Source organism: Novosphingopyxis baekryungensis DSM 16222 (assembly GCF_000420305.1).
Lineage (GTDB): Bacteria > Pseudomonadota > Alphaproteobacteria > Sphingomonadales > Sphingomonadaceae > Novosphingopyxis > Novosphingopyxis baekryungensis.
In genome coordinates this window covers 5,001-229,295 of record NZ_ATUR01000005.1, presented here as the reverse complement: position 1 = coordinate 229,295, position 224,295 = coordinate 5,001, and the positions used below count along the sequence as shown (strand labels likewise).

Annotated in this window: 219 protein-coding genes, 2 tRNA genes, 1 other RNA gene and 2 pseudogenes (2 of these 224 running past the window's edge); 88 read left to right on the top strand and 136 right to left on the bottom strand. The window is 63.7% G+C overall.

Annotated elements, in window-relative coordinates:
- The 12 genes in view from traW to G410_RS0110275 are tightly spaced (at most 31 nt apart) and all read right to left on the bottom strand, a layout consistent with a single transcriptional unit that may run on beyond the window.
- Nucleotides 1–434 carry the 5' portion of a type-F conjugative transfer system protein TraW gene (traW, locus tag G410_RS0110330; protein WP_022673583.1) on the bottom strand. 205 nt of this gene lie to the left of the window's left edge, so only the first 434 of its 639 coding nucleotides appear in the window; its start codon is at nt 432–434; the stop codon falls past the left edge of the window.
- Nucleotides 431–952 (bottom strand): S26 family signal peptidase, encoded by a 522-nt coding sequence (locus G410_RS0110325; RefSeq protein WP_022673582.1) that lies wholly within the window; start codon nt 950–952, stop codon nt 431–433. The genes traW and G410_RS0110325 overlap by 4 nt, the downstream gene beginning before the upstream one ends.
- Nucleotides 949–1,335 (bottom strand): type-F conjugative transfer system protein TrbI, encoded by a 387-nt coding sequence (locus tag G410_RS0110320; RefSeq protein ID WP_022673581.1) that lies wholly within the window; start codon nt 1,333–1,335, stop codon nt 949–951. The genes G410_RS0110325 and G410_RS0110320 overlap by 4 nt, the downstream gene beginning before the upstream one ends.
- Nucleotides 1,328–1,708, bottom strand: a complete 381-nt coding sequence (locus tag G410_RS0110315) for a hypothetical protein (RefSeq protein ID WP_022673580.1) — start codon at nt 1,706–1,708, stop codon at nt 1,328–1,330. Before G410_RS0110315 ends, G410_RS0110320 begins: the two co-directional genes overlap by 8 nt.
- Nucleotides 1,705–4,248, bottom strand: a complete 2,544-nt coding sequence (gene traC, locus G410_RS0110310) for a type IV secretion system protein TraC (protein WP_022673579.1) — start codon at nt 4,246–4,248, stop codon at nt 1,705–1,707. The genes G410_RS0110315 and traC overlap by 4 nt, the downstream gene beginning before the upstream one ends.
- On the bottom strand, nt 4,245–4,817 hold the full coding sequence (locus tag G410_RS0110305; RefSeq protein ID WP_022673578.1) for a hypothetical protein: 573 nt from the start codon (nt 4,815–4,817) through the stop codon (nt 4,245–4,247). Before G410_RS0110305 ends, traC begins: the two co-directional genes overlap by 4 nt.
- Nucleotides 4,814–5,686, bottom strand: coding sequence for a DsbC family protein (locus tag G410_RS0110300; protein WP_022673577.1), 873 nt, complete (start codon nt 5,684–5,686; stop codon nt 4,814–4,816). The genes G410_RS0110305 and G410_RS0110300 overlap by 4 nt, the downstream gene beginning before the upstream one ends.
- The gene (locus tag G410_RS0110295; protein ID WP_022673576.1) at nt 5,683–6,999 is read right to left on the bottom strand and encodes a TraB/VirB10 family protein; all 1,317 of its coding nucleotides are present in this window, start codon (nt 6,997–6,999) and stop codon (nt 5,683–5,685) included. The genes G410_RS0110300 and G410_RS0110295 overlap by 4 nt, the downstream gene beginning before the upstream one ends.
- Complete coding sequence (locus tag G410_RS0110290; RefSeq protein ID WP_022673575.1) at nt 6,999–7,814, bottom strand: type-F conjugative transfer system secretin TraK; 816 nt, start codon at nt 7,812–7,814, stop codon at nt 6,999–7,001. Before G410_RS0110290 ends, G410_RS0110295 begins: the two co-directional genes overlap by 1 nt.
- On the bottom strand, nt 7,811–8,380 hold the full coding sequence (locus G410_RS0110285) for a type IV conjugative transfer system protein TraE (RefSeq protein ID WP_022673574.1): 570 nt from the start codon (nt 8,378–8,380) through the stop codon (nt 7,811–7,813). Before G410_RS0110285 ends, G410_RS0110290 begins: the two co-directional genes overlap by 4 nt.
- 12 nt (nt 8,381–8,392) lie before the next feature.
- Nucleotides 8,393–8,680 (bottom strand): type IV conjugative transfer system protein TraL, encoded by a 288-nt coding sequence (gene traL, locus G410_RS0110280; RefSeq protein WP_006834208.1) that lies wholly within the window; start codon nt 8,678–8,680, stop codon nt 8,393–8,395.
- 31 nt (nt 8,681–8,711) lie between these two features.
- On the bottom strand, nt 8,712–9,044 hold the full coding sequence (locus G410_RS0110275; protein WP_022673573.1) for a hypothetical protein: 333 nt from the start codon (nt 9,042–9,044) through the stop codon (nt 8,712–8,714).
- A gap of 368 nt (nt 9,045–9,412) precedes the next feature.
- On the opposite strand from G410_RS0110275, the gene G410_RS0110270 reads away from it, so the two are divergent.
- The 3 genes from G410_RS0110270 (at nt 9,413) to G410_RS0110260 (ending at nt 11,629) form a co-directional block, all read left to right on the top strand.
- The gene (locus tag G410_RS0110270) at nt 9,413–9,904 is read left to right on the top strand and encodes a hypothetical protein (RefSeq protein ID WP_022673572.1); all 492 of its coding nucleotides are present in this window, start codon (nt 9,413–9,415) and stop codon (nt 9,902–9,904) included.
- On the top strand, nt 9,897–10,112 hold the full coding sequence (locus G410_RS0110265; RefSeq protein ID WP_028971342.1) for a helix-turn-helix transcriptional regulator: 216 nt from the start codon (nt 9,897–9,899) through the stop codon (nt 10,110–10,112). Before G410_RS0110270 ends, G410_RS0110265 begins: the two co-directional genes overlap by 8 nt.
- A 347-nt stretch (nt 10,113–10,459) precedes the next feature.
- On the top strand, nt 10,460–11,629 hold the full coding sequence (locus tag G410_RS0110260) for a zinc-dependent alcohol dehydrogenase (protein WP_022673570.1): 1,170 nt from the start codon (nt 10,460–10,462) through the stop codon (nt 11,627–11,629).
- Between the two features lie 587 nt (nt 11,630–12,216).
- On the opposite strand, the gene G410_RS0110255 is transcribed toward G410_RS0110260, so the two are convergent.
- From G410_RS0110255 to G410_RS17415, 5 genes are all read right to left on the bottom strand, one after another.
- Nucleotides 12,217–13,388, bottom strand: a protein-coding gene (locus G410_RS0110255; RefSeq protein ID WP_156851929.1) for an IS3 family transposase whose coding sequence is annotated in 2 segments (ribosomal slippage) — nt 12,217–13,136 and nt 13,136–13,388 — 1,173 coding nt in all. Because the reading frame shifts where the segments join, the coding sequence is not laid out codon by codon here.
- An 82-nt stretch (nt 13,389–13,470) separates the two neighbouring features.
- Nucleotides 13,471–13,722: a hypothetical protein gene (locus G410_RS0110245; RefSeq protein ID WP_022673567.1), complete on the bottom strand. Its 252-nt coding sequence runs from the start codon at nt 13,720–13,722 to the stop codon at nt 13,471–13,473.
- Nucleotides 13,723–14,150: 428 nt separating this feature from the next.
- Nucleotides 14,151–14,468, bottom strand: a complete 318-nt coding sequence (locus G410_RS16370) for a winged helix-turn-helix domain-containing protein (protein ID WP_022673565.1) — start codon at nt 14,466–14,468, stop codon at nt 14,151–14,153.
- Complete coding sequence (locus G410_RS17420) at nt 14,465–14,800, bottom strand: hypothetical protein (protein ID WP_156851928.1); 336 nt, start codon at nt 14,798–14,800, stop codon at nt 14,465–14,467. Before G410_RS17420 ends, G410_RS16370 begins: the two co-directional genes overlap by 4 nt.
- Before the next feature lie 110 nt (nt 14,801–14,910).
- The gene (locus tag G410_RS17415) at nt 14,911–15,738 is read right to left on the bottom strand and encodes a CPBP family intramembrane glutamic endopeptidase (protein WP_022673563.1); all 828 of its coding nucleotides are present in this window, start codon (nt 15,736–15,738) and stop codon (nt 14,911–14,913) included.
- 556 nt (nt 15,739–16,294) lie between these two features.
- Here G410_RS17415 and G410_RS17410 point away from each other — a divergent pair.
- The 10 genes from G410_RS17410 (at nt 16,295) to G410_RS0110175 (ending at nt 24,516) form a co-directional block, all read left to right on the top strand.
- Complete coding sequence (locus G410_RS17410; protein ID WP_022673562.1) at nt 16,295–16,927, top strand: hypothetical protein; 633 nt, start codon at nt 16,295–16,297, stop codon at nt 16,925–16,927.
- The gene (locus tag G410_RS0110215) at nt 16,924–17,370 is read left to right on the top strand and encodes a phage holin family protein (protein ID WP_022673561.1); all 447 of its coding nucleotides are present in this window, start codon (nt 16,924–16,926) and stop codon (nt 17,368–17,370) included. The genes G410_RS17410 and G410_RS0110215 overlap by 4 nt, the downstream gene beginning before the upstream one ends.
- On the top strand, nt 17,367–18,191 hold the full coding sequence (locus G410_RS0110210) for a DUF3618 domain-containing protein (protein WP_022673560.1): 825 nt from the start codon (nt 17,367–17,369) through the stop codon (nt 18,189–18,191). The genes G410_RS0110215 and G410_RS0110210 overlap by 4 nt, the downstream gene beginning before the upstream one ends.
- Nucleotides 18,192–18,368: 177 nt before the next feature.
- The gene (locus G410_RS0110205; RefSeq protein ID WP_022673559.1) at nt 18,369–19,328 is read left to right on the top strand and encodes a YihY/virulence factor BrkB family protein; all 960 of its coding nucleotides are present in this window, start codon (nt 18,369–18,371) and stop codon (nt 19,326–19,328) included.
- Nucleotides 19,329–19,535: 207 nt separating this feature from the next.
- Nucleotides 19,536–20,084 carry a DUF421 domain-containing protein gene (locus G410_RS0110200; RefSeq protein ID WP_022673558.1) on the top strand — a complete coding sequence of 183 codons (549 nt, stop codon included), beginning with the start codon at nt 19,536–19,538 and terminating at the stop codon, nt 20,082–20,084.
- 83 nt (nt 20,085–20,167) lie between these two features.
- Nucleotides 20,168–20,851: a YciE/YciF ferroxidase family protein gene (locus tag G410_RS0110195; protein WP_245559341.1), complete on the top strand. Its 684-nt coding sequence runs from the start codon at nt 20,168–20,170 to the stop codon at nt 20,849–20,851.
- A 22-nt stretch (nt 20,852–20,873) separates the two neighbouring features.
- Nucleotides 20,874–21,983: a glycosyltransferase family 2 protein gene (locus G410_RS0110190; RefSeq protein WP_162604088.1), complete on the top strand. Its 1,110-nt coding sequence runs from the start codon at nt 20,874–20,876 to the stop codon at nt 21,981–21,983.
- 169 nt (nt 21,984–22,152) lie between these two features.
- Nucleotides 22,153–23,220: an acyl-CoA dehydrogenase family protein gene (locus G410_RS16350; protein ID WP_022673555.1), complete on the top strand. Its 1,068-nt coding sequence runs from the start codon at nt 22,153–22,155 to the stop codon at nt 23,218–23,220.
- A complete protein-coding gene (locus G410_RS0110180) occupies nt 23,217–23,939 on the top strand; it encodes a PIG-L deacetylase family protein (RefSeq protein ID WP_022673554.1) in 723 nt (240 codons plus the stop codon). The genes G410_RS16350 and G410_RS0110180 overlap by 4 nt, the downstream gene beginning before the upstream one ends.
- On the top strand, nt 23,932–24,516 hold the full coding sequence (locus G410_RS0110175) for an SAM-dependent methyltransferase (protein WP_022673553.1): 585 nt from the start codon (nt 23,932–23,934) through the stop codon (nt 24,514–24,516). Before G410_RS0110180 ends, G410_RS0110175 begins: the two co-directional genes overlap by 8 nt.
- On the opposite strand, the gene G410_RS0110170 is transcribed toward G410_RS0110175, so the two are convergent.
- The 9 genes and pseudogenes from G410_RS0110170 to G410_RS0110130 all read right to left on the bottom strand — a co-directional run bounded on the left by G410_RS0110170 (nt 24,513) and on the right by G410_RS0110130 (nt 33,057).
- Nucleotides 24,513–25,706: a zinc-dependent alcohol dehydrogenase gene (locus tag G410_RS0110170; protein ID WP_022673552.1), complete on the bottom strand. Its 1,194-nt coding sequence runs from the start codon at nt 25,704–25,706 to the stop codon at nt 24,513–24,515. The two genes, G410_RS0110175 and G410_RS0110170, sit on opposite strands and share 4 nt — an antisense overlap.
- Nucleotides 25,703–26,353: an SRPBCC family protein gene (locus G410_RS0110165; protein ID WP_022673551.1), complete on the bottom strand. Its 651-nt coding sequence runs from the start codon at nt 26,351–26,353 to the stop codon at nt 25,703–25,705. Before G410_RS0110165 ends, G410_RS0110170 begins: the two co-directional genes overlap by 4 nt.
- A 9-nt stretch (nt 26,354–26,362) precedes the next feature.
- Nucleotides 26,363–28,456 (bottom strand): catalase, encoded by a 2,094-nt coding sequence (locus G410_RS0110160; RefSeq protein ID WP_022673550.1) that lies wholly within the window; start codon nt 28,454–28,456, stop codon nt 26,363–26,365.
- 137 nt (nt 28,457–28,593) lie between these two features.
- Nucleotides 28,594–29,377, bottom strand: a pseudogene (locus G410_RS17155) (IS3 family transposase); the annotation flags it as partial.
- Nucleotides 29,275–29,574, bottom strand: a complete 300-nt coding sequence (locus tag G410_RS16340; protein WP_022673548.1) for a hypothetical protein — start codon at nt 29,572–29,574, stop codon at nt 29,275–29,277. The gene G410_RS16340 and the pseudogene G410_RS17155, both read right to left, overlap by 103 nt.
- A complete protein-coding gene (locus G410_RS0110145; protein ID WP_211215012.1) occupies nt 29,574–30,065 on the bottom strand; it encodes a hypothetical protein in 492 nt (163 codons plus the stop codon). The genes G410_RS16340 and G410_RS0110145 overlap by 1 nt, the downstream gene beginning before the upstream one ends.
- Nucleotides 30,066–30,569: 504 nt before the next feature.
- Nucleotides 30,570–31,412, bottom strand: a complete 843-nt coding sequence (ygiD, locus tag G410_RS0110140) for a 4,5-DOPA-extradiol-dioxygenase (protein ID WP_281163338.1) — start codon at nt 31,410–31,412, stop codon at nt 30,570–30,572.
- Nucleotides 31,413–31,572: 160 nt separating this feature from the next.
- The gene (locus tag G410_RS0110135) at nt 31,573–32,403 is read right to left on the bottom strand and encodes an aldo/keto reductase (protein ID WP_028971338.1); all 831 of its coding nucleotides are present in this window, start codon (nt 32,401–32,403) and stop codon (nt 31,573–31,575) included.
- 75 nt (nt 32,404–32,478) lie between these two features.
- Entirely contained in the window at nt 32,479–33,057 is a 579-nt protein-coding gene (locus G410_RS0110130; protein WP_028971337.1) for a TetR/AcrR family transcriptional regulator, read from the bottom strand.
- A 138-nt stretch (nt 33,058–33,195) separates the two neighbouring features.
- Between G410_RS0110130 and G410_RS0110125 the strand changes: the two genes are divergently transcribed.
- The 4 genes from G410_RS0110125 (at nt 33,196) to G410_RS0110110 (ending at nt 38,845) form a co-directional block, all read left to right on the top strand.
- Nucleotides 33,196–34,185, top strand: coding sequence for a zinc-dependent alcohol dehydrogenase family protein (locus G410_RS0110125; protein WP_022673543.1), 990 nt, complete (start codon nt 33,196–33,198; stop codon nt 34,183–34,185).
- A gap of 205 nt (nt 34,186–34,390) precedes the next feature.
- Nucleotides 34,391–34,681: a metal/formaldehyde-sensitive transcriptional repressor gene (locus G410_RS0110120; protein ID WP_022673542.1), complete on the top strand. Its 291-nt coding sequence runs from the start codon at nt 34,391–34,393 to the stop codon at nt 34,679–34,681.
- 215 nt (nt 34,682–34,896) lie between these two features.
- A complete protein-coding gene (locus G410_RS0110115) occupies nt 34,897–36,006 on the top strand; it encodes an S-(hydroxymethyl)glutathione dehydrogenase/class III alcohol dehydrogenase (protein WP_022673541.1) in 1,110 nt (369 codons plus the stop codon).
- Between the two features lie 178 nt (nt 36,007–36,184).
- Nucleotides 36,185–38,845, top strand: a complete 2,661-nt coding sequence (locus G410_RS0110110; protein WP_022673540.1) for an excinuclease ABC subunit UvrA — start codon at nt 36,185–36,187, stop codon at nt 38,843–38,845.
- Between the two features lie 256 nt (nt 38,846–39,101).
- Here the strand turns inward: G410_RS0110110 and G410_RS0110105 are convergent, their stop codons facing one another.
- From G410_RS0110105 to G410_RS0110065, 10 genes are all read right to left on the bottom strand, one after another.
- Complete coding sequence (locus G410_RS0110105) at nt 39,102–39,647, bottom strand: type 1 glutamine amidotransferase domain-containing protein (RefSeq protein WP_022673539.1); 546 nt, start codon at nt 39,645–39,647, stop codon at nt 39,102–39,104.
- 31 nt (nt 39,648–39,678) lie between these two features.
- Nucleotides 39,679–39,822, bottom strand: coding sequence for a hypothetical protein (locus G410_RS17730; protein ID WP_022673538.1), 144 nt, complete (start codon nt 39,820–39,822; stop codon nt 39,679–39,681).
- An 88-nt stretch (nt 39,823–39,910) separates the two neighbouring features.
- The gene (locus G410_RS17150; protein WP_245559339.1) at nt 39,911–40,192 is read right to left on the bottom strand and encodes a GlcG/HbpS family heme-binding protein; all 282 of its coding nucleotides are present in this window, start codon (nt 40,190–40,192) and stop codon (nt 39,911–39,913) included.
- Nucleotides 40,193–40,203: 11 nt separating this feature from the next.
- Nucleotides 40,204–40,329 (bottom strand): heme-degrading domain-containing protein, encoded by a 126-nt coding sequence (locus tag G410_RS18305; protein ID WP_245559338.1) that lies wholly within the window; start codon nt 40,327–40,329, stop codon nt 40,204–40,206.
- 108 nt (nt 40,330–40,437) lie between these two features.
- Nucleotides 40,438–40,731, bottom strand: a complete 294-nt coding sequence (locus G410_RS0110090) for a putative quinol monooxygenase (RefSeq protein WP_022673537.1) — start codon at nt 40,729–40,731, stop codon at nt 40,438–40,440.
- A gap of 110 nt (nt 40,732–40,841) precedes the next feature.
- The gene (locus G410_RS0110085) at nt 40,842–41,582 is read right to left on the bottom strand and encodes an SDR family oxidoreductase (RefSeq protein ID WP_022673536.1); all 741 of its coding nucleotides are present in this window, start codon (nt 41,580–41,582) and stop codon (nt 40,842–40,844) included.
- 76 nt (nt 41,583–41,658) lie between these two features.
- Nucleotides 41,659–42,810 (bottom strand): L-dopachrome tautomerase-related protein, encoded by a 1,152-nt coding sequence (locus G410_RS0110080; RefSeq protein WP_022673535.1) that lies wholly within the window; start codon nt 42,808–42,810, stop codon nt 41,659–41,661.
- Nucleotides 42,807–43,913 carry an NADH:flavin oxidoreductase/NADH oxidase gene (locus G410_RS0110075; RefSeq protein ID WP_211215011.1) on the bottom strand — a complete coding sequence of 369 codons (1,107 nt, stop codon included), beginning with the start codon at nt 43,911–43,913 and terminating at the stop codon, nt 42,807–42,809. The genes G410_RS0110080 and G410_RS0110075 overlap by 4 nt, the downstream gene beginning before the upstream one ends.
- Nucleotides 43,913–44,368 (bottom strand): VOC family protein, encoded by a 456-nt coding sequence (locus G410_RS0110070; protein ID WP_022673533.1) that lies wholly within the window; start codon nt 44,366–44,368, stop codon nt 43,913–43,915. The genes G410_RS0110075 and G410_RS0110070 overlap by 1 nt, the downstream gene beginning before the upstream one ends.
- 2 nt (nt 44,369–44,370) lie before the next feature.
- Entirely contained in the window at nt 44,371–45,180 is an 810-nt protein-coding gene (locus tag G410_RS0110065; RefSeq protein ID WP_245559337.1) for a type 1 glutamine amidotransferase domain-containing protein, read from the bottom strand.
- Nucleotides 45,181–45,276: 96 nt separating this feature from the next.
- Between G410_RS0110065 and G410_RS0110060 the strand changes: the two genes are divergently transcribed.
- Nucleotides 45,277–46,155 (top strand): LysR family transcriptional regulator, encoded by an 879-nt coding sequence (locus G410_RS0110060; RefSeq protein WP_028971335.1) that lies wholly within the window; start codon nt 45,277–45,279, stop codon nt 46,153–46,155.
- Between the two features lie 380 nt (nt 46,156–46,535).
- Here G410_RS0110060 and G410_RS0110055 read toward each other — a convergent pair whose 3' ends face one another.
- From G410_RS0110055 to G410_RS0110045, 3 genes are all read right to left on the bottom strand, one after another.
- The gene (locus G410_RS0110055) at nt 46,536–49,010 is read right to left on the bottom strand and encodes a DUF305 domain-containing protein (protein ID WP_022673530.1); all 2,475 of its coding nucleotides are present in this window, start codon (nt 49,008–49,010) and stop codon (nt 46,536–46,538) included.
- A 168-nt stretch (nt 49,011–49,178) separates the two neighbouring features.
- Nucleotides 49,179–50,375, bottom strand: a complete 1,197-nt coding sequence (locus tag G410_RS0110050; protein WP_022673529.1) for a thiolase family protein — start codon at nt 50,373–50,375, stop codon at nt 49,179–49,181.
- Nucleotides 50,376–50,578: 203 nt separating this feature from the next.
- Nucleotides 50,579–51,574: a radical SAM protein gene (locus tag G410_RS0110045; RefSeq protein ID WP_022673528.1), complete on the bottom strand. Its 996-nt coding sequence runs from the start codon at nt 51,572–51,574 to the stop codon at nt 50,579–50,581.
- A gap of 140 nt (nt 51,575–51,714) precedes the next feature.
- Between G410_RS0110045 and G410_RS0110040 the strand changes: the two genes are divergently transcribed.
- Together G410_RS0110040 and G410_RS0110035 are read left to right on the top strand one after the other, a co-directional pair.
- Nucleotides 51,715–52,770 carry a methyltransferase domain-containing protein gene (locus tag G410_RS0110040; protein WP_028971334.1) on the top strand — a complete coding sequence of 352 codons (1,056 nt, stop codon included), beginning with the start codon at nt 51,715–51,717 and terminating at the stop codon, nt 52,768–52,770.
- Nucleotides 52,764–53,798, top strand: a complete 1,035-nt coding sequence (locus G410_RS0110035; protein WP_022673526.1) for an SDR family oxidoreductase — start codon at nt 52,764–52,766, stop codon at nt 53,796–53,798. The genes G410_RS0110040 and G410_RS0110035 overlap by 7 nt, the downstream gene beginning before the upstream one ends.
- On the opposite strand, the gene G410_RS0110030 is transcribed toward G410_RS0110035, so the two are convergent.
- Nucleotides 53,780–54,529 carry a glycosyltransferase gene (locus tag G410_RS0110030; RefSeq protein ID WP_245559336.1) on the bottom strand — a complete coding sequence of 250 codons (750 nt, stop codon included), beginning with the start codon at nt 54,527–54,529 and terminating at the stop codon, nt 53,780–53,782. The genes G410_RS0110035 and G410_RS0110030 overlap by 19 nt on opposite strands.
- Nucleotides 54,514–55,119, bottom strand: coding sequence for a TIGR04282 family arsenosugar biosynthesis glycosyltransferase (locus tag G410_RS0110025; protein ID WP_022673524.1), 606 nt, complete (start codon nt 55,117–55,119; stop codon nt 54,514–54,516). The genes G410_RS0110030 and G410_RS0110025 overlap by 16 nt, the downstream gene beginning before the upstream one ends.
- Before the next feature lie 95 nt (nt 55,120–55,214).
- Between G410_RS0110025 and G410_RS0110020 the strand changes: the two genes are divergently transcribed.
- Entirely contained in the window at nt 55,215–56,228 is a 1,014-nt protein-coding gene (locus tag G410_RS0110020) for a zinc transporter ZntB (RefSeq protein ID WP_028971332.1), read from the top strand.
- Between the two features lie 45 nt (nt 56,229–56,273).
- On the opposite strand, the gene G410_RS16330 is transcribed toward G410_RS0110020, so the two are convergent.
- From G410_RS16330 to proB, 10 genes are all read right to left on the bottom strand, one after another.
- Complete coding sequence (locus G410_RS16330) at nt 56,274–56,783, bottom strand: GAF domain-containing protein (protein WP_022673522.1); 510 nt, start codon at nt 56,781–56,783, stop codon at nt 56,274–56,276.
- A 305-nt stretch (nt 56,784–57,088) separates the two neighbouring features.
- The gene (leuB, locus tag G410_RS16325) at nt 57,089–58,129 is read right to left on the bottom strand and encodes a 3-isopropylmalate dehydrogenase (protein WP_022673521.1); all 1,041 of its coding nucleotides are present in this window, start codon (nt 58,127–58,129) and stop codon (nt 57,089–57,091) included.
- Nucleotides 58,126–58,716, bottom strand: a complete 591-nt coding sequence (gene leuD, locus G410_RS0110005; protein ID WP_022673520.1) for a 3-isopropylmalate dehydratase small subunit — start codon at nt 58,714–58,716, stop codon at nt 58,126–58,128. Before leuD ends, leuB begins: the two co-directional genes overlap by 4 nt.
- Nucleotides 58,709–60,127, bottom strand: coding sequence for a 3-isopropylmalate dehydratase large subunit (leuC, locus tag G410_RS0110000; RefSeq protein WP_022673519.1), 1,419 nt, complete (start codon nt 60,125–60,127; stop codon nt 58,709–58,711). Before leuC ends, leuD begins: the two co-directional genes overlap by 8 nt.
- A 101-nt stretch (nt 60,128–60,228) precedes the next feature.
- Entirely contained in the window at nt 60,229–61,818 is a 1,590-nt protein-coding gene (locus G410_RS16320; RefSeq protein ID WP_022673518.1) for a 2-isopropylmalate synthase, read from the bottom strand.
- Nucleotides 61,802–62,083, bottom strand: a complete 282-nt coding sequence (locus G410_RS16315; protein ID WP_033317546.1) for an ACT domain-containing protein — start codon at nt 62,081–62,083, stop codon at nt 61,802–61,804. Before G410_RS16315 ends, G410_RS16320 begins: the two co-directional genes overlap by 17 nt.
- Entirely contained in the window at nt 62,080–63,780 is a 1,701-nt protein-coding gene (ilvG, locus tag G410_RS0109985) for an acetolactate synthase 2 catalytic subunit (RefSeq protein WP_022673516.1), read from the bottom strand. The genes G410_RS16315 and ilvG overlap by 4 nt, the downstream gene beginning before the upstream one ends.
- 25 nt (nt 63,781–63,805) lie before the next feature.
- Entirely contained in the window at nt 63,806–64,816 is a 1,011-nt protein-coding gene (gene ilvC / locus G410_RS0109980; RefSeq protein ID WP_022673515.1) for a ketol-acid reductoisomerase, read from the bottom strand.
- A complete protein-coding gene (gene ilvD / locus G410_RS0109975) occupies nt 64,813–66,546 on the bottom strand; it encodes a dihydroxy-acid dehydratase (RefSeq protein WP_022673514.1) in 1,734 nt (577 codons plus the stop codon). The genes ilvC and ilvD overlap by 4 nt, the downstream gene beginning before the upstream one ends.
- A gap of 335 nt (nt 66,547–66,881) precedes the next feature.
- Complete coding sequence (proB, locus tag G410_RS0109970) at nt 66,882–67,697, bottom strand: glutamate 5-kinase (protein WP_022673512.1); 816 nt, start codon at nt 67,695–67,697, stop codon at nt 66,882–66,884.
- Nucleotides 67,698–67,917: 220 nt separating this feature from the next.
- On the opposite strand from proB, the gene zwf reads away from it, so the two are divergent.
- The 8 genes from zwf to G410_RS0109930 all read left to right on the top strand — a co-directional run bounded on the left by zwf (nt 67,918) and on the right by G410_RS0109930 (nt 75,903).
- Nucleotides 67,918–69,387 carry a glucose-6-phosphate dehydrogenase gene (zwf, locus tag G410_RS0109965; protein ID WP_051137263.1) on the top strand — a complete coding sequence of 490 codons (1,470 nt, stop codon included), beginning with the start codon at nt 67,918–67,920 and terminating at the stop codon, nt 69,385–69,387.
- Complete coding sequence (gene pgl / locus G410_RS0109960) at nt 69,380–70,075, top strand: 6-phosphogluconolactonase (protein WP_022673510.1); 696 nt, start codon at nt 69,380–69,382, stop codon at nt 70,073–70,075. Before zwf ends, pgl begins: the two co-directional genes overlap by 8 nt.
- Before the next feature lies 1 nt (nt 70,076).
- Nucleotides 70,077–71,900, top strand: a complete 1,824-nt coding sequence (gene edd, locus G410_RS0109955; protein ID WP_022673509.1) for a phosphogluconate dehydratase — start codon at nt 70,077–70,079, stop codon at nt 71,898–71,900.
- A 2-nt stretch (nt 71,901–71,902) separates the two neighbouring features.
- Nucleotides 71,903–72,883 (top strand): glucokinase, encoded by a 981-nt coding sequence (glk, locus tag G410_RS0109950; RefSeq protein ID WP_022673508.1) that lies wholly within the window; start codon nt 71,903–71,905, stop codon nt 72,881–72,883.
- Entirely contained in the window at nt 72,880–73,494 is a 615-nt protein-coding gene (gene eda, locus G410_RS0109945) for a bifunctional 4-hydroxy-2-oxoglutarate aldolase/2-dehydro-3-deoxy-phosphogluconate aldolase (RefSeq protein WP_022673507.1), read from the top strand. Before glk ends, eda begins: the two co-directional genes overlap by 4 nt.
- 136 nt (nt 73,495–73,630) lie before the next feature.
- Nucleotides 73,631–73,891, top strand: coding sequence for a 30S ribosomal protein S20 (gene rpsT, locus G410_RS0109940; RefSeq protein WP_022673506.1), 261 nt, complete (start codon nt 73,631–73,633; stop codon nt 73,889–73,891).
- 434 nt (nt 73,892–74,325) lie between these two features.
- On the top strand, nt 74,326–75,696 hold the full coding sequence (gene dnaA / locus G410_RS0109935; protein ID WP_051137272.1) for a chromosomal replication initiator protein DnaA: 1,371 nt from the start codon (nt 74,326–74,328) through the stop codon (nt 75,694–75,696).
- 3 nt (nt 75,697–75,699) lie between these two features.
- Nucleotides 75,700–75,903 carry a hypothetical protein gene (locus G410_RS0109930; protein WP_028971329.1) on the top strand — a complete coding sequence of 68 codons (204 nt, stop codon included), beginning with the start codon at nt 75,700–75,702 and terminating at the stop codon, nt 75,901–75,903.
- 64 nt (nt 75,904–75,967) lie between these two features.
- Here G410_RS0109930 and G410_RS0109925 read toward each other — a convergent pair whose 3' ends face one another.
- The 4 genes from G410_RS0109925 to secB all read right to left on the bottom strand — a co-directional run bounded on the left by G410_RS0109925 (nt 75,968) and on the right by secB (nt 79,976).
- Nucleotides 75,968–76,654, bottom strand: a complete 687-nt coding sequence (locus G410_RS0109925; protein WP_022673503.1) for a DUF4136 domain-containing protein — start codon at nt 76,652–76,654, stop codon at nt 75,968–75,970.
- Nucleotides 76,655–76,809: 155 nt separating this feature from the next.
- Nucleotides 76,810–77,802, bottom strand: coding sequence for a tryptophan--tRNA ligase (trpS, locus tag G410_RS0109920; protein WP_022673502.1), 993 nt, complete (start codon nt 77,800–77,802; stop codon nt 76,810–76,812).
- Nucleotides 77,803–77,804: 2 nt separating this feature from the next.
- The gene (murJ, locus tag G410_RS0109915; protein WP_022673501.1) at nt 77,805–79,391 is read right to left on the bottom strand and encodes a murein biosynthesis integral membrane protein MurJ; all 1,587 of its coding nucleotides are present in this window, start codon (nt 79,389–79,391) and stop codon (nt 77,805–77,807) included.
- Nucleotides 79,392–79,451: 60 nt separating this feature from the next.
- Nucleotides 79,452–79,976 (bottom strand): protein-export chaperone SecB, encoded by a 525-nt coding sequence (gene secB, locus G410_RS0109910; protein ID WP_028971328.1) that lies wholly within the window; start codon nt 79,974–79,976, stop codon nt 79,452–79,454.
- A gap of 250 nt (nt 79,977–80,226) precedes the next feature.
- Here secB and G410_RS0109905 point away from each other — a divergent pair, with 250 nt between their 5' ends.
- From G410_RS0109905 to G410_RS0109895, 3 genes are read left to right on the top strand one after another with little or no spacing between them, the layout of a single operon-like run.
- The gene (locus G410_RS0109905) at nt 80,227–80,883 is read left to right on the top strand and encodes a Tim44/TimA family putative adaptor protein (protein WP_028971327.1); all 657 of its coding nucleotides are present in this window, start codon (nt 80,227–80,229) and stop codon (nt 80,881–80,883) included.
- Between the two features lie 12 nt (nt 80,884–80,895).
- Complete coding sequence (gene mltA, locus G410_RS0109900) at nt 80,896–82,209, top strand: murein transglycosylase A (protein ID WP_022673498.1); 1,314 nt, start codon at nt 80,896–80,898, stop codon at nt 82,207–82,209.
- Nucleotides 82,206–82,772: a Smr/MutS family protein gene (locus G410_RS0109895; RefSeq protein WP_022673497.1), complete on the top strand. Its 567-nt coding sequence runs from the start codon at nt 82,206–82,208 to the stop codon at nt 82,770–82,772. The genes mltA and G410_RS0109895 overlap by 4 nt, the downstream gene beginning before the upstream one ends.
- Nucleotides 82,773–82,783: 11 nt before the next feature.
- Here the strand turns inward: G410_RS0109895 and G410_RS0109890 are convergent, their stop codons facing one another.
- The 15 genes from G410_RS0109890 to astD form a co-directional block, all read right to left on the bottom strand.
- Nucleotides 82,784–83,875, bottom strand: coding sequence for a DUF5694 domain-containing protein (locus G410_RS0109890; RefSeq protein ID WP_022673496.1), 1,092 nt, complete (start codon nt 83,873–83,875; stop codon nt 82,784–82,786).
- A gap of 36 nt (nt 83,876–83,911) precedes the next feature.
- The gene (dapE, locus tag G410_RS0109885) at nt 83,912–85,054 is read right to left on the bottom strand and encodes a succinyl-diaminopimelate desuccinylase (protein WP_022673495.1); all 1,143 of its coding nucleotides are present in this window, start codon (nt 85,052–85,054) and stop codon (nt 83,912–83,914) included.
- Nucleotides 85,054–85,728 (bottom strand): glutathione S-transferase family protein, encoded by a 675-nt coding sequence (locus G410_RS0109880; RefSeq protein WP_022673494.1) that lies wholly within the window; start codon nt 85,726–85,728, stop codon nt 85,054–85,056. The genes dapE and G410_RS0109880 overlap by 1 nt, the downstream gene beginning before the upstream one ends.
- A gap of 44 nt (nt 85,729–85,772) precedes the next feature.
- Nucleotides 85,773–86,396: a ribosome biogenesis GTP-binding protein YihA/YsxC gene (gene yihA / locus G410_RS0109875; RefSeq protein WP_022673493.1), complete on the bottom strand. Its 624-nt coding sequence runs from the start codon at nt 86,394–86,396 to the stop codon at nt 85,773–85,775.
- A gap of 323 nt (nt 86,397–86,719) precedes the next feature.
- Nucleotides 86,720–88,471: a membrane protein insertase YidC gene (gene yidC, locus G410_RS0109870; RefSeq protein ID WP_022673492.1), complete on the bottom strand. Its 1,752-nt coding sequence runs from the start codon at nt 88,469–88,471 to the stop codon at nt 86,720–86,722.
- A 50-nt stretch (nt 88,472–88,521) separates the two neighbouring features.
- On the bottom strand, nt 88,522–88,734 hold the full coding sequence (gene yidD / locus G410_RS17725) for a membrane protein insertion efficiency factor YidD (protein WP_084489120.1): 213 nt from the start codon (nt 88,732–88,734) through the stop codon (nt 88,522–88,524).
- On the bottom strand, nt 88,731–89,069 hold the full coding sequence (rnpA, locus tag G410_RS0109865) for a ribonuclease P protein component (protein ID WP_028971323.1): 339 nt from the start codon (nt 89,067–89,069) through the stop codon (nt 88,731–88,733). The genes yidD and rnpA overlap by 4 nt, the downstream gene beginning before the upstream one ends.
- Before the next feature lie 35 nt (nt 89,070–89,104).
- The gene (gene rpmH, locus G410_RS0109860) at nt 89,105–89,239 is read right to left on the bottom strand and encodes a 50S ribosomal protein L34 (RefSeq protein ID WP_022673490.1); all 135 of its coding nucleotides are present in this window, start codon (nt 89,237–89,239) and stop codon (nt 89,105–89,107) included.
- A 94-nt stretch (nt 89,240–89,333) separates the two neighbouring features.
- A complete protein-coding gene (locus G410_RS16310) occupies nt 89,334–89,744 on the bottom strand; it encodes a BLUF domain-containing protein (protein ID WP_022673489.1) in 411 nt (136 codons plus the stop codon).
- Nucleotides 89,745–89,867: 123 nt separating this feature from the next.
- On the bottom strand, nt 89,868–90,638 hold the full coding sequence (locus G410_RS0109850) for a phosphoadenylyl-sulfate reductase (protein WP_022673488.1): 771 nt from the start codon (nt 90,636–90,638) through the stop codon (nt 89,868–89,870).
- A complete protein-coding gene (locus tag G410_RS0109845; protein ID WP_022673487.1) occupies nt 90,619–91,086 on the bottom strand; it encodes a DUF934 domain-containing protein in 468 nt (155 codons plus the stop codon). The genes G410_RS0109850 and G410_RS0109845 overlap by 20 nt, the downstream gene beginning before the upstream one ends.
- The gene (locus G410_RS0109840; RefSeq protein WP_022673486.1) at nt 91,079–92,713 is read right to left on the bottom strand and encodes a nitrite/sulfite reductase; all 1,635 of its coding nucleotides are present in this window, start codon (nt 92,711–92,713) and stop codon (nt 91,079–91,081) included. The genes G410_RS0109845 and G410_RS0109840 overlap by 8 nt, the downstream gene beginning before the upstream one ends.
- Nucleotides 92,713–93,003, bottom strand: coding sequence for a DUF2849 domain-containing protein (locus G410_RS0109835; RefSeq protein WP_022673485.1), 291 nt, complete (start codon nt 93,001–93,003; stop codon nt 92,713–92,715). The genes G410_RS0109840 and G410_RS0109835 overlap by 1 nt, the downstream gene beginning before the upstream one ends.
- Nucleotides 93,000–93,803 carry a uroporphyrinogen-III C-methyltransferase gene (cobA, locus tag G410_RS16305; RefSeq protein WP_022673484.1) on the bottom strand — a complete coding sequence of 268 codons (804 nt, stop codon included), beginning with the start codon at nt 93,801–93,803 and terminating at the stop codon, nt 93,000–93,002. The genes G410_RS0109835 and cobA overlap by 4 nt, the downstream gene beginning before the upstream one ends.
- 100 nt (nt 93,804–93,903) lie before the next feature.
- On the bottom strand, nt 93,904–95,340 hold the full coding sequence (gene astD, locus G410_RS0109825; protein WP_022673483.1) for a succinylglutamate-semialdehyde dehydrogenase: 1,437 nt from the start codon (nt 95,338–95,340) through the stop codon (nt 93,904–93,906).
- Between the two features lie 189 nt (nt 95,341–95,529).
- On the opposite strand from astD, the gene G410_RS0109820 reads away from it, so the two are divergent.
- Nucleotides 95,530–96,069, top strand: coding sequence for a hypothetical protein (locus G410_RS0109820; RefSeq protein ID WP_051137271.1), 540 nt, complete (start codon nt 95,530–95,532; stop codon nt 96,067–96,069).
- 51 nt (nt 96,070–96,120) lie between these two features.
- Here the strand turns inward: G410_RS0109820 and G410_RS0109815 are convergent, their stop codons facing one another.
- A complete protein-coding gene (locus G410_RS0109815) occupies nt 96,121–97,509 on the bottom strand; it encodes a protein adenylyltransferase SelO family protein (protein WP_022673481.1) in 1,389 nt (462 codons plus the stop codon).
- A 38-nt stretch (nt 97,510–97,547) separates the two neighbouring features.
- Between G410_RS0109815 and G410_RS16300 the strand changes: the two genes are divergently transcribed.
- The 3 genes from G410_RS16300 (at nt 97,548) to G410_RS0109800 (ending at nt 101,249) form a co-directional block, all read left to right on the top strand.
- Complete coding sequence (locus G410_RS16300) at nt 97,548–98,468, top strand: alpha/beta fold hydrolase (RefSeq protein ID WP_022673480.1); 921 nt, start codon at nt 97,548–97,550, stop codon at nt 98,466–98,468.
- 51 nt (nt 98,469–98,519) lie between these two features.
- A complete protein-coding gene (locus G410_RS0109805) occupies nt 98,520–99,668 on the top strand; it encodes a glycosyltransferase family 4 protein (protein WP_022673479.1) in 1,149 nt (382 codons plus the stop codon).
- Nucleotides 99,669–99,845: 177 nt separating this feature from the next.
- Nucleotides 99,846–101,249, top strand: coding sequence for an NAD(P)H-dependent flavin oxidoreductase (locus G410_RS0109800; RefSeq protein ID WP_022673478.1), 1,404 nt, complete (start codon nt 99,846–99,848; stop codon nt 101,247–101,249).
- A gap of 51 nt (nt 101,250–101,300) precedes the next feature.
- Here G410_RS0109800 and G410_RS0109795 read toward each other — a convergent pair whose 3' ends face one another.
- The gene (locus G410_RS0109795; RefSeq protein ID WP_022673477.1) at nt 101,301–102,587 is read right to left on the bottom strand and encodes an ammonium transporter; all 1,287 of its coding nucleotides are present in this window, start codon (nt 102,585–102,587) and stop codon (nt 101,301–101,303) included.
- 118 nt (nt 102,588–102,705) lie between these two features.
- A complete protein-coding gene (locus G410_RS0109790; RefSeq protein WP_028971320.1) occupies nt 102,706–103,704 on the bottom strand; it encodes a 2-hydroxyacid dehydrogenase in 999 nt (332 codons plus the stop codon).
- Nucleotides 103,705–103,848: 144 nt separating this feature from the next.
- Between G410_RS0109790 and G410_RS0109785 the strand changes: the two genes are divergently transcribed.
- On the top strand, nt 103,849–104,355 hold the full coding sequence (locus G410_RS0109785; RefSeq protein ID WP_022673475.1) for an SH3 domain-containing protein: 507 nt from the start codon (nt 103,849–103,851) through the stop codon (nt 104,353–104,355).
- 109 nt (nt 104,356–104,464) lie between these two features.
- Here the strand turns inward: G410_RS0109785 and G410_RS0109780 are convergent, their stop codons facing one another.
- Nucleotides 104,465–105,652: a thiolase family protein gene (locus G410_RS0109780; protein ID WP_022673474.1), complete on the bottom strand. Its 1,188-nt coding sequence runs from the start codon at nt 105,650–105,652 to the stop codon at nt 104,465–104,467.
- 213 nt (nt 105,653–105,865) lie between these two features.
- On the opposite strand from G410_RS0109780, the gene G410_RS0109775 reads away from it, so the two are divergent.
- From G410_RS0109775 to G410_RS16295, 4 genes are all read left to right on the top strand, one after another.
- Complete coding sequence (locus G410_RS0109775) at nt 105,866–107,320, top strand: coniferyl aldehyde dehydrogenase (protein ID WP_084489138.1); 1,455 nt, start codon at nt 105,866–105,868, stop codon at nt 107,318–107,320.
- A gap of 95 nt (nt 107,321–107,415) precedes the next feature.
- Nucleotides 107,416–107,500, top strand: a tRNA-Leu gene (locus G410_RS0109770).
- A gap of 25 nt (nt 107,501–107,525) precedes the next feature.
- Nucleotides 107,526–108,575 carry an AI-2E family transporter gene (locus G410_RS0109765; protein ID WP_022673472.1) on the top strand — a complete coding sequence of 350 codons (1,050 nt, stop codon included), beginning with the start codon at nt 107,526–107,528 and terminating at the stop codon, nt 108,573–108,575.
- Nucleotides 108,576–108,667: 92 nt separating this feature from the next.
- Nucleotides 108,668–109,417, top strand: a complete 750-nt coding sequence (locus G410_RS16295) for an N-acetylmuramidase domain-containing protein (RefSeq protein ID WP_022673471.1) — start codon at nt 108,668–108,670, stop codon at nt 109,415–109,417.
- Here the strand turns inward: G410_RS16295 and G410_RS0109755 are convergent.
- Genes G410_RS0109755 through G410_RS0109745 form a run of 3 tightly spaced genes read right to left on the bottom strand, consistent with a single transcriptional unit; the run spans nt 109,403 to nt 112,423 of the window.
- A complete protein-coding gene (locus G410_RS0109755) occupies nt 109,403–109,720 on the bottom strand; it encodes a hypothetical protein (RefSeq protein ID WP_022673470.1) in 318 nt (105 codons plus the stop codon). The genes G410_RS16295 and G410_RS0109755 overlap by 15 nt on opposite strands.
- Nucleotides 109,717–111,165, bottom strand: a complete 1,449-nt coding sequence (locus G410_RS0109750; RefSeq protein WP_022673469.1) for a UdgX family uracil-DNA binding protein — start codon at nt 111,163–111,165, stop codon at nt 109,717–109,719. The genes G410_RS0109755 and G410_RS0109750 overlap by 4 nt, the downstream gene beginning before the upstream one ends.
- Before the next feature lie 16 nt (nt 111,166–111,181).
- On the bottom strand, nt 111,182–112,423 hold the full coding sequence (locus G410_RS0109745; RefSeq protein WP_022673468.1) for a putative DNA modification/repair radical SAM protein: 1,242 nt from the start codon (nt 112,421–112,423) through the stop codon (nt 111,182–111,184).
- A gap of 278 nt (nt 112,424–112,701) precedes the next feature.
- Between G410_RS0109745 and G410_RS0109740 the strand changes: the two genes are divergently transcribed.
- Nucleotides 112,702–115,698 (top strand): TonB-dependent receptor, encoded by a 2,997-nt coding sequence (locus G410_RS0109740; protein WP_022673467.1) that lies wholly within the window; start codon nt 112,702–112,704, stop codon nt 115,696–115,698.
- A gap of 132 nt (nt 115,699–115,830) precedes the next feature.
- On the opposite strand, the gene G410_RS0109735 is transcribed toward G410_RS0109740, so the two are convergent.
- The 4 genes from G410_RS0109735 to G410_RS0109720 all read right to left on the bottom strand — a co-directional run bounded on the left by G410_RS0109735 (nt 115,831) and on the right by G410_RS0109720 (nt 119,386).
- A tRNA-Thr gene (locus tag G410_RS0109735) sits at nt 115,831–115,906 on the bottom strand.
- Between the two features lie 57 nt (nt 115,907–115,963).
- Entirely contained in the window at nt 115,964–116,854 is an 891-nt protein-coding gene (locus G410_RS0109730; RefSeq protein ID WP_022673466.1) for a hypothetical protein, read from the bottom strand.
- A gap of 10 nt (nt 116,855–116,864) precedes the next feature.
- Nucleotides 116,865–118,178 (bottom strand): replication-associated recombination protein A, encoded by a 1,314-nt coding sequence (locus G410_RS0109725; RefSeq protein ID WP_022673465.1) that lies wholly within the window; start codon nt 118,176–118,178, stop codon nt 116,865–116,867.
- 62 nt (nt 118,179–118,240) lie between these two features.
- Nucleotides 118,241–119,386 carry a glycosyltransferase family 4 protein gene (locus tag G410_RS0109720; RefSeq protein ID WP_022673464.1) on the bottom strand — a complete coding sequence of 382 codons (1,146 nt, stop codon included), beginning with the start codon at nt 119,384–119,386 and terminating at the stop codon, nt 118,241–118,243.
- A gap of 98 nt (nt 119,387–119,484) precedes the next feature.
- On the opposite strand from G410_RS0109720, the gene G410_RS0109715 reads away from it, so the two are divergent.
- The gene (locus tag G410_RS0109715; protein WP_022673463.1) at nt 119,485–119,715 is read left to right on the top strand and encodes a hypervirulence associated TUDOR domain-containing protein; all 231 of its coding nucleotides are present in this window, start codon (nt 119,485–119,487) and stop codon (nt 119,713–119,715) included.
- Between the two features lie 53 nt (nt 119,716–119,768).
- Nucleotides 119,769–120,413 (top strand): MOSC domain-containing protein, encoded by a 645-nt coding sequence (locus tag G410_RS0109710; protein ID WP_022673462.1) that lies wholly within the window; start codon nt 119,769–119,771, stop codon nt 120,411–120,413.
- 74 nt (nt 120,414–120,487) lie between these two features.
- On the opposite strand, the gene G410_RS0109705 is transcribed toward G410_RS0109710, so the two are convergent.
- From G410_RS0109705 to G410_RS0109655, 11 genes are all read right to left on the bottom strand, one after another.
- The gene (locus G410_RS0109705) at nt 120,488–121,402 is read right to left on the bottom strand and encodes a hemolysin family protein (protein WP_022673461.1); all 915 of its coding nucleotides are present in this window, start codon (nt 121,400–121,402) and stop codon (nt 120,488–120,490) included.
- A gap of 38 nt (nt 121,403–121,440) precedes the next feature.
- Nucleotides 121,441–121,938 carry an rRNA maturation RNase YbeY gene (gene ybeY / locus G410_RS0109700; protein ID WP_022673460.1) on the bottom strand — a complete coding sequence of 166 codons (498 nt, stop codon included), beginning with the start codon at nt 121,936–121,938 and terminating at the stop codon, nt 121,441–121,443.
- A complete protein-coding gene (locus G410_RS0109695; protein ID WP_022673459.1) occupies nt 121,931–122,923 on the bottom strand; it encodes a PhoH family protein in 993 nt (330 codons plus the stop codon). Before G410_RS0109695 ends, ybeY begins: the two co-directional genes overlap by 8 nt.
- A complete protein-coding gene (miaB, locus tag G410_RS0109690) occupies nt 122,923–124,248 on the bottom strand; it encodes a tRNA (N6-isopentenyl adenosine(37)-C2)-methylthiotransferase MiaB (protein ID WP_022673458.1) in 1,326 nt (441 codons plus the stop codon). The genes G410_RS0109695 and miaB overlap by 1 nt, the downstream gene beginning before the upstream one ends.
- A 58-nt stretch (nt 124,249–124,306) precedes the next feature.
- Nucleotides 124,307–125,032: a lysophospholipid acyltransferase family protein gene (locus G410_RS16290; RefSeq protein WP_425411248.1), complete on the bottom strand. Its 726-nt coding sequence runs from the start codon at nt 125,030–125,032 to the stop codon at nt 124,307–124,309.
- Nucleotides 125,033–125,120: 88 nt separating this feature from the next.
- A complete protein-coding gene (locus tag G410_RS0109680; protein WP_022673456.1) occupies nt 125,121–125,543 on the bottom strand; it encodes a Fur family transcriptional regulator in 423 nt (140 codons plus the stop codon).
- Between the two features lie 129 nt (nt 125,544–125,672).
- The gene (locus G410_RS0109675) at nt 125,673–126,101 is read right to left on the bottom strand and encodes a Ros/MucR family transcriptional regulator (RefSeq protein WP_022673455.1); all 429 of its coding nucleotides are present in this window, start codon (nt 126,099–126,101) and stop codon (nt 125,673–125,675) included.
- 111 nt (nt 126,102–126,212) lie between these two features.
- On the bottom strand, nt 126,213–126,674 hold the full coding sequence (rimI, locus tag G410_RS0109670; RefSeq protein WP_022673454.1) for a ribosomal protein S18-alanine N-acetyltransferase: 462 nt from the start codon (nt 126,672–126,674) through the stop codon (nt 126,213–126,215).
- Complete coding sequence (gene tsaB, locus G410_RS0109665; protein ID WP_022673453.1) at nt 126,671–127,291, bottom strand: tRNA (adenosine(37)-N6)-threonylcarbamoyltransferase complex dimerization subunit type 1 TsaB; 621 nt, start codon at nt 127,289–127,291, stop codon at nt 126,671–126,673. Before tsaB ends, rimI begins: the two co-directional genes overlap by 4 nt.
- Before the next feature lie 23 nt (nt 127,292–127,314).
- Complete coding sequence (locus G410_RS0109660; protein WP_022673452.1) at nt 127,315–127,908, bottom strand: malonic semialdehyde reductase; 594 nt, start codon at nt 127,906–127,908, stop codon at nt 127,315–127,317.
- A 54-nt stretch (nt 127,909–127,962) separates the two neighbouring features.
- On the bottom strand, nt 127,963–128,541 hold the full coding sequence (locus G410_RS0109655; RefSeq protein ID WP_028971314.1) for a NifU family protein: 579 nt from the start codon (nt 128,539–128,541) through the stop codon (nt 127,963–127,965).
- Between the two features lie 82 nt (nt 128,542–128,623).
- Here G410_RS0109655 and G410_RS0109650 point away from each other — a divergent pair, with 82 nt between their 5' ends.
- Complete coding sequence (locus G410_RS0109650) at nt 128,624–129,439, top strand: SDR family NAD(P)-dependent oxidoreductase (RefSeq protein WP_022673450.1); 816 nt, start codon at nt 128,624–128,626, stop codon at nt 129,437–129,439.
- Between the two features lie 95 nt (nt 129,440–129,534).
- Complete coding sequence (locus G410_RS0109645) at nt 129,535–132,402, top strand: M16 family metallopeptidase (protein ID WP_022673449.1); 2,868 nt, start codon at nt 129,535–129,537, stop codon at nt 132,400–132,402.
- Nucleotides 132,403–132,427: 25 nt separating this feature from the next.
- Here the strand turns inward: G410_RS0109645 and G410_RS16285 are convergent, their stop codons facing one another.
- The 12 genes from G410_RS16285 to G410_RS0109585 form a co-directional block, all read right to left on the bottom strand.
- Entirely contained in the window at nt 132,428–133,483 is a 1,056-nt protein-coding gene (locus tag G410_RS16285; RefSeq protein WP_022673448.1) for a phosphatase domain-containing protein, read from the bottom strand.
- A 67-nt stretch (nt 133,484–133,550) separates the two neighbouring features.
- Nucleotides 133,551–134,855, bottom strand: a complete 1,305-nt coding sequence (gene hslU, locus G410_RS0109635; protein ID WP_022673447.1) for an ATP-dependent protease ATPase subunit HslU — start codon at nt 134,853–134,855, stop codon at nt 133,551–133,553.
- 267 nt (nt 134,856–135,122) lie between these two features.
- A complete protein-coding gene (gene hslV / locus G410_RS0109630; RefSeq protein WP_028971312.1) occupies nt 135,123–135,680 on the bottom strand; it encodes an ATP-dependent protease subunit HslV in 558 nt (185 codons plus the stop codon).
- A gap of 88 nt (nt 135,681–135,768) precedes the next feature.
- Nucleotides 135,769–137,070, bottom strand: coding sequence for a UDP-glucose dehydrogenase family protein (locus tag G410_RS0109625; RefSeq protein WP_022673445.1), 1,302 nt, complete (start codon nt 137,068–137,070; stop codon nt 135,769–135,771).
- An 83-nt stretch (nt 137,071–137,153) separates the two neighbouring features.
- On the bottom strand, nt 137,154–138,224 hold the full coding sequence (locus G410_RS0109620; RefSeq protein WP_022673444.1) for a mannose-1-phosphate guanylyltransferase/mannose-6-phosphate isomerase: 1,071 nt from the start codon (nt 138,222–138,224) through the stop codon (nt 137,154–137,156).
- A complete protein-coding gene (locus tag G410_RS0109615) occupies nt 138,221–139,012 on the bottom strand; it encodes a class I mannose-6-phosphate isomerase (protein ID WP_022673443.1) in 792 nt (263 codons plus the stop codon). Before G410_RS0109615 ends, G410_RS0109620 begins: the two co-directional genes overlap by 4 nt.
- An 81-nt stretch (nt 139,013–139,093) precedes the next feature.
- Nucleotides 139,094–140,095: a UDP-glucose 4-epimerase GalE gene (gene galE, locus G410_RS0109610; protein WP_022673442.1), complete on the bottom strand. Its 1,002-nt coding sequence runs from the start codon at nt 140,093–140,095 to the stop codon at nt 139,094–139,096.
- Between the two features lies 1 nt (nt 140,096).
- Nucleotides 140,097–141,092, bottom strand: coding sequence for an NAD-dependent epimerase/dehydratase family protein (locus tag G410_RS0109605; protein ID WP_022673441.1), 996 nt, complete (start codon nt 141,090–141,092; stop codon nt 140,097–140,099).
- 31 nt (nt 141,093–141,123) lie between these two features.
- Nucleotides 141,124–142,419, bottom strand: coding sequence for a UDP-N-acetyl-D-mannosamine dehydrogenase (gene wecC, locus G410_RS0109600; RefSeq protein WP_022673440.1), 1,296 nt, complete (start codon nt 142,417–142,419; stop codon nt 141,124–141,126).
- Between the two features lie 217 nt (nt 142,420–142,636).
- Nucleotides 142,637–142,876 carry a hypothetical protein gene (locus G410_RS0109595; protein ID WP_022673439.1) on the bottom strand — a complete coding sequence of 80 codons (240 nt, stop codon included), beginning with the start codon at nt 142,874–142,876 and terminating at the stop codon, nt 142,637–142,639.
- A gap of 131 nt (nt 142,877–143,007) precedes the next feature.
- A complete protein-coding gene (gene wecB, locus G410_RS0109590; RefSeq protein WP_022673438.1) occupies nt 143,008–144,177 on the bottom strand; it encodes a non-hydrolyzing UDP-N-acetylglucosamine 2-epimerase in 1,170 nt (389 codons plus the stop codon).
- Nucleotides 144,178–144,222: 45 nt separating this feature from the next.
- A complete protein-coding gene (locus G410_RS0109585) occupies nt 144,223–145,650 on the bottom strand; it encodes an FAD-binding oxidoreductase (protein WP_022673437.1) in 1,428 nt (475 codons plus the stop codon).
- 20 nt (nt 145,651–145,670) lie between these two features.
- On the opposite strand from G410_RS0109585, the gene G410_RS0109580 reads away from it, so the two are divergent.
- The 3 genes from G410_RS0109580 (at nt 145,671) to G410_RS0109570 (ending at nt 150,158) form a co-directional block, all read left to right on the top strand.
- Nucleotides 145,671–146,363: a sigma-70 family RNA polymerase sigma factor gene (locus G410_RS0109580; protein WP_245559334.1), complete on the top strand. Its 693-nt coding sequence runs from the start codon at nt 145,671–145,673 to the stop codon at nt 146,361–146,363.
- A complete protein-coding gene (locus tag G410_RS0109575) occupies nt 146,338–147,198 on the top strand; it encodes an anti-sigma factor (protein WP_022673435.1) in 861 nt (286 codons plus the stop codon). Before G410_RS0109580 ends, G410_RS0109575 begins: the two co-directional genes overlap by 26 nt.
- Before the next feature lie 329 nt (nt 147,199–147,527).
- On the top strand, nt 147,528–150,158 hold the full coding sequence (locus G410_RS0109570; RefSeq protein WP_022673434.1) for a YadA-like family protein: 2,631 nt from the start codon (nt 147,528–147,530) through the stop codon (nt 150,156–150,158).
- A 123-nt stretch (nt 150,159–150,281) separates the two neighbouring features.
- On the opposite strand, the gene G410_RS0109565 is transcribed toward G410_RS0109570, so the two are convergent.
- Genes G410_RS0109565 through cysD form a run of 4 tightly spaced genes read right to left on the bottom strand, consistent with a single transcriptional unit; the run spans nt 150,282 to nt 154,167 of the window.
- Nucleotides 150,282–151,031 carry a 3'(2'),5'-bisphosphate nucleotidase CysQ gene (locus G410_RS0109565; protein ID WP_022673433.1) on the bottom strand — a complete coding sequence of 250 codons (750 nt, stop codon included), beginning with the start codon at nt 151,029–151,031 and terminating at the stop codon, nt 150,282–150,284.
- The gene (locus G410_RS16280) at nt 151,028–151,327 is read right to left on the bottom strand and encodes a DUF2061 domain-containing protein (RefSeq protein WP_022673432.1); all 300 of its coding nucleotides are present in this window, start codon (nt 151,325–151,327) and stop codon (nt 151,028–151,030) included. The genes G410_RS0109565 and G410_RS16280 overlap by 4 nt, the downstream gene beginning before the upstream one ends.
- 15 nt (nt 151,328–151,342) lie before the next feature.
- The gene (gene cysN, locus G410_RS0109555; RefSeq protein WP_022673431.1) at nt 151,343–153,262 is read right to left on the bottom strand and encodes a sulfate adenylyltransferase subunit CysN; all 1,920 of its coding nucleotides are present in this window, start codon (nt 153,260–153,262) and stop codon (nt 151,343–151,345) included.
- Nucleotides 153,262–154,167, bottom strand: coding sequence for a sulfate adenylyltransferase subunit CysD (gene cysD / locus G410_RS0109550; RefSeq protein ID WP_028971308.1), 906 nt, complete (start codon nt 154,165–154,167; stop codon nt 153,262–153,264). The genes cysN and cysD overlap by 1 nt, the downstream gene beginning before the upstream one ends.
- A 295-nt stretch (nt 154,168–154,462) precedes the next feature.
- Between cysD and G410_RS0109545 the strand changes: the two genes are divergently transcribed.
- The 9 genes from G410_RS0109545 (at nt 154,463) to G410_RS0109505 (ending at nt 163,658) form a co-directional block, all read left to right on the top strand.
- Nucleotides 154,463–155,209, top strand: coding sequence for an SIMPL domain-containing protein (locus G410_RS0109545; RefSeq protein WP_022673429.1), 747 nt, complete (start codon nt 154,463–154,465; stop codon nt 155,207–155,209).
- A 76-nt stretch (nt 155,210–155,285) separates the two neighbouring features.
- Nucleotides 155,286–155,594 (top strand): PepSY domain-containing protein, encoded by a 309-nt coding sequence (locus G410_RS0109540; protein WP_022673428.1) that lies wholly within the window; start codon nt 155,286–155,288, stop codon nt 155,592–155,594.
- 134 nt (nt 155,595–155,728) lie between these two features.
- A complete protein-coding gene (locus tag G410_RS0109535) occupies nt 155,729–156,394 on the top strand; it encodes a response regulator transcription factor (protein ID WP_022673427.1) in 666 nt (221 codons plus the stop codon).
- Nucleotides 156,395–156,510: 116 nt separating this feature from the next.
- Nucleotides 156,511–157,821: a sensor histidine kinase gene (locus tag G410_RS0109530; RefSeq protein WP_028971307.1), complete on the top strand. Its 1,311-nt coding sequence runs from the start codon at nt 156,511–156,513 to the stop codon at nt 157,819–157,821.
- A 90-nt stretch (nt 157,822–157,911) separates the two neighbouring features.
- Nucleotides 157,912–158,925 carry a polyprenyl synthetase family protein gene (locus G410_RS0109525; protein ID WP_022673425.1) on the top strand — a complete coding sequence of 338 codons (1,014 nt, stop codon included), beginning with the start codon at nt 157,912–157,914 and terminating at the stop codon, nt 158,923–158,925.
- Nucleotides 158,926–158,931: 6 nt separating this feature from the next.
- Complete coding sequence (locus tag G410_RS0109520) at nt 158,932–160,326, top strand: MATE family efflux transporter (protein WP_022673424.1); 1,395 nt, start codon at nt 158,932–158,934, stop codon at nt 160,324–160,326.
- Entirely contained in the window at nt 160,323–162,764 is a 2,442-nt protein-coding gene (hrpB, locus tag G410_RS0109515) for an ATP-dependent helicase HrpB (RefSeq protein ID WP_028971305.1), read from the top strand. Before G410_RS0109520 ends, hrpB begins: the two co-directional genes overlap by 4 nt.
- Before the next feature lie 262 nt (nt 162,765–163,026).
- Nucleotides 163,027–163,305, top strand: a complete 279-nt coding sequence (locus G410_RS0109510) for an ETC complex I subunit (protein ID WP_028971304.1) — start codon at nt 163,027–163,029, stop codon at nt 163,303–163,305.
- 59 nt (nt 163,306–163,364) lie between these two features.
- Nucleotides 163,365–163,658: a UvrB/UvrC motif-containing protein gene (locus G410_RS0109505; protein WP_022673421.1), complete on the top strand. Its 294-nt coding sequence runs from the start codon at nt 163,365–163,367 to the stop codon at nt 163,656–163,658.
- Here the strand turns inward: G410_RS0109505 and G410_RS0109500 are convergent.
- From G410_RS0109500 to G410_RS0109480, 5 genes are all read right to left on the bottom strand, one after another.
- Nucleotides 163,655–164,350 carry a hypothetical protein gene (locus G410_RS0109500; RefSeq protein ID WP_033317557.1) on the bottom strand — a complete coding sequence of 232 codons (696 nt, stop codon included), beginning with the start codon at nt 164,348–164,350 and terminating at the stop codon, nt 163,655–163,657. The two genes, G410_RS0109505 and G410_RS0109500, sit on opposite strands and share 4 nt — an antisense overlap.
- Before the next feature lie 118 nt (nt 164,351–164,468).
- A complete protein-coding gene (locus G410_RS0109495) occupies nt 164,469–165,005 on the bottom strand; it encodes an NUDIX hydrolase (protein WP_022673419.1) in 537 nt (178 codons plus the stop codon).
- 6 nt (nt 165,006–165,011) lie between these two features.
- The gene (locus G410_RS0109490) at nt 165,012–165,695 is read right to left on the bottom strand and encodes a TPM domain-containing protein (RefSeq protein ID WP_022673418.1); all 684 of its coding nucleotides are present in this window, start codon (nt 165,693–165,695) and stop codon (nt 165,012–165,014) included.
- A gap of 1 nt (nt 165,696) precedes the next feature.
- Nucleotides 165,697–166,494, bottom strand: a complete 798-nt coding sequence (locus G410_RS0109485) for a TPM domain-containing protein (RefSeq protein ID WP_033317556.1) — start codon at nt 166,492–166,494, stop codon at nt 165,697–165,699.
- Between the two features lie 110 nt (nt 166,495–166,604).
- Nucleotides 166,605–167,198, bottom strand: a complete 594-nt coding sequence (locus G410_RS0109480; protein ID WP_022673416.1) for a LemA family protein — start codon at nt 167,196–167,198, stop codon at nt 166,605–166,607.
- A 145-nt stretch (nt 167,199–167,343) separates the two neighbouring features.
- Between G410_RS0109480 and mscL the strand changes: the two genes are divergently transcribed.
- The 3 genes from mscL (at nt 167,344) to G410_RS16275 (ending at nt 168,772) form a co-directional block, all read left to right on the top strand.
- Nucleotides 167,344–167,790, top strand: coding sequence for a large conductance mechanosensitive channel protein MscL (mscL, locus tag G410_RS0109475; protein WP_022673415.1), 447 nt, complete (start codon nt 167,344–167,346; stop codon nt 167,788–167,790).
- 40 nt (nt 167,791–167,830) lie between these two features.
- Nucleotides 167,831–168,173, top strand: a transfer-messenger RNA (tmRNA) gene (ssrA, locus tag G410_RS17720).
- 239 nt (nt 168,174–168,412) lie between these two features.
- Nucleotides 168,413–168,772 carry a hypothetical protein gene (locus G410_RS16275; protein ID WP_022673414.1) on the top strand — a complete coding sequence of 120 codons (360 nt, stop codon included), beginning with the start codon at nt 168,413–168,415 and terminating at the stop codon, nt 168,770–168,772.
- 18 nt (nt 168,773–168,790) lie between these two features.
- Here G410_RS16275 and G410_RS0109465 read toward each other — a convergent pair whose 3' ends face one another.
- The 8 genes from G410_RS0109465 to G410_RS0109430 form a co-directional block, all read right to left on the bottom strand.
- Nucleotides 168,791–168,973: a hypothetical protein gene (locus G410_RS0109465; RefSeq protein ID WP_245559333.1), complete on the bottom strand. Its 183-nt coding sequence runs from the start codon at nt 168,971–168,973 to the stop codon at nt 168,791–168,793.
- Nucleotides 168,974–169,148: 175 nt separating this feature from the next.
- Complete coding sequence (locus tag G410_RS0109460; protein WP_022673412.1) at nt 169,149–170,435, bottom strand: N-succinylarginine dihydrolase; 1,287 nt, start codon at nt 170,433–170,435, stop codon at nt 169,149–169,151.
- On the bottom strand, nt 170,435–171,445 hold the full coding sequence (locus G410_RS0109455) for an arginine N-succinyltransferase (protein ID WP_022673411.1): 1,011 nt from the start codon (nt 171,443–171,445) through the stop codon (nt 170,435–170,437). Before G410_RS0109455 ends, G410_RS0109460 begins: the two co-directional genes overlap by 1 nt.
- Nucleotides 171,445–172,650 (bottom strand): hydrolase, encoded by a 1,206-nt coding sequence (locus G410_RS0109450; protein ID WP_022673410.1) that lies wholly within the window; start codon nt 172,648–172,650, stop codon nt 171,445–171,447. The genes G410_RS0109455 and G410_RS0109450 overlap by 1 nt, the downstream gene beginning before the upstream one ends.
- Nucleotides 172,651–172,740: 90 nt before the next feature.
- Nucleotides 172,741–173,538 (bottom strand): 16S rRNA (adenine(1518)-N(6)/adenine(1519)-N(6))-dimethyltransferase RsmA, encoded by a 798-nt coding sequence (gene rsmA / locus G410_RS0109445; RefSeq protein WP_028971301.1) that lies wholly within the window; start codon nt 173,536–173,538, stop codon nt 172,741–172,743.
- Between the two features lie 35 nt (nt 173,539–173,573).
- The gene (pdxA, locus tag G410_RS0109440; protein ID WP_022673408.1) at nt 173,574–174,587 is read right to left on the bottom strand and encodes a 4-hydroxythreonine-4-phosphate dehydrogenase PdxA; all 1,014 of its coding nucleotides are present in this window, start codon (nt 174,585–174,587) and stop codon (nt 173,574–173,576) included.
- Nucleotides 174,588–174,601: 14 nt separating this feature from the next.
- Nucleotides 174,602–175,918, bottom strand: coding sequence for a peptidylprolyl isomerase (locus tag G410_RS0109435; RefSeq protein WP_245559332.1), 1,317 nt, complete (start codon nt 175,916–175,918; stop codon nt 174,602–174,604).
- Between the two features lie 149 nt (nt 175,919–176,067).
- Nucleotides 176,068–178,410, bottom strand: coding sequence for an LPS-assembly protein LptD (locus G410_RS0109430; RefSeq protein ID WP_022673406.1), 2,343 nt, complete (start codon nt 178,408–178,410; stop codon nt 176,068–176,070).
- A gap of 168 nt (nt 178,411–178,578) precedes the next feature.
- Between G410_RS0109430 and G410_RS0109425 the strand changes: the two genes are divergently transcribed.
- From G410_RS0109425 to G410_RS17715, 4 genes are all read left to right on the top strand, one after another.
- Nucleotides 178,579–180,027, top strand: coding sequence for a leucyl aminopeptidase (locus G410_RS0109425; RefSeq protein WP_028971297.1), 1,449 nt, complete (start codon nt 178,579–178,581; stop codon nt 180,025–180,027).
- Nucleotides 180,028–180,082: 55 nt separating this feature from the next.
- Nucleotides 180,083–180,523 carry a DNA polymerase III subunit chi gene (locus G410_RS0109420; RefSeq protein WP_022673404.1) on the top strand — a complete coding sequence of 147 codons (441 nt, stop codon included), beginning with the start codon at nt 180,083–180,085 and terminating at the stop codon, nt 180,521–180,523.
- 143 nt (nt 180,524–180,666) lie between these two features.
- Complete coding sequence (gene ndk / locus G410_RS0109415; RefSeq protein WP_022673403.1) at nt 180,667–181,089, top strand: nucleoside-diphosphate kinase; 423 nt, start codon at nt 180,667–180,669, stop codon at nt 181,087–181,089.
- 6 nt (nt 181,090–181,095) lie between these two features.
- On the top strand, nt 181,096–181,239 hold the full coding sequence (locus tag G410_RS17715) for a DUF2256 domain-containing protein (protein ID WP_022673402.1): 144 nt from the start codon (nt 181,096–181,098) through the stop codon (nt 181,237–181,239).
- A gap of 13 nt (nt 181,240–181,252) precedes the next feature.
- Here G410_RS17715 and G410_RS16270 read toward each other — a convergent pair whose 3' ends face one another.
- The 3 genes and pseudogenes from G410_RS16270 to purM form a co-directional block, all read right to left on the bottom strand.
- Nucleotides 181,253–181,936, bottom strand: coding sequence for a YoaK family protein (locus G410_RS16270; protein WP_022673401.1), 684 nt, complete (start codon nt 181,934–181,936; stop codon nt 181,253–181,255).
- Nucleotides 181,937–181,978: 42 nt separating this feature from the next.
- Nucleotides 181,979–182,542: pseudogene (purN, locus tag G410_RS16265) on the bottom strand (phosphoribosylglycinamide formyltransferase); the annotation flags it as partial.
- 35 nt (nt 182,543–182,577) lie between these two features.
- Nucleotides 182,578–183,684: a phosphoribosylformylglycinamidine cyclo-ligase gene (gene purM, locus G410_RS0109395; protein ID WP_022673399.1), complete on the bottom strand. Its 1,107-nt coding sequence runs from the start codon at nt 183,682–183,684 to the stop codon at nt 182,578–182,580.
- A 91-nt stretch (nt 183,685–183,775) separates the two neighbouring features.
- Between purM and G410_RS0109390 the strand changes: the two genes are divergently transcribed.
- Genes G410_RS0109390 through G410_RS0109375 form a run of 4 tightly spaced genes read left to right on the top strand, consistent with a single transcriptional unit; the run spans nt 183,776 to nt 189,328 of the window.
- Nucleotides 183,776–185,041, top strand: a complete 1,266-nt coding sequence (locus G410_RS0109390; RefSeq protein WP_022673398.1) for a hypothetical protein — start codon at nt 183,776–183,778, stop codon at nt 185,039–185,041.
- A gap of 9 nt (nt 185,042–185,050) precedes the next feature.
- Nucleotides 185,051–185,653: a P-loop NTPase family protein gene (locus tag G410_RS16260; protein ID WP_022673397.1), complete on the top strand. Its 603-nt coding sequence runs from the start codon at nt 185,051–185,053 to the stop codon at nt 185,651–185,653.
- On the top strand, nt 185,653–187,824 hold the full coding sequence (locus tag G410_RS0109380) for an RNA degradosome polyphosphate kinase (protein WP_022673396.1): 2,172 nt from the start codon (nt 185,653–185,655) through the stop codon (nt 187,822–187,824). Before G410_RS16260 ends, G410_RS0109380 begins: the two co-directional genes overlap by 1 nt.
- Nucleotides 187,825–187,849: 25 nt before the next feature.
- On the top strand, nt 187,850–189,328 hold the full coding sequence (locus G410_RS0109375) for a Ppx/GppA family phosphatase (RefSeq protein WP_022673395.1): 1,479 nt from the start codon (nt 187,850–187,852) through the stop codon (nt 189,326–189,328).
- A 259-nt stretch (nt 189,329–189,587) separates the two neighbouring features.
- Here the strand turns inward: G410_RS0109375 and G410_RS0109370 are convergent, their stop codons facing one another.
- Nucleotides 189,588–189,917 carry an I78 family peptidase inhibitor gene (locus G410_RS0109370; RefSeq protein WP_022673394.1) on the bottom strand — a complete coding sequence of 110 codons (330 nt, stop codon included), beginning with the start codon at nt 189,915–189,917 and terminating at the stop codon, nt 189,588–189,590.
- The gene (rnd, locus tag G410_RS0109365) at nt 189,917–191,092 is read right to left on the bottom strand and encodes a ribonuclease D (RefSeq protein ID WP_022673393.1); all 1,176 of its coding nucleotides are present in this window, start codon (nt 191,090–191,092) and stop codon (nt 189,917–189,919) included. The genes G410_RS0109370 and rnd overlap by 1 nt, the downstream gene beginning before the upstream one ends.
- Nucleotides 191,093–191,246: 154 nt before the next feature.
- Between rnd and aspS the strand changes: the two genes are divergently transcribed.
- The 3 genes from aspS to G410_RS0109350 all read left to right on the top strand — a co-directional run bounded on the left by aspS (nt 191,247) and on the right by G410_RS0109350 (nt 194,214).
- Nucleotides 191,247–193,067, top strand: coding sequence for an aspartate--tRNA ligase (aspS, locus tag G410_RS0109360; protein WP_022673392.1), 1,821 nt, complete (start codon nt 191,247–191,249; stop codon nt 193,065–193,067).
- An 84-nt stretch (nt 193,068–193,151) separates the two neighbouring features.
- Nucleotides 193,152–193,928 (top strand): polyphosphate kinase 2 family protein, encoded by a 777-nt coding sequence (locus G410_RS0109355; protein ID WP_022673391.1) that lies wholly within the window; start codon nt 193,152–193,154, stop codon nt 193,926–193,928.
- A gap of 82 nt (nt 193,929–194,010) precedes the next feature.
- Nucleotides 194,011–194,214: a hypothetical protein gene (locus G410_RS0109350; RefSeq protein ID WP_022673390.1), complete on the top strand. Its 204-nt coding sequence runs from the start codon at nt 194,011–194,013 to the stop codon at nt 194,212–194,214.
- A gap of 68 nt (nt 194,215–194,282) precedes the next feature.
- On the opposite strand, the gene greB is transcribed toward G410_RS0109350, so the two are convergent.
- Together greB and G410_RS16255 are read right to left on the bottom strand one after the other, a co-directional pair.
- Nucleotides 194,283–194,771, bottom strand: a complete 489-nt coding sequence (gene greB / locus G410_RS0109345; protein WP_022673389.1) for a transcription elongation factor GreB — start codon at nt 194,769–194,771, stop codon at nt 194,283–194,285.
- Between the two features lie 121 nt (nt 194,772–194,892).
- Nucleotides 194,893–197,133, bottom strand: a complete 2,241-nt coding sequence (locus G410_RS16255; RefSeq protein ID WP_022673388.1) for a lytic transglycosylase domain-containing protein — start codon at nt 197,131–197,133, stop codon at nt 194,893–194,895.
- A 99-nt stretch (nt 197,134–197,232) separates the two neighbouring features.
- On the opposite strand from G410_RS16255, the gene dapA reads away from it, so the two are divergent.
- From dapA to G410_RS0109295, 9 genes are all read left to right on the top strand, one after another.
- Nucleotides 197,233–198,108 (top strand): 4-hydroxy-tetrahydrodipicolinate synthase, encoded by an 876-nt coding sequence (dapA, locus tag G410_RS0109335; RefSeq protein WP_022673387.1) that lies wholly within the window; start codon nt 197,233–197,235, stop codon nt 198,106–198,108.
- Nucleotides 198,109–198,314: 206 nt separating this feature from the next.
- Nucleotides 198,315–198,797 carry an SsrA-binding protein SmpB gene (smpB, locus tag G410_RS0109330; RefSeq protein ID WP_022673386.1) on the top strand — a complete coding sequence of 161 codons (483 nt, stop codon included), beginning with the start codon at nt 198,315–198,317 and terminating at the stop codon, nt 198,795–198,797.
- A 37-nt stretch (nt 198,798–198,834) separates the two neighbouring features.
- Nucleotides 198,835–199,374, top strand: coding sequence for a DUF2062 domain-containing protein (locus G410_RS0109325; protein WP_342662466.1), 540 nt, complete (start codon nt 198,835–198,837; stop codon nt 199,372–199,374).
- Between the two features lie 244 nt (nt 199,375–199,618).
- Complete coding sequence (locus tag G410_RS0109320; protein WP_425411249.1) at nt 199,619–201,640, top strand: M13 family metallopeptidase; 2,022 nt, start codon at nt 199,619–199,621, stop codon at nt 201,638–201,640.
- 93 nt (nt 201,641–201,733) lie between these two features.
- Nucleotides 201,734–204,064, top strand: a complete 2,331-nt coding sequence (locus G410_RS0109315; protein ID WP_051137266.1) for a hybrid sensor histidine kinase/response regulator — start codon at nt 201,734–201,736, stop codon at nt 204,062–204,064.
- Between the two features lie 118 nt (nt 204,065–204,182).
- Nucleotides 204,183–205,250, top strand: a complete 1,068-nt coding sequence (gene recA / locus G410_RS0109310; protein ID WP_022673382.1) for a recombinase RecA — start codon at nt 204,183–204,185, stop codon at nt 205,248–205,250.
- Nucleotides 205,251–205,281: 31 nt separating this feature from the next.
- Nucleotides 205,282–205,623, top strand: coding sequence for a VOC family protein (locus G410_RS0109305; protein ID WP_022673381.1), 342 nt, complete (start codon nt 205,282–205,284; stop codon nt 205,621–205,623).
- A 41-nt stretch (nt 205,624–205,664) separates the two neighbouring features.
- A complete protein-coding gene (alaS, locus tag G410_RS0109300) occupies nt 205,665–208,313 on the top strand; it encodes an alanine--tRNA ligase (RefSeq protein ID WP_028971289.1) in 2,649 nt (882 codons plus the stop codon).
- Nucleotides 208,313–209,026, top strand: a complete 714-nt coding sequence (locus G410_RS0109295) for an NAD-dependent deacylase (protein ID WP_022673379.1) — start codon at nt 208,313–208,315, stop codon at nt 209,024–209,026. Before alaS ends, G410_RS0109295 begins: the two co-directional genes overlap by 1 nt.
- An 84-nt stretch (nt 209,027–209,110) precedes the next feature.
- Here G410_RS0109295 and G410_RS0109290 read toward each other — a convergent pair whose 3' ends face one another.
- The 7 genes from G410_RS0109290 to G410_RS0109260 all read right to left on the bottom strand — a co-directional run bounded on the left by G410_RS0109290 (nt 209,111) and on the right by G410_RS0109260 (nt 216,014).
- Nucleotides 209,111–210,040, bottom strand: coding sequence for an electron transfer flavoprotein subunit alpha/FixB family protein (locus G410_RS0109290; RefSeq protein WP_022673378.1), 930 nt, complete (start codon nt 210,038–210,040; stop codon nt 209,111–209,113).
- A 24-nt stretch (nt 210,041–210,064) separates the two neighbouring features.
- Nucleotides 210,065–210,811 (bottom strand): electron transfer flavoprotein subunit beta/FixA family protein, encoded by a 747-nt coding sequence (locus tag G410_RS0109285; protein ID WP_022673377.1) that lies wholly within the window; start codon nt 210,809–210,811, stop codon nt 210,065–210,067.
- A 227-nt stretch (nt 210,812–211,038) separates the two neighbouring features.
- Nucleotides 211,039–212,238 (bottom strand): ADP-forming succinate--CoA ligase subunit beta, encoded by a 1,200-nt coding sequence (gene sucC / locus G410_RS0109280; RefSeq protein ID WP_022673376.1) that lies wholly within the window; start codon nt 212,236–212,238, stop codon nt 211,039–211,041.
- A 92-nt stretch (nt 212,239–212,330) separates the two neighbouring features.
- Entirely contained in the window at nt 212,331–212,972 is a 642-nt protein-coding gene (locus tag G410_RS0109275; RefSeq protein WP_022673375.1) for a hypothetical protein, read from the bottom strand.
- Nucleotides 212,973–213,019: 47 nt separating this feature from the next.
- Nucleotides 213,020–213,337 carry a hypothetical protein gene (locus tag G410_RS0109270; RefSeq protein ID WP_022673374.1) on the bottom strand — a complete coding sequence of 106 codons (318 nt, stop codon included), beginning with the start codon at nt 213,335–213,337 and terminating at the stop codon, nt 213,020–213,022.
- A gap of 115 nt (nt 213,338–213,452) precedes the next feature.
- Entirely contained in the window at nt 213,453–213,998 is a 546-nt protein-coding gene (ppa, locus tag G410_RS0109265) for an inorganic diphosphatase (RefSeq protein ID WP_028971286.1), read from the bottom strand.
- A 93-nt stretch (nt 213,999–214,091) separates the two neighbouring features.
- Nucleotides 214,092–216,014: a M61 family metallopeptidase gene (locus G410_RS0109260; RefSeq protein ID WP_022673372.1), complete on the bottom strand. Its 1,923-nt coding sequence runs from the start codon at nt 216,012–216,014 to the stop codon at nt 214,092–214,094.
- Nucleotides 216,015–216,105: 91 nt separating this feature from the next.
- Between G410_RS0109260 and hisS the strand changes: the two genes are divergently transcribed.
- The 6 genes from hisS (at nt 216,106) to G410_RS0109225 (ending at nt 223,827) form a co-directional block, all read left to right on the top strand.
- Nucleotides 216,106–217,353, top strand: a complete 1,248-nt coding sequence (gene hisS / locus G410_RS0109255; protein WP_022673371.1) for a histidine--tRNA ligase — start codon at nt 216,106–216,108, stop codon at nt 217,351–217,353.
- A gap of 106 nt (nt 217,354–217,459) precedes the next feature.
- Complete coding sequence (gene prfA, locus G410_RS0109245) at nt 217,460–218,545, top strand: peptide chain release factor 1 (RefSeq protein WP_022673369.1); 1,086 nt, start codon at nt 217,460–217,462, stop codon at nt 218,543–218,545.
- 36 nt (nt 218,546–218,581) lie between these two features.
- Nucleotides 218,582–219,421, top strand: a complete 840-nt coding sequence (gene prmC, locus G410_RS0109240) for a peptide chain release factor N(5)-glutamine methyltransferase (protein ID WP_022673368.1) — start codon at nt 218,582–218,584, stop codon at nt 219,419–219,421.
- 394 nt (nt 219,422–219,815) lie between these two features.
- Nucleotides 219,816–220,679 carry a DUF4167 domain-containing protein gene (locus tag G410_RS0109235; protein WP_022673367.1) on the top strand — a complete coding sequence of 288 codons (864 nt, stop codon included), beginning with the start codon at nt 219,816–219,818 and terminating at the stop codon, nt 220,677–220,679.
- Nucleotides 220,680–220,759: 80 nt separating this feature from the next.
- Nucleotides 220,760–222,208 carry a DUF4139 domain-containing protein gene (locus G410_RS0109230; protein ID WP_022673366.1) on the top strand — a complete coding sequence of 483 codons (1,449 nt, stop codon included), beginning with the start codon at nt 220,760–220,762 and terminating at the stop codon, nt 222,206–222,208.
- A gap of 11 nt (nt 222,209–222,219) precedes the next feature.
- Complete coding sequence (locus G410_RS0109225; RefSeq protein WP_156851926.1) at nt 222,220–223,827, top strand: DUF4139 domain-containing protein; 1,608 nt, start codon at nt 222,220–222,222, stop codon at nt 223,825–223,827.
- 2 nt (nt 223,828–223,829) lie between these two features.
- Here the strand turns inward: G410_RS0109225 and G410_RS0109220 are convergent, their stop codons facing one another.
- A complete protein-coding gene (locus G410_RS0109220) occupies nt 223,830–224,129 on the bottom strand; it encodes a hypothetical protein (protein ID WP_022673364.1) in 300 nt (99 codons plus the stop codon).
- A gap of 133 nt (nt 224,130–224,262) precedes the next feature.
- Here G410_RS0109220 and G410_RS0109215 point away from each other — a divergent pair, with 133 nt between their 5' ends.
- A protein-coding gene (locus tag G410_RS0109215; RefSeq protein ID WP_022673363.1) for a CBS domain-containing protein crosses the window boundary here: on the top strand, nt 224,263–224,295 show its 5' end (the start). The gene runs 399 nt beyond the window's last position; only the first 33 of its 432 coding nucleotides appear in the window; its start codon is at nt 224,263–224,265; the stop codon falls past the right edge of the window.

Below are 224,295 nucleotides of genomic sequence, written 5' to 3'. Positions count from 1 at the left end.
TGCTTGAGCGCCCAGGCGAGCTGGTCGGGATCGTCTCCGTCGAGGAACAGGAGATCGCTGCGAAGGCCGACGCTGTCGAGCGGATTGACCTTCGTGCCCGCCGCATGGATCAGCTCGCCTTTTGCCCCGCGGATATCGGCAGCGAGCGTGATCGTCGGATCGAAGTGCCAGCGCCGGGCTTCGCTGGCCCGGACGATCCCGGCGACGGGGTCGGGCCGGTTCACCCGCGCGATCGTGCGGCGCTTCAGGTCTTCATTGAGCCGCGCGGTCTCGCCCGAACGTTCCATCTGCGTCAGGCGCGAATGGATCTGTTCGAGGAGGTCGCGTTCGATCACGGGAAACACCGTGCCGCGCTGGCCATAGTCGCGCGCCAGCACCTCGGCAGGGCAGAGCAGGACTGCAAGCAGCGCTGCAGGGAGGATGAGCTTGCTCACAGGATCGCCCTCCCGCTGCCGAGGATCTGCCCGCGGCAGACGAAGCCGATCTCGGCGTAGCGGCTGTCGAGGCCGCGGGGATGGTTGGTCCCGGTGTAGAAGCAGCCGTCGGGGATCGGTCCTTCGGGGCCTGCATGAAGCGCAATGCCGAGACGGGTCTCATCGAGCCGGGCGGCGATCTTTTGACCGTTGATGAAGACCTCGTGACCGCGGTGGCTGACGACATCGCCCGGCACGCCCAGCACCCGCTTGCCGAAGAGCTGCGCGCCTTTTCCGAAATGCACTTCAACGAGTCTGCTTGCCGGCGGCTCGAAGAAGATCAGGCTGCCGCGCTCGATCCGCGCATGCTTGTCGAGCCAGAAAGCCCAGTTGGGCAGGCTCGGGCTGGCGTTGATGAGGAAGGCATGGTCTTTCGCGAAGGCGTCGACTGCGCTCCATCCGAGCGGCAAAAGCACCAGCGCGGTCAGGACAAGCGGTCGTTTGACCGTGCGGACAAGACGAGAGGCAAAGTGCTTCACTGACCGCCTCCCCGACCAAGCTGGCGGTCGATCCGCATGCGCAGTTCGTCGGTGGCATCGGGGGCATCGCCTGCGAGCACCGCTTCGCCGACCAGCACCACGCGGCCATCGGTTCCCATTTCTGCAACGGCGCGTTCGGACGCCTGAAGGAAGGCGAGCACGCGCGCCTGGCTGGCTTCGGGATCCTGCTCTGCGCGCGCTTCGGCATCGACGAAACCCGCGATGGTCTCGGCAAGCCGGACGGTGACGATCTGCTGGCGCGGCTCGGACAGCTCGCGGCTGACCCAGGCTGCCCAGAGCAGTGCGGTCACGAGCGCAAGCACGCCAAGAATTCTCAGCAGCAGCGGGCGATTGAAAGATGGTAATCTGCGCGTGTCAGTCACGGCTTTCCTCCCGGGCAGGATGGTTGTCGAGATCGGCCGCGAGCCGCTTCAGGAAGCGGGGCATGCGAAACAGCGTCACCCCGCCCGCAAGGACGAGGAAGCAGCCCCTGAGGTCCTGGCTGAACAGGCTCCGGCGCAGGCTGTTGGCTTCGAGATAACGGTCCGACAGATTGGCGAGCTGGGTGAAGAGGCCGCCAAGATCCCAGCCTGCAACGAACAGGAACAGCGCAAGCGGCAATCCCAGCACGATCAGCAGCGAAGTCGCCGCAAAGCGTGCGGTCTCGATGAGGACGAAGCAGCTCCCTTGCAGGAACGGCAGCAGGCTGCGGAGGTTGGCCTGAAGGGTCCGGTCGGCAAGATGCGAGACGATCATTGTCCGCCTCCCGCCACGATGCGGATGGCATCGGCGAGGCTGTGCCCGCGCCGCTCGCAGTCCTGGATCGCCGCATAGGTGTCGGGATCGGAGGAGTAGATCGTCGCCGAGAAGGGATCGAGCACGAGCCGGCCGACCGCCTCGGTCTCGGGGCCTTTGATGAAGACCTCGCTGTACTCGGTCCCCGAACGCTTGAGGCTGCGGATCAGCGTCTCGGTGCGGTCGTCCATGTCGAGCCGCGCGTTCGCCCTGAAATCGGCAATCGTCTCGGCCTTCTGCTGGAGCACCAGCATCCAGTCGCTGTTTTCCAGGGCAGCGCGCGCGCCATCGGACTTGTAGTAGTCATTGAGGGACTGGGTCGCGGTGGCGAGCGCGCCGCCATATTTGCGCGCGGTGCGGGCATAGGTCTCGACGAACTCGCCCATCGACCCGCCCTTGAGCATGGCCCAGGCCTCGTCGATCAGCAGCAGCTTCTTGGTGGCTCGCGATGAGCGCGTCATCGCCTGGCTCGTCATGAACATGATCGCCGAAAGGACGACGCTGCGCAGTTCCTCGCGGCTTGCGAGATCGCTCATCTCGAAGACGGTGAAATCATCGTCGAGCGCGAAGCTCGCCTTGCCTGCAAAGAACCCGCCGTAGCTGCCGCCGCGGCAGAAGGGCGCGATCGCGGTGGCGAGATCGCGACCGGCCTCGCTCTCCGAATTGTGAAGCGCATGTGCGACATCGTCGACCGATGCGCCGCTTCCCAGGGCCTCCCAGGTCGCGGTCACGGCCCGGTCGATCAGTCCGCGTTCGGTGTCGCTCGGCGCGGTGCCGGGACGCGCCATCTGGCCGACGATCGCCTTGATCATGGCGAAGCAGTCGAGGCGGTAGTCCTCGTCTTCGTGCGCGCGGGCATCGTCGACCATCGAGAAGGGGTTGAGCGAGAAGCCCGAGGCGAGCGTAAACTCGACGAAGCGTCCGCCCTGGAGTTTGACCGAATGCTCGAAGCTGCGCCCGTCGTCGATCACCACGACCTTGGCGCCCGCGCCGCGCAGGGCGGCGCAAAGTTCCTGCAGCAGCACTGACTTGCCCGAACCCGACTTGCCGCAGATCGCGATATTGTGATTGCCGGCAGTGTTTTCGAAGGGCGACCACCAGAAGGGCTGGCCGCGGCGGCCGACAAGCAGGAGGTGCGGGATCACGCCGCCGAGGTACTCGCCCTGCATCGGCGCGATATGCGCCGCTGTCGTCGAGAGCATCGTCTTGAGGCGCTTCAACCGCGCCATGTCGTCGGCGAGGCCATCGGCCAGGCTCAGGGGAAAGGCAGCGACGAGGCCTTGGAGCTGGAGGAAACGCTCGTCTGCCAAATCCCAGCCCGCTGCCTTGTAGATCGCCTTGATGATGCGCTCGTGCGCGTCGCCCTGGCCGAGCGGCGAGATGCTGGTGAGCCCGTAGAACAGCTTCACGAGCTTCTTGCCGGCCTGGAGTTCGGCCTGGACGTGACGCCATTCGGCCGACTGTTCGGCGAGCTTGGGAAGAAAGCGCGCGCTCTTGGTCTGGCTGAGGCTGGTCGTGCGCATGAACTTGAAGCCAGCGCGCGCCGAGGCGGCTTCCTGGTCGGGGTAGACGAGGCACAGCATGGTCGCCGTTGGACAGGGGAAGCGCAGCTTGTCGGTGAACATGTCGCCGATGAGCCGCGCGCATTCCCAAGGTGCCCAGCGCTCAGGGGTCGAGCGCACGGCATAATGCCGCACGTCGAAATGGTCGGGATAGCATTCGCCGACTTCGGGATTGCCCTCTTCGTCAAGGCCGGTCTCGCGAAAGCGCTCGGTCCTGAGGATCAGGCGATCGTCGCCGACCTCGAGCTCGATGTCGCGGCGGATGGCCTGGACATCGAGCGTGTCGTGCGGGTTCCACGCATGGATATCGGTCTCATGCGCGGTGGTCGGCGAGGTAAGCTCGTCGATCAGCGCCAAGAGGCCGCCCGGACGCAGTTCTTGCGCGTGGAGGCCGAGCGAATGGAGCATGCCCATCAGCCCTTCGCGGCATTCGGAGAGTTCTGCGTCGGTTACGCTGCCGGGCACGGGCACGCCGAGCGAGACGATCAGCCGGACGTTGCGGGCGTGGAAAGGCGCATGCGCCGAGCCCGAATTCCAGACGAGATCGTAGAGGCGCTTTGTTCGCGCCCTGGCGATGGCCTCATAGATGCCGCCCTGCTCGTAGCGCGGAGCGAACCAGGGGCCGACCACGCTACCGATCCGCGGTGACGCGAAGTTCAGGACCTGGAGGCAGGCACCCTGCGGCAGGCCTTCGGAGAAGAACTGCCCGAGGATCTCGCCGGTCCGTTCGTCGGCCCCGATCAGTGGGGTGACTTCGAGCATGAAGCCCTTCGAGCGGGCGTTGCGGTAGAGCTTCGCCCCGTCGTCATAGACCCGGTAGGGTAACCAATCCGAGAGCATGTCGAGCCCGAAATGGGCCTGGGGCTTTTCGGCGCGTGCCGTGTCGGCAAACAGGCCCCGCGAGAGTGCGTCGCGCGCGGCAGCAAGGGATAGCGTCACCGGCTCTCTCCTTCAGGTGTTTCAGGATGGGGGACCGGCTCGCGGGGAGGGGAAAGCGAGCCAGGTCCCCCGGGTTCCGGCGCGTCGGCGCCGGGCATCGCCGGAACGGGCTGCGAGGGGATGAACAGCTGTTCCGGCAATGTGTCTGTTGGTTGAAAATCGGTTGCGGGGTTGTCCGCGCGCGTCGCGGCAATGGTCGATGCCAGCGAGCGCAGGACTTCGCGGCGGCCCTGCGGGGGTCGCCAGCCAGTCCCTGCCTGTTCGGGCAGTGTCAGGTGAACGACGCGTGCTTCGTGGTCGCGGCCCGCCGCGTCACGGTAGGGCGTCAGCACGACCTGCAGGCGGCGAACTGCTTCGCCGGTCGGGGTCACCGTCCGATGAACATCAGACGTGTCGGCCTTTTCGATGCCCGTCGCCCCGGCATCGATCGCGGAGGTCGGCGCGCAGGTCCCTTCCGGGGCGCGGCAGGCAAAATTGCCTTTGACGTTGCCGCCAAGGCTGGCGCAGCCGCTGGCCAAGAGAAGCGGCGCGGCGAGCACCACGGCGCGAAGGATCGGAAGCCGGCTCATTGCGCCTCTCCCTTGCCTTCGGCAACGAAGCGGCGGATCGCTGCGGCATCGCGGTAGCCATGCAGCACCGCTCCATCGCGGGCGCGCACGATAACTGGAGTTCCGGCAAACCCATTGGCTCTCGCAAAGGCTTCGTTGGCATCGAGTGCCTTGGCGTCCTTGCAAGTCTTGGCACTCGCCGGAGCCTGGCCGGAATAGGCGGCATGGAGAGCCTTTGCCGGATCTTTGGCGCACAGGACCGCCTCGGAAATCTTGCGGCTTGCCGCGCCGAAGATCGAGATCGGCCGCTCTTCGACATGGACCTTGGCCTTGGCGAGTTCGGCGGTCAGGCGCTGGCAATAGCCGCACTGGAAATCCGAGAAGACGACCAGTTTTTCGCCCTTGGGGTTGCCCCAATGGATCGCGCCCGCAGCCGGAAGCGACGAGAGGTCGACATGGCTGGCGGCCGCCTGGACAGGCGCTTCGTCGCGTCCCGCCGGCGCGTCGCTGGCTACGCGCGCCGCACCGGCCGCGAGCAGGTCGGGATTGAGTTCGAGCAGGCGGGCGGCAGTCACGTCACGCCGCTCTTCCATGTCGTAGAGACGGCCCACGAACAGGTAGCGGGCGGTCTCGTCGATATAGAACAGCGTGTCGCCCGAGACGACTTCGCACCAAGGGCCAAGCGTGTCGCAGCTGATCGCATCGATCGGGGTCTTGGGTAGCCGCAGTTTCAGTGCCTGCGCGACATCGCTCGCCATCCCGGCAGCGCTCGCAGGCATCGCGGTGACGGCAGAGACGCCGAGCGTCAGCACGGCGGCGGCGCTCGAGAGGGCAAGGGCAAGGTGGGCGGCGCGGGCCTTCAGGCCCGGCCGGTGGTCATTGTAGTTCATTTGGAGGGGCTCCTGACGTGGACGCCGTCGAGAAAGACGATCTCGACCTCTATGCCGGTCGGCATCTCGACGACGGGTTGGTATTGTTCGGCGCGTTCGATGAGATATCGGCTGACGGTGTCGGCGGCCTCGCCGGCACCCTGGCCAAAGCCACCGGCGAGAATGTCGGTCGGCGACAGCGCCTCGCGCTGACCGTTGGCGCCGACTTGACCGGTGAAAATGCCGTTGGCGTTGGCGGAGAATCCGCGCCCGAAGCCGCCGACGATCCCGGCCAGCAGCGCCTGGCTGACAAGGCTGCCTTCGCGGCTGACTACGCGACCACGCACTCCCGACTTTCCGGCGAAGGAGATGAACCCCTTGACCTCGCTCACCGCGAAGCGGCCGCCCGGCTGCGCGCAGGTCATGCGCACCAGCTTGACGTAGACCTTCTCGGCCGAGAGATCGCCGCGCGCCGCGCCATTGACGAGGCAGCCGGTGATGTCGGTGGTGAGCAGCTTGTTACCGCGCATGACCGAGCGGGCCGGTCCGGTGATCCGGAGCACCACGGGAAGCGGATCGCTCTGGCTGGCAACGCCGGTCGAGGCATCGACACCCACGATGACCGTTGCCGGTGCATAGCTGTTGGGCGGCAGGTAATCGCGGCTCGCTTCGAGCAGCAGTGCGGGCGGAGTCTCTGCTGCACGCGGCTTGCCGTCCTTGCCCGTCTCCGCGCTGAAACTCATCAGGCTGAGCTGTCCGCCCTGCGGTTCTGGCCCACCTTGCGGTGGCTGGACAGCTCCGCCGGTGCCGACGCCGGGACCATAGGCCGGTGACGGGGGCAGCGGCGGTGCGGACGCCGGCGCCTTCGCAGCGTCGCTGAGCTGTGAACGCAGATTGGCGTTCTCGGCCGAGATCGCGTCGATTGCTGCCTGGCCGTCGGAGCGCATCTGCGCGTTCTCGCTGCGCAAAGCTTCGAGCTCCTGCTCGATCTCCGGGCGCGGCAGCTGGGCCTGCTGCAGATCCTTGATCGCGCGGCCCTGCGCGTCGAGCCGGTTGCCGTAGCTCGCGACGAATTCGCGCTGCGAGAGATTGCGATTGACGAGACCGCCAGTGTCGATCGTCGCAGCACCATTGGCATCGGTGCCGGTCTCGTCGCCGTCGCCGCCGAAGATGAACATCCCGCCGCCGATGAGCGCGATGGCCCCGATCCCGGCGAGCAGCATCTTCTGGCGCTGCGCGATCTGCGAATTGAGGTTGCGCCGTCCGCTTTCGCGCGCTTCCGGCGAGCCCGGCACGGGCCTCTTTTCGGCCTCCTTCTGTGTTGCCTCGGCCATCAGTCGAGCCCTCCCGTGGCAAAGACAAGGAAGGCGCTGGTTGCTTCACCGGGAGCGAGTGCATCGCGGCCGTAGGCAAAGGCGAGCGCGCCTGCGGGACCCTCTCGCTTGGAGCCCAGCGCAAGGCTCTCCTTGCCGAGGTTGCGTACGAGGAAGCGCTGTCCGGTGAGTTCATCGCCCTGGTATTCGGCGACCAGCTGGACCTCGATCCCGCCGGTACGGCGGGGAGCCGAAAGTTCGGCGCGGGCAGTGAAACCGGGCAGGACGGCATCGCTCGCCATCGCCTCGATCAGGCGGATCGCGGCGTCCTCCGGCCCGGTCTCGGTTTCCCATTCGGTAGCCGCGGCTTTAGCGAGCGCGGGATTGGTGATGAAGAGTTGGGTCGCTTCCTCGCCGCCGAGGCGGCAGGCGAATTTGTAGACGTAGCCTGCCTTGCTGGTCGCAAAGAAGCTGACCCGGGCAGCGGCAAACTGCGGAGGCACGGAAATATAGATGTCTCCGCGCACCGGCTCGTGCGTCACCTGGAAGTCGTTGTAGGGAAAGCCGCTCGCGATCTTCGAGACATTGGCAAAGCCGTCATCGATGAGCGCGATCCGCGTGAGTTCACCGCGCGCGAGCTCGCAGTCGATGGTCGCGTTGTCGGCCGCTTCGACGAACTGGTCGGCATGTGCCGGGACCGGCGCGAGCGCGAAGGCGATTACGGCGAGGCCGGTCAGCTTGAGCCCGGGATCGGGGCGCCTTGTTGCGCCGATCGCGAAACAGGCAAGGCCGGTTCCGGCAAGCGCACAAGCGAAGGGAGATGGGAGAAGGCTCATTGGCCGGGTTCCTCCTTGTCGGTGGGAAGTTGTTCGAAGCCGGCGAGCGCGAGGCTGAGGCCACGCTTCGACCAGCGGAAACGGAAGGAGCGGCGCTGGCTCGCGATCACCTGCGCGCCGACAAAGGTCTTGAGCGTGCCGGTGACGGTCGAGGTCAGGTCCTTGGGGTCGACATGCATTTCCGCGATCACGAAGGCCTGGCTGATGTCCGAGCCGCGCTGTTCCTCGACGATTCTGACGAGCTCGGCCTTGAGGCGGCCGTGCGCGGCGGGATCGGCGAGCTTCAGGATGTTCGCCATCCAGTAGTCGAGGCTTTCGGGTGCCCGGTTGAGGAGCATCAGCGCCGTGTCGCGGGTGACGAGCTCGAGATAGGGCGCGTCGATCCCGCCGCTCGAAACGGTGATCCGCTCGGCAGTGATCGGCACCAGCACAACCTGCTCGTCGCGGGTCACGGCGGCGCCAAGGCTGACCAGCGTGGTGAGGCCAAGGACACTTGCCAGCACGGCAAAGCGGTTGCGTTGCCGAAGGTAAGTTTGCGCCTGTTCGTGCGCGAATTCTGCTCGCATGGTTTGCCTCCCTCAGCCCGCCAACAGGCGGCAGTGGGAGGGCGGCGTGGCTTTCAGCCCGAGAAAGCTCCCGGGCAGGTACCAGTACGCAGCATGCACCAGTGCCGAACCGGCGCCGCGTGCCTTTGCCTTCCGCAAGGCAAGCCAGGCCCCGGCGGCCAGGCCGATACCGATGAAGATATGCTGCGAGAGAATGCCCCAGGCGAAGGGAATGAGAATCCCTGCAAACTCGTCGATGGTCCAGAAGCCGATGAGCTCCGGGTCGTCGAGCCGCCGTGGAACGAGGTACCTGTCGGCCATGCCGCCCTCCTGTCGTGACCGGATCCGCTGATCAGATGACCGCGGTCACGACGGAGGTGACGATCGGAACGCCGGTGCCGACACCGATGCCGACGCCGACCGGCACCGCGACCTGGCCGAGCGAGAAGCGCCCGGAGGCGAGACCGATCAGACCGCCCGCAAGGCTGAGCACGGTGATGATCTTGCCGCCCGACCCTTCGAGGAAGTCGGTGAACTTGGTGAGAGCGGGATCGAAGGTGGTGTCGGCGCCGGCAAAGGCGGCACCGGCGCAGGCCAGCGCCACGCAGGCGGGAAGAATGTAGTCGCGTCCACGAGCCCGGTTGGGCGTGCGCTGCTGGACCGGAAGGGCAGTCTTGGTGGTCATGGATGGAACCTTTCGAGGGATTGAACATCAGCCAGCGATGCGTTCGCTGTATGTTCTTTCCTCTCCCCGGAGCTGGGCTGTAGGAAATAGGGAACTGGATTTTGGGGCGGCCGGCCAAGCAGAAAGAGACATCTGAAGGTGCGATGGCCGTGATTCGCGCAGGCTGATCGCGAAGCAGCGCCGACTGTACCGGCTTCTGAGCGAAGCAAGCCGCGATACGCGCGCAGGCGGCCGGAATTCGCGCGAATCATGGAAGGAAGCTGATTCGGCCCTTCCTTTATGTTCTCTAAGTGTTCTTTTCGTTTTCCTACAGGCTTCCTTCGCGGTTAGCCGATGAGTCGATCACATCTAGAGATAAGGATTCGTCGATGACCAACATGGCGCTCTTTGCCGAACAACAGGTTCGCGCCGACCTGGCCCGGCTGCTTCTGGCCGCTGTCGAAGCCAGCGGCCGTGCTCGCTGTGAGATCGCGCGCGACGCGCAGATCCATAAGGATGCCTTGCGCCGGGTCCTTGCAGGCGAGCGCTCGGCCAGCCTCGGCGAAGCCTTGCGCATTCTTGCCGCAAGCGGCGTCGCGCCGCACGCACACCTGCTCCTGTTCCTCGTCAGCAGCGGCGATCACGCGATTGCGTGGCTGCAATCGGATCTCGCGCAATTCTTCGAGGACTTCTCCGGCGAACTGCCTTCAGCGCTCGAGCGTGTCTTGGGCAACCAGGTTCATGACGTGAAGCCGCGCTGGGCCAAGGGCACCGCGCATCGTGTCGCCCGCCTGCTTTCCGATCACATCGATGAGCTCGAACGCAAGGATGCGCTGCTTGGCGATGTCTTTGCCGGTGTCGAAGGAGGCCATCGTGGGTGAGGAGATCGACAAGGGAGCGACCGAGCCCCGTCGGGTGACGCGGCTCATTCGCTTACCTGAGGTGCAGCACCGCGTCGGGCTTGGCCGTTCGACGATCTATCGCTGGATGGCCGAGGGTAAGTTTCCGAAGCCGGTGCAGCTCGGTGGATATGCAGTTGCTTGGGCCGAGGACGAAGTGGAGCGTTGGATCACGAGTAGGCTTCAATGACTGCTGGTGGGCCGAAAGGAGACTGTCCGGGTCTATCGAACATTGTAAAGAAGCAGACACCAGCCTCCTTCGCAGTCCCGTGATCCTATCGATCACGAAATATGGAACAACACAATTCTGTTCGAAGACCGCGACTGCTCGGAAATCTGTTTCCTAGCGTCTTTCTGTCCTCTGAAACTCTGGGACTTTACGAAGCAACGCGGAACCGCCGTCCGACTGGTTGTCGGGAGGCTCTAAACCATCTCGTGAGGAAAATCAATTGCGAGCTTCGCTTTTATATAAGGGGGGTGGATGGAACAAAGCCTATCGCTTGCTGTTACTAAGTGGCAATCAAAGAAAGGCATTTCATGCGCGCACTGGTCTGGCACGGCAAGAACGACATTCGTTGCGACACGGTGAAAGATCCCGGCATCGAGGATCCGAAGGACGTCGTCCTTAAGGTAACGGCGACCGCAATTTGCGGCTCTGACCTCCACCTGATGGACGGCGTGATGCCCGGAATGCAATCTGGCGACATCCTCGGACATGAATTTATGGGGGAGGTTGTTGAGATAGGCTCGGAAGTTACCCAGCTAAAGAAGGGCGATCGCGTGGTCGTTCCCTTCACAATTTCGTGCGGTTCTTGCTGGTTCTGCGAGCGCGATCTCTATTCCTGCTGCGACACCACAAATCGCACCGCTGAAAACGCTGTCGAGACGATGGGTCACGCTCCTGCGGGGCTATTCGGTTTCTCCCACCTCGTCGGTGGCTATCCGGGCGGGCAAGCCGAATACGTTCGCGTTCCCCATGCCGACGTCGGACCCATAAAGATCGAAAGCGACCTAGCGGACGACAAGGTTCTCTTCCTTTCCGACATCTTCCCGACGGGTTACCAGGCGGCCGAAAATGCGGTCAGCGAAGGCGATACAGTCGCTGTCTGGGGCTGTGGTCCGGTAGGCCTATTCACAATTCGATCCGCCTGGATGCTCGGCGCTAAGCGTGTCATCGCCATCGACGATGTGCCTGAGCGGCTCGCGATGGCGCAAAGCTACGGGAAGGCGGAAACCATCGATTTTTCACAGGAAGACGTTTACGAGCGACTGCAGGAGATGACGAACGGTCGCGGTCCCGACGCTGGTATCGATGCTGTTGGAGCGGAAGCGCATGGTAGCAACTGGGGCGCCTCGCTCGCTGAATCGATAGAGCTGCACACTACCGGGGCGCACGACCGGCCACATGTTCTCATGCAAATGGTGAAGTCTGTTCGCAAAGCCGGGAAACTTTCCGTGCCCGGTGTCTACGCCGGCCCGACCGCCTTTCCAATGGGTCCTTTCATGAACAAAGGTCAGACCATGAGAACCGGCCAGACCCATATGCAACACTATCTGGAGCCGTTGCTCGAACGAGTGCAAGCGGGCGAAATCGACCTTTCCGAAATAATCACACACCGTGGCACTTTGGAAAATGGCCCAGACTTCTACAAGACCTTTCGCGACAAGAAAGATGGTTGCGTAAAGTGCATCATGACACCGAATTAGGGACATGTAGCAGAAAAGGGTCGGGTCGGTTTTGCCAACCGTGCTTGGGGTGTCTCTTCTACTTAGAGACGATAAATACCTGCGGTAGTACTCCTCTCGGAACAAGTATTGGCAACTATTGCGCTAAATCAGACCAGGAGCCGATCGAGCACATTTGCATTCCGCTGTGCGATAAATGTCATCGATTGTGATTAAGGGAGCAGTAGGGCCGTCGTGGCAAGGTTGCTAGTAGTGCGAGAAGATACTTGGCTCCAGAAGAAACCTAGTCGTGATAAATATAAGAACCAGCGCCTACAGCGACTGAGGTTCAAACCGCCCACTATCAACTCAAGCGAAAGACACACATCTCATAATGCGTCATTAGATTATCTCTACACGCTTAGCGGCATATCGCGGATGCTCAAGGCGGACTTCACCGCCAGCTCTGTGAAGCACCACAGTTTGCGAAGTTTCGGTTTTCAACGCGATTTTACGCCACTGCCTCAAATCGTTCGTAATCACGCAATCCACTTTGATGGCTTAGTAAGGCGTCTACCTGGACCGGTGAAATCGGCGTGACGTGACCCCCAGCTTTCCCCCAGCTGGGATTAGAGCCGGGCAGTTTTGTTGCGCATAAGCGCGGTTGAAGCAATGGGCTGCGTAGCGGAGCCCGTAGGGCGCAGCGAAGCAGGCCATTGCTTATTCAGTTCGGCGGCGAACGCCGCCGGTGTTGCGTAGCCGATAGACGAGTGCGGTCTCTCCCCGTTGTAGTCTTCGACCCAGGCAGCGATCTCGACCCGGGCGTGTGCCAGACTCATGAACAAGGTCTGGTTGAGAAGCTCGTCGCGCATGCGTCCGTTGAAGCTCTCCACGTAGCCGTTCTGCATCGGCCTTCCGGGCGCGATGTAATGCCACTCCACGCCGACCTCGCCGCACCATGCCAGCACAGCGTTGCTGGTAAGCTCGGTGCCATTGTCGCTGACGATCATGCCTGGCTTGCCGCGCTGTTCGATCAGTGCGGTCAGCTCGCGAACGACACGGCGACCAGAGATCGAGGTGTCCGGCACCGCTGCCAGGCACTCCCGGGTCACGTCATCGACCACGTTGAGCACCCGGAACCGTCTTCCCGAAGCCATCTGGTCGTGAACAAAGTCCAGGCTCCAGCGCTGGTTCGGCAGCGCCAGAACCGGAGCAGGTGCCCTTGTGCCAACAGCACGCCTGCGGCTACGTCGTCGCCTCACTGCCAGCCCTTCCTCACGGTAGAGCCTCTGGGTCTTCTTGCGGTTGATCATGATCCCCTCCCGGCGCAGCAGGATGTGCAGACGCCGATAGCCGAACCGGCGACGCTGGTTGGCCAGCTCGCGCAGCTTCTCCCTAAGTTCTGCATCGTCATCTCGCTTCGAACGGTAACGCACGCTCTTGCGATCGGCATCGATGACACGGCACGCCCGCCGCTCGCTCATCCCATGGCACGCCTGGAGATTAGCCACAGCTTCCCGCTTCGCGGCGGGCGTCAGAACTTTTTTGCCAGAAGATCCTTCAACGCAGCCTGATCAAGCATCGCATCGGCCAGCAGCCGCTTAAGCTTGGCGTTCTCGCTCTCGAGCTCCCTCAGCCGCCGGGCTTCGGACACCTCCAGCCCGCCATACTTCGACTTCCAGTTGTAGATCGTCGCTTCCGACACTCCGTGCCGCCGCGACAGGTCAGCAGTCTTCGCACCGGCCTCGGCTTCCTTCAGCACGCCAATGATCTGCTCTTCTGAAAACCTCGTTCGCTTCATCTCGTCCGTCCTTCTGTCAGGGCCGGACTCTAATCCAACTTGGAGGAAAATCAGGGGGTCACGTCACAAGCGGCGGAAGTTTCTAACTTTCGGTGTCCCTGAGCCATTTCAGCGACCCAGCTTCCATTCCCTTGAATTTGGGATCATCCGCCAACGGGGCGACCAGAAGTGCCGCGCCGTCCTTCAGTTGCCATTTGATGCGATGATACAGTTTTGAGCGGGTCAGTTCGCTCTGGATGAGATAGAGTCCGTTACGCAATCTGATACCGTCACCACACAGGTCAAGGTTCTTTGGGCCATAATCCGGATCGAAGAACAGGAGATAAAGGGTCATCTGGTTATAATTAGGCTGATAAGATCAAGTTACAAATTGTGTCTCAGCAGGTCGCACAAGCCAATCTCACGGGGCCAGCACTATGACCGCTTTCGGGAGCCGCGAGCGGTAGACAGATGACCGGAATTGGGGCGCAAAGCTGACCGGCAGCATCCAAAAATAGCAGCCTGTCAGATTCTGGGCCGGGAGGAGACTGTCCGGTTTCGGAAAGCAAGCCCTAAAAATCAGACGGTCAGCGAGTCCGCTTCTATGAAAGCTCCAGCCCTCTGTTGCGGACGTTCAGCGCACTCCCATAAACTGGCAATCGAAGCCCAAAGTAGCGTGAAGGGGCAGAGATTCGCCGTTCGGCCATTTCGGCCTCAAACCGCCCAGTTGCCCCGCGACCTGGACATCCAGTTCGACAGCTTCATAGTTGTCCTCAGTGTCATCTAGTCCGAAGCAGTCTCACCGATCTTCTCGTCCGCTACCGTGATCATATCCTGGAGCGCCTTCACGTGCTGCTGAAAGGCCCGTCGGCCCTTAGACGTGAGTGCTGCCCAAGTTCGCCGGCGGCCGTTCCGGGGCGCTTTCTTGATCGATACATAGCCCGCTTCTGACAGTGTCGAAAGATGTTTCGAAAGAGCCGAGTCGCTCACCTCGACGACGTCTCGAATGACCGAGAATTCGGCTTCGTCGGCGCGGAGAAGAATTGCTGCGATCTGCAGGCGCGCGGAAGCGTTGAACATCTCGTCGAGACCCACGCTCATAACCTCCCTTCATGCACATCTCCGCGATACACCCGTTCCCAGATCCAGCTGAGTCCCGCTGTCCCGAGAGCGACGATTGACAACGTCACCCAGAACCATGGATCGTCGGTCGGGTCCTCGAACTGGGTGAGGACGATGAACAGCGCGGATAGGATCAGAACGATGATCGCGGCTACGATCCACACGGTCCTGCCTCGTTGATATCCGCTCACGAACATGCCGTGACGCTTCTTATCGTCCCGGACAATCAACAACATCAGGACCATTGCCGTCACGAAGACCACGGCTGCGACATCACGAGGGAGAGCTACTGCCGCGACCATCAGCGTCATGAGCAATCCACCAGCAAAATGCCTCCAGATCGGCCACCTCATTCGTCTCGCCAGACGATCATTCGTGGACTCGAGAGCTGCCAGTGCGTCCCGTGGATCCTCAGAGTTGTTCATGTGCTTGCCTCCGTCTCGACAACCGTAGCTGCTCCTGCCGGCATTGCTGGCAAAGCCCCCTCACTCGCCTCGGCACTTGCACGTCGCTTAGCCAGATACTGGGAAACCAAAGGCCTAATCACCAAGCCGATCATATCGATGAGCACGTGCATCGCAATCGGCTTGATGATGGATCCGTTCGAGAGATAGAACCAAAAGAAGAGCGCACCCATCGCACTGGTCGCGAGAACGCCCTTCCAACCCTGATACCAGTGCGCCAATCCGAATGCCGCGATCGAGATCATCAGCGACGCCGATATTGATCCAGTAGCTTCCAGCACCAACAGCGGGAGGGCAACGCGATAGAAGATTTCCTCGCTGATGCCGGCGTTCAGAGCGAGAGGGATGCAGGATGCGACCTCCTTTCCGTTGCGCGGCAGAAGAGCTTCAATGTCGCCGACCACCGGTTGTGACATCTTCTTCAACCGCCGACGCCAGACCACGGCCGTGATAGTAAGGCCTAGAAGCAAGCCAATGGCCATTCCGAGCACCGTTTCAAAACTGGAACCTTCGGGTTCCGAAACTGCCTCGAAGGGAGCGATCAATGGCGCGAATTCAACGGGCAAGGAGTATAGTGAGTCCAGTCTCCCGAAGGTCAGCAGCACGGCTAACCCACCGACACCGAAAAGCGCCATCGGAACGACAGTCCATCGGCGGTAGAAACGCATCCGGTCCGCGCTGGAATCAAACTTCTTGAAAGCTGCGTAGTCGCGCGCATCGCGCCAAGACATCCATGCGAGCCCGCACAGCACGACCAGAAGGACCAAACTGTCTACCAAATCCATTGCCAAACCCTCACTTTCCTCGAAGGAAAATGACTAGGTGCGACTTTCCTTCGAGGCAAGTCAAAACTTTCCTCTTTGGAAAATAAACTGCACGCTACAGTGCGCGGGCAACCTGATGGGAAGAGATAAGCGGGGGTTCTGAAGTAAGGCTGGTTCTTTCAATCGTTACCGATCGACAATTATCAGTCGCGACGTCCGCTTTCGAAAGCTCGTTCGATGATCATCTCTTGACCAGAATTAGAACGCTTTGCAGACGAGCTGAAACTAGGCCGGAAACGGATTGTCCGGATCTGGTGGCTGCAGCGTCGAAAGCCGACATTCCACGCGCGACCAAAGGCGGTCCCTATGGTGCTGCTGGCCCCCTTTCGCAAGCAGTCCTTCCATCAGACTATCTATGGCTCGTGTCGATCTCTGAACATGGGGCTTTTCTTTGGTACAAATTTCCCGAAGGCAAGATGCGCGGACTTTGGACGCTGCAATTCGATTGAGCTTGGGCAAGTTGCGGAACAATCTCAGCGCGATACCGCTCTAGTGTTATCTTTTTAGGAGATTAACCATGGTGGACACCCCACGAAACCGAACAAGTAGCTCTCAGCACGGCGACGTAGCCGATGATCTCAAGGGCGACGCCCGCGACCTCAAGGAAACGGCGACCAGACAGGGCGAAGCGAAGGCCGCCGAAGAAAAGGATCGGGTCGGACGCGCGGCGCATTCCGCTTCTTCGGCCATGCAAACCGCCGCCGACGAACTGCAGGGCGACGATCGGGCACCCGATTGGCTTGCTTCTGCATTCAGCAGCGTGGCACGCGAAGTGGACGGGCTGGCATCGCGATTGGAGAACAAGTCTCCGCGTGAACTGGCTAACGAAACGCGCCGGTTCGCCCGCGACAATCCGTCGGCCTTCCTCGCTGCATCGGCTGCCGCCGGGTTCGCTGCCGCCCGCTTCCTTCGTGCCGGCGCCGAATATCACGACGACTACGATGTCGGCCAGGACGACAGCGACCGCAGCGACGCTTACCAGACACGCGGAACCTATGGTGCTTCGACCGGCATGGCCGAAACGACCCCGGCCACTACCGCCGCCTCGACCACTCCCACCGCGACCACGGGTTTGGGTGATCGCGAAAAGACCGTGGCACAGGCGCGCACCAGCGTTGCGTCTTCCCGATCAACAGGAGAAACGCGATGAGCCAGATCGACAACAGAACCGACCGCGCGACGACGACCGGCAGAACCGACGACAATGTCGTAGATTTGCTTGGCCGTCTCACCAGTCAGAGCGCGCATCTGGCGCAGCAGCAGGTCAATCTCGTCCAGGCGGAGATGCGCGAGTCCGTGGCAGACATCCAGAAATCGGTTGCGAGCCTTCTGGGCGCAGCGGTGTTCGGCATAGCCGGTCTCGGTGTCACGTTGATGGGCATTGCCTATTTGATCGGCGACGCCATCGACGACCGCGATCTGGCTACCCTGCTGGTCGGCCTTGCAACCCTCATCCTGGCTGCCATCCTCTATGGCGTCGCCCGAAGCAAGATGAAGGCAACCAATCTGAAGCCGGAGCGCACGATCGATACGGTCGAACGCACGCCTGATGCGGCCACCGGCGACCTTACCCATTCCGGAGCAAAACGATGACCCAGAACCAAACTCGCGACCCCGACGCCATCGAAGCCGACATCCGCCGCACACAGGAAAACATGAGCGAAACTGTCGATCGGATCGGCGACCAGATGTCGCCGCGCAAACTGTTTGACGCTTTGCTAGACAAGGCGGACGAGAACGGCATCGACGCGCGCTACATCCTCGACGGTGCCCGCCGCAATCCGCTCGCCATGGCGCTGATCTCTGCCGGTGGCATTTGGCTGGTCAGCGATTACGATGCCAAGCCATCGGCGTTCACATCCAATTCCGGAAGCGACGGCGTTTCGAGCAACGCGTACGATTACGATCCCGATCATCGCGGCTATGTCGAACATATGTCGCGTATCGAGCGGCAGCCCGACGAAGACGACACGATCTATCGCCGCCGTCGCGACGAACATCGCGGAACCTATCTGATGATCGAACGCGATCACGACGAGGACGACAAGTCCTATCGCAAGCGGCTCGACGACGCGACCAACCGCATGCGCGAAAAACGCGACAGCTTTGCCGATAGCGCGCGCCAAACGCGAAGTGACCTGGCTAAACATGGTCGGCGCACGGTGGACAAGGGACGCGATGCCTATAACAGCAATCCGCTCGTCGGCGGGCTGGCAGCGGCCATCGTCGGCGCCATTGCCGGATCGGTGATACCGTCGTCGCAAACGGAGCGCGAAAAGCTGGGCCCCCAAGGTGCCAAGACACTGGACCAAGCCAAGACGAAAGCCCGCGAGGTTGGCCGCGAAGCACGCGCGAAGAAGGACGAAGCGGTTGCCAAGGCCGACCGCAAGGTGGAAGAAAAAGGGCCGGCGTAACGCATTGCTTGCTCGCCAGTTGCGCCAGTCCGATCGAGGTTTCATCTCTGTCGAGACTGGCGCACGGGTATTGAGCCCGGATGCATCGGGCAATTGTCTGAAATCATGCCGGCGGCATCAAACGGTGTTCGCCGGTCTGACGCGTTAGATCACCTTAGGATAATTCGACTGGCAGCTATGACTTCGACTGACGAACCACGTGGGCGCACGGCAAAGAAACCTTCGCACATTCCTGCGAAAGGCTGGAAGGACATCCTTCTGAGAACGAAGGACGAGCTCGAAGCCGACCATGTTTCGGTCGTGTCCGCAGGCGTCGCCTTCTTCGGCATGCTCGCGCTCTTTCCCGCGATCGCCGCGATCATCCTGATCGCGGGATTAGTCGTTGATCCGATGGTGGTCGAACAGCAGATCGAAAGTTTCGCCGCCGGGCTACCGCAAAACGCAGCCGAAATACTGGAGAACCAAGCCCGCAAGGTTGCCGCCGGCGCGAACACCACGTTGGGCTGGGCTGCGCTCGGCAGCATTCTCTTCGCGATCTACGGCTCGTCGAAAGGCGTCAAAACGCTGATGGTCGGCATGAACGTCGCCTATGACGAAGACGAAACGCGTGGCTTTCTTCGGATCAATGCGACAGCCCTTGTGCTGACGGTTCTCATGGTGCTCGTCCTCGTTATCGCGATGGGCCTGATGATCGTCCTGCCCCTGCTTGCCGACGGACTTGGACTGCCGTCCTTCATTCAAACCGTTGTATTCTATGGTCGGTGGGTGTTGTTGGCTCTTATTGCTTTTGGCGGGTTGTCCGTGCTCTACCGATATGGTCCCTCGCGCGATGCGCCGGAATGGCGCTGGGTCACGCCGGGTTCGGTCGCGGCGGTGACGGTTTGGTTACTCGCATCGATCGCCTTTGCCTTCTACGTGCGGAATTTCGGTAGCTATAACGAAACCTACGGGGCGCTCGGCGGCGTTATCGTATTGCTGATGTGGTTATGGGTGTCGTCATACATCGTGCTGCTTGGTGCAGAACTCGATTCCGAAATCGAGCACCAGACCCGCCTCGATACGACGGTCGGACCGAACGAGCGGATGGGCAATCGCGATGCCATCAAAGCCGATACGCTCGGGGAAGAAAAAACCTGAACTGCCGAACGCCGAATGTTGTGTTTGGCAACCCCGCATACCATTGCACCGGACGGGATTTCGGGGTCTGGCCCGGATTTCGGTGAGAACCATGCGAGAACGGTTGCGTAACGCCGTCATTCTGCTTGTGTCGCCGATTGCACTCTGCCCTGTCGGTGCTTAGCTATTCATTCGAGGACCAACCGCCGAACCCTTGCGAGCGTATAAATGACTTCACCGAGCAGCGATATTGATACCTGGTTCAACAGCTTCGATCGGCTTACTAGCGTCGCTATCGGCGCGGTCGTGTTCTATATCCTGATCGTTGCGATGACCCGCGTTACGGGCAAGCGCACGACCAGTCAGATGAACAATTTCGACTGGATGGTGACCGTCGCGGTGGGGAGTCTCGCGGCCTCGGGTATCTTGCTTAAAGATGTCAGTATAGCCGACGCTGCCTTGGGTATTGCAATCATGTTCGCGCTTCAGTGGGCGACGTCCTGGCTGGTGCTGCGCAGCGATGTTTTCTCCAAGCTTATCAAGGCAGAACCGCGCATGCTGTTGCACAAGGGCGAACTACAGAAGGACGCGATGCGCGCCGAACGCATCTCCGAAGCCGAAATCTACAACGCTTTGAGGCAGAAGGGGCACCTGAGCCTCGACGATGCCAACTGGGTAATCCTTGAAAATGACGGAAAGTTTTCGATCATCCCTCGAGACGATACATCCTTGGAAAATGCGCAGTTGATGAAGGACGTTGAACCGGGCGGCTCGTAACGTTGTTTGCATGCATCTCGCAAACGGTCGTTACATCGAGCCAGATGAAAACCATGTTCCTTGCGAACCATTTCAGTTCATAAGTGACCGCAGGAACCGTTGTTCAACGGCGTTTGCCGATAATCACCAAGACATCCCAGCATATCGATTGTTACGGCTATACCGTTAATTCCTTGGATTTAAATTATTCGAAACCAAACGGCCCGCTCAGAGATTACCCAATCAAAAGCTGCCGTGAGTTTTCATGGCCATCAAAAAGGAGGCCTACTGTGTCTGCACCGAAAAACCTCGAAGATTGCTACAAGGAAGAACTGGCCGACAACTGGTCTGCAAATGATCAGATGTCGAAAATGGTCAGCCAACTGGCCGACAAAGCGAGCGATCCCAAGCTCAAGGAACGTCTCAGCAAGGCTGCCGAGGGTATCAAGGATCATACCGCGACCCTGGAGAAGCTGCTGAAGGATTGCGGCGAGAGCGAGAAAGAGCATTGCAAGGGCATGGAAGGCCTCGTCAAAGAAGCGAAGAAGCATGTCATCGATGCGGATATCGACGATGATGATGTTCGCGACGTCGTCATCGTGTCGCAGTATCAACGCATGTGCCATTACGGTATTTGCGGCTTCGGCACTGCCAAGGCGTTTGCCGAAGCGCTCGGCAAGAATGACCATGCCGCCAAGCTTGATACAATTACGGCCGATATCTACGGCGCGGACGAAAACATGACCGATCTGGCGGAACGATCGGTCAACCTCCAAGCCAAGGGATGACATGATGATGGGTGCTGGCCCCTTGACCAAGTGGGTCGGCAGCCAACGCATTCGCACCTCGTCGATCATCGAGGAAGCGGTTGCCGGGTTGCCGGTCAAGAACCGGATTGCCGTCGGAACGGTTGCCTCGTCACTCCCCGCAAAAGTGGATTTCGCTATCTGCGTTCCCGCCCGGAACGAGGAGCATATCCTGCCCGCTTCTCTGGCGTCACTCATCGATACGGTTGAGCGCAGCGGCGCGGTAGGGGCAATTGTCCTGCTGATCAACAACAGCGCAGACCGTTCTTGGCAGGTCGCCTCCAGCATGCTCGAGGCTTCGGGATGCAACTATCTGCTCGTCAAGGTTTCGCTGCGGCCAGCCGTCGCCGATGCACCGCACGCACGGCGTATCGCGCTTGATATCGGGGCGCTACTCGTTCCGGATGGCGCGCTACTCACAACCGATGCCGACACCCTTGTCGCTCCGAATTGGGCGGCGGCGAACCTTCGGCATATTCGCGATGGTACCGATCTGGTGTGCGGCAGCGTTTCGATCGACCCGCAAGAATATACTGGCCTGCCCCACTCCGTTCGGCGTTGCGGGGAGGTTGAAGCAGCTTACTCGGCAGAGCTTGAACAGCTGTGGCAGCGTTGGACCGGCCGGGATGCGCCGAGTTTCCAGATCGCCGCGATGGGTGCCAGCTTGGCGCTGCCGACTGCGCGCTATCGTGGTATCGGCGGCATGCCGATACCACCTGTTGCCGAGGACAAGGCGCTGGCCAGTCTCGCCCGTCGCCGTGACTGGTCCATCAAGGTAGCGAGCGACGTGACAGCCAGTACATCCGGACGACTTTTTGGGCGCGCGGCTGGCGGAATGGGCGATGCATTGCGCGACCGTGCCACGCACGACGATCCTTACTGCGATGAGCAGCTGGTGCCGCTCGACCTGCTGCAACGCCTTGCGGGTGTCTGGAATGGTTTGCAGTTCGGTATGGGGAGATACGCGCGGTTCCAGGACGCAATAGCGCGCGATCCTGCGTTGCAACATCGCCGGATGCGCATGTCCCAGGTCATGGCCAACCTGTCCAATGCTCGAAAGGAGACACTGGATGACACAACGAGTGCGCGTCGCGCAGCGGGTGTCAGAGCGTGACTGACCGTTTGGCAAAACCCGGCATCAATCGAGCAATATTCTCTTCGCGGACCGGGCACCTCCAGTCCGCTGCCGAAGAGCAGGCACCCCGACGCCAAAGCACGTCTGCATGGATGCGTCCATACCGGGCCGCTGCATGATAGCGCCCCGGCCTGCTCCCCGTAAGGAAATGCTCGCTGCCATTGCCGCCCGCGCGGCGGCCAGTGACCGGATGGGTGGTGACCTCTCCCACGATGTCGCGGCGCTCCACGATGCTGGGTGGCTTGCCTCCTGCCTCCCGCTTGAGCACGGCGGACAGGGCTGGGGTTGCGCGCCGGAAGGGGTGGCGGGGGCATTCGAAGCCTTGCGTGATCTTGGACGGGCCAATCTCTCGGTCGCGCGGTTGTTCGAAGGCCATATGAACGCGGTAAAGCTGGTGGCGCTTTATGGCCGGGAGGACACGCAGCAGCGTCTCGCGCACAGTGTTCATGCAGGCGAGCTGCTCGGCGTATGGGGTGCGGACGATCCAGCCAGCCCGCTGACACTCTCGAACCAACCCGCAGGCATTGTACTGGAGGGCGCCAAACGCTTCGCATCGGGCCTCGGCCTCGTTCGCCACGCGGTGGTGGCGATCAATGGAGAGCAGGGCGTCTTGCTGGCACTCGCCCCGGCCAACGATCCTTCGCGCTGCGATCCTTCCGGCTGGAACGTCTCGGGGATGCGCGCCACGCGATCTGGGCGTTACGATTTTACCGGGGGCGAACTTGCAGATGATGCCGTGCTCGGCGAACTGGGGGATTATTCCCGCGAGCCGCATTTCGAGGGCGGGATCTGGCGCTATTGCGCTGCACATTGTGGCGGTGCCGAGGCGCTGTTCGCGCATTTCCGCGAAGCCTTGCGAGAGCGCGGCAGGATCGGGGATCCGCACCAGCTCAACCGTATCGCGACCGGCGCTATCGCGCTCGAAACCATGCGGCTATGGCTGTGGCGAGCAGCAAGAGCGGTAGAGACGCGCGATGCGAAGCCCGACACCGCCACCCTCTCGCTACTGGCGCGGCAGGTGACCGAGGACAATTGCCGCACTGTGCTGGCGCTGGTCGAGCGCGGGCTGGGGATGGCAGCGCACGAGGAAGGCACCGCGATCGAACGGATCCGCCGCGATCTGGGGCTGTTCCTGTGCCAGGCGCAGCCTGATGCCAAGCGTCAGCGCGCCGCGCGGGCTCTGGCCGGGCGCGGGTTGCGGGCAGAAGATCTGTGAGCGTTCCTGTCATCGCGCAAGGCAGCGTGCTTCGCGCTGCGGAAGGCGCGGCCGCGATCCAACTGGACGAGCTGTCGCCGCCCGGCGGGCTGCTGCTGGTGATGCCGCATCCCGACGACGAGACGATTGGTTGCGGTCAGGCTCTGGCCGCAGCGGCCGATGCGGGGCGAACGATCGGGGTGGTGCTGGTGACCAATGGCGAGGGTTCGCACCCCGGCTGCGATCGCGCCAAGCTGGTTGCCATGCGCCGCGCCGAGCTGGAGGAAGCGCTATCGAGCCTCGCCCCGCGGCGTCCGGCCGCAGTTCACGCGCTTGGACTGCTCGACGGGCAAAGTCGCCAGGGCGATCTCACCGACGCGGGCCAAGAGGCGCTGTTCGCCTTTGCAGACATCATCGATCCGCAGGCGATCTGGACCACCTCCTATCTCGATCCGCATTGCGATCACATCACCGCGCATGCGATCGCGCGCGATCTGGCACAGCATTACCGGGCACCGCTGTGGAGCGCGCCGATCTGGGGGCGCTTTGGTGAACGACGGCTACCGGAGACCGAGCTTCGCCTGTTCGAAGCGCCTTCGCTGGCAGAGCGCAAGCGGCTTGCGCTTTCGGCCTACCGGTCGCAATCCACCGACCTCATCGACGACCCGGAGGCCTTTATGATGCCCGCAACGCTGCTGGCGCATTTCGCCGCGCATCCGGAGATATTCCACCGTGACTGAGGCACCCAGCGAGCGGCAGGCACGCTTCGACCAGTTGTTCGCCGAAAACCCCGACCCCTGGGACATAGACACCAGCGACTATGAACGCGGCAAGCGGGAGGCTGTGCTCGCCGCACTGGGCAAGCGGCGCTTTGTACGCATGCTGGAAGTGGGATGCGCAGGAGGGGCGCTGACCGAACGCCCGGCGGAACTTGCCAGTTCGATAGTGGCACTGGATGTCTCGACAAAGGCGATCGATCTGGCGGCCAAGAGGCTACCTCGGTGCGACAGTGTCGAGTTCGTTGTCGCCGAAGTGCCCGATTATTGGCCAGCGGGGCAGTTCGACGCGGTGATCCTGTCAGAAGTTCTCTATTTTCTCAGCGTCGGGGAAATTCGCCAGGTCTCGCAGCTTGCCCATGAAAGCTTGACCGGGAACGGGCTGTGTCTGCTGGTCAACTGGATCGGCCCCAACGATCTGCCCGTCGATGGTGATGCCGCGGTCAAACTGTTTCTCGACGCCGCGCCCTGGCAGGTGGCCAAGGCGCGGCGCGAGGAGTTCTACCGGCTCGATCTGCTCGTGGGGACGCACGGCGACTAGTTCGTCGCAGGCGTGTCCATACCCGGCTTGAGCACCACCTTGGTCCAGCTGTCCTGCTCGGTGCGGAAACATTCGTAGCCACGGGCTGCGTCCTCAAGCGGGAGGCGATGCGAGATCAGGAAGGTGGTGTCGAGCGTGCCGTCCTCGATCTTCTCGAGCAGATCCTTGGTGTAGCGCTGGACATGGGTCTGCCCGCTGCGGATATGGAGGCCTTTCTCCATCAGTGCACCCAGCGGGAATTTATCGGTCATCCCGCCATAAACGCCGGGTATGGAAACGCGCCCACCGGGCCGGACCGCAAGGATCGCCTGCTTCAGCGCACTGGCGCGATCCGCACCCATGCCGACCTTCTGCTTCACAACATCAACCAAGTTGTCGACCGCGAAGCCGTGGCTTTCCATCCCGACAGCATCGATCACCGCGTCGACACCAATCCCGCCCGACATTTCCATCAGCGCTTCGCGGACGTTCGTCTTGCGGAAATCGATCACCTCGGCACCAAGCTGTTTGGCCAGCGCGAGGCGGTTGGGATAATGGTCGATGGCGATCACCTTGCTGGCGCCCATCACGATCGCGGACTGGATCGCGAACAGGCCGACGGGGCCACAGCCCCAGACCGCGACGGTATCGTCGGGCTGGATTTCGGCGTTTTCCGCCGCCATCCACCCGGTGGGCAGGATGTCGGAAAGGAACAGCACCTTGTCATCGTCAAGATGGTCGGGGACCACGATCGGGCCGACATCGGAATAGGGCACGCGGACATATTCCGCCTGGCCGCCCGAGTAGCCGCCGGTCATGTGCGAATATCCGAACAGCGCCGCCATGGAGTGACCGTAGAGCTTGGCCGACATATCCTGCTTTTCTGCCGGATTGGAATTTTCGCAGGCCGAGAACTGCTGGATCTGGCAATGGAAGCAGCCGCCGCAGCTGATGGTGAAGGGCACCACGACGCGCTGGCCCTTCTTGAGCGTGCTGTCGCTGCCGGTTTCGACCACGCGGCCCATGAATTCATGGCCCAGCACGTCGCCGGGAAGTACGCCGGGAATAACCCCGTCGTAAAGGTGGAGGTCGCTGCCGCAGATCGCGGTGGAGGTAACCTCGATGATCGCATCACGCGAATTGATGATTTCGGGATCGTCGACGGTGTCGACCCGGACGTCGTGCGTCCCGTGCCAGGTGAGGGCTCTCATGTTTCCTTCTCCTGCTGCTTGGCAGCGCGGGTGTTTTCCTTGCGGTGGGCGGAGGTGGCGATCTCGCCGGTCTCCATCAGCCCCTTAAAGCGCTTGAGATCGTGGCGCGCCTGCACCTCCGGCTCGCGCTGGAACAGCTTTGCAATGGTACGGCCGAGGTTTCCGGCGGGCGGATTGTAGGACATCACCAGCGAAACGCGGGTTCCGCGATCGCCCGGTGCGTCAGCAAATTCAACGCTGCCGCGCGTCTCGATGTCCGAGCCTTCGACCGAGCGCCAGGCGATGCGTTTGCCTTCGACATCCTCGCAGACCTCAGTCTTGATCTCGACCGTCTGTCCGGCGGGAGCCTTGATCAACCAAACGCGGTGGTCGCCCTCTTTCCGGATCGTCTCGACATTCTCCATGAACCTTGGAAGATTGCCGAAATCGCGCCAGAAGGCATAGAGTTCGGCGCGCGGCTTGCGGATTGTAACCGTGCGCCCGAGCACCGCATTGTCGCTATCGGGGCTTTTGCGGGTGTAGAAGGGGGCATCGTCATCGCCCCCCTTGCGCCGTTGCGACAGGAAGGCGCCGAAGGCCAGCCCCCCGATCGCAAGGCCGAGGCCGGCAACGGTGCCAGCCAGGCCGAGTTGCTTGTCATTGGTCATGGTCTGTCCTCAATCCTTCTTTACCTCTTCGCGATCCCAGAAGCGCAGCTTTGCGCAGCGACTGATGAAATCCTTGGCGGCATCGGGCTTGGCCAGTTCGACGAAGCCGTCGTCCATCCGCTTTGCCACACCGGCGCCTTCGAGCAGCGCCATTGTCTCGGGGACGTAGGCAATGAACTTGGCGTGGGCGAAGGCGTCGTTGACGAAGTCGATGCTGGGCTTGTCCTTGCCGAAATTCTCGGCGGCCTTCTCGCCCATCACCAGCGCCACGGCGTCGTAAACCACCGAGGGGCCGCCATCGATCTTCTGGTCGGCTTCCATCATCTCGCCGTCGGAGAGTTTCGCACCCGCCACATGCGGGGCGATGATCTCGACCATTGCGCCCGCGCCCTTGGCCGCGTCCTTCAACGCTTTCACCACTGCGGCATCACCGCCTTCGGCGATATAGATGCCCAGCTTGCGGCCCTTGAAACTGTCCGGTCCGTTCTTGAGGATGGACAGCGCCGGGCTTTCGGGCAGATCGTCGATCGGCTTGCGCGCGGCGGTGATCTTTTCAGGCATTTCGGTCAGACCGATGCCGTCGGCAACCACCTTGGCAAGCCCATCGTCGATATGGCGCAGATGGCTTACCATCCGCTTGCGAATGTCCATCCGCTCGACCTTGGAAAGCTCGAACACCAGCGCATTGCCCATATGGGTCTGCTCGATCGCGGTCTGCGAGATGTAGAACTGGCGCGCCTGGCTGTAGTGATCGGCAAAGGTCTCGCTGCGCACCCGAACCTTGGGCCCGGTAACCGGCGCTTCGTAGCTGGTGAAGCCATGCTCGGCACTGGCGCGGGGGCCACGCGGTTCGCGGTTGTCGTCCATATCGCCCGACCAGCTGTTAGGTTCGTAATTCGCCCGCCCCTTGGGGTTGGTCATAGCCATGTGGCCATCCTGCTGGAAATTGTGGACCGGGCACTTGGGCGCGTTGATGGGAATATGCGTGAAGTTCGGGCCACCCAGCCGCTTCAGCTGCGTGTCGAGATAGGAGAAATTGCGGCCCTGGAGCAGCGGATCCTCACTGAAGTCCATCCCGGGCACGATGTTCTGTGTGCAGAAGGCGACCTGCTCGGTTTCCGCAAAGAAATTGTCGACATTGGCATCGAGCGTGAGCGTGCCGATGATTTCAACCGGAACCTGTTCCTCGGGAATGATCTTGGTCGCGTCGAGCACGTCGAATTCGAAACTCTCAGCGAATTCCTCATCGAACACCTGAATGCCCAGATCCCACTGCGGGAAGTCGCCCGCCTCGATCGAATCCCACATATCGCGGCGATGGAAATCTGGGTCCATACCGTTGATCTTCAGCGCCTCGTTCCAGATTACCGATTGCAGACCCTGCTTGGGCTTCCAGTGGAACTTAACGAATTTCGCCTCGCCCTTCGCATTGATCAGGCGGAAGGTATGTACCCCGAAACCTTCCATGAAACGGAAGCTGCGCGGAATGGTGCGATCGGACATGATCCACATCACCATGTGCATGCTTTCCGGGCTCAGGCTGATGAAATCCCAGAAGTTGTCATGTGCGGTCTGTGCCTGGGGGAAGCCGCGATCCGGCGCGGGCTTGGCGGCGTGGATCAGGTCTGGGAACTTGATCGCATCCTGGATGAAGAACACCGGGATGTTGTTGCCGACCAGATCCCAATTGCCTTCCTTCGTATAGAACTTCGTCGCGAAGCCGCGGACGTCGCGCGCCAGATCGGGTGAGCCCTTGTTCCCGGCCACGGTGGAGAAACGGGTGAAAGTAAGGGTCTTCTCACCGACATTATTGAAGATCGCGGCGTGTGAATATTCGGGAATTGCCTTCTTCAGCTCGAAAGTGCCGTGAATGCCATAGCCGCGAGCGTGGACGACGCGCTCGGGAATGCGTTCATGATCGAAGTGAAAGATCTTCTCGCGGGCGACATGGTCTTCCAGGAGTTGCGGACCGCGCGGACCTGCGCTGAGCCAGTTCTGGTTATCGGCAACCGGCGCGCCCTGCGCGGTGGTCAGGATATCATCTTCACCCTTGGGTTCTTGATGGGGGGCACCGCCCTTGGTCAGGTTAAGTTCGTCCGACATGGGCATTCTCCGATCTGGTTGGAATTCGTAAAGCCAACGAAGAACGCGGGATTCGGTTGCGAATATGAAGAATAATTAAGGATCTAAACCATTGTTGATGGATCGTGACGTGACCCCCAGCTTTCCTCCAGCTGGGATTAGAGCCGGGCGGCTTTGTTGCGCATAGGCGCGGTTGAAGCAATGGGCTGCGTAGCGAAGCCCGTAGGGCGTAGCGAAGCAGGCCATTGCTTATCCAGTTCGGCCGCGAACGCCGCCGGTGTCGCGTAACCGAGAGACGAGTGCGGTCGCTCCCGGTTGTAGTCATCCACCCAGGCCGCGATCTCGACACGGGCATGGGCCATGCTCATGAACAGCGTCTCATTAAGTAGCTCGTCGCGCATGCGACCGTTGAAGCTCTCGACATAACCATTCTGCATCGGCCTACCGGGCGCGATGTAGTGCCACTCCACCTGCATCTCCCCGCACCATGCCAGCAGGGCATTGCTGGCGAGCTCGGTGCCGTTGTCGCTGACGATCATGCCGGGCTTACCGCGCCGTTCGATCAGCGCGGTCAGCTCGCGAACGACACGGCGACCGGAGATCGATGTGTCCGGCACCGCGGCCAGGCACTCTCTGGTCACGTCATCGACCACGTTGAGCACGCGGAACCGCCTGCCTGAGGCCATCTGGTCGTGCACGAAGTCCAGGCTCCAGCGCTGGTTCGGCAGAGTCAGAACCGGAGCAGGTGCCCTCGTGCCGCCAGCGCGCCTGCGGCTGCGTCTCCGTCTGACTGCCAGCCCTTCCTCACGATAAAAGTCGCTGGGTCTTCTTGCGGTTGATCATGATCCCCTCCCGGCGCAGCAGGATGTGCAGACGGCGATAGCCGAACCGGCGACGCTGGTTGGCCAGCTCGCGCAGCTTCCCCCTAAGTTCTGCATCGTCATCTCAGACCTGTCCGTAAGGCAGCGAAAATATGCCCATTTCTGGTAGTCCTTGCCGCCCACGACATATACGGCGCCATCCTCGATTTCGTCATCGACAGGGTGCTCGCCGACAAGCCGGAACAGGTATTGCGGTTTCGCAACCAGCCCGATTGCAATCAACAATCTCCGAATTGCTGCAACGAGCCATTCAGCCATCAACTCACCCGCCCGATGAATGGATCGATATCGCCGCGTCCCCACAGTCCGTCATCGTCGCATATCCGGCAACCGCTTCTCGGTTTGTAACCCGGACGGCGATCCTCACACAGATGGAACTTGCGCACCCGATTTGGTGCGCTGCCTTCGACGGCGCGAAACCCTACCGTCCTTTGCAGCATTTCGTTGACCGCCATGCAGGCCAGCTCGGTCGTGAACGTCACAACGGCCGGAGCAGGATTACCTTCCCCGACGACATATGCTTCATGCTTGAGCTTCTCGTAGTCGTCGGGATGATCCCGCTTCATCGCTTCGGCGCGCGCGATTTCCGGCTCGACTAGCTCCGCGCAAACCAGACAGGCATTGTCCGGACCTAGCACCGTCACTCTTCCATCCATCGCTTCGATTTCCGGCGGATCGGCGTCCGAGACATCGATCGCCAGGCCAATGTCTACGACCTGTGTAAGGTAATAATACGTGAAGCGGTTCAAAAACATGCGACCGTCGAGGTTTCATCGAGGGCTATTGCATCAAAGCGAATAAGACGTCTGGTCCGCAAAAGGCTGTGGGACAGTTCTCGGGAAGAGTTCATTGTGGAACGCCCGCCGACACAGCTGATGAGGCCACTCAGTCGGCTGCTTGGAAATGCAACGATTTATCCCGCATTTTCTGGTTTTCGAGAATTGCGGGATAAATATGGCAAGTCCGCCTCAACCCTCGTCAAGCGCGACGGATAACCTTCTTGCGAGAACCGCAAAGCGTGCAGGTATCAACCTGGCGCTGGAAACCCGGTGACCCGACCAATTCCCGCGTCTTGTGATTGGCGTGCTGCCTCATTGACAGTCCTAAACGATCGGCAATGCAGTCATCGCAAACTGCATCCGGACGTAAACGCTCGACGAACGCTCGGACCTGTTCAAGAACTGTCTGTGTCATCGCTCAATGCTATCCCTCAATCCAAGCCAGATCATGCCTGTCCGCCGTGTGCCGAGGGATCATGTATTCGTCTGGTCGGCCGGCACCTCACTCGGCAAGTTGGCCGCGCCCGTTTTTTCGGAGCATGCCAAACCTTCAGTGCCAAGACCGTAACAGGTCATGGACAGTGAACCCATCGAATAGCCGCGCACCAGCGGATCAAGGGTTTCGTTGCGGGCAGCCGCCATTCCGGCAAGATAAATCAGCGGAACGAAATGGTCGGGCGTGGGAACCGCCGCGGCATAATCGGGATGCTCCACAAGGCGCAGCAGATCGCCCGGGTTTTCTGCCAGTTGGCGAACCGCTGCTTCATCGAAACGCTCTGCCCAGTCGAACGCAAAATCGGGCTGGTTCCAGCGCACGGCTCGGAGGTTGTGAACGACATTTCCGCTAGCGACCACCAGGACGTCGCGGTCCTGCAAGGCTGCCAGTCTTGCGCCAAGATCAAGATGATAGCTCAGCGGCTTGAGCGCGTTGATCGAGAGCTGCACCACCGGGATGTCCGCCTCAGGGTACAGGTGCGCGAGCACCGACCACGTTCCGTGATCGAGACCCCACTGATCCTGGTCGAGACCCACCCACTCGGGCTTCACCAGAACAACGATCTCTTTCGCGAGGTCCGGATCGCCCTGGGCCGGATATTCAAAGTCGAACAGCTCCTGTGGGAAACCGTAGAAATCGTGGATTGTGCGAGGGCGCGCCATGGCCGTCACCGCCGTGGCACCGAAATACCAATGTGCAGAAACCACGAGGATCGCCTTGGGGCGGGGCAACTCAGGCCCGAATGCCCGCCAGGCCGAGGTGTAGCCATTGCTCTCGAGCGTGTTCATCGGGCTTCCGTGGCCGATAAAGAGTGCGGGCATCCGATCCATAAGAAGACTCCTAGTGGTTCACCTTGCTGCGCGAAGGCTTGCGAAGTGATACTTCACGCGCCAGTGGCAGGCTCAACAAGTTTAAATTCGGCTTCTACCGCCGATCCTTCTTACGCTCTGTTCCTTCGAGCGATAATATCGTCATCTGACGCTAAAGCATCTCGAGTGGACGGCGGTGGCGTGACCTGGGAAATGCCGCGTCGAGTGTCGCAAGCTGAGCGTCGGAAAGAACGATATCGGCGGCGGCGCGGTTCTCCCGCACATGTGCGACTGAACTCGCTTTCGGGATGGCGATGAGACCATCTTGCCGCAACGTCCACGAAAGTGCGACCTGCACAGGGGTTGCGCCAACCTCGGCTGCAATTTTGTCGAGAGCGGGGTGGGTAGAAAGTCGTCCCTGCTCGACTGGACTATACGCCATAACCGGTATGTTATGCTCGGCGAGCCACGGCAGCAGGTCCAATTCGGGGCCTCGCCGGACCAGATTGTAAAGGATCTGATCGGTCACGCAGCCATCCCCGCCCGCAGCGACAAGCTCTTCCATATCGTCGGTATCGAGATTGCTGACACCCCAGTGGCGGATCTTTCCTGCCGATTTGAGCGCCTCCAATGCTTCCACTGTCTCGGCGAGCGGCACCGATCCCCGCCAATGGAGAAGGTAGAGGTCGAGCCGGTCGGTGCCGAGCCGCTTCAGGCTCGCCTCGCACGCACCGGCAAGGCGGGAGCGCGATGCGTTCTGCGGATATGCTTTGCTGACGATGTACAACTGGTCGCGAACGCTGCCCAGCGCCTCGGATATCAGCGTTTCCGCCGCACCATCGCCGTACATTTCGGCGGTATCGATGAGCGTCATGCCCAGTTCGACACCGGCGCGTAGCGCGGCGATCTCCTCGGATCGGCGCTCGGCACGTTCGCCCATCTTCCAGGTGCCTTGACCCATTGAAGGAACCACTTCCCCTCCCGGCAATGTCACGTGTTTCATATGCTTTCGTCCTATGCGATGAGTTCGATTGTCCGGTCGCGGGAGGCGGATTGGCAGATGACCACCAAGTAACGATCATATCGCGGCCGGCCATCGATCGAGCGTCATTTTGGCGATGGAGAGCAGTTCGTTGAGCGTAGCGCCGTCGCGCGCCTGAACGGACATGCCTTCCATGATCGTATTGATGAATTTGCCTAGCACGGCCGGATCGGTGTTGGCCGCAAGCTCGCCCCGCGCGGCGCCGCGTTGCAGACGCTCGATCAGGAAGGCCTCCGCCGCGATACGCTTTTCGCGCAGCAGGCATTCGATGGCCGCGGACGCCGGCGAAACGGCTGCCGCTGCCGAATACATGAAGCAGCCGGCCGGCGTTCCAGGTTCCGAGAATGATGACGCCGCTCGTTCCAGCAGACCTTTGACGGCCTCGTAGGTGGACAACGCCGGATCGTTGATGGGTGCATAGAGGTGGACGCTGAACGTCGCGGCGTAGCGCTCGATCACCGCCGCAAACAGCCCCGCCTTGTTGCCAAACGCTGCATAGAGACTGGCGGCGGCGACGCCAGTCTCCGCCACCAGATCGGCCATCGATGTCGCCTCGTAGCCGCGCTGCCAGAACAGCCGCACCGCCTTGTCGAGCGCAGCGTCAGTGTCGAACACACGAGGGCGACCTGCGCGGCGACGGGCTTTCGTCTCTGTCATCTCTGGTGCACGATATGGAACGATCGATAAATAATATCTTGATACTGGTAGTCCGCTCCCTTACAGAACGATCATTCAATAATCAAGGAGCCTCCAATGAGCCGCATTGTCCGTATCCACGAATATGGCGACGCCAGCGTCCTCAGGATTGAAGATGTGGCAGTCCCCGCGCCCGCGGCCGACGAAGTGCAGATCGCGGTGAAGGCGATAGGCATAAACCGCGCCGAGGTGATGTTCCGCAACCATGCCTACCTTCAGGAAGCCGAGTTCCCGAGCCGCCTTGGATATGAGGCTGCCGGCACTGTCGTTACGGTCGGCGCGGACGTGACCGGGTTTGCGGAAGGCGAAGCCGTCAGCGTCATACCCCCGCTCGATATCGCGCGCTGGGGCACTTATGGCGAGGTCGCCAACGTGCCCGCCCGCCTCGTCGTCAAGCATCCGGCGGCGCTGTCGTTCGAGGAAGCGGCGGCCGTGTGGATGCAGTATGTCACCGCCTGGGGTGCGCTGGTGGAGCAGGCGAAACTCGGCGAGGGCGATTTCGTCATCGTCACTGCAGCCTCCAGCAGCGTCGGCCTTGCTGCCTTCCAGATTGCGCGGATGGTCGGCGCGACGGTAATCGCGACGACGCGTACCGGCGCCAAGCGCCAGGCCCTGATCGATGCCGGCGCACATCATGTCGTCGCGACCGGGGAAGAGGATCTGGTAGCGAGGGTGATGGAGATAACCGATGGTCAAGGTGTGCGCGTGGTGCTCGATCCGGTCGGAGGCCCGTCGTTCGAGCCGCTGACCGAGAGCATGGCGCGCGGCGGCATCCTGCTCCAATATGGCGCGCTCAGCGGCGAACCGACGCCGTTCCCGTTGTTCTCCGTGCTGAGCAAGAGCCTCACGCTCAAGGGTTATGTCTACAGCGAGATCGTCTCGGACGACGCCGCCCTCGATCGCGCCAAGGCGTTCATCGTGGCGGGTCTGGAATCGGGCGCGCTCAAGCCGCGGATCGCGCGCACTTTCCCGCTCGACGCCATCCAGGACGCGCACCGCTTCCTCGAATCGAACGAGCAGATCGGCAAGGTCGTCGTTACGGTCTGACCGGCATACCGGTGGGGGGAGTGACCGATCGCGCCCCCCTTCCCCGACAGAGGATCGGACTTGCGGCGCCCGTGCCAAGGCTGCTCGTGGCGCATCCTTGAGAGCATGACCGCAACCTCGCCCGATCATAAAAACGCCCGGCTCTGTGCAGGATTGAAACTCCCCCCCTGTATAGTATGCTGGAGCGATTTCTCGGGAAAACGCGATGCCACATTCACCAGAGGACAAGAAGCGAGCCATCACACGCTTGCGGCGTATCAAGGGTCAGGCGGACGCTCTGGAACGCGCGATCGAAGCGGGGGCCGATTGCGCTCCCCTGCTGCAGCAAATTGTCGCCATGCGTGGTGCGACAAATGGACTGATGACAGAAGTGATGGAGAGTCATCTCAGGGAAACATTCGGTGCGGGCGCAGATCGTGCCGTCGGAGGCGCAGGCGGCGATCACGATGACGGAGTGGAGGGCGTAATGAAGATTCTGCGTACTTATCTTAAATGACAATTTCAGGCTCATTCTCTTGCCCGCGTTCTCCCGAACTTAGAAGCCAGCCCCTGCTGCCTTTTCTGGTTTGAGATCCTCGCCAGGACACCTCTTGTATACTGGTAGGGAGTATGATATAGATACTCCCTACCAGTATGAGAATGTCGTCGAATTTGCGACGACGCATCGACCTCCCACCAGCAATCAGTTTAACTCAACGAGGGTATCCCAACATGAAATCTCGCGCCGCTGTAGCCTTCGAGGCGGGCAAGCCACTCGAAGTCGTCGAGATCGATGTCGCTCCACCCCGGAAAGGCGAAGTCCTCATACGGGTGACGCACACCGGTGTGTGCCACACCGACGCGTACACGCTGGAGGGGAGTGATTCGGAGGGTGTTTTCCCGGTGGTTCTGGGCCACGAGGGCGCGGGTATCGTTGTCGAGGTCGGTGAAGGCGTCACCAGCGTCGAGCCGGGCGATCACGTGATTCCGCTCTACACCGCCGAGTGCGGCAAGTGCGACTTCTGCCTGTCGGGCAAGACTAACCTGTGCGTCGCTGTCCGCGAAACGCAGGGCAAGGGCTTGATGCCCGATGGGACCACCCGCTTTTCGTACAACGGTCAGCCCCTCTATCATTACATGGGCTGTTCAACCTTCAGTGAATATACTGTCGTCGCCGAAGTCTCGCTCGCCAAGATCAATCCCGAGGCAAACCCCGAACACGTCTGCCTGCTCGGCTGCGGCGTCACGACCGGCATCGGCGCAGTCCACAATACCGCCAAGGTCCAGCCCGGAGACTCGGTCGCCGTGTTCGGCCTCGGCGGGATCGGCCTTGCGGCGATTCAGGGTGCGCGCCAGGCGAAGGCGGGTCGGATCATAGCCATCGACACCAATCCGTCCAAATTCGAGCTGGCACGCCAGTTCGGTGCGACCGAGTGCATCAACCCCAAGGACCATGACAAGCCCATCCAGCAAGTGCTGATCGAGATGACGGGCTGGGGCATCGATCATACCTTCGAGTGCATCGGCAACGTCCACGTCATGCGCGCCGCGCTTGAATCAGCGCACCGTGGCTGGGGTCAGTCGATCGTGATCGGCGTTGCCAGCGCGGGCGAGGAAATCTCCACCCGCCCATTCCAGCTCGTCACGGGCCGCGTATGGAAGGGGTCAGCTTTCGGCGGCGTCAAGGGACGGACAGAGCTCCCCGGCATGGTCGAGGACGCGATGAGAGGCGATATCGATCTGGCCCCGTTCGTAACCCACACGATGGGTTTGGAGGAGATCAACGAGGCCTTCCAATTGATGCACGAAGGCAAGTCGATCCGCTCGGTCATTCACTACTGACCTATCGTTACGAAGCGGCGCGAGGCGCCCGGATCGACAATTCGTCCGTCATCATGGCCCGACCCAGGCCATGATGACGCGCGCTCTCGCAAATGGGCAACGCGTCGCGATGCATTCATCTGCTACCCGACTGTGATGAAACACGGGCCGCACGGGCGTATAGGGCAGGAAGACTGAAATGAAGAGCAAGGATATTCACGCGACGACGCCGGCCACCGATCATGGTCATACGGGGCCGCCCTCTTGCGTGCAGGTTCGCGGCGCGCGCCAGAATAACCTCAAGAATATTGACGTCGATGTACCGCGCGACGCCTTCGTGGTATTCACCGGCATATCGGGCTCGGGCAAGTCATCGCTCGCGTTCGGCACCCTCTATGCCGAAGCCCAGCGGCGTTATCTGGAGTCGGTTGCGCCCTATGCCCGTCGCCTGATCGACCAGGCCGGGGTTCCGGAGGTCGACGCGATCGACGGTTTGCCGCCTGCGGTCGCGTTGCAGCAGCAGCGCGGCTCGGCCAACGCGCGATCCTCGGTCGGCAGCGTGACTACGCTCTCCAGCCTGGTGCGGATGCTCTATTCGCGCGTCGGCGAATATCCGCGCCATCAATCCATGCTCTATGCGGAGGATTTCTCCCCCAACACGGTCGCCGGCGCCTGCCCGACCTGTCACGGCATCGGGCGCGTCTATGACGCGACCGAAGAAACGATGGTGCCTGACGACAGCCTCACCATTCGCGACCGGGCGATCGCCGCCTGGCCGACCGCCTGGCATGGCCAGAACCTGCGCGATATCCTCGTTTCGCTCGGCTATGACGTCGATACGCCGTGGCGAGACCTGCCGAAAAAGGATCGCGACTGGATCCTCTTTACTGAAGAGGCGCCGACGGTGCCGGTCTATGCGGGCCTGACGCCCGAACAGACGCGGACGGCGCTCAAGCGCGGCATGGAGCCGAGCTACCAGGGCACCTTCACCGGCGCGCGCCGCTATGTGCTGGAAACCTTCGCCAACACTAAAAGCGCGCTGATGAAGAAGCGCGTCTCGCAATATATCATCGGACGCGATTGCCCGACCTGCGACGGCAAGCGCCTGAAGCGCGAAGCCCTGTCCGTGAAGTTCGCGGGCCTTGACATCGCCGAGTTCGGCGACCTGACGGTGTTGAAACTCCGGGACTTGCTCACGCCCGTCGCGCATGGCGAATACGGGGGCGCCGCGGCGGTCCCGAAGGGCCATGTCCTCGGCAAGGCGGCACGCGATGCGGCGGTCGAACGGCGAGTCGCGGCAGGAGGTTCGGCGCACAAGGCTGCGCCCGACGTGCGCCGCACGCCCAACCTTTCCGATGAAAAGCGGGTCGCCGCCCAACGCCTTGCCTGCGAATTGATCGAACGGCTAGAGCCGCTGATCGATCTTGGCCTTGGCTATATTTCGCTCGACCGCAGCACGCCGACGCTCTCCTCCGGAGAGCTGCAGCGCTTGCGGCTTGCCACGCAATTGTCGTCACAGCTTTTCGGCGTGGTCTATGTGCTTGACGAGCCTTCGGCAGGGTTGCACCCGGCAGATGGCGAAGCCTTGCTCACCATCCTTGAGCGTCTCAAGGCGGCGGGCAACTCCCTGTTCGTCGTCGAACATGATCTCGACGTGATCCGCCGCGCGGAATGGCTCGTCGATGTCGGGCCAGGAGCCGGGGCAAAGGGCGGTGAAGTCCTCTACAGCGGGCCGATTGGAGGGCTTGCCGACGTCGAGACTTCGATCACCCGCCGCTACCTGTTCGCAGAGCCGCTCCGCAGTGAGCGCACACCGCGCGACCCCAAGGCATGGCTACGCCTGGAAGGGATCAGGCGGAACAATCTCCATGGTCTCGACGTCGAGTTTCCCATCGGCTGCTTCACCGCTGTCACCGGCGTTTCGGGATCGGGCAAATCCAGTCTTGTCAGTCAGGCGCTGCCCGAGCTCGTCACGGAACATCTCGGCGGCTTACCCGTGGCCGAGGAGGAGGATATCGATCCGCTGCTCGATGTTGCGCAGAACGACACTGAAGGACGCATTGTCACAGGCATGGAGCATGTTCGCAGGCTGGTGCGGGTCGATCAGAAACCGATCGGTCGCACGCCGCGTTCGAACCTAGCCACCTACAGCGGCATGTTCGACCATGTGCGACGGATATTCGCTGATACGCCGCTCGCCCGCCGGCGGCATTACAGCCCGGGAAGGTTCTCGTTCAACGTCCCGCAAGGCCGCTGCCCTGTGTGCGAGGGCGAGGGATATGTCATGGTGGAGCTGCTGTTCCTGCCGAGCGTTTTTGCCCCGTGCTCGACTTGTCATGGCTCTCGCTACAACCCGCAAACGCTCGAAGTCGAATGGAACGGGCGCAATATCGCCCAGGTGCTCGAACTGACGGTCGACGATGCGTGCGATTTCTTCGCTGGCGAGGCATCTGTGATGCGCTCCCTCGATGTGTTGCGGGAGATCGGTCTTGGCTATCTGAGGCTCGGTCAGCCGGCGACCGAGCTGTCTGGCGGGGAGGCGCAGCGCATCAAGCTGGCGACTGAACTGCAACGCGCTCAACGCGGCAACACGATCTACATCCTCGACGAGCCGACTTCGGGGCTTCACCCCTCCGATGGCGACCGGCTGATGCAACACCTGCAGGGCCTGGTAGACGCCGGCAATACCGTCGTAGTCGTCGAACATGACGTGCGCGCCATCGCCCAGACGGACTGGGTCATCGACCTGGGACCGGGGGCCGGGGAAGATGGGGGCCGTATCGTTGCCAGCGGCGTCCCTGGCGTCGTTGCGGAAGCGGAAGGCAGTCTCACCGCCCGCTATCTCAAGGCGGCGCTATAGGTCGTAAATCTGGCCGAACGCACGTTGGACCAGGTGCATCTCAACCACACGTTGGAATGGGTCGCGTCTGGAAGCGAGAGCCGGGGATGTGTCACTGCGGTTGACGCGGCGCAGCGTTTGAGTGCCCGTTAGGTGAGCCATGTTCGTATGATACGCGCCGTGGCGAACGGCCTATCGCTGGCCATCCGCCACGCTTGCTTAGTGAGGACCTTCTTCAGGGAGAGGGCCCTCACATGGTTCGTCGAAACGCCCCGTCTTAATTCCCTGCTGCGATTTCCTCAACGAGTTTGGCACAGAAGGCGGGCAAATCATCGGGATCGCGGCTGGTAACAAGGCCGTTGTCGACCACGACTTCCTCATCGGTCCATGTACCGCCAGCGTTCTCGATATCGACCTTCAGCGTCGGGTAGGACGTCAAGGCGCGACCCTTGAGCACGTCCGCCTCGATCAATGTCCAGGGTGCATGGCATATAGCCGCAACAGGTTTTTTCTGATCGAAGAAAGCCCGGATGAAACCGATTGCCTCGTCGCTGCCGCGCAGCTTGTCGGCACCGACAGTCCCTCCGGGAACAACAAGTCCGTCGAAATCGTCGGCTTTGACCTCGGAAAACGTCTTGTCGATAGTATAGCTTCCGCCCTCGTCAAGATCGCCATTGACTGTGCGAGCCTTGCCCGGTTCAAAACTGACCACGGTCACTTTGCCCCCAGCGTCCTCGACAGCTTGCTTAGGCTTCGAGAATTCTGGTTCTTCCGTCCCGCGGGGTGCGATCAGAATGGCAACTGATTTGCCTTCTAAAGTCATAATTTATCTCCTATTCCGTCCAAGATTAAGGTCAGATGCCCGGCTTGAGCACGACCTTCGTCCAACCAGCATCGTGCTCGTCGAAATGCTTGAAGCCGTCTGGTGCCTGACCAAGCGGCAGTCGGTCCGAGATGATTTGGGCAGGATTGGCCCGGTCTTGCTCGATAAGCCTCATCAGTCGTAGGTTGTATTGCTTTACATCGCACTGGCCGGTGCCCGAGCCCGCCGCCGTCGACTGAGCCGGCGCCGCCGCGTTCCCAGGCTCAGCCGTGCGCGAACGCCTGCGCCGCCGCCTCGGCCACGCCTTGGTCCTGCTTGCCGGTGCCGCCCGACACGCCCACCGCGCCGATCACCGTCTCGCCCTTCTTGATCGGCACGCCCCCGGCGAAGATCATCACCTTGCCGTCGTTGGAGGCATGGATGCCGTAGAAGTCGGCGCCCGGCTGGGCGAGCTTCGCCAGCGCCTTGGTCTCGACGTCGAACGCGCGCGCCGTCCACGGCTTGCTTATCGCGATGTCGACGCTGCCGCGCCACGCATCGTCCATCCGCGCGAACGCTAGGAGGCAGCCGCCGCGTCCACCACCGCGATGTTCGACGGGCTGCCGATCCGCTCGGCCTCCGCGATGCCCGCATCGATGATCGTCCGCGTGTCGTTCAGGTCGAGTGTCTGGATGGTGTGCATGGCGTGTCTCCTTGGCCAGTTCGGGGAAAGCTGTTCAGCGCACGCCGCCGCACCCGCTTTCGCCCACGCGGGCGATGAGAGCGACGTGCGAGGGTGCCGACCGCTCCGCTATTTCGCGGCCAGCAGGGTGAACTTGTGAATTTGCGGCGGTTCGGAAAACAGTTCGTCTGCCTTGTCCATCAGTGCGGCGGCAACCTTGCCGTCAAGATGGGCCTGCCGGTCCTCCTCCGTGTCGAACGTATCGAAGATCGCGTACGCACCGGGACCTTCCTCGATCGCATACCAGGTCAGAGTGCCCGGCTCAGCTTGAACGAGCGGCAATGCCGAGGTCAGGAAATCGGCGACATCGCGCTCTTTTCCGGGCTTGGCCTTCAGCGGTACATACAGGGCGAGTTTGGGCATAATTTATTCCTCAAGTGAAACGGACTGATATTATTCGGTAGGTAACGGACGAGCGGGCCGCTACGTTCCCCAATGGGCGGAGCACACACGGCCCCGCCTCCTCGTCGAAATCAGAACTCCTGTGCGGTCGGCCGGATGACGATCGCGTTGACGTCGACGTCATCAGGTTGTTCGACAGCGAACGCGATAGCACGCGCCACCGATTCCGTCGGGATGGCCTGCTTGTAGAAGTCCAGCACCGTCTCGGCAGCCGTGCCGGATGTCGTGAACTTCAAATCGCTTTCGACAGCTCCAGGCTCGATTGACGTGACCCGGACCTTTTCCCCCACCTCGTGGCGCAAGCCCTCGCTGATCGCGCTGACGGCAAACTTTGTGCCGGAGTAGACCGTGCCGCCCGGTGCGAAGACCTTGATGCCCGCAACCGAGCTCAAGTTGATGATGTGGCCGCTGCCCTGCTCGAGAAAACCGGGAAGGGCCGCCGCGATGCCGTAGAGCGTACCCTTCAGATTGACGTCGATCATCTGGTCCCACTCGTCGGTGTTGACCTCGGCCATCGGACGGATCGGCATCAGCCCGGCGTTGTTGATCAGTACGTCGAGGCGGCCGAGGTCGGCAATGATTGCGGCGACGACGGACTGGACCGCTGATTTGTCGGTCACGTCCAGCGCGTAGCTACGTGCCGTGCCACCATTTGCGGCGATGTCCGCGACGACCTCGTCGAGCCTGTCCTTGCGCCGCGCGGCGATTGCCACCTTCGCGCCGCGTTCCGCGAGAAGACGCGCTGTTTCCGCGCCGATGCCGCTGCCGCCGCCGGTAATGAGAACGACCTTGCCTTCGATACCCTTTGTCATGATTGTATTCCTTCAAGTCAGTAGTTGATTTTTCGCCGGATCGCGGCCCCGCGCGAGCCTGCCCGGCCTGATGGGTTCACCGCGAGCGCAACAGGACGGGAGCGGTGCCCACCTTGATGCGGAGCAGCTCGTAAGGCTTGCGGCGCAAGTCCCGCCCGCCGTGGAAGCCTGGCTGGCGGTGAAGCTGGTTGGCGGTGAAGTAGAGGTAGCCGTCAGTGCCGATCGACAGCGTGTCGGGCCAGCTGATGCGCGGGTCGCTGACCACCGTCGTCCAGCGGCCCTGGTCGAGCATGCGGATCGCGTTGTTCTCGTAATCGCCGGCGAACACGCGGCCCTTGTCGTCTTCGGCTATCCCGTCCGAGGCGCCTTTGCGCCCCAGGCTGCGGACCGCGCGGCTCAACTCCTCCTCGGACACCGCGGGATCGCGCAGCATGGCCGTGGGCACCGCGTGCAGCGTGCGGCCCGACAGTGGACCGTAATACAGCAGGCTGCCGTCGGCGCTGAGCGCAATCGCGTCGCTTGCGATCGTGACCGGCGTCGCGGGGCCGTCAGCCGGGCGGTTCATGAGCACCGCGCCGTCGACAACCGGGGTGAAGCCGCGTTCGGGATTGGTCGTCGCATGGTTGGACAGGCGCCGGATCGCACGCCCGCTGGCGATATCGACAACGATGATGCCGCCGACCCCCTCGTTGCTGCTGTCGGTGATGTAGGCGACGCCCTCGGCGCCCTGACGCAGATCGAAGCGCACGTCGTTGAGGTAGGTCGTGGGCAGCACCACGCTGGGCGGCAGGACGATCGTCTTCACCACCCGGTCGGTCGCAAGGTCGATTGCCACCAGCTTTGCACCGCCGGCCTGCGGTTGAGAGAATTTGGGCGCCGCCGTGTCGAGCACCCACAAGCGATTGGCGCCGTCTGCCACCACGCTCTGCACCGAGATGAAATGCCCCGCCGGGTCGGCCGGATCGGGCCGGTTGGTCGCGGCGTCGGGATAGGGCACCGCCTTGCCGTCGACCAGCTCGGCAACCGTGAACGGCGCGTTGTCGCCCCATTGCGGGAAGTTCACAAAGATGCGCCCGTTGGGAGCGACGGTCACGCCCGTCGGCATCGCGCCATCGAAGGTCGCAACCTGTTCGATTCGCGGCGCGGGTGCACCATCGCGAGTGGTCGCGCAGGCGCCAAGCGAGAGGGCAGCGCCCGCGGCAAGAAGCAGTTTGGCGGAGGTCTTCATGGGGTCATTTCCTTGAGGATGCGGCCCGCTTCCTGGGGTTCGGACCGGAGATATTGCGGGGGCGCCTTGACCGATGCACCAAGCGCGGCGGCGGCGTGCCAAGGCCAGCGCGGATCCCACAGCGCAGCGCGGGCAATCGCTATGGCGTCCGCATGCCCGTCCTCGAGGATGCGCTCCGCCTGCTGCGGATCGGTGATCATTCCGACCGCCACGACAGGCATGGCGACCGCGTCCTTGACCGTCCGCGCCAGCGGCACCTGATAGCCGGGGCCGACCGGGATCTGCTGGCGCGGGTCGAGGCCGCCGCCGGAGACGTGGATCGCCGCGCAACCGCGCCGCTCCAGCTCCTGCGCAAACTTGGCGGTCTCGTCCGCGGTCCAGCCCCCCTCGACCCAATCGGTCCCCGAAACGCGAACGGTCACCGGGCGGTCGGCCGGAAACGCTTCGCGCACGGCATCGAACACCTCGAGCGGGAACCGCATACGGTTGTCGAGGCTGCCCCCGTATGCATCGCCGCGCCGGTTGGAGATCGGCGAAAGAAACTCGTGGAGCAGATAGCCATGCGCCGCGTGGATCTGGATGGCTTCGATGCCGAGCCTGCCGGCGCGCCGGGCGGCATCCGCGAACGCCTCCCGGATGCGGGAAAGCCCTGACTTGTCCAGTTCGACAGGGGGATGGTCGTCCGGAGCGAAGGGAATGGCGCTGGGTGCCACGGTCTGCCAGCCATTGTCCGCGTCGGGGGCGATCTGCGTTCCGCCTTGCCACGGCTTGGCGCAGCTCGCCTTGCGGCCGGCATGGGCCAGCTGGATGATCAGCGGCATGTCCGACCAACGGCGCACACTTTCGAGCACGCTTCGCATCGCCGCTTCGGTACGGTCATCGTACAGGCCGACGTCACCGTAGGTGATGCGCCCTTCCGGGCTGACCGCGGTCGCCTCTATCGTCAGCGCGCCCGCGCCCGACAGCGCCAACTGGCCGAGATGCATCTGGTGCCAGTCGGTCATCCCGCCGTCGACTGCCGAATACTGGCACATCGGCGCGATGACGATGCGATTGGCGAGCCGCAGCCCGCTAACCTCAATCGGTTCGAACAATTTCACCATCACCATTCGCCCGTGTTGGGCATGGAGGCCCAGGGTTCAGCCGGAGCCTTGTGTTCGCCCTTCTGCAGCAGTTCGATCGAGATCCCGTCCGGCGAGCGGACGAACGCCATGTATCCGTCACGCGGGGGGCGATTGATCGTCACACCGCCCGCCTGCAGCCGCGCGCACGTTTCGTAGATGTCGTCGACCCCGTAGGCGAGGTGGCCGAAGTTTCGGCCCCCCGTGTATGTCTCGGCAGGGCTGCCGTCCTCGGGCGGCCAGTTGTACGTCAGCTCGACCTCGGCATCGCCCTGCTCGCCGTCGCCGCGGAAATCCTCGTCGGCGGCAAGGTAGATCAGCGTGTAACGTCCGGCCTGGTTCTCCATGCGCCGGGTCTCCTTGAGACCCAGCAGCGTGAAGAAACGGATCGCCGCCTCGGGATCGGCGACGCGCAGCATGGTGTGGAGATAGCGCATGATCAGGCGACCTTGTCCTTGAGGGCTTCCATCACGAGCTCCGCGGTGCGGGTAGCGCTGGCGGGGTTCTGGCCCGTCACCAGATTGCCGTCGCGCAGGGCGAACGGGGCAAAATCGGGGCCGCCCTCGTGCTTGCCCCCAAGTTCTTTGAGGTGCGTTTCGAGCAGGAACGGCACCGCCTGATCGAGGCCGACCGCGCGCTCCTCGCTGTCGGTGAAGCCGGCGACACGGCGGCCGGCCACGAAGGGCGAGCCATCGGCCTTCTTCGCCGAGACCAGTCCAGCCGGTCCATGGCAGACGGCGGCGACGATCTTGCCTTCGCGGTCGAAGTGCTCGACCAGGCGCGCCAGCTCGTCGCTACCGGGGTAATCGAACATGGTGCCGTGGCCGCCGGGCAGGAACAGCGCGTCGTAGCCGGCGGGATCGATGCTTGTGAATGCCGGCGTGCTGGCAACTTCGGCCTTCAGGGCGTCGTCCTTCAGATAGCGTTCGACCGAAGCGTCGTTCTCGCCGTCGGCGTTGACGCTGCGCTGGTCGACGGGGATGGCGCCGCCCTTGATCGAGGCCAGCGTCACCTCGGCGCCCGCATCGCGGAACGCGTAGTACGGGGTGGTGAGTTCCTCGAGCCAGACACCCGTCGGTTCGGTGCCGGGAGTCATGCGGTCGGCGGAGGTGGCCACCATGAGAATGCGGGTCATCGTCAGTTGTCCTTTTCTAGTGATGTCGGGAACACGAGCAAACGCACCCGCCGGCGCCGCGCCCGCCACCAGGACAGCGGTGAGGGCTTGCAGCAATTGGCGGCGATTTTGCATTCGATCGTTCCTTTCGGCGGCTTAGATACGCAGGGAACGGCATCATGAAATCCAGCGGGAATGGCGGACGGCCATAAATCCGCTTATGGAACCGCAATGTCCCTCCTGCAGTTGCGCACTTTCGTTGAAGTCTACCGCCGTCGTTCGCTGAGCGAGGCGGCCCGGGCAATCGGCATCACCCAACCGGCGGCGTCGCAGCACATCGCATCGCTCGAGGCGCAATTGGGCCGTCCCTTGTTCGATCGCCATTCGCGGGGTGTTCGACCAACAGCGATTGCCGACGATCTCGCGGCTTCGGTCGGAAGCAGCCTCGACACGGCGGAATCGGCACTGGCCAGCGCGCGGGCCCGATCCTCGCGCATCTCGGGCACGGTCCACATCGCCGCGCCGTCGGACCTGCTGGGGGAGATGATCACGCCCCGGCTGGCCCCGCTGCTGGAAGCAGGGCTTGACCTGCGCCTGCATATCGGCGGGCGCGAGGCGCTCTATGCCTTGCTGCTCGAAGACAAGGTGCACCTGGCCGTCACCGCCTCGCAACCCGAAGATGCGCGGTTGGCCTTTCATGTGCTGGGCGAAGAGCACCTGCGCGCCGTAGCCTCGCCCGCCGTGGCTATGCAGATTGCCGAATTGCCGCTTGCCGACGGGCTCAACCGGACGGCCCACCTCGCCTACGATCTTGACCGGCCGCTGCTGCGGACCTGGCTCGAGGCAAACCAGATCGAGCTGACCAGCCAGCCAGCCTTGACCGCGCCCGATCTGCGGGTGCTACGGTCGGGATTGCGCGCGGGCCTCGGCTGGACGGTGCTGCCCGGCTATCTCACCCGCAGCGAACGCGCTTCTTGCACGCTGATCGAGATCCCCGCCCCGATCACGGTGCCGCGCAACGCTTACTACCTCGTCTGGGCACGCTCATCGCTGCGACACCCGCGCGTGGCCATGGCTCGGGACGCCCTGATTGCTGCACTCCGAACATAATTGTGGCCACGCCTGTTGGGCCGTGAGCGCAATGTCGGGCCTGAACCAGTTGAGCGTTTGCGAAGCGAATGGCGGCTTTCGGAATCGTCGGCGACAAGGCCGAACGGCCGGATGTAGGGCGCTTAGCGGACATAAATGATGGCTAGTTTCCCGGGTGGAAAAATGCATTCTCGAGTCCCTAAAAAGGCATCGAACCAATGCATTAGACGGTTTTTGCGGGCCTTTTGCGGGCTCTTTGCATAAACCGAAGTACCTAAATATCTGAAAATAGGTGGAAAAAGAGGCCAAATGTGATGCCTCTTCTGGCACCATTCGGTGGAATAGAAAAACCGCCCTTTTGAGGCGGTTTTTCTTTGTCTGGTTGGTGCGATCGGTGCCGGTCAGCCCCGCAGCCTGGCCGCTATCGCTTTTACGCTATCCTTCAGGGCCGTCTGGCGGCTTTGGGTGAGCGGGCCCGCGGTTGCCGTCGATGCCAGCTTGCCGGCCATGGCCTCCAGGCGCTGGGCCAGGGCTGCGTCGGGGGCTCCTGCGGACAATGCGCTGCTCGCAGCGTTCAGCGCGCTAGCCAGCTGCTCCAGCATCGGATCGTCGGAGCCGCGCTGCAGCTGATCGACATAGGCCAGCGCGACCACCGGATCGGCGGGCCAGCTGACGGGATATTGCTGTTGCGGATTGAACGGCTGGCCCTGATCGGCGAGCGCGGCGGCGGCGATTTCATTGGCGGTGAGATCGGCGCTCGGCTCCAGCGCCAGCATGTCGAGCCCGCGGGCAATCTCGGAGCCGTAGATCTTGCCGTTATAATAATAGACCGACCAGTAGCCGCCCAGGATCAGGTGATCGGGATCGACCGGCCCGCGATCGAAATAGGCGATCTCGCGCGGGTTGGCGCTGTCGGTGAAGTCGATCACCGAGATACCGCCCTGATACCAGGCCTGCACGAAGATATCGCGGCCCGGTACGGGCACGATCGCGCCGTTATGGGCAACGCAATTTTCCTTGTCGCTCTGCGCGGCGGGCAGCTTGTAATGGCTGCGATAGACCAGCTTGCCATCGACGATATCGTAGATCGCATCGGCGCCATATTCGCGCGGGTCCTGCGCGCGGCAGCGGGGGCGGGCGCCGCCGCCCCATTCGTCCGTATACAGCACCTTGGTGCCGTCATTGTTGAACGTGGCCGAGTGCCAATAGGCAAAGCCCTTGTCGTTCACCGCATCGATCCGCTTGGGTTTGCGCGGATTGCTGATATCGAACACCACGCCATTGCCGGAGCAGGCGCCGGCGGCGATGCCCTTGGCCGGAAACACGGTGATGTCATGGCACTGGTCCGTCCGGCGCGTTTCCTGCGTGCCCTCGCCATGGTCGCCGCCCAGCCACAGGCCGGCAATCTGGCCGCTGTCCTGATCGGTGAACACCGCCGGGCTGTCGATGATGCGGGATCTGGACGGATCGGCGAGGGGGATTTCCACCACATCGATGCGGAACAGCGCGGTGCGCGCATCGCCGGGCACATCGCCCACGCAGCCTGCAAGCTCCTCCCCATCGCGCACACCGGAGGTGCCGCTATTATAGACGATCAACGCGCGATCGTCCGCTGCCACCACCGAATGGGTGTGCGATCCGCGGCAGGTCTGCACCTGGCCGACCTGCACCGGCCGGCGCGGATCGGCGATGTTGAAGATGCGCAGGCCCCGGAACCGCTCCGGGCTGACATCCGCGCTGACGCCCTGCAGGCCGCAGTCGACGCGCCCGCGCGTTTGTTCGACCGACATGATCAGCAGATCGCCGACGATCGAGACATCGCCCTGGCCGCCGGGACAGACCACCGAGCTGAGCAGCGAGGGCATGCCCCGATCGCCCAGCCGGTAGAGATTGAACCCGTGATAATTGCCCAGCGCCAGCAGATCGCCGGAAAAGGCCATGTCCGTATTGGCAAAGCTGAGGAGGGGGGATCGGTCGCCGAAATCCGCCTCGACCGGCTCCTCGCCGTCCACCGGGGCGGCATCGTCCGCCGGGCTGTCCTTCACCGGCTTCTTGGGCGGCAGGCCGGCGGGGTTGTTCGCATCGAAGAAGCCGCTCGGCTTGGGCAGGCTGGCGAGCAGCGTCATATGGCGCGCGGCCTCCTGCGCATCGCGGAAACCGGCAGTGAGATTGGAGCGCGGATCGTCCGACAGACCGGTCAGCAGCACCGTCATCCGGTCGATCTCGGCGCGCTGTTCGTTGGTCACGTCGCTGGTGAATTCGTAGAGCACCGGATCATAGGCGGAGCCGGGCTGATCGAGCAGTTGCTCGACCATGGTGATCGCGCCTTCATGATGGGCGATCATCAGTTCCAGGAAGCGGGCGTCGAAGGCCGCGCCGTCCAGCTTGGCCAGCGCCGCCATCTGCGCCGCGCTGGCCATGCCCGGCATCATCTGCCCGTCCATGCCGTGGCCGGCCATATCATGGCCCATGGCGGCATGGGCGGCGGGGTCGGGAACCGCTTGCCCCCGGCTGCGCAGCCAGTCCTGCATGAACGCGATCTCGTCTTCCTGCGAGGCATCGATCCGTTTGGCCGCATCGCGCAGCGCCTGGTTGCTGGTGCGGTCCGGCACCAGCGCGGCCATCTGCAGCGCTTGATGATGGTGGTGGATCATGCCCTGCATGAAGGTGGTGTCATCCGCGCTGAAGCGGGTGTCCGCAATGCGGGTCGCCTCGTCCGCGCTCAGCTGCTTGCCCGACTGGCCCGGCGCGCCCGGCTGCACGATCGGCGCCTGCTGGGCCCGTGTCGGCGCGGTGAGTGCGGGCGCGGTCAGGCAGGTGGCGGAGAGGATTGCGGCCAGAAGGGGGCGGGCGGCGGAGCGGACGGTGGATGACATAAGGCCTGGATCTCCCATGTTCGTGATAGGACAAGGGGGCTAGCACGGCCTGTGCGCTGCTGGGAAGCGGCCATGCGCGGCCCGCTATTGCCCGCGCCACGCCGCCCGCTATCGGCCCGCCCGATTGCCTGGCCCGGCTCGTGCGACCGGCCAGGCCAGGCCCAGCCGTCAGACCAGTTCGAACAGTCCGGCCGCGCCCATGCCGCCGGCGGTGCACATCGACACTACGACCCACTGCACCCCGCGCCGCCGCCCTTCGAGCAGCGCCGTGCCGACCAGGCGCGCGCCGGTCATGCCGAAGGGGTGGCCGATGGCGATCGCGCCGCCATTGACGTTGTAGATCTCCGGATCGATGCCGAGATGATCGCGGCAATAGAGGCATTGCGAGGCAAAGGCCTCGTTCAGCTCCCACAGGCCGATATCGCTCACCTTCAAGCCGGCACGATCGAGCAGCTTGGGGATGGCGAAGACCGGGCCGATGCCCATCTCCTCCGGCTTGCAGCCCGCCGCCTGAAAGCCGCGATAGACGCCAAGGATGTCGCGGCCTTCCGCCTTGGCGCGCTCGCGGCTCATCAGGATCTGCGCGGCGGCCCCGTCGGACAGCTGGCTGGCGTTACCGGCGGTCACATTCTCGCCTTGCTCGATCACCGCGCCGTCCTTCCAGACGGGCTTGAGGCCGCTCAAGGCGTCTGCCGTGGTGCCGGGCCGCAGACCCTCGTCCTGTTCCAGCGTCACCTGCTCGGTGCCCGCATCGCTGCCGTCCTTGTTGTACAGCTTCTTGGTGGTGGTGAGCGGCACGATTTCGTCCGCCATGCGCCCGGCCTCGGTCGCGGCGACGGCGCGCTGCTGGCTCATCGCGGCATATTCGTCCTGGCGCTCGCGGCTGATGCCATAACGCTCGGCCACGATCTCGGCGGTCTCGATCATGGGCATATAGGCATGGGGCTGCTGCGCGATGACGCTGTCATTGACGTAGCGCGGCGCATCCTTGGTCACGGTCAGGCTGATCGTCTCCATGCCGCCAGACAGCGCCACGTCGATATCGCCGCTCATGATCGAGCGGGCGGCCAGCGCGGCGGTGGTCAGGCCGGAGCCGCATTTGCGATCCAGCGTGAAGCCGGGCACCGCGATCGGCAGGCCGGCCTCGAAGATCGCCATGCGCGCGGCATTGCCGCCCTGCGTGCCCCACTGATTGCCAACACCCCAGAACACATCGTCGATCGAAGCAGGGTCGATGCCGGCGCGTTCGACCGCCGCGTTCATCACATGGCCGCCCAGAATCGGCGCTTCGGTATCGTTATACGCCCCGCGATAGGCCTTGCCGATGGGGGTGCGGGCGGTGGAGACGATGACGGCTTCATGCATGGTTCGGGGACTTTCCTTGGGTTGCAGGTTCACACAGTTCACACAGTCCAGAGAGGGAAAGTGCGATCCCGTGCCCGGCCCCGATAATTGGCGGTCGTGCGCCATATTGTCCGGGGGCAGGGCGGTTGTGCGTCATGGCCGGGGCATAGCGCAAAACACCTGTCGTAGGACAGAGGGAATCGTTCCCCGTGGCGGACGCCAGCTCAGGAGCAGCTGGCTCCGCCCAGCACGCAGAAGCGCGCACAGTGCGGATGATTCAGCGACACGGTATGGTTGGCCGCCGCCAGGGTGGTGCCCATTTCGAATGCGGCATCATAAGGCAGCAGCGTGCAGGCGACCACCGCGGCGGCCTGTGCACCCTTGCGGCGCACCACCATGCGGCTGGACGAACACATGATGCTGCGCGGCGATACGTCCAATATGCCCCAGCAGGCGGTGGTGATTTCCGGCACATCCTTCGTCTCGTCCATCTCCGGAAACAGCACGAGGCGGGCGGGATCGGCGGCATCGATGCGGATATCCTGTTGCGCAAACAGGTCGGCATAGCCGGCGCGTGCGGCGGCATCGTCCTCATGCGGCAGATGCCGTCCGGCCACGGCGATGGAAAAGCCGGCGTCCGACAGCCAGCGCAGACCCGCGATGGCGGGTGCCCAGCTGTTCGCCCCGCGCTCGCCCTCATGCGCGGCCTGCGTGTAGTGATCCAGGCTGATGCGGATGGTGAGCCGGTTTCCATGCGCCGCTTTCAGCGTCTCCAGCCCCGCCTCATGGCGCCGCATCGGCTTCATCGCATTGCTGAGCACCAGCACATCATAACCGCGATCGAGCGCATCGCCGAGCATGGCCGGGAAATCGGGGTTCATGAACGGCTCGCCGCCGGTAAAACCGATTTCGCGCGTGTCGAAATCCGCATCGGCTTCATCCATGAAGCGCGCGACCTCGGCTGCCGTCAGATAGACCAGCGCATCATTGGTCGGGCTGCTTTCCATGAAGCAGGTGGCGCAGGCCAGATTGCATAGTGAGCCCGTGTTGAACCACAGCGTCTCCAGCCGGTGCAGGCCGACATGCGCGCGCGCCTCCCCCTTGGCCGTCACCAGCGGATCGCGGAATTTCTCCTGCGCCAGCGCGGCGGCTTCCTGCGGCGTGAAGGGGGAGGGGCCGGTCGGCATGTTGCGCGCACGCTTGCTTTGGGTATCGGCCATGGCGGTGCAATTTTCCTTATCGATCTGGCGGCTTCTATGGCAGATGCGCTGAACATCGGCTTGCCGGCGCGTCTCCCTGAGCCTGGGAAGCGTAGCAAAGGCAAGTTACGACATGCCAGCGATGAAGGATGCCCGCGCCCATGAATCTCGAAAACAGCCGCGATTATTATGGCAAGGTGCTGCAAGGCTCCGACGATCTGCGCACCGATGCCTGCTGCACCATGGAGGCGCCCGCGCCGCCTGTCCGCACCGCGATGATGAACGTGCATGAGGACGTCCGCGCGCGCTATTATGGCTGCGGCCTGGTGGTGCCGGAAGCGATCGACGGCGCGCATATCCTCGATCTCGGCTCGGGCAGCGGGCAGGACGTCTATATTCTGGCGCAACTGGTCGGCGAACAGGGCAGCGTGACCGGCGTGGACGCCACGCCCGAGCAGCTCGCTGTCGCCACGGAGCATGTCGAATGGCACCGCGAGCGGTTCGGCTATGCCAAAAGCAATGTCCGCTTCGTCGAAGGCGATATCGAGAAGCTGGACCAGCTCGGGCTGGAAGCGGGCAGTTTCGACGTCATCGTGTCCAACTGCGTCATCAATCTGGTGGCCGACAAGGCCGCCGTCTTCGCCGCCGCGCACAAGCTGCTGAAGCCGGGCGGCGAGCTGTATTTCTCCGACGTCTATGCCGATCGCCGCGTGCCGGCGCATCTGCTGAACGATCCGGTGCTGCATGGCGAATGCCTGTCCGGCGCCTTGTACTGGGGTGATTTCGACCGGCTGGCCAAGGCGGCCGGGTTCGCCGATCCGCGCCTCGTGACCGACCGGCCGCTGGCGATCAACGACAAGGAAGCAGCCGAAAAGCTGGACGGCATCGCCTTTACCAGCGCAACCTTCCGCCTGTTCAAGATCGACGGGCTGGAGCCGCGCTGCGAGGATTACGGGCAGGCCGTGCGCTACAAGGGCAGCATGCCCGGCGCGCCCCGCGCCTTCGATCTGGACGGGCACCATCATATCGAAACGGGGCGGGTCTTCCCCGTCTGCGGCAACACATGGAAGATGCTCGCCGAAACGCGCTTTGCCGAGCATTTCGACTTTCTCGGCGATTGCAGCCGCCATTACGGCATCTTCCCCGGTTGCGGCGTGGCCAGCCCGTTCGGGCAGGCAGACGGTGCTGCGCCAGCCGCCGACGCGCCCTGTTGCTGAACATCTTCGTCACCGGTGCCGCCGGGCTGATCGGCGGCGAAGTCTGCGCGCGTCTGGCCAGGGCCGGGCATAGCGTCCATGCGCTCGTCCATCGCAATCCGGAGGTGCGCGGCAATGACGGCGCGCTCGTGCCGGTGGCGGGCACGCATAAGGGCAATATCCAGCTGGGCGGGCTGGGACTGAAGCCAGGCGCGCCGGGGCCCATCGATCTCGTGATCCACTGCGCGGCGAGCATCCGGTTCGATCTGTCCGAGGCGGATTATCACGCGATCAATGTCCAGGGCACGCAAAACGCGCTGACGCTGGCCGAGGCGCATGGCGCGCGCTTCCTGCACGTCTCCACCGCCTATGTCTGCGGGCTGACCGAAGGGCGTATTACCGAGCGCGCGGTGGCCGACGGCACGCGCTTCGCCAATGGTTATGAGGCGAGCAAGGCAGCGGGCGAGGCGGTGGTGCGCGCCGCCAATGTGCCGTTCGCCATCGTGCGGCCCTCCATCGTGCTGGGCGAGGCGGACACGGGGCGCATTCGCGGCTTCGACACCATCTATGGCGCGTTCAAGCTGATTGCCGAGGGGCGCATTTCCAAGGTGCCCGCGCGCGCCGACGCCACGCTGGACTTCGTGGCAATCGATCATGTCACCGCCAGCATCGCCGCCATGGCCGGGCGGATGGATGAGGCGGCGGGCGGCATCTATCATCTGGTCTCCGGCGGGGCTTTGCCGATGCCCGAATTCGCCGCGACGATCGGCGGCTATCCGCAATTTGCTGCGCCGCATCTGGTCGATCCGGATGCGTTCGATCCCGCCGCGCTGCCACCGCTGGAGCGCCGTTTGCACGCGCGGGTTTCCGCCGTCTATGCCAGCTATTTCCAGCGCGCACCGCAGTTCGATGACAGCGCCGCGCATGCGCTCACCGGCCTGCGCGCGCCGCCCGCCGACGGCGCCTATCTGGCGCGGCAGATCGATTATGCGATTGCGGCGGGGTTCTTGAGAGCGGAGGAGGCGGCGCTTCAGCGCACGTCCGGATAATCTTTGGCCATCCGGTTGCGCGCGCCGACGGCCCATAATATGCCCACCTTGAAATAGATCCAGTTGGCCTTCAGCGGCCCCCAGGCGGCGATGCGCCGGTCCGATGTGTGGATCAAGCGGGGCACCAGCCGGATGCGCCCCAGCCGCGCCATGCGGATGCACAGATCGGCCTCCTCCATCACCTGATCGCCGGGCGTGAAGCCGCCGACGCAGAGGAAATCGGCGCGGCGGAAGAACATGGCATGATCGCCGAACAGCAGCCGCACGCCGCGCAGGAACAGATGCGGGCGGCACAATAGCGGCGCATACCAGGTCTTGGCCCAGTTATGCACGCTGGTGCCCCAGCGCGTGCGCTCATGCGGCGCTCCGCCGATCAGCGGCGTGAAACCCGCCAGCGCAGTGCGCGGATCGGCAAGCGTGGTCTGCACCACGGTGACCATGTCCGGCGGCGGAAGGGTGTCGGCATGCAGTACGATCACCAGCGGCGCGCTGGCCTGCTTCACGCCGTGATTGATCTGCACCGAACGCCCGCGATCGCAGGTGATGACGCGCCAGCCCGCCGCCTTGGCCAGCGCCACGCTCTCGTCGCTGCTGCCGCCATCGACGCACAGGATCTCGGCAGGCGGCGGGTCGAGCTTCTGCAGCGCCGCAACCAGCCGGGGCAGCGCCGCCGCCTCGTCCAGCATGGGGATGAGCACGGTGACGCCGCCCTTGGTCATGCCGTCAGCCATGGCCAGCGCGCCAGATCTTCGGGCCGGTCGCAGTCGGACAAGGTTTCCAGCAGCACCGGTTCGATCCCCGCCGCCTCCAGCCGGCGCAGCGTCTCGGCCAGCACCGCGTCCGTGCCCCAGGCCATGTCATCCCACAGCAGCGGCAGCGCTGCGCGAAAGGCGATGCTCCAATAGCCGCCGTCTGCCGCCGGGCCGATGGCGACGGGGGCCTTGGCGATGGCCGCCGCCATGGCGCGAATATGGTCGGCGGTCAGATCGGGTATGTCCGCGCCCAGCAGCACGGCAGGGGCCGCCACTCGGCCCATGCGCGCGCCCAGATCGCCGTCGCCCTGTTCGATCAGCGGCACATCCGCGCCCAGCCAGCCTGCAAAGGCCGCCGCGTCCGCGCCGCTGGTCCGCACGGCAAAGGGCAGCCCGCTTGCGCGCATTTCCGCCACCGTCCGCTCGGTCAGCCGCCGGTGCAGCGCCGCCGCGCCATGCGCGCCCAATGCCGGGATCATCCGCGTCTTCACTCGCCCCGGCTCGGGCCATTTGGCGAACAGGTGGACAGTGGGGGCCATGCCAGCGGCAATAGCGCGGCGCACCGGCACGCAACAGCATCCTTTTACTTACGGGCTTTTTGCGCGGGCGCGTGGCCACGCTTCGGCAATTGCTCCGCTGGGCCAATCTGCCTAGCGTGCGGAGCATGATCGACCCCGCCGACAGTGCCGCGCCGCCACCCGATTATTCCCCGCCGCTCATCTTCGGCCGCGTGCTGGACGGCAAGGGCGGCGGCCGCAAGGTGGACTGGGACGAGGCACGGGCCTGGCAACCGGGGGTGAAGGGCGAGGTGCTCTGGGTGCATTGCGACCGCGCGCATGACGATGTGTTCGACTGGCTGCACGAACAGCTCGGCGTGCCGGAAAGCACCGTCGAAGCGCTGACCAGCGACGAGACCCGCCCGCGCGCCTTTCGTGAGGAAGAATGGCTCATCACCATCTTGCGCGGCATCAATTTCAACCCCGGCGCCGAGCCGGAGGACATGATCTCGATGCAGATGCTGGCGGACAAGTGCCGCGTCATCACGCTGCGCCGCCGCCGCCTGCATTCCCCGCGCGAGGTGCTGGCCGATATCGACCGGCGGCACGGGCCGCACAGCGCCGGCGATCTGGTGGTGGAGCTGGCCGAAACCATGGTCGGCAAGATGTCGAGTTCGATCGTGGACATGAACGATACGCTCGACGATCTGGAAGAGAATGAGGATGATTACGAGACCGAGTTCATCCAGGACCAGATCACCGATATCCGCCGCAACTGCCTGTCGCTCAAACGCCATATGTCGCCCCAGCGCGAGGCGCTGCGCGATATCGGCCGCGCCGCCGTGCCGTGGCTGAACAAGCAGAACCGCCGCGATCTGCGCGATACGATCGACCGGCTATCGCGCTTTCTGGAGGATATTGACGTCAGCAAGGAAAGCGCGCTGGTGTTGCAGGACGATCTGAACGCGCGCGCCAATGCGCAGTCGAACCGCACCAATTATATCCTGTCGCTCGTCGCGGCGATCTTCCTGCCGCTGGGGTTCGTGACCGGATTGCTGGGGATCAATGTCGGCGGCATGCCGGGCGTGAACGACGTCCATGCCTTTCGCGATACGGTGTTGATGCTGATCGCGATCTTTGCCGGGCAGATCGCGATCTTCAAATGGCTGAAATGGTTTTGATCGGGGGGCGCGGCAGCGGCTGATAGCCCTGCCGCGCCCCGGCGATCAGGTCAGCGAACGGCGGGTCTTGCCCACTTCGTCGCGAAAGAGCTTCTCCGCCAGCATGGCAAACCGGCTAAGATCCGATCGATCCTTCACGCCAAAGCTTCTGGGCTTGTTATCGAGAAGGCAGAAGGCCCCCACGCGGTGGCGGCCGTTCAGCGACAGGGGCCAGCCGGCATAGAACCGCAGTTTTGGACCACCGGCGACGATCTTGAGATGGGCGAAACGGACATCCTGCTGCAAATCGGGCACCACGAGCGGCTGATTGCCCATAATGGTGTGCTGGCAGACGGTCTGGGACTTGGGCAGTTTCATAATCGGTATGCCGGAGCTGGCCTTGAACACCTGTTCCTTGTCATCGATCAGGGTGATCGCCGCGCCCAGGCACTGGAAACGCGATGCCGCCAGCTCGACCAGTCCCTGCATGGGAATGGTACCGCTCTTGTCCATCAGATCATAAGACCGCAGGCGCGCCACGCGCTCATCTTCTACTTTTCTGTCCAATACTATCATAAGTAAACTCCCCCCGGCGTCCCATTACTTGGGCCCGACAGGATGAATATCGATCCTAGTATTTAAGATTGTCTTCGTACTTGATCGTACATGCAGCGGATGAAGCAAGACAAGACGCTACGATTTCGCGGCCGCTTTTGACGGAAATCCGCCAGTTGCGGTGGTTAACCTGCGCAGGCTGACGCCGGAAAAAAGCGCAATCAGAACAGGTTATCCACCGATTTTTTGTCGCCCAGCGGTTTGCGCCAGGTCGGTGGCGCCGCGAATCACGGAACCGCGACCAGTGCAGCGGGGCAGGTCCGCCGTCAGATTAGGGCGGCCACGGCGTCCGACGTGGCCGCCGTGCCCATGTCGCCCCCAAGATCGGCAGTGCGTGCGCCGGTGGACAGATGCGTGCGCACGGCATGTTCGATGGCGCTGGCCGCGTCTTCCTGATCCAGCGAATGGCGCAGCAGCATCGCGGCGCTCATGATGGCGCCAAGCGGGTTGGCCCTGTCCTGACCGGCAATATCCGGGGCGCTGCCATGGATGGGTTCGTACAGGCCGCGGGGGCCAAGCCCAAGCGATGCGCTGGGGGCCAGGCCGATCGAGCCGGTGAGCACCGAGGCCTCGTCCGACAGGATATCGCCGAACATGTTTTCGGTCAGGACGACGTCGAACCATGCCGGGGCTTCGATCAGCTTCATCGCCATGGCATCGACCAGCATATGATCGAGCGTGACATCGCTATATTCGCTCTCATGCAGGCGGATCACGGTCTTGCGCCAAAGGCGGCTGGTGGCCAGCACATTGGCCTTGTCGACCGAGGTCAGCCGTCCGCTGCGGCTGCGCGCCGCCTCGAACGCGATGCGCGCCACGCGCTCCACTTCCTCGGCGCTATAGGCGCATTCGTCGGTCGCGTGCTCGTCGCCTTCCTGCCGCTTGCCGAAATAGATGCCGCCGGTCAGTTCGCGCACGATCAGCAGATCGATGCCCGCCGCACGGTCGGGCTTGAGCGGGGACAGATCCTCCAGCCCCTCGAACAGCGTGATGGGCCGCAGATTGGCATAGGTGCCGAGCGCCTGGCGCAGGCCGAGCAGACCGGTTTCGGGGCGCGGGCCGCCCTGATCCCATTTCGGCCCGCCGACCGCGCCCAGCAGGATGGCATCGGCCCCTTCGCAGGCGGCGCGCGTGGCATCCGGAAACGGATCGCCATGATGGTCGATGGCGATGCCGCCAAAATCATGCGATGCGAATTGCAGGTTCAGACCGAAGCGCGCATCCGCCGCTTCCAGCACGCTGACGGCGGCGGCGGTGACTTCGGGGCCGATGCCGTCACCGGGCAGCAGGACGATATGGGCGGTCATGCAGGGGCTTTCTGTCGGTCGGTTTCATAAGACTGGATGGCGTCCATCCGGTCGGTCAGAAAGCCGAGCGGATCATTGCCTTCCAGCAGGCATTTCTTGGCGAACGGCTCCACGGTGAAGCGGGCTTCGATATCGTTGCCGCAGCGAAGCACGCCTTCTTCCAGATCGATGGTAATCTGGCGGCCGGGGCGTTCCAGCAGCCTGGCGTGCGTCTCGGCGTCGATCTCGACCGGGAGCAGGCCGTTTTTCAGCGCATTGCTCTTGAAGATATCGGCAATGTCGCTGCTGACCACGGCGCGGAAGCCGAAATCGGCGAGCGCCCAGGGCGCATGCTCGCGGCTCGATCCGCAGCCGAAATTGGGGCCTGCGACCAGGATTTCATGGCCCTTGTGCTCGGGGCCGTCGAGCGGGCTGTCCTCGCGCGGGGCCCCCGCTTCGTCATAGCGCCAGTCGTGAAAGGCATGCGCGCCCAGCCCCTCGCGGCTGGTGGTGGTGAGATAGCGTGCAGGGATGATCTGATCGGTATCGATATTGGCCTGTTTCAGCACCACCGTGCCGCTGGTCAACTGGCGGAAGGGTTCAAACATGTTCGGGCTCCCGTGCGAGGCTCGGATAATCGCGCGGATCGGCGATATGGCCGGCAATGGCGCTGGCGGCGGCGGTGGCGGGCCCGGCGAGGACGGTGCGCACGCCCTTGCCCTGCCGCCCGATGAAATTGCGGTTGGAGGTGGACACCACCAGTTCGCCCGGCTGGCCGATATCGCCGTTCATGCCGATGCACATGGAGCAGCCCGGTTCGCGCCATTCGGCCCCGGCGTCCAGGAACACGCGGTCCAGTCCCTCGGCCTCGGCATCGCGCCGGATGGCTTCTGAGCCGGGCACGATCAGCGCGGTGACGCCGCTGGCCACGCTGCGCCCGCGCATCACGGCGGCGGCGGCGCGCAGATCTTCCAGCCGCGAATTGGTGCAGCTGCCGATGAACACGCGGTCCACGGCCTGCTCCGTGAAGGGGCGATCCTCGGCAAACTGCATATAGTCGTTGGCATGGCGGGCGGCGTCGCTGTCCGTGCTGGGTAGCGATCCGCCCACGGGCGCGGCGGCATCGGGAGAAACGCCATAGGTGATCATGGGCGTGATCGCGCCGCCGTCCAGCACCGCTTCCTTGTCGAACGCCGCGCCGTCTTCTGTCGGCAGCGTCTGCCAGTCGGCCATGGCGGCGGCCCAGTCGGCGGGCACACGGTCGCGGCCCTTCAGCCAGGCAAAGGTCGTCTCGTCCGGCGCGACGAGGCCGACGCGCGCGCCCGCCTCGATCGCCATGTTGCACAAGGTCATGCGCCCTTCCATCGTGAGCGCGCGTACCGCGCTTCCGGCGAATTCCAGCGCATAGCCCTGGCCGCCATCCGCGCCGATCTGCGCGATGATGGCCAGCGCCATGTCCTTGGCGCTGCTGCCCTCTGGCAGCGTGCCGTTCACCGTGACGCGCATGGATTTCGGCTTGCGCTGCAGGATGCATTGCGTGGCCAGCACATGGCCGACTTCGGTGGTGCCGATGCCGAACGCCAGCGCGCCGAATGCGCCATGGGTGCTGGTGTGGCTGTCTCCGCAGACGATGGTCTTGCCGGGCTGGGTCAGGCCCATCTCCGGCCCGATAACATGCACGATGCCGCGCCGCGGATCGCCCAGGCCGAACAGCTCGATGCCATGTTTTTGCGTGTTGGCGATCAGCCGCTCCACCTGCTTTTCCGCCTGCGCGGTGGCATAGGGCAGCCTGCCATCCGTACCGGCTTTCAGCGTCGGCGTGCTGTGATCGAGCGTGGCCTTGGTCAGGTCCGGGCGGCGCACGGGAAGATCGCGCTCTTCCAGCACCGAAAAGGCCTGCGGGCTGGTGACTTCATGGATCAGGTGCAGATCGATATACAGGACAGCGGGCGCGTCGGTGGTTTCCGGCACCACGACGTGGCGATTCCATAATTTGTCGAACAGCGATTTGGCGGTCATGGCACTTCACTCTTAGGTTTCGTCATTCCGGCGAAGGCCGGAATCTCTTCAGGCGCTGGGCTATGGGAGATCCCGGCCTGCGCCGGGATGTCTGGGATAGATCAGGCGACCGGCGCTTCCTCTGCTGCACTTTGCTGCGCAGCATTGGTCTTGCGTGCATGATTGTTGAACGCGGCAAGCAGCGCTTCGGCGGCGGCCACGATCACATCGGTATGCTGGCTGCGCCCGCGCACCTTTTCGCCCGCGACGGTAAGGCCCACCTCGATGTCCATCTCACGCGACAGCTGATGCGCGTCGATGCTGTCCAGCGTGCCTTCCACCTCGGCAACGATGCAGAAGGCATCGCTCAACGCCTCGAACGGGCCGGTGCCGTGACCGATGGCGCTGAGCCGCCCACGATCGCGGTGATCCACCACCAGCTTGGCGGTGGGATTGGCCGTGGCCTTGGTGCCGGTGCGCAGCTCGGCACGCACCAGATGCCAGATATTAGCGACGTCCTCGCCCTCGATCAGCGCGACCAGATCGTTGTCGGTCACCTCGCGCTTGGTGTCGGCCAGCGTCTTGAACTGCGCGAAAACCGTTTCCATGCGGTTGTCGCCGATATCATAGCCCAGGCCTTCCAGCCGCGCGCGCAGGGCGTGCTTGCCCGAATGCTTGCCCAGCACCAGCGTGGACGGCACGCCGACATCGCTCGGCTCCATGATCTCATAGGTCTCGCGATTGGCGAGCATGCCGTGCTGATGGATGCCGGCTTCATGCGCAAAGGCATTGCGCCCCACCACCGCCTTGTTGCGCGGCGGCGCGTTGCCGGTGCTTTCGGCCAAGAGACCGCTGGCGGCATAGAGCCCCTGCGTGCGGATGCCGGTATCGGCGCGGTAATGATCGGCGCGCGTCTTGAGCGCCATCACCACCTCTTCCAGCGCGCAATTGCCCGCCCGCTCACCAATCCCGTTGATCGAACATTCGATCTGGCCCGCCCCGCCGCGCACGGCGGCCAGGCTGTTGGCGACGGCCATGCCCAGATCATTATGGCAGTGGGTGGAAAACACGACATGATCCTGCCGTTTGATGTTCGCGCACAGATCGCGGAACAGCTCGTACATCTCTTCCGGGCTGGTGTAGCCCACCGTGTCTGGCACGTTGAGCACGTCGGCCCCCGCATCGGCGGCCACCTGCAGCGCCTCGATCAGAAAATCGCGCTCGGTGCGGATGGCATCCTCGGCGGAAAACTCGATCTGCCCGAACTGGCCCTTGGAGGAGCTGATCGAACGCTCGATCTCGCTCAGCACCTGATCGCGGGTCAGGCGCAGCTTGGCCTCGCGGTGCAGCGGGCTGGTGCCGATGAACAGATGCAGCCGGTTGTTGTCGGACGCTTCCAGCGCGCGATGCGCCGCTTCGATATCGCCTGCCTTGGTGCGGGCGAGCGAGCAGATGACGGGCCCGGTGACTTGGGCGGCCACCTCCGCAATCGCCTTGGCATCGCCGGGCGAGGCGGCGGCAAAGCCGGCCTCCATCACATCGACGCGCAGATCCGCGAGCGAGTGGGCAATGGCCAGCTTGTGCGCGGTGGTCATGGAGAAGCCCGGTGCCTGTTCGCCATCGCGCAGCGTGGTATCGAATATCGCGATGCGACGTACGTCGGACTCCTTGGCGGTGTCTCCGGCGGTTGCGCTGTTATCCGGCTGCGGCACGGGGAATCTCCCTGATAAAACTGGTGGCGCCATCCATGTGGGCGGCGGAGATAACGCCGTACACCCGGCTGATCTGCCGGATCAATGTCGCAATCTTGCGTGTTCCGTCACGCGGATTCAGCGACAGCGTCATGATCGACCGGTCGCCGTCGGATCCCATCTGCATGGACGTGATGATCCAGCCGCGCGCCTCGATCACGCCCAGAAGTCGGCGGAGAGCACCTTCGGCAAAAGCGAATTCGATGCGGATGTTCTGAATGCTCACCACTTACTCTCCATCATGTCAGCGTTGGATTTGCCTGGCGGCACCAGCGGCCAGACATTTTCTTCCGGATCGATCCGGACATGCGCCAGGATCGGCCCCTTGGCGGCCAGCAGACGATCGATCGCGCCGTCCACCTGGCTTTTGAGATCGACCGAAAAGGCCTCGATCCCGAAACTGTTGGCGACTTCCACAAAGTCGGGATTGTCGCTCAGATCGACCTCGGAATAATTGCCCTCGAAGAACAGCTCCTGCCACTGGCGCACCAGCCCCAGCATGCTGTTGTCCAGAAGGACGATCTTGACCGGGATATTGTACCGCCGCAGCGTGGCCAGCTCCTGAATGTTCATCATGAAGCTGCCATCGCCGGAAACGCAGACCACGGTCGCGTCCGGCTCGGCCACCTTGGCGCCGATGGCGGCGGGCAGGCCATAGCCCATCGCGCCCAGGCCGCCGCTGGTGAGATGCGCCTGCGGGCGGGAAAAGCGGCAGTGCTGCGCCACCCACATCTGGTGCTGGCCGACATCGCAGGCGGCCACGAAGCTGTCGCCCGCACGCTCGGACAGCTTTTTCAGCAATTCAGGGGCGAACACGCCATTGCCCGGCGCATCGTAGCGCGGCGCATGCTCTTCCTTCAGGCGGCGGGTTTCGGCCTGCCATTCGGAAATGTCACCAGGGGTAAATTCGATGGTGCGCAGGCAGCGCTTCAGATCGCCGCACATGGTGGAATGGGCATGGCGCAGCTTGCCGAACTCGGCGGCATCGGTATCGATATGGACCACCGACGCATGCGGCGCGAAGCTGGCGAGATGGCCGGTCGCCCGGTCATCGAAGCGCGCGCCGATCACGATCAGCAGATCGGATTCCTGCACGGCGGTGTTGGCCGCGCGCCCGCCATGCATGCCTAGCATGCCAACGAAATTGGGATGCTCGACCGGCAAAACGCCAAGGCCCTGCAATGTGGCGACGGCGGGAATGCCGGTGCGCTCGGAAATGTCGCGCACCAGATCGGTGGCGTTGGAACGCGCCACGCCGCCGCCCAGATAGAGCAGGGGCTTCTTGGCCGCCGCGATCAGCTTGTCCGCTTCGGCCAGGCTTTCCGCGGAGGGGGAGGGGCGCAAATCGTCGCCTTCCATCGGTTCGTCCCATCGCGCGCAGCTGGCCTGCTGCACGTCCTTGGGCAGATCGACCAGAACCGGGCCGGGGCGGCCGCCCTCGGCAATGGCGAACGCCTCGGCCAAAGCGGCGGGAATATCGGCGGGATCGCGGATGACCACGCTGTGCTTCACGATCGGCAGGGTCAGGCCGAAGATATCGATTTCCTGAAAGGCGTCCGTGCCCATCAGCGTCTGCGGCACCTGGCCCGTGATTGCGACCAGCGGGACCGAATCCATAAAGGCATTGGCGATGCCGGTGATCAGATTGGTCGCGCCCGGCCCGCTGGTGGCCAGGCAGACCCCGGCACGCCCGGTCACACGCCCGGCGGCATCGGCGGCAAAGGCCGCCGCCTGCTCATGCCGGACCAGATAATGCTTCACCTTGCCACGGGCGAGCGCATCGTAGAGCGGCATGATCGCGCCGCCCGGATAGCCAAAAACCGATTCCACGCCCAACCGCTCCAGCGTGTCGACCACCAGTTCGGCGCCCGTGCGGACGGCGGTCTGTGGCTGTTCGGCGATGCTTGCGGGGGCAGTGGACATGGGATCGGTTCCTGTTCGGATCAGCTTAGTTCTTGGCCGTGTTCGAACCGGCCTGCAGCCACGGCATCAGCGCGCGCAACTCCTTGCCGGTCTTCTCGATCGGGTGGTTCAGATCATTGTCGAGCATCTTGTTGTAGCGCGTCTTGCCGGCCTGGTTCTCCAGGATCCAGTTATGCGCAAAGGTGCCGTCCTGAATGTCGGTGAGGACATCCTTCATGCGCGCCCGCGTCTCGTCATTCACGACGCGCGGACCGGAGACCAGATCGCCATAGATCGCGGTTTCGGAAATGAACTCGTGCATCTTGGACAGACCGCCCTCGTAGAGCAGATCGACGATCAGCTTCAACTCGTGCAGGCATTCATAATAAGCGATTTCCGGCTGATAGCCGGCGTTCACCAGCGTTTCGTAACCGGCCAGCACCAGCTCGGTCGCGCCGCCGCACAGAACGGCCTGCTCGCCGAACAGATCGGTCTCGGTCTCTTCCTTGAAGGTGGTTTCCAGCACGCCGGCGGTGGCCCCGCCGATCAGCGCGGCATAGGCCAGCGCCTTTTCCTTGGCCTTGCCGGTCGCATCCTGGTGGACGGCGATCAGGGCGGGCACGCCGCGCTGGCGCTGATATTCGCGGCGCACCAGATCGCCGGGCCCCTTGGGCGCGACCATGATGACATCGACCTTGTCGGACGGCTTGATGCGGCCATAGAGCACGGTGAAGCCATGGGCGACGAGCAGGGCATCGCCATCGGAAAGATTGGGCGCGATCTCGGCGTCGAAAATGGCCTCATGGCTCATGTCGGGCGTCAGGATGGCGATCAGCTTGGCCGCCTTGGTGGCTTCGGCCACGGTCATGACCTTCAGGCCATCGGCCTTGGCCTTTTCCGCCGTCTTGCTGCCTTCGCGTAGGCCGATGATGACGTCGCAACCGCTCTCATGCAGGTTCAGCGCATGGGCGCGGCCCTGGCTGCCATAGCCGATGACGGCGACGGGCGCGTCCTTGACGGCGGCTGGGTTGGCGTCCTTTTCGGTATAAACTTTCATCGCATTCCATCCTTTGATTTATTCGGAGAGGGCATAAGGGCGTCGGTCTCGATCGTGACCGCGCCGATCGCGGCGGAGGAAACCAGCCGCGCATATTTGTCGAACACGCCGCCCATCTTGTTGGGCGCACGCGGTGTGAAATTCTTCGCGCGCGCGTCGAAATCGCAATCGACGTCGATGCGGCGCGCCTCGGCGTCGATGGTGACGATATCGCCGGTCTGGATCAGGCCGATCGGGCCGCCGCGCGCCGCCTCGGGCGAGACATGGCCGATGACGAAGCCGTGGCTTGCGCCCGAAAAGCGGCCATCGGTGATCAGCGCGACATCGCCGGCCAGACCCTGCCCGGCAAGCGCTGCGGTGGTGGCCAGCATTTCGCGCATGCCGGGGCCGCCGCGCGGGCCTTCATAGCGGATGATGACGACATCGCCGGCGACGATCTGCCGATCGCTGACCGCGGCAAAGGCCGCTTCCTCGCCATCGAACACCTTGGCGGGGCCGGTGAAATTCAGCGCGCCGGCGGCGGCGGTTTTCAGCACCGCGCCTTCGGGGGCCAGATCGCCATAGAGGATGCGCAGGCCGCCAAATTGCTTGACCGGCGCAGCCACGGTTTTGACGACCTGTTGGCCGTCGGTCTCCGCGAAATCGTCCAGTTCCGCAAACAGGTTGCGGCCGCTGACGGTGGGGCTGTCGGCGATGATCCCGGCCTCGGCCAGACGCTTGCCGACCAGCCGCGTGCCGCCGGCATCGAACAGGTCGCGCGCCAGATACTGGCCGCCGGGCTTTAGATCGGTGATGACCGGGACGGTGCGCGTCAGCTCGTCGAAGATTTCGATGGAGAAAGGCACGCCCGCTTCCGCTGCGATGGCGGGCAGATGCAGCACGGCATTGGTCGAGCCGCCGGACGCCACGACCGAAATGGCCGCGTTGCGCAGGCTGGTCTCGGTAATGAAGCTTTTCGCGCTGGTCCCGTCATGCGCCAGCTTGGCCGCCAGACGCCCGCAGCGCTGCGCTTCCAGACCCTTTTCCTTGCTGATGGCGGGCGGATCGCCCGATCCCATGGGGGACAGGCCCATGAACGCCATCGCCATCGCCATGGTGTTGGCGGTGAACTGTCCGCCGCACGCGCCCGCGCCGGGGCAGGCTGCACGCTCGACTTCGTCCAGCTCGGCGTCCGACATATCGCCCTTGGCATGCGCGCCGACCGCTTCGAACACGTCCTGGATCGACAGGTCCTTGCCCTTGCTGTTGCCGGGCATGATCGTGCCGCCATAGAAAATCAGGCCCGGTATATCGAGCCGTGCCAGCGCCATGGCGGCGGCGGGAATGGTCTTGTCGCAGCCGACCATGATGACCGCGGCGTCCAGGCTGTGGCCCTTGACCGCCAGCTCGATCGAATCGGTGATAACCTCGCGGCTGATCAGCGAGGCGCGCATGCCTTCGCCGCCCATGGCGATGCCGTCGGTCACCGCGATGGTGTTGAAATCGATCGGCGTGCAGCCGCCATCGCGCAGGCCCTTGCGGATCGGCTCGGCCAGCAATTGCAGATGCATGTTGCACGGGGACACGCTGGTCCAGCTGTTGATCACGGCGACCATCGGCTGGGCCATGTCCTTGTCGGTAAAGCCCGCGCCGCGCAGCATGGCGCGCGCCGGCGCCTTGGCCGCGCCCTTGGTGATGGCGTCGGAGCGTTTGCCCTGGGTGGGCCGGGATGGCGTGCTGCTGTCAGTCATATCATGTTGCCGCTGTTGGAGCCGTGGGAGAAGAGGCCAATAAAAAACCCCGCGTCCTTGTGGGAGCGGGGCGGTCTATAATCCTTTTGGCTTGTCAGCTCAAAGGCGCCCCTCTTGGTGGTCAAGAAATACTACAAGCGGAAGGAGGACGAGGGCGAAGCCATCATCCACGGTGCGGTCAAAAATGGCGGACTTTGCCGTCATGCGATGCGAATCCCTTGTATGCGGCACGATGCCGTTGAGCGCGCTCTATATCATCTGCGCGCAAGAACAAGCATAAAAATTGCGCGCGGGGCGAGTTTTTTGATCGAAATCGCTGGAGGCTCCCCTGCCGGTCAGGCCTGCGCCGCCACGCCCACCACCGTCGCGCGGGCACCGGCGCGCAGCTTTTCGATCGGGTGGGCCGCCTGTCCGCTGGCGATGATCGTGGCGCAGCGATGCGCGGCGGCAAAGCGCGCAGCGGCGATCTTGGTGGCCATGCCGCCCGTTCCCACGCCCGAGCTGCTGACCCCCGCCAGCGATTCGATCTGCGGCGTGATGGCGGCGATATAGGGCATGTGCTTCGCCGCCGGATTGTCCGTCGGATCGGCATCGAACATGCCCTCCACATCCGACAGAAGCACGAGCAGATCCGCATCGGCCAGCTGCGCCACGCTGGCGGACAGCCGGTCATTGTCGCCGAAGCGCAGTTCCTCGGTGGCGACCGAATCATTCTCGTTCACCACCGGCACGGCGCCGCAGGACAGCAGCGTCTGCATGGCGGCGCGTGCATTGGCCCCGCGCCGCTCCGCCTCGATATCGCCGATCGACAGGAGCAGCTGCGCCGCCACGATGTCATGGGGCGCCAGCGCATTGTCCCAGGCGCTCATGAGCAGGGTCTGCCCCGCCGCCGCCGCCGCCTGCCGCTCGGTCACCACATCGGATCGCGCCAGCCCCAGTCGCGGCCAGCCGAACGCCATGGCGCCGGAGGTGACGATGATCACGCGCTTGCCGCCCTCCCGCAGCGCCGCGATATCCTCCGCCAGTGCATGCAGCCAGGCCACCCGCGGGCGGCCCCTGGCGCGGTCTATCAGCAGCGAGCTGCCGACCTTGATGACGATGGTCGATGCGCGATCAAGCAGCTGCGCGGCGCTGTTTTCATGCTGATCCATGCTCGGGCTCCGGTCTCCAACAGGCGCGTTCTTGCGCGGCGCATACGGATAAGGCCGCCAATGGCGGGCGTCCGGCGCGTTGCCACAAGCCATGGCGCATCGAAAGCCTGCAATTTTCCCGCCCCCGATTTGAACAAGCTTGCTACAAGCGCATTGAGCCGTAGCAGAGCGTCTTTCAGGCGCCGCGATTCTGAGGACCTCTTCCCAGGGAGTAGAGACCATAGCTGACCACAAGACTTCGGACGGCGATCAGCGCTGTCAGAACCTTATCCTCTTCGGCGCCACCGGCGATCTGGCCAAGCGCATGTTGTTGCCATCGCTCTATGCCTTGCATGCGGACGCGCTGATTGCGCCCAATCTGAAGATCTTCGGTACCGCGCGCAGCGAACTGACCGATGATGGCTTCCGCGATATGGCGCGCGATGCGCTGGACGAATTTCTGCCGACCGACCGCAAGGACGAGGGCGCGATCGCCAGCTTTCTGGAGCGGCTGTTCTATCAGCCGCTCGATGCCTCGACGATCGAGGGGTTCGACGATCTGGCGGCCAAGGTGGGCGATATCAGCTGCGGCCTCGCCATTTTCCTGTCGACCGCGCCGTTCCTGTTCGAACCCACCATCCGCGGCCTGCAGTCCGCCGGTCTGGCAGGCGACAATGTCCGCATCGGCCTGGAAAAGCCGCTCGGCACGGATTTCGAAAGCTCCGCGCAGATCAACGATGCCGTGGCCGCCGTCTTCCCCGAGGAGCGCACCTTCCGCATCGACCATTATCTGGGCAAGGAAACGGTGCAGAACCTGATGGCGCTGCGCTTTGCCAATATGCTGTTCGAACCGGTGTGGAATTCGAACAATATCGACCATGTCCAGATCACCGTAACCGAAACGGTCGGCCTGGAAGGGCGCGCGGATTTCTATGACGATACCGGCGCGCTGCGCGATATGGTGCAGAACCATATGCTGCAGTTGCTGGCGCTGATCGCCATGGAGCCGCCCGGCAATTTCGATGCCACCGCGATCCGCGACGAAAAGGTCAAGGTGCTGCGCGCGCTGCGCCCCGTGCCGGAAGGCGACAGCGTGACCGGCCAATATGGCGACGGCGCGGTGAAGGGCGAGCCGGTGAAAAGCTATGGCGACGATCTGGGCGACGGCTCGGACACCGAGACCTTCGTGGCCCTGAAGGCGCATGTCGACAATTGGCGCTGGCAGGGCGTGCCCTTCTATCTGCGCACCGGCAAACGCATGGCCGATCGCCGCAGCGAGATCGTGGTGCAGTTCAAGCCGGTGCCGCACAATATCTTTGTGGGACGCGAGGGACGGCTGGAGGCCAACACGCTGATCATCCGCCTGCAGCCGGAGGAATATGTCCGGCTGCTGGTGATGGCCAAGGAGCCGGGGATCGACCGGGACAAGATCGTACTGCGCGAGGTGCCGCTGGACCTGTCGCTCAGCCAGGCCTTTGCCGGTACGCGCCGCCGTATCGCCTATGAGCGGCTGTTGCTCGATCTGGTGGAGGGCGATCAGACGCTGTTCGTCCGCCGCGACGAGGTGGAGGCGCAGTGGAAGTGGATCGACGAGATTCGCGAGACCTGGAAGACGAGCGGAAAGAAACCCAAAAGTTACAACGCCGGAGGCTGGGGCCCAAGCGCCGCGATTGCGCTGACCGAGCGGGATGGAGTGAGCTGGCATGATTGATCGCAAAAGTTTCGGCAGCACCGAAGAGCTGCACGACAAGGTGGCGGCGGACGTCACCAAGATCCTGCGAAACGCGTTGCTGGAAAGCGGGCAGTCGCTGATTGCGCTGTCGGGCGGGTCCAGCCCGTTCCCGATCTACGAAAAGCTGTCGCGCACCGGGCTTGGCTGGGAAAAGGTTTCGATCATCCCTGCCGACGACCGCATCGTGGAAGAAGACAGCGAGCTGTCGAACATCGCCGCCCTGCGCCGCGTGTTCGGCGATACCGGCGCGACCATCTCTCCGCTGTTCGAGACGGCGGGAAACGAGGCCCAGGCGGCGGTCGAGGCGCGCGGCATTGCCGACAAGCTGAAATTCCCGCTCGATCTGATCTGGCTCGGCATGGGCAGCGACGGGCATTTCGCCAGCGTCTTTCCCGGCCCGGATTATGACACCGCGTTCAAGCCGCCGGCGCAGGCCAAGGCGGTGCGCGTGCGGCCAGATCCGCTGCCGCCTGAAGCGCCGGTATCCCGCATCACCCTGTCGGTGCCCTGCATTTCCAATGCGCGCCACATCATCATGGTGATCTCCGGCCATGAAAAGCGCGCCGTGCTGGACCGCGCGATTACCGACGGGGAAAGCTCGGGCCTGCCGGTGGCCCGCTTCTTCGCGCAGCTCGACCGCAATATCACGATTTACGAGGGACCCTGACATGACCCTGCATCCCAAAGTCGCCGAAGTGACCGAGCGCGTGATCGAACGATCGCGCGACGGCCGCGCCCGCTATCTCGATCTGATCGAGCGGCAGAAGGATGAAGGCACCCGCCGCTCGGTGCTCAGCTGCGGCAATCTGGCCCATGCCTTTGCCGCCAGCGGGGAAGACAAATCGACCATCCGGCAGGCGCGGGCCACCAATCTGGCTATCGTCACCGCCTATAATGACATGCTGTCCGCGCATGCGCCCTATTATCGCTATCCCGAGCTGATCAAGGTCTTTGCGCGCGAAAAGGGCGCCACTGCGCAGGTCGCGGGCGGCGTGCCGGCGATGTGCGACGGGGTGACGCAGGGGCAGGATGGCATGGAGCTGTCGCTGTTCAGCCGCGATACCATTGCGCTGGCCTCTGTCGTGGGCCTCAGCCACGCCATGTATGAAGGCGCGCTGATGCTGGGTATCTGTGACAAGATCGTGCCCGGCCTGCTGATCGCCGCGCTGCGCTTTGGCCATTTGCCGGCGATCTTCGTGCCCGCCGGGCCGATGCCGTCCGGCCTCGCTAACAAGGAAAAGCAGCGCGTGCGCCAGCTTTATGCCGAGGGCAAGGTGGGCCGCGATGAGCTGCTGGAAGCCGAAAGCGCCAGCTATCACGGCATGGGCACCTGCACCTTTTACGGCACGGCCAACAGCAACCAGATGATGATGGAAGTGATGGGCCTGCACGTGCCGGGCGCCGCCTTCCCCAATCCCGGCACCAAGATCCGCCAGGAGCTGACCCGTGCCGCCGTGCACCGGCTGACCGAAATCGGATCGGACGGCGAGGATTATCGCCCAGTCGGCCGCGTGATCAATGAAAAGGCGATCGTGAATGCCATCGTCGGGCTGCTGGCGACGGGCGGATCGACCAACCATACCATCCACATTCCCGCCTTTGCGCGGGCGGCGGGCATCATCGTCGACTGGCAGGATTTCAGCGATCTGGCCGATGTCGTGCCGCTGCTGAGCCGCATCTATCCCAATGGATCGGGCGACGTGAATCACTTCCAGGCGGCGGGCGGCATGGGCTATGTCATCCGCGAGCTGATCGGCGGCGGCTATCTGCACGGCGATATCATGACCGTCTGGCATTCGGATCTGAACGGCTATGCCGAGGAGCCGTTTCTGGCCGATGAAGGCGGGCTCACCTGGAAGCCCGCGCCGCAAGTCAGCGCCGACGACAGCATGCTGCGCCCCGCCGACGCGCCGTTTCAGGCAACCGGCGGCCTTGCCCTGATGCAGGGCAATCTGGGCCGCTGCATCATGAAGACCAGCGCGGTGGACGAGGACCGCTGGACGATCGAGGCCCCGTGCCGGATTTTCGAACGGCAGGACGATGTGCGCGGCGCCTTCGAATCGGGCGAGCTGGACCGCGACGTCGTGGTCGTGGTGCGTCATCAGGGCCCCAAGGCGAACGGTATGCCGGAACTGCACAAGCTCACGCCTCCGCTCGGCGTGCTGCAGGACCGCGGATACCGCGTCGCGCTGCTGACCGACGGGCGCATGTCCGGGGCCAGCGGCAAGGTGCCCGCCGCGATCCATCTTTCGCCCGAAGCCCTGGGCGGCGGGCCGATCGGCAAGCTGCGCGATGGCGATATCGTCAGGGTCTGCGCACGCACCGGCGTGGTCGAGGCGCTGGTCGATGCCGCCGAATGGGATGCGCGCGAACATGCCGCCGCGCAGCTCGACAATGTCGGGCTGGGCCGCGAGCTGTTCGGCCTGATGCGCGCGCATGCCGATGAGGCGGAAAAGGGCGGGTCTGCCATGTTGGCCGAGGCGGGGCTGTAATCATGCGGATCGTAGTTGCCGATATCGGAGGCACCCATGCCCGCTTCGCCATCGCCGAGGTGGCCGAGGGCCGGGTGGTCTCACTGGGCGAGCCGACCAAGATGCGCGCCGCCGATCATGCCAGCCTGCAGATCGCCTGGGAGGCCTATGGCGCCACGCTGGACGAACCGATGCCGCGCCACGCCGCCATCGCCATCGCCGCGGCGATCCGCGTCGAGGTGATCAAATTCACCAACAATCCCTGGATCGTCCGGCCCGCGCTGATCGACAGCAAGCTGAAGCTGGACAGCCATGTGCTGCTCAATGATTTCGAAGCGGTCGCCCATGCCGTTGCCGCGGTGGATGACGATTATCTGCTGCACGTCACCGGGCCGGAAGGGCCGCTGCCGAAAGACGGTGTGGTCACGGTGGTCGGCCCCGGCACCGGCCTTGGCGTGGCGATTCTGCTGCGCAAGGACGGCGCGATCAGCGTGCTGCCGACCGAAGGCGGCCACAGCGATTTCGCGCCGCTGGACGAGGTCGAGGACCGGCTGCTGGAACATCTGCGCAAGAAGCACAACCGCGTCTCGGTGGAGCGCGTGGTGGCCGGGCCGGGCCTGCGGTCGATCTGGGAAGTGCTGGCGCAGTTCGAAGGCCGCGATATTCCGCGCGGCGACGACAAGGCGCTGTGGACCGCCGCGCTGGAGGGCAAGGATTCGATGGCCGAAGCCGCGCTCGATCGCTTCTGCCTTTGCCTGGGCGCGGTGGTTGGCGATATCGCGCTGACGCATGGGCCCGGAGCGGTCGTTCTGGCGGGCGGGCTGGGCGCTCGGCTGACGAACTTCCTGCCCAGATCCGGCTTTGCCGAACGCTTCGCCGCCAAGGGCCGTTTCCAGTCTCTCATGGAGCGTCAGCCGGTCAAGCTGATCTCCCACCCCGAACCCGGCCTCTATGGCGCTGCCGCCGCATTTGCCGCCCAACATCACGCAAAGGACATCTCATGAACTCCATCGAAACCATCATGCGGACCGCGCCGGTCATTCCGGTGCTGGTGATCGATGACGTCGCCACCGCGCGCGCCATGGCCGAGGCGCTGGTGGCCGGCGGCCTGCGCGTGCTGGAGGTCACCTTGCGGACCGAGGCGGCGCTAGGCGCCATCGAAGAGATGAAGAAGGTGCCCGGTGCCATCGTCGGTGCTGGTACCGTGCTGGATGCCAGGGGGCTGGAGCGGTCGCTGGCGGCCGGCGCCGAGTTCATCGTATCTCCGGGCCTGACCGAATCGCTGGGCAAGGCCGCGCTGCATCAGCAGGTGCCGTTTCTTCCCGGTATCGCCAATGCCGGCGATATCATGCGCGGGCTGGACATGGGGCTGACGCATTTCAAATTCTTTCCGGCCGAAGCTTCGGGTGGCATCAAGGCGCTCAAAGCGCTCAGCGGCCCGTTCGGCCAGATCCAGTTCTGCCCGACCGGCGGCATCACCGAATCGACCGCCAGCGACTGGCTGGCGCTGGAGCCGGTGCTGTGCGTGGGCGGCAGCTGGCTGGTGCCCAAGGGCGAAAGCGACTATGCTGCCATCCGGCAACGCGCCGAGCAGGCCAGCGCGCTGACTCGCTGACCTGCTGGCGCGCTGCGGCAGGAATATGCCGTTGCCCGTTGACGGGCGGCGGTCTTTCGCTTAAGTGCCCTGCTTGAATGCGACCGTGCCGCGATGCGCGGTCTTTTTTGTTTCGATATGAACCTTCGAGGATTTTATGGCCAATACGCCGCAGGCAAAAAAACGGATTCGCCGCAACGCGAAGCGTGAGCTCGTCAACAAGAACCGGCTGAGCCGCGTGCGGACCTACATCAAGAAGGTCGAAACCGCGATTGAAGCTGGTGACAAGGATGCCGCCAGCGCTGCGCTGCGCGAAATGCAGCCGGAATTGGCGCGCGGCGTTTCCAAGGGCATTTACCATCAGAACACCGCATCGCGGAAGATGAGCCGTCTCAACAAGCGCGTCGCCGCTATCTGATTCGACCGTCACGTCCGACTTTTCGGAAGGCCCGCCCCACGCATGTGAGGCGGGCCTTTTTTTGTGCCGATGGCGCGGGAAGGCGATGCCACGGCAACTCCACGATTCGTGGGTGACCCACCCGAAGCGCCCTGTGGGTAAGCGGTTGAAAACAGACCGCTTTAGGACGCATCAACCGTTTTGCGTGCTTTGATGAGTCAACGGTATATTTCAGTTATTTTTCACTGTGCACCACTTGTGCGATGCCTTTTTTGCTGTCTACAAAAGGGTCTGGGCAGCGAGCGCCGCGATCGCGAACTGTTCCAAGAGGCATCGAAATGAAGGGACCCGGGCGAGCAGCCGCTTTCCGGACGGGGCCGCATTGTGTCTATCCAAGAGCCCAACGGGGCTGGCGGATCAAGGGGTGGTTAATAATGGGAAATTCAGTGGCGATCATGCGTAACGGATCGAACGGGGACGAGTTGGGAGAGGCTTGGCAGGCGATAGCCGGGGGACTGCGCCGGGATATGGGCGCACAGATATTCGGGCAGTGGATCCGGCCCATCAAGCTGGGGGATTTCGATCGGGAAGAAGGCGCGCTGGAATTGCTGCTGCCGTCCGACTTTTCCGCCAAATGGGTGCGCGATCATTATCTGGACCGGCTTACGCTGGCCTGGAAGAGCGTGGTGCCAGGCATCCGGTCTCTCGCGATCCGCGCGCGCCCCAATGGCGCCCAGATTCACCGGCTCCGGCCCGCGGACGAGTTTGCCCCGCCCAGCGAGCGCGAGCTTTCCGAAGCGCAGGATAGTGCCCTCGACCCGCGCTACACCTTTGACAATTTCGTGGCGGCGCAGGGCAATGTGCTGGCGCTGACCGCCGCACAGCGGATGGCCGCGCCGGAAGCGCCGCTGTTCAATCCACTCTATCTTCAGGCCGCGACGGGGCAGGGCAAGACGCATCTGATGCACGCCATCGGCCATGCCTGGCGCGCCGCCAATCCGGGCGCCAGGGTGGTCTATATGCCCGCCGAGCGCTTCATGATGGAATTCGTGACCGCCATGCGCGCCAAGGAAACCATGGCGTTCAAGACCCGTCTGCGCGCCGCCGATCTGCTGCTGATCGACGATATCCAGTTCATCATCGGCAAGATGTCGACGCAGGAGGAGTTTCTCCACACGATCGACGCCATCGTCGGCTCGGGCAAGCGGTTGGTGGTGGCGGCCGACCGCGCGCCGCAGGCGCTGGACGGTGTCGATCAGCGCATCCTGTCCCGCCTGTCGCAGGGGCTGGTGGCGGATATTCAGCCTGCTGATCTGGAGCTGCGCCGCTCGATCCTGGAGCATCGGCTGGACAGCATGCCGTCGGTGCAGGTGGGCGAGGATGTGGTCGAGTTTCTGGCGCGCACCATCAGCCGCAATGTCCGCGAGCTGGAGGGCGGCCTCAACAAGCTGCTGGCCTATGCGCAGCTGACCGGCAAGCCCGTTTCCAAGCAGCTGGCCGAAGAGCAGCTGAAGGACATATTGAGCGCCTGCCGCCGCCGCATCACGATCGACGAGATCCAGCGCACGGTGTGCGAATATTACCGGATCGATCGCAGCGAGATGTCTTCCAAGCGCCGCGCCCGCGCCATCGTGCGGCCCCGGCAGGTGGCGATGTATATCGCCAAGATGATGACGCCGCGCAGCTATCCCGAGATCGGCCGCAAATTTGGCGGACGCGATCACAGCACGGTGATTCATGCGGTCCGGCTGGTCGAGGAATTGCGCGGCAAGGACAGCGAGATGGACAATGATGTCCGCGCGCTGCTGCGCCAGCTGGAAGCCTGAAAGATGGCACTCAAGTACGTGGGCGATCCGAAGCTGCCTTCATTTGAAGACTTTGCAAAGAGTCTGGTGCAGCTTCAGCTGGATTCGGAAAAACGATTGGAAGATTCCCTCAAGGCAGAAGATATGGCCGAAATTGCTTCGGCTCGCAAATCACTCAATCAGATTGAGGGCATCTTGAAACGCTCTCAAATCACCATCAAGAGATGATAATCCCATGAAAAAGGCGGCTCGCAGGCCGCCTTTTTTTATCGGATATTGCCGGTGAGGGCTGTCAGCTGCGCCCTTCCGGGGCCACCGAGATACGCACCGTCTCACCGCTGTTGCCGGGAAAGCCGGTGAAGATGGCCTCGACCAGATTGGGGACCAGATAGGTCAGGTCATCGGAGCGCGACATGGACTGTGCCCGGCCCTCGAACAGCCGTTCGCCGGTGCCGGCCCGTTCGATCTTCATGTCGATTTCACCGGTGAAGATGGTGTAGCTGCGCACACCCCCGAACCCGCCGCCAAAGATGAACGGATCGTTGAAGCCATAGACGAACCCCCGGCCATAGAGACCGCGGCGGCCGATGAAGCGGGGGCCGTAGAAGGGATCGTACAGACCGAAGCGTCCATAGCCGAACGGCGACCCGAACGGGGAAATGTCGGACACCACGCGTTCGCGCCCGGTATCGACGTCATAACCGAAGCTCACCACCAGATCGGCGGCGGCCGGGTTGGCGGCCTGGCGATAGCCTTGGCGCACCATTTCGGACGCCACGATATTGGCATATTGGCCAAATTCGATGCCGCCGGCGTTGGCCGGATCCTGCGCGACGACCGTAAAACTTTCCCCCTGGGCCGGTGGCAGCTGCTGGAAGCGTTGGACATTGGCCTGAAACGGCGTGGCGCAGGCCGCCAGCCCCAGCAGGGCAGCCGGGGCGGCGAACTTGGTGGCTTGGCGAAAGCTGATGCTGAACATGATGCGGGCTCCTACGGACTCAATACGCGTAAAGACAATATAGGTAACAAGGTGACATAGCGCCACTGAACCTCGATTGAACGCATGAGAGGCACGGCTGGATGCATTGCTGCGCCGCCGTTTATGCTAGCGTAAGATTGCTGCACGCGCCCGTATCAGCGCAGCAGGCCGAGCGCTTCATAGGCGCTGGCCAGGATCCGTGCGCCGGTTTGCGCGGCCTTCTGCGCGCCCTTGGCCAGGATCGCATCGATCGCGGCGTCGTCATTCTTCAGCGCGTTGAACCGTTCGGAGATCGGCGCCAATTTGCTCACGGTGAGATCGGCCAGCGCGGGTTTGAACTGCCCGAAACCCTGCCCGGCATAGTCCTGCAACACATCGGCGGGCGCGCGGCCTTCCAGCGCGGCATAGATCGTCACCAGATTGCGCGCTTCCGGACGGCCCGCCAGATCGTCCATCGAATCGGGCAATGGCTCGGCATCGGTCTTGGCCTTCTTGATCTTCTTGGCGATCAGATCGGCATCGTCCGCCAGGTTGATCCGGCTCATGTCCGAAGGATCGGACTTGCTCATCTTGGAGGAGCCATCGCGCAGGGACATGATCCGCGCCGCGTCCGTGCCGATGAACGGCTCAGGCAGCACGAAGGTCTCGGTCCCGGTGTCGTTATTGAACTTTTCGGCGATGTCGCGCGCCAGCTCCAGATGCTGTTTCTGGTCATCACCGACGGGCACATGGGTGGCATTGTACAGCAGCACATCGGCGGCCTGCAGCACGGGATAGGCGAACAGCGCGATACTGGCGCCTTCGCGGTTCTTGCCGGACTTGTCCTTAAACTGCGTCATGCGGTTCAGCCAGCCCATGCGCGCGGTGCCGTTGAGCAGCCATTGCAGCTCGGCATGGGCGGGCACGCGGGCTTGGTTGAACAGGGTCGCCTTGTCCGGATCGACGCCGGATGCGATCAGCGCGGCGGCCATTTCGCGCGTGCCAGCGCGCAAGGTGGCCGGATCGTGCGGCATGGATATGGCGTGCAGATCGGCCAGGAAGAACAGGCACTCGCCTTCATCCTGCATCTTCACCCAGTTGACGATCGCGCCGAGATAATTGCCGAGATGGAGATTGCCGGTTGGCTGGATGCCGGAGACGACGCGCATGATCAGGTGGTTTCCTCAGGGGTGGTTTTGGCAGGCGCGCGGCGGACCAGCGCGCGGATGTCGCCTAGCCGAAAGGCGCGGGTTAGGAAACAGGCGGCCAGATAGACCGCCGCGCCGCCGCCGCACAATATGGCCAGCGTGATGGCTTTTTCCAGCATCAGCCCCTGCATGTGCGGCGCGGCCAGAATGCGCGCGAACCAGAGCGCCGCGCCCATCAGCAGCGCGGCGAGCAGCAGCCGGGGCAGGCGGCGCACCAGCTGCGCATCGGCGTGAAACTGCCCGCGCTTGCGCAGCGTCCAGTATAACAGTCCGGCATTGATGCTGGCGGACAGCGCGGTGGCGAGCGGGGGGCCGAGATAGCCGATGGTGGGAATGAGCGCGAGATTGCCGACGATGTTCACCGCGATCGCGATCATGGCGAAGCGCACCGGCGTGCGCGTGTCGCTGCGCGCATAATAGCCCGGCGTCAGCACCTTGATCATCACATAAGCGGGCAGGCCGATGGAAAAGGCGGCCAGCACCATGGACGTCGCCTCGGTATCGCCCGCGCTGAACGCGCCATATTGGAACAGGCCGCGCACGATCGGTTCGGAAATGGTCAGAAACGCCACGGTGGCCGGCAGCGTCAGGAACAGCGCCAGCTCGATGCCCCGGTTCTGCATGTGCATCGCCTCCTGCGCCTTGTCCTCGCCCAGCAGGCGGGAAAGGGTGGGCAGCAGGATGGTGCCAAGGCCGATACCGATCAGGCCGAGCGGCAGCTGGTTCAGCCGGTCGGCATAATAGATATAGCTGATCGCGCCCGGCGCCAGCAGGCTGCCGGCCAGCGCGGTGGAGATCAGCAGATTGATCTGCGTCGCGCCCGCACCGGCGGCGGCAGGCAGGATGAGGGAGAACAGGCGGCGGATATCCTTGTCGATACGTGGCGGCCTCAGCGACAGTTTGACGCCCGCCCGGCGGCAGCCCCAGATCAGGAACAGCAACTGCAGCACGCCGCCCGCCGTCACCGACAGCGCCTGCACCCAGGCGGTCTCGTAAGGATCGTCGCCATGAAAGAGCCACAGCCCGCTGATCATCGCGATGTTGAGCAGGATCGGCGCGGCGGCATTGACCCAATATTTCTCCATCGAATTCAGGATGCCGCCCAGCAGCGACACCAGCGAGATCATCAAAAGATAGGGAATGGTGATGCGTGACAGCGTGACGGCGTAGGAGAATTGCGCCGGCGTGGGATCTTTGAAGCCGCCGGACAGCGCATAGGTGACCGGCCAGGCCGCGATCATCAGCGCGGCGGTAAAAACCACCAGCATCGGAAACAGCACCGCCAGCGCGCGCTCGGCAAAATCGATGCCCGCAGGCTTGCCGCCGCCTTCGGCCACGCGCCGGTTGTACATGGGGATGAATGCGGCGGTAAACGCGCCCTCCGCAAACAGGGCGCGGAACATATTGGGCAGGCGGAAGGCGACGAGAAACGCATCGGACGCAAAGCCTGCGCCGACATAGCGTGCCTGCAGGGCATCGCGCACCAGCGCCAGCACCCGGCTGACCAGCGTCAGCCCGCCGATGGAGCCGAGGGATTTGGCGAGATTCATGCCCGCCGGTCAGCCAGGAGGGCCAGCACCGCAGCGATGGCCCTCATCAGGCTGCTCCGATCAGGCTTGGCCGACGGGGGGCTGATCGCCGCCCGCCTGCGCACCGGCCTGCTCACGCTGCTGCATGTAGAGCTGGTTGAAGTCGATCGGCTCCAGCATCAGCGGCGGATAACCGGCATCGCGCACGGCATCGGCCAGAATGCGGCGGGCGAACGGGAAAATGATTCGCGGCGCTTCGGCGAAGAGAAACGGGTGCGCCGCCTCTTCGGGCACATTGCGCAGGCCGAACAGGCCGCAATAGACCAGCTCGACGATGAAGCTGACGCCCTTTTCGCCATTGGCTTTCACGTTGAGGCGCAGCGCCACCTCATGCACTTCTTCGTTCAGCGCATTGGACTGGATGTTGACCTGCACGTCGATCTGCGGCTGCCCGCCCCAGTTGTAGCTGTCCGGCGCGTTCGGGTTCTCGACCGAAAGATCCTTGATATACTGGCTGAGCACGCCAACCGATGGCGCATTGTCCATGCCATTGGCATTGTCGCCGCCCTGATTGTTGAAATCGAGATCGCTGCCATCTTCGGCCATGGTCTTCATCCTGTCTTGCGGGTGGAGCGGCGCCCTCGCGGCCCCGCTGCTATGTTGCCCGCGCGACTAGCAGTGGCGGCGGTTGAGGGCAACCGATTGGACATCGCACAGCCCGTCTGCACGCGGGTGGAAGACGGCTCGCGGCACTGCCCCGACGGAAAGGCATTTGAAACCCCATCCGATCCAACCTATGTATCGGCAGACGTGCCGCTTTCCGGTACGGACCTATTTTTGCGGTTCTGGAGGCAATGTGACGCCTGAAATGATCATTCTGGCCCTGCTCGCAGGCTTTCTTGGCCTGCGGCTTTATTCCGTGCTCGGCAAACGCACCGGGCATGAGCAGGAGCCGATGCCCCGCCGCGTGGAGGAAAGCCCCCGCGCACCCGCTGCCCAGCCGCAGCGCGGTGATGACAAGCGCGAAGGCGCAGCGCCTGTGGAAGACATCCCTGCCGTTGCCGGCGCTGGCCGCGATCTCGCCGCCATCGGTGCTGCCGACCGCGACTTCGATCCGGCGCGGTTCGTCGAAGGGGCGAAGTCGGCTTACCGCATGGTGCTCGAAGCATTCTGGAGCGGTGATCGCGACACGGTGGATTTCCTGACCGACGACGAGGTGGGCCAGAGCTTCATCAGCGCGATCGATGCCCGCGAAGAGCGCGGCGAGACGCTGGAGCACCGGCTCGTGCGGATCGAGGATGCGAAAATTCTGGAAGCGGATTATCGCCGTCCCATCGCCCGGGTGACGATCCAGTTCGACGCCGATATCGCCGCTCTGGTGCGGGACAAGGATGGCAATGTGATCGGCGGATCGATGACCGACGCCGTCGAGGCGCATGACATCTGGACCTTCCAGCGCGACGTCACGTCGAACGACCCCAATTGGACGCTTGTCGAGACCGCCACGGTTTGACACTAAGCCGGTATGACTGGCTTTTCCTATCGAACACAGGCTGCGGCGGCTCTCTGGGCCGCCGTTTTGCTGTCGGGCTGCTCCGGTGTGATACCGGAAGGCGGCGGAGTCCGCTCCCCGTCGTCTGCGCCCGGCACCCCGCAGCTTGGCTATGAGGATGCCGCGCCCACGCCGCGTCCCGCACCGCCCTATCGCAGCGACAGGGCGGCAGCACCGATCCCGGCGACGGCCTTGCCCCCCATGTCGTCCGGCGCGGCGCGCGGCGACGGTAGCGTGGCGGCGGCGAGCGCGCTGGTGCGCGGCCCTGCGGTGCGCAGCCTGCCGATCGATCCGTCGCGGGCCGCTGCCGCCCTGGCCGCTTTTCGTCTGAGCTGTCCCGGCGTGCAACGCCGCACCGATCGCAGCGGCCTGACGCAAAACGGCGATTGGGCGGAAGCCTGCAATGCCGCCGCCAATGCTTCGGACCGCGACGCGATTGCCTTTTTCGACCGCCATTTCACACCCGTGCAGGTGGCCGAAGGCAAGGCCTTCGCCACGGGGTATTTCGAGCCGGAGATTGCCGGATCGCGCACGCACCGCCGAGGCTACGACACGCCTATCTATGGCCGTCCCGGTGATCTGATCGATGTCGATCTTGGCCAGTTCAATGACGAACTGGCGGGCAAGAAGGTGCGCGGCAAGGTGGAGGGGACCAAGCTCGTCCCCTATGATGAGCGCGCTGCCATCGTCCAGGGCTCCCTGGAAGGCCGCGCGCCGATCATCGGCTGGGCCGCCGATCCGGTGGAGCTGTTCTTCCTGCAGGTGCAGGGCTCGGGCCGGCTGCGTCTGCCCGATGGCGGCGTGATGCGCATCGGTTACGCGTCGCAAAATGGCCGCGCCTATACCGGCATCGGTGCGCTGATGCGGGACCGCGGATTGCTCCAGCCGGGCGAAGCGTCGATGCAGGGCATTGTCGGCTATCTGCATCGCAACCCCGAGGAGGGGCGGCGGATCATGGACGAAAACAAGAGCTACGTCTTTTTTCAGGAACTGACCGGGGCCGGGCCGCTGGGCGCCATGGGCTATGCCGTGGCGCCGCGCACCACGGTGGCAGCGGATCCGGACTTCGTGCCGCTCGGCGCGCCGGTCTGGATGTCGATGGACCGGGCCGAACCCAATGGGCTCTGGGTGGCGCAGGACACGGGCGGTGCCATCAAGGGGCCCAACCGGTTCGATACCTTCTGGGGCGCGGGCGAGGAAGCACGGGCGATTGCCGGTGGTATGTCGGCGCGCGGATCAGCGCTCATCTTTTTGCCCAATGCGTCGGCGGCGCGGCTCGGCCTGTGAGCCGCCGCCCGCTCGGCCCTGACGAAGCAGCGCTGTGGCAGCGCGTCATCGCAACCGTGCGCCCCATCACCACCGCCAAGCCCCGGCCCGCTGCGCCCACCGCCGAGGCTGCACCGGTCGCTGCGCCGCCGCCGCCTCCACCGCCGACCGGGAAGCCGAAGGGGCGTATACCTGCGTTCCGCCCCGCCGCGCCCGCACCGCCACCACCGCCCGCGCCGGGCAATCTGGATGGCAGCTGGGACCGGCGCATCATCAAGGGGCGGCTGGAGCCCGATCTCAGCATCGATCTGCATGGCCGTAATCTGGCCGGCGCCTATGACCGGCTGGATAGCGCGCTGGAGCAGGCCATCGCCATGCACTATCGCACCATCCTGCTGGTGACCGGCAAGGATCGCGGCCACGACCGCGCGACTGGCGAAGGCCGCGGCGCGATCCGCGCGGCGGTGCGCGACTGGCTGGCCTCATCCCGCCATGCCAGCCGCATCGCCTCGGTCCGCGGCGCGCATCCGCGCCATGGCGGCGACGGCGCGCTCTATATCGTGCTGCGGCGGCCCGGCGTGTAACCAGCTTGCGCTCAGCGCGGCGTTTCTTGCAGCACGGTCAGCGGATCGACGATCACCATGTCGTGCATCTGATCGAGATAATGTTCGATATAGCCCTTGTGGGAGGCGCCGACGATCAGCAGCACGCGGATCCCCGGACGGGCGGCGAAGACATCCCGCAGATTGGCCGCCATGCGCAGGTTGCGCGTTTCCCAATAGCCAAGATAGCCGCGTCCGAAACGCTGGGGGGACGGCTCTTCCAGCGCGGCCCCGAAATCGCTCCGATACGCCAATGGTGCATAGTCCGGACCATTGTAGGCGCGGTACAAGGCCAGCAAGCCCCCCGGTTCGCCCAAGCGCGCTTGTAAGGCGTCCGCCTCTTTGAAGCGCCGTGCCGTTGCCGGATTGTCCCAGGCCTGTTCGATAGCTTTGCCATAGGCCGCTTCATTCGAAACGGGGGCATCGGCGGTGTGATCGTCGATCGCAAAGACGCGCTCCAGCCCCAGACGCGCGGCCAGCGCGGCGGCGATCAGCAGGCTTTCATCATTGCGTGCGCGCAGTTTCTCCAGCCGGGCGACCAGCGCCGCGTCCAGTCCATCGCCTTCATGCCGGTCCATGTCCGCCAGACGCAGCCACTGCACCAGCGCCGAGGCGCTTTCGCCGCCAGCGAGAAACAGCGCGGCAAGATGGCGCCGCTCGGCTGCGGTCGGCACTGGCGGCCAGCTGGCGAGCGCGGCCTGCCATGCGGCGGTGGCGGCGGGCACATCCAGACCGGTCGCGGCGGCGGCAGGGGCCGGATTCCAGCAATAGGCTTCCACGCTGTCGCTATAGCGGTCCGGATATTGGCGCATGACGTCGCAACCGGCGCCGGATATCGATTCGATGGCAATGGCCTGGGGAGCCCAGGACTGCAGATCATCGATGAGCGGCTCGACCTGTGCCGGATCGAAGGTGGACGGCAGATTGGACAGGTGCGGGCTGCCCAGCACCATCAACTGATTGGCTGGGCCAACGTCCGGGCCTTTATACGCACCGGTATCGAATGGCGTGTAGGATTGCGCGCTGGCCGCCGCCGAAGCGGTCAGGGCGAACAGGACAGCGATTACAATGTTGCGCCTACGCATCGACGATATCTCCTGCTGAAGACATCAGTGTCTGCCTCAACCCGCCGGCATCTCCAGCGCCTTGCGCACGATCCGCCGATAGATTTCGACCAGTGCCTCCAGATCGGCGATCTCGACCGCTTCATCCAGCTTGTGCATGGTGGCGTTGCGCAGGCCGAATTCGACGACCGGGCATAGCTTGGACAGGAAGCGCGCATCGGACGTGCCGCCGCTGGTCGATAGCTCGGGCTCCACGCCGGTCACTTCCGTGATGGCTGCGGCGATGATGGCGCTGAAATCGCCGGGCGGGGTGAGAAAGGGTTCGCCCGACACAATGGCCTCCACCGTGCCGCCGTGCAGCTCGGCCACCGAGCGGACCATGCGCACCAGGCCGTCGCCCGTATGCCGGTCGTTGAAGCGGATCGACAGGCGGGCACTGGCCTCTCCGGGGATCACATTATGCGCTTCATTGCCCACGGTGAGATCGGTGACCTCCAGATTGCTCGCCTGAAACCAGTCGGTTCCGTTATCGAGCCTCACCTTTTCCAGCTCGCTCATGATCGCGCACAGGCGCGGGATCGGATTGTCGGCATTGTGCGGATAGGCGACATGGCCCTGCGTGCCGGTAACGGTGATCCACATATTGACCGAGCCGCGCCGGCCGATCTTCATCATGTCGCCCAGCGTATTTACCGACGTCGGCTCACCGACCAGACACAGATCTGGCACGATGGAACGCTCGGCCATGAATTCCATGAGCGCGCGGGTGCCGAAGACGGCGGGGCCTTCCTCATCGCCGGTGATGATCAGGCTGATGCGCCCGGCGTCTTCGGGAATATCGCCTATGGCCGCGACGAAGGCGGCGATGGAGCCCTTCATATCCACCGCGCCGCGCCCGTAAAGCAGCCCGTCGCGCTCGTCCGGTTCGAAGGCGCTGCCGGTCCAGCCCTTGCCGGCGGGCACCACATCCAGATGGCCCGCAAAAGCGAAATGCCGGCTCCCGCTGCCGCGCGTGGCAAAGAGATTTTCCACCGGACCGTCGGGCGCTTCTCCGGCGACGAACCGGCTGATCGTGAAGCCCAGCGGGGCCAGGATCGCCTCCATGGCATCGAACACCGCCCCGGTGGCGGGCGTCACGCTTTCGCAGGCAATCAGCTGGCGGGCGAGGTGGGTCACATCGGTCACGGCTTTGGTCTCCATCAGGCGGTGGCGCTGCTGCCCAGATCCTCGTAGCGTTCCAGCGTCCAGTCCTCTTCCTCGGCTGCGGCGCACCAGTCCTGCACCCACTGATGCTCCAGGATCGCCTCCGAATAGGATATGGCGAAGCCGGGCAGCTTGAAGCCATAGGTCTTGAAGCGGGACACGACCGGCGCGTACATGATGTCCGCTGCGCTGAAGGTGCCGAACAGATAGGGGCCGGACTTGCCGAAACGCGCCCGCGCTTCGGCCCAGAGCTGCAGGATGCGGATGGCATCCGCGCGGGCGGCATCGCTGATTTCATGATCGGGGAAGGAGCGGCGGGTGTTCATCGGGCATTCGCGGCGCAGGTCCATGAAGCCGCAATGCATTTCGGCGCACATCGAGCGGGCCATGCCGCGCGCGACTTCGTCCTTCGGCCAGAACCGGTCGCGGCTGGTCTTGTCGGCCAGCCAGTCGACAATGGCGATGCTGTCCCAGATCACGCTCTCGCCATCCCACAGGATCGGCACCTTGCCATGGCTCGGCGCCATATCCTCTTCGCGTTTCCGGTTGTCCCACTCATCGGTGTAGAGCGGCACCAGGATTTCCTCGAACGGCAGGCCGGACTGCTTGGCCGCCAGCCAGCCGCGCATGGACCAGCTGGAATAGGCCTTGTTGCCGATGATCAGTTTCATATGGGATTGCCTAACGGTTGTGGCCGGGGCGGAGCCGACGGCGATTATTGCTTTTCGATCGACTCCAGAACAGCTGAACGCAGCTCTTCGATCCCGAATGCCTTTTCGGAGGATGTGAGAATCAGGCCGGGAAAGGCGGCGGGGTGCTTGCGCAGCGCGGCCTCCACCTTGGCGGCGACATCGTCCCGCTCGGTCTGCTTCACCTTGTCGGTCTTGGTCAGCACCGTGCGGAAGCTCACGGCGGCCCCGTTCAGCATGGCCATCATGTCCAGATCGACGGGGCCGATGCCGCGCCGGGCGTCGATCAGGAGGAAGGTGCGCGCCAGTACCTGCCGCCCGCGCAGATAATCGTTGATGAGGTAACGCCAGCGTTGCACCGTCTTGACCGGGGCCTTGGCATAGCCGTAGCCGGGCATATCGACGATGCGAAACAGCGGCGGATCGCCGACGTTGAAGAAATTCAGCTCCTGCGTGCGTCCCGGCGTAACCGATGTCCGCGCAATCGCCTTGCGGCCCAGCAGCGCGTTGATGAGCGAGGATTTGCCAACATTGGAGCGGCCCGCAAAGGCGATCTCCGGGGCGTCCGGATCGGGCAGGAATTCCAGTTTCGGCGCGGATTTCAGGAAATCGACCTTCCCGGAAAAGATCGCATTATGCTCGGCATTCATGGCTGGCGCTCCTGCTGGAAGGTCGCAAAGGACGCGATACGTCCCGCCGCCATAGTCAGGCTGGAACGGCGGCGGGGGCATAAGGTGGGAAGGGGCATGACGGTCATCGGCCGATCTTAGGTCAGGTCTGGGGTTTTAGGACAGCGAATAAAGGGCGTTGTCTGCCCAGGAGAATCACGTCGTTGACGCGACAGATAGAAGCTGGGGCAATCCGTTGAGACGGCCCCGTGCCGGTTGGCGTCGGCGATCAGCCATGAAGTTTCCTGGCCACGGGCAGAAGCCCCCCCGCCCCAAAGGAGGGGCGAAGGGTGCGCTGTCGGAGTTCAGGCTTTCGTCTTGGCCTCGCGCTCGCGCATCTTGGCTTCGGCATCGCGCTTCATGGCTTCCTTCAGCTCTGGATGCCGGGCGTAGAGCAGCTTCTGCTGGGCGATGGTGAACAGGTTGCTGGCCACCCAATAGAGCTGCAGACCGGCGGCGAACGGCGCCATGATGAACATCATCACCCATGGCATGATCGAGAAGAGCTGCTTCTGGATCGGGTCCGTCATCGGTTGCAGGCGGAACTGGAAGAACATGGTCACGCCCAGGATGATCGGCAGCACGCCGATGGCCAGGAAGCCGGGTGGATCGAACGGGATCAGACCGAACAGGTTCACCGGCGTCAGCGGATCGGGCGCGGACAGATCCTGAATCCACAGCGCGAAGGGCTGGTGGCGCATCTCGATCGACAGCATCAGGAGCTTGTAGAGCGCGAAGAACACCGGAATCTGCAGGAACATGGGCAGGCAGCCGGCCAGTGGATTGACCTTTTCTTCCTTGTAGAGCTTCATCAGCTCCTGCTGCTGCTTGGTCTTGTCGTCCTTGTGAATTTCCTGCAGCTTTTTCATCTTCGGCTGGATGGCCTTCATCTGCGCCATAGATTTGAACTGCTTCTGCGCGATCGGGAACATCAGGCCGCGCACGATCAGCGTCAGGCAGATGATGGCCACGCCGAAATTGCCGACCAGATCGAACAGCCATGTGAGGACGTAGAGAAACGCCTTCTCGATCGGGCGGAACCAGCCCCAGTCGATCGCCAGATCGAATTTCTCGAAGCCGAGATCGCTGCGATAATGATCCAGCACCTCGGTTTCCTTGGCACCGACGAAGAAATGACTGCGCTGGGTGAACTGGCGGCCCGGCTGCAACACGGTGGGCGTCTTCTGCAGCATCTCGTTCTGGAAGACGTCGCCCGATGCGCGGAAGGCGGCATCGATCGGGGTCTTCTGGTCGGGCACCAGTGCGGTCAGCCAATATTTGTCTGTAAAGCCGAGCCAGCCGCCGGTGGTGGCGAACTTGGCGCCATCCGGGCCGGCTTCCTCGACATCGTCATAGTTCCAGCCATAATCGGCCGATCCGTCGAACACGCCCATCGGGCCGACATGGATGGTCCATGTGCTCTTGTCTTCGGAGACGCCGCGGCGGCTGATCAGACCATAAGGGCGGATGGCGATGGGCGCGCCGCCGCCGTTCATGACGCGCTGGTCCACGGTGATGAGATAATCCTCATCGATCGCCAGCAGCATCTGGAAGGTCTGGCCGGTGCCGTTGCGCCAGCTGAGCGTGACCGGATTGCCCGGCGTCAGGCGCTGGCTGCTGGCCTGCCACACGGTCTTGTCTCCGGGCAGTTCGATACCCTCGCCAAGCCAGCCGAACCGCGCGAAATAGGCGTCCGCCGTGCCGGCAGGCGACAGCAGGCGCACCTCCGGCGTGTCGTCATCCACGCCCATGCGGTAATTTTTCAGCATCATGTCATCAATGCGCGCACCGGTCAGGCTGATCGATCCGTCGAGCTTGGGCGTATCCACCTGGATGCGTCCGCCATCGGCCAGCGCGGTCTGCAGGCTGCGCTGCGATACCACGCTGTTGGGCACCACCACCTCCGGATTGGCGGGTGGCGCGGCCTCACCGGCCTGCGCGACATCGGCAGAAGCGGCCTCGTTGTTCGGGAAGAACTGGCCGGTGATATAGGGCCATCCGAACAGGATGATGCCGATCAGCAGGACGGCGATGATGACGTTGCGGCGATCTTCCACGTGGAAATCCGTTTATTCGAGGCGCAAGGGCCGGGGAGGTGGGGCGCCGATCAAGGCACGGGATCGTGGCCGTGGCCGCCCCAGGGGTTGCAGCGCAATAACCGCTTCGCGCTAAGCCAGCTACCCTTAATCGCGCCGTGGCGCCGGAGGGCCTCGATGGCAAAAGCAGAGCAGCTGGGGGTGTAGCGGCAGGTGGGTGGCAGAAGCCGCGAGGGGCCAAGCTGCCAGAACCGCGCGACAAGGATCAGCAGGCGTGCGATCATGCACTGGGCGCTGATGGTCGCCGCGCGGTCCTGGACAGAGCCTTTTCCAGCTCCGCCTGCATGGCAGCGAAGTCGCGCTCGATACCGCCTGCGCGGCCGATCAGCACATGATCCGCGCCGGGCTGTCCGCCGTGCGGCAACAGCGCCCGCGCCAGTGCGCGCAGACGGCGCTTCATGCGGTTGCGCACCACCGCATTGCCGATTTTCTTGGTGACGGTGAAGCCCATGCGAATCGCCGGATCGTCATCGCGCCGATCATGCACGAGCAGAACGAAACCGGGCGCCGCATAGCGACGCCCGCGATTGGCGGCGAGAAAGGATTTGCGATCCCGCATCTTCAAAAGAGGCGGGGACACAAGAGGCTGTTCGCTCAGGCGGACAGCTTCTTGCGGCCGCGTGCACGGCGCGCGCGCAAGATCTTGCGACCGCTGGCGGTGGCGGAGCGCTTGCGGAAACCGTGGCGGCGAGCGCGCACGAGGTTGCTCGGCTGGAAGGTGCGCTTCATGGCATCAAGTCCTATTTGTCAAAACAAAAAGGGCCGCCGTTCCCGGCGACCGCCTATTTCTATGGCCCGCTGTTTACCGGGCCATGCGTGAAAGTCAATCGGCGTGTTGCGCAATATCGGGCATCGGGCCCTGGAAACCGGCGGTGGCGTAAACCGGCTGATCGGCCAGCTTGTCGAAGCAGCGGTCGATCAGTTCCTCGCCCTCGGCCTCGTGATCGCACACCACGGCCATGGCCCAGGAGCCGAATTCCCGTTCCGGCAAATCCCGGCGGCTGATGATCTCGACCTGATCATGGCGATGATCCAGCGCGATTATATCCATCAGCATGTCGATGGCGGCGCGCGGGCCTTCCATCACCTGAAAGAAGGATCCATCCTGGTGGCAAAGCAATCCGGTGATCCCGTGCGCGGCGTTCCGCTCCTCGGCAATATGTCCGATCGATGCGAGGATGAGGGGGGAAACCTCAATGGTAGCGCGGCTGCGATAGGTGAGCTGATGAATCATAGATTAACTTTGCCTGTCCAAGCGACAGTTACAAAGACGTCTCACATCAGCGTTCGTTCCCGATTGCGCAGAATGATTTCCGGAACCGGCACCATCTGTTGCCGCGCGGCAACAGATACGGCCTCAGAAAATCGCCTGATGTCCATCCACATGGATGCCGCATTCGGTCTTGTCCCAGCCGGACCAGCGGCCCGAGCGCGGGTCCTCGCCCGGTTTCACCTTGTTGGTGCAGGGCGCGCAACCGATCGAGGGATAGCCTTCCGCCACCAGCGGATGGGCTGGCAGATCATGCTCTGCGATATAGGCGGCCACGCGCGTGGGATCCCAATCGGCCAGAGGATTGATCTTGAGCCGCCCTTCGGGATCGGTCTTGTCGATCTCGAACCGGGGCAGGCCGCGGCGGGTGGCAGACTGAAAGCCCTTGCGTCCGGTGATCGAGGCATCGAACCGCGCCATGGCCCGCGCCAACGGCTTCACCTTGCGAATCTCGCAGCAGCCGTCGGGGTCATAGGACCAGCGCAGGCCGGTATCGTCCTTCGCCGCCAGATCGGCGGGGTCGGGCGTCAGGTTGACGAGATTCAGGCCCAACCGATCGGCCAGCAGATCGCGATAGGCCAGCGTCTCGGGAAAATGCTTGCCGGTTTCCAGGAACAGCACCGGCACGCTTTTGTCCACGGTGGAGACGAGGTGCAGCAGCGCCACGCTCTCCGCGCCGAAGGACGAGACCAGCGTGACATCGCCCGCCAGACCGTCGCCGAGCACGCTTTCCAGCATCTCGGCGGTGTCCCGGCCACGGAACATGTTGTTGAGCCGGATGGCGTCGCTCTCGCGAAAGCGCGGGGAGACGTCCAGCCGGTCGCGGATGCGCGTTTCCTTACCCATGATCGCCGCCATGCCGAAGCGTCCAGACGGGAGTCTGACCATCCACGGTCGGCTGATAGACATGGTCGTAAAAGCCCAGCGCCCGCTCCACAGCCGCCGCGTCCAGCGGCGCATCGGGGGCGAAACTGTCGAACCCGCAGCGGCGCATATAGCGAATCTGGTCCACCAGCACATCGCCCGCCGCGCGCAGTTCACCGGCATAACCGGCCTCGCGCAGGATGCGCGCCGCCGAGTAGCCGCGCCCGTCGGTAAAGGCGGGGAAATGCACGACGACCAGCGTGAGCCGATCGAGCATGGCCAACAATTCGCGTGCATCCTCACCCGATTCGAGGCGCACGGCGGTGGCGTTGGTCTGGCCCTTGAACGCCTCGACCGTCACAGCGGGCTGCGCGCAGGGTTCATCGTCACGATAACGCAGCTGGGCATCGCCCACACCGCCGGTTGCAAATGATTCAGCCATAAAGCGCCTCCTTGAACGGCTCCATGCCGATTCGCCGATAGGTATCGACGAACCGCTCGCCTTCCTCGCGCTGGGCGAGATACAGGTCGGTCGCCTTTTCGATGGCATCGACCACGCCATCTTCGGTGAAGCCGGGGCCGGTGATCTTGGCCAGGCTCACATCTTCCGCGCCCGAGCCGCCGAAGAGCAGCTGGTAATTCTCCACGCCCTTCCGGTCGACGCCGAGGATGCCGATATGCCCGGCATGATGATGGCCGCAGGCATTGATGCAGCCGGAAATTTTCAGCTTCAGCTCCCCCAGTTCCTTCTGCCGCTGCTGATCGGCAAAACGCTGCGAGATCTTCTGTGCCAGCGGGATCGAGCGGGCATTGGCCAGGCTGCAATAATCCAGGCCCGGGCATGCGATCATATCGCCGATCAGATCCAGATTGGCGGGCGCAAGGCCGGCTTCGTCGAGCTTCTGCCACAGCGCGTAGAGATCGGCCTTGCGCACATGCGGCAGCACGATGTTTTGGCTGTGCGTAACGCGGCACTCATCGAAACTATACTGCTTGGCCAGATCGGCCATCAGGTCCATCTGGTCCGCCGTGGCATCGCCCGGAATGCCGCCGACCGGCTTCAGGCTGATCGTGGCGATCGCATAGGCCGGGTTCTTATGTTCGGCGACATTCTGGTCATGCCAGATACGGAAATCCGGATCGGACAGATCGACTTCGGTCGGTGCCTCGGCGTCGAAAGCGGGCGGTGCGAAAAATTCGCTGATCCGCTCCAGCTCGGCGCGCGGCGGGTCGAGATTCAGCGTCTTGATATGCGCGAATTCTTCCTCGACCTGGCGCTTATATTCCTCTGCGCCAATCTCGTGCACCAAGATCTTGATGCGCGCCTTGTACTTGTTGTCGCGCCGTCCGTAGCGGTTGTAGACCCGCAGGCAGGCCTCGCAATAGCTGATCAGATCATCGGCGGAGACGAATTCGCGGATCAGCGGCGCGATCATCGGCGTGCGGCCCATGCCGCCGCCGACATAAAAGCGCGCGCCGAGTTCTCCCGCGTCATTCTCCACCAGCTGAATGCCGATATCGTGCAGCCGCATGGCCGCGCGGTCGGTATCCGATGCGATGACGCAGATTTTGAACTTGCGCGGCAGATGCGCGAATTCCGGGTGGAAGCTGGACCATTGGCGCAGCAGCTCCGCCCAAGGCCGCGGATCGGCGGCCTCTTCGGCGCTGGCCCCGGCATATTGATCGGAACTGATGTTGCGGATGCAATTGCCGCTGGTCTGGATGGCGTGCATTTCGACCGTGGACAGGTCCTGCAGGATATCGGCCGCATCCTCCAGCTTGATCCAGTTATACTGGATGTTCTGGCGGGTGGTGAAATGCCCGTAATCGCGGTCATATTTGCGCGCGATGGTCGCCAGCATCCGCATCTGATCGCCCGACAGCGTGCCATAGGGAATGGCCACGCGCAGCATATAGGCGTGCAGTTGCAGATACAGACCGTTCTGCAGGCGCAGTGGCTTGAACTGATCCTCGGTCATCTCTCCCGCGATGCGCCGCTCGCACTGATCGCGAAATTCGGCCACGCGGCTGTCGACGAGCGACTGGTCATATTTATCGTACTGGTACATCAGGCTTTCTCGATCGGGATATTGGTGTCGATGGCCAGGTCCTGCCGCACGGTGGGGCCGGACGCGCGCACACGGTCCTTGATATGCAGCGGCATGGGGCCGCGCTCGGTCTGCTCGGCTTCCACGCTATAGCCTGCGTTGACACGGCGCGCGGCGTCTTCGCGCTGCAGCACCGCATCGGCTTCCTCGCCGGCGTCCACGGCATCGGACAGGTGGCGCGACCAGTTGGTCTCGCCCGCCCACCAGATGACGTCGCCGGTCTTCAGGTCGTTTCCGGTCAGAATGATCATGCTTCACTTTCCACTTGTGCGCGCTCGGTGCGAACGATGTTGAACAGGTCGAGCGCATTGGAGCGCTTCACCACATCGCCGACCACGATGAGCGCGGGGCTGCGCACATTCTCGCGCGCGATCATCGCGCCCAGATCGGTCAGCAATGTGCGGATCGCGCGCGATTCGCCGCGGGTGCCGTTCTCCAGAACGGCGACGGGGGTGTCCGGGGAGAGGCCGTCGTCAATCAGCTTTTCGGTGATCGGCTCGGCAGTGGCCACGCCCATATAGATGACGAGCGTGCGGCCCTTGCCGGCCAGGCCGGCCCAGTTCTGTTCGCTCAGCCCCTTGCACTGCCCCGCCACGAAGCTGACCGCGCTGGCATCCTCGCGATGCGTGAGCGGCAGCAGCGCCTCGGCGGCGCAGCCATTGGCGGCGCTGATGCCGGGGACAACCTCGACAGACACGCCGGCGGCGCGCAAATCTTCGGCTTCCTCGCCGCCGCGCCCGAAGATGAACGGATCGCCGCCTTTCAGCCGCACGACATCATGGCCGGCCTTGGCCTCGGCCACCAGCAGCGCGTTGATGTCTTCCTGCGGCAGGGTGTGCCGGGCGCGTTTCTTCGCGACCGAAATCAAACGCGCATCGGGGCGGGCCATCGCCATGATCTCGTCGGCCACGAGGCCGTCATGCACGATCAGGCGCGCCCGCTCGATCAGCCGCGCGGCCTTGATCGTCAGGAGATCCGGATCACCGGGCCCGGCACCGACCAGATAGACGGTGCCGAACTGGCGTTCTTTGGAAGGGGAGGCTTCTGTCATGGTCCGAAAGATGGCCTCCGCCGGTCCTTCGCACAAACGAGGATGGATTGGACGGCGTGAAGGGCAGCTTTAGCGCGCCGCCCGACAGTTGCCGCAGCGGCTAAGCGTCGCCCTTTTCCTCGGGATGAAATTCATCCTGCTTGATGCCGATGCCGATCCGGGCATTGGGCTTGTCATTCTCCGCCGAGACGACGGGAAAGGCGCAATAATCGGCGGCATAATAGGCGCTGGGCCGGTGGTTGCCGGACAGGCCGATGCCGCCAAAGGGCGCATGGCTTGTGGCACCGTTGGTGGTGCCGTTCCAGTTGACGATGCCGGCGCGGCTATTGGCCCAGAAGCGATCGAACAGCTTGTTGTCTCCGCCCACCAGCGATGCCGAGAGTCCGAAACGCGTGTTGTTCGCCTCGGCCATGGCCTCGTCGAAATCATCCACGCGGATGATCTGCAGCAGCGGGCCGAACAGCTCGATATCGGGACGCTCCGTCATCTCGGTCACGTCGATGATGCCGGGCGTGACGAACGGCAGATTGCCGTCCGGCCGGCGCATATGTTTGATCGGGCGGCCGCCATGGCTCATCAGCGCCAGAAAGCTTTCGGTCAGTCCGTCGGCGCTCTGATTGTCGATCACCGGCCCCATGAACGGGGCAGGGTCGGCATGCGGGCGATCGATCACCAGACGGTCGGCAATGCGCTTGACCTCGGCGATCACCAGATCGGCCTGGTCCTTCTTCAGGATCAGCCGGCGGGCGGCGGTGCAACGCTGCCCTGCCGTCAGAAAGGCGGACTGGATCACCAGCACGGCGGCGCTGTGAATATCGTCCGCGTCCCAGACGATGATGGGATTGTTGCCACCCATTTCGAGCGCCAGAATCTTGTCGGGCCGGGTGGCAAACTGCCGGTTGAGCGCGATGCCGGTGCGCGCCGATCCGGTGAATAGCAGCCCGTCGATCCCGTCATGGCTGCTCAGCGCCTTGCCCACATCGGGGCCGCCTTGCACCAGCCGGACGACATCCTGCGGGATCCCGGCGCGGTGATAGAGCTCCACCAGCTTCTCGCCCACCGCAGGCGTCTTTTCGGATGGCTTGAACAGCACCGTATTGCCCGCGATCAGCGCCGGAACGATGTGGCCATTGGGCAGATGCGCCGGAAAATTATAGGGGCCGAGCACGGCCAGCACGCCATGCGGCTTGTGCCGCAGCGCGTTGCGCGCGCCCGATCCTTCGACCCGGCGCTGCGATGTGCGTTCGGCATAGGCCTTGATCGAAATGTCCACCTTGCCCACGATCGCGGCCACTTCGGTGCGCGCTTCCCACACGGGCTTGCCGGTCTCGCGTGCGATCAGATCGGCCAGCTCATCCTCGGCATCGCGCGCCACATTGGAGAAGCGGCGGATTAGCTCCATCCGGTCGGTCAACGCCATGGCGGCCCATTTGGGCCAGGCGCCGCGCGCCCGCCCCACTTCGGCATCGACATCGGATGCAGTGCCTTCCCAAAGGCGATCGCCGGTTGCCGGTTCTATGGACAGAAGCTGGGACATAGGATTGTTTTTCAAACTCTTGCAAAAAGCGGGCGAAGGAGGGGTCTATAGCAAGCTGTCAGGAAGGTAAATCCGCAGCTTATCGCGGAGCGTACCAGCCCATCCTGCACCCAAAGCGCCTGATAAGGCGTATCAATCTTCGAACGCCGGGTAGATAAGATTCCAGCGCATGGGGAACGGAACAGAATGATGATGAACGCGAAATTGGCCATGTTGGCAGCGACGGCGAGTTTCCTGGTGGCCGCGCCGGTTGGCCTGCAGGCGCAAACGGCCACGCCGCCGCCCGCTTCCAGCCAGCCGGTTCCCGGGGAGCTGGAACTGGCCAAGCTGATCTGGAGCACCATGGCGGCGGTCGACCATGCCAATCAGTCGGGCAATTATTCGGTGCTGCGCGATATCAGCGCGCCGGCCTTCCAGATTGCCAACGATCCCACCCGGCTGGCGCAGATATTTGGCGGGCTGCGGTCCAGCGGGACCGATTTGTCGAACACCATGCTGCTGGCCCCTACCTATCGCGCGCCGCCCGCGATCACGTCGCCTGGAGTGATGCGGCTGCAGGGCTATTTCGGTCTGCGCCCCACCGCGATCAATTTCGATCTGAGCTATCAGTGGGTGGCGGGCAAATGGCGGCTCGTGGGCGTCAGTATTTCCCCGGCCAGCCTCGCCACGATCCAGCCGGGCGAGGCCGAGCCGATGCAGAATGCCCCGGCGCCGCGCCAGGGGCGCTGAACTGGAGGCTTCGAACCGCACTTTCTGCACCGGAGGCGCAGCGCGAGCGACCTATCGACGATAGGCCTCGCCCATGCTGCGGATGGCATCGATCTTGGCATGAAGCGGTGCCCAGTCGTCCCTGTCGGCAATATGCGCCCAGATCGCTTCCACTTCCTCGATATGCATCGAGCAGGGGCCATTGCCGTTCCAATAGGCATGATCGCGGCTGCGGGCGGGCGCATAATGGGCCGCCGCCGTGCGAAAGGCGGTAAAGGCGTCTGCGGCATAGGCGGGCTCGTCCAGCGCCGGGCGCCCCATCCAGTCGAAGAAGAAGCGGTCGGCCACCACGCCGCTGGCGATCAGCGCCTTTTCCGCGGCCTCGACCAGTGCATGATCGGCCTCCGCCCCGCGCGATGCAAAGCCCAGCCGCCACAGGAACTGCGCGGTGAAGGCCTCCCGGTACAGATCGGGATAACGTTCCAGCGCGGCGATCAGCGGCGGGGCCTCGCCGATCTGGCGCAGGCATCCGGCAAGCTGCGCCAGATTCCAGTGGATCGCCTCGGGCTGGCGGCCGAAGGCATAGAGCCCGGCATGATCGAAATAGGCGGCGGTGAAGCTCGGATCCCAGGTCGGTGCGAACCGCCACGGACCGTAGTCGAAACTCTCTCCGCTGATATTGATATTGTCGCTGTTGAGCACGCCGTGGACGAAACCGGCTGCCACCATATGCGCGGCCTGCCGCGCGCAGGCTTCCACCGCCTTGTTCAGCAGCGCCGGGCCGGGATCGGCCACGTCCGTCTCGTCGTAATAATGTTCGAGGCAATAACGCGCGAGGCGTTCGATGAAGCCGTCATCGCGTTCGAAGGCGGCGCGCTGGAAGCTGCCGATGCGGATATGACCATGGCCCAGCCGCACCAATACGGCGGAGCGGGTAGGAGAGGGCTCGTCGCCCCGGTGAAGCTGCTCGCCGGTTTCGATCAGTGAGAAGGTCTTGCTGGTTTCCAGCCCCAGCGCTTCCAGCATTTCCGTGGCCATGATCTCGCGCACGCCGCCTTTCAGCGTCAGCCGCCCGTCGCCCGCGCGGCTATAGGGCGTGGTGCCCGATCCCTTGGTGGCCAGGTCCAGCAGGCGGTCCTCGCCATCGAGCAATTGCGCGAACAGAAAGCCGCGGCCATCGCCGATATCCGGATTGTACTCCCGGAACTGATGGCCATGATAGCGCAGCGCCAGCGGCTGAGGCAGATTGTCCGGCAGGGAATCGAAACGGCCGAAATGCCGCAGCCAGTCTTCATCGGAAAGATCGTCCAGCCCCACGGCGGCGGCCCAGCGATCGTTGCGGAAGCGCAGCCTGGTTTCAGGAAAATCCGCCGCTGCCACGGGCACGGCGATGGCGTCTCCGAGGCTGGCGATTTGCGTGCAGGCCCTGTAGGGAGCGGCTTTGGGTTGTATCGGTGCCATGCCCTGCGAGGTGGGCGCAGCAGGGGAGATTGGCAAGCATGGGCGATAATTCGGTCGAAAGCCGGTCGAGAGCGGAACAGCCCGGTGAAAGCTGGTCTGACGGTTATTGGTGGTCGCGCGACGGCCTGCGCCTGCATTATCGCGATTATGGCGGACGGGACGATCTGCCGCCGGTCATCTGCCTGCCGGGGTTGACCCGCAACGCCCGCGATTTCGAGACGCTGGCCGCGCATATTGCACCGGGCCGCCGGGTGATCTGTCCGGAATATCGCGGCCGCGGGGACAGCGCCTATGCCAAGGACGTGATGAGCTATGTGCCGCTCAGCTATGCGCAGGATGTCGAGGCATTGCTGCAGGAGTTGGAGATCACCCGGTTCGCGCTCATCGGCACGTCGCTGGGTGGCATCGTCTCGATGCTGCTGGCATCCACATGGCCGGGCCGCATCGAAGGCGTGGTGCTGAACGATATCGGCCCGGAAATCGCGCCCGATGGCCTGAAGCGCATCCAGAGCTATGTCGGCGAGGGCCGCAGTTTCGAAAGCTGGGCGCATGCCGGGCGCGCGCAGGAGGAGCTGAACGGCGCAATCTATCCCGACTGGCAGCTGTCCGACTGGATCCGCTTTGCCAAGCGCACCTACAAGCTGACCAGCAAGGGGCGCATCGTGCAGGATTATGACACCCGCATCGCCGAACCGTTCGAAGTGCCCGGCAGCGCCACGGGGGTGGACCTGTGGCCCGCGCTGCGTGCCATGGCCGATGTGCCGGTGCTGATCGTGCGCGGCGAAACCAGCGATATTCTGAGCGCCGATGTGGCGGCGCGCATGCTGTCCATGCTGCGCAAGGGCCGGCTGGAGACGGTGGCCGCCATCGGCCACGCGCCGACGCTGGACGAGGGCGAGGCGGTACGCGCGATCGACGGCTTTCTGGCCGATATCGCAGCGCAGCCCGCAGCGCTATAAGCTGCCGCAAAGCGTGTGATCCTGTGAGCATGACCCGATGAGCAGACTTTCATGAGCCGCCCCGTCCGCCTGCTGCACTGTCACGGCAGTTTCGATCTGGGGGGCAAGGAAGCCCGCACCGCCAAGCTGATGAACCGTTTCGGCGGGCAGGCGGAGCATGTCGTCCTTGTCGCCAATGGGGACCATAGCGCGCGCAAGGCGCTCGACCCGGGTCTGTCCGTCCGCTTTCCGGACGATGCGCCCTTGCTGTCCGGCAAGCCGGGGCTGAAACGCTATCGCCAGCTGGCCGATTATATGAAGACGTTCGATCTGGTGCTGACCTATAATTGGGGCGCGATGGACGCGGTGATGGCCAACACCATCCTCGGCGCGTCCATGGGCCTGCCGCCGCTGATCCATCATGAAGACGGTTTCAACGAGGATGAGGCCCGGCGGCTCATGCGCAAGCGCAACTGGTTTCGCGCGCTGGCGCTGGCCCGTGCCCGTGCCCTGGTGGTGCCCTCGCTCCGGCTGGAGGAAATCGCGCGCGGCCCCTGGCATCAGGGCGCGGAGAAGATCCAGCGAATCGCCAATGGCATCGATGTCGATCTGTATGAAAAAAAGCCCCAGCGCGGCGCCATTCCCGGGTTCAAGAAGATCAGGGACATGGTCGTCGTCGGCACGATTGCCGGTCTGCGCCCGGTCAAGCAGCTGACCCGTCTGGTGCGCGCCGTGCATGCCGCCGGGGACGATGTGATGCTCGTCATTGTCGGCGAAGGGCCGGACAAGGATGCCATTCAGGCCGAAGCGGCCCGGCTGGGCATGGCGCATCGCTTGCTGATGCCGGGCTTTCTCGACCGGCCCCACCGCTATGTCGGGCTGTTCGATATTTTTGCGCTCTCGTCCGACAGCGAGCAGTTCCCGATCTCGGTGATCGAAGGCATGGCCGCAGGGCTTCCGGTCGCGGCCCCGGCGGTGGGCGATGTAAAGGACATGGTCAGCGGCTCGAATGCCGAATTCATTACCGCGCCTGGCGACGATGCCGCACTGGCGCTGGCGATCACCAAGCTGGCGCTGGATCCTGCCAGGCGCGCGCAGATTGGGGTAGCCAACCGGGTCAAGGCGCAGGCGCAGTTCAATGAAGACCGTATGGTCGCGCGCTATCGGCTGCTTTATGGATCGGCCATGGGGCGCCGTGATTTTGTCGAGGGGACGGGCTAGCGCGTTCAGCTGGGATATGGTCGCATGCGGCCATAAGGCCCGGCTGGCGAGCGCCGGAAACCGTTTTGGGGGTTACAGCGCGCCAAACATCGCCTAGCCCGGCCCGCATATTTGCGTTTTGAATATGGCGGTCCATCTTAGAAGGCGATCGGCCGTTTAGAGGGAGTGAGGATAGCTGTGTTCAAGGGTCTGAAACCCATTCAATATGCCGGACGCGAAGTCTGGCCGCTGGTCGAAGGCGGCAAGGGCGTTTCGGCCACCAATCATGCTTCGTCCGGGGCCTGGGCTGCGGCTGGCGGCATCGGCACGGTCAGCGCGGTCAATGCGGATAGCTATGACGATGACGGCAATGTCATTCCGCAAACCTATGACGGGCGCACCCGGACCGATCGGCATGAACAGCTGGTGCGCTATGCCATCGACGGCGCGGTGGCGCAGGTCGAGCGGGCGCATGAGATTGCCGGTGGCAAGGGTGCGATCAATATCAATGTGCTGTGGGAACAGGGCGGCGCAGAGCAGGTGCTCCACGGCGTGCTGGAGCGGACACGCGGCAAGGTGCAGGGTGTAACCTGCGGCGCGGGCATGCCCTATCGGCTGAGCGAGATCGCGCAGCAATATGGTGTCTATTATCTGCCGATCGTCAGCTCCGGGCGGGCCTTCCGCGCCTTGTGGAAGCGCGCTTACCATAAAGTGCCGGATCTGCTGGGCGCGGTTGTCTATGAAGATCCCTGGCTGGCGGGCGGCCACAACGGCCTGTCCAATGCCGAGGATCCGACCAAGCCGGAAGATCCGTTCCCGCGCGTAAAACAGCTGCGCGACATGATGCGCGCCGAGGGCATTTCGGACGATCTGCCGATCGTGATGGCGGGCGGCGTCTGGTTCCTGCGCGACTGGAATGACTGGATCGACAATCCGGAGCTGGGGCAGATCATGTTCCAGTACGGCACGCGGCCCCTGCTGACGCAGGAAAGCCCGATACCGGATCTGTGGAAGGATGAGCTGACGAAGATCGAGGAGGGCGATGTGCTGCTGCACAAGTTCAGCCCCACCGGTTTTTATTCCAGCGCGGTGAAGAACCCGTTCCTGCGCTCGCTGGAAGGCCGGTCCGAGCGACAGATTCCGTTCTCCACCGAAAAGGCGGGCGAACATATCCATCAGCTGGACGTGGGCGTGAAGGGCAAGAATTTCTGGGTCGCCGCGGGCGATCTGTTGCGCGCGCGCGAATGGGACCAGCAGGGTTATACCACCGCGCTGAAGACGCCGGACAATACGCTGGTGTTCGTGACGCCGGACGAGCGGGCGGTGATCCGCAAGGATCAGGCCGATTGCATGGGCTGCCTGTCCCATTGCGGTTTTTCCAGCTGGAAAGACCATGACAATTATTCCACCGGTCGGCTGGCCGATCCGCGCAGCTTCTGTATCCAGAAATCGCTACAGAACATCGCCCATGGGGCCGATCCGGACGAAAATCTGATGTTCGCCGGCCATGCGGCCTATAATTTCAAGACCGATCCCTTCTATTCCAACGGCTTCGTGCCGACGGTGGAGCAGCTGGTGGAGCGAATCCTGACCGGAGATTAAGGGCAGGCGATCGATACGCGGTAAGCAGGCCGAGGGCGGAGCGATCCGCCCTCAGGCGCGCAGGCTGTCCCCCACATCGTCCAGACCGCGCTCCTCGCTGTCGCTGCTCACGCGCATCCGGATGCCGGCGGACACGCCATAGCCCAGGATCAGGGTGACCACGGCAGTCCATGCGCCGACGGCCGCAACCGCGATAAGCTGAATGCCAAGCTGCGATACGATACCCGCGCCATCGGTATAGCCCACGCCGTCGAACAGGCTGGCGGAGAAGACCGCCGTCAGCACCGTGCCGAGCAGACCGCCGATCCCGTGCACTGCAAAAATGCCCAGCGCATCGTCGATTCCGAGCCTGATCCGCACCACCGGCAGCATGGCGCGGCAGGCAATGGCCGCAAGCAGGCCGATGACCAGCGCGCCCAGGGGGCCGACGCTGCCCGCGGCGGGCGCGATGGCCGCCAGTCCCGCCACAGCGCCCAGCGCAAAGCCGGTGATGGTGACATGGCCGACGGCCCGGCGTTCCAGGGCAATCCAGACGAGCGCGGAGATCGCGGCCGCGAAATGGCTGTTGATGATGGCGCTGCCCGCGCCCAGATCGCTCGCGGTGAGCGCTGCGCCCCCGGCCATCGCGACCGATCCGATCCACAACAAGGCCATGCCGCCAAAGGCCAGCGCCGGGTTGGCGGGCATGAAATCCTCCCCCTGCCAACCCTTGCGGCGACCCAGCGTCAGGGCGACGATCAGTCCTGCGATTCCGGCGGTCATGTGCACGGTAAGGCCGCCCGCATAATCGATCACGCCCATATCGGCGAGCCAGCCGGCCCCCCAGACCCAGCGGGCCACCGGCACATAGACCAGCAGCGTCCACAATGCTGCAAAAAGCACCGCCCAGCCGAGCCGCGCGCGCTCCGCTGCGGCACCGATCATGATGACGGGGGCGAGCAGCGCAAAGCCCATCTGGAACAGCGCAAACACGATCTCGCCGATGCTCTGGCCGTCGCGCACCGCCAGCGTGTCGGCAAACATGAAGTTGGACAGCGTGCCGATCCAGTCGCTTCCATCGGCGGAAAAGGCGAGGCTGTAGCCGACCGTAATCCAAAGTACGGACACCGCTGCAACCACCGCGCCGATTTCCAGCAGCATCGCCAGCATGTTCTTGGCGCGCACGCGTCCTGCGTGAAACAGTGCAAAGCCCGGCAGAACCGTCAGCAGTGCGAACAGCGTGGCGGTGAGCACCCAGCCGGTATCGCCCGAATCGGTGATTGCCACCGGCACGTGCGCCGCTGCAGGCGCGGCCATGGCCGCGAGAAACAGCACGGGGAAAATAGAAAATACGCGCATTGATCAGGCCTTTGTCCGCTTGCGGATGCTCCACGCTAATCTAGGCGTGCCGGCGCTGCAATTTGGTTAATATTTGCAGGCGGTTGGGCGAATTGCGCCGCCTGCCCATGTTGCCGGCTCAGGCCAGGCCCGTCAGCACCTGATCGGGCGGGCGATGGCCATCGGCCCAGATGCGGATATTGGCAATCACGCGTTCGCCCGAGGCTTCGCGCCCCTCGAACGTGGCGCTGCCGAGATGCGGCAGCAGCACGACATTGTCGAGCGCCAGCAAACGCCCGTCGACCGCGGGTTCGTGGGTGTACACATCCAGCCCCGCGCCGCCGATCCGGCCCGTCTCCAAGGCCTCGATCAAGGCGTTTTCGTCCACCAGCTCTCCGCGCGAGGTGTTGATCAGATAGGCGTTCGGCTTCATCGCGGACAGGCGCCCGGCGTCGATCAGCCCGCGCGTCTCCTCGGTCAGCGGGGCGTGGAGTGAGACGATGTCGCTGCGCGCCACCAGCCGATCGAGATCTGGCTCATAGGTCACGCCCAGTTCTTCCTCCAGCATTGGGGGAAGGCGGCGCCGCTTGTTATACAGGATGTTGAGGCCAAAGGCGCGGGCGCGGCGCGCCACCGCCTCGCCGATTCGTCCGAAGCCGATGATGCCGAGCGTCTTGCCGCCAACGCGATGGCCGAGCATGCCGCTGGGCCGCCAGCCGTTCCATGCGCCGGAGCGCACCAGCTTCTCGCCTTCGTTCAGCCGGCGGGGGACGGACAGGATCAGCGCCAGCGTCATGTCCGCCGTATCTTCGGTAAACACGCCGGGCGTATTGGTGACGGTGATACGCCGTGCCTGCGCGGCGGCCAGATCGATATGGTCCACGCCCGCACCGAAATTGGCGATCATTTTCAGCCGGTCCGGCGCGCCCTTCAACAGATCGGCATCGATCCGGTCGCTCACCGTGGGCACCAGCACGTCGCAATCGGCCATGGCCTCGGCCAGCTCGTCGCGTGAAAAAGCGTGATCGTCCGGGTTGAAGCGCACGTCGAACAGTTCGGCCATGCGCGCCTCGACACTGTCCAGCAGCTTGGCGGTGACGACGATGCGTGGCTTGGCGATGCGGGGATGATCGGTCATGGCCATCTTCGCTACTGTGCCAGACAAAGGCAGGCAAGCCGGGAGCGGTAAGAGGGCAAAATCACGGGATGTCCGATGCCAGGCCTTGTCGCTGCCATGCGGGCGGCGGTATAGGCGCTGCGCCAAGGGAGATAGTTGCGCGTCATGCAGGTCCGATCAATCCGCTTTTCCGTTCTCGCCGCCGCCCTGTTCGCATCGCTGCCGTCCATGAACCAGCCGCTGAGGGCGCAGAGCGATCCGCAATTGCCTTATTGGGCGTCGATCGATGTCGATGAAGCGCGGATGCGCGCCGGTCCATCGACCGAATTTCCGATCAAATGGATCTACCATCGAAAATATCTGCCGGTGAAAGTGATCGACCGGATGGATGCCTGGCGCAAGGTGGAAGACCCCGATGGCGATCAGGGATGGATGCATTCGCGGCTATTGTCGGGAGACCGCACCGCCATCGTGACCGGCAATATTCGCCCGATGCGCAGCAATCCTGACGCTGGCGCGCGTATCGCGTGGCGCGCCGAACCCGGCGTGGTCGGCCGGATCAGTGATTGCGACAAGGGCTGGTGCCTGTTCGATGTGTCCGGACAGCGCGGCTGGATAGAAGCCAGCGGACTTTGGGGCGACGAGGAATTGCCGCCCGCGCCGGACAAGTAAGAGTCGCGTAAAACCGCGCGGGGCCGAATAGCGACGCACGGATTGCATGACGGCCTGTCTGCCAGGTCGGTTGTGAAGTGGGTGGAGCCAGTGGCCCCACCCGTTCCGATCAGATCAGCTCGACGGCAATGGCCGTGGCTTCGCCGCCGCCGATGCACAGGCTGGCGATGCCGCGCTTCTTGCCCTGCGTTTCCAGCGCGCCGAGCAAAGTGGTGATGATGCGCGTGCCGCTGGCACCGATCGGGTGGCCCAGTGCGGTACCACCGCCGTTCACGTTGATCTTGTCATGGCTGATGCCGATGTCCTGCATCGCGAACATGGCAACGCATGCGAAAGCCTCGTTCACTTCCCACAGATCGACATCGTCGACCGACCAACCGGTTTTCTCCAGCAGCTTCTGGATAGCCCCGACAGGAGCGATCGTGAATTCGGACGGCTCCTGCGCATGGGCGGCATGTGCCACGATGCGCGCGACCGGCTTCAGGCCCTTTTCATCGGCCTTGCTCTGGCTGGTCAGGACGATGGCGGCAGCGCCATCGCTGATCGAGCTGCTGGTCGCCGCGGTAATCGTGCCGTCCTTGGCAAAGGCCGGGCGCAGGTTGGGGATCTTGTCGGGTCGGCCTTTGCCGGGGCCTTCATCCTTGTCCACCGTCTGCTCGCCTGCGCGGTTCTTGAACGTAACCGGCACGATTTCCTTGTCGAACGCACCGCTGTCGATGGCGGCATTGGCGCGGCGCAGCGATTCAATGGAATATTCGTCCATGCCTTCGCGGGTCAGCTGATATTTATCGCTCATGTCCTGCGCAAAGGTGCCCATGGCACGGCCTTCCTCATAGGCATCTTCCAGCCCGTCGAGGAACATATGGTCATAGGCCGTGTCATGCCCGATGCGCGCACCGCTGCGATGCTTCTTCAGGAGATAGGGCGCATTGGTCATGCTCTCCATGCCGCCTGCAATCACGGTATCCACGGAGCCCACGGCAATCGCCTCCGCGCCCATGATCACCGTCTGCATGCCCGAGCCGCAAACCTTGTTGACGGTGGTGGCCTGGACGGATTTGGGCAGGGCAGCCTTGATCCCGGCCTGGCGGGCGGGGGCCTGTCCAAGACCGGCGGGCAGCACGCAGCCCATATAGATGCGGTCCACATCCTCACCCTTCACCCCGGCGCGCTCCACGGCACCCTTGACGGCGGCCGCGCCAAGCTCGGTCGCGCTGACATCGGACAGCGCACCCTGCATCGCGCCCATGGGCGTGCGGGCATAGGACAGAATGACGACGGGATCGGAACTGGACATGGTAAGACAGCCTCTCTGTTAATTTCGTGTCTGATATAGGACAAATGAGCGGGCAAGCAATTCGGTCCTTCCGCACGTGCCGGAACACCGCGTGCCGCCGCCCGGGCCATGCCTTAGCGCGCAGGAGGCGATGCTTTTGGCTTTTGCGCATTGGGATCGCGCCCGCGATACGGTAACATGCAAAAACAACATAAAAGGAGAGCTTGCATGGCGATGACCGAACAGGATGCCCAGACCCCCAGCCACAGCCCGGAAGAGATGCGCGCGCTGCTGATGCGCCAGCGCAAGGCGTTCACGGTTGCCGCGCCGGAAGATATGAATGCACGCGAAAACCGCCTGAACCGGGCGATCTTTCTGCTCACCGATCATGCCGATGATTTTGCCAAGGCGGTGTCGGCCGATTTCGGCCATCGCAGCCATGAACAGACGCTGCTGACCGACATCGGCCCGTCGGTGAACGCACTCAAACATGCCAGGAAGCATTTTCGCCAGTGGGCGCGCAGCGAAAAACGCAGCCCGATGTTCCCGCTCGGCCTGCTGGGTGCCAAGGCCAGCGTGGAATATGGCCCCAAAGGCGTTGTCGGCGTGGTCGCGCCGTGGAATTTTCCCGTCGGCATGGTGATGGTGCCGATGGCCGGCGTTCTGGCGGCGGGCAATCGCGCGCTGGTGAAGCCGAGCGAATTCACGCCGGAAACCAGCGCGCTGCTGGGCCGGTTGGTCGCCGAATATTTCCATGAAGAGGAGATGGCGGTCGTGACCGGTGGGCCGGAGGTGGGCAAGGCCTTCACCCAGCTGCCGTTCGACCATATGATCTTCACCGGCGCGACTGGCGTGGGCCGCCACGTCATGCGCGCCGCCGCCGACAATCTGACGCCGGTAACGCTGGAACTGGGCGGTAAATCGCCGACCATCGTCGGCCGGTCCGCCGATATCCCGAAAGCGGCGGAGCGCATCGCGCTGGGCAAGATGATGAACGCCGGGCAAATCTGCCTCGCGCCCGATTATCTGATGGTCGCGCGCGATCAGGAGCCGGACATGATCGGCGCGCTGAAGGACAGCGTCTCGGCGCTTTATCCATCCTTGCTGGCGAATGAGGATTACACCTCGGTCATCAACGCGCGCAACCATGAGCGGCTTACCGGCTATCTCGAGGATGCGCGGTCCAAGGGTGCGGAGCTGATCGAGGTCAATCCGGCAAGCGAGGATTTTGCCGGATCCAACGGCAACAAGATGCCGCTCACCATCCTGCGCAACGTGACCGACAACATGGCCGTCATGCAGGAAGAGATTTTCGGACCGATCCTGCCGATCATGACCTATGACGTGGTGGACGAGGCGATCGATTATGTGAACGATCATGACCGCCCGCTTGGCCTCTATTATTTCGGGCAGGACGGAGCGGAAGAAAAGGCCGTGCTCGGGCGCACCATCTCGGGCGGCGTCACGGTGAACGATGTGGTGTTCCACAACGCCATGGAAGATCTGCCCTTCGGCGGCATCGGCCCATCCGGCATGGGCAATTATCACGGGATCGATGGGTTCCGCACGTTCAGCCACAGCCGCGCGGTCTATCGCCAACCCAAGCTGGACGTGGCCGGGCTGGGTGGCTTCAAGCCGCCTTATGGCAAGGCCACCCGTAAGGCGCTGAAAACCATGCTTAAACCATGAGCTAAAACGGCGGCAGGGGGAAAATGCTGGTGCGTTGCGCACTAGCCATTGCCCTTGCCGCCGGGGATGCGTAAAGCGCTCGACCTGCCGTCCATGCCCCTGTGGTGGAATTGGTAGACGCGCTCGACTCAAAATCGAGTTCCGAAAGGAGTGCCGGTTCGACTCCGGCCAGGGGCACCAGCCGGCACGGCACGAAGGGGGCGGCATGACTAATCTGACCAAGGCCGATATTGTGCGCAGCACCCTGATCGTGCTGCTGCTTGTCGGGATCGCGCTGCTGCTGGTAAAGGTTACCGCCACCCTGCTGCTGATCTTCGCCGCGGTGCTGGTCGCCGCCGTGATCCGCGCCTTTTCCGATCCCTTGCAGGCGCGCGGTATGCCCGAAACGGCATCGGTTCTGCTCGCACTGTTGATCATTGTCGGCCTGCTTGTGGGATTTGGCTATCTGTTCGGACAGTCGCTCAGTGCGCAGTTCGACAATCTCGGTTCGCGGCTGACCGAATCCTATGAAGTCGTGCGGGACTGGATATCGCGCCTTCCGTTCGGATCGGTCATCGAATCGGCCACGCCGGACATCCAGAACCTCTTCGGCCGCGCCGTCAACCTGGCCTGGGGCGCGCTGGGGCTGGTCACCAATCTGGTGCTGGTTCTGGTCGGCGGCATCTATCTGGCGCTCGATCCGGGCATGTATGCGCGCGGCTTTTCCAAGCTGTTTCCCAAGGCCAAATCCGGCGTCGTCCTGTCCGCGCTGAGCGAAAGCGGGCAGGCGCTGCGGCGCTATCTGGCGGCGCAGCTGGTCACCATGACCGCGGTCGGCACCATGGTCTATGTCGGTCTGATGATCGTCGGCGTGCCCTCTGCCGGCGCGCTTGGACTGATCAGCGCGCTGACCAATTTCATTCCGCTGGTCGGGCCGTTCATCGGCGCGGGGCCGGGCGTGCTGATCACCTTTGCGAACGATCCGGACAAGCTGCTCTGGGCGGTGCTGGTCTATTTCATAGCCCAGCAGATCGAAGGCAATGTGCTGACACCCATCGTGCAGCGCTATGCCGTGGCCATTCCGCCCGCCCTGCTGATTTTCACGCTGGGCGCGATGGGCACATTGTTCGGCACCATCGGCATCATTCTGGCCGCGCCGATTACCGTGGTGATCTATACGCTGGTGGCCAAATTATGGTCGCGCGAGACGCTGGGCCATGATGTCGACGTTTTGGAAGATATCGAGTCCGAGGCGGAAGCCTCCGATCCTGCCTGAACATCTGCATTCTCACTCCTGAAAATCCGCGTGTAATGTTGGAAATATCTCTCTAGCTCAACCAACCGATGTGGTTATCGGGAGCGAAGGTTATGGATTTCAAAGGCAGGGCGAAACGGCTGAGCGACGGCGCCATCGGCACAGCGGCGCGAACGCTGGCATGCGATCCGGCAGCGATCCACGCCGTTATCGCGGTGGAAAGCCAGGGCGGTTTCGATGCGGACGGACGGCCCCGGATGCTGTTCGAGCGGCATTATTTTCACCGACTGACCAACGGAAAGTTTTCCGCATCCCACCCGGAGATCAGCGCGCCCGGATGGGGCGGCTATGGCGCGGCGTCGGCGCAATATGATCGGCTGGCGCGCGCCATCGCCTGCGACCGGTCGGCCGCGCTGCGCTCTGCCAGCTGGGGCATGTTCCAGATCATGGGGGACAATCATGCATTGGCGGGGTTCGGCGATGTCGAGGCGTTTGTCTGCGCAATGATGGACAGCGAAGATCACCATCTTGCGGCCTTTGTGGCCTTTGCATGTGCGAAGGGTCTTCAAGGATCCTTGCAGCGGCAGGACTGGCGGGCTTTCGCGCGGGTCTATAATGGACCGGCCTTTGCCAGGAACCGATATGATGCGCGGCTCGCCGAAGCCTATGCGCGCCACGCCCGGCTGAAGATCGGCAGCCACGGCGCCGCCGTTCGGGCGCTACAGGCCAGGTTGGATATATCGTCGGACGGCATCTTCGGGCCGGACACCGACGCGGCGCTGCGCCGGTTTCAACGCAGCACCGGGCTGGTGGTGGACGGGATCGCCGGACCGGCCACCCGCGCCGCGCTACGCCTTGGCTGAGCGCTCCTCCCACCAATCGGCATAGGGCGTGTTGGCGATGGCGCGGCGGTTGTAATCGGGCGCGCCATCGGTCCACCAGACCGGGCCGCGCTCGCCCAAGGCGCGCTTGGCTATATCTACCCGCGCACGGGCATCGGCGGTCGCCTGGTCCGTGTCCGCCGTTTTCACCGCACGGCGCGCGTCCACCAAGTCACCGACCAGCGCCTTTTCCTTTGCGGCATCCAGATCGGGGCGGGTGGCGCGCCACATGATGCCGTCGACCACGATATAGCGGCCATCGGGGGTTTTCGGCGGCCCGCTCACGCTGCCAGCGCACTTTGCGCCATCGCCAGATCGCGCAGGAATTTTTCATATTCCACTTTCTGGCCCGCGCCGTCGGGCAGGCGTAGAAGATAGCTGGGGTGCACGGTAATCAGCAGCTTTGCGCCATCGCGATAGTCAATCAGCTGGCTGCGATTGCGTGATATGGTGAGGCTCTTGCCCGTCAAGGCACGCACCGCCGTGGCACCCAGCGCCACAATCACCTGCGGCTGCACGATCTGCCGTTCCTGCTCCAGCCACCAGCGATAATATTCCACATCCTGATTGCTGGGTTTGGAATGAATGCGCCGCTTGCCCCGCTGGACGAATTTGAAGCGCTTGACCGCATTGGTGACATAGGCCTGGTCCCTGTTCACCGAGGCGGCCGCGAGGGCGCGGTCCAGCAATTGTCCGGCTGGGCCAACAAAGGGGCGGCCCGCCTGATCCTCCTGATCGCCAGGCTGCTCGCCCACAAACATCATCGGCGCATCGCCCGGCCCTTCGCCCGGCACCAATGTCGGGGAGAAGTCCTCCTGCGGATAGTCGGTTGCCGCTGAGAGCGCCTTGTACAGGCTGTCCAAGTCGGTGAAGCCATGGGCCTGCGCCGGGGCCATGACATCCTTGATCGCGATGGCCGCCGTCTGTTCCTTGTCGATCATCGCGTTCATTCTGGTCTCCGCCTCGCGTGTCAGTCCGGGGATCAACGCCGCTTCGGGCAGATTTTTCCAATATTTGGCCGGCATTTCCGCCAGCATGGCCTTGGTCTTCAGGCGCGCAGGATTGAAGATGGCACCATAATAGGCCTTCCACTCCGCTTCGACCGCGTCTTCCTGCGGCACATCGGATTTGGCGCCGCCGGGTCCGGTTGCCAGCGTCTGACCATCCCAGGCGATGCTCGCTTCCGGCGTCACGATCAGCCAGTTCATGCCAGTGAACCGATTGCGGAAAAAGGGGGCCACCGCCAAGGTGATATGATGCTCCGGCTCGAACCAGGCGACGAAACTTTCCCGCCCGTTTTCATCCGATCCGATCTTCCGGAAACGCACAAAGGCATGCATTTTATGAATGTCCCGGCGGATCGATTTGGACAGGCCGCGAAGGCGGTGCATATCGGGATCGGCCGGATTCAGGAAGATTTTAGGCTCGCTCTGGGCGCGGTAAACGATGCGATAGCCCAGCGCGAACCTTTCCGGATCGCTGTGCAGCAGCGCCGTCTCGATCTGTCTGAGCAGTTCCTTCGATATCACTGGCTGCGGACCGCGGGGCGGGGGAATGTCGTTTGCGCGCCCGCCAACGCTAGATCGATCGTCACCGGCATGATCAAACAAGCTGTCTCGGCCCACCTGCCAGTCCACATCTGCCGGTGCAATTTGCGCGCGCAGAAGCCCCCGTGCAGCATCGCGCCAGCCTGCAATATCCGTCTCGGCAGCGAGCGCGATCCGGATCATGGGGGTGAGCCGGTCCTCATGCCGCAAACAGGTCCATCTGCTTGGCCGGGCGGGCCATCTGTGCGCGCAGCATGTCGCTGTCGAGCCGCGCGCCAGGGTGCCAGTCTTCGGCGATGATCCAGGGCCGCATCTTTCGCGTCGACCGGCACAACCGTTCGACATCGGCCAATCGCAACCGTCCGAACCGCCGTGCCCGCACCACCGCGCCCACGCCTTTGGTGCCAAGACCTGGCACGCGCAGCAACATCTCACGCGGCGCCCGATTAAGATCGACCGGAAAACTCTGCCGGTTCATCAGCGCCCAGGCCATCTTGGGGTCGACATCGAGATCGAGCAGGCCACCTTGCGCATTGGCGATGATTTCGCCGACCGAGAAACCATAGAAGCGCAACATCCAGTCCGCCTGATACAACCGGTGTTCGCGCATCAGAGGCGGGGCGGCGAGGGGGAGGCGCTTGCTGGCGTCGGGAATGGGGCTGAACGCGGAATAATAGACGCGCTTCAATCCCACGCCGGTGTACAGTTTGGCACTGGTCTGCAAAATCGCCGCATCGTCCGATGCATCTGCGCCTACGATCATCTGGGTGCTGTGCCCGCCGGGCGCGAACAGCGGCGCCTTTCGGCTTTTCCTGCGCTCCACCTTTGCTTCGGTAATGCGTCCGGACAGATCGGCCATGGTCTTGCGGATCAACGGCCCGCTTTTCTCCGGCGCGAATTCGGCAATAGCGGCATCGCTCGGCAACTCGATGTTGATCGACAACCGATCGGCATACAGGCCGGCATCGGCCAGCAGCGCAGGATCTGCCTCCGGAATGGTCTTGAGATGGATATAGCCACCGAATTTATGCTCGATCCGCAGCTTCTTGGCGACTTGGACGAGCATCTCCATCGTATAATCGGGTGAACGGATGATGCCGGAGGAAAGAAACAGGCCCTCGATATAATTGCGTTTGTAAAAATCCATGGTGAGATCGACCACTTCATCCACCGTGAAGGCGGCCCGCCGAACATCGCTGGACGACCGATTGATACAATAATGACAATCGAACATGCAGACATTCGTCAGCAGGATCTTCAGCAGCGAAATGCATTGCCCGTCGGGCGCATAGCTGTGGCAGATGCCCATGCCGGTAGTGGAGCCGATCCCGCCGCTGGATTTGCTGTTGCGCTTGATCGATCCGCTCGACGCGCAGGACGCATCATATTTCGCGGCGTCGGCGAGAATTGTCAGCTTCTGGAGTCGATCGAGTTTGGCCATGGCGTTCGCACTATGTTCTAAGATGCCCCGTCGTTCGCGCAAGCCAAATCTGGACAGGCAGAACATAAATTACCGCAGAGGGTAGGTCCTCAATTGAAATGCTTCACTGCACCAATGTGGCGGTGGCGCAACATTTGGCGCCTACTATTCAGTTTTACGGTATGTTTCTGTCGTACTCACTAGACAAGTTGCCCATTGCATCGGATGAAGCGCCTTACAGACCGGATAACCGGCTGCCGCTTCGATTGGGGCGGGGAGACATCGGAGAGGATTTTCACATGCGCAAATCGCTGTTGCTAGTCGCGTGCGCCATCGGCGCGCTGACCACCGTTCCCGTTTTCGCTCAGGAGGTGCCCGAGTCCGACACCGATACTGTGCAGGCCAACTCCCAGGCACGCGCGCAGGCCGTTGCCCCGCCGCTTTACGGGGAGATCGTCGTCACTGCACAGCGCCAGGCAGAGCGGCTGCAGGACGTGCCGATCGCGGTATCCGCTTTCAGCGAGGAAGCGCTGGACGAGCAGCAGATCAACAACGCGCTCGATCTTCAGTCCAGCCTGCCAAATGTGGTGTTCTCCAAGAGCAACTTCACCACATCCTCCTTCACCATTCGCGGCGTCGGCGATCTGTGCGTAGGTTTCTCCTGCGACAGCGCGACGGCTGTACACAGCAACGACATTCCGCTGCTTTCCACGCGCCTGTTCGAAACGGAATATTTCGATCTGGAACGGATTGAGGTTCTGCGCGGGCCGCAAGGCACCCTGTTCGGGCGCAACGCGACGTCCGGTGTGGTCAACGTTATCACCGCGAAGCCGGATCTGTCCGGTATCCACGCGTCCGGCGAGGCCGAATATGGCAATTTCAACTCGATCCAGGTCAAGGGCATGGTCAATGTGCCGCTGGGCGATATGTTCGGCGTGCGTCTGGCGGGATTTTACCTGAACCGCGACGGCTATACCAAGAACCTGTTCGACGACAGCCGCATCGATGATCGCGATCTCTACGCCATTCGCGGCACCTTGCGGTTCGAGCCGAGCCCGGACACCGTGCTGGATATCATCGGCTATTATTTCCACGAGGACGACAATCGCTCGCGCATCCAGAAGCAGCTTTGCAACCGCGACGTGACCGCCATTCTGGGCTGTTCGCCGGACCGGCTGGAGTTTGAGACGACCAACGGCAATTCCACCTTGGGTGCCGCGCTGTCATCGCGCCAGCTGTTCGCACTGCAATCGCTTGCGCAGGGCGGCGCGCTCGGCAATTTCGGCATTTCCAATATGACCAACCGGCCGGATATTTTCGCCGGCACCGTCAATCCAACCGACCTGCGCACCGTCAACACCGATTTCACGCCGACCTATTTTGCCGAGGAATATCATATTCTCGGTAAATTCTATCAGCGTATCGGCCAGTTTGATTTCACCCTGGGCGGTGGGTTCACCCATGACGAGGTCGACAGCCGCGTCGATTATACCCTCGCCACATCCGATCCGTTCTCGGCGGAAAGCTTCGCGCGGGCCAACGCCGCAGCGGCCCTGTTTCCCAACAGCGTCGGGTCCGTGCTGCAGAACAACGCCTTCTGCGCATCCGATCCCGATGAGACGCTAGTGGGCCAGTTCGGCGGCAAGCGTTTCGGCTGTTCGCCCCGGTCGACCGACTTTGACCGGTCGCGCGCCAGCACCGATCAATATTCGGTCGAGGCCAAACTGTCCTCCGACTTCGACGGGCCGTTCAACTTTCTGATCGGCGGTATCTATGTCGATCAAAAGACGCGAAACGGCGATTATTTCGTCGTTTCCACCGGTATCGAATATGGCTCCGCAGTCCTTGGCGCTGCGGCGGCGGCTGACGGTTTCTTCCTGGCCCCGCCTTTCTTTGCCAATACGGTCGCTGAATATCGCCTCAAAAGCTATGGCATTTTCGGCGAAGGCTATCTGGAACTGAATGATCGGCTGAAGCTCACCTTGGGCGCACGCTATTCCAATGACGACAAGACCGTGCGGTCCCGCAGCCCGATCCTCGATGTGGCTGGTCTGATCGGAACGACCAGTTTCGAAGAACTGGCGACGTTCGGAGCCTATGATGCCGATCCGGCGACGGCAGGCAATCAGGCCTTCCGGGAAACCGACGTCCAGTTCGACGATATCACCGGGCGCGCCGTGATCGATTTCCAGGTGACGCCGAACAATCTGCTCTATGCCAGCTATTCGCGCGGTTATAAGTCCGGCGGCGTCAATCCACCGGTCAACCCGGCCCTGAATGCGCCGGTCACCTTTGCGCCGGAGAATATCAACGCCTTCGAAATCGGCTCCAAGAATACGTTCGCCGGCGGCATGTTCCAGCTGAACGGCGCTGCCTTCTACTATGATTACAGCAATTTGCAGATCAGCCGCATTCTCAACCGCACCTCGTTCAACGACAATACGGACGCGACGATTTATGGCGCGGAGATCGAGGCGATCATCCGCCCAACCCAGCAGTTTACCGTCAATCTGGGCGCGAGCTATCTGAAAACGAAGATCAAGGGCCTGACCCTGACCGATCCGCGCGATCCCTCCGGGGGCCGTCCGGATGTCACCATCATCAAGGATGTGGCCAGCGCGGCGAACTGCGTGCTGATCCCCACCGGCGGCCTGAGCGGCGATGCCTTGGTCGGCGTGATAAACGGCTTCCTGAACGCGGCGACCGGCCCTGCCAATGGCGAGCCATTGTTCGCGGCGGGCACCACGCCCGTTCCCGGCACCAATGCGCGTGGTGCCATCTCTTCGTGCGATTTGCTGACAGCGGCGGTTGCAGGCGGTGCACCGGCGCCGCTGAACGGCATTCTGCAGGGGCTGTTCGGCCCGGGCCCGCTGCCGTTCCAGCTCGATCCAGCCTCCAGCGATCCCTTGTTGCCGACAGGCGTCACCCAGGATTTGACCGGCAATGAGCTGCCTGGCGCGCCACGGGTCAAGTTCTCTGCCGGTGCGCAATATGTCGTGCCGTTCGATAATGGTATGAGCCTGCAGCTGCGTGCCGATCTGGTCTATACGGGAGAGTATTTTGCGCGCCCCCAGAACAGCAATATCGACCGCATCCAGGGGTATGAACTGGTCAATGCGCAGGTGCAGCTGAACGGCGATCAGGATAAATGGTTCGTCCGTGGCTTTGTGCAGAACCTGTTCGACAACAATGCCATCACCGGCCAATATCTGACCGATCCCAGCTCCGGCCTGTTCACCAACGTCTTCACCGTCGAACCGCGCCGTTATGGCCTGGCCGCAGGCTTCAAGTTCTGATCATAAAGATCAAAGACGCATGCTGAGGGAAAGGCGGGCTTTGGCCCGCCTTTTTCGTTCCAGATGTGCGGGGCCAGGCTGTGAGCAGCCTTGCCAGCGCCAGCGCCCGAACGATTTTCCAATTTGGAAAGATGGTGCCGGTTGCAGGAGTCGAACCCGCGACCTTCGGTTTACAAAACCGCTGCTCTACCAACTGAGCTAAACCGGCGCGTCGATGCGGTTAGGGCAGGGGGGTGGTGCTGGGCAAGGCTTTTGTGATGCAAGATCAGCTGATCCCGAAAGTCCAGCCTTCGAGCCGGGCCGTCTCAGGCGTCATGGCACCGGGCGACCATAGCCCCGGTTCCTGAACGGCTTGGCGCAACCAGGCCGCCGTGATCAGCGCATCGGTCGCGTGATCATCATAGCGTGCCAGTGGCGGGCAATCCGGCGCGCCCAATGCCGATAGCGCTGCAGTGAGCCCTTCGGCGGTCCGCGTCTTGCTGCGCGCCTTGCCCAGACCGGCGGCACGCGCCGCCACGGTGGTGTAGATTTCGATCAGCAAAGGCCCCTTCTCCGGCACCGGATCGAATGGCCAGAACGGAATGGCGCCGCGCAGCTGATGCAACATCCGCATGCCGGTGAGCGAACTCTTGCCCACCTGGCCCGCACCGACGAGATTGAAGCAGGACCAGCTATTGGCCTGCTTCGTGACCCGCTGATGCCGTTCGACAGCGCGCAAGCGCCCGATGCCCCCGCCGAAACGATCGCCCTCGCGCCCGCCATGGCGGCGAAAATGGCGCGCGGCCTCGGGATGATCCACAAAACTGTTGGCCGACAGATGCGGATCGTCCGCCGCTATATGATCGACCATTGCCCAAAGAGCCTCCGGATCGGCCGGGCTTTCGGACCATCCGGGGAAATAGGCCCCGGTATCGAGCATGGGAAAGCTGGGAGAAAGATCGAGGCCGATGACGATATCGGTTTCGGCTGCCGCGAGCGAGCGAAGCCAGCCGAGCACGGCATCGCGCGTCCAGCCGCCTTCCGGCTCCAGCAGTGCAGGAGGGCCGTGTTGCCGCGCCACGGCCACGGCAAGGCCTTTCGGGCGGGCGACGGCCTGGCCGGACCAGTCAATGCAGGCGGTGGCGGCAAAGGGGCGCGGCGCGGGCTGGGTAAGCATCGCGGCGATGTCAGCCTTCCCGGCCAGACTTCAGCTTGTCCCAATAGGCGATGCGCTCGGCTATCTTGCGCTCGAAACCTCGGTCGGTCGGGGTGTAGAATTGCTCCGGCGCCATATCGTCCGGCCAATAATGCGCGCCGGAATATCCCCCCTCGGCATCATGATCATAGGCATAGCCTTTGCCATAGCCGAGTTCCTTCATCATCTTGGTCGGTGCGTTGACGATATTCATCGGCGGCATGAGCGATCCGGTCTGCCTCGCCGATTTCCAGGCCGATTTCTGCGCTTTATATGCTGCATTCGATTTGGCTGCCGTTGCGCAGTAGAGACAGGCCTGCGCGATCGCCAGTTCACCTTCGGGCGATCCGAGAAATTCATAGGCGTCCTTGGCCGCAAGGCATTGGACCAGCGCCTGCGGATCGGCCAGGCCGATGTCTTCGCTCGCAAACCTCACGATGCGCCGGAGCACATAAAGCGGCTCCTCACCGGCCACCAGCATCCGCGCCAGATAATAGAGCGACGCCTGCGGATCGCTGCCGCGCATGGATTTGTGCAACGCGGAGATGAGGTTGTAATGCCCCTCCCGGTCCTTGTCATAGACCGGCACCCGGCGATGCAGCAGGGCGGCCATCTGGCCTGGCTCCAGCGGCTGACCGATGTCGCTATTATACAAGGTCTCGGCCTGATTGAGCAGGAAGCGTCCATCGCCATCCGCGCTGGCCACCAGCGCATCGCGCGCCGTATCGGTCAGCGGCAGTTTCTGGCCATATTCGGTTTCCGCACGATCCAGCAGGGTGGAGAGCGCATCAGGCCCCAGCCGGTGAAGCACCAGCACCTGCGCCCGGCTGAGCAGCGCCGCATTGAGTTCGAAACTGGGATTTTCGGTTGTTGCGCCGACCAGCGTGACAACACCGCGCTCGACAAAAGGCAGAAACCCGTCCTGCTGCGCGCGATTGAAGCGATGGATCTCGTCCACGAACAGCAGCGTCTTCTTGCCGGTCTTGGCCATCTGATCGGCCTCGGCAAAGGCTTTTTTGAGATCGGCTACACCAGAAAATACGGCGCTGATCGCCTTGTAATGCATGCCCACGGCGTCGGCCAGCAGCTGCGCGATGGTTGTCTTGCCGGTGCCCGGCGGCCCCCAGAGGATCATGGAGCTGAGTTGCCCCACGCGCACCATCCTGCCGATGGCACCGTCCGGGCCAGTCAGATGATCCTGACCGACCACCTCTGGCAAAGTCTGTGGGCGCAACCGATCAGCCAGCGGAGCATGTTCGCGGCGCTCGGTTTGCCCGCTGTCATCGGCGGCGAAAAGATCATCCATATTTGCTGATCTAGGGAATATCGGGGGGCGGCACTAGGGTCTGCGGTGTCCGACGAGGGCGGCTACGTCCGTGCGTCGATCAGTGAAATATATTTTTGCGCCAGGCTTTCGTTGATCTCGTACCAGTCGAACTGTTCGGACCGCGCATGGCCCGCCTCGCCATGGCGCGCGCGAAGGGCCGCGTCGCGGCAATATTGCTGCAAGGCATCGGCAAAGCCCTCGATATCGCCCGGCGGGACTAGGATGCCCGACAAGCCGTCTTCGACCAGATTCTCGCTGCCAGCGGCACGTGCGGCGACCGTGGGCACGGCGCAGGCCATGCATTCCAGCGTCACATTGCCAAAGGTCTCGGTGATCGAGGGATTGAACAGCATGTCCATGCTGGCGACGGCGCGGCCCAGATCGGCACCCTTCTGAAAACCGATGAAGGAGGCGCCGGGCAAACGCTGTTCGAACCATTCGCGGGCCGGTCCTTCACCGATCACGAGCACATGGTGGTCAACGCCGCGCGCGCGCAAGGCAGCGATGGTATCGGAAAAGACATCGAGCCCTTTTTCCATCACCAACCGGCCGAGAAAGCCAATTACCGGTGTGTCATCGGCAATGCCAAGCGCGACGCGCCAGGCCATGTCGCGCCGCTCCGGGTTGAAGGTTTCCCGGTCCACACCGCGCGACCAGATGCCGACATCGCTGTTCATGCCCTCTTCGCGCAGGATATCGGCCATGCTTGGCGATGGCGCGACAATCGCATCGCAGCGCTGATACAGGCGGCGCAGACCGCGCACCATCATGGGCTCGATAAAGCCGAGGCCGTAATAACGCGGATAGGTTTCAAACCGGGTGTGCACACTAGCCAGAACCGGCAGGCTGCGGTCACGCGCCCAGGTGACCGCGCGGTGCGCGACATAATCCGGACTGGCGATATGCACGATGTTGGGCGCGAAGCGCTGCATGTCCGCGCGGATCTCGGGCGATAGCGATGTGCCGATGCGATATTCGCCGCGCCCCGGGATCGGCAGGGATGGGACGGACACGACATCGCCGGTTGCTTCGAACGGCGGGTTGGGGATGGTCGGTGAGTAGATGCGCACATGGGCGCCGCGATCCAGCAAATGGCCGACCAGCCGGTTCAAGGCCTGGTTCGCGCCATCGCGTACATAATTATAGTTGCCGCTGAACAGGGCAATTCGAAGGTCTTCGACACGCATCAGATGAGCTTTGAGCACGGGGCGGGGAGCTTGCCAACCGGAACTTTGCCCCGTCTAGCCTCTTCTGTCTTCAAAGATTTTATCGAGAGGATTGCAGTATGGCGAATGACAACAGTTTTCAGACCAACCAGTATGTCGAGTGGGATTGGGGCAACGGCACCGCCACCGGCCAGATCGAAGAGCGGTTCGAGCGCGAGGTGAAGCGCACGATCGACGGATCCGAGATTACGCGCAAGGGCGATGGCGACAACCCGGCCTATCTCATCAAGCAGGAGGATGGCGACAAAGTGCTGAAGCTGGGCTCCGAAATACGCGCGAAAAAAGACTAAGCGGCTGACGGTTTATCTGGCTAAGTTGTAAAAGATATCAGGGGGGGTAGGCGATGCGGACGACGGTTGCGGGGCTTTTTATCGGAAAACCCAAGCCATTTCGCGGCGATAGCGCCAGCGCCATAGCGCGCGATCCTGCGGAGGGCGCGGTCCATCTCGGATGGAATGGTTTTGATGGGGATCAGGTGGCCGATCCGGTCCACCATGGCGGCTGGGACAAGGCGGTGCATCTCTACAATGCCGATCATTATCCGTTCTGGCGCAAGAAATTGCCCCAGCATGATCGGATCGAACGCTTTGGTGCTTTTGGCGAAAACATCACCGCGCCGGGCTTCGACGAAGACGCGGTCCGTATCGGCGACCGCTTCCGTATGGGTGAGGCGCTGCTCGAAGTCAGCCATGGGCGCCAACCTTGCTGGAAGCTCGACCATCATTTCGGGCGGCCCGATATCATGGCGACGATTATCAAGACTGGACGCTGCGGTCTCTATCTGCGGGTGATCGAAAAGGGCCTGGTGGCCAAGGGTGATGAGATCTTACGCGAAGAAACCGCCCATCACGACTGGACGGTAGCCCGCGTATTTGCGGCGCTCATCCAACCAGGCAAGCGGGACAGCGCTGCGCTTAAAGATTTGTCGCAGTTACCGACATTGGCGGAAGACTGGCGGCAACGCGCGCAAGGCCTGGCGGAACTCTGAAAACCCGCGCAATACGTGATAAGCGGGCGGCGCCCTGACCGACGCGCAATCGACCCTCGTCTCTGATATTCGCTTTAGCTTTCTGCGCTTTCCTCAACCACCGGCGGATGGAGGCGCAGGCGGGTGACGCGTTTCTCGTCGCCGTCCAGGATTTCCAGTTTCCATCCGCTGGGATGCTCCAGCACTTCGCCCACTTCAGGCACCTTGCCGGCCAGCACGAAGGCCAGACCGCCCAGAGTGTCGACGTCCTCCGGCACTTCCTCAAGCTCGGGCGCGACCTGCTTGCCGAGATCGTCCAGCTCGATCCGCGCATCCGCTTCCCACATGCCGTCTTCCAGCTGGATCAGCTGTGGTTCCGGCGCGTCGTCATGTTCGTCTTCGATCTCGCCGACGATTTCCTCGACCAGATCCTCGATCGTCACAATGCCTTCTGTACCGGAATATTCATCCAGCACGATCGCCAGATGCGTGCGCGTGGCGCGCATTTCAGCCAGCAGATCCAGCACGCCCATCGATTCGGGCACAAAGCGCGGCTGGCGGATCAAATCCTTGATACCCGACGGCTTTTTGCCTTCGCCGGCCAGAATGGCGAAGGCATCGCGAATGTGGATCATGCCGACAATATCATCGAGATTATCGCGATAGACGGGCACACGGCTGTGGCCATGTTCGCAGATCAGCGAGACCAACTCGTCAAACCGGGCATTTTCCTCGATCGCGATGATATCGGCGCGTGGAACCGCGACATCGTCGGCGGTATGTTCGCTGAAATGCAGCAGATTGCGCAGCATTTCCCGCTCGATCCGGCTAAGATCGCCGGCATTGGCGCCGGTGCGGGTGTCATCGTCATCCTCATGCTCGTCGATCGCTTCTTCAAGCTGTTCGCGCAGGGATGGCTCATGATCGGATTTGAACAGCAGGGCTTTCAGGCCCTGCCATATTCGTCCGCCGCCTTCGTCGTCGGCGTTATTGATACTGTCGTCTGGCATTGCCGGAAGCTGGTGTGCCCCTCTGTCGTTTCAAGAGCTCAGGAATATGGATTGGGGAGGCCCAGGCTGGCAAGCGCTTTCACCTCCAGATCCTCCATCCGCTCGGCATCCGCTTCATTTTCATGGTCATAGCCGAGCAGATGCAGGGTGCCATGGACCATGAGATGGGTGGCATGCTGATGCAGCGAAATATCTTTCTCCGCAGCTTCAGCCGCGCAGGTCTCGCGCGCCAGAATGATGTCGCCCAGCAATGCCTCGCCATCGTCGCTATTTTCCAGCGACTGCAGCAGATCGGGCTGCACCATGGGGAAGCTCAGCACGTTGGTCGGCTTGTCCTTCCCACGATAATTGGCGTTGAGGCTCTGGACCTCGGCATTGTCGGACAGTTTGACCGCCACTTCGACCGACACCTTCTTATCGATCAGATTGGCGAAGGGGCTGACCGACAAACCGGCGCGTACGGCGCGGCGCGCCAGATCGGCCCAGCTATCCTCATCATCCCAACCGGGCCCCGCTGCGGTTTCCACATCAAGCATGCGGACCCTCATAGGCATCAACGATCCGGCCGACCAGTGGGTGGCGCACGACATCGGCCGAAGTGAAGCGGTTGACCGAAATCCCCTCCACATCCTGCAGGCGGGAAACGGCGTCAGCCAGGCCGCTCATGCCCTCGCCCGGCAGATCGACCTGTTTCGGATCGCCGCAGATGACCATGCGGCTGTTCATGCCAAAGCGGGTGAGGAACATCTTCATCTGCGCCGGCGTGGTGTTCTGCGCCTCATCGAGGATCACGAAGGCTTCGGCCAGCGTGCGGCCACGCATGAAAGCAAGCGGCGCGATCTCGATCTCGCCGGAGGCAATGCGCCGTTCCACCTGCTCTGCCGGCAGCGTATCGTAGAGCGCGTCGTACAGCGGGCGCAGATAGGGATCGACCTTTTCCTTCATGTCTCCGGGAAGGAACCCCAGATGTTCGCCTGCTTCCACGGCGGGGCGGGACAGGATGAGCCGATCGACCGCGCCGGTGATCAGCATCGCCACCGCCTGCGCCACTGCCAGATAGGTCTTGCCCGTACCTGCAGGGCCAAGCGCAAAGATCATCTCGTCACGTGCCAGCGATTCCATATAGGGAACCTGCCCGGCAGAACGCGGCACGATCGTCTTCTTGCGCGTGCGGATCATCACCTGCGGCGGGCTGCGCTCTTCCTTGCGCACGATGCCCGTCAATGTCGGCTCGTCGGACATGGCGATGGCCGCCTCGACCACCCCGGTTTCAATGTCTTCGCCGCGCATGACGCGGCTGTACAGACTGGTCAGCACATCGCGCGCGCGCGCAGCCGCAGAAGCCTCGCCCTCGATCTGCACCTTGTTGCCACGCGCAGCAATATAGACGCCCAGGCGATTTTCGATCGCAACCAGATTGCGGTCGAACTCACCGAACAGGGCATTCAGCAGATGCGCCTTGTCGAAATCCACTTCCAGCCGGGTCAGATCCCCGGCCTTTGCCTGCGCCTTGCGCGCCATCAGGCAGCTTTCCTCATTACACATTCTCCCGCCAGACTATTGGGCCCTGCGTCCACAAGATCGACTGTGACCAGATCACCGATGGCCGCGCCATCCGCCTCGACATGCACGGACTGCAGCCATGGCGATTTGCCGACCAGCTGCCCGGCCTTGCGTCCGGAGCGTTCGAGCAAAACGTCGCAGCGCCTGCCAACCGACTTCATGTTGAAAGCATGCTGATCGATATTCAGCTGTGCCTGCAAACGCTGCAATCGCTCGTCCATCACCGCCGGTGCGATCTGGTCGTCCATATCGGCGGCTGGCGTGCCGGGGCGTGGGCTATATTTGAAGCTGAATGCCTGCGCATAGCCCGTGTCGCGCACCAGTTGCAGCGTGTCCTCGAAATCCTGATCGGTCTCGCCGGGGAAGCCGACGATGAAATCCCCGGACACGGCGATGTCGGGCCGCACGGCGCGCACGCGGTCGAGCAGTTTCAGATAGCTTTGCGTCGTATGGCTGCGGTTCATCGCCTTCAGAATGCGATCCGATCCCGATTGGACCGGCAGATGCAGGAAGGGCATCAGCGCGTCGATCTCACCATGCGCGGCAATCAGGCCCTCGCTCATGTCATTGGGGTGGCTGGTGGTATAGCGGATTCGCGCCAAACCGGGCAGCGCGGCCAAGGCGCGGATCAGGCCCTCGAGGCCCTGTTCGCGGCCCTTGTCATCCTCGGCGCTCCAGGCGTTGACGTTCTGGCCAAGGAGGGTGATTTCCTTCGCCCCGCCATCGATCAGCGCTTTGGCCTCATCGATCAGCGTTCCCCAGGGGCGGCTGATTTCCGCGCCGCGGGTATAGGGGACGACGCAATAGGTGCAGAATTTGTCGCAACCTTCCTGCACCGTGAGAAAGGCCGTGGGCCGTGCCTGCTTGCCGCGTTTGGGCAAGGCACCGAACTTGCTGATGGCAGGCATGTCCGTGTCGAGTGCATCCTTGCCACCCGCCGCCGCCTTGCGCAGCAATTCCGGCAGGCGATGATAGGCTTGCGGGCCGACCACCACATCGACCGACGGCGCGCGCTTTGTGATCTCGGCCCCTTCGGCCTGCGCCACGCAGCCGGCGACCGCAATCACCGGCTTGCTGCCATCGTCGCGGCGCAGCCGGCCAATCTCGGAATAGACCTTTTCCGCCGCCCGTTCGCGAATATGGCAGGTGTTGAGGATGACGAGATCGGCGTCCGCCTTGTCGCTGGCGGCCATCCCTTCGGCTTCCATCAGTTCGGCCATGCGCTCGCCATCATAGACGTTCATCTGACAGCCGAAGCTTTTGACATGAAATGTTTTGCTCATAGGCCTGCCGATATAGGGGGCCGAATGGTCGCCGTCGACCGCTTAGCCGCGCCGATAGTCAATGCGCGGTAAACTCGCGCAGAGGTTTGCCCAGCGTCTCCACCAGGGCTGCCTCGATACGCGACCGGCTTTCCGCGGCGATTTTCTTGCGCCCGGGGAATTCATGCGGATCGAACGGCTCCAGGAAGTTCACGAACAGGGGAAAGCTGCCCTTGCGCGCCAGCAGACGCACCGCGTTGTCCTTGCCCGTTTCCACGCCGATCCAGCTGATTTCCTCGGCCACCTCGCCATAGTCCAGCATCACCGGCTGAACATAAACGCCCTGCGGTGGCGGTTCGAGCACCTTGAGCATCGGAGTCTTGAAGGGTTTGAGCGAATGTCCGTCGGTTGTCGTGCCCTCTGGAAACACGGTGATCGACCAGTTCTCGGCCATGGCATCGCGCAGCTTGTTGATCTGGTCGGCCACGCCCAGCCGGTCTTCGCGGCTGACGAACACCGTGCGGTTCAGCGTGGAAAGCCAACCCACGATGGGCGATTGGCGGATTTCCGCTTTTGCCACAAAGGCGCTGCCGCTGGTGCCGGCGATCGCAAGAATATCGATCCAGCTGATATGGTTGGAGATGTAGAAGACGTCGCGCTTGAGCGGCACGCCCTTGCGGCGCACCCGCGCCCCGCAAATGCGCGCACAAACGCCTAGAAACAGGCGGGGCCAAGGTGATGAAAGGCGGAACAGGCGCCACAGATAATGGAGCGGGACCGCGATGCAGGCGGCGACAAACATCATCGCCACACGGGACCATAGCCTGATCCAGCCCATCGGCGAAATCGGAGGCGGAATACCAGCGGCGGGATCTCCCGACGCTGCGGGCCGATCAATCCGTCCGGTCGATGGCGACGCCATAAAGCTCCATGCGATGATCGACGAGGCGATAGCCCAGCTTTTCCGCGATCTGTTTCTGCAGCGCTTCCAGCTCCGGATCGACGAATTCCACGACCTTGCCGGTTTCCACATCGATCAGATGGTCATGATGCGCCTCGGGCGAGGCTTCATAGCGTGCGCGGCCATCACCGAAATCATGGCGGTCAAGAATGCCGGCATCCTCGAACAGGCGTACCGTGCGATAGACGGTGGCGATAGAAATCTTGGGATCGATCTCCGAGGACCGCTTGTACAGCTCCTCGACATCGGGATGATCGGTTGAGCTGGATATCACGCGTGCGATTGTGCGACGCTGATCGGTAATGCGCAGCCCACGTTCCGCACACAGCGCCTCCAGGTCGATTTTGGTATGCATAGGTGCTTGAAGTGCCTCGCCATGTTGGACGCATAAAAAGGGCCGGGATCAGCCCCAATCTAATCCCGGCACCCTTGCTGTCAATGGCCGTGCGTCATGCGAAGGGCGCGCGGCGCACAGGCCTGAATTCTATTCGCCGGCTTTCTTGCGGCCACCCTTCTTGCGGCCAAGACCAATGTCCTTGGCGAGCTGGCGGCGCTGTTCCGCGTAAGCGGGTGCAACCATGGGATAATCGGCTGGAAGGCCCCACTTCTCGCGATATTCTTCAGGCGACATGCTGTAATGCGTGTTGAGATGGCGCTTCAGCATTTTCAGCTTCTTGCCGTCTTCCAGGCACACGATGTAGTCGCGCTTGATAGAGCTTTTAACTGGAACCGCAGGTTCAGGCGCTGGCTCTTCTGCGGCGTAACCGCTCAGACCGGACAAGGCCTCATGGACATTGGAAATGATGAGGGGAAGGTCGGACACAGCCACGCTGTTATTGCTCACATGGGCGGCGACGATATCAGCGGTGAGCGTGATCAACGTCTCGTTGAGCACGTTTTCATCTTGTTCCAATTATATTTCCTTCGGTTCGGACGTTTTGCCGGGTAATTTGGCTCGCATCACATATTGCTGGGTGCCTTGACTGTCAATAATATCGCCTGGACGAAGCGAAATATTTCGGCACTATTGTCCAACAATATCCGCAAACGTTATTGCGTCGTAACGTAAACCAGTCGGCCCTCTATAATAATCCGTTCTGCGGCCAACTGGCCTGAAGCCATGTGCAGTGTACAACGCTTCCGCTGCATTGCCTTCCCGCATTTCCAGAAACAGTCTGGTAACCGACATGGCTTTTGCTTCGCTGGTCAGCTGTGCCAACAGACCAGTGGCAATACCTTCGCGGCGGCTGTCCGGATCGACTGCTATCAGCAAAATCTCGCATTCTTCCAAGATGGTACGAACGATCGCAAAGCCGACGAGATCATGATCGCGGTGCGCCACATAGGAGCGGACATGGCGAAGTGACATCATGGAACGAAGCTGGCTCGCATTCCATCCTTCGCCATATTCCGCGGGGAAGGCGCGCTCCACCAAGGCTGCGATATCGGGCAGGCTGGAGATGTCGCCGTCCGAAATTCTGATCATCGCCGGGTCGCCGGCAGTGCTGCGTCAGGTTCGCGGACATATAAAGGTGCCGTCGGCAAAGCGGGGAGATGCGCGATGAGCGGCCAGTACGCCGCGTCCGGGCCGAGCGGGATCGCAGTGCCGTTGCCGCGCCGTTCGATGAATTCCTGCGCCGCATCGCCGGCAATGCACGGTCTGCTGATTGCATGAACCGCATCATCGAACGGAATGGACTGGAGGGGCGTGAGCGCCTGCAGGTCTGCGCCGAACTCTTGCGTGAAATATTCGCCATGTCCACCGATGGCGACGACCGCCACCGCGTCCAGGGCCGGATTTCGGTCCAGCGCCATGGCGGCCACAAGCGGCACGGCGCCATAGCCATGGCATGGCACATCCAGCGCAAAGCCCAGCGCGCGCGCCACGGATACGCCGATCCGCACGCCGGTGAAACTGCCGGGGCCGACATCCACCAGGATGCGATCGATCGCATGCAGCGGCCCCAGTTCGCCGATCATGGGCACCAGCCGCTCTGCATGACCACGGCCGATCACTTCGTGGCGCGCGGCAATGCAAGCCTCCCCATCGAACAGGGCGGCGGAGCAGGCGGCGGTCGCGCTATCGATAACCAGCGTGCGCAAGGTCAGGGGACTATCTTGCCGGTTCAGGCGATGCTGTTGAACCGTTCGAATGCCGGCCGAGGGCTGCGATCGAACAAGCTGTCCCGGTCACCATAGCCAAGCGTGGAAATGAAATTGGCTGTCACATGCGGCGTATCGCCAAAAAATGCGCTGTCCACGCCATCCGCATCGAAGCCGGACATCGGACCTGTATCGAGGCCGAGGGCACGCGCTGCGATGATGAAATAGGCGCCCTGCAGGCTGCTGTTGCGCATGGCGCTTTCCTTGCGCTTTTCCAGATCGCCTTCGAACCAGCTCTTGGCATCCGCATGGGGAAACAAGTCGGGCAGCTGCTCGTGAAAATTCTCGTCCATGCCGATGATCACACTGACAGGGGCAGACCGCACCTTGTCGTCATTGCCGTCGGCGCACTGGGTGGCGAGGCGTTCTTTCGCTTCATCGCTCACGCACCAGATAAGACGGGCAGGCAACTGATTGGCAGACGTCGGCCCCATCTTCATCAGATCCCAGATCGCATGGAGCTGCTGTTCACTGACAGGCTGGTCGGTATAGCCATTATAGGTCCGCGCCTCCCGGAAAATCTGGTCTAGCGCGCTATCGTCGATCGGGACGTTCATTGCTCGGTATTCCCCTGTAGTTTCTTTCAGCCGAAGACCTGGCCGGCGCGGCGGTCAGGCCGCGCGGACTTCGGTCACTTCCGGCACATAATGTTTCAGCAGCTGCTCGATGCCTTGTTTCAACGTGGCCGTGGACGAAGGACAACCGGCACAGGCCCCCTGCATCCGCAGGAACACCACGCCGCGCTGAAACCCGCGATAGATAATGTCTCCACCGTCGTTCGCCACGGCCGGACGTACGCGCGTATCGATCAATTCCTTGATCTGATCGACGATCTCGGCATCCTGCGGATCGTCGAGCGGCAGTTCGTCGCTTTCCTGTGGCACGGCAATGCCGTTGCCGGCAGAGGGGCGGAACAATGGCATGTCCGCTGTGTAGTGATCCAGCAGTACTGCCAAAACCTCGGGCTTCAGGACGATCCAGTCGGTGCCCGGCGCTGCGGTTACAGATATGAAATCGCCGCCAAAGAACACCCCGGTCACGTCGCCGAGCGAAAAGAGCGCTTCGGCCAGCGGAGATGCCTCGGCCTCCTCCGGATCGGCAAAGTCGCGCGTACCGTTTTCCATGACCGTGCGTCCGGGCATGAATTTCAGAGTGGAGGGGTTGGGTGTGGTTTCGGTTTCTATCAGCATGGCTTGCATTTGGCCCCGATTGCCCGATGCTTCAACCCGCGCCAGTACTTCATACGGCAGCTAATTTTTGGAGAGATGGTCGATGTTCGAAGGCAGAACCATTTGGATAACGGGGGCGTCATCCGGAATTGGTGCGGCCATGGCGCGGGCCTTCGGCGAAAAGGGGGCCAGGCTCATTCTGTCCGGACGGCGCGAGGATGCCTTGGCAGACGTGGCCAGCGACCTGCGCAGCGATCAATATTTGCTCCTGCCGTTCGAGGCGACGGATTATGCCATGGTGGGCGACAAGGTAGCGCAGGCGCTTGCCTTCACGGGCGCGATAGACGGGCTTGTGAACAATGCCGGGATATCGCAGCGCTCTTTGGCGCTGGATACGGCTTTTGCGGTGTATCAGCGGATTGTCGATGTTGATCTGCTGGCCCCTATCGCGTTGACCCAGGCGGTGTTGCCGCATCTGATCGCGCAGGAGCGAAGCTGGATCGTCAACATCTCCAGCGTCGCCGGCAAGGTGGGTGTGCCCATGCGCACCGCCTATTGCGCAGCCAAACATGGCCTTGTCGGCTATGGCGATGCGCTCCGGGCCGAATGCGCGATGCACGGCCTGCATGTCCTCACGGTCGCCCCCGGATCTGTCCGCACCAATGTGTCACGCAATGCGTTGAGCGCCGATGGAACGAAGCGCGGGGTCAGCGACAGGGCGATCGATCAGGGGCTTGAGCCAGATGTCGTTGCCGACCGAATTTTGCAGGCGCTCGAACAGGACGAGCGCGAGATCGTGATCGCAGACGGCATGGAGGCAGGCTTGCCCGGCTTGCGGGCCGAAAGCCCGGAGCAGGCGTTTGACCTGATGGCCAGATTGGTGAGCGAGGGGTACGCCAAGCGCATGGACGATCAATAGCGCAACGCTTGTCGGGGGGCCCGCCGCCGCCGCCGGCTTGGTGAAGCGGCACATGTTCACTCGCCAGTAAGGCGCAGCATGTCTACAAGCGCGCCATGAGAACCACGTTGCGCTCCGCCGCGCTCGCCATCCTGTTGTCCTCCTCCTTGATGCCGGTTGCGCTGGTCGCGCAGACGGCCCCGCCGGTCGATCGGACCGCGGAAGCGTCCAAGCAAGCAGGCACCCCCTGGCTTTATGAAAATAGCGAAATCCCCGTCGACACCAGCTGGACGTTCGGCGAGCTCGACAATGGCCTGCGCTATGCCGTGAAACATAACGGCGTGCCGCCCGATCAGGCCTCGATCCGTATCCGGGTGGACGCCGGCTCGCTGCATGAGCGGGACGATGAGCTCGGCTATGCCCATCTGATCGAACATCTGAGTTTCCGCGGATCCACCCATGTGCCCGACGGCGAGAACAAACGCATCTGGCAGCGTTTTGGTGTGCTGTTTGGATCGGACAGCAATGCCAGCACCACGCCCACGCAGACCGTATATCAGCTCGATTTGCCGAATGCGACGCCGTCCGTGCTGAACGAAAGCATGACCATCCTGTCCGGCATGATCAAGGATCCCCGTATCAACGCCCAATCGGTGGGGGCGGAAAAGCAGATCGTACAGGCCGAACTACGCGAAAATGACGGCGCTTCGATGAAACTCGGCGACGCCACGCGGAAGCTGTATTTCCAGGGGCAGAGACTGGCCGATCGCGCGCCGATCGGCACGGTGGCCTCCCTGCAAAAGGCTGCGCCCGGCAAGCTGCAGGCTTTTCACGATCGCTGGTATCGGCCTGAAAACACCGTGGTGGTGATTGCCGGCGATGGCGATCCGGCAACCTATGAGGCGCTGATCAAACAGAATTTCGCGGATTGGAAAGGCAAGGGCAAGGCCGTGCCTGCCCCCAAATTCGGCGATCCGATTGCCGATGGCCGTGCCGCCGAAGTGGTCGTGGAGCCGACATTGCCGTCCACCATCAGCATTGTCACTGCGCGGCCCTGGCGCTTCAAGGAAGACACGATCGCCTATAATCAGGGCTTGATGACCGATCTCATCGCCCGCCTGATCGTCAACCGGCGGCTGGAGGCCAAGGCGCGGGCTGGAGGCAGTTTCTTGCAAGCCTCAGTCAACCGCGACGACATCAGCCGGTCCGCCAATATCACATCCGTTCAGGTGGTGCCGCTCGGCGGTGCCTGGGACAAGGCCTTGGCCGACGTGCGTTCGGTCATCGCAGATGCCACCGGCACAGTGCCATCGCAGGAGGATATCGATCGCGAGCTGGAATTCGTCGGCACGCAGTTCCGCTCCACTCTGGAAAAATACCCCTATGAAAGCGCGGCCAGTCAGGCGGATGACATCGTCAACGCGGTCGATATTCGCGAAAGCATCGCTGCGCCGCAAACCGCGCTCGACATCTTTGAAAGCATGCGCGACAAGATCACGCCCGATCAAATTCTGGCGTCGACCAAGGCGCAATTCGACGGGGTCAATACCCGCATCCTGATGTCCTCGCCTGTACCGGTCGACGGCGGGGAAACGGCATTGGCAGCCGCGCTGGCGGCCCCGGTTACCGCAGATGCCGGCGCGCGGATCACGCAAGGCACGCTCGGCTTCGATGCCTTGCCCGATCTCGGCCCGCCCGGTTTGGTGGTCTCCACCGCGCCGATCCCGCAGCTGGATATGGAGATGCTGAAATTCTCCAATGGCGTCACGGCCTTGCTGCGTCAGACGCCTGCGGAGAGCGATACCGTCCGTGTGCGCGTGCGTTTCGGCAAGGGCTATCAGGCCTTCTCGCCCGATGGCGATGCGCCTGTGTGGTCGGGCGTCGCGGCGCTGGTGGATTCCGGTGTCGGCGATCTGGACCGCGAGGGGCTGGACAAGCTGTCCAACGGCCGCCGCATTGGTCTTGGCTTCGACGTCGATGACGATGCGTTCGAACTGAATGCGGAAACCCGGCCGCAGGATATGGCCGGTCAACTCAAGCTGCTGGCGGCGAAGCTGGCCGACCCGCGCTGGGCGGCAGCGCCGGTGGAGCGCGCCAAGGCTGCGGTCGCCTTGGGTTATCCCAGCTATGAGACCTCGGCATCGTCCGTTCTGCAACGCGATCTGACCTATCTGCTCAGCGGCAAGGATCAGCGGTATCTGGTGCCGGATCCAGCGGCGGCGGCAGCGCTGACGCCGGAAGGCTTTGAACAGACCTGGGCACCGCAGCTTGCGGCCGGACCGATCGAGGTGTTGCTGTTCGGCGATTTCCAGCGAGCCGAAGCCGTGGCCGCGCTGGAGGCAAGCTTTGGCGCGCTGGCGCCACGTCCGGCGGAAGCGCCTGCGCCCGATGGCTTGGTCCGGCGCTTTGCCGAAGCGGGTGAGACCGTGACGGAGACGCATCAGGGGCCAGCCAATCAGGCGGCGGTTGCCATCGCATGGGAGACCGGCGGCGGCGAGGCGCGTGCCACCGAAGGTCGCCAGCTCGATATCCTTGCGGAGCTGTTTCAGGACCGGCTGTTCGAACGCTTTCGCGGTGAGCAGGCCAAGAGCTACAGCCCCTTCGTGTCCAGCAGCTGGCCGACGGGTTTCGACAGCGGCGGTTACCTTGTAGCGGCCAGCCAGGTGGAGCCGGAGAATGTGGAACGCTTCCTGTCGCTGGCGCGCGAGATCGCGGCCGACATAGCGGCCAATCCTGTGGCGGCGGATGAGCTGACGCGCGCGGTAGAACCGATCCGCCAGCTGATCATCCGGGCGAGCTCCGGCAACACCTTTTGGATGGACCAGCTGGAGGGCGCCACGCAGGATCCCGCCAAGATCACCCGGCTGCGCACCCTGCTGAGCGATTACACCAACGTCACGCCGGCGCAGATACAGGCGCTGGCGGCACGTTATCTGAAGCCGGACGGCGGGTTCGTGATGAAGGTGCTGCCCGCCAAATCCTGATGCCATGTGCGGGCGACCGGGTTGGTCAGTCGTCCGCATTCGCGGCCACCACATGGGCGGCATCGCCGTCCCGATCCATGTGCAGCTTGGCCAGCATCTTCTGACCGGCATCGAATGCCGAGCCGACCCAGACCGCCACGCCGCTGTCGCGGATCCGGCCGATCGCTGCCCGCTTGCCAGCCGTCAGCGCGCTGGGTGAGGTGGTACGGATCAATACCGCCTCCACCCGGCCCGGGAAGTTGGTGACGGCATCGGCATAGGCCTCCGCGTCGCCCTGCGTGTCATCGCCGATCAGGATGAAGCGCAGATCCGGGTAGAAACCCAGGATGCGCGTGATGGAGGCGCGCTTGTGGGCGCCATGGCTCTTGCCCCCCAGCGTGCGCAGATTGAGGCTCCAGTCCCGCAGCAGCATCGGCCCGGCGGGCAGCCCCTGCAGATGCATGAAACGCGTCAGGAACCCGTAGAGATTCCATGGGCTGGACGAGACATAGAAGAAGGCCCGCCGCGCCGAGCGTTCGGGCTGCACACCGCCGAGCCGGCTGTAGAAATCGCTCGCCCCGTCCACCGCCTTGCGATCTTCCGGCATCTGCAGGATCAGCCGCCGCCAGTTGCGGGTGAAGCGATGCGCGCCGGTTTCGATCACCGTATCGTCTATGTCCGATATCACTGCGATACGATGGTCCGTACCGGGGGCAAGAATGGCGGCCTCCACCGGTTCGGCATCCGCCAGATCGGGCAGGTCCAGCATTGCATGCTCCCATGCGGTATGCAGCGGCATCGCGCGCGGGGCGGACAGTTGCAGCGTGAAACGCGCAAAGCCTTCATCATCGCTGACGGTTTCGGCCACCAGATCGCCATAGCGCAGCCGCACGCGCACGCCGCTCACCTCATGGCTGGCATAGAGGCGCAGCAGATAGAGAAACTTGGCCGCCTTGGACGGCGCCGCCTTGGAGGGGGCCGCCCTGGGTTCGGGCGGGCGCCGCAGGATACGGGTGGTCAGTTCCACATGCCGCTCATTGCGAAAGCCATGATAGGCAGCGATCGCGATGGGGCGCTTGCGGGCGAAAAGTCGAAGAGGCATCGATAGCGGCTGACATAGGCGGCAACCCTTTTCAAGCGCCGCCGATGCCTGCCCTCAACCAGGCTTGCTACAGCACATATTTGCTCAGATCGGTGTCCTTGGCGATCTCGGCCAGCTGCTGTTCGACATAGGCGGCGTCTATGGTGATGGTGTCGCCCTTGCGATCCTCCGCCTCGAAGCTGATGTCATCGAGCAGCTTTTCCATCATCGTCTGCAGCCGCCGTGCGCCGATATTCTCCACGCTCTCGTTCACCTGCGCGGCGAATTTCGCGACCGCCGCGATCGCGTCGTCATGGAAATCCAGCGTGACCTCTTCGGTGCCGAGCAGCGCGACATATTGGGTCGGCAGATTGGCCTTGGTTTCGGTCAGGATCCGCACGAAATCCTCTTCGGTCAGCGCGCGCAGTTCCACCCTGATCGGCAGGCGGCCCTGCAATTCGGGGAGCATGTCGCTGGGCTTGGACACGTGGAACGCACCGCTGGCGATGAACAGCACATGGTCCGTTTTCATGGGGCCATATTTCGTGGCCACGGTGGTGCCTTCGATCAGCGGCAGCAGATCGCGCTGCACGCCTTCGCGGCTGACGGATGCACCCTGACGCCCCTCGTTCACGGCGATCTTGTCGATCTCGTCCAGGAACACGATGCCATTCTGCTCGGCATCCTGGATAGCGGCGCGCGCGACATCGTCTTGGTCGAGCCGCTTGTCGCTCTCTTCCTCGACGAGCTTGTCCCAGGCATCGGCCACGCGCAGCTTGCGCTTTTTCAACTTCTTCTGCCCGAATGCCTTGCCCATCATATCGCTGAGATCGATCATGCCCATCTGGCCGCCCATGCCGGGCAGCTCCATCGGCGCCGCTGGGCTGTCCTGCAGCTCGATCTCGATCTCGGTATCGTTCATGTGATTGTCGGTGATGCGCTGGCGGAAGCTTTCGCGTGTCGCCTCGCTCGCGCCCTTGCCGGTGAGCGTATCGAGCAGCCGCTCCATCGCCGCCTTGCTGGCGTCTTCGCGCACCGCCTCGCGCCGCCGCTCGCGCTCTAGCCGCACCGCTTCTTCGACCAGATCGCGCGCGATCTGCTCCACATCGCGGCCGACATAGCCGACTTCGGTGAACTTGGTCGCCTCGATCTTGATGAACGGCGCATCGGCCAGCTTGGCCAGGCGGCGGCTGATCTCGGTCTTGCCGCAGCCGGTGGGGCCGATCATCAGGATGTTCTTGGGCGTGACTTCGTCGCGCAGCGTATCGGGCAGGCGCTGGCGGCGCCAGCGGTTGCGCAACGCTACGGCGACGGCACGCTTTGCCTCCTTCTGGCCGACGATATGCTCGTCCAGCGCGGCAACGATGGCTTTGGGGGTAAGGGCGTCGGTCATGAGCGTTCCCATTGTTCAGAGGAGGCCAGGTTCACACAGGTCACACTGTCCAGAGCGCGAAACATGCAGAGGGCGAAAAAAGGAATTTGGAGCGGCAGGTTGCGGGATGAAGCGGCGTGCGGGCATGGTGCAATAGATAACCCAATTGGTTCATGTAGGACAGGGCCGATGGGCCATTGATGCTGCCCTGGACGGCGGCGTTAAAGGCATCTCTGCGGGACCTCCGTCCAGACGGGCCAATGCGTCTAAAAACGTCAGACCGACGCCTCAGTCGCTGGCCGCCTCCAGCGTTTCCATGGTCACATTTTCGTTGGTGTAAACGCACACGCCAGCGGCAATCTTCATGGCCTTCTTGGCCAACAGCTCGGCGTCATTTTCATAATCGACCAGCGCCAGCGCGGCAGACAGCGCGAAATTGCCACCCGATCCGATGGCTGCGATGCCGTCATTGGGCTCCAGCACATCGCCATTGCCGGTAAGGATCAGCGTTACATCCTTGTCCGCCACCACCATCATGGCTTCCAGATTGCGCAGATATTTGTCGGTGCGCCAGTCCTTGGCCAGTTCGACCGCGGCGCGCATCAGCTGGCCGTTATGGCGCTCCAGCTTGGCCTCCAGCCGTTCGAACAGCGTAAAGGCATCCGCCGTGGCCCCGGCAAAGCCGCCGATCACGCTGCCATCGTGTAGCGTACGCACCTTGCGGGCATTGGCCTTGATCACCGTCTGGCCGAGCGAGACCTGACCGTCGCCGATCACCACCACCTTGCCGTTTTTGCGCACGGACAGGATGGTGGTGCCGTGCCAGCTGGGAAGTTTTTCCGTCATGGGCGGCATATGGGGGGCGGGGGCGGGGGAGACAAGGCTGCGGTCCTGCAGGCGGCGCTTCTCCGGCCCTGGGGATGGGGCGGGGCGGTTACCGCCCGATGCTGGTATAGTCGAATCCGGCCTTGGCCACATCGTCCGGCTGATAGACATTGCGCAGATCGATCAGGGCCTTGCCGGCCATGATATCGGCCATCTTGGTCAGATCGAGCGCGCGGAACGCATCCCACTCGGTCATCATCACCAGCGCATGGGCGCCTTCGGCTGCGGCATAGGGGCCATCGGCCATCAGCACGTCCGGCAACAGCTTCGCCGCCTCCTCCATGCCTTCGGGATCATAGGCGGACACGGTGGCCCCGGCATCGGTCAGCGCCTGCACCACCGCAATCGACGGGGCATCGCGCATGTCGTCCGTATTGGGCTTGAACGTCAGGCCCAGTATGGCGACCTTCTTGCCGCGCGCATCGCCGCCCAGCGCGCCGATCACCTTGCGGCCCATGGCGCGCTTGCGCAGATCATTGGCGTTCACCACCGCCTCGACGATTCGGACCGGGCTTTCATGGTCCTGCGCGGTCTTGAGCAGCGCCAGCGTATCCTTGGGGAAGCAGCTGCCGCCATAGCCGGGGCCGGCGTTCAGGAATTTGGGGCCGATCCGCTTGTCCAGACCGATGCCGCGCGCGACGTCCTGCACATTGCCGCCCACCTTTTCGCACAGATCGGCCATTTCGTTGATGAAGGTGATCTTGGTCGCGAGAAACGCATTGGCGGCATATTTGATCAGTTCCGACGTGCGGCGGCTGGTGAACAATATCGGCGATTCATTGAGATAGAGAGGCCGGTAGATTTCGCGCAGGACATCCTGCGCCCATTCATCCTCGCTGCCGACCACGATCCGATCGGGCCGCTTGAAATCATCGATGGCCGCGCCTTCGCGCAGGAACTCCGGGTTCGACACGACGGCCAGCGTCTTGGCCGGCGCGGTCTCCCGGCAGATGCGCTCCACCTCGTCCCCGGTGCCCACGGGCACGGTGGACTTGGTGACGATGACCGTATGATCGTCGGCGGCCTCAGCAATTTCCTGGGCGGCGGCATAGACATAGCTCAGATCGGCATGCCCATCGCCGCGCCGCGACGGCGTGCCGACGGCGATGAAGATCGCATCGGCGCCCGACACCGCCTCGTTCAGATCGGTGGTGAAGCTGAGCACCCCGCGCGCGACATTGTTGCGGACCAGCGTATCCAGGCCGGGCTCGAAGATTGGCATGATGTTGGCCTTGAGCGCGTCGATCTTGGCCGCGTCCTTGTCCACGCAGACGACGTCATGGCCAAAATCGGCAAAACACGCCCCCGATACCAGGCCCACATAGCCCGATCCGATCATGACGATCTTCATTACCTGTCCCTTTTCTACCGCGGATCAGCCGCTCCAGTTGCGGCACTGCCCAATGCCCATAGGGAAACGGGCTTTCAAATCAACTAATCCGTGCGGGCCGCGTCATGCGCACGGGCGGCATCGACCACGGCGCGCATATCCTGGCTGGACCCGCGTTTCATGATCACCACCTCGCCGCCGCTGACGATCACGATGAGATTGTCCACCCCGTGCAGATGCACGCGCATGCCCTCGGTGCGGACCATCACATTTTTGCTTTGATTGGACAGAACCTCGCCATGCAGCACCGATCCATCGGGATCGGCCAGGCTGGTCTCGGCCAGCGCATCCCAGCTGCCGATATCGGACCAGCCACAATCTAGCGAGATGACGGCGACATTGTCCGCGCGCTCCATCACGGCATAGTCGACCGACACGGAAGGCGAGGCGGCAAAGGCCTGCGCATCGGGCGCGCGGCGGACGCCATCGCTCTTGCCATGCGCATGGGCCTGCCGCGCGGCGGCGGCGATGTCCGGTTCGAACTTTCCCAGGGCCGCGAGATAATAGTCGGCGCGCATCAGGAAGATGCCGGCATTCCAGACGAAACCGCCTTGCGCCAGCATGTCCTGCGCACGGGCCAGCTCGGGCTTTTCCACGAATTTGAGCGCTGCCGCCAGGCCGCTATCGCCCAGCGGGATATCGTTCATCTGGATATAGCCATAGCCGGTTTCCGGCCCTTTGGGACGGATGCCGAACGTCACCATCCACCCATCGCGCGCGACCGGCACGGCCTGCGACACGGCGGTAAGAAATTCGGCGGAGTCGGCGATCACATGGTCGCTCGGCATCACCAGCAGCAGTGCATCGCCGCCGCCCGCTTCCAGGGCCGCCAGGGCAATGGCCGGGGCGGTGTTGCGGGCGTAAGGCTCCAGGATGATCGCCGCAGGCTGCAGTCCAAGATCGGCCAGTTGCTCTTCGATCATATCGGCATGGCGGCCATTGCCGACAATGATCGGTGCGGCAAAGCGTGCCGCGTCACGGCAACGCTCTGCCGTCAGCTGGAACATGGTCTTGTCGCCGGTAAGCGCCAGAAATTGCTTCGGTCGCTCGTCAGTCGAAAGGGGCCACAGGCGCGTGCCGGAACCGCCGGACAAAATCACGGGATGAATGATCATGCGCTTTCCCAGGCAACCAGCATGCGCGCGTCGGGCGATGCGTGGATGTCGTGCAGGTTCTCGGTGTAAAAGCAATCGCCGAAGCCACCGGCATCCTTGCCGATGCGCACCGACCCTTGGAGCGGCACCACCCATAGCGGCGCGCGATCGGACACATCATCGAGGCCGGCGCCGCACAGTTGCAGAACGAATTTCGGCCCGCGCACCAGCCGCTGGTCGGTCGCCCGATCGATATGGCTGTGCTGATCGGCAGGGAAGGGCCTGGCATCGGCAACCTTCACGCTCTCCTCCAGATGCAGTTCCCGGGGGCGGCCATAGTCATAGAGCCGATAGGTGATGTCCGTGTTCTGCTGTACCTCGATCAGCGATATGCCGGCCCCGATCGCGTGAACCGTCCCGGCCTTGAGATAGAAGAAATCGCCGGCCTGCACCGGCTTCCAGTCCATCATCTGCTCGATCTCGCCAGACAGCGCGGCCGCGCGCAACGCCTCGGGCGGGATGACCGCATGCGTGCCAACGCCGATCGTGGCGCCAGGCTCGGCGGCGATGACATACCAGCATTCTTCCTTGCCGCCGGGCGCGCCCAGAGCTGGTGCCTGCTCGTCGCTCGGATGGACCTGGATCGAGAGCTTTTCGCTGGTGAAGAGATATTTGACCAGCAGCGGAAGGGTTGTGCCATCGTCATCGAACCAGATCTCGCCGATCTGCCGTCCGCTGCCATCGTCAAAGGCGTCCGGCAATGGCCTCTGGCCCCACGGTTTTTCGACATAATGCCGTCGCAATTTCATTATGAGATCCGATTTTCGAAGGAACACCCCCATAACGTCTGAAGGCAGCCTAAGTCCATTCCTGCCAAGAGACGGCCAGCCTTAGGTCCTTTTCTCGGCCAGCTTGCGTTCCCAGGCCATGGCGTCGGCGACGATGAGGTCGATATCGTCGCGTTGCGGAGTCCAGCGGAGCGTGTCCAGAATGGCGCTGTTGTCGGCCACCAGGGCGGCCGGATCGCCCGCGCGCCGGCCTTCGATCCGCCGCTCGATCGGGGCATTGGTGATACGGTCCACCGCGTCCAGAACCTCGCTGACCGAAAAGCCGCGGCCATAGCCGCAATTGAGGATGTAGGAGCGGGCCGGGTCTTCCACCAGCTTGTCCAGCGCCGCCACATGGGCCGCGGCCAGGTCCGACACATGGATATAATCGCGCACGCCGGTTCCGTCCGCCGTGTCGAAATCGGTGCCGAAAATGGCGACATGATCGCGCTTCCCGGTGGCCGCCTCGACGGCCACTTTTATCAGGTGCGTGGCCCCGTCGGTCGATTGCCCCGACCGCCCCTCCGGGTCTGCTCCGGCGACGTTGAAATAGCGCAGGGCCGCATGGTTCATCGGGTGGGCGGCGGAAATATCCTGCAGCATCTGCTCGGTCATCAGTTTGGACCGGCCATAGGGGTTGATCGGAACGGTCGGCGCGCTTTCCTGGACGGGAATGGCTTCCGGCTCTCCATAAGTCGCCGCGGTGGAGGAGAAGATGAAATGTCTGACCCCGCCGACCACCGCGCTTTCGATCAGGGCCCGGCTCGCGGCGGTGTTGTTGCGATAATATTTGAGCGGATCCGTTACCGATTCCGGCACCACGACGGAGCCTGCAAAATGCAGGATCGCGCCGATATTGTGATCCGCGATAATCCGCGCGGTCAGCGCCATGTCCTCGACGGACCCTTCCACGAACGACGCGCGGTCATCGATGGCCCAGGAAAATCCGGTCACAAGATTGTCCAGCACGACCACGTCCCAGCCAGCGTCCAGCAGCGCCAGCACGCTATGGCTGCCGATATAGCCTGCGCCGCCTGTCACCAGCACGGAAAACGCCTTGCTCATCCTACAGCCCCTTATAGTCGCGATACCATTGCACGAAGGCCGGAATGCCTTCGGCGATGGGTGTGGTTGGTGCATAGCCGAAATCGCGCGCCGTGGCATCGATATCGGCAAAGGTCGCGGGAACATCGCCCGGCTGCATGGGCAGCAGAATCTTCTCGGCCGTGCACCCGCAGGCCTGTTCGATCAGGGAGACCATGGTCGCCAGCTGCTCCGGCCGGTTGTTGCCGATATTGTAAATGGCGTGCGGTGCGATGCTGCCCCCCGGCTTGCCGCGCCCATCGTCGGACGGTGGGCGAGCGAGAATATCGATCACGCTTTGCGCCACGTCATCGATATAGGTGAAGTCGCGGCGCATATCGCCGTGATTGTAAAGTTCGATCGGGCGGCCGGACAGGATCGCCGCCGTGAACTTCCAGATCGCCATGTCGGGTCGGCCCCAAGGGCCATAGACCGTGAAGAAGCGCAGCCCGGTTTGCGGAATGCGGTACAGATGCGCATAGGTTTCGCTCATCAATTCGTCCGCCTTCTTGGTGGCGGCATAGAGCGAAATCGGGTGATCGACACGGTCATCGACCGCAGAGGGCTGCTTGGGGCGGGCACCATAGACCGATGAAGAGCTGGCATAGACCAGATGCTCGACCTGCCGCGCGCGCGCCAGTTCCAGAATGTTGAGATGCCCGGCAAGATTGGCGCGCATATAGGCGCGCGGATGATCGATCGAATAGCGCACGCCCGCCTGCGCACCCAGATGCACGATCGCGCGGATATCCTGCCCATCGAGCGCACTCTCCAGCGCCTCATCGTCCGCGAAATCCAGATGGTGAAACGTAAAATCGCCGCCAACGGCATGCAGCCAGGCCAGGCGATCCCGTTTCAGCTGAGGATCGTAATAGTCGTTGAGCGCGTCGATCCCGATCACCGATCGACCGGACGATAGCAGCCGATGGGCGACATGGGCGCCGATGAAACCTGCCGCTCCGGTCACGAGAATCTTCACGATAGGGTCCTTCGTCGGCGCGGTCGGCCGATCAGCTGGCGAGCCGCAGGCGGTGTGGCTTGTCCGGTTGTGCAGGCTGATCCGGCCATATGCCCCTAGTGTCATAAACAATTTTGTCGGCCCGCTCATCCAGCGGGATCGACTTGAACAGATCGTGATCGACCAGCACGATGAATGTCTCGCATGCGTCGATCGCCGAGTCGAGATCTATCAGCCGGGCATTCGTTCCGTCAAATGCCGCGGGCAGGGCATTGGCATAGGGCTCGACCACATGGATGCGGTCTCCGTGCCGCTGGGCGAGGGCGGCGGCAATCTTGAGCGCGGGGCTTTCACGGAAATCGTCGATATTCGCCTTGAAGGCCAGCCCAAGGCAAGCCACCGGTCCGCTGGTCTTGGCGATCAGCCCTTCGGCGCGTTCGATGACATGGCCGATCTTGCCGTCATTCACCGACCGCGCGGCGCGGATCAGCGGCGTTTCGTCGGGTGCGCTATGAACGATGAACCACGGATCCACGGCAATGCAATGGCCGCCGACGCCCGGACCCGGCGACAATATGTTTACGCGCGGATGACGGTTCGCAAGCCGGATCACTTCCCAGACATCGAGCCCGAGACGGTCGCTGATGATCGACAGTTCATTGGCGAAGGCGATGTTCACGTCGCGATAGGCATTCTCCGTGAGCTTGGTCATCTCCGCGGCGCGGGCGCTGCTGGTGATGCATTCTCCGCGCACGAACCGACGATAGAAGCTCAGCGCCTTGCGGGCGCAGCGCGGCGTAATGCCGCCGATCACCCGGTCATTATTGGTCAGTTCCTCGAGGATGCGACCGGGCAGCACGCGCTCGGGACAATAGGCAATGGCAATATCGGCGGGGCCGTCCTGCAGCCCCGGCAAGATCAGATCCGGACGCTCCTTCGCAATCAGATCGCGTAGCTTTTCCGTCGTGCCGACTGGCGAGGTGGATTCCAGAATGATGCAATCGCCCGACTTCAGCCTTGGCGCGACGGCGCGCGCGGCATCGAGCACGAAGCGGATGTCGGGCGCATGCTCGTCGTCGAACGGGGTGGGTACGGCGATCACGAAGACATCCGCCTGTGGCACATCCATCGATGCGCGCAGGAGCCCGCGGGACACCACGCCCTGGACCAGCCCTTCCAGATCGATCTCCTCGATGTGGATACGCCCTTCGTTGATCGTATCCACGACCGCCGATTCGACGTCCACGCCGACCACATGGCTGCCGGACCGCGCGATGACGGCCGCCGTAGGCAATCCGATATAGCCAAGGCCGATGACGGCGACGGCCGGTTTGTTGTCCGCTTGCATGCGCGCTCCCATGAAATGCGGGTCAATTACCCGGCATCGATCGCAAGATGTATCGCCGATGCGTGTAAAGAAACCACAAAGATGCCGTCAGAGGCTGCCGTGATTTCGGCGACATCGCAAGGCCGCAGGGACGCGGCCGATCTGTTCGAGTAACCGGAAACCGGGCAAAAAAAAGGGCGGTCTGAAACCGCCCTTTTCCTTGGATTTTCGCAGTAGCTCAGGGGCTAACTGGGCTGTCGTCATCGCTGTCAGCGGCGATGATGATGCCACCGATCACGGCTGCAGCAGCCAGGATCGCGATGATGATGCCGGGGCCGCCAGCGAGTTCGCTGTCATCACCCTGAAGGGCTGCGGTGCGCTGCACCGAAGCGGTCGAAACATTGGCAGCCTGCGCGAGGGCAGGCGTACCGGCGAGCGAAACGATCGCCGCTGCCGAAAGAATTTTTGCGAAACGCATGTAATAAGCTCCTGTACTTCAACTTTATGGACCAGACTTCGCATTGCCATGGCTGGCCCGTGACGGCAACCTCTATTTAGATGAGTTGACCTTAAGGAAAGGTGAGCGACCCGATAACAAGGTCGCCGTGACTAGTTGGCAACAGATTTGCCGGCGAGAGATGCCGTGATGACCGTCCGGATACGGCCGGCGGCGGCCCCGTCCCCGAACGGGTTGGAGGCGCGCGCCACGGCCAGATACGCCGCCTCATCCTTGAGCAAGGCATGGGTCTCGGCAAGGATCTTCGCCCGGTCGGTTCCGACCAGCCGGGCTGTTCCGGCGTCGATACCTTCCGGCCGCTCGGTCGTTTCCCGCATGACCAGCACCGGCTTGCCGAAGGCCGGGGCCTCTTCTTGCAGGCCGCCGCTATCGGTCAGCACGAGGTAGCTGTGCCACAGCAGCCAGGTGAAACTGGGATAATCCAGCGGCTCGACCAGCGACACCGATTCGATCGAGGCAAGCCGCTCCTCCACGAATGGGCGCACATTCGGATTGAGGTGCATCGGCAGAATGCACGCCACATCGGGCAGCTGCGCCAGTTCGGTCACGGCATCCAGAATATGGTCCAGTCCGGCGCCGAAATTCTCACGCCGGTGGGTGGTGATGAGGATAATTCGCTTGCCGGCGTGCCTGTCGAGCACCGGCTGAATCGCCTGCACCAGGTCCGGCTCTGCGGCCACTCTGGCATGCGTCAGATGCAGGGCATCGATCACGCTGTTGCCGGTCACATATATGCTGGCCGGATCGACCGCTTCGTTGCGCAGGGCCTGCGCAGCGGTTTCGGTCGGCGCGAAATGCATGTCGGCGATCGCTCCGACCATCTTGCGATTCACTTCCTCGGGCCATGGATGATAGATATTGTAGCTGCGCAGCCCCGCCTCGACATGCGCCACGGGAATCTGGCGGTAATAGGCCGCCAGCGCTCCGCACATCGCCGTGGCGGTATCGCCTTGCACCACCACCCGGTCGGGCTTTTCCGAATCGAGCACCGAACCGATCCCGGTGACCAGCCGTGCGGTCAGCGCGTCCAGGGTCTGGCCCGGTTGCATGACGGCCAGATCGTGATCGGGCACGATATCGGCCATGGCCAGCACCTGGTCCAGCATCTCGCGATGCTGGCCGGTGGCGATCACCGTCACGCGCAGGCCGGCCTCCTCGCGCAGGGCGGCGATGACCGGGAACAGCTTGATCGCCTCGGGCCGCGTGCCGAGGATGACCGCCACATGGCCGCCGGCCTGTTCTTCCCGTTCCATGTCCGTCATGCCCATTATCCGCTGCTTCAACCGGTTCGACCTGCCTTCTAGCGATCAACCATGAAGAGACAGTATCTTGCCCGGATTGAGAATACCGAGCGGATCGAGCGCGCGCTTGATGGCGCCGAGCGCGTTCATCCTTCCCGGATCGGTCAGCCGCGCCAGCTCATCCAGCTTGGCCTGGCCGATGCCATGTTCGGCGGAAATCGATCCGCCATAGCTATCGACGATATCATAGACCTTATGGCCGATCGTCCGGCCGTCGCCTGCGTACCAGGCTTCGGCGTCCACATCCTGCGGCGCGCGCACGTGGAAATGCACATTGCCATCTCCCAGATGGCCAAAGGCTATGGCGTGGGTGCCGGGATAGGCCTGTTCGATCTGCGCCGCCGCATCGACGATGAAATCGGGCATGGCACCCACCGGCACGCTGACATCATGCTGCAGGGCCGGGCCGAGGGCGCGCTCCGCTTCGGAAATCGAATCGCGGATGCGCCAGAAATCGTCCGCCTGCGCTTCGCTGCCCGACAGCGCGGCGTCCTGCGCCAGCCCCTGTTCCATCGCGTCTGCGAGCAGCTGCTCCGCGAGGGCACGGGGGTCGGTCTGTCCGGGGCGATCCTGCACCCATTCGGCCAGTACATGCCAGCGGTGCGATCCGGCCAGCGGCAGGCGTGCGCCGGGCAGATGCGCGGCCGTGGCCCTGGCCGTATCGTCGGGGATGATTTCGAAGCCTTCCAGCTGATCCGGCGCCTTGTCCTGCAGAAACTGCAGCAACCGATAGGCCGCATGGGGACTGTCCAGCCCGATCCAAGCGACGCAGCGATCGATCAGCGCGGGCACGGTCTTCAGCACCGCGCGCGTGACGATGCCCAGGGTGCCTTCCGCCCCGATCAGCAGTTGCTGCAGATCATAGCCGCGATTGTCCTTCTTCAGCGCAGCAGTGCCATCGATGACCGATCCGTCCGCCATCACCGCTTCCAGCCCGGCGACCAGCGCGCGCATGGTGCCGTGGCGAAGCACCTGTGTGCCCCCGGCATTGGTGGAGACCAGGCCGCCGACGGTGGCCGAGCCCTTGCCGCCGAGGGTCAGTGGAAAGCGGCGGCCGCGCGCGGCGAGCGCTTCGTGCAAAGTCTGCAGGATCACACCGGCTTCGCAGACCGCCAGCCCCTCGTCGATCCGGTCCATGCCGATCGCGTCCATGCGGCGCAGCGACAGGAGCACCGCCTTACCCGTGTCGTCCGGCGTGGCGCCGGCAACCATACCGCTATTGCCGCCCTGCGGCACGATGGGGATGCGATGCGCCGCGCAGATCTGCACGATCTGCACGACCTGCTGCGTGGATGCGGGCGACACCATCGCCATGGCGCGGCCATGATAGCGCCCGCGCCAATCGGTCAGCCAGGGAGCCATGTCCGCCGCATCCTCGGTATAGCCGCGCGGGCCGAGCAGTGTGGAGAGTTTCTCTCTGACATCGTCCATCATGGGGCTGACTATATCGTGCCATGCGCAAGATGCGAGCGTGGAGACGGGCCATCGCGCCCATCTGTCCGCACGGTAGGCACTTGCCAGCACGGACGCTTCGGATAGAACGGCCGGCGAGGGGATATAGAGTGGCCGCTGACGATCAAGTTGAAGTGAACGCCGCGCTTGCGCGTGCGCTGGGAAGACTGGCGGGTGGGGACCGCGACGCCTTGCATTCGATCTATGAAAACAGCCGCGCCCGCTTGTTCGGCATCTGTTACAGGGTGTGCAACGATCCCAGCGCCGCAGAAGACGTGCTGCAGGATGTCTATATCAAGGTTGCGCTGACGGCGCGCTATTTTGATGCGGCGCGTGGATCGGCGCTGGCCTGGCTGTCGACCATCGCCAGAAACAGCGCAATCGACTGGCATCGTGGGCAAAAACGGGCCGGCCGCGTGTTCGACCCGAGCGACGATGGGGATGCGCAGGCGCGTGGCCTGAAGGACGATTATTGGGACCATCTCGAGCTGCGAAGAGAAATTCTCGGCTGCATGGAGACGTTGACCGGCGACCAACGTAAGGCAATCGAGGACAGTTTCTTTCTCGGCCTGACATATGCAGAATTGGCGGGCCGGGAAGACAAGCCTCTGGGAACGGTGAAAAGCTGGATCAGGCGTGGTCTGAAGCGGCTAAAGGAGTGCTTGGAAGATGAAGGCGCCGATGGAACGCGATGAACGCATGCTTTTGGCGGCCGAGCTGGTGCTTGGCCTGCTGGACGATGGCGAGCGCGCGCACGCGCTCGAACTGCTGGCACAGGACCCCGATTTTGCGGAACAGGTGCGTCGGTGGGAAGCGCATCTGGCACCGCTATTTGCCGGATTCGCACCGCGCGAACCATCGCGCGACCTCTATCCCGACATTCGCGCACGGCTGAACCGGATCGATGCCGTCCGCACGGATCGGTTCGGCGCCGCCACCACAGACAGCACTGCCGCTCGCGCGCCAGCCGCTGCCAATGAAAATGATGCGCAGGGCGTAGCGCCGGGCTGGCGCTGGGCCGCGCTCGGATCGAGCGCCGCCGCCGCCGTGCTGGCCGCTTTTCTGGTTCTCGGCCCGTCGCTCAGCGGCGGGGCAGGGGCACCCCAGACTAATGAGGTGGCCCCCAATGCGGTCGCGCAAAATGAGCAGCAGGCGCCACAGGGCCAGCCCGCCGTGGCGCCGCGCATGGTGGTGGCCCAGCTTTCGGGCGATGAGGGCACCCCGCAATATGTGGCCAGCATTCGCCAGGGCGACCCGGTGCTGCGCATCCGGCTCTCCGGCGATCTTCGTGAGGCGCCGGGCACCGTGCCCGTGCTCTGGGTGATCGCAGGCGATAATCCGCCCGAAGCGATCAGCACCTTCGGCGCGGATCAGACGCAGACGGTCGACCGCATCGCCCTGAAGCAGGCGTTGATCGATCTGATCGACAGCGGGGCCACGCTGGCTGTCACGTTCGAACCGGCGGACGCCAAGACCTATGATGCGCCGACGACGCCGATCGTAGCCAAGGGCACCGTGTCAGAGATCTGACCCGTGTCTGACGCCTGACTGCGTGAGACCTGGCCGCGGCAAAAACGGCCAGCGCAGACCCCTGCTGTTTGTTTCAGCTGCTTATTTCGATCGGGCTGCGTCCAAGCCGCTAAGCTTTCCGTAAGGTTAATAGAAACTGGGCGCAGGCACGGGGAAATCCCCTTGTCCGTGTATAAAGATGCTGGATCCGGCAGCCACGCTGCCGGCTATTATTCCCATTTTTCTAATAAAATCAGAGTGATAATGAAACTTTTTCGCGTTTTATCAGTCTGATGCACAGCTGTTGTCCGTGCGGCAGCGGCCGGGAATAACGGAAGAGGGAACATCACATGACATATAATAAAACTTCAGCTCGCCTTGCGCTGCTGATCGCGACAAGCGCCAGCGCCATTGCCCTGGCATCGCCGGCACAGGCGCAAAATGAGTGTATATTGGATACCAATAATAACGGTGTTCTGGACGCGGGCGACACCGATGCCGGCGCGGACGCCACGGGCGCAGCCAGCCTGGCCTGCGGCCCCAATGCGACAGCCGCTTCCGAAAATTCGACCGCCGTGGGCAATGGTGCGAGCGCCGATGGCGTCGACGCGCTGGCCGTGGGCGACAGCGCCAATGCCACCGGCAATTCCACCACCGCCATTGGCGGTGAAAGCATCGCAACCGGCCCAGGCGCCAGCGCGCTCGGTTGGCAGACCGCCGCTGGAGAGCGCTCCACCGCCGTTGGCCATCTGGCCACGGCCACCGGCGTGCGTTCGGTTGCGCTTGGCGAAAATGCCGATGCGCAGGGGAATAACGCCACCGCGATCGGTAACGAGTCCATCGCAAATGGCATCGACGCCTTGGCGATCGGTGACACCGCACAGGCCACTGGCAATTCGACGACCGCCGTTGGCGGCGAGAGCGTTGCCACCGGTCCCGGCTCGACGGCTCTCGGCTGGCAGACGGCTTCGGGCGAGCGTTCCACCGCCGTCGGCCATCTCGCCACGGCGACTGGCGTGCGTTCGGTAGCGATCGGTGAGAATGCCGATGCGCAGGGCGATAACGCCACCGCCATCGGCAACGAATCCATTGCAAATGGCATCGACGCCTTGGCCATCGGCGATACGGCGGTTGCCGCCGGCAATTCGACGACGGCCCTGGGCGGTGAAAGCGTGGCATCGACGCCGGGTGCCACTGCACTTGGCTGGCAGTCCAGTGCCACTGGCGCAATGGCAACAGCCGTTGGCCACCAGACGACCGCGTCCGGTGATCAGAACTTTGCCGCAGCCGAAGATGCTGTTGCGTCAGGCAATAATGCCATTGCCATCGGCAACACGGCTGTTGCCAGCGGCGGTGATGCAGTGGCCATCGGCGGAAACCGCGATGGCGCCATGAACGGAGGCCGCGCAACGCAGGCCACCGGCGCATCGTCGACCGCGGTCGGCGGACAGGCGCTTGCTACCGCGACCGCCGCGACAGCGTTTGGCTGGCGATCGGAAGCCAGCGCGGAGCGGGCCACCGCGCTTGGCCATCTCGCCACCGCCACCGGCGTGCGTTCGGTTGCGATCGGTGAGGCGGCGTCCGCCACGCAGATGCAGGCGATTGCCATTGGCGATCTTGCCTCCGCTGCTGCGGCCAACTCCATCGCGCTGGGTGCCAGCTCGGTCGCCAACCGTGCCAACACGCTGTCGATCGGTGCCGCAGGGGCCGAGCGCCAGATCACCAACGTAGCCGCTGGCACGCAGAGCACGGACGCGGTGAATGTCGCCCAGCTCGGGGCCGCGCTTGTGGGCGTCGCCGGGGGCAGCGCCTATACGAATGTCAACAGCACCGGCGCCACGCCGACCGCTACCGGCGCGGAATCCATCGCGATCGGCGGCAACGCTGCGGCCACCAACACCAACGCCGTGGCCATCGGCGCGCGCGCTTCGTCCACGGGCGTCGATTCGGTTGCGCTGGGTGCGGACTCGCTGGCCATGGGCAACTCGACCACCGCTATTGGCGGCCAGAGTGTGGCCACGACGCCGGGCGCAACGGCGCTTGGCTGGCAGGCTGAAGCAACCGGGGCGATGGCCACGGCGGTTGGCCACCAGACCGTGGCGTCGGGTGCCCAGAGCTTTGCCGGTGCGGAAGATGCCGTGGCATCGGGCAGCAATGCCATCGCCATCGGCAACACGGCGCTGGCCAGCGGCGGAGACGCGGTGGCCATTGGCGGAAACCGCGATGGTGGTACCAATGGCGGCCGCGCAACGCAGGCGACCGGCGCATCCTCCACGGCGGTGGGTGGCCAAGCGCTGGCGACGGCAACCGCCGGCACCGCTTATGGCTGGCGGGCCGAAGCGACGGCGGAACGCGCCACGGCCCTGGGCCATCTGGCCAATGCCAGCGGCGTACGGTCGCTGGCAGCAGGTGAAGCTGCCCTTGCCTCTGGCTCCGGATCGATCGCGCTGGGCAACCAAGCGGTGGCTTCGGGCACCAACTCCGTTGCCATTGGTAACGGCGCGCGGGCGACCAATGACGGTCAGGTCGTCGTGGCCGGGCTGGGCACCAGCGGGCAGTATCAGACCGGCACGATCTCGGTCGTGACGGCTGATGGCACCGGCACACTCGGCACCACCACCAACATCGCTACGGGTACGGCGGTGGCGGCCAATACGGCGGCAATCTCGGCCAACACCAGTTCGATCGCAGGGCTGCAGGGCGATGTGACCAGTCTGTACAGCCTGTCCGAAACGAACCGTCAGGACATCCGGCGGGCCAATGAAGGCGTTGCGATTGCGCTGGCGATGGAATCGCCTGCGCTGCTGCCGGGCACCAACTTCGCCCTGTCGGGCGGCGTCGGTTATTTCTCCGATCGTGCAGCGGCGGCCACGGCTGTCACGGCCCGCGTGGGTGAAAACGCCTCGGTCTCGGCCGGTCTCGGTGTTGGGTTCGACAGCGGGGAAGTGGGCGCGCGCGGCGGCTTCCAGGTCGCTTTCTAAGCCATCTGTATCGCGTAAATGAGCGGGTGGCCGGGGCTATATGCTTCGGCCACCCTTTTCATGTCGGGATCGGATAGCGGCGGTTCGCGTGTTTGGATGATGCCGGCCTGACGACCGCCGGACTTATGTTGCCGGGCCGGACGCCGGCATGTCGGCAATGGTCCGCAGGATGGTGTCCGCTGCTTCCTTGCGGCAGATGAGCAGATCCGGCAGCGACACGTCTTCGCGATTATAGCGCAGCGCACGCCCGTCGATACGCGAGCAGTGCAGACCGGCGGCGGCGGCTACGGCCACAGGAGCGGCATTGTCCCACTCATACTGTCCGCCCGAATGCAGATAGATATCGGCGGTGCCGCGCACGACCGCCATGGCCTTGGCCCCGGCAGAGCCCATCGGGATCAGCGCGGCGCCCAGTGCTTCGGCAACGTGCAATGCTTCGGCGGCGGGCCGGGTGCGGCTCACAACCATGCGGGGTGGATCGGCGGCGGCGGGAAGGCTGGCCGGCGGATCGCTGCGCAAAATTAAGTCCTCCGCCGGCAGTCCGACCGCGCCCAGGCTGGCGATGCCATCGGTGGTAAGGCCGATATGGACGGCCCAGTCGGCGCGCCCTTCGCCATATTCGCGGGTGCCATCCACCGGATCGATGATCCACACGCGCGATTTGGACAGGCGGGCGGGGGTGTCCTTCGTTTCTTCGGACAGCACGCCGTCGTCCGGGCGATGCGTCGCCAGTTCGGCCATCAACCAGGCATTGGCTCTGGCATCGCCTTGCCTGCCCAGCTCCTTGCCGGAAAAGCTGCCGCTGTCGCGCAGATCGAGCAGCAACCGGCCAGCGCCCTCGGCCAGATGGACGGCCAGCTCGATATCGTTCATTCCGTCATACTCCCGCCATGGGCATTGTCCGTTACCGGGCGCAGGCTGGAGGGCGGCGCGGCGGCTGGGCCGCTATCCTTGGGCAGACCCCATGCGAAGGACGACCACAGGCGCTCGTGAAAATAATAGAGCAGGATCTTGGTCACCACCTCGGTCGACGCAATCGCCCCGGCGGCGGCCGGATTGCCGGTGAACAGCCAGCTCAGTAAAAAGGTATCGATGCTGCCGAGCATCCGCCAGCTGATGGCCTTGGCGATCGACCGGCTATGCTTTTCCTTGCCGTTGAATAGAAACACACGCAGCCCCCGCTGTTAATCGAACCCCCCGGCGAGCAATTTTTCGACAATCGCCTCGGCCGCTTCTTCCGCTGTCATTTCCACCGTGTCGACGGACATTTCCGGAGCTTCGGGTTCTTCATAGGGGCTGTCAATGCCAGTGAAATTCTTCAGCTGTCCGGCGCGGGCCTTGGCGTAGAGGCCCTTGACGTCGCGCGCTTCGGCCACTTCCATCGGCGTGCGCACGTAAATCTCGGTAAATTCGCCGTCCGCCATCATGCCGCGCACCAGCTGCCGTTCGGCGCGGAAGGGAGAGATGAACGCGGTCAGCACGATCAGCCCGGCATCGGTCATCAGCCGCGCGACCTCGCCGATCCGGCGGATATTTTCCACCCGGTCGGCATCGGTAAAGCCCAGATCGCGGTTGAGGCCGTGGCGCACATTGTCGCCATCCAGCAGGAAGGTGTGCTTGCCCATGGCGTGCAGCTTCTTCTCCACCAGATTGGCGATGGTCGATTTGCCCGATCCGGACAGGCCGGTGAACCACAGCACGCGCGGCTGCTGGTTTTTCAGCGCGGCATGGCCCTCGCGGCCCACCTCCAGCGCCTGCCAATGCACATTTTGCGAGCGGCGCAGCGCGAAATGGATGGTGCCCGCCGCCACCGTGGCATTGGTGAACCGGTCGATCAGGATGAAGCCGCCCAGATCGCGATTGTCGTCATAGCTTTCGAACACGATCGGCTTGTTGGTCGCGATCTCGGCAACGCCGATGGCGTTGAGTTCCAGCGTCTTGGCCGCCAGACGGTCCATGCTGTTGACGTCGATCTGATATTTGGGTTCCTGCACGCTGGCCTGCACCAGCTGCGATCCGATCTTCATGGCATAGGACCGCCCGGGCAGCAGCGCCTCGTCGTCCATCCAGACGATCGTCGCCTCGAACTGATCGGCCACTTGCGGGGGCGCGGCGGCAGCGGCGATCACATCGCCGCGCGAGCAATCGACTTCGTCTGCGAGCACCAGCGTGACCGACTGGCCGGCCACCGCTTCGTCCAGATCGCCATCGAAGGTGACGATGCGCGCAATCCGGCTGGTCTTGCCGGACGGCACGATCCGCACCTCGTCACCCGGCCTGACGGTGCCGCCGGCGATCTGGCCGGAGAAGCCGCGAAAATCCAGATCGGGCCGGTTGACCCATTGCACCGGCAGGCGGAAGGCACCGTCCTGCCGCGCGTCGATGCCCAGCTCGACCGTTTCCAGATGCTCGATCAGCGTCGGCCCGTCATACCAGGGGGTGGCGTCGCTTTTCGAGGCGATATTGTCGCCCGCCAGCCCGGAGATGGGAATGGCGGTGAAATCCTGGATGCCGATCCGCTGCGCGAACTGGCGATAGTCGGCCACAATGGCGTCGAACCTTGCCTGATCGTAATCGACCAGATCCATCTTGTTCACGGCCAGCACGATATTGTCGATGCCGACCAGATTGGCCAGGAAGCTGTGCCGCCGCGTCTGCGTGAGCACGCCCTTGCGGCCATCGACCAGGATGACGGCAAGATCGGCGGTCGAGGCGCCGGTGACCATGTTGCGCGTATATTGCTCATGCCCCGGCGTATCGGCGACGATGAACTTGCGCTTCTCGGTGGAGAAAAAGCGATAGGCGACATCGATGGTGATGCCCTGCTCGCGCTCCGCCGCCAGACCGTCGACCAGCAGCGCGAAATCGATATTCTGGCCCTGTGTGCCCTGCTTTTTGCTGTCCGCCTCCAGCGCCGCCAGCTGATCTTCGAAGATCATCTTCGAATCATACAGCAACCGGCCGATCAGCGTGGATTTGCCATCGTCCACGCTGCCGCAGGTGATGAAGCGCAACATGCTCTTGTGCTGATGCTGCTCCAGATAGGCGTCGATATCCTCCGCAATCAGCGCGTCGGTCTCATAGATCGTTTCGACATCGGCCATCAGAAATAGCCCTCCTGCTTCTTCTTTTCCATGCTGGCGGACTGATCGTGATCGATCGCGCGGCCCTGCCGTTCCGAGGTGGTGGTCAGCAGCATTTCCTGGATGATCTCGGGCAGGGTGGCCGCCTCGCTCTCGACCGCGCCGGTCAGCGGGTAGCAGCCCAGCGTGCGGAAGCGGATCGAGCGGGTGACCGGCTGCTCGCCATCCCGGAAACGGAAGCGATCGTCATCGACCATCAGCAGCATGCCGTCGCGCTCCACGGTCGGGCGCGGGGCACTGAAATAGAGCGGCACGATCTCGATATTTTCCAGATGGATATATTGCCAGATATCCAGCTCGGTCCAGTTGGACAGCGGGAAGACGCGGATGCTTTCGCCCGCCGCCTTGCGCGTGTTGTAGAGCTTCCATAATTCGGGGCGCTGGTTCTTCGGGTCCCAGCGGTGATTGGCGGTGCGGAAGGAGAAGATGCGCTCCTTGGCGCGGCTTTTTTCCTCGTCGCGCCGCGCGCCGCCAAAGGCCGCATCGAACCCATGCAGGTCGAGCGCCTGTTTCAGCCCCTCGGTCTTCCACATATCGGTGTGCATGGCGCCATGATCGAACGGATTGATCCCGCGTTCCTTGGCCTCCGGATTCTGATGGACGATCAGCTCCATGCCGGCATCGGCGGCGGCCTTTTCGCGCAGGGCGTACATTGCCTGGAATTTCCAGGTCGTGTCGACATGCATCAGCGGGAAGGGCGGGGGAGAGGGGTAGAAGGCCTTCTTGGCCAGATGCAGCATCACCGCGCTGTCCTTGCCCACCGAATAGAGCATCACCGGCTTTTCCGTTTCTGCCGCCACTTCCCGCATGATGTGGATGCTCTCGGCCTCGAGCCGCTGCAGATGGGTCAGGTTGGTGGCGGACATGATGGGCTCGCTTGCTCGCACGATGGAATAGAAAAGATCGTGCGCACGGGCGAAGACGCAGATCACAGGCTGTGCCAGAGGAGCTATGACATCGGCCAAAGCCCTTCAAGACGCGGCGGGCGTGCCCGGCCCAACCATTGTTTCAGGCCGCCATACCGCAGCTTTCGTCCGTCCCTGCGATGCCCGGCCCCGCAATTGCGGTCTCTGCGATGCCCGCCGCGCGATGGCGGTTCGTTCAGGGAACCGGCAGCTTGTCTGATCCATTGCTGCAGCGAAACGAACATGGAGTGTACCGATGACCTATTTTCGCCGTCCCGCCCTTGCCCTTCTGCTGGGCGCAGCCCTGCCTGCTGCCATGGCCCTGCCAGCATCGGCGGCATCTGCGGCGCAGGTGCAGGTGCCCTCGCAAGGCCCGGTCATCTCGCTGAGCGTGACCGAAGAGGTCCGCTCCAGCCCGGATGCGGCCAGCTTTGGCACCGGCGTGACCACCACGGCGCCCACGGCCAGCGCGGCGCTGCGCCAGAACAGCCAGCAGATGCAGGCCCTGATCAAGCGGATCAAGGCGCTCGGCGTGGAAGACAAGGATATCCAGACCAGCGGCATCAGCCTGAATGCGCAATATGACTATCCGCGCGATGGCGAGCGTCAGTTCACCGGCTATCAGGTGAGCAACATGGTCACCGTGACGGTGCGCAAGATCGACCGACTGGGCGATATGTTGGACAAGATCGTGGCGGGCGGCGCGGACAATCTCAACGGCCCACGTTTCTTCATTGCCGACGATATGGCAGTGAAAGCCGAAGCGCGTGCCAGAACGATCCGCAGTGCGCAGGCCCAGGCGCTCGCTTATGCCAAGGCGGCGGGCTATTCGGATATCCGCCTCCTCAGCATTTCCGAGGCGGTGTTCAATGGCGGCGGCGAACCGCAGCCGCCACGCCCGATGGCCGCGCGGCTCAAGGCCGAGGACGCATCCGCCCCTGTGCAGCCCGGTGAAGTCGGCACCAGTGTGACGGTGGCGTTCGATTATGAGATGGTCCGATAGCCTTTTCCTTGTGATACGCTGGCTGACAGACACATTCACAAAAGGTTCAATGGTTTATGGCTAGAGGGGAGGGACGATGCGAATAACGTCCCTCCTGATTGCCGCGATGCTGACGGCCACAGCGCCGATGGTGCCGCTGGCAACCTATGCCAATGCGCAATCCCATGACGACAGCGACCGGGCGCGCAATCATCTGGCGTCCGGACGAACGATGAGCCTGCGCGAGATCGAGCAGCTGGTGCTGCCCAAGATGCGCGGCATGCAATATCTCGGCCCGGAATATTTCCCGCGCGAGCAGATTTATCGGCTCAAGTTCCTCAAGGATGGCCGGGTCTATTTTGTCGAGGTGGATGCCACCACCGGCAAGATCATCGCCACCCGCTGAGGCGGAGACGTGCCGGGCGGCGGTGGGCTGCCGAAGTCGCCATGCCGTAGCAATGCAATTGCCGTGAACTAAGTGCTGCCCTAATCGTTACGCAGCAGTACAGACTGATATCGTCAGGCAATCCGGAGAATATGATGCGCGTCCTAATCGTCGAAGACGAACCCACGCTCGGCCAGCAGTTGAAATCCACGCTCGAGGGGATCGGCTATGCGGTCGATCTGTCGACCGACGGGGAAGACGGCCATTTCATGGGCTCCACCGAAAATTACGATGCCATCATTCTCGATCTTGGCCTGCCCGAAATCGACGGCCTGACGGTGCTGGACCGCTGGCGCAAGGAGGGGCGCAAGTTCCCCGTGCTGGTGCTGACAGCGCGCGACAGTTGGTCGGACAAGGTCGCCGGTCTTGACGCCGGGGCCGATGATTATCTGGCCAAGCCGTTCCAGACCGAAGAACTGATCGCGCGTCTGCGCGCGCTGATCCGCCGCGCGTCCGGCAATGCATCGAGCGAGCTGAACGCAGGCGACGTGCGGCTCGACACGCGCTCGGGCAAGGTCACGCTGGCCGGCGAGCCGGTGAAGCTTACCGCACAGGAATATAAGCTGCTGAGCTATCTCATGCATCACAAGGGCAAGGTGGTCAGCAGGACCGAGCTGATCGAACATATCTACGATCAGGATTTCGACCGGGACAGCAACACCATCGAGGTGTTCGTCACGCGTATTCGCAAGAAGCTGGGCGCGGAGGTCATCACCACCATTCGCGGCCTGGGTTACAGTCTTGAGGATCCCGACGCCTGAACCAGATCGCCGCCATCGATGCCGCGCCCGCTGCGCTCACGCCCGAAGGCGTGGCGGCTGCGGGCCATGCGGACCCTGCCCGCCAACCCCAGAACACCGGCTCGCTCAGCAAGCGCATGATCGGCGTGGCAGCGCTGTGGATCGGCGTGCTGTTGCTGGGCGGCGGGCTGGCGCTGGACCGGGTGCTGGTGAGCTCGGTCACCAACAATTTCGACGATCAACTCAATTACGTGCTGACCGCGATGATCGCATCGGCCGAGATCGACCCGGTCGGCGAGGTACGCCTCGTCCGGCCGCTTGGCGACCAGCGCTTTCTGGAGCCCAATAGCGGCCTCTATTATCAGATTTCCGGCGGCGACTACGCGCCTTATCCCTCACGCTCGCTGTGGGATCGTACCTTGCCGGTCAACACCGGTGAGACCTATCTCAGGCCGCATTTTCGCGATGTGGACAGCTTCCAGGGCGAACCGCTCCGGCTGGTCGAGCGGACGATCATCCTGCCGGACAGCGACATTCGCTGGAATTTCGCGGTCGCGCAGAGCACCGAAACGGTGACGAAGGACGTCAAGGAGTTGCGATCCACCCTGCTGGTGAGCTTCGCCATTCTGGGCATCGGGCTGGTGGTGATGGCGGCGCTGCAGACGCTATATGGCCTGTGGCCGCTGCGTTCGGTGCGGCTTGCGATTGCCGAGATGCGGTCCGGCCGCAAGAGCCGGATCACCGATCCCTTTCCCGAAGAGGTGATGCCCATGGTCGGCGAGCTCAACGCGCTGCTCGATCATAATGAGCGGCAGGCGGAGGAGGCGCGGCGACATGCCGGCAATCTGGCCCATGCGCTCAAGACCCCGCTGACCGTCATCATGAACGCGGCCACCGCCCGCGCGCCCGATCTCGATCAGGTGGTGATGCGCGAATCGACCACCATGCGCCGTCAGGTCGATCACCATCTGGCGCGCGCGCGTGCGGTCGGTCGGCGGGGGCATGCGCATAGCCGCGCGGACGTCTGGCCTTCGCTGGAATCGGTCGAGCGCGCCGTCGGTCGCCTGTACGAGGCGGTGCGGTTGGACATCAGCGGTGCGAAAGACGCCGCGGTGGCCTGCGAGCGGCAGGATCTGGACGAGATGCTGGGCAACCTCATTGAAAATGCCGCCAAATATGGCGGCGGCAGCGTGTTCGTGACCGTGGAAGAACTGGCCGACCGGGTGGAAATTCAGGTCGAGGATGACGGGATGGGCATTCCCGAAGATGAGCGTGAGCGCATCTTCGCGCGGGGCGCCCGGCTGGACACCGGCAAGCCCGGCACCGGCCTCGGCCTTGCGATCGTACGCGATGTGGCCGAGATCTACGAAGGCGGTATCACGCTGGAGGAAAGCGAGGATCTGGGCGGATTGCTGGCGCGGCTCTGGCTTCCAAAGGCGGCCCATTGATCCGCCGCTGACACCGATTCGAACCGGCGTTGCGCAGGCCGCCCGCTTTCGCTTGCGTTCGGCGTGGCGAGTTGCCACATCCCGCCAACCATGGCCACGAACGTTCATCAGCTGAAGCCGGGCCACGCGGCCTCCCTGGAACCCATGATGACGCTCGTGCAGGGCGACATGAACCGCGTGAACAGCGTGATTCTCGATCGCATGCAATCCAAGATCCCGCTCATTCCCGAACTGGCCGGCCATCTCATCGCCGGGGGCGGCAAGCGGTTGCGGCCGATGCTGACGCTGGCCTGCGCATCGCTGCTCGATTATCCCGGTGACCGCCACCACAAGCTGGCGGCGGCGGTGGAGTTCATCCACACCGCAACCTTGCTGCACGACGATGTGGTCGATGGATCGGACATGCGCCGGGGCAAAACGGCTGCGAACCTGATCTTCGGCAATCCGGCGGCCGTGCTGGTGGGCGATTTCCTGTTTTCGCGCAGTTTCGAGCTGATGGTCGAAGACGGTTCGCTGAAGGCGCTAAAAATTCTCAGCAACGCGTCCGCCGTCATTGCCGAGGGCGAGGTCGACCAGCTGACCGCGCAGCGCCAACTGGCGACGAATGAGGAGCATTATCTCACCATCATCGGTGCCAAGACCGCCGCCCTGTTCGCCGCCGCCTGCCGCATCGCCGCGGTGGTGGCCGAGCGTGACGACAAGGTGGAAGAGGCGCTCGACCGTTATGGCCGCAATCTCGGCATCGCCTTTCAGCTGGTTGACGATGCCATCGATTATGCTTCCGACAGCGAGACGATGGGCAAGGGCGTGGGCGACGATTTTCGCGACGGCAAGATCACGCTGCCCGTCATTCTGGCTTTCGCGCGCGGCAATGAGGAAGAGCAGGCCTTCTGGCGCGAAGCCATGGCCGGGCGGCGCGTATCGGATGATGATCTGGCGCATGCCACACAGCTGATGCACAGTCATGACGCGATTGCCGACAGCCTGGAGCGTGCCCGGCATTATGGCCAGCGCGCCATCGATGCCATTGCGCCGTTCCCCGCCGGTCCGGCCAAAGCGGCCCTGATAGAAGCCGTGGAGTTCGCGATCAGTCGCGCTTATTAGGCGGTCGTGACCACCGCTGCCACCACCAGCCCCGCCGGATCGTTCCGGCGTGAAGGCCTGTTGACGCTGCGCCTGGCGTTGCCGCTGGTCGTCGGCAATCTGGCGCAGGCGGCGATCAACACCACCGATGTGCTGATCCTCGGACGCTATGATGTCGACGCGCTGGCCGCTGCCGCGCTGGGCGTGAATCTCTACTGGGTGTTCGGCGTGTTCTGCATGGGGCTGGTGACCGCCACCTCGCCGCTGATCGCCGCGGAATATGGCGCGCGTTCCAACAGCGTTCGCGATATCCGGCGCACCGTGCGCCAGGCCATCTGGGCCAGTGCCGCCATCTGCATCCCGGTATGGGCGATCCTGTGGCATGCCGAGGCGATCTACCTGCTTCTCGGCCAGTCGCCCGATCTGTCCGAAGCGGCGGGGCGCTTCGTGCGCATCGCCATGTGGGGCCTGTTCCCTTGGCTCGTGGGTCTGGTGCTGCGCTATTTTGTCACCGCGCTGGAACGGCCGATGTGGGGCGTCTACGTGATGATGGCTGGCCTGGGGTTCAACGCGTTGGCTTGCTGGGTACTGGTGTTCGGCGCCTTTGGTTTGCCGGAGCTGGGGCTGGAAGGGGCGGCGATTGCCAACGCGCTGGCGCAGACGGTGCTGGGCATTGGCGGCGTGCTGGTGGTGACGGGCGTGCGGCGCTTCCGCCGCTACCGTTTGTTCGGCAACTTCTGGCGGCCGGACTGGCAGCGTTTCCGCGCCATCTTCAGCGTGGGCCTGCCGATCGCGATGACCTATGCGATGGAGATCACCGTCTTCTCCGCCGCAGTGTTCCTGATGGGCCTGATCGGCCGCGCCTCGCTCGCTGCGCATAGCGTGGCGATCCAGATCGCCGCGCTTGCCTTCATGGTGCCGCTGTCGATCGGTCAGGCGGCAACCGTTCGCGCGGGTATTTTCCATGGGCGGGCGGACAGCATCGGCCTGTCGCGCACCGGCAAGGTGGCACTGGCGCTCGGCCTGGCATCCGCTGCCTTGTCCTCTTTGCTCATGTGGCTGATCCCGGAAGAGTTGGTCGGCCTGTTCGTGCGGCCCGTCACGGCGGAAGATGCCGAGGTGTTTCGTTTGGCCGTTGCCTTTCTCGGCGTGGCGGCGGTGTTTCAACTGGTCGATTCGCTTCAGGCGGTGGGCGCCGGGCTTTTGCGCGGTATTCAGGACACGCGCGTGCCCATGCTGTTCGCCGGGCTTGGCTATTGGGTCATCGGTTTCACCCTGGGCTGGTACCTGGCCTTTCATACCGATCTGGCGGGCGTCGGCGTCTGGATCGGCCTGGCGGGCGGTCTTGCCGCAACAGCGGTGCTGATGTGCGGGCGCTGGCTGATGCGCGGGCGTCTGGGGCTCGCGCCGACCGCGCCATGAGCGCGCTGCCGATCGAGGCGGTGCTGCCCGATCTGCGGGCGGCCCTGCGCGATGGCACCCATGCCGTTCTGGTTGCACCGCCGGGGGCGGGCAAGACGACGATGGCCGCGCCCGCCTTGCTTGGCGAACCATGGTGCGATGGCGAGATATGGCTGCTCAGCCCCCGCCGCCTGGCCGCCCGCGCCGCCGCCGAGCGCATGGCCGAGCTGGCGGGTGAACCGGTGGGGCAGAGCATCGGTTATGCCACGCGCATGGACAGCAGGCGATCGGCCAAAACGCGCATTCTGGTGCTGACCGAAGGCATTTTCCGCAACCGCATCATCGCCGATCCGGAGCTGTCCGGCATTGCCGCCGTGCTGTTCGACGAAGTGCATGAGCGCAGCCTGGACAGCGACTTCAGCCTGGCGCTGGCGCTGGAAGCGCAGGCCGCGTTCCGGCCCGATCTGCGGTTGCTCGCCATGTCCGCCACGCTTGATGGCGCGCGCTTCTCGGCCTTGATGCACGGATGCCCGGTGATCGAGAGCGCGGGGCGCAGCCATGTGCTGGAGCATGTCCATCTCGGTCGCCGTGCCGAACGGCGGATCGAGGATGACATGGCCGGCGCGATCCAGCGGGCGCTGTCCGAACAGGAGGGCGATGTGCTCGCCTTCCTGCCCGGTGTCGGAGAGATCGAGCGCACCGGCGAGCGCCTGGCCGAGCGTCTGCCCCCGGCAATCCGCATCCTGCCATTGCACGGATCGCTCGACCCCGCCGATCAGCGCGCCGCCATCCGGCCCGATCCGGAGAGGCATCGCAAGGTCATCCTTGCCACCAGCATTGCCGAAACCAGCCTGACCATCGACGGCGTGCGCATCGTCGTCGATAGCGGTCTGGCGCGGCGTCCGCGCTTCGATCTGGCGGCGGGCACGCCCCGGCTGGTGACCGAACGGGTGAGCCGCGCCGGGGCGATCCAGCGGGCGGGGCGCGCGGCGCGGCAGGGGCCGGGCACGGCGTACCGGCTTTGGGAGGAGGCGGCGACCGGCGGGCTGATCCCCTATGATCCGCCGGAGATATTGGAGAGCGATCTGGCGCCGCTGGTGCTCGATTGCGCGCAATGGGGGGAGGCCGATCCGGCGGCGCTGCGCTGGCTCGATCCCCCGTCCGCCGCCGCGCTCAACCAGGCGCGGGCCACCTTGCAGGCGCTGGATGCCATCGACGAGCATGGTCACATCACCTCGCATGGCACGGCGCTCAGCGCGCTGCCAATGCCGCCGCATCTGGCGCATATGCTGGTGATCGCCGGCGCGCACGGGCAGGCGCGCGAAGGCGCGGAGGTGGCGGTGCTGTGCCAGGAGCGCGGGCTTGGCGGGCGCGGGGAGGATCTGGAGGGGCGGCTGCAGCGCTGGCGCGGCGACCGGGGCCGCAAGGCGGAGGCGGCGCGTGGCCTCGCCAAACGTTGGGCCGCCTTGGTGAAGACTGGGCAGGGCAAGCCGCTGTCGATCGGCGCGATGGTGGCGCTGGCCTTTCCGGACCGGCTGGCCAGACGGCGCAGTGCGGACGGGGCGGATTGGATATCGGCGGGCGGGCGCGGCTTCCGGCTCGATCCAGCCTCGCCGCTGGCACAGCAGGACTGGCTGGCCGTCGCGGACGTGCAGGGCGCTGCTGGCGGCGCGCGCATCTTGTCCGCCGCGGCGATTGGCGAAGACGCCCTGCGCGCGCTGTTCGCCGGGCGTATCGAGACGCGCCGGACCGTGCGGTACGATGCCAGGGCGCAGCGGATTGCGGCCATGCGCGAGGAGCGGCTGGGGGCCATCGCGCTGCGCAAGGGACAGGACGACGCGCCCGATGCCGAGGCGGTGCGTGCGGCGCTGCTGGCGGCGGTCGAGACGCATGGGCTGGCGCTGTTGCCATGGAGCGAGGCGGCCATCGCGCTACGCCGCCGCGCGGCCTTTGCCGGATCGGACGCGCTCGGCGATGCGGCGTTGCTCGCCAGCCTGGGGGCGTGGCTGGAGCCGTTGTTGATCGATATCACGCGCTTCGATGCGATTCCCGCGGGCGCCCTGTTCCAGGCGCTGGAAACGCAGCTGGGCTGGGACGAGGGTCAGCGCATCGCCGCCGCCGCGCCGCCGCGCTTCACCACCCCGGCGGGCACCACGCACGCGATCGATTACAGCGCCGAGGCTGGCCCTACGGTGGAGGCGCGGGTGCAGGCCTTTTACGGCCTGTCCGTGCATCCAACCGTCGGGCGGCCGCCGGTGCCGCTGGTGCTGTCGCTCACCAGCCCGGCGGGACGGCCGGTGCAGACCACGCGCGATCTGCCTGCCTTCTGGACCGGCAGCTGGGCCGATGTCGCTAAGGACATGCGCGGGCGCTATCCGCGCCATCACTGGCCGGACGATCCGGCGAACGCGACGGCCAGCCTGAAGACCAAACGTGCGCAGGCGCGCACAGGGCACTGATCGCAGCGCCAGGTTCACACAGGTCACACAGTCCAGAGCAGGAATGTGCCGGGTGCCTGTTGCGCGTGCAAAAGCGCCGGCGTTGCGCGCACTGCCCCTTTGCCCTTGGCTCGGGGTGATGACGGCATTGGGGGGAGGGCGACGCGTTCATCCCATCCGCCTGCCAAGCGAAATCCTATATTGCCAGAACAATTGCGGAACATGGTGCGGCTCGCCACGATCCATCTTGATTTCACGCGGCGGCGGGGGCAAGGAAATCGGCATGACCGCCCGCATCTATCAACGTCCCAAACATGCCATGCAGTCCGGCCGCGCGCTGACCGATCGCTGGATATTGGAATATGAGGCGGCGGAAGCCAAGCGCGCGGACCCGCTGACCGGCTGGGCCGGATCGGGCGATACCAAGCAACAGCTCACGCTGCGCTTCCCCAGCTGCGACGCGGCCAAGGCCTATGCCGAGAAGAATGGCATTGCCTATACGCTGGTGCCGACGCCCAGCAAGACGCTGAAAATACAGGCATACGCTGATAATTTCCGCTGATCGCGCGCGGTTTGGCGCTGCGGAGTGCAGCGTCTGACGGCGCAATGCGTTGGTCCCCTATGACCGATATGATCGAACAGTTGCGTGAAGACATGCAGCGCGCCGCCGCCAATGACGATTTCGAACTGGCGGCCCGCCTGCGGGACCGGATCAATCTGCTGCGCGGCGGGGCCGAAAGCGGCGATGTCGCGGCGGCCGATACCAGCGGTATCACCCGCCAGAAACCCGGCGCGATGGGCCTTGGCACCAGCCGCCAGAGCGTCTCCCCGCCCAAAGGGTGGAAGCCGCCGAAGAAGCCGGACCTGATGACCAAGGGCCATAGCAGACGCCGCGGCGATGCTTCGAAATCCTAGCGGACGCTAAAATCCAGCACCGTGAAGCGGGCCGGGGCGGTGGCGAACACGCCATGGCCACGCCCACCGGCAGAGCCAAAGGTGAAGCCCACCGTTTCGGCATTGGCCAAGGCGTCGCGAAAGGCCCGGGGCTGATCGACCGAATTCCGGCCGAGTACCGAAATCCACGGGGCGCTCAGGTCCACGGCCAGCCGGTGCACGCCGGGCGACAGATCGACCAGTGCGCCGCTGGGTGAATACCAGCGATAATATTGCCGGTCCCCCTTTGCTTTCCAATCGTCGCCACGCCGCTGAAAATAGAGCGATAATGTGGCCGCCTGGTCAGGAACTTCCTGCGGTACGAAGCGGGTGCCGGGCGCAGCATCGATACGATAGCGCAGCACGATCTGGCGGGCTCCGGCCATCGAAGCGGTATCGCGGGTAACATAATGCACATGGCCAGCGCGCGCGCTGGGATAGGGGAAATCGAACGCGGAGCCGTTGCGGGTCGGCGTCAGATACAGGGGCATGCCCTGCGAATAGTTCCGGCCCTTGATGATCGGGCCGATGTTCCATGCGTCTGCGCGGCTGGATGCTGCACGGCTGGACTCTGTGCGGCTGGACTGGGCCTCGGCCCGATCCGGCGACAAGAGGCTGTAGCCCGTCGCCGTCGCGGCCACGGCCAAAGCCGTCGCTGTCATGATTGCACGCATATCGATCACCTGTTGCCTTGGGACCGGGCGGTCCGTCGTCCTGAATATAGGAGGCAGAGTGGCGGGCGGCATATGTCGACGGGCTGAACATGACGGTCAGCCGATCGCCAGCATGGGATCAGCGCGGCAGGTTCCAGCCGGACATCAGCAGCGCCATCACCCGCACATCAATGCCCATGCCGCGCGCACGCATCCTATCGGTGAACGCTGGCAGGTCGGCGAGCGATACGCGGTGAACGGTGATGTCCTCGCCCTCCACGCCGCCGCCATCGCCGACCCGCTCCAGATCCTGCGCGCGGAACAGAGAGAAGCTTTCGCTCATCATGCCGGGCGAGGAATAGAATTCGCCCATGAATTCCATGCGGCCCGCGCGGTAGCCGGTTTCCTCCTCCAGCTCGCGCGTGGCGGCGGCGGCATCGTCTTCGTCCTGCGCGCCGTCTTCATCGCCGATCAGCCCGGCGGGCAGCTCGATGCACGGGCGGCTCATCGGCTCGCGATATTGCTCGACCAGAATGACCTTGTCGCCATCGAAGGCCAGGATCACCGCCGCACGGATGCTTCTTGGCCGCGCGACGAATTCCCATCGGCCGCGTTTTTTGGCGACGAGATATTGGCCTTCCCAGACGGTCTCGGTGGGTTCGGTGCTTCTGGCCATCGCGTCCTACAGTTCGATCAGGCGGTCGGGCAATTCATTGGGGTTGCCGTCCGATTTAGGGAAATGTTTGGCCAAGATGGTCCCGACGCGGTCGACGGCGGCGATCATCCCTGCGCCGGTGCGGCCCTGTTTCACTTCGTCGATCATCGCGCCCATCGCCTCGGCCCATTCTTCCGGCGCGACGACCTCGGCAATCGCGCTGTCGGCAACGATTTCCGCGCGATGCTCCATGGTCGACAGGAAGATCAATATGCCGGTTCTGCCATCGGTCCGGCTTTCCGTGCCGACCCGGAACAGATCGATGGCGCGGGCGCGGGCGCGGTCTTCTTTCACCGATTTGGGGGTGAGCGCCAGGCGCAGCGACATATTCTCCAGCATCAGGGTCGCGACGAAATAGATGAACACTGCCGTCGCCGCGATCGCCGTCAGGAAGGCGGCGGGGGAATAATCCTGGGACCAGCCACTGCTGAGCAGATCCATCGCATCGCGCCAGAAACCGGGGGTGATGGGCAGTGCGATCAGGAACAGCAGCGCCATGGCCGCGGCCCAGCGGCTGGCGATATCCTGATAATGATCGGACAGATCGGTGACGATCGTGACGATTTCGCCATCGCTGGACGCTTCCGCGCGCGCCACCGCAGCGCTGACCATGCGATGTTCTTCCTCGCTCAGACGGACGGGTTTGCGCATGTCACCAGCCCCCCGATGCGCCGCCGCCACCGAAGCTGCCGCCGCCGCCGGAGAACCCGCCAAAGCCGCCGCCACCGCCAAAGCCGCCGCCGCCACTGCCGCTGCCGAAGCCGCTGCCGCCGCTGCGCCCGTTACCGGCCATGCCGCTGAGCACGCCCCACAGGATCACGTCGCTCATCCCGCCACCACGGCGATAGCGCGATCGGCGTCCGCGCCTGCCCGCAATCATCGGGCCGATGAACATGAACGCCAGGAAACCCAGCCAGATAAGACCGGCCCAGGGAAATCCACCCTCTTGCCGTTGGCGCGCCTGCGCATCGGCAGCGGCCACGCGCGCGCGGGCCTCTTCGGGCGGTAGTTCCAGTTGGCTTACGATGCCGGCCACACCGGCCTGAATGCCTGCCGGATAGTCGCCCTCGCGGAATTTGGGAATGATCGCGCCTTCGATGATGGTCTTGGACAGCGTGTCGGTCAGCACCGGCTCCAGCCCGTAGCCGACTTCGATGCTGACTTGCCGTTCTTCCGGTGCCACCAGCAGGAGGACGCCGTCATCCTTGTCTTCGGCACCGATGCCCCAGTTGCGGCCGAGCTGATAACCGAAATCCTCGATCGGATAGCCCTGCAGACTGGGCACGGTGGCCACCACGAGCTGCCGTCCGGTGCGCTGTTCCAGCATCGCCAGTTCCTGCGTCAGCGACACCTCGTCGCTTTCGGACAGGATATCGGCCTGATCGACCACGCGGCCCGTCAACGCGGGGAAGTCCTGCGCCGCCGCAGGGGCGGCAAACGCTGCGATCATGAGCGCCAGCAGGCCGAACAGGCGAAGGGCGGCTGCGCATCGTCCGGCAAGCCTGGCTGTCAGCGCGTCGGGACCTCGTTCCGGGCCGGTCGTGGCGGTCAATGGGGCCATCAGCTCTTGCCGAACACTTCCGGTGCGTCCTCAGCGCCGGCATCGGCTTCGAACGGCACCAGCGGCTCTGCACCATGCACGATCTTGGCACCGATGATGTCCGGGAAGGTGCGGATGGTGGTGTTATAGTCCTGCACCGCCTGATTATAATCGCGCCGGGCGATGTTGATGCGGTTTTCGGTGCGTTCCAGCTCGTTCTGCAGCGCCAGGAAATTCTGGTTTGACTTGAGATCCGGATAGGCTTCGAAACTGGCGAGCAGGCGGCCGAGCGACTGGCCGAGCTGGCCCTGTGCCGCGCCGAACTGCTGCATCTTTTCCGGATCGCTCAGATCGTCCGCATTCACCTGGACCGATGTGGCCCGCGCGCGCGCTTCGGTCACTTCGGTCAGCACGGTGCGCTCCTGCTCGGCAAAGCGCTCGGCGGTATTGGCGAGATTCGGGATCAGATCGGCGCGGCGCTGATAGGCGGCCTCGACATCGGCCCAGCGTGCCTTGGCGTTTTCTTCCGCCGTCGGCACGCTGTTGATGCCGCAGGCGGAAAGCAGGCTGGCCGCCAGCGCGGCGATGAGCAATTTGGGCAATACAGGGCGCATGGGATCGTCCTTTCGGTCTTGTGCGTTTGCGCCATCTAACCGATCAGACCACCATGTCGCCACCGGCAATCGACAAGCCGCCGATGCGCGGTCATGAATATGGGCCAATATCGAACGCCCAACGACAAAAAGCAGGGAGCCGCTGATGTTCGCAGAGTTCAAGAAATTCATCCTGCGCGGGAACGTGCTGGATCTGGCCGTCGCCGTCATCATCGGCGCGGCTTTCGGCAAGATCACCACCTCGCTGACGGAAGATGTCATCATGCCGGTGGTCGGCGCGATTTTCGGCGGCCTGGATTTTTCCAGCTATTTCCTGCGGCTCGGTCCGGTGCCCGAAGGCTATGCCGGATCGATGACCAATTATGCCGAGCTGAAGGACGCCGGCGTGGCCTTGCTGGGCTATGGCCAGTTTCTCACGGTGGTGATCAATTTTGTAATTTTGGCGTTCATTATTTTCCTGATCATTCGCGCTGCCAATAAAGTGATGGCCGAGTTCGAGGAGAAGGACAAAACCACGGCTGCACCGGGGCCGAGCGAGGTGGAGCTGCTCAAGGAAATCCGCGACGAACTGCGCAAGCGTGACGGGGTGTAGCGGCGGCGATGCCCTGCCCGATGACAAGCGGGGCGAACGGACACTTTCCATTCAGAATCCAGCGCCTATATAGGGCTTGCCGGTTTCGACCGGATATGGCGATAAATTGTTCTGTGCAATAGGCGCAGCGGACCCGGGGGCAGTACCCGGCGGCTCCACCAAAACCCGCGGGAAACCGCGGTTCCTGATGGGGCCGAACCAGGATCGACGTGTGTTGAAAGACAGCGCTTTCGCCCGGGCTGAGTAACCCGTTCAAGGCTCAAAACTCATAAGTGCCAACGATAACGAAGCACTTGCTCTTGCAGCGTAATTGAGGCCCTCACGGGCTAAGATTACACTAATAGAACGCGGCCGGGTCGGCCGGGCAACAGAAAGACTACAGCGGTTCGGGGGGCACCGGGCAACAGAAGCTCCCCACTTTGCTCGGTCGCACGCAGCGCCGGGCAGCAAAAGCCTCTTCCTATTCCGAGCAACCGAATCCGGGCACCCACCGGCGGTCGGCTGGTGTTCATCTGCGGGCAGGCATGACGCTGGCCGGAAACGGTTTTCATGCGCGCGCCGGATGGTTATGGCGACGCTTCACGGGAGGCATCGTCATCCACTTTTTCGATCGGCTTTGCTCATGAATCTCGCGCAGCGCTATCATGACATCATCCTTGCGATCGGCGACGGCACCGGCGCGTCCGATTCGCTGCTGCATGTCCATGCCGGCATGGCGGTGCTGCTGCTGGCGCGATTGATCACCGGCAAGTCGCTGGCCACGCCCATTCCCTTCCTGATCGTGTGCGTGGCGGAACTGTTCAACGAAATCATGGACCGGCTGAGCTTCGGCAGCTGGCGGGTGATGGACACCAGTCTGGACGTGCTGAACACGCTGTTCTGGCCGTTCGTGCTGATGATCGGCCTAAGGATCCGGCGTTTGCGCGATCACCGGTCGGAGCCGCCGCGCGCGCCCGACCGGGCAGAGGACATGCCCGCCTAAACCGCCGCTACGTTCGGCTTATTCATATTGTTCGAGCGTGCGTTCCAGATCGACGGCCTGCAGCATCTTGGCACCGGCCATGAACACGGCGAGGCAGCAGCAGCCGAACATCAGCCAGCCGAGCCAGCCGGGATAGGTCGTCACATAGGTCGCGCCGCGCTGCGTTGCGCCCAGTGCCAGGCCAAAGGTGATGAGAAACACCTCCGCGCGTGTTCTGACGATGAAAAGGCGGAGAAATTTGTGCAGCACGGACATGTTAACGTTTAAGCAACCATCATGCCAAGGGCGGATTTCCGGCTTCGTTACGCAGCCGATCGATTCCCCCTGTAAAGATTACCGACGCTTTAACCATATCTTCCCAGCAGGCGCGCTGTGGTCATTCCAGCTCGCGCAGTTCCAGCGCGCCTAGCAAGGCGGCGCGTGCGGCGCGGACCTGATCGGCCAATGCCGGATCGGCCAATTGGCCCGGCGCGATGTCTTCCGGCCAATATTCCGATACCACCGCCGCGATGCGGTCCAGCTTGGCCTCGTCCGCGATGAAGCGCTGATCGACCGTGGCCGGATCCGCCACCACGCGCAGGCGCAGGCAGGCGGGGCCGCCGCCATTGGCCATGGACTGGCGCACATCGACGGGCACGATCTGCCGGATCGGGCCGTTGCCCGCCGTAAGCTCGGTCAGATAGGCTTGCACGCTGGGCGTTTCGGTCGCCTCCAGCGGCACGATCAGCGCCATCCCCGCGCCGCCCGGCCCGCCCTCATCCGGCCCGCCCTCATTTGGCAAGGTGACCAGCTGCGCGTTGAACAGATAGCTCGAAATGGCGTCGGCCAGGCTGACGCTGGCGGCGGGCACGATAATGATCTCGGCGGCCGGAAATTTGGCGCGGATTTCGGCATAGGTCGCGTCGGGATCGGCAAAGGCCAGCTCATGCGTGAACAGCACCTGCTCGTTCGCCACGGCGACCACGTCGTTGTGAAACGCGCCCGCCGCGATGGCGGCTTCCGCCTGTTCGATGAAGATGGTGCGCTCAGGGTCCAGCCCGTGGCCGCGCGCCACCGCCTTGCTCGCCTCGATATGCTGGCGCGCGGGAAAGCCGCCGCCCGCGCGGCCATAGACGAACAGCTCGATGCCTGGCGCGTCATGGCTGGCGGCCATGCGCATATGATTGGCCGCGCCTTCATCGCCAAAGGGGGCGGGGACAGGGCCGTGGACGGCGAAATGCGCTTCGTCCGAGAAGGCCAGTCGAAGCTGCGCCAGCGTGCCGCGCCATTCATGGCTGCGATGGGCCATGGTGACGAGATTGGCGACGGTGAGGTGGCAGCGGCCATCGGGCGTATCGGGCGCGGGCGAAACGGTGGCGGCGTTGGCCGTCCACATCGAGGAGGCCGAATAGGCCGCGGCGCGCAGATGATCCTCGGCTGTGGATACATCCGTGGACAGGCTGTGCAGCCATTGTGCATCGGGCCGGTCGAGCGGCAGCAGAAAGCCCTGCGGCAGACCGCGCCGCAGATTGCCGCGCATCTTCTCGATCCCCTGCAGCGCCGCCGCGCGCGGATGCGCGACCGCGCCCTTGTTGCTGGTCGCCGCCAGATTGCCGGGGCTCAGCCCTGCATAATTATGGCTGGGGCCGATCAGGCCGTCGAAATTGATCTCGGTCAGGGGCATCAGCGTGCGATCCAGCTGACATCATGGCCTTCGGACAGGTTCAGCCGCTTGGCCGCATCCGCGTCGATCAGCACGCCGTCATCGCTGCGCATGGCCTTGGCATAGCCGCAGCGCCAATCGGACAGGCGGCCGGTGGCCACCAGCGCCTTTTCCCCGCTTTCGGTGATCCCCGCCATCGGTGCATCCTCGGCATCGCGCACGGTGGTCACCTGATCGGTGCGGGCTACCATGCTGGGGCCGCCATCGAAAATATCGACATAGCCGTCATAGGCGAAGCCTTCATTCTCCAGCATCCGCATCGCCGCGCGGCCGCTGGGATGGGGCAGGCCGATCACGGCGCGCGCGCTCTCGCTCAGCATCGCGGTGTAGATGGGGTGCTTGGGCATCAGATCGGCAATGAACTGGTTGCCATGGGTGGCGTTGAAATAGTCCGCTTCCTGAAAGCTCATGCCGAAGAAACGCCCGGCGATCCCGTCCCAGAAAGGCGAGCCGCCAGCCTCGTCGATAATGCCGCGCAGCTCCGCGAGGATCCGGTCGCCGAACCGTGCGCGGTGCTGGCGAATGAACAAATAGCGGCTGCGCGCCAGCAACATGCCCAGCCCGCCCGCGCGGTGATTGGGGTGCAGGAACAGCCCGCCGACTTCGCTCGATCCTTCCAGATCGGTCACGAGGCTGAGCATTTCGGCACGGAAGGTGCGGTTCAGCTCCTCGCTCTGCTGGCTGAGCGTGCTGATGCGGTAGCTGTAAAACGGCCAGCGCTGGCCGACCTGCGCGAACAGCTGGCAGGTGCCGCGCACTTCGCCCGTTTCCACCTCTTCGAGTGCCAGCACGAACAGATCGTCCTGCAGCTCGTGACCGACGCGGGTGAACGCTTCCTCGGACCGGGCCAGCTTGGCGGTGAGCGATTTGCGATCGGCGGGCAGATTGGTGAAGCCGCCCCCGGTCAATTTGGCCATTTCATACAGCGCATCGAGATCGCTGGGGCGGGCGGCGCGGACGATATAGGCCATTACAGGGCTCCCTCTGCCAGGCGCAGCACGGTGAGCGCGGACAGACGCGCCCGCTCTGCCAGGCTGTCGACGATCAGAATTTCGTCCGCGCTGTGGATGGCGTCGCCGCGCACGCCCATGGTGTCGACCACCGGGATGCCGCAATCGGCGATATTGTTGCCGTCGCACACGCCGCCGGTGGCGCGCCAGCCGATATCCAGGCCCAGATCCGCGCCGGAGCGCTTCACCAGCCCGAACAGCTTTTCGGCCCCCTCGGACAGCGGCTTGGGCGGTCTGCCAAAGCCGCCATGCGGCTGCACCGTCACCTCATGTTCCAGCGCGATGGCGGCACAGGCGCGCTCCAGCGCTTCTTCCGCCTCCTGCTGATCGCGTGGATGTTCGGGGCGGAAATTGATGCGCAATATGGCGTGATCGGGCACCACATTATTGGCGCCGCCACCGTCGATCTTGGCCGGGTTCACCGACAGCCCGTCGCGCATCAGCGCTTTCAGACGCAGCGCCAGATCGGCCGCGGCGACGATGGCGTTGCGCCCGTCACGCGGGTTGCGCCCGGCATGCGCGTTGCGCCCGCCAATCTTTATCGAATAGTTGCCGCTGCCGCCCCGCGCGCCCGCCAGCGTGCCGTCCGGCAGCGCGGGTTCATAGGTCAGCGCGGCGGTCTTGCCCTGCGCCAGCCGCGCGATCAACGCGGCGGAGGAGCCGGAGCCGACCTCCTCATCGCTGTTGATCATGATCTGATAACCGATGCGGTCTTTCGCCGCGCTCGATTCCACCGCCATCAGGGCGTGGAGCATGACGGCGATGCCGCCCTTCATGTCCGCCACGCCGGGGCCGTTGAGGATATTGTCCTCGCGCCAGTGCAGCTCTTGAAAGTCGCTCTCGGCGGGAAACACCGTGTCCATATGGCCGGTGAACAGCAGTTGCACCGGCGCACCCGGCCGCACGGTCGTGACCAGATGCCGGCCGCGATTGAGTTGCTGGATGGTGCCGTCCGGCTCCATCGTCTCGACCGGATCGGGCTGCACCAGCTCGACCTCGCCCGGCAGCGCGGAAAAGGCATCGCCCAGCTGCTGCGCCATGGCGGCCAGCCCCTGAAGATTCTTGGTGCCGCTATTGATCTTGGCCCAGGCCATCGTGCGATCGAGCATGGGGGCCTGCTCGATCTGGTCGAGGACGGATTGTTCGGTGCTGTTCAGTGCTGTCATGGGAACGGGATAGCGCGGGCAGCGGTGAGAGACCAGAGCCTGTCCTGCATGCCATGGCGCGCCGCCCGAATTCGTCCCTTGAGCGATGGTTTAGTGCGACAGGATCCGCGCCAGGCCGACGAACTCTTCCACGCTCAGCGTTTCCGCCCGCCGCGTTGGGTCGATACCGCTGGCGGTCAGCGCATCGAGCGCGCCGGGCAAGCCTTTCAGGCTCTGGCGCAGCATCTTGCGGCGCTGGCCGAAGGCGGCGGCGGTGAGGCGTTCGAGCTGGGCGAACTGCACGCCATCGGGCATGGCCGTGGGCACCAGATGCACGACGGCGCTCATCACCTTGGGCGGCGGCGTGAAGGCGCTGCGGTGGACCTTCATCGCAAGCTTCGCCGTGCTGCGCCACTGCGCAAGAACGGAGAGGCGGCCATAATGCCCGGTGCCGGGCGCGGCGACGATTCGGTCTGCCACTTCCTTCTGGAACATCAGCGTGCACGAGCGCCAGTCCGGCGGCCAGCTTTCCCCGCTCAGCCAGCGGACCAACAGCGCGGTGCCGACATTATAGGGCAGGTTGGAGACGATATGATAAGGCGCCGGGCATGGCGGCGGCTGGGCCAGCGCATCGCCCTCCTGCACGTGCAGCTTGCCGGAATAGGCTTCGGCTATCTCGGCCAGCGCGGGCAGGCAGCGGGCGTCGCGCTCGATCACGCTCACCTCGGCCCCTGCGCGCAGCAAGGCACGGGTGAGGCCGCCGGGGCCGGGGCCGACTTCATAGACGCGCGCGCCGTCCAGATCGCCCGGCACCGCCGCAATCCGGTCGAGCAGCTGCTCGTCGAACAGGAAATTCTGGCCCAGCGCCTTGGACGCGCTGAGCCCATGCGCGGCAATCACCTCACGCAGCGGGGGTAGCGCGGGATTTTGGGGGGCGGGCGTGGCTATGCCGCTTCCTCTCGCCGGCGATTGGCCACCACTTCGCCAGCCATGCGAATGGCCGCGATCATCGATTGAGGGCGGGCAATGCCCTTGCCGGCAATGGCGAACGCCGTGCCATGGTCGGGCGAGGTCCGCACGATCGGCAGGCCAAGCGTAAGGTTCACCGCTTCATCGAAATATAGCGTCTTCAACGGCACCAGCGCCTGATCATGATAGGCGCAGACGGCCGCGTCATATTCTGCGCGGGCGGCGGCGTGGAACATGGTGTCGGCAGGCAGCGGGCCGGTGACGTTGCAGCCATCGGCCAGCAATTGCTGCACCGCGGGTATGAAGAATTCCTCTTCTTCCCGGCCCATCTTTCCGCCCTCCCCGGCATGGGGGTTGAGCCCCGCCAGCGCGATGCGCGGATGTTCGATGCCGAAATTGCGGGTCAGCCCCCGCGCCGTGGCGTGCACCCGGTCGATGATCAGCTTGATCGACAAAGCTGCGGGCACATCCCGCAACGCGATATGGGTGGTCATCGGCACCACGCGCAGATCCGGCCCGGCCAGCATCATGATCGCATTATGGCGTCCCACGCCGCAGCGTTCGGCAATGAATTCGGTCTGGCCGGGATGGGTGAAACCCACGGCATAAAGCTGGGCCTTGGAGACGGGGCCGGTGACGACCGCGCCGGCATTGCCGCTGCGCGCCAGGCCCACCGCCGCCTCCAGCGACTGATAGGCGCATTGCGCGCCATCGGCGTTGGGCTGGCCCGGGGTAACCGGACCGCATTCGAGCACCTGCATGACCGGCAGCGCCTCGTCGAAAAGATCCACGGCCTTGGCCGGATCGTCGATCTGCCGGATCGGCCCGTCCCATTGCGCGGCCAGAGCGCTGGCATCGCCTACCGCGAAAAACGGAGAAAGGCCCGCGCGCTCGCGGGCCTCCCAACTTTTGCAGATGATTTCCGGACCGATGCCCGCAGGATCGCCGGTCGAAACCGCGAAGGGGGCGATCGGCTGTTGATCAGGCATCGGGCATTCCGGGATCAGTTATAATCGATGATGGCATCGCGCCGCAGATCGCGCAGGTAAATCTGCGCGCGGCGGGAGACGCGATCTTCTTCGAGCCGGTTCTGGATCTGGTCGAACGACGGTTCGGCACCGGTCTTGGGATCGTCGCGGCCGCACAGAACGAACACGCGCACGCCTTCATCCAGCGCGCCATAGGGCGGCGTGGAGCGACCGATCTGCAGCTGCGACATCGTTTCCTGCAACGGGCCGGGCAGATCGCCCAGGCGCACGCCATCGCGGTTGACGACATCGGCGTTCAGCGTGGCCGCCACCTCATCGGCATTGCCGCAGCCCTGAATCTCCTGCGTGGCCTGCGCGAAGCGATCGAGGATCGGCTGCGCGGCGGCCTGCGAGGCGCCGGCGGGGAACTTGATCGAAATCTGTTTCAGGCTGAGCTGTGCGTCGCGCGGATCGGCGGTCAGGATCTGCCGCTTGTCGATCAGATAGAGGATCGACATGCCGCCGGGCGAGGGAATGGGGCCGACCAGCTGGTTGGCCTGCATCTGCTGCGCGGCTTCCGCAAGCGAGGTCGGCAACTGGGCGGGGCGCACCCAGCCGAGATCGCCGCCGACCGCTGCCGTGGACGCTTCGGAAAACTGCCGCGCATAGGCGACGAAGCTGCCGCCTTCGCTGATCTGCTTCACGATATTCTGCGCCTGCTGCACCACCTGCGCCTCATTTTCCGGCGTGGCGGCAAGATAGATTTCACCGAGCCGATATTCGGTCGTGCCCCGGCTTTCATTCAGCCGGTCGATGATCGACTGCACTTCGTCATCGCTGACATTGATGAACGGGGAGACGTTGCGGCGCAGAAGCCGGCTCCAGGCCAGTTCCGCCTGAATCTGGCGATGCAGCGAGGCCGGCGCCGATCCGATCGAGCGCAGATACTGGTCGAACGCCACGGCGCTGCCCTGACCATTTTGCTGCGCCACGCGGCCATAGGTCTGCGCGATCTCGTCCGACGAGATCGAGATGTCATTGGCTGCGGCTTCCTGAATCTGAAGCGTCTCGTCGATCAGGTTGCGCAGCACCTGCAGGCGCAGGCGGTTGCGCTCCGCTTCCGGTACCTGGCCGCCATTGGCCGTCAGGATCAGCGCCATGCGCTGGTCCACATCGGTGCCAGTGATGATCGATCCGTTCACCACAGCGGTGGCGCGGCGAACATTGGGATCGTCATTGCCGAACAGGGTAAGCCCATCGGGCAGATCGAGGCCAACATTGGGGAGCGGCTGTTCCTGGACAGTCTGCGCGCTCGTGCCAGCCGGCGCCATCAGCCCGAGGGCGGCGCTCATGCAGATAAGCTTTGATGCGTTCATAAGGGTGAGCCAGTCGTTTCCAAAACCATATGGGGGCGTCGAGATAGGGCCGTGCTAGCCTCAGCGCGCTGAACCGCTGATGAAAGGCCGCGCCCCCGATACTCTACCCCTCAAGAGGCGGAGCCTTATACGCCAAGGTTGCGAAATGCCAGCCGGAACAGGAAGCTGTTGCCGCGCCGCGCGTCGCCAACCGCCTCATAATCGCGCCGCCACGTCAGCCCGATGCTCAGACAATCGTCATCATAGGCCACGCCGAGCCGGTGGCGGATCGGGCGGAAACCCTCCTTGTCGGCAAAGGGATCCTCATCGGCATTGGTCAGATCGACAATGGCCGATCCGAAGACCGACCAATAGCGGGCAAAGGCCACGCGCCCAGCTGCGCGCAGTTCCTCACGATCGCGCAAATCCTCCAGCTCGCCGGAAATGTCGCGGTTGAGCCGCAGATAGCCGATCCGGGCATAAGTCTGGGTGGAACCGACGGTGGCGTCGATCTCGTTCCGCCGGATCGAAAGAGAATCCTTGTCCAGACGATAGCGATGGGTCAGCCGCACGAAGTTGCGAAAGCGCACATCGGTACGCCCGACGATATCCGAAATCGTCTCGGACAGGCCGGTGCCATCGGGAAAGATGATCTCGCTGTTCGACAGGCGGTAGCTCTGGCCGATATTCGCGTGGACCGACAAATTGTCGGTCAGCAGCGAGTAATCGAGGCCGTAGACCAGCCGGGCGCCATCTTCATAGCGATCATATCCGGGAAAGCGGTTGAGCGAGAACAGGTTGATGTCCTCCAGCTCCACCGCGCGCGAATCCTCGTTCGGAATGTCCATATTGCCGACAGGCGGCGTTTCCACGAACTGGACGCGCGGCGTGATGATCTGCGTGCCGCCGAACGCCTGGCCGATGAAGGGCCAGCTGACATCCACGGCGGCGGTGCCGATGAAGCGGTTCTCGAAACCTTCCATACCGCGATAGCTGACGGTGCTCGTCGTCTCATTATCGCTGCTGTGATAGAGATCCGCCCGGCCGAGCAGCGAAAAGGTGACGAGATGGCCGAGATTGCTGACGAGGCGCTTGTCCCAGCGGGCCGATGCAAAGGCGCGCTGCGTGTCCTGCCCCTCGGCGCGGCCGATCGCCAGGCTGTTGAGCTGCACCATCACCTTGCCGCCCAGCAGCGGGTCGTCCAGTTTCCGGCGATAATCGATCTCGGGCAGAGCCAGCGGCACCAGACCCTGATCGACATCGACGCGCAGGGTCTGCACGGCCCATCCGGCCAGCCGGAAATAGCTGTTGCTGTCGATCCGCTCGGCTTGCAGCGTGGACCGGAGCCGGTCATCCCGGCTGATATTGTAGCGGCGCAGGAACGTACGGTCGGTGGTGCGGCGCACCGAACCGCTGATCGTCCAGTTTTCGGCGGGACGCAGCTCCCCGCTGCCTTCGATATAGCCGCGAAATTCCCGCTCCGAGACCGGCAAGCGGCTGATGGACTGGCGCCGGCTATAGGTGCCGTACCCGGTCAGCTGGAACGCGCCCAGACTGTTGAGTTCCCTGTAGGTGCCGCTCAGCACCGGCAGCACGCCGGTGTAGAAACTGGGCGCGATGGTCAGATCGCGGTTGTTGGCCAGCCGGATATAATAGGGCAGGGTCAGCTTGACGCCGTTATTGTTGTCGATGCCGACATCGGGCACCAGCAACCCGCTTTCGGAGCCATCGCCGATGGGGTGCGACAGCCCGGGCAGGGGAATGACCGGCACGCCGAACAGTTCGATCCGCGCACCGGAATAGCTGACGCGGCGGCGAGCGGGATCATAGGTCACCCGCACCGCATTGACCTGCCAGGTCGGGTCCTTCGGGCAGCCGTTGCTGTCCAGCACCGCGCAGGGCGAATAGGCGGCGCGCTGCAGCTCGACCACGCCATTGCTGCGGCGCACGCCCTTCACGGCGGCCAGCCGGCCGCCTTCGGCCAGCACGAGCAGCAGATTGTCGATCACGCCTTCGCGCAGATCGTCCGCCAGCACCACCGATTCGCCATAGGCAATGTCGCTATTGGGGCTGACGGCGCGCACCGCTCCGCTGGCCTTGACCTCCCCGCTCTTGCGGTCCCAGCGCACTTCGTCGGCGAACACGCTGTAGCCTTGCCGCGCAACTTCCACATTGCCGCTGGCGGTCACGATATCCGCTTCGCTGTCATAGCTCAGCGTGTCGGCGGCGAAGCCGACCTCGCTGCTGTCGGCCGCGCTGTCGGCGGCATTGCCAGCGCTGGATGCTGCGTCCGCCTGCGCGGGACCGGACGGCGCGACGGGCGTGGCGGGCGAAGGCGTGGTATCGACCGGCGCGGCGGGCGCTTGCGGCGCCGATACTTCCGGCCCCTGCGCAATTGCCTGCTGCGCTGCGGCTGGATAGGCGGACAAGCCGAGCACGGCTGCGATCACGCAGGCAGCGGCACCTTGTCCCATCATGTGCGCCTTCATGCGACGTCCTTAGCTACGCTGGGCCGCGACCCTTCAGCGGCGCCTATTGCACCAGCGCAAGTGATCCCGCAATGCGGCTGTTTGTGGCAGCCAGGGTGGAACCGGCCTGCCTGCCCATCCGTCTAATCGGCATAGCACAACGATAATATAAAGAAGGACATTCCCTTGATCGATATTCAATTTTCCGCCGACCGCCCCGCCGATGCAGACGTTCTGGTCTTTCCGGTGGGCAAAGGCGGGCCGGATGCGGGCGCATGGCCGATCGCGCAGGGCAAGATGGTGACCGACGCCGCCAGGTCCGCGCGATTCGAGGGCAAGGCCGGGCAGAGCTTTTCCACCTATGTGGATCAGGATGGCAGCACGGTGCGTATCCTGCTGGTCGGCACCGGCAGCGACGGGTTCGACAAGGCTGGCGGCGCAATCTCCGCGCAGCTGCTCACCTCCGGCGCGCAGCATGCCGCGCTGATGGTGGACGGGCTGTCGACCGAACAGGCGGCGGACCTCGCTTATGGCGCCAAGCTGCGCAGCTGGCGGATCGATACGCATCGCACCACGCTGAAGGATCATGAAAAGCCCAGCCTGAAGACGGTGACGCTGGTCGGTGCCGATCAGGCGATGCAGGATCGCTGGACGCATCTTGCCGCCATTGCGGAGGGCGTGGCCTTCACGCGTGAGCTGGTGTCCGAGCCGGCAAACATCGTCTATCCCGAAAGCTTCGTGGAGCGTGCCAGGGCCAAGATGGAGCCGCTTGGCGTGACGATCCGGGTGCTGGACGAGCCGGAGATGGAAAAGCTCGGCATGCATGCGCTGCTGGGCGTCAGCCTGGGCTCGGAAAAGCCCGCCCGCCTGCTCGCGCTGGAATATATGGGCGGCAAGGATGGCGACAAGCCGATGGTGTTCGTCGGCAAGGGCGTCACCTTCGATACCGGCGGTATCTCCTTGAAAGCGCCGGCCGGTATGGAAGACATGAAGTGGGACATGGGCGGTGCCGGAGCCGTTGCCGGCGCGATGACCGCCATTGCCGGGCGCAAGGCCAAGGCCAATGTCGTGGGCATTTGCGGGCTGGTCGAGAATATGCCCGATGGGCGGGCGCAGCGCCCTGGCGACATCGTCACGTCCATGAGCGGCCAGACCATCGAAGTCATCAACACGGACGCCGAAGGCCGGCTGGTATTGTGCGATGCGCTGCACTGGGCACAGGAAACCTATGATCCCGCGATGATCGTCGATCTCGCCACCTTGACCGGTGCGATGCTGGTGGCGCTGGGCCATGAGCAGGCCGGTATCTTTTCCAACGATGATGGCCTGGCCGACAAGCTGATCAAGGCCGGCAAGGATTCCGGCGATGCGTTGTGGCGCCTGCCGCTCGGCAAGGCCTATGACAAGCTGATCGACAGCCCGATCGCCGACATGAAGAATGTCGGCCCGCGCTCTGCCGGTTCGATCACCGCTGCGCAGTTCCTGCAGCGGTTCATCCAGGACGGCGTGAAATGGGCGCATCTCGACATCGCCGGCATGGCCTGGGCCGATAAGGACAGCGCCACCGCAGCCAAGGGCGCAACCGGCTTCGGCGTGCGTTTGCTCGACCGGTTCGTGGCAGACAATATCGAGGCATAACGTCTCATGCCATTCCGGTCTTCGCCGGAATGGCGTTATTTGCTATGGCGCGCCCATGCCTCAAGTCGATTTCTATCAGCTGACCCGCGATCCTGCTGCCAGCATCCTGCCGGTGCTGGCGCAGAAATCGCTGCAGGCCGGGCACCGCATGCATGTGGCGCACCGGGATAAGGGCGCGCGCGCGGCTTTGTCCGAAGCGCTGTGGCATGCCGCGCCGGAATCCTTTCTGGCGCATGGCGAAGCAGGGCAGTGCGATGAGGCATGCCAGCCCATATTGCTTGGCGCGGATGCCAATGGCGGCAATGGCGCGCAATATTGCGCTATCGCGGACGGCGACTGGCGCGACGATGTCGATGGCTATGATCGCATCTTCTTCCTGTTCGAGCCGGACAAGGTGGAAGGGGCACGCGCCGCCTGGAAGATGCTAAGCGCCAGGGAAGGCTGGCAATGCCACTATTGGAAGCAGGATGGCGGGCGATGGACGCGTGCTGCCTGATGATTTCGGCGCGTGGGCGGGGCCGCGAATCGCGATTTCGCTCCATGCGTCTTCCCGTCACCTGCCGCTTGCCGAGACCACGCTTCGGCGCTAGGGGCGCGCTCATCCAATCCATATCCCCGTAACATTCTCAGGAGTTTATCATGGCGGTTACCCGCACCTTTTCGATCATCAAGCCCGATGGCACACGCCGCAACATCACCGGCGCGGTTACCAAGATGCTGGAAGACGCCGGCCTGCGCGTCGTCGCCTCCAAGCGCATCCAGATGACCAAGGAACAGGCCGAGGGCTTTTACGCCGTCCATGCCGAGCGTCCTTTCTACGGTGAACTGGTCGATTTCATGACCAGCGGTCCCGTGGTCGTGCAGGTGCTGGAAGGCGAAGACGCCGTGAAGCGCAACCGCGACATCATGGGCGCCACCAACCCTGCGGACGCCGAAGCCGGCACGATCCGCAAGGAACTGGCCGAGAGCATCGAGGCGAACACGGTCCATGGTTCGGACAGCGAAGAAAACGCTGCCAATGAGATCAAGTTCTTCTTCACCGACGCCGAAATCGTCGGATAATCCATCATGGTGGGCAAGCGCGTCGAAAAGGCCAACTTGCCCACCAAGATCTGCCCGACCTGTGGCCGTCCCTTCACCTGGCGCAAAAAGTGGAAGGATGTGTGGGACGAGGTGAAATATTGCTCCAAGCGCTGCCGCGGCGGCGGCTGATCGGGGCGTAGCGCTAGGCGGCGGCACCAACCGCTTGTGCCGCATCCGATGGCGCAGCATCATGGCCGCGCAGCACCGCTGCGAGCACGATCAGCACGCCGACCGGGCCCCACAAGGCGGCATAGTGCCACTGCAGGAATGCCAGCGCGCCGCAGGCACCGCCCAGCAGCATGGCGCTCCACAGCGCGGCATAGCGCAGCCATAGCCAGCGCGGCCCACCGCTCAGCGCCCATCCGATGCGCTGACCGATCTTGACCAGCGTGCCGGTCATATAGGTGACGCCGAAACGGACCTCGCCGTCTTTCTCGAACACCAGATTTTCCGCGCCCATGGCAAAGGCGATCAGAAACATGCCGGCAATGCGCCAGTCATGTTCCAGCAGCAGCAGGCTGACCGCCAGACAGAATGCGATCAGGAGCAGCAGCAGACTGGCGCGATGCCGGGCGATCCAGCGGCCCCGCCCGATGCGGCCCAGAAGCGTGGCGGCAATCACGCCGGTCAGAAAGGCGCCGATCAGCGTCAGCGCCGTCGAGGCGGCGGCCCAGGATTCGACCAGCCCGATGCCCGCCCGCGTGGAGTTGCCGCTCATGAACGACAGGAAAAATCCGCCGGTCGCCAGAAATCCCGCCGCGTCGACATATCCGGCGGTGGCGGTCATGGTGGCGGCGGCCAGCAGGCTCTTGCGATCGGCCGGCACGCGGCGTCAGCCTGCGCCGTCGGCATGTCCGGCGCGCGTGCGGACATAGGCGGCCAGGGTACGGGGATAGAGCTGATGTTCGGCGATCAGCACGCGCGCCGAGAGGCTGTCCGCATCGTCGCCCGGCAAAATCGCCACCTCGGTCTGCGCGAGCACCGGCCCATCGTCCAGTTCGGCGGTCACCAGATGGACCGAGCAGCCGCCATGGCTGTCGCCCGCTTCCAGCGCGCGTTCATGCGTGTGGAGACCTTTGTATTTCGGCAGCAGGGAAGGGTGGATGTTCAGCATCCGGCCCTGCCAGCCGCGCACGAAGCCTTCGCTCAGGATGCGCATATAGCCGGCCAGCGCGATATAATCCGCGCCAGCCGCACGCACGGCTGCATCCATCACCGCGTCATGGTCGCTGCGCGCCATGCCCTTATGGGGGCGGGCAAAGGTGGCGATGCCTTCTGCCTGTGCCAGCTGGAGGCCGGGGGCATCGGGATCGTTGGAGGCCACCAGCACGATGGCATAGGGGCAATCCTGCGCCTTGGCGGCGTACAGCAGGGCCGCCATGTTGGAGCCGCGCCCGGACAGCAGAACGGCAAGTTTGGCCCGTTCAGCCACGGACCAGATCCGTCTGTGCTGCGCTGGCCAAGGCTTCACGCATCATGGCGTGCTTCCCAATCGGCGGCTGCGCCCCAGTCGCCGCGGGCTGCGCCGATGCGGCAACCGCGCTGACCGGCGGCGATGCGGCCGATGGCATGGACGGTCTCGCCCGCAGCCTCCAAGGCCTGCGTCACGCGGCGCGCCTGATCCTCGCGCACGATCACGGCCATTCCGATACCGCAATTGAAGGTGCGCGCCATTTCATCCGGCGCGATCGACCCCTGCTCCTGCAGGAACGCCATCAGGCCCGGCTGGTCCCATGCCCCGGCATCGATCAGCGCGCGGCACCCCTCTGGCAGCACGCGCGGGATATTTTCCAGCAGGCCACCGCCCGTGATATGGGCCAGCCCGTTGATCCGCTCTTCGCGCAGCAGCGGCAGCAGCGCGCGGACGTAGATTTTTGTCGGTGCGATCAGCGCGTCGAGCAGGCTGCGCGATTCGTCGAACGGGGCGGGGGCGTCCATCTGCCAGCCCTTGTCTGCCGCCAGCCGCCGCACCAGCGAGAAGCCGTTGCTGTGCACGCCGGAACTGGCCAGCCCCAGGATCAGATCGCCCGGCGATATCGCGTCGCCGGTCAGCTGATCGCCGCGTTCCACCGCGCCGACGGAAAAGCCCGCAAGGTCATAATCGCCCGCCGCATACATGCCCGGCATTTCCGCGGTCTCGCCGCCGATCAGCGCGCAGCCGGCCAGCTTGCAGCCGTCCGCAATGCCCGCGACTACGCGCTCGGCGATACCGTTTTCCAGCTTTCCGGTGGCGAAATAATCGAGGAAGAACAGCGGCTCTGCGCCCTGCACGATCAGATCGTTCACGCACATCGCCACCAGATCGATGCCGATCTCGTCATGCCGGTCATGGTCGATCGCCAGCTTCACCTTGGTGCCCACACCGTCATTGGCGGCCACCAGCAGCGGATCCTTGAAGCCGGCTGCCTTCGGATCGAAGAAGCCGCCAAAGCCGCCCAGGTCCGCATCCGCGCCGGCGCGCGCGGTGGCGCGGGCCAATGGGGCGATGGCTTTCACCAGCGCATTGCCCGCCGCAATCGATACGCCGGATTTCGCGTAGCTATAGGCGGTATCCTTGTCTGAGCTGTTTTCCATTGCGGTGATCCTTGCGCCTCTGACGGGTATTCCCCCGCGCCTAACCAGATCGCGCTTGGAATTCCATGCTTCTGTCGCCAAAAGAGCGCCGATGACCTTGCGCACCACCCCTGCCCGATGGATGATCGCTGCCGCCGCGCTGGCGCTGGTGGGCTCGTCCGCGCTGGTTTATGCGCAGATCGAGGGCCCCGAACGCGGCGTTCCGCCGATCGCCTCGACCGGCGATTTCGAGGTTGGCGGTGTGGAAGTGAATGTCACCGGCAAAGATGCTGAGGATGCGCGCCGCAATGGCTGGATGGAGGCGCAGCGCCTGGCCTGGTCCAGATTATGGGCGCGCACCCATGGCGGGCAGAAATCCACCCTGCCGGACGCGCGGCTGAACGAAATGGTTTCCGCCATCGTGGTGGAGGAAGAGCAGATCGGCCCGCGCCGCTATGTCGCGCGGCTGGGGGTGGTGTTCGATCGCTCCCGCGCCGGGCAGCTGCTCGGCGTGGGCGGTAAGGTTACCCGCTCTGCGCCGCTGATGATCATTCCCGTCACCATCAATGCCGGTGCGCCGATGGTGTTCGAGCAGCAGACCGACTGGCAGCGGGCCTGGGCACGCTATCGCACGGCGGAAAGCACGATCGACTATATCCGGCCCTATGGCGGCGGCGGCGATTCGCTGGTCCTGACGGCGGGGCAGATCAACCGGCGTGGCCGCATCTGGTGGCGCATCCTGCTCGATCAGTTCGGTGCGGCGGATATCCTGATTCCCGTGGTCAAGGTGGAGCGGCAGTGGCCCGGCGGGCCGGTGCGCGCGCTGTTCACGGCGCGCTACGGCCCGGACAATCGCTATATCGATCAATTCGCGCTGCGCACGACCGGGCCCGATGGCGTGCCCAAAATGATGGATGAGGGCGTGCGGCGGATCAACGCCATCTATCAGAGCGCCCTGTCGCGCGGCATGCTCGCGCCCGATCAGTCGCTGATCGTGGAGGAACCGATCGACGAAAGCGAGCTGACCGAGGTGGAGACGCCGGAGGATCAGCCGAGCAGCGGCGGATCGCAGCTGCCGGACAATTATGTTCCATCGATCTCACCCACGCTGAACGGCGGCGAACCGGCGGCTGCGCCGTCGATCCAGAGCTTCAACGTGCAATATGCCACGCCGGATGCCGGCGCGGTGACGGCAACCGAATCGGCGGTGCGCTCCACCGGCGGCGTGCAGGGCGCCACCACCTCCAGCCTGGCGCTTGGCGGCACATCGGTGATGCGCGTGACGTTCCTCGGCGACCGCGAAGCGCTGCGGGCGGCCCTGGCAGCGCGCGGATTTACCGTCACCGATGCTGGCGGCGCGCTCCGGATCAGCCGCTAACGCGCTGCCATGCGGCAGATTGCTCTTCCGTTGGACTGGTCCGCTGCGGGCGGCGGGGAGCTGGTCGTCAGCAAGGCCAATGAAGGCGCGGCCGGGCTGATCGAAAATCACAGCTATTGGCCGCATGGGGGCGTGATCCTGACCGGGCCACCGCGCTCCGGCAAGACGATGATGGCCGAGCATTTCCGTACCAGCCATGGCGGTCAGGCGATCGACGATGCCGACCGGATGGAGGACGAAGCGCTGTTCCATGCCTGGAACGCTGCCAAGAGCAGCGGCCAGCCGCTCCTGCTCACGGCGCGCACGCCGCCAGGCGAATGGCGCACCGCCTTGCCCGATCTGCGCTCGAGGCTCGCCGCCATGCAACTGGTCGAGCTGGGAGAGCCGGACGATGCGCTGCTGGAGGCGCTGCTGCGGCTGCATCTCACGCGGCTTGGCACCGGGGCGACGGACGAGACGCTGTCCTATATCGTCAAACGGATCGACCGCAGCTATGCTGCGACCGAGCGATTTGCGCTGGAAGCCAACGCCCGCGCGCTGGAACAGGGTGGCCCGGTGGGCATGAAGCTGGCCCGCATGATTTTCGATCATCAGAACGAGCTGGATATGTGATGCCGCAGACCGAACCCAAGATCAGCGAGGCCTATCGGGCCGGCGCTCTGCCGGAAGGCCGGAACCGCTATATCAACCGGGAACTCAGCTGGCTGAAGTTCAACGAGCGGGTGCTGGAGGAGGCGCGCAACCCCAACCATCCCCTGCTCGAACGGCTGCGTTTCCTATCGATATCGGGCAGCAATCTGGACGAATTCTTCATGGTCCGCGTGGCCGGGCTGGTGGGGCAGGTGGCGCAGGGGGTGGAGCTGAGCTCGCCGGACGGGCTGACGCCCGCGCAGCAGCTCGCCGCGATCTATGAGCAGAGCGACCGGCTGATGGAAAGCCAGCAGCAGACCTGGGAGGGGTTGCGCGCCGCATTGGAGGAATCGGGGCTAGCCGTGGTGTCGCCGGACAGGCTGGACGAGGAATCCGCCGCATGGCTGCGCGATCATTTCAACGATCAGATTTTTCCGTTGCTGACGCCGCAGGCGCTGGATCCCGCGCATCCGTTCCCGTTCATCCCCAATCTGGGCCTCAGCATCGTGCTCGATCTGAAGCGGCTGAAGGACGGCCGCCAGATCCGCGAGCTGCTGATGCTGCCAGCCGCCTTGCCACGGTTCCTGCGCATTCCCGGCAGCGAGTCGCGCTACGTCACCATGGAAGACGCGGTGATGTTCTTTTCCGACCGGTTGTTTCCCGGTTACGAACTGTCCGGATCGGGCACCTTCCGCATCGTGCGCGACAGCGACATCGAGGTGGAGGAAGAGGCCGAGGATCTGGTCCGCTACTTCAAAAGCGCGATCAAGCGGCGGCGCAAGGGCCAGGTGATCCGGCTGGAGTTGAACGACAGCCTGCCGGACGGCGTCTCGGCCACCATTCGCGAGGATCTGCTGGTGGTCGGTTCCAGCCGCGCGCTGGTGCATGGCTTCATCGGCATCAGCGATCTGGCGCTGCTGTGCAATGAGGATCGGCCCGATCTGAAATTTCCCGCCTTCACGCCGCGTTTTCCGGAGCGGATCCGCGAATATGACGGGGACTGTTTCGCCGCGATCCAGGCCAAGGACATCGTGGTCCACCATCCTTATGAAAGCTTCGACGTCGTCGTCGCGATGATCGAGCAGGCGGCGGCCGATCCCGATGTGGTGGCGATCAAGCTGGCATTGTACCGCGCGGGCCGCCAGTCGCGCATCATTCGCGCCCTGATCGACGCGGCGGAGTCCGGCAAATCGGTCACCGCCGTGGTCGAGTTGAAGGCGCGCTTCGATGAGGAACAGAATCTGGCCTGGGCCGCGCAGTTGGAGCGGGCCGGCGTGCAGGTGGTCTATGGTTTCATCGAGTGGAAAACCCACGCCAAGGTGACCATGATCGTGCGCCGCGAAGAGGGCGCGTACCGCACCTATTGCCATTATGGCACCGGCAATTATCATCCCGTGACCGCCAAGATCTATACCGATCTGAGCTACTTCACCGCCGATCCGCAGGCTGGGCACGATGCCGCGCAACTGTTCAATTATATCACCGGCTATGTCGAGCCGGGGGAGCTGTCGCGCATCTCCATCTCCCCCATCCACATGCGTGAGGATATGGAAGCGCTGATCGATGCCGAGATCGCCAATGCCGCGGCGGGCAAGCCGGCGGCGCTCTGGGCCAAGATGAACTCGCTGGTCGATCCGCAGATGATCGACAAATTATACGAAGCCAGCGCAGCCGGCGTGGAGATCGATCTGGTGGTGCGCGGCATCTGCTGTCTGCGGCCCGGCATTGCCGGCCTGTCCGAAAATATCCGCGTGAAATCGGTTGTCGGGCGCTTTCTGGAACATAGCCGCATCTGGGCCTTTGCCAATGGCCGCGCGCTGCCCAATGACGGGGCCAAGCTGTTCATCAGCTCGGCCGACTGGATGCCGCGCAATCTGGACCGCCGGGTGGAATATATGATGCCGATCACGAACCCCACGGTGCACGACCAGATCCTCGATCAGGTGATGCTGGCCAATCTGATCGATAACGAACAGAGCTGGTCGATGAGCGGCGATGGCGAATATAGCCGCATCGAACCTGCGGGTAAGCGGTTCAATCTGCACACCTATTTCATGACCAATCCGTCGCTGTCCGGGCGTGGAAAAGCGCTGAAGAAATCGAAGTCGGTGCCGAAACTGCGGCTCAACCGGCCGCGCAAGGCGCAGTCATGACGGCTTTGTCTTGCGCGCCTGCAGCATGAGCCGTTCGGCCGGCGATATCCGCCCCAATATCCGCACCGCCGTGGTCGATATCGGCTCCAACTCCGTGCGGCTGGTGGTGCATGAAGGCCATCCGCGCGTGCCATCGCTGATCTTCAATGAAAAGGTGATGGCGGGCCTTGGGCTTGAGCTGAACGAGACCGGGCGCATCGGTCAGGATGCGTGCGATCGCGCCTTGCGCGCGCTCAGCCGCTTTGCGCATCTGTGCGAGATGTTCGCTGTGGACCGGGTCGAGGCCATCGCCACCGCTGCCGTGCGCGATGCGGAAAATGGCGCGGCGTTTCTGGCTGACGCGCGCGCGCGCGGCTTCGATCCCCGCGTGCTGAGCGGCGAGCAGGAAGCCTATTTTGCCGGCATGGGCGTGCTGGCCGCCTTTCCCGGCGCGAAGGGCTGGGTCGGCGATCTGGGCGGGGGCAGTCTGGAGATTGCGCGGCTGGGCAAGAATATGGTGAAGCAGGGCGTGTCCTTGCCGCTCGGCGTGCTGCGCGCCAAGCCGATCCTCGACAAGGGAAGCGGCGCGCTGTCCCGCCGGTTCGACAAATATCTGGAAAAAAGCGGCCTGGAAATTCAGGACAAGCCGCAGCCTCTCTATCTGGTTGGCGGCAGCTGGCGCTCGCTGGCGCGAATCGACATGGCGGCGGGCGACTGGCCGCTGCGCGTGGTCCATAATTATGAAATTCCGCCCGCCCGCGCGCTCAAGCTGGCCGACAAGGTGGAGACGATGGAGGATGGCGCGATCGCCAAGACCCCCGGTGTCGGTTCCAGCCGCGTGGCCTATATGCGCGAGGGCAGCCGCCTGCTGGCGCTGCTGATCGAGCGACTGAAGCCCAGCTGCGTCATCATATCGGGCTATGGCGTGCGCGAAGGCATCAATTTCGCCGCGCTCTCGCCCGACATGCAGGCGGTCGATCCGCTGCTCGCCGCCACTGCCGATATGGGGCAGGCCGAGGGGCGCTTCCCGATGCATGGCGCGCTGGTCGATGCGTGGATCGCACCGCTGTTCGCGGATGATGATGCGCAGGATAAGCGCCTGCGCCGCGCCGCCTGCAATCTCGGCGATGTCGCGTGGCGCGCCAATCCCGATTTCCGTGCCGAACGCGGGCTGGAAGCCGGGCTCCACGGCAATTGGGTCGGGATCGACGGTGCGGGGCGCGAAATGCTGGGGCAGGCGCTTTATACCAGCTTCGGCGGTGGCTCCGGCGCGTTTCCCGGCGGTGGGAAGCTGGCCAGCGAAAGGCAGTTGCACCACGCCGCCGCCTGGGGCCTTGCGATGCGCCTGGCGCAGCGGGTCAGCGGTGGCCTGGCCGAACCGTTGGGCGCGAGCCGGGTGCGGATGGACAAGGGGCAGGTGGTGCTGGAAGCCGATGCCGATGCGCTGCTGTCCGAGACCGTGGAGAAGCGGCTGGGCCAGTTCGCAAGCTTTGTCGGGCTGGAAGCCAGGGTAAGCACCGGCTGAGGTAATCTCTGTCCAAGTCCCACGTCTCTCCCGCGAAGGCGGGAGGCCATCCCAACAGTCGTCGAGCGCGAAACATCGTCGGGATAGGCTCCCGCCTTCGCGGGAGCGACGATGTCAGCAGGGAAGAAGGTCAGCGCATTGCGGATTGGTTTTGCTGATCAAGTCGGTTTTCCAGCGGCGTTTCCATTTTTCCATCGCCATCCCCCACGCATGGGCAGCGGCTATGCAAATCCTGTAAACCGATCGAGCCACTAACCGATCAGCCGCAGCTGATCCGTTCCACGCGATAATCGGCGTCATAATAGACGTTCACCCGGCCTTCGCGAAATTCCATGGTAACGGCCATGCCTGGGCCGATCCAGCGCAGCTGCCGGGCGCCGGTCAGGTTCATCACGCGGGTGCCGAGCGCCTGGCTCGGCGTTTCGCCGATCAACATCTCGGCGGCCCCTGCATCGCAGGCGAAGCCACCAGCTTGCGCCGCCGGCACGTCGCTGCTGCTATCGCCGGGCAAGCGGGTGCCGTCCTGCGCGCCGGTCATCACACAGGCGCCCAGCAGGAGTGGTGCGGTCAACGCGGCGGCGACGCGCATCAACCGGCGGCCTTTTCGGTGCGCGTCATCGTCAGTTTGCCGTCCAGAACGGCAAAGGCCAGGCGGCCTTCGACCAGATCGAGCGCGTCCCGCCCGAATTCATCGAAACGCCAGCCTTCCAGCATCGGCATATCCTCACGCTCGCCAGCAGCCAGCCGTTCCAGATCGCTGGCCTTGGCGATCAGGCGGGAGGCGACATTGATGTCGCGCGAACGGATCTTGAGCAGCAGCTTCAGGAGATCGGCCACCAGCGCGCCGTCCTTCCCCGCGCCCGGCCGGTTCTTGCGATCCGGCAGATCGTCACCGCCCAGCGGCTCGGCCGATTGCAGCGCCTTCATCATGCGGCGGCCGATATCGTTACTGCTCCACGCGGCGGACAGGCCGCGCTTCTTGGCCAGGTCCTTCTGCTCGCGCGGCGGATGGCCGGCAATGTCCGCCAGCGTCTCATCCTTCATGATGCGTCCGCGCGGCAAATCCTTGTCCTGCGCCTCGCGCTCCCGCCAGGCGGCCAAGGCTTTCAGCCGGCCCAGCACATCGGCCTTGCGCGACTGCACCTTCACGCGCTTCCAGCTGTCTTCCGGATTATTCTCGTAATTGGCCGGATCGGTGAGCTTTTCCATTTCCCCGTTCAGCCATGCGCCGCGATTGGTTTCCTTCAGCTTTTCCAGCATCATCGGGAAAATCTCGGACAGATGCGTCACATCGCCGATGGCATAATCGATCTGCCGCTTGTCGAGCGGGCGGCGGCTCCAGTCGGTAAAGCGCGCGCCCTTGTCCAGCGTATGGCCGAGCCACAGAGCGACCAGATTCTGATAGCCCACCTGCTCACCCTGACCCAGCGCCATGGCGGCCACCTGCGTGTCGAACATGGGGTGCGGCGTATCCCCGGCATGATTGTAGACGATCTCCACATCCTGCCCGCCGGCGTGGAAGACTTTCAGCACGTCTTCATTATGGACCAGCAGGTCCCAGAGCGGTTTCAGATCGATACCCTCGGCCAGCGGATCGATCGCCGCGGCCTCCTTGTCGTCCGCGATCTGCACCAGGCAGAGCAGCGGATAATAGGTATTCTCGCGCATGAACTCGGTATCGACGGCGACGAAGTCTGCGGTGGACAGGCGTTCGCACAGTTCGGCGAGCGGGGCGGATTGCGTGATAAGCGGATGAATTTTCATGTGGTGTGCAGGCTTACACAGGTTGGCGCGGGGTGCCTAGTGGGGGCGGGCGCTTGACAATGGCGCCCGCTGCCTGTGTTAGCCGCGCATAGTAGCTGATACAGATGCGCCAACGCGACATCGCCAGAAAATTCCAGATGACAGGCCACATATAATGCACGCTTACCGCACCCATAATTGCTCGCAGCTCCAGAAATCCGATGTCGGGAGCAGCGTCCGCCTGTCCGGCTGGATCCACCGCAAGCGCGATCATGGCGGCGTGCTGTTCGTCGATCTGCGCGATCATTACGGCATGACGCAGATCGTGGTGGATGAGGACAGCCCGGCGCTGCAGGTGCTCGACGGCTTGCGCGTAGAAAGCGTGGTGACCATCGATGGCGAGGTAAAGGCCCGCAGCGAAGGCACGGTGAACGCCAATCTGCCGACCGGCGAGATCGAGGTCTATGCCCGCGCCGTCAGCGTCCAGTCCTCGGCCAATGAGCTGCCGCTTCCGGTGGCTGGCGAGCAGGAATATCCGGAGGATATCCGCCTGAAATATCGTTTCGTCGATCTGCGGCGCGAGACGATGCACGCCAATATCATGCTGCGCAGCCAGGTGATCAGCAGCCTGCGCCGCCGCATGCAGGATCAGGGCTTTTTCGAATTCCAGACGCCGATTCTGGGTGCGTCCAGCCCGGAAGGCGCGCGCGATTATCTGGTGCCCAGCCGCCTGCACCCCGGCCGCTTCTACGCGCTGCCGCAGGCCCCGCAGATGTTCAAACAGCTGTTGATGGTGGCCGGGTTCGATCGCTATTTCCAGATCGCCCCCTGTTTCCGCGACGAGGATCTGCGCGCCGACCGCAGCCCGGAATTCTACCAGCTCGATTTCGAGATGAGCTTCGTGACGCAGGAAGATGTGTTCCAGGCGATCGAGCCCGTGCTGGCCGGTGTGTTCGACGAATTTTCCGGCGACAAGACGGTGACGCCCGCCGGCGAGTTTCCGCGCATTCCCTATGCCGAGGCGATGCTGAAATATGGCAGCGACAAGCCCGATCTGCGCAATCCGCTGATCATCAGCGACGTGACGCATCATTTCGAAAAGTCCGGTTTCGGCCTGTTCGAGAAGATCGTGGGCGGCGGCGGGCGCGTGCGCGTGATCCCGGCGCCGGACACGCATGAGAAGAGCCGCAAATTCTTCGACGAGATGAACGACTGGGCACGCCGCGAGGGCTTTGCCGGTCTCGGCTATGTCACGCGCAAGGGCGGCGAGTTCGGCGGGCCGATCGCCAAGAATCACGGGGCCGAGGAGATGGCCAAGCTGTATGACGAGCTTGGCCTTGGACCGAATGACGGCCTGTTCTTCGCCGCGGGCAAGGAAAAGGAAGCGGCCAAGCTGGCCGGGGCCGCGCGCACCCGCGTCGGCGAACTGCTGGAGCTGATCGAGCAGGGCTGCTTCAAATTCTGCTGGATCGTCGATTTCCCGATGTTCGAATATGATGAGGAGCAGAAGAAGGTCGATTTCAGCCACAACCCCTTCTCCATGCCGCAGGGCGAGATGGAGGCGCTGGAAACCAAGGACCCGCTCGATATCCTGGCCTGGCAATATGACATCGTCTGCAATGGCTATGAGCTGTCCAGCGGCGCGATCCGGAACCACCGCCCGGACATCATGTACAAGGCGTTCGAACTGGCGGGGTACAGCCGCGAAGATGTCGACGCGAATTTCAGCGGCATGATCGAGGCGTTCAAGCTGGGTGCACCGCCGCATGGCGGCTCCGCGCCGGGTATCGACCGCATCGTAATGCTGCTGGCCGATGAGCCGAACATCCGCGAAGTGATCGCCTTCCCGCTCAACCAGCGCGCGCAGGATCTGATGATGGGCGCGCCGTCGCCGGTCAGTCAGCGTCAGCTGCGCGATGTGCATGTCCGGCTGGTCGAGCAGAAGAAGCCGGCAGCGAAGGATGTGGACGCGGTGGTCGCCCCCGACGCCGGGTGATGGGAATTTAAGACTTCCTCTTTATGATTAACGTCATCCTGGATCCGGTCCGGGGTGGCGATGATGGCCGAGGAGAGAATAGCTGTGACGATCGACCTCTCCGACCATGAGACCGGCGCCGACTATGCGGGCGATTATTCGGATGATCTAAAGGACCTGCAGGATCGGCTCGCCCGTCTGCAGGCGCGCATGATTGTCCATCGCAAGCCGGCGATCCTCGTGCTGGAAGGCTGGGACGCGGCGGGCAAGGGCGGCATCGTCAAGCGGCTGACCGCCGGCCTGGATCCCCGCTATTTCGCGGTACATCCGATCGCCGCGCCGACCCAGCCGGAAAAGGAGCGGCATTTCCTCTGGCGCTTCTGGCGCGACCTTCCGGGCGCGCGCAGCCTCGCGATCTTCGACCGCAGTTGGTATGGCCGGGTGCTGGTGGAACGCGTGGAGGGCTTTGCGAGCGAGGCCGAATGGGCCCGGGCCTATGACGAGATCAACGAGTTCGAGGCGACCCAGACCGATCTGGGTACCATCCTCATCAAGCTGTTCATCCATGTGACGCAGGATGAGCAGGATGCGCGCTTTCGCGACCGGCTGGAAAAACCGCACAAGCGCTGGAAGATCACCATGGAGGATCTGCGCAACCGTGATCGACGCGGCGCCTATCTGGCCGCCGCCGAAGAGATGTTCGCGCGCACCGATACGCGCTGGGCCCCGTGGAAAGCGATCGACGGCAATGACAAGAAGGCCGCGCGCATTGCGGCGCTGACCGCGGTGGCCGACAGGCTGGACGCGGCGTTGCCCGATGGATTTCCCGAGGTGGACGAGGATTTGGCGAAAGCGGCGCAAAAGGTGCTGGGCGGACACTGACAGCCATCACGGCAGGCGGGAACCAATGCCGGGCGATGGCGGTTTTCCATCCGAAACGACCTCTCGAAATCAGGAAATCATTATGTTCGGATCCATTGTCGGCGCGCTTATCGATCGTCAGGACGGAGACAGCGGCGTCGAAGGCGCGCTCTGGGGCGCAGTGGCCGAAAAGGGCGTGAAGCTGGTTTTCCCGCTGATCATGACCTTTGCCATCGGATATGCCGTGCAGAAGGGCGTAGCCATGGCGTGGGACAAGGCGACCGGTGAGGATCAGCCGGACTATTGATCGCCTTTTCCTAATCCCTGCGGCGCCATGGTGGACTTCGTGACCGCCAGGAGCCGGCAGCTTTCGGCCTAGCGTCGATCGGGATAGGTGATGTGCATCACTTCCCATTCCTTCGGACCGGACGGTAACGGCACGGTCCGAAGATCACCGACTGTCGCGCGGCGCAACGCCTTGGCCAAAGGGCTGGTCCAGCTTATGCGGCCTTGCGCCGGGTCGGCCTCGTCATGGCCAACCAAGGTGACGGTCAGCCGCTCATCGTCCTCGTCTGCAAGGGCAACCGTCGCACCGAAGAAGATACGGGATCGGTCGATCTGCTCTGCCGGGTCCAGAACCTGCGCATGCTTCATCTTTTTGGATAGACGGTTCAATTTGCCGTCGATCTCGCGCAGTCTTTTGCGGCCATAGATATAGTCGCCATTTTCGCTACGGTCGCCATTGCCCGCTGCCCAGTGAACGATGTCCACCAGCTTTGGCCTTTCGACCGAGAAGAGTGCATCATATTCGGCACGCAGCGCGGCATAGCCCTGCGGCGTGATGGGATTGGTGCGTTCGTTCATCGCGCGGCCCTAGCAAACCAGTCCACCGCCGTCATGCCGGCGAGGACCGGAGTCCCACCGCGCGCTGCACTGTACGAGACCCCGGCCTGCGCCGGATTGACAGACGGGAGCGAAGCGGTCCCTACCGCCCCAGATAATTGCTCACGGTGCGGTTCCCGGCGTTCCGAAAACGGGCATGTTCGGGATAGAGCGCGTCGTACATCACGGCATTTTCCAGCACGCGCTGCACATAATTCTTGGTCTCGTAAAACGGGATGTCCTCCACCCATTTCACGATATCGACCCCGCCCATGCGCGGATCGCCATTGCTGGCGAGCCATTTGTTCACATTGCCCGGCCCGGCATTGTACGCGGCCACGGCAAGCGGGTAACTGCCGCCATAATAATCGAGCATGCGCTGGAAATAGCTGGACCCGAGCCGGATATTATAGGCCGGATCGCTGGTCAGCGCGCTGGGGCTGTAGCTGAGATTGGCGCGTCCGGCGACTTCGCGGGCGGTGCCTGGCATCAGCTGCATCAGGCCGCTCGCCCCGGCATGGCTGCGCGCCTGCCGGTCGAACTGGCTTTCCTGCCGCGCAATGGCATGCACCATGGTCCAGTTATAGGCCTCCTCGCCCGGCACCGGTACGGTGGGGAAGGCATAGGGGATCACAGCGTCCAGTTCATTCACCCGCGCATTGCGCCCGGCCATCACGGCCAGATCGGGACGGCCGAGATAGGTCGACAGATTGACCGCCGCGAGATGTTCTTCCTCGCTCTTGGCGTTGTTGGCGATGGCGCGCAGAAAGGCGGACTGGTCCTGCCAGGTGCCATATTGCCCAGCCGCCTGCGCCGCGAGATATACGGGCCGCGAATCGGGCGTGCCCGATGCCGTCAGCTTGGCGACGTCCTTGGTGACCTTTGGGATCGGACGGCCAAGTTTTTCCAGGGCCAGCTGGCCGTAGAAATGATCATAATAGCGCGCGGCCCGCTCATAATATTGATTGGCCGACGCCTGATCGCCCGCCTTTTCCGCCGAGATGGCCGCCCAGTACAGCCCCTTGGTGATGGTCTGCGGTGAGCGCGCGGCAGCGCCGTAGAGCGCGAACATGCGCGCCGCATCGCCGAAGCGGCCCAGCTTGTAATAGGCGGTCTGCCCGGCCAGCCAGGTCAGGCTGGTATAGTCATCGCGCACGCCCAGCGCCTCGCCGCTGATGTCGGTGCCGACGGGGAAGGCATCTTCCACGCGGCTGGCGATGCGATAGGCCAGTTCGTTCTGCCCGTCATTCTCCGCGGCGCGGGCGTTGACGAGGAGGGTCTCATACCATTCCTCGGCATCGACGGGATAGCCGGTGAGTGGCGGGCGGTTGGCCAGCATTTCGCGCACCTCATAGCTCTGCCCGTTGGCGCGCATATAGGTCGCGCGGTCGGTCAGATAGCCGGGGTTGGAAAGCGAGGCCTGATCGTTGCGGTAGAGCGCGCTGGACAAATCGGACGAGCGGGTCTTGATCGCCAGCCGGTCCATGAACAGCTGCCGGTTCTGCGGACTGGCATAGGCCAGCAATTCGCCCGCATCATTGGTCGCGCCCGCCCAGAGCAGTGCGTCGATGCGCTGATCATAATCGGCGGTGGTGAACTTGCTGGCGAACATGCCCATCAGCGTGGTCTCGGCAATATCGGACAGCGGGCCGCCATCCCATGCCTTTTGCGCCCAGGCCGCGGCCTGCTGCTGATCGCCGCTATTGGCCAGCGCGATGGCATATTGTGCACGGCCCGTGTTGGTGACGGGTTCGAACCGCTGGAAATAGGCGACCACTTGCTGCGGCGGATAATAGCCAAGCTCGATCGCCTGTTCGGCGTTCTGGCGCATGCGGTCCTCGCCCGGCCAGCCGGGATAGCTCATCAGGAAACCGGCATAATCGGGAAAGGTGAGATTGTCTGAGGAGCTCAGCGATTTCCAGCGCTGGAAGGCGGCGGGAATATTGCCCCGGCTCGGATCGGCCAGCTGCGCGGCGGCGGCATCCCATTGCTGCTGCAGTTGCGGATTCGTTGTCGCTGGCAGCTGCGGCTGGGGCGCTTGTTGAACCTGCGGCGCGGGCTGCGGCGGCACCGGAACCTGCGCCTGCTGTTGTGGCTGGGCGCTCGTGCGCGGCTGCTCGCCCGGCAGCGGGGGAAGCGGCTTCGGCTCACCGAACTGCATCGGCCTGTCTGCCCGCGCTGCCGCGCCGCTGGCCATCATCGATGCCGGCAGCAGCGATTGCGGCGCACCTTTCAGCGAAAAGGAATCCGGCACCAACCGCTGCTGGGCTGCAGCGGGCACCAGCGCGCTGGTGGTGGTGAGGAGGGCGAGGGGAATGTAGAAACGCTTTACCATGCTGGACATGATAGGGGGAGGCTCCTTATCAGGCGCTGAACGGGAATGGCGGGGCGCAGCTCTCCGCCGAATTGACCGACCTCTTGGCCGCTGCGGAGATTAGACACAATGTTTTCCGGCTCCATTCCGGCCCTGGTGACCCCCTTTCGCGGCGGAGCGTTCGACGAGGCCGTATTCCGAGATTTTATCGACTGGCAGATCGAGAGCGGATCGCAGGCGCTGGTGCCGTGCGGCACCACGGGCGAAGCAGCGACGCAGACGATCGACGATCATTTCCATGTGGTGCAGGTCTGCGTGGAGCAGGCCGCGGGCCGGGTACCGGTCATTGCGGGCTGCGGATCGAACGACAGCGCCGTGGCGCTCGTCAATCTGCAGCGCGCCAAGGATGTCGGCGCCGATGCGGGCCTGATGGTGCCGCCTTATTACAATCGGCCCAGCCAGCGCGGCATCGTCGCGCATTTTGAGCATGTGACCGCAGGCTGCGATCTGCCCGTCCTGATCTACAATATTCCGGGCCGCTGCGCCGTGGACATCAGCGTGGAGACGATGGCGGCGCTGGCGAAAATGCCTGGCGTCGTCGGGGTGAAGGACGCGACGGCGGATATGGAGCGCATCCCGCAACAGCGCATCGCCTGCGGGCCGGACTTCGTGCAGCTGTCCGGCAATGATTATCTGGCGCTGGGTTACATGGCGATGGGCGGGAAGGGCTGCATCTCGGTGACCGCCAATGTGGCTCCGGCCCTGTGCGCCGAATTCCAGGCGGCCTGCGCCGCTGGCGATTATGATCGTGCGCTGGAACTGCAGGATCGGCTCTATCCGCTGCACAGCGCCATGTTCTGCGACAGCTCGCCCGGCCCCGTGAAATATGCACTGTCGCGGATCCGGCCCGGTTTTTCGCCGGAGGTGCGGCTGCCGATCATGGAGCCGACGGATGAGGCGAAGCAGCGCATCGATGCGGCGCTGGAGAAGGCTGGGCTTCTATAGACAGCATCAGTCGAACCTCGCGCACGTGCCTGATGCAGACATGGCTTTTCGGCGCGCCCTAGCGGCGCCGGGCGCAACCACGCACAGGTCCGCAACGCCGCGCCGGACGAACGGAGCACGCCGCGCCGCTGTCTTTGCGCTATTCGGCACCTGACATTCGCCAAGCTCTTCGCATTCCCATTCTTCTTCCTATATAGGCCCGCACCATGGCCCGTCCCCGCCCCGCCAGTTTTGAAAAAACCAAGATCGTCGCCGAGAACCGGCGCGCCCGTTATGATTTCTTCATCGACGAGGTGTTCGAGGCCGGGATCGCGCTGACCGGGACCGAGGTGAAGTCGCTGCGTTTCGGCGAAGGCTCGATTGCCGAGAGCTTTGCCGAGGTGAAGGATGACGAGGTGTTCCTCATCAACGCCACCGTGCCGGAATTCAGCCATGGCAACCGTCACAATCACGATGCCAAGCGCCCGCGCAAATTGCTGCTCCACGCCCGCGAGATCGAGAAATTCTACGGTGCCGTGGCGCGCAAGGGCATGACGCTGGTTCCGCTGTCCATCTATTTCAATTCGCGCGGGCGAGTGAAGGTGGAGCTGGCGCTGGCCAAGGGCAAGAAGGCACCGGACAAGCGCGCATCCGAAAAGGAACGGGACTGGAAGCGGGAGCAGGGCAGACTGCTGCGCAACCATGGCTGACGAGCCGCCCCGCCGCCGGATGCATGAGCGGATGGGGATGAAGATGCCCACCCGCGATGAGATGGGCGAAAACCGTTTCCTCAAACCCTTTGCAGGGCGCGTGCTCCGGCCGGATCTGTGGCGCTTTACCCGGCGTTCGGTGCCGCGCGGGATCGCGCTGGGCATGCTGGCGGGTTTCTGGGTGCCCGTGGGCCAGATCATTGCCGCCGCCCTGCTGGCTCTGCCGGTGCGGGCGAACGTGCCGGTTGCGGTGGTGACGACCTTTATCACCAATCCGTTCACCTATCCCTTCTGGGTGGTCGTGGCCAACAGGCTGGGCCGGTTCATCCTGCGGATCGACGCGATGACGGTGGGCACCCCGCTCAACAATCAGGTGCGCAGCGAATTCGGCATGTGGCTCAGCTGGTTTCTCCGCGAAGCCGGTGTGACCGCTTTTGGCATGGTGGTGCTCGGCATTCTGTTTGCATCGGTCGGCTATTTGCTCGCCAGTTTCGGCTGGCGCCTGCGGCAGGGCAAGAGGCGGCGGCAGCGGCTGCGGCTCTACGCGCAGCAACACAAGCGCAAGCTGACGGAATAGACGGGCTGGTGAAATAGGCGGGCGCATGCCTGTTCAGCGCAGCGTAAAGCGCTGTCGTTTATTGTCTCTCATCAACGCTTGGTCGACGAGCATCCTGCGCGCTCTTGCCTGCCAGGGATCGCCGGTGCATCTCCAGCGCCAAAACATATTGTTTCGAGGATATATTATGACAGCCTTTCGCTCGCTTCTCCTGATTGCCGCCGCGCCGATGGCGCTCGGTGCCCATGCCGCCACCGCGCAGGACATGGATGCGCAAACCAAATCCAAGGCGGAAGCGGCCTTGTCCGCCGATGCCGATGCATCGGCCGAGCCGTCCCGCGCTGATGGCAAGCCGGAAATCGGCACTTTCGGGTTCGACGAGCAGGGCATGAACCGCGACATCGCGCCGGGTGATGATTTTTACGGTTATGCCAATGGCACCTGGGCGGCCACGACCACCATTCCGGCGGACAAATCCAATTACGGCATGTTCACTGCGCTGGCCGATTTGAGCCAGGAACGTGTGAAGAATGTGCTCGATGCCGCCAAGGGCGATCCGGACAACAAGATCGGCCGCGCCTATGCCAGCTATCTGGACAGCGATGCGGTGGAGGCCAAGGGTCTTGCGCCGATCAAGCCGTGGCTCGGCAAGATTGCCGCGCTGGACAACAAGGAAGACTATGCCCTGCTTCTCGTCGATGCGGCGCGCAATGGCGTGCGCGGCCCTGTGGCCGGTTATGTCGGCCAGGACGACAAGAACCCCGAAACCTATATCTTCAACATGTATCAGGGCGGTCTCGGCCTGCCGGATCGCGATTATTATCTGGGCGATTCGGAGCGGTTCGCCGATATCCGCGCAAAATATATCGCCCATCTGACCAAGATGTTCGAACTGGCGGGGGAGGCCAATGGCGCCGCCCGGGCGCAGGCCATCTTCGATATGGAGAAGCAGATCGCCGAGGCGCACTGGACCAAGGAAGACAGCTCCGACGCGACCAAGACCTACAACAAGATGACCGTGGCCGAGCTGCAGGCGATGACGCCGGGCTTCGACATCGCGGCCATGCTGAAGGCAACCAGCCCGCAGATCGAGGAACTGATCGTGGCGCAGCCAAGCGCGGTGCAGGGCATTGCCGGCATCATCGGCAATGCCGATCTGGCGGTGCTGAAGGATCAGCTGATGATCCGCAGCCTCGACAATCTGTCCGATGTGCTGCCCGAGGCGATCTCCAATGAAAGCTTCGCCTTTTACGGCACGACCCTGAACGGCACGCCCGAGCGCGAAGTGCGCTGGAAACGCGGCGTGAACTTCACCGAAGACGTGCTGGGCGAGGAAGTCGGCAAGGAATATGCCGCCGAATATTTCCCCGCACCGACCAAGGCCGCGATGAACGAGCTGGTCGACAATGTGCTGGCCGCGATGGGCCGCCGCATTCAGGGGCTGGAATGGATGCAGCCGCAGACCAAGGAACGCGCGCTCGCCAAGCTGGCCAATTTCACCACCAAGATCGGCTATCCTGATCGGTGGAAGGATTATAGCGCCGTCGAGATCAAAACCGACGATCTGTTCGGCAATCAGATCCGTGGGAATAATTTCCAATATGCGGACAATATCTCCAAGCTCGGGCAGCCGATCCGCCGCTATGAATGGGGTATGCTGCCGCAGACGGTGAACGCCTATGCCAATTTCGGCATGAACGAGATCGTCTTCCCGGCCGCGATCTTGCAGCCGCCCTTTTTCGATCCCAATGCCGACCCGGCGGTGAATTATGGCGGCATCGGCGCGGTGATCGGTCATGAGATCAGCCATCATTTCGACGATCAGGGTTCGAAATATGACGAAAATGGCCGCCTGTCCGACTGGTGGACGCCGGAAGACGTTGCCGCCTTCAACAAGGCCAGCAAGGCGCTGGTCGCCCAGTATGACCAATATGAGCCGCTTCCGGGCGAGTTCGTGAAGGGCGAGTTTACGCTGGGTGAGAATATCGGCGATCTGGCGGGCCTTACCGTGGCCTATGATGCCTATAAAACCGCGCTCAACGGCGAAGAAGCACCAGTGATCGATGGCTTTACCGGCGATGAGCGCTTTTTCCTGGCCTGGGCGCAGGTCTGGCGGCGCAATTACCGCGAAAGCAACCTATCGCAGCGCCTCAACACCGATCCGCACAGCCCTTCGGAGCAGCGCGCCTGGGTCGTGCGCAACCTTGACAAATGGTATGACGCCTTCGATCCGAAGACGGACAGCAAACTCTATCTGGCCCCCGATGAGCGGGTGCGCATCTGGTAAGGATATTATGTGATTGACGGGGGAGCAGCGGCGGGCAGGACTGGCTTGGCCGCAGCGCGGCTCCCCTTGTCGCTGATCGTCGGCGGGGCGCTGATGCTGTCCGCCGCGATCCTCTGGGTCGCCACGGGGGACATCATGCTGTCCGCCGGCATGGCCGCCGGTATGATCGGCGTCGGTGCGTTCGCGCTGCTGTTTCGGCAGAATGCGGACAGCGCGCCCCGGCAGGACGTCCTGCCGCCGGACTGGTCCGTGACCCATGCAGCGGCCGATTTCGCCAATTTCGGCCTTGCCATCACCGATCGCGCCGGACGGCTGGTCTGCGCCAACGATCTCTATTCCCGCTGGATGGGCGGCCCGCGTGCACCGGCGGCGCTGGATTTCGATGCCAAGAGCACGGAGGCTATCTCTGCGGCGACGCGCGCGGCGTGGCGCGACGGGCGCAGCGAGGCGCCCGCCGTGCTGCGCGGCGCGGCGGAATACAGGCTGGCCCTGCGCCGCGCGGGGGCCGGGGACGATTATCTGGTCTGGCAGTTCGCGCCGATGCTGCGGCGCAGTCTGGCGATCGAGGCGGCGGAACTGGTGGCGGGCAATCTGGGCGATCTGCTGGCGCGCTCCGGCCTGATGGCGGCCACGCTGGGGCCGGAAGGGCGCATCCGCGCGTGCAACAGCGCCTTTGCCCGGCGCGCCGCCGATGCCGATCAGGGCAGCCTGACCGGCAGGGATTTTGCGAGTTATCTACGCTCGGACGAACGCGGCGCGATCTTTTTCGAGACCGAGGGGCGGCGGGGCGTGCCGCTGCGCGTGATCCATTTGCCGATCGAGCCGGAGCGGGAGGATGGCCCCGCGCTCGTGCTGCTGCGCGATGAGGACGGCGCGACGCAGGATCGTACCGCCGCGCTGGCCCATGTCGAAAATCTGCTCGCCAATCTGCCGCTCGGCCTGGCCCTGCTGGACCGCGACGGTCGCTTTCTGTTTGCCAATGACAGCTTTGCCAAGCTGGCCGGCCTCGCCGATGGCAGCCTGCCGCTTTATCCGGGCGATCTGGTGATCCGCGAGGACAAGGGCGCGCTGGCCGATGCCGTGCGCCGCCATGCCGGCGGGCAACCGACCAGCGGCGATCTTGCGGTGCGGCCGCTCGACCGGCCGGACGAGGTGCTGTCGCTCAGCCTGTCGGGCGTGCGCGGACTGGGCGAGGCGGCGGTGATGCTCAGCCTCAAGGATTCCGGGGAAGAAACGAAGCTGAAACGGCAGGTGGCGCAGCAGACCAAGATGCAGGCCGTCGGCCAGCTGGCCGGCGGCGTCGCGCATGATTTCAATAATATCCTGACCGCCATCATCGGCCATTGCGATCTGATGCTGCTGCGCCTGACGCCGGGCGACAGCCATTATGACGATATCCAGCAGATCAAGAACAACTCCAATCGCGCCGCCAGCCTGACGCGCCAGCTGCTTGCCTTTTCGCGTCAGCAGACGCTGCGCCCGCAGGTCATCCAGCTGCCCGATCTGGTGTCCGACGTGTCCAACCTGCTCAGGCGCCTGCTCGGCGAAGCGGTGAAGCTGGATGTGCGCCATGGTCGCGGGCTTGGTCCAGTGCGCGCCGATCCGGGGCAATTGGAGCAGGTGATCGTCAATCTCGGCGTCAATGCGCGCGATGCGATCATGGAGGCGAAGAAGGGCGGCGGCGTCGTGCGGATCGAGACCGCAGCCGTGGAGCCCAAGGATGTCCGCGCGCTGGAAAGCGACGTGCTGCCGGAGGGCCATTATATCCTGCTGTCGGTCACCGATAGCGGCGTCGGCATCCCCAAAGAAGTGATGGCCAAGATTTTCGAGCCCTTTTTCACCACCAAGGAGATGGGCAAGGGCACGGGCCTCGGTCTTTCGACCGTCTACGGCATCGTGAAACAGTCGGGCGGTTATATTTTCGCGCGCAATGTGGTGGGCGGCGGGGCGCGCTTCGAAATCTATTTGCCGGTGCACAAAGCGGCGCCCGGGCAGAGCACGCGCAACATCACCAAGGCAGAGCCGGAGCCGAAAGAAGAGACCTGGGGTACCGGCTCGATCCTGATCGTGGAGGATGAGGATATGGTGCGCGCGGTGGCACAGCGCGCGCTGGAGCGGCAGGGCTATACGGTGGAAACCGCGTCGGACGGGGAAGAGGCGCTGGAAACGATCGCAGAGGGGCGGCCCTATGATCTTGTGGTTTCGGACGTTGTGATGCCCAATATGGATGGCCCCGCCATGGCGCGCAAATTGCGCCGGCAGCGCCCGGATCTGCCGATCCTGTTCATGTCAGGCTATGCCGAGGAGCAGCTGCGCGAGAGCATCGATCTGGACAATATCGGGTTCCTGCCAAAGCCGTTCAGCGTGCAGCAGATCGCCGAGGCGGTGGGTGACGTCCTGCGGGCGTCGCGCAAGAAAGACTGATCGGCCGCGCCGGACCGAGCAGTGTGCGTTCCCTACTTGTTCTTTGAGAACAAAATATGTACATGGAGTTTAAGCCATCGACTCGATGGCAAAGCTGAACCAGAACAGGGGACGTGATATGGCTGCCAAACTCAAAGTCATCGAATCGAACGAACGGATAAGCGATATGGACCGCGAAAAGGCACTCGACGCCGCGCTGGCGCAGATTGACCGCGCCTTTGGCAAGGGCTCTGCCATGAAACTGGGCAGCCGTGAGGCGATTGAGATCGAGGCGATTTCGACCGGATCGCTCGGCCTCGATATTGCCCTCGGCATTGGCGGCCTGCCCAAGGGCCGCATTATCGAGGTCTATGGTCCGGAAAGCTCGGGCAAGACCACGCTCGCCCTGCACACCGTGGCCGAATGCCAGAAGAAGGGTGGCACCGCCGCCTTTATCGATGCCGAGCATGCGCTCGATCCGGTCTATGCCAAAAAGCTTGGTGTGGATGTCGACAATCTCATCGTCTCGCAGCCCGATACGGGTGAGCAGGCGCTCGAGATCTGCGACACGCTGGTGCGCTCCAACGCGGTGGACATTCTGGTGATCGATTCCGTTGCCGCCCTGGTCCCGCGCGCGGAGATCGAGGGCGAGATGGGCGACAGTCATGTCGGTCTGCAGGCACGTCTGATGAGCCAGTCACTGCGCAAGCTCACCGGGTCGATCAGCAAATCCAAGTGTATGGTTATCTTTATTAACCAGCTGCGCATGAAGATCGGTGTGATGTACGGTAACCCGGAGACGACGACTGGCGGTAATGCGTTGAAATTCTACGCGTCCGTTCGCCTCGACATTCGCCGCACCGGCCAGATCAAGGATCGCGACGAGGTGGTGGGCAACGCCACGCGCGTGAAGGTGGTGAAGAACAAGGTGGCCCCACCGTTCAAGCAGGTTGAGTTCGACATCATGTATGGCGAGGGCATTTCCAAGGTGGGTGAAATCATCGATCTTGGTGTCAAAGCCGGTCTGGTGGAAAAGGCCGGGGCCTGGTTCAGCTATGATAGCACGCGCATCGGTCAGGGGCGGGAGAACGCCAAGAACTTCCTGCGGGAGCATCCGGAGATGCTCGACAAGCTGGAAGGGCAGATTCGCGGCAAGAAGGACGATGTGGCCGAAGAGATGATGGTCGGTCCAGACGCGGACGATTGAGAATGATCGGGTGTTGCGGGAGGCGTGAGAGATGACCGACTTGTCCGGCACCCGGTTCAACTATGTCGAACTGAGCGTTTCAGAAACGGCTCGGTCGCGTGCTTTCTACGAAGAAGCATTCGGCTGGGCTTTTGCCGATTATGGGCCTGGCTATAGCGCCACCGCCACCGGCGATACCGATCTTGGTCTCGATGCGTCCACCAAGGCGCCGCCGCTGCCGGTGATCGAAAGCCGTAACCTTGCCGCCACGCGCACCGCAGTGCTCGCTGCGGGCGGCAAGCTGACGCGGGACATATACGGTTTTCCCGGCGGTTCGCGCTTCGAATTTACCGATCCCGATGGCAACAGACTGGCCGTTTGGCAGCAGGATTGATCCGGCTTGAGTGAGAGCGCAGCTCGGCTTACATGGCTGTCATGACCTCGACCAATGACATCCGCCGCAGTTTCCTCGATTATTTCGCGGAAAATGGCCATGAGCGCGTCGCTTCATCGCCGCTCGTTCCCCATAATGACCCGACACTTATGTTTGTTAACGCAGGCATGGTGCCGTTCAAGAATGTTTTCACGGGCCTGGAATCGCGGCCTTATGTCACCGCCACCAGCGCGCAGAAGTGCGTCCGTGCCGGCGGCAAGCATAATGATCTCGATAATGTGGGCTACACCGCCCGCCACCACACCTTTTTCGAGATGATGGGCAATTTCTCGTTCGGCGACTATTTCAAGGAACAGGCGATTGAACATGCCTGGACGCTGATCACGAAGGAATGGGGCATCGACCCATCCAGGCTGACGGCGACGGTCTATCATGATGACGATCAGGCCTATGATCTGTGGCGCAAGATTGCCGGTCTTCCGGAAGACCGCATCATCCGTATCGCCACCAAGGACAATTTCTGGGCGATGGGCGACAATGGCCCCTGCGGCCCTTGCAGCGAACTGTTCTACGATCATGGCGATCATATCTGGGGCGGCCCTCCCGGCACGCCGGAGGAAGATGGCGACCGTTTCGTCGAGATCTGGAACCTGGTTTTCATGCAATATCGGCAGGAAGAAGCCGAGATCGTCGGCGAACTGCCCAAACCCTCGATCGATACCGGCATGGGGCTGGAGCGCGCGGCGGCCGTGCTGCAGGGCGTGCATGACAATTACGACATCGACCTGTTCAAGACGCTGATCGCCGCATCGGTCGACCTCACCGAACAGGCGGAGACCGACGCCACGCGGGCCAGCCACCGCGTGATTGCCGACCATTTGCGCTCGGTCAGCTTCCTGATGGCCGATGGCGTCCTGCCCGCCAATGAGGGGCGCGGCTATGTGCTGCGCCGGATCATGCGCCGCGCCATGCGCCATGCGCATCTGCTCGGCGCGAAGGATCCGCTGATGCATCGCCTCGTGCCCAGCTTGTCGGCCGAAATGGGCGCCGCCTATCCCGAACTCATCCGCGCGCAGCCGCTGATCCAGGAAACGCTGGAGCGCGAGGAAACCCGCTTCCGCCAGACGCTCGAAAAAGGGCTCGGTCTGCTAGACGACGCCACTGCTTCGATGGAGAAGGGCGACGAGCTTCCCGGAGAAACCGCGTTCAAGCTCTACGATACCTATGGCTTCCCCTATGATCTGACCGAGGACGCCCTGCGCGCACGCGGCCTGACGGTCGATCGCGCCGGTTTCGACGCGGCCATGGCGGAGCAGAAAAAGGCGGCGCGCGCGGCCTGGAAAGGCTCCGGCGACAGCACGGACGGAGAGATCTGGTTCGACATTGCCGAGCGCGAAGGCAGCAGCGAGTTCATCGGCTATCAGGCCACCGAGGGCGAAGGCACGATCGTCGGACTGATCAAGGATGGCAAGGAAGTCAATGAGATAGGCGAGGGTGACTCGGCCGTTATTCTTGCTAACCAGACGCCGTTCTACGCCGAATCCGGCGGCCAGATGGGCGACAGTGGCCGCATTGGCGGACCGGCGGGCTTCTCTGCCGCCGTTTCGGACACGTCCAAGCCATTGGGGCGGCTGCACGCCCATCACGCCGTGGTGGACAGTGGCCGCCTGAAGCTTGGTGACAGCGTACAAATGCTGGTGGATGGCGAACGGCGCGATCGCTTGCGCGCCAACCATAGCGCGACGCATCTGCTGCACGCCGCGCTGCGCAACCGCCTTGGCGGCCATGTGACGCAAAAAGGCAGCCTGGTCGCACCCGAGCGGCTGCGGTTCGACTTTTCCAATCCAACCGCGCTGAGCGATGAGGACATCGCGGCGGTTGAGGCGGAGGTGAATGAGGAAATTCGCGCCAATCAGGCCGTCACCACGCGGCTTATGGCGCCTGAGGATGCCGTGGAGGCCGGCGCGCTGGCGCTGTTCGGGGAGAAATATGGCGATGAGGTCCGCGTGCTTTCCATGGGGCGCCAGACCGACAAGCATTATTCGATCGAGCTGTGCGGCGGCACCCATGTCGATGCGCTTGGCGATATCGCCTTGTTCAAGATCATCGGCGAAAGCGCCGTTTCCAGCGGTGTGCGCCGTATCGAGGCGCTGACCGGGGAAGCGGCCCGGCAATATCTTGGCGGGCGCGATGCCATGTTGCGGCAAGCCGCGCAGATGCTGAAAACCTCGCCGGATGAGGTCGGGGAGCGTGTTGGCGCACTTGTGGCCGAGCGTCGCCGTCTGGAAACCGAACTGGCAGAGGCGAAGAAGCAGCTGGCGCTTGGCGGGGGCGGGGGCACCGGATCGGGTCCGGAAATCGAAACGCTGGGCGAGACCAAATTCCTTGGCCAGACCCTGGAAGGTGTCGACCCCAAATCCCTGCGCAGCATTCTGGATGACATGAAGGCGCAGCTCGGCAGCGGCATTGCCGCGCTCGCGGCGGTCAATGAGGGGCGCGCCGCCTTTGCCGTGGCGGTGACCGACGATCTGACCGAAAGCTTTGATGCCGTGGCGCTGGTACGCGCCGGCGTGGCGGAGCTTGGTGGCAAAGGCGGCGGTGGCCGCGCGGATATGGCGCAAGGCGGCGGGCCGGACGGCGCAAAGGCCGCGCAGGCACTCGACGCGGTGCGCGCCGCCATTACCGGCTGATGGCGCTTCCGCAGGACGGCAATATCGTCATCCTGACGGGCGCGGGCATCAGCGCGGAGTCCGGGCTGGATACCTTCCGCGATGCCGGGGGCCTGTGGGCGCAGCACCGGGTAGAGGATGTTGCGACACCGGAAGCCTTTGCGCGAAACGCTGACCTCGTACTTAACTTTTATGACTCGCGGCGCGAAGGCGCAGCAGCGGCGCGGCCCAATGCGGCGCATGCGGCGTTGGCACGGCTAGACCGGGAGTGGCGTGGCGGGCTGCTGATCGTCACGCAGAATGTGGACGATCTGCATGAGCGGGCCGGGGCCGAGCGGCTGTTGCACATGCATGGCAGCCTGGCACTGGCCTGGTGTACCGCGTGCGACGCGCGCGTGCCGATTGCGCAGGATCTGATCGATCGGCCTGCCTGCCCGGCCTGCGGCGCGAGCGGCCATTTGCGGCCCGATGTCGTCTGGTTCGGCGAAATGCCCTATGAGATGGACCGCATCTATGCCGCGCTGGGCATCGTGGACCTGTTCGTCTCGATCGGCACCAGTGGCGCCGTCTATCCGGCGGCAGGGTTCGTGCAGGAAGCGCGGACCAGTGGCGCGCATTGCCTGGAGATCAATCTCGAGCCGAGCCAAGGCACACATGTCTTTCACGAAGCGCGGCATGGGCAGGCCGGGCAGGTGGTGCCGGCATGGGTGGACGAAGTTCTCGACATGGCCTGACATCAGCCTGCGCGCTTAGGAAAGATAACAGAAAAGGGCCGCGAATTGCTTCGCGGCCCTTTTGCTTATCTATTCTAACTAAGGTTAGAGCTTCTCGGTCAGCTCCGGCACGATCTTGAACAGATCGCCGACCAGACCGATGTCCGCGATCTGGAAGATCGGGGCGTCTTCATCCTTGTTGATCGCAACGATGGTCTTGGAATCCTTCATACCCGCCAGATGCTGGATCGCGCCGGAAATGCCGATCGCCATATAGCATTCGGGGGCGACGATCTTGCCGGTCTGGCCGACCTGATAGTCATTGGGGGCATAGCCCGCATCGACGGCTGCGCGGCTTGCGCCCACACCGGCGTCAAGCTTGTCGGCCAGTGGATCGAGCAGTTCGTGGAAGCTTTCCTTCGATCCGAACGCGCGGCCACCGGATACGATGACGCTGGCACTGGTCAGTTCGGGACGGTCGCTCTTGGCAAGGTCCTGGCTAACAAATTCGCTCAGGCCATTGCCGGTGCCGCCGCTGACGGCTTCGATCTCGCCCGAACCGCCTTCGGTTTCTGCCTTGTCGAACGCGGTGCCGCGCACGGTGATGACCAGCTTTTCATCGCCTGACTGGACGGTAGCGATGGCGTTGCCGGCGTAAATCGGACGGGTGAAGGTTTTGTCGCCTTCCACAGAGAGAATGTCCGAAATCTGCATGACATCGAGCAACGCGGCCACGCGCGGGGCAATGTTCTTGCCGTTGGTGGTTGCCGGCGCGATGAAGGCATCATGATGCCCCATCAAATCGACGACCAGGGCTGCCACCGCTTCGGGGAGCATATGGCCATAGGCCGCATCGTCGGCGACATGGACCTTGCCCACGCCAGCGACCTTGGCAGCCTGCTCGCCAACCGCGGCGCAATTTTCACCAGCGACGAGCAGATGCACCTCGCCGATCTGGGAAGCCGCCGTGACTGCGGCGAGGGTAGCGTCGTTCATCGACGCATTGTCATGTTCTACGAGAACCAGGGTTTTCATATCTGAAATCCTTTTGAATGGGGGTTACGCGATGCCGAGCGCCTTGAGCTTGGTGACCAGCGCGTCGACGTCTTCCACCTTTTCACCGGCCTGGCGGACGGGTGGTTCGGACACGTTGGTCGTGGTCAGGCGCGGCGCGATGTTGACGCCGTAATCGGCAGGCGTCTTGGTATCGAGCGGCTTTTTCTTGGCTTTCATAATGTTAGGAAGCGAGGCATAGCGCGGCTCGTTCAGGCGAAGATCGGTGGTGATGATGGCCGGAAGCTGCAATTTCACGGTTTCCAGACCGCCATCGATCTCACGCTTTACCGTCACGCTGTCGCTGTCCAGCTCCACCGTATTGGCAAAGGTGCCCTGTGGGCGGTCCATGAGCGCCGCCAGCATCTGGCCGGTCTGGTTGGCGTCATCGTCGATCGCCTGCTTGCCAAGAATGATGAGGCCGGGCTGTTCTTCCTCGGCAACCTTCTGGAGCAGCTTGGCGACGGCCAGCGGCTCGACGGTTTCATCCGTTTCGATCAGAATGGCCCGGTCAGCACCCATGGCGAGCGCTGTGCGCAGCGTTTCCTGGGCCTTTGCGGGGCCGACGGACACCGCGATGATCTCCTCGATCTTGCCAGCTTCCTTGAGGCGGATGGCCTCTTCGACGCTGATTTCATCGAACGGGTTCATCGACATTTTGACATTGGCGAGATCGACACCAGAGCCATCGGACTTCACCCGTGGCTTCACATTATAATCGATCACCCGCTTTACGGGGACGAGAGCTTTCATGCGCTTTCCTTTCCTTGGGGCGACTGCTTTACGTTGACGTAAACGTTACGTAGCAGTTTCGCAATGGGATTTCCACCCTCCAACGGGCGAAATTGTGAGAAGTTGCGAGGATACCCGATACGTCAAAAGGCCGCCGTATCTAGCGGTTGCCCATAGAAAATCGCCCGACCGGTGCGTGGAAAGCATCCGGCCGGGCGACGGTCGTTCAGTACGGGGTGATCATGCGATCAGGCGGCCTGTTTTACCTCGGCTACGATCTTCTTGGCAGCGTCGCCCAGATTGTCGGCGCTGACGATCGGCAGGCCGCTGTTGGACAGGATGTCCTTGCCCTTTTCCACATTGGTGCCTTCCAACCGCACCACGAGCGGCACGGACAGGTTCACTTCCTTGGCCGCCGCAACGATGCCATCGGCGATGATGTCGCACTTCATGATGCCGCCGAAGATGTTGACGAGGATGCCTTTCACCGACGGATCGCTCAGAATGATCTTGAACGCCGCGGTGACCTTTTCCTTGTCCGCGCCGCCGCCGACATCGAGGAAGTTGGCTGGGAACGCGCCGTTCAGCTTGATGATGTCCATGGTGGCCATGGCAAGCCCTGCGCCATTGACCATGCAGCCGATGTCGCCATCCAGCTTGATATAGGCCAGGTCATATTTGGAAGCCTCGACCTCCATCGGGTCTTCTTCGCTCTCGTCACGCAGCGCTTCCACATCGGGATGGCGGAACATGGCGTTGGAATCGAAGCTCATCTTGGTGTCGAGCACCAGCAGCTTGCCGTCCTTGGTCTCGACCAGAGGATTGATCTCGATCATCGCGCAGTCGAGGCCGACAAAGGCTTCGTACAGCTTCTTGGTCAGATCGACGCAGGACGCAGCCAGATCGCCGGAGAGCTTGAGCGCGTCGGCGGCCTTCTGGCCATCCGCATCGGTGAAGCCGGCGGCAGGATCGACGGTGATGGTGGTGATCTTTTCGGGCGTGTCATGCGCCACGGTCTCGATGTCCATGCCGCCTTCGGTGGAAACCACCATGGCGATGCGGCCGGTGGCACGGTCCACGAGCATGGAAAGATAATATTCCTTCTCGATGTCCACGCCATCGGTCACGTACAGGCGGTTGACTTCCTTGCCCTCGTCACCGGTCTGCACGGTCACGAGCGTGTTGCCGAGCATGTCCGTGGCATCGCTGCGCACATCGTCGATCGACTTGGCAAGGCGCACACCGCCCTTGGCGTCCGCGCCCAGTTCCTTGAACGTCCCCTTGCCGCGGCCACCGGCGTGGATCTGCGCCTTCACGACATAGAGCGGTCCGGGCAGCTGCTCGGCGCCCTTGACGGCTTCGTCGACGGTCATGGCCGGATAGCCGGTGGGAATGCCGATCCCGTAATTCGCAAGCAGTTCCTTGGCCTGATATTCATGGATATTCATAGGGAGGGGATCCTTTGGCTAATTTCACTTTGAAGGCGCTAAAGCATAGCGCGCCGGACATGGCTAGACTTAGGATGGCGGGCGGCGGAACGCTACAGGCAGCCTTCGACATATTGTATCGCCGGACCGCCGGCGAAAATGGACTGGACCTTGCCGTCGGTGCCGATCTCATAGGTGATCCCGCGCGCGGCCTCGTCGGACACATAGCCGCCGGGGCCGGTTGCCTTGCCGCCTTCACATATGGTGAGATATTCGGCCGGGGCATCGGCATATTTGTGGGGGCTGGCCTGCACGCGGTCGCCCAGCGCCTGCTTGATGGCGCCGGACCTGTCGCCCACGCCAAAGCCGTCGGCGGTCTTGACCTTCGATCCGTCGTGCAGTTCGATTCTCGACAGCCTGTCCTGCTCCACCATCAACAGCATGCCTTCCGGCGCGCGAGCGGGATGCAGCTGGTCGCACTGCGTGTCGTCCGGGCCGGCAATGCTCTCGGGATTGACGTCCGCGCCCAGCGCCTGCTCGATGGCGGCGCGGTCCATGCCGATGGTGAGCGGTCCCCAGCCGGTAGGCGTCAGCGGCTCGGCGGCCTGCGATGCGCCGGGCGCGGACGGTGAGGCGGGGGCGGCGGTGGGCGGTGTCGCCGCCGCGTCATCCTGCGATGCAGCGTCGGAGCCGGTTGCGGCGAAGTTGCACGCTGCCAGTGCAGCGCTGGCGCACAAGAGGAAGGAATTTCGCATCGATGCAGCTCCGGTGGTGCAGCGGCCGGGAATGGACGGCCTCACGCTTAACTGGTGACGGCGCAGATTGCTCCCGATGAGGTTACGACGCCCAGCACTTCGGGATCCTGCAGGCCGCGGGTGGCGCGGATGAACTCGTTCATGCTGACATCACCCGGCTGGCGCCCCTTGAACGCATCCAGGCTGGACAGGCGGTTGAGCTGCGAAAGCGATAGGCGGTCCACCATCCGCTCTGCCATGCAATCGGCCACCGGATAGGCAAGGCCGAGGCCGGTGAGGCCGTTGCGCACGCGCGTCTGCGGCGTGGCGCAGGCGGACAGCGCCACCGGGATAAGCAAAGCGATCAGAACTTTAAAAGGCGACATGGGTCTAAACTCCGGGGCCCTTGCGCTGACCGCAAGGGCGTGATGCGACGGTGGCCGATGCTAGGACGCGATCGGCCACCAGGCAAGCTGGAGAATGCGGAGTGGGGAGGCGGGTTCAGGCCTTCTCCGCCTCATGGTTTTTCGCGCGCTCGATCGATTCCAGGATGATACGCTTGGCATCGTCCGCATCGCCCCATTTGCCGACGCGGACCCATTTTTCAGGCTCCAGATCTTTGTAATGGGTGAAGAAATGCTCGACCTGCTGCATCACGATCTCGGGCAGATCACCACCCTGACCGATCTTGCGATAATAAGGGAAGGTGGCGTCGATCGGCACGCAGAGCAGCTTCTCATCGCCGCCATGCTCGTCTTCCAGATTGAGCACTGCGATCGGGCGCGCACGCACGACGCAACCGGGCATGAAGGGCGAGCGTGCGACCACCAGCGCGTCCAGCGGATCGCCATCGGGCGACAGCGTGTGGGGCACGAAGCCGTAATTGGCGGGATAGCGCATCGGCGTGTGCAGGATGCGGTCCACGAACAGCGCGCCGCTGTCCTTGTCGAACTCATATTTCACCGGCTCGCCGCCCACCGGGACTTCGATGATGACGTTGAGCGATTCGGGCGGATTGTCGCCGATGGCGATCTTCTTGATATCCATGGGAAGGTCCTTCTGTTCTGTCTTTGCGCCGGGCCATAGCCGCTGGTGCGCAGCGGCTGCAAGCCAGCGCATGCGGTATCGGGAAAGGGGTGTTCAGCGCGTGGCGGGCATCAGCAGCCGGTCGAGCGGCGCTTCGCCGTCCACGGTCTTCTCCAGATGCGGATAGCGCAGGCCGGCCTTGTAATCGAAATCGATCGTCCGGTAGCGCCCGTCGCGCAGCGCGATCAGGCTGATCGGCGCACCGTCCTTGGCCGCCGTGATCGCCGCCTTCATGCGATCGGTGCTATATTCCATGCCGTTGACCGACAGGATTTTCGTGCCTTCCACGATGTTCTTCTGAAACGCCGGGCCGTCCCACATCACATCGCGCACATCGCCATCCTTGCCGAGCGACAGGCCGAGCGAATAGCTGAGATCCAGCCCATATTCCTTCTCGGTCGATTTCTCATAGGCATTGGGCTCCTCGCGGTAGACGAGCCGGTATCCACCCTTCTCGAACCCGGCGACCGGCGCGGGCTGGCCCGGCGTGCGCAGGCGCTTGGTGAGGAAGGTGGCCCAGTCATAGGGCGCGATGCCGTTGAGGGTGCTCACCACATCGTCGAAGCTGTAGGTCACCTCGCCCCAATCGCCGTCGCGGATACCGAAAAAGGCCTTGGCGAAATCATCCAGCGAGCGCGCGCCGTTCGTCTGCTCGCGGATGACCATGTCGGCCTCCAGCCAGACCAGCGAGCCTTCGACATAATAATCCTCGCTGCGCTCCCAGCTGGGGAAGGGCTTGGGGCGGCGGGCGGACATGATCGGATCGAAGGTGGTGTCTTCCACGCTGCGCCATGCGCGGCCCGGCTGATTGGCATATTTCGCCGCCGCACGCGCCCATTCGCCCAGCGCCGTTTCTTTGGACTGGATGCCCGAACGCACGCCCAGGATGATGTCCCAGAAGCTGGTCTGGCCTTCATAGACCCACAGCAGATTGTCCTGCATCGGGGTGCGGAAATCGGGCGTCCAGAGACCGGCGGGGCGGCGGAACTTGCCGTTCCAGCTATGCACCATCTCATGCGGCAACAGGCCGCGCTGCCAGTCATTATTCTCCCAGTCGGTGAAATAATCGGGCTCGCGGCTGTTTTCCGAACTGCGATGATGCTCCAGCCCGATGCCGCCAAGCTTGTCGGTCAGCGCGAGCAGGAACTCGTAATGATCGAAATGGCGGCTGCCGAACACAGCCACCGCCTCGTCCACCAGGCGGCGATGCGCGTCGATCATCTCCGGCGTGGCTTCCAGACTGGACGCCTCGTCCGCCACCACGTTCAGCGTGACGTTCTGGCCCAGATCCCAGCTCTTGAAATGCGCGCCCGCGAACATCGGGCTGTCGACCAGCGTCTCGTAGCTCGTCTCGCCATAGCGGATCATGTTGCCGCTGGCCTTGGCACCGTCCAGCGCGGTCGCGGCGGTCCAGCCGGCGGGCAGGCTGATGGTCGGTTTCACGCGGATCTGGCGGGTATAATAGCCGGCGGGGTAGAGCGAGACCTGCTCCCACTGCACATTCATCATGTCGGGCGTCACCACCACGCGGCCCTCACCGGGGCCGACGGGGGAGAGGAACTGGAATTCCACGTCCAGCGCCCGTGCACCCTGCGGCACATCCACCTGAAAAGCGTAGACATCCAGCGGATCGCGCGTCCAGGCAACCGGCTTGCCGCCCGCGCTGATCTGAAGGCCCGCCAACTGGTCGATCGCGCCGCGCGGCCCATGCTTGCCGGGCAGCCATTCGGGATAGAGCAGCGTCATCGGCCCGCTAGCGGCCACCGGAATGGTCTGCTTCACGCGGAATACGCCGCGCGCCACGTCGGTGGCATCCACGTTCAGCGTCATGACGCCGGGATAGGGCTCATCCAGCGGCAGCGGCGTGGCATCGTCCAGCTGCGGCGCGGTCGGCGCGCTATTGCCGGCGGTCTGCGCAAGGGCGGCGCTGGCGATGAGGGACAGGAGGGCGGCGGAGGTCAAAAGCATTTTGTTCATGGCGCGGGGTGATGCCGCGAATTGCGCTTTGGGTCCAGCGCTTTGCGCCGCACCTTCCCCCGCGCGGCGAAGCGCGCTAACAGCCGCCACCATGGCCAAGGCAAACACAATTAACCCCGTGCGCGGCACGCAGGACATTTTCGGCGAAGAGCAGGAGCGTTTCGCCCATGTCGTCAGCACCTTCGACCGCGTGCGGCGGCTCTATGGATTTCAGGGCGTACAGATGCCGGTGATCGAGCCGACCGCGGTGTTCGCGCGCTCGCTGGGCGAAACCACCGACGTCGTGTCCAAGGAAATGTACTCGTTCGACGATCGCGGCGGCGATTCGATCACGCTGCGCCCGGAATTTACCGCCGGCATCGCGCGCGCCTTCATCTCGAACGGCTGGCAGCAGCATGTGCCGCTGAAGCTGGCCGCGCACGGCCCGCTATTTCGCTATGAACGGCCGCAAAAGGGCCGCTATCGCCAGTTCCACCAGATCGACGCGGAGATCATCGGCGCCGCCGAGCCGCAGGCCGATGTGGAACTGCTGGCGATGGCCGATCAGCTGCTGCACGAGCTGGGCATTGCCGACGGCGTGACGCTGCAGCTCAACACGCTGGGCGACGGTGACAGCCGTGAGGCATGGCGCGCCGCGCTGATCGACCATTTCGAGGCGCATCGCGGCGCGCTTTCGGAGGATTCGCAGGAGCGCCTGCAGAAGAACCCGCTGCGCATCCTGGACAGCAAGGACCCGCGCGACCGGCCCATTGCCAACAGCGCGCCCGATATCGACGCCTTCCTGACGGATGAGGCGAAGGCGTTTTTCGATGCGGTCTGCGCCGGGCTGGACGCGGCGGGCGTGGCCTGGACCCGCAACAGCCGGCTGGTGCGCGGCCTCGATTATTATCGCCACACCGCGTTCGAATTCGTCACCGACCGGCTGGGCGCGCAGGGCACCGTGCTGGCCGGTGGGCGCTATGACGGGCTGATCGAAAATCTGGGCGGACCAAGCACGCCTGCTGTCGGCTGGGCTGCCGGGATCGAGCGGCTGGCGATGTTGCTCGACGGCGTTGTCGCCGCGTCGATCGATGCCGCCATCGTACCGATGGGCGATGCTGCCGAAGCGCGCGCCGCGGCGCTGGCGGCAGAGCTGCGCCGCGCCGGCTTGGCCGTCGAACTCGGCTACAAGGGGAATATGAAGAAGCGCATGCAGCGGGCCAATGCCGCCGGTGCGCGCTACGCCATCATCATCGGGGACGACGAACTGGCGCGTGGCGAGGCGGCGCTGAAGAATCTGGCAGACGGCGAACAGCGCGATGTGAAGCTGGATGCGCTGGCCGAAGCGCTGTCGCAATGACACACAAGGCGCGTCATTCCGGCGAAGGCCGGAATCTGGTTCAGCCCAATATGCGATCCGAGACCCCGGCCTGCGCCGGGGTGATGCTGGCCGTGGCGCACGCATCGTGACCGCCATCTCCCAGCAGCGCATCGCGCAGATCGAATCGCGCTTTGCCGAGATGCAGGCGCGCATGGCGTCCGGTCAGCTGGATGGCGAGGCCTTCGTCGCCATGTCCAAGGACTATGCTGAGCTGGAGCCGGTGGCAGAAGCCGCCGCCAATGTCCGCCGTCTGCGCGCCGAGCTGAAGCTGTTGGAAGAGATGATGGCCGAAGACGGGCAGGACGCCGACATCCGCGCCATGGCGCAGGAGGAGGTGGACGGTCTGCGCGCGCAAATTCCGGAGGCCGAACATGCGCTGGCGCTCAAGATGTTGCCCAAGGATTCGGCCGATGCGCGCCCTGCCATGCTGGAAATCCGCGCGGGCACGGGCGGGGACGAGGCGGCGTTGTTCGCGGGCGACCTGTTCCGCATGTATTCGCGCTATGCCGATCTCAACGGCTGGAAGGTGGAGCCGATCAGCGCCAGCTCTTCCGATGTCGGCGGCTATAAGGAAGTCGTGGCCTCGGTCACGGGGCAGGGCGTGTTCGCCAAGCTGAAGTTTGAAAGCGGCGTGCACCGCGTCCAGCGCGTACCGGTGACCGAGAGCGGCGGGCGCATCCACACCAGCGCCGCCACCGTCGCCGTGCTGCCGGAGCCCGAAGAGGTCGACGTCCAGATCGACGAGAACGACCTGAAGATCGACGTTTACCGTGCATCGGGCGCGGGCGGGCAGCATGTGAACACCACCGACAGCGCCGTGCGCATCACCCATCTTCCTTCTGGTCTGGTGGTCACGCAGCAGGACGAGAAATCGCAGCACAAGAACAAGGCCAAGGCGCTCAAAGTGTTGCGCGCCCGGCTGTACGAAGCCGAGCGCGAGCGTGCCGCCAGCGAGGAGGCCAGCGCGCGCAAGTCCATGGTCGGCTCGGGCGACCGGTCCGAGCGCATCCGCACCTATAATTTTCCGCAAGGCCGCGTGACCGATCACCGCATCGGCCTGACGCTGCACAAGCTGCCCGAAATCGTGGCGGGCGATGCGCTGAACGAGCTGATCGGTGCGCTGATCGCCGAAGATGAGGCCGAGCGGCTGGCGAGCGTGAATGCCGGGTGAGGCGCTGCCCCGCTCCCGTGCGCGGGCAGGGGCGTGTTGAGCGCCGCTGCCGACGCCCTGCGCGCCGCCACCGCACAGCTTGCGCCCACCAGCCCGACCCCCCGGCTCGATGCCGAACTGCTGATGGCGCATGCGCTGGACATGGCGCGGCCGGACCTGTTGCTGCGTCTGCCGGACCTTGCCGAACCTACGGAATTTGCCGCCCTTCTGGCACGGCGCGCCGCGCAGGAACCGATCGCCTATATCGTCGGGCATCAGGATTTCTGGGACATGACGCTGGATGTTACGCCGGATGTGCTGATCCCGCGCGCCGACAGCGAAACGCTGATCGAGGCGGCGCAGGACATGCTGGCGGACCGGCCCCCGCACCGGATTGCGGACTTTGGCACTGGATCGGGCGCGCTGCTGCTTGCCGCCCTGCGGCTGTTCCCGGCGGCGCATGGCGTGGGCGTGGATGCCAGCGCGGCGGCGCTCGGCGTGGCGCGGGGCAATGCGGATCGGCTGGGGTTGACCCGGCGCGCACGCTTTTGCCTCGCCAACTGGCGTGAGCAGGGCTGGGCCAATGCACTAGGCGGGCCGTTAGATCTGATCCTGTGCAATCCGCCCTATGTCGAAAGCGGGGCGGCGCTGGCGCAGAGCGTGCGCGCGTTCGAACCGGCGTCGGCGCTCTTCGCGGGCGCAGACGGGATGGACGATTATGATCGGCTGCTGCCGCAGCTGCGCGATCTGTTGGCGCCTGATGGCGCGGCGATCTTCGAGATCGGGGCGGAGCAGTGGCCGCCTGTGAAAGCGCTGGCCGAACGATGCACTTTGCGCGCTGATCTGCGGCGCGATCTGGCAGGCAAGCCGCGTGCCGTCCTGCTAAAGCGTGGCTGAGCCAGGGCGCTGTCCTACAGGCCTGTGTCTCTGCCAAGGATGGCGGCCAGGGGCTGGCGCGCTGGGTTCGGCTGGCATTTCATCGTTCCATCAGAACGGTCTGCCGGAATTTGGCGCGGACGGGGTCTGTTCTTTGCGAACTTCCGCGCCTGCAGCGGTGCAAACGGCATTTTCCCCTTGGTTTTCCCGATCCGACTCGCTAGGTCTGGCAGCAGCTTCCCGAAATCGCGAGATTTTGCCGCTTTTGCGGGAGCGCCTTCCAAAGGAAACCAGCTGATCGTGCGGGCGTCTCGGCCCACCGAAAAGCAGGAAGGCGAATGCGCTTCATGCCATGGATTTGCAGGCTGGGCGCCGGGGGACCGCAACTTTACGGTATTAGGACGAGACAGCCTTTATGAATAATCGTCAGCCCAACCGCCGTCGCGGCCGTGGCAACAACAATAACAACAACCGTCAGCAGAACAATCGCGGCGGTGGTGGTGGTTTCGATCATCAGAACCGGATCGACAATCGCGCGCGCGGCAATGCCGGACAGCTTCTGGAGAAATACAAGAAGCTCGCGCAGGATTCGCAGATGAATGATGACCGGGTGAACACGGAATATTATCTGCAGTTCGCCGATCACTATTTCCGCGTGCAGGCCGATTTCAAGGCCCGGCAGGACGAAAAGCAGGCGCGTCACAGCAATAATAGCAACAACGACCGCGACAATGACGCGGACGACGATAACGATGGTGACGACAACAACGACAACCGCCGGAACAACAACCGGCAGCAGCGCGGCAATCAGCAGAACGACCGGCAGCAGAACGACCGGTCCAATGACCGCAATGCGCGCGGCCGCAATGATTCCGATGATCATGACGACAATGATGACGATGACGACGATGATGATCGTCACGCGAACAGCCGTCAGAACAATCAGCCGTCGAACGACGACGATGATGATGACGACAATCATGGCCGTACACGCCAGCGCCGCAGCAATCCGCGCCGGGACCGCGATGATAGCGGATCGGACGATCAGCCGCGTGCCGCCAAGAGCGACGATGGCGATCAGCCGCGCGACGTGAAACCGCGCGCACCGCGCAAGCCGCGCGTCCGCAAGGATGATGCGGCGGAGAAGGACGGGCTGAGCGCCGATGTCCTGCCACCGCCCATCGGCGCGGGCGATGCCGACGAAAAGCCCAAGCGCAAGCCACGCGCGCCGCGAAAGCCAAAGCAGTCGAATGACGAACAGACGGCCGCTGCGGAGTGATGCAATTTCTGGGTCGATTGACCTTGTAAGTTCATAATGGATAGGCATGCTCCCCTCGGTTCGATCGAGGGGAGATCATCATGCGAGTTCATTTTGCGGCGCTGCTTCTGGCTGGCACTTCCGTGCCCCTGTCCGCCCAAGCGTCAGCGCAGACCCCCACGGACACGCCGCCGCCCGCTGACCAGCCCACAGCGGGCAGCGCGCAGGGCGATGTGGCGCTCACCATCTATCAGAACGGCCAGTCTCTGGTGCAGGACCGGCGGCAGCTGCGGCTCCCCGCCGGGCGCAGCCGTCAGGAACTGCCGGATGTCTCGGCCAAAATCCGCCCGGAAACGGTGGTGTTGTCTGGCCCCGGCATCGGGATTGTCGAACAGAATTTCGATTATGACCTGCTGACGCCCGGCGCGCTGATCGAGAAGGCGGTGGGGCAGACGGTCACGCTTCTGCGCACCAACCTCGCCACCGGGGCCCAGACCCGCGATCGCGCGAAAGTGCTGGCTGCCAATGGCGGCGTGGTGCTGGAGGTGAACGGCCATATCGAAGTGCTGCGCGATGATGGCCTGCCGGTGCGGGTGATCTTCGATGCCGTGCCGCCCGGCCTGCGCGCCCGGCCCACCTTGTCGGTCACGCTCGAAGCGGCGCGCGGGGGCACGCTGCCGGTCGATCTTACCTATCTCACACCGGGCCTCGGCTGGAGCGCGGACTATGTCGCTTTGTTCGATCAGGCGGCGGAGCGGATCGATGTGGAAGGATGGGTCACGCTCACCAACAATTCGGGGACCAGTTACAAGGACGCGGCGCTTCTGCTCGTCGCGGGCAGCCCCGGCAGTGCGCAATCTTCCTCGACACGCCGCCGCTATCCCTCGCCGCCGCCCGTCCCGGCACCGGGCGGCATGGTGCGCGCGGGCACGGAGACCGGAACGCGCGAACGGCTGGGCGATTATATCCTCTATCCGCTGGAACGGCGCACCGACGTGCTTGAAGCGCAGCAGAAACAGATCAGTTTTCTGGACGTGCAGGGCAGCCCGGCCAGCAGCAGCTATGCATACCGCGTCAGCGGCTTCAGCACGGCGGACCCTGCCAGCGCTTCGAGCGTGTTGAAATTCAGCACCGCGTCGCAAGGCGGGCTGGGTGATCAGCTGCCGGCAGGCACGGTCCGGGTCTATATGAAAGACGCGAGCGGCAGCCCGCAATTCATCGGGGAAAGTGCGGTGCCCGCGACGCCCATGGGATCGGACCTGGCGCTGGTGACCGGCGAAGCCTTCGACGTAAAGGTGCAGACCGTGGTCGAATCGCGGGAGCGGCGCGGCGATAGCGGCTGGCGCACCACCATGCGCTATGTGCTCAGCAATGCCGGCGCCCGTCCGGTCACCATCGATTTAACGCAGGATGGGCTTTATGGCGAATCCCGCGTGGTCGAACAAAGCCTGGAGAGCGAGCGGATATCGGCTGGCAGCGTGCGCTGGGCGGTGCCCGTGCCGGCCAATGGCACGGCGACCGTCACCGCAACCTTCGATACGCGCTATTGAGCTACGCGGCGATGCGGCTGCTCTTTTTCCTGCTGGCGCTGACCCTGTTGGCGATGACGATCCCCGCCGGTGCGTCTGCGCAGCAGCTTGTCCTATCCGAGCGCGCGGACACGACGTCGATCGCCATCTATCGCGCGCCGGACCGTGCCAGCGGACAGCCGATCGATCGCCGCTATCCGCGCGGCTATGCGCTGATCACCGAAACCCGCACGATCAACGTGCCGCAGGGCGAGGCCAAGATCCGCTTCGAGGGCGTGTCGGAGGGGATGTATCCGGAAAGCGCGATCATTTCCGGCCTGCCCAATGGCGTGATCGAGAAGAATCGCGACGCGCGTCTGTTGTCGCCCGCGGGTCTGGTCGATGCCTATCTGCGCCGCCGCGTCACGCTGGAGCGGACCGATCCCGCCACCGGAGTGGTGCGGATGCAGGAGGCCATCCTGCGCACCGGATCGCAGGGCGGGGTCGTGATCGAAAGCGATGAGGGCGTGGAAGCGCTGCGCTGTTCCGGCTTGCCCGAACGGCTGTTGTTCGATGCGGTGCCGAAGGATCTGTCGCCGCGGCCCAGTCTGTCGGTGCTGACGCAGAGCGACCGTGCGGTGCGCGCAACGCTGCAACTCACCTATCTTGCCGAGGGGTTCGATTGGGACGCGAACTATATCGTGGAGGCCAGTCCTGGAGCGGGCATGGGGGAGGCTGGCGGCACCGATGCGGCGGACACAGCGCGGCAGCTCAGCCTCTTCGCATGGCTCACGGTCGCCAATGGCGGAGACCAGACCTTCCCCGATGCCCAGCTGCTGGCCGTCGCGGGCACGCCGAACAAGGAACGCCGCGGGGCGCAGCCGCGAAGCCCGCCGGTCCGGCTCGATCTGCAATGCTATCCGGATGACAGCACGAGCGATGTCCCGCTGCGCTATGGCTATGCTGCTCCAGCACCCCCGCCGCCGCCGCCGGTAGCGGCGTCGGCCATGCGGATGACCGCCGAATCCATCACCGTGACCGGCGCGCGGTCCGCCGTACCGGTGGCCGCCATCCAGGCGGAGCAGGAGGATCTTGGCGACCTGAAACTCTATCGTGTTCCAGAGCCGATCACGATTGCGGCGAAGGCGCAGAAGCAGGTCGCCATGATCGTCCAGCCGATCGTCGATTATCGCCCCTTATATCTGGGAAGCTTCACCCAGAGCGATCTGTGCTGCGGGGATGGCACGCCGCGTCCACTGGATTTGACGCTGCGCGCCCTCAACGAGCGCGAAACGGGCCTTGGCCTGCCGCTCCCGCAGGGGCAGGTCGCGGTGTATGAACCGGGCGATTACGGCCCGCTGCTGGTCGGCCAGACCCGGCTCGCCGACAAGGCGGTGGGGCAGGAGGTGGAGCTGGGCCTTGGCCCGCGCGCCGATGTGCAGATGCAGATCAGCGCGCCGGATGACGCGCATCCCCGCCGGTTCGCGATCCTGATGACCAACGCGCTGGCCCGCCCCGTCGATGTCGAACTTTCCGTGCCGTTCGAGCTGCGCCGCGGCAAGGGGTTCGCCAAAGTCGATGGCGTGCCGACCTGGCAGGGCAGCATCGCCGCGAATAGCGAGCGGCGGCTGTCGTTCGAGATCCGCAAACCGGCGGAATAGCGTCAATCGTCGAGGTCGAATTCGCCTTCGAACGGATCGTCGATCGAATCGTCATGGCCGCTGCCGCTGGAAAGAAACACCAGCCCCATCAGGCCTGCCGAAGATAGCAGTGCCACCGAAATACCGAGGGCGGTGGCGATGTAGAGATGGATCGAAACCCACCCATTGCTGATATATAAAACGGTCATCGAGCCGATCACGCAGATCAGCGTCACCAGCGCCATCCAGCGCATCAGCCGCCAATAGCGCGCCCAGGCAAAGGCGGCATAGTCCGGGTCGTCGAGCTGCGATGGTTTGGGCATAAGGCGATGCGATCTCCGTTTGGCGCAAGGTCCACATAGGGGCTTTGGCCGCCAAACCAAAATTTCGTGCAAAGCGCTTGGCATCGCACCGGTCTATGAGGCATGTTTCCGGGCAAAGAGAGGAGCAAAGCCGATGACCATCGCAAAAATGCTGGAGGGGCGCCGC

What these genes read in the sequence shown, in the direction of transcription:
- G410_RS0110315 (WP_022673580.1), bottom strand. Translation starts at nt 1,708, where the DNA reads ATGATCGTCTCGCATCTTGCCGACCGGACCCTTCAGGCCAACCTCCGC.
- G410_RS0110305 (WP_022673578.1), bottom strand. Translation starts at nt 4,817, where the DNA reads ATGAGCCGGCTTCCGATCCTTCGCGCCGTGGTGCTCGCCGCGCCGCTT.
- G410_RS0110300 (WP_022673577.1), bottom strand. Translation starts at nt 5,686, where the DNA reads ATGAACTACAATGACCACCGGCCGGGCCTGAAGGCCCGCGCCGCCCAC.
- G410_RS0110295 (WP_022673576.1), bottom strand. Translation starts at nt 6,999, where the DNA reads ATGGCCGAGGCAACACAGAAGGAGGCCGAAAAGAGGCCCGTGCCGGGC.
- G410_RS0110290 (WP_022673575.1), bottom strand. Translation starts at nt 7,814, where the DNA reads ATGAGCCTTCTCCCATCTCCCTTCGCTTGTGCGCTTGCCGGAACCGGC.
- G410_RS0110285 (WP_022673574.1), bottom strand. Translation starts at nt 8,380, where the DNA reads ATGCGAGCAGAATTCGCGCACGAACAGGCGCAAACTTACCTTCGGCAA.
- traL (WP_006834208.1), bottom strand. Translation starts at nt 8,680, where the DNA reads ATGGCCGACAGGTACCTCGTTCCACGGCGGCTCGACGACCCGGAGCTC.
- G410_RS0110275 (WP_022673573.1), bottom strand. Translation starts at nt 9,044, where the DNA reads ATGACCACCAAGACTGCCCTTCCGGTCCAGCAGCGCACGCCCAACCGG.
- G410_RS0110270 (WP_022673572.1), top strand. Translation starts at nt 9,413, where the DNA reads ATGACCAACATGGCGCTCTTTGCCGAACAACAGGTTCGCGCCGACCTG.
- G410_RS0110260 (WP_022673570.1), top strand. Translation starts at nt 10,460, where the DNA reads ATGCGCGCACTGGTCTGGCACGGCAAGAACGACATTCGTTGCGACACG.
- G410_RS0110245 (WP_022673567.1), bottom strand. Translation starts at nt 13,722, where the DNA reads ATGACCCTTTATCTCCTGTTCTTCGATCCGGATTATGGCCCAAAGAAC.
- G410_RS16370 (WP_022673565.1), bottom strand. Translation starts at nt 14,468, where the DNA reads ATGAGCGTGGGTCTCGACGAGATGTTCAACGCTTCCGCGCGCCTGCAG.
- G410_RS17420 (WP_156851928.1), bottom strand. Translation starts at nt 14,800, where the DNA reads ATGACGCTGATGGTCGCGGCAGTAGCTCTCCCTCGTGATGTCGCAGCC.
- G410_RS17415 (WP_022673563.1), bottom strand. Translation starts at nt 15,738, where the DNA reads ATGGATTTGGTAGACAGTTTGGTCCTTCTGGTCGTGCTGTGCGGGCTC.
- G410_RS17410 (WP_022673562.1), top strand. Translation starts at nt 16,295, where the DNA reads ATGGTGGACACCCCACGAAACCGAACAAGTAGCTCTCAGCACGGCGAC.
- G410_RS0110215 (WP_022673561.1), top strand. Translation starts at nt 16,924, where the DNA reads ATGAGCCAGATCGACAACAGAACCGACCGCGCGACGACGACCGGCAGA.
- G410_RS0110210 (WP_022673560.1), top strand. Translation starts at nt 17,367, where the DNA reads ATGACCCAGAACCAAACTCGCGACCCCGACGCCATCGAAGCCGACATC.
- G410_RS0110205 (WP_022673559.1), top strand. Translation starts at nt 18,369, where the DNA reads ATGACTTCGACTGACGAACCACGTGGGCGCACGGCAAAGAAACCTTCG.
- G410_RS0110200 (WP_022673558.1), top strand. Translation starts at nt 19,536, where the DNA reads ATGACTTCACCGAGCAGCGATATTGATACCTGGTTCAACAGCTTCGAT.
- G410_RS16350 (WP_022673555.1), top strand. Translation starts at nt 22,153, where the DNA reads ATGCTCGCTGCCATTGCCGCCCGCGCGGCGGCCAGTGACCGGATGGGT.
- G410_RS0110170 (WP_022673552.1), bottom strand. Translation starts at nt 25,706, where the DNA reads ATGAGAGCCCTCACCTGGCACGGGACGCACGACGTCCGGGTCGACACC.
- G410_RS0110165 (WP_022673551.1), bottom strand. Translation starts at nt 26,353, where the DNA reads ATGACCAATGACAAGCAACTCGGCCTGGCTGGCACCGTTGCCGGCCTC.
- G410_RS0110160 (WP_022673550.1), bottom strand. Translation starts at nt 28,456, where the DNA reads ATGTCGGACGAACTTAACCTGACCAAGGGCGGTGCCCCCCATCAAGAA.
- G410_RS16340 (WP_022673548.1), bottom strand. Translation starts at nt 29,574, where the DNA reads ATGGCTGAATGGCTCGTTGCAGCAATTCGGAGATTGTTGATTGCAATC.
- ygiD (WP_281163338.1), bottom strand. Translation starts at nt 31,412, where the DNA reads ATGCCCGCACTCTTTATCGGCCACGGAAGCCCGATGAACACGCTCGAG.
- G410_RS0110135 (WP_028971338.1), bottom strand. Translation starts at nt 32,403, where the DNA reads ATGAAACACGTGACATTGCCGGGAGGGGAAGTGGTTCCTTCAATGGGT.
- G410_RS0110125 (WP_022673543.1), top strand. Translation starts at nt 33,196, where the DNA reads ATGAGCCGCATTGTCCGTATCCACGAATATGGCGACGCCAGCGTCCTC.
- G410_RS0110120 (WP_022673542.1), top strand. Translation starts at nt 34,391, where the DNA reads ATGCCACATTCACCAGAGGACAAGAAGCGAGCCATCACACGCTTGCGG.
- G410_RS0110115 (WP_022673541.1), top strand. Translation starts at nt 34,897, where the DNA reads ATGAAATCTCGCGCCGCTGTAGCCTTCGAGGCGGGCAAGCCACTCGAA.
- G410_RS0110110 (WP_022673540.1), top strand. Translation starts at nt 36,185, where the DNA reads ATGAAGAGCAAGGATATTCACGCGACGACGCCGGCCACCGATCATGGT.
- G410_RS0110105 (WP_022673539.1), bottom strand. Translation starts at nt 39,647, where the DNA reads ATGACTTTAGAAGGCAAATCAGTTGCCATTCTGATCGCACCCCGCGGG.
- G410_RS17730 (WP_022673538.1), bottom strand. Translation starts at nt 39,822, where the DNA reads ATGAGGCTTATCGAGCAAGACCGGGCCAATCCTGCCCAAATCATCTCG.
- G410_RS17150 (WP_245559339.1), bottom strand. Translation starts at nt 40,192, where the DNA reads ATGGACGATGCGTGGCGCGGCAGCGTCGACATCGCGATAAGCAAGCCG.
- G410_RS18305 (WP_245559338.1), bottom strand. Translation starts at nt 40,329, where the DNA reads ATGCACACCATCCAGACACTCGACCTGAACGACACGCGGACGATCATC.
- G410_RS0110090 (WP_022673537.1), bottom strand. Translation starts at nt 40,731, where the DNA reads ATGCCCAAACTCGCCCTGTATGTACCGCTGAAGGCCAAGCCCGGAAAA.
- G410_RS0110085 (WP_022673536.1), bottom strand. Translation starts at nt 41,582, where the DNA reads ATGACAAAGGGTATCGAAGGCAAGGTCGTTCTCATTACCGGCGGCGGC.
- G410_RS0110080 (WP_022673535.1), bottom strand. Translation starts at nt 42,810, where the DNA reads ATGAAGACCTCCGCCAAACTGCTTCTTGCCGCGGGCGCTGCCCTCTCG.
- G410_RS0110075 (WP_211215011.1), bottom strand. Translation starts at nt 43,913, where the DNA reads ATGGTGAAATTGTTCGAACCGATTGAGGTTAGCGGGCTGCGGCTCGCC.
- G410_RS0110070 (WP_022673533.1), bottom strand. Translation starts at nt 44,368, where the DNA reads ATGCGCTATCTCCACACCATGCTGCGCGTCGCCGATCCCGAGGCGGCG.
- G410_RS0110065 (WP_245559337.1), bottom strand. Translation starts at nt 45,180, where the DNA reads ATGCAAAATCGCCGCCAATTGCTGCAAGCCCTCACCGCTGTCCTGGTG.
- G410_RS0110060 (WP_028971335.1), top strand. Translation starts at nt 45,277, where the DNA reads ATGTCCCTCCTGCAGTTGCGCACTTTCGTTGAAGTCTACCGCCGTCGT.
- G410_RS0110055 (WP_022673530.1), bottom strand. Translation starts at nt 49,010, where the DNA reads ATGTCATCCACCGTCCGCTCCGCCGCCCGCCCCCTTCTGGCCGCAATC.
- G410_RS0110050 (WP_022673529.1), bottom strand. Translation starts at nt 50,375, where the DNA reads ATGCATGAAGCCGTCATCGTCTCCACCGCCCGCACCCCCATCGGCAAG.
- G410_RS0110045 (WP_022673528.1), bottom strand. Translation starts at nt 51,574, where the DNA reads ATGGCCGATACCCAAAGCAAGCGTGCGCGCAACATGCCGACCGGCCCC.
- G410_RS0110040 (WP_028971334.1), top strand. Translation starts at nt 51,715, where the DNA reads ATGAATCTCGAAAACAGCCGCGATTATTATGGCAAGGTGCTGCAAGGC.
- G410_RS0110030 (WP_245559336.1), bottom strand. Translation starts at nt 54,529, where the DNA reads ATGGCTGACGGCATGACCAAGGGCGGCGTCACCGTGCTCATCCCCATG.
- G410_RS0110020 (WP_028971332.1), top strand. Translation starts at nt 55,215, where the DNA reads ATGATCGACCCCGCCGACAGTGCCGCGCCGCCACCCGATTATTCCCCG.
- G410_RS16330 (WP_022673522.1), bottom strand. Translation starts at nt 56,783, where the DNA reads ATGATAGTATTGGACAGAAAAGTAGAAGATGAGCGCGTGGCGCGCCTG.
- leuB (WP_022673521.1), bottom strand. Translation starts at nt 58,129, where the DNA reads ATGACCGCCCATATCGTCCTGCTGCCCGGTGACGGCATCGGCCCCGAA.
- leuD (WP_022673520.1), bottom strand. Translation starts at nt 58,716, where the DNA reads ATGTTTGAACCCTTCCGCCAGTTGACCAGCGGCACGGTGGTGCTGAAA.
- leuC (WP_022673519.1), bottom strand. Translation starts at nt 60,127, where the DNA reads ATGACCGCCAAATCGCTGTTCGACAAATTATGGAATCGCCACGTCGTG.
- ilvG (WP_022673516.1), bottom strand. Translation starts at nt 63,780, where the DNA reads ATGTCCACTGCCCCCGCAAGCATCGCCGAACAGCCACAGACCGCCGTC.
- ilvC (WP_022673515.1), bottom strand. Translation starts at nt 64,816, where the DNA reads ATGAAAGTTTATACCGAAAAGGACGCCAACCCAGCCGCCGTCAAGGAC.
- ilvD (WP_022673514.1), bottom strand. Translation starts at nt 66,546, where the DNA reads ATGACTGACAGCAGCACGCCATCCCGGCCCACCCAGGGCAAACGCTCC.
- proB (WP_022673512.1), bottom strand. Translation starts at nt 67,697, where the DNA reads ATGGATCAGCATGAAAACAGCGCCGCGCAGCTGCTTGATCGCGCATCG.
- pgl (WP_022673510.1), top strand. Translation starts at nt 69,380, where the DNA reads ATGATTGATCGCAAAAGTTTCGGCAGCACCGAAGAGCTGCACGACAAG.
- edd (WP_022673509.1), top strand. Translation starts at nt 70,077, where the DNA reads ATGACCCTGCATCCCAAAGTCGCCGAAGTGACCGAGCGCGTGATCGAA.
- glk (WP_022673508.1), top strand. Translation starts at nt 71,903, where the DNA reads ATGCGGATCGTAGTTGCCGATATCGGAGGCACCCATGCCCGCTTCGCC.
- eda (WP_022673507.1), top strand. Translation starts at nt 72,880, where the DNA reads ATGAACTCCATCGAAACCATCATGCGGACCGCGCCGGTCATTCCGGTG.
- rpsT (WP_022673506.1), top strand. Translation starts at nt 73,631, where the DNA reads ATGGCCAATACGCCGCAGGCAAAAAAACGGATTCGCCGCAACGCGAAG.
- dnaA (WP_051137272.1), top strand. Translation starts at nt 74,326, where the DNA reads ATGCGTAACGGATCGAACGGGGACGAGTTGGGAGAGGCTTGGCAGGCG.
- G410_RS0109930 (WP_028971329.1), top strand. Translation starts at nt 75,700, where the DNA reads ATGGCACTCAAGTACGTGGGCGATCCGAAGCTGCCTTCATTTGAAGAC.
- G410_RS0109925 (WP_022673503.1), bottom strand. Translation starts at nt 76,654, where the DNA reads ATGTTCAGCATCAGCTTTCGCCAAGCCACCAAGTTCGCCGCCCCGGCT.
- trpS (WP_022673502.1), bottom strand. Translation starts at nt 77,802, where the DNA reads ATGCGCGTCGTCTCCGGCATCCAGCCAACCGGCAATCTCCATCTCGGC.
- murJ (WP_022673501.1), bottom strand. Translation starts at nt 79,391, where the DNA reads ATGAATCTCGCCAAATCCCTCGGCTCCATCGGCGGGCTGACGCTGGTC.
- secB (WP_028971328.1), bottom strand. Translation starts at nt 79,976, where the DNA reads ATGGCCGAAGATGGCAGCGATCTCGATTTCAACAATCAGGGCGGCGAC.
- mltA (WP_022673498.1), top strand. Translation starts at nt 80,896, where the DNA reads ATGACTGGCTTTTCCTATCGAACACAGGCTGCGGCGGCTCTCTGGGCC.
- G410_RS0109890 (WP_022673496.1), bottom strand. Translation starts at nt 83,875, where the DNA reads ATGCGTAGGCGCAACATTGTAATCGCTGTCCTGTTCGCCCTGACCGCT.
- dapE (WP_022673495.1), bottom strand. Translation starts at nt 85,054, where the DNA reads ATGGAGACCAAAGCCGTGACCGATGTGACCCACCTCGCCCGCCAGCTG.
- G410_RS0109880 (WP_022673494.1), bottom strand. Translation starts at nt 85,728, where the DNA reads ATGAAACTGATCATCGGCAACAAGGCCTATTCCAGCTGGTCCATGCGC.
- yihA (WP_022673493.1), bottom strand. Translation starts at nt 86,396, where the DNA reads ATGAATGCCGAGCATAATGCGATCTTTTCCGGGAAGGTCGATTTCCTG.
- yidD (WP_084489120.1), bottom strand. Translation starts at nt 88,734, where the DNA reads ATGATCGCACGCCTGCTGATCCTTGTCGCGCGGTTCTGGCAGCTTGGC.
- rnpA (WP_028971323.1), bottom strand. Translation starts at nt 89,069, where the DNA reads ATGCGGGATCGCAAATCCTTTCTCGCCGCCAATCGCGGGCGTCGCTAT.
- rpmH (WP_022673490.1), bottom strand. Translation starts at nt 89,239, where the DNA reads ATGAAGCGCACCTTCCAGCCGAGCAACCTCGTGCGCGCTCGCCGCCAC.
- G410_RS16310 (WP_022673489.1), bottom strand. Translation starts at nt 89,744, where the DNA reads ATGATTCATCAGCTCACCTATCGCAGCCGCGCTACCATTGAGGTTTCC.
- G410_RS0109850 (WP_022673488.1), bottom strand. Translation starts at nt 90,638, where the DNA reads ATGGCGGCGATCATGGGTAAGGAAACGCGCATCCGCGACCGGCTGGAC.
- G410_RS0109845 (WP_022673487.1), bottom strand. Translation starts at nt 91,086, where the DNA reads ATGGCTGAATCATTTGCAACCGGCGGTGTGGGCGATGCCCAGCTGCGT.
- G410_RS0109840 (WP_022673486.1), bottom strand. Translation starts at nt 92,713, where the DNA reads ATGTACCAGTACGATAAATATGACCAGTCGCTCGTCGACAGCCGCGTG.
- G410_RS0109835 (WP_022673485.1), bottom strand. Translation starts at nt 93,003, where the DNA reads ATGATCATTCTGACCGGAAACGACCTGAAGACCGGCGACGTCATCTGG.
- cobA (WP_022673484.1), bottom strand. Translation starts at nt 93,803, where the DNA reads ATGACAGAAGCCTCCCCTTCCAAAGAACGCCAGTTCGGCACCGTCTAT.
- astD (WP_022673483.1), bottom strand. Translation starts at nt 95,340, where the DNA reads ATGTCCCAGCTTCTGTCCATAGAACCGGCAACCGGCGATCGCCTTTGG.
- G410_RS0109820 (WP_051137271.1), top strand. Translation starts at nt 95,530, where the DNA reads ATGATGAACGCGAAATTGGCCATGTTGGCAGCGACGGCGAGTTTCCTG.
- G410_RS0109815 (WP_022673481.1), bottom strand. Translation starts at nt 97,509, where the DNA reads ATGGCACCGATACAACCCAAAGCCGCTCCCTACAGGGCCTGCACGCAA.
- G410_RS16300 (WP_022673480.1), top strand. Translation starts at nt 97,548, where the DNA reads ATGGGCGATAATTCGGTCGAAAGCCGGTCGAGAGCGGAACAGCCCGGT.
- G410_RS0109805 (WP_022673479.1), top strand. Translation starts at nt 98,520, where the DNA reads ATGAGCCGCCCCGTCCGCCTGCTGCACTGTCACGGCAGTTTCGATCTG.
- G410_RS0109795 (WP_022673477.1), bottom strand. Translation starts at nt 102,587, where the DNA reads ATGCGCGTATTTTCTATTTTCCCCGTGCTGTTTCTCGCGGCCATGGCC.
- G410_RS0109790 (WP_028971320.1), bottom strand. Translation starts at nt 103,704, where the DNA reads ATGACCGATCATCCCCGCATCGCCAAGCCACGCATCGTCGTCACCGCC.
- G410_RS0109785 (WP_022673475.1), top strand. Translation starts at nt 103,849, where the DNA reads ATGCAGGTCCGATCAATCCGCTTTTCCGTTCTCGCCGCCGCCCTGTTC.
- G410_RS0109780 (WP_022673474.1), bottom strand. Translation starts at nt 105,652, where the DNA reads ATGTCCAGTTCCGATCCCGTCGTCATTCTGTCCTATGCCCGCACGCCC.
- G410_RS0109775 (WP_084489138.1), top strand. Translation starts at nt 105,866, where the DNA reads ATGACCGAACAGGATGCCCAGACCCCCAGCCACAGCCCGGAAGAGATG.
- G410_RS0109765 (WP_022673472.1), top strand. Translation starts at nt 107,526, where the DNA reads ATGACTAATCTGACCAAGGCCGATATTGTGCGCAGCACCCTGATCGTG.
- G410_RS16295 (WP_022673471.1), top strand. Translation starts at nt 108,668, where the DNA reads ATGGATTTCAAAGGCAGGGCGAAACGGCTGAGCGACGGCGCCATCGGC.
- G410_RS0109750 (WP_022673469.1), bottom strand. Translation starts at nt 111,165, where the DNA reads ATGATCCGGATCGCGCTCGCTGCCGAGACGGATATTGCAGGCTGGCGC.
- G410_RS0109745 (WP_022673468.1), bottom strand. Translation starts at nt 112,423, where the DNA reads ATGGCCAAACTCGATCGACTCCAGAAGCTGACAATTCTCGCCGACGCC.
- G410_RS0109740 (WP_022673467.1), top strand. Translation starts at nt 112,702, where the DNA reads ATGCGCAAATCGCTGTTGCTAGTCGCGTGCGCCATCGGCGCGCTGACC.
- G410_RS0109730 (WP_022673466.1), bottom strand. Translation starts at nt 116,854, where the DNA reads ATGCTTACCCAGCCCGCGCCGCGCCCCTTTGCCGCCACCGCCTGCATT.
- G410_RS0109725 (WP_022673465.1), bottom strand. Translation starts at nt 118,178, where the DNA reads ATGGATGATCTTTTCGCCGCCGATGACAGCGGGCAAACCGAGCGCCGC.
- G410_RS0109720 (WP_022673464.1), bottom strand. Translation starts at nt 119,386, where the DNA reads ATGCGTGTCGAAGACCTTCGAATTGCCCTGTTCAGCGGCAACTATAAT.
- G410_RS0109715 (WP_022673463.1), top strand. Translation starts at nt 119,485, where the DNA reads ATGGCGAATGACAACAGTTTTCAGACCAACCAGTATGTCGAGTGGGAT.
- G410_RS0109710 (WP_022673462.1), top strand. Translation starts at nt 119,769, where the DNA reads ATGCGGACGACGGTTGCGGGGCTTTTTATCGGAAAACCCAAGCCATTT.
- G410_RS0109705 (WP_022673461.1), bottom strand. Translation starts at nt 121,402, where the DNA reads ATGCCAGACGACAGTATCAATAACGCCGACGACGAAGGCGGCGGACGA.
- ybeY (WP_022673460.1), bottom strand. Translation starts at nt 121,938, where the DNA reads ATGCTTGATGTGGAAACCGCAGCGGGGCCCGGTTGGGATGATGAGGAT.
- G410_RS0109695 (WP_022673459.1), bottom strand. Translation starts at nt 122,923, where the DNA reads ATGGCGCGCAAGGCGCAGGCAAAGGCCGGGGATCTGACCCGGCTGGAA.
- miaB (WP_022673458.1), bottom strand. Translation starts at nt 124,248, where the DNA reads ATGAGCAAAACATTTCATGTCAAAAGCTTCGGCTGTCAGATGAACGTC.
- G410_RS16290 (WP_425411248.1), bottom strand. Translation starts at nt 125,032, where the DNA reads ATGATGTTTGTCGCCGCCTGCATCGCGGTCCCGCTCCATTATCTGTGG.
- G410_RS0109680 (WP_022673456.1), bottom strand. Translation starts at nt 125,543, where the DNA reads ATGCATACCAAAATCGACCTGGAGGCGCTGTGTGCGGAACGTGGGCTG.
- rimI (WP_022673454.1), bottom strand. Translation starts at nt 126,674, where the DNA reads ATGATCAGAATTTCGGACGGCGACATCTCCAGCCTGCCCGATATCGCA.
- G410_RS0109660 (WP_022673452.1), bottom strand. Translation starts at nt 127,908, where the DNA reads ATGAACGTCCCGATCGACGATAGCGCGCTAGACCAGATTTTCCGGGAG.
- G410_RS0109655 (WP_028971314.1), bottom strand. Translation starts at nt 128,541, where the DNA reads ATGCTGATAGAAACCGAAACCACACCCAACCCCTCCACTCTGAAATTC.
- G410_RS0109650 (WP_022673450.1), top strand. Translation starts at nt 128,624, where the DNA reads ATGTTCGAAGGCAGAACCATTTGGATAACGGGGGCGTCATCCGGAATT.
- G410_RS0109645 (WP_022673449.1), top strand. Translation starts at nt 129,535, where the DNA reads ATGAGAACCACGTTGCGCTCCGCCGCGCTCGCCATCCTGTTGTCCTCC.
- G410_RS16285 (WP_022673448.1), bottom strand. Translation starts at nt 133,483, where the DNA reads ATGCCTCTTCGACTTTTCGCCCGCAAGCGCCCCATCGCGATCGCTGCC.
- hslU (WP_022673447.1), bottom strand. Translation starts at nt 134,855, where the DNA reads ATGACCGACGCCCTTACCCCCAAAGCCATCGTTGCCGCGCTGGACGAG.
- hslV (WP_028971312.1), bottom strand. Translation starts at nt 135,680, where the DNA reads ATGACGGAAAAACTTCCCAGCTGGCACGGCACCACCATCCTGTCCGTG.
- G410_RS0109625 (WP_022673445.1), bottom strand. Translation starts at nt 137,070, where the DNA reads ATGAAGATCGTCATGATCGGATCGGGCTATGTGGGCCTGGTATCGGGG.
- G410_RS0109620 (WP_022673444.1), bottom strand. Translation starts at nt 138,224, where the DNA reads ATGATCATTCATCCCGTGATTTTGTCCGGCGGTTCCGGCACGCGCCTG.
- G410_RS0109615 (WP_022673443.1), bottom strand. Translation starts at nt 139,012, where the DNA reads ATGAAATTGCGACGGCATTATGTCGAAAAACCGTGGGGCCAGAGGCCA.
- galE (WP_022673442.1), bottom strand. Translation starts at nt 140,095, where the DNA reads ATGAGCAAGGCGTTTTCCGTGCTGGTGACAGGCGGCGCAGGCTATATC.
- wecC (WP_022673440.1), bottom strand. Translation starts at nt 142,419, where the DNA reads ATGCAAGCGGACAACAAACCGGCCGTCGCCGTCATCGGCCTTGGCTAT.
- G410_RS0109595 (WP_022673439.1), bottom strand. Translation starts at nt 142,876, where the DNA reads ATGCGTTTCGCAAAAATTCTTTCGGCAGCGGCGATCGTTTCGCTCGCC.
- wecB (WP_022673438.1), bottom strand. Translation starts at nt 144,177, where the DNA reads ATGACGGACATGGAACGGGAAGAACAGGCCGGCGGCCATGTGGCGGTC.
- G410_RS0109585 (WP_022673437.1), bottom strand. Translation starts at nt 145,650, where the DNA reads ATGATGGACGATGTCAGAGAGAAACTCTCCACACTGCTCGGCCCGCGC.
- G410_RS0109580 (WP_245559334.1), top strand. Translation starts at nt 145,671, where the DNA reads ATGCGCAAGATGCGAGCGTGGAGACGGGCCATCGCGCCCATCTGTCCG.
- G410_RS0109575 (WP_022673435.1), top strand. Translation starts at nt 146,338, where the DNA reads ATGAAGGCGCCGATGGAACGCGATGAACGCATGCTTTTGGCGGCCGAG.
- G410_RS0109570 (WP_022673434.1), top strand. Translation starts at nt 147,528, where the DNA reads ATGACATATAATAAAACTTCAGCTCGCCTTGCGCTGCTGATCGCGACA.
- G410_RS0109565 (WP_022673433.1), bottom strand. Translation starts at nt 151,031, where the DNA reads ATGAACGATATCGAGCTGGCCGTCCATCTGGCCGAGGGCGCTGGCCGG.
- cysN (WP_022673431.1), bottom strand. Translation starts at nt 153,262, where the DNA reads ATGGCCGATGTCGAAACGATCTATGAGACCGACGCGCTGATTGCGGAG.
- cysD (WP_028971308.1), bottom strand. Translation starts at nt 154,167, where the DNA reads ATGTCCGCCACCAACCTGACCCATCTGCAGCGGCTCGAGGCCGAGAGC.
- G410_RS0109545 (WP_022673429.1), top strand. Translation starts at nt 154,463, where the DNA reads ATGACCTATTTTCGCCGTCCCGCCCTTGCCCTTCTGCTGGGCGCAGCC.
- G410_RS0109540 (WP_022673428.1), top strand. Translation starts at nt 155,286, where the DNA reads ATGCGAATAACGTCCCTCCTGATTGCCGCGATGCTGACGGCCACAGCG.
- G410_RS0109535 (WP_022673427.1), top strand. Translation starts at nt 155,729, where the DNA reads ATGCGCGTCCTAATCGTCGAAGACGAACCCACGCTCGGCCAGCAGTTG.
- G410_RS0109530 (WP_028971307.1), top strand. Translation starts at nt 156,511, where the DNA reads ATGATCGGCGTGGCAGCGCTGTGGATCGGCGTGCTGTTGCTGGGCGGC.
- G410_RS0109525 (WP_022673425.1), top strand. Translation starts at nt 157,912, where the DNA reads ATGGCCACGAACGTTCATCAGCTGAAGCCGGGCCACGCGGCCTCCCTG.
- hrpB (WP_028971305.1), top strand. Translation starts at nt 160,323, where the DNA reads ATGAGCGCGCTGCCGATCGAGGCGGTGCTGCCCGATCTGCGGGCGGCC.
- G410_RS0109510 (WP_028971304.1), top strand. Translation starts at nt 163,027, where the DNA reads ATGACCGCCCGCATCTATCAACGTCCCAAACATGCCATGCAGTCCGGC.
- G410_RS0109505 (WP_022673421.1), top strand. Translation starts at nt 163,365, where the DNA reads ATGACCGATATGATCGAACAGTTGCGTGAAGACATGCAGCGCGCCGCC.
- G410_RS0109500 (WP_033317557.1), bottom strand. Translation starts at nt 164,350, where the DNA reads ATGCGTGCAATCATGACAGCGACGGCTTTGGCCGTGGCCGCGACGGCG.
- G410_RS0109495 (WP_022673419.1), bottom strand. Translation starts at nt 165,005, where the DNA reads ATGGCCAGAAGCACCGAACCCACCGAGACCGTCTGGGAAGGCCAATAT.
- G410_RS0109490 (WP_022673418.1), bottom strand. Translation starts at nt 165,695, where the DNA reads ATGCGCAAACCCGTCCGTCTGAGCGAGGAAGAACATCGCATGGTCAGC.
- G410_RS0109485 (WP_033317556.1), bottom strand. Translation starts at nt 166,494, where the DNA reads ATGATCGCAGCGTTTGCCGCCCCTGCGGCGGCGCAGGACTTCCCCGCG.
- G410_RS0109480 (WP_022673416.1), bottom strand. Translation starts at nt 167,198, where the DNA reads ATGCGCCCTGTATTGCCCAAATTGCTCATCGCCGCGCTGGCGGCCAGC.
- mscL (WP_022673415.1), top strand. Translation starts at nt 167,344, where the DNA reads ATGTTCGCAGAGTTCAAGAAATTCATCCTGCGCGGGAACGTGCTGGAT.
- G410_RS16275 (WP_022673414.1), top strand. Translation starts at nt 168,413, where the DNA reads ATGAATCTCGCGCAGCGCTATCATGACATCATCCTTGCGATCGGCGAC.
- G410_RS0109460 (WP_022673412.1), bottom strand. Translation starts at nt 170,435, where the DNA reads ATGCCCCTGACCGAGATCAATTTCGACGGCCTGATCGGCCCCAGCCAT.
- G410_RS0109455 (WP_022673411.1), bottom strand. Translation starts at nt 171,445, where the DNA reads ATGGCCTATATCGTCCGCGCCGCCCGCCCCAGCGATCTCGATGCGCTG.
- G410_RS0109450 (WP_022673410.1), bottom strand. Translation starts at nt 172,650, where the DNA reads ATGACAGCACTGAACAGCACCGAACAATCCGTCCTCGACCAGATCGAG.
- pdxA (WP_022673408.1), bottom strand. Translation starts at nt 174,587, where the DNA reads ATGCCTGATCAACAGCCGATCGCCCCCTTCGCGGTTTCGACCGGCGAT.
- G410_RS0109435 (WP_245559332.1), bottom strand. Translation starts at nt 175,918, where the DNA reads ATGAGCGCCGCCCTCGGGCTGATGGCGCCGGCTGGCACGAGCGCGCAG.
- G410_RS0109430 (WP_022673406.1), bottom strand. Translation starts at nt 178,410, where the DNA reads ATGAAGGCGCACATGATGGGACAAGGTGCCGCTGCCTGCGTGATCGCA.
- G410_RS0109420 (WP_022673404.1), top strand. Translation starts at nt 180,083, where the DNA reads ATGCCTCAAGTCGATTTCTATCAGCTGACCCGCGATCCTGCTGCCAGC.
- ndk (WP_022673403.1), top strand. Translation starts at nt 180,667, where the DNA reads ATGGCGGTTACCCGCACCTTTTCGATCATCAAGCCCGATGGCACACGC.
- G410_RS17715 (WP_022673402.1), top strand. Translation starts at nt 181,096, where the DNA reads ATGGTGGGCAAGCGCGTCGAAAAGGCCAACTTGCCCACCAAGATCTGC.
- purM (WP_022673399.1), bottom strand. Translation starts at nt 183,684, where the DNA reads ATGGAAAACAGCTCAGACAAGGATACCGCCTATAGCTACGCGAAATCC.
- G410_RS0109390 (WP_022673398.1), top strand. Translation starts at nt 183,776, where the DNA reads ATGACCTTGCGCACCACCCCTGCCCGATGGATGATCGCTGCCGCCGCG.
- G410_RS16260 (WP_022673397.1), top strand. Translation starts at nt 185,051, where the DNA reads ATGCGGCAGATTGCTCTTCCGTTGGACTGGTCCGCTGCGGGCGGCGGG.
- G410_RS0109380 (WP_022673396.1), top strand. Translation starts at nt 185,653, where the DNA reads ATGCCGCAGACCGAACCCAAGATCAGCGAGGCCTATCGGGCCGGCGCT.
- G410_RS0109375 (WP_022673395.1), top strand. Translation starts at nt 187,850, where the DNA reads ATGAGCCGTTCGGCCGGCGATATCCGCCCCAATATCCGCACCGCCGTG.
- G410_RS0109370 (WP_022673394.1), bottom strand. Translation starts at nt 189,917, where the DNA reads ATGCGCGTCGCCGCCGCGTTGACCGCACCACTCCTGCTGGGCGCCTGT.
- rnd (WP_022673393.1), bottom strand. Translation starts at nt 191,092, where the DNA reads ATGAAAATTCATCCGCTTATCACGCAATCCGCCCCGCTCGCCGAACTG.
- aspS (WP_022673392.1), top strand. Translation starts at nt 191,247, where the DNA reads ATGCACGCTTACCGCACCCATAATTGCTCGCAGCTCCAGAAATCCGAT.
- G410_RS0109350 (WP_022673390.1), top strand. Translation starts at nt 194,011, where the DNA reads ATGTTCGGATCCATTGTCGGCGCGCTTATCGATCGTCAGGACGGAGAC.
- greB (WP_022673389.1), bottom strand. Translation starts at nt 194,771, where the DNA reads ATGAACGAACGCACCAATCCCATCACGCCGCAGGGCTATGCCGCGCTG.
- G410_RS16255 (WP_022673388.1), bottom strand. Translation starts at nt 197,133, where the DNA reads ATGTCCAGCATGGTAAAGCGTTTCTACATTCCCCTCGCCCTCCTCACC.
- dapA (WP_022673387.1), top strand. Translation starts at nt 197,233, where the DNA reads ATGTTTTCCGGCTCCATTCCGGCCCTGGTGACCCCCTTTCGCGGCGGA.
- smpB (WP_022673386.1), top strand. Translation starts at nt 198,315, where the DNA reads ATGGCCCGTCCCCGCCCCGCCAGTTTTGAAAAAACCAAGATCGTCGCC.
- G410_RS0109325 (WP_342662466.1), top strand. Translation starts at nt 198,835, where the DNA reads ATGAAGATGCCCACCCGCGATGAGATGGGCGAAAACCGTTTCCTCAAA.
- G410_RS0109320 (WP_425411249.1), top strand. Translation starts at nt 199,619, where the DNA reads ATGGATGCGCAAACCAAATCCAAGGCGGAAGCGGCCTTGTCCGCCGAT.
- G410_RS0109315 (WP_051137266.1), top strand. Translation starts at nt 201,734, where the DNA reads ATGCTGTCCGCCGCGATCCTCTGGGTCGCCACGGGGGACATCATGCTG.
- recA (WP_022673382.1), top strand. Translation starts at nt 204,183, where the DNA reads ATGGCTGCCAAACTCAAAGTCATCGAATCGAACGAACGGATAAGCGAT.
- G410_RS0109305 (WP_022673381.1), top strand. Translation starts at nt 205,282, where the DNA reads ATGACCGACTTGTCCGGCACCCGGTTCAACTATGTCGAACTGAGCGTT.
- alaS (WP_028971289.1), top strand. Translation starts at nt 205,665, where the DNA reads ATGACCTCGACCAATGACATCCGCCGCAGTTTCCTCGATTATTTCGCG.
- G410_RS0109295 (WP_022673379.1), top strand. Translation starts at nt 208,313, where the DNA reads ATGGCGCTTCCGCAGGACGGCAATATCGTCATCCTGACGGGCGCGGGC.
- G410_RS0109290 (WP_022673378.1), bottom strand. Translation starts at nt 210,040, where the DNA reads ATGAAAACCCTGGTTCTCGTAGAACATGACAATGCGTCGATGAACGAC.
- G410_RS0109285 (WP_022673377.1), bottom strand. Translation starts at nt 210,811, where the DNA reads ATGAAAGCTCTCGTCCCCGTAAAGCGGGTGATCGATTATAATGTGAAG.
- sucC (WP_022673376.1), bottom strand. Translation starts at nt 212,238, where the DNA reads ATGAATATCCATGAATATCAGGCCAAGGAACTGCTTGCGAATTACGGG.
- G410_RS0109275 (WP_022673375.1), bottom strand. Translation starts at nt 212,972, where the DNA reads ATGCGAAATTCCTTCCTCTTGTGCGCCAGCGCTGCACTGGCAGCGTGC.
- G410_RS0109270 (WP_022673374.1), bottom strand. Translation starts at nt 213,337, where the DNA reads ATGTCGCCTTTTAAAGTTCTGATCGCTTTGCTTATCCCGGTGGCGCTG.
- ppa (WP_028971286.1), bottom strand. Translation starts at nt 213,998, where the DNA reads ATGGATATCAAGAAGATCGCCATCGGCGACAATCCGCCCGAATCGCTC.
- G410_RS0109260 (WP_022673372.1), bottom strand. Translation starts at nt 216,014, where the DNA reads ATGAACAAAATGCTTTTGACCTCCGCCGCCCTCCTGTCCCTCATCGCC.
- hisS (WP_022673371.1), top strand. Translation starts at nt 216,106, where the DNA reads ATGGCCAAGGCAAACACAATTAACCCCGTGCGCGGCACGCAGGACATT.
- G410_RS0109235 (WP_022673367.1), top strand. Translation starts at nt 219,816, where the DNA reads ATGAATAATCGTCAGCCCAACCGCCGTCGCGGCCGTGGCAACAACAAT.
- G410_RS0109230 (WP_022673366.1), top strand. Translation starts at nt 220,760, where the DNA reads ATGCGAGTTCATTTTGCGGCGCTGCTTCTGGCTGGCACTTCCGTGCCC.
- G410_RS0109225 (WP_156851926.1), top strand. Translation starts at nt 222,220, where the DNA reads ATGCGGCTGCTCTTTTTCCTGCTGGCGCTGACCCTGTTGGCGATGACG.
- G410_RS0109220 (WP_022673364.1), bottom strand. Translation starts at nt 224,129, where the DNA reads ATGCCCAAACCATCGCAGCTCGACGACCCGGACTATGCCGCCTTTGCC.